This is a genomic window from Vibrio sp. OY15, assembly GCF_000742455.1.
Classification (GTDB): domain Bacteria; phylum Pseudomonadota; class Gammaproteobacteria; order Enterobacterales; family Vibrionaceae; genus Vibrio; species Vibrio alginolyticus.
The window spans coordinates 519,044-744,343 of the sequence record NZ_JPIL01000001.1; the positions used below are offsets into that span (position 1 = coordinate 519,044).

At 43.4% G+C, this 225,300-nt stretch carries 196 protein-coding genes and 11 pseudogenes (1 of these 207 running past the window's edge); 112 read left to right on the top strand and 95 right to left on the bottom strand.

Going from position 1 to position 225,300, the window contains the following annotated elements; all coding sequences use genetic code 11:
- Nucleotides 1-527, bottom strand: partial view of a DUF3750 domain-containing protein gene (locus IJ23_RS02265; RefSeq protein WP_033905229.1) — the 5' portion only. It extends 31 nt beyond the left edge of the window; the window shows 527 of its 558 coding nt (coding positions 1-527); it begins with the start codon at nucleotides 525-527; its stop codon lies beyond the left edge, outside the window.
- Nucleotides 528-996: 469 nt separating this feature from the next.
- Between IJ23_RS02265 and IJ23_RS02270 the strand changes: the two genes are divergently transcribed.
- From IJ23_RS02270 to IJ23_RS02290, 5 genes are all read left to right on the top strand, one after another.
- On the top strand, nucleotides 997-1,359 hold the full coding sequence (locus tag IJ23_RS02270; RefSeq protein ID WP_050550049.1) for a hypothetical protein: 363 nt from the start codon (nucleotides 997-999) through the stop codon (nucleotides 1,357-1,359).
- Between the two features lie 35 nt (nucleotides 1,360-1,394).
- Entirely contained in the window at nucleotides 1,395-1,859 is a 465-nt protein-coding gene (locus IJ23_RS02275; RefSeq protein ID WP_033905230.1) for a GNAT family N-acetyltransferase, read from the top strand.
- 248 nt (nucleotides 1,860-2,107) lie between these two features.
- The gene (locus IJ23_RS02280; RefSeq protein WP_033905231.1) at nucleotides 2,108-3,526 is read left to right on the top strand and encodes an SLC13 family permease; all 1,419 of its coding nucleotides are present in this window, start codon (nucleotides 2,108-2,110) and stop codon (nucleotides 3,524-3,526) included.
- A gap of 3 nt (nucleotides 3,527-3,529) precedes the next feature.
- On the top strand, nucleotides 3,530-4,867 hold the full coding sequence (locus IJ23_RS02285; RefSeq protein ID WP_005377745.1) for a sensor histidine kinase: 1,338 nt from the start codon (nucleotides 3,530-3,532) through the stop codon (nucleotides 4,865-4,867).
- On the top strand, nucleotides 4,854-5,327 hold the full coding sequence (locus tag IJ23_RS02290; protein ID WP_005377744.1) for a response regulator: 474 nt from the start codon (nucleotides 4,854-4,856) through the stop codon (nucleotides 5,325-5,327). Before IJ23_RS02285 ends, IJ23_RS02290 begins: the two co-directional genes overlap by 14 nt.
- Nucleotides 5,328-5,434: 107 nt before the next feature.
- On the opposite strand, the gene IJ23_RS02295 is transcribed toward IJ23_RS02290, so the two are convergent.
- Complete coding sequence (locus tag IJ23_RS02295; protein ID WP_005377743.1) at nucleotides 5,435-7,138, bottom strand: putative bifunctional diguanylate cyclase/phosphodiesterase; 1,704 nt, start codon at nucleotides 7,136-7,138, stop codon at nucleotides 5,435-5,437.
- A 487-nt stretch (nucleotides 7,139-7,625) separates the two neighbouring features.
- On the opposite strand from IJ23_RS02295, the gene IJ23_RS02300 reads away from it, so the two are divergent.
- From IJ23_RS02300 to IJ23_RS02315, 4 genes are all read left to right on the top strand, one after another.
- A complete protein-coding gene (locus tag IJ23_RS02300; protein WP_025766705.1) occupies nucleotides 7,626-8,843 on the top strand; it encodes an HD-GYP domain-containing protein in 1,218 nt (405 codons plus the stop codon).
- 202 nt (nucleotides 8,844-9,045) lie between these two features.
- Nucleotides 9,046-9,669 (top strand): LysE family translocator, encoded by a 624-nt coding sequence (locus tag IJ23_RS02305; protein ID WP_005377741.1) that lies wholly within the window; start codon nucleotides 9,046-9,048, stop codon nucleotides 9,667-9,669.
- Nucleotides 9,670-9,881: 212 nt separating this feature from the next.
- Entirely contained in the window at nucleotides 9,882-11,426 is a 1,545-nt protein-coding gene (locus tag IJ23_RS02310; RefSeq protein ID WP_033905232.1) for a YjjI family glycine radical enzyme, read from the top strand.
- Nucleotides 11,427-11,448: 22 nt separating this feature from the next.
- Nucleotides 11,449-12,330: a YjjW family glycine radical enzyme activase gene (locus IJ23_RS02315; RefSeq protein ID WP_033905234.1), complete on the top strand. Its 882-nt coding sequence runs from the start codon at nucleotides 11,449-11,451 to the stop codon at nucleotides 12,328-12,330.
- A gap of 19 nt (nucleotides 12,331-12,349) precedes the next feature.
- On the opposite strand, the gene IJ23_RS02320 is transcribed toward IJ23_RS02315, so the two are convergent.
- Nucleotides 12,350-13,288 carry a LysR family transcriptional regulator gene (locus IJ23_RS02320; RefSeq protein ID WP_005377737.1) on the bottom strand — a complete coding sequence of 313 codons (939 nt, stop codon included), beginning with the start codon at nucleotides 13,286-13,288 and terminating at the stop codon, nucleotides 12,350-12,352.
- Nucleotides 13,289-13,699: 411 nt separating this feature from the next.
- On the opposite strand from IJ23_RS02320, the gene IJ23_RS02325 reads away from it, so the two are divergent.
- Together IJ23_RS02325 and IJ23_RS02330 are read left to right on the top strand one after the other, a co-directional pair.
- On the top strand, nucleotides 13,700-14,470 hold the full coding sequence (locus IJ23_RS02325; protein WP_005377734.1) for a TerC family protein: 771 nt from the start codon (nucleotides 13,700-13,702) through the stop codon (nucleotides 14,468-14,470).
- A 160-nt stretch (nucleotides 14,471-14,630) separates the two neighbouring features.
- Nucleotides 14,631-15,233 carry a 2OG-Fe(II) oxygenase gene (locus tag IJ23_RS02330; RefSeq protein ID WP_033905235.1) on the top strand — a complete coding sequence of 201 codons (603 nt, stop codon included), beginning with the start codon at nucleotides 14,631-14,633 and terminating at the stop codon, nucleotides 15,231-15,233.
- A 54-nt stretch (nucleotides 15,234-15,287) separates the two neighbouring features.
- On the opposite strand, the gene IJ23_RS02335 is transcribed toward IJ23_RS02330, so the two are convergent.
- On the bottom strand, nucleotides 15,288-16,553 hold the full coding sequence (locus IJ23_RS02335; RefSeq protein ID WP_033905236.1) for an HD domain-containing phosphohydrolase: 1,266 nt from the start codon (nucleotides 16,551-16,553) through the stop codon (nucleotides 15,288-15,290).
- A gap of 626 nt (nucleotides 16,554-17,179) precedes the next feature.
- On the opposite strand from IJ23_RS02335, the gene IJ23_RS02340 reads away from it, so the two are divergent.
- The 8 genes from IJ23_RS02340 to IJ23_RS02375 all read left to right on the top strand — a co-directional run bounded on the left by IJ23_RS02340 (nucleotide 17,180) and on the right by IJ23_RS02375 (nucleotide 27,825).
- The gene (locus IJ23_RS02340; RefSeq protein ID WP_033905237.1) at nucleotides 17,180-18,373 is read left to right on the top strand and encodes an iron-containing alcohol dehydrogenase; all 1,194 of its coding nucleotides are present in this window, start codon (nucleotides 17,180-17,182) and stop codon (nucleotides 18,371-18,373) included.
- 161 nt (nucleotides 18,374-18,534) lie between these two features.
- Nucleotides 18,535-19,740 carry an aromatic amino acid transport family protein gene (locus IJ23_RS02345; protein ID WP_033905238.1) on the top strand — a complete coding sequence of 402 codons (1,206 nt, stop codon included), beginning with the start codon at nucleotides 18,535-18,537 and terminating at the stop codon, nucleotides 19,738-19,740.
- Between the two features lie 274 nt (nucleotides 19,741-20,014).
- The gene (locus IJ23_RS02350; protein ID WP_033905239.1) at nucleotides 20,015-21,139 is read left to right on the top strand and encodes an HD-GYP domain-containing protein; all 1,125 of its coding nucleotides are present in this window, start codon (nucleotides 20,015-20,017) and stop codon (nucleotides 21,137-21,139) included.
- Nucleotides 21,140-21,226: 87 nt separating this feature from the next.
- On the top strand, nucleotides 21,227-21,445 hold the full coding sequence (locus IJ23_RS02355) for a hypothetical protein (protein ID WP_005377723.1): 219 nt from the start codon (nucleotides 21,227-21,229) through the stop codon (nucleotides 21,443-21,445).
- Between the two features lie 324 nt (nucleotides 21,446-21,769).
- Complete coding sequence (locus IJ23_RS02360) at nucleotides 21,770-22,534, top strand: ABC transporter ATP-binding protein (RefSeq protein WP_005377721.1); 765 nt, start codon at nucleotides 21,770-21,772, stop codon at nucleotides 22,532-22,534.
- 11 nt (nucleotides 22,535-22,545) lie between these two features.
- A complete protein-coding gene (locus IJ23_RS02365; RefSeq protein WP_033905240.1) occupies nucleotides 22,546-23,430 on the top strand; it encodes an iron-siderophore ABC transporter substrate-binding protein in 885 nt (294 codons plus the stop codon).
- Complete coding sequence (gene fhuB, locus IJ23_RS02370) at nucleotides 23,427-25,403, top strand: Fe(3+)-hydroxamate ABC transporter permease FhuB (protein ID WP_033905241.1); 1,977 nt, start codon at nucleotides 23,427-23,429, stop codon at nucleotides 25,401-25,403. The genes IJ23_RS02365 and fhuB overlap by 4 nt, the downstream gene beginning before the upstream one ends.
- 199 nt (nucleotides 25,404-25,602) lie before the next feature.
- Nucleotides 25,603-27,825, top strand: a complete 2,223-nt coding sequence (locus tag IJ23_RS02375; RefSeq protein WP_033905242.1) for a TonB-dependent siderophore receptor — start codon at nucleotides 25,603-25,605, stop codon at nucleotides 27,823-27,825.
- Between the two features lie 42 nt (nucleotides 27,826-27,867).
- Here IJ23_RS02375 and IJ23_RS02380 read toward each other — a convergent pair whose 3' ends face one another.
- From IJ23_RS02380 to IJ23_RS02405, 6 genes are all read right to left on the bottom strand, one after another.
- Nucleotides 27,868-28,416 carry an MSHA operon transcriptional regulator gene (locus IJ23_RS02380; protein ID WP_005377712.1) on the bottom strand — a complete coding sequence of 183 codons (549 nt, stop codon included), beginning with the start codon at nucleotides 28,414-28,416 and terminating at the stop codon, nucleotides 27,868-27,870.
- Nucleotides 28,417-28,666: 250 nt separating this feature from the next.
- On the bottom strand, nucleotides 28,667-30,442 hold the full coding sequence (locus IJ23_RS02385) for an ABC transporter transmembrane domain-containing protein (protein WP_005377709.1): 1,776 nt from the start codon (nucleotides 30,440-30,442) through the stop codon (nucleotides 28,667-28,669).
- A gap of 3 nt (nucleotides 30,443-30,445) precedes the next feature.
- Nucleotides 30,446-32,185, bottom strand: coding sequence for an ABC transporter transmembrane domain-containing protein (locus IJ23_RS02390; RefSeq protein ID WP_031778970.1), 1,740 nt, complete (start codon nucleotides 32,183-32,185; stop codon nucleotides 30,446-30,448).
- Nucleotides 32,186-32,456: 271 nt separating this feature from the next.
- Entirely contained in the window at nucleotides 32,457-32,948 is a 492-nt protein-coding gene (locus tag IJ23_RS02395; protein ID WP_005377704.1) for a type II secretion system protein, read from the bottom strand.
- 204 nt (nucleotides 32,949-33,152) lie between these two features.
- Complete coding sequence (locus tag IJ23_RS02400; protein WP_033905243.1) at nucleotides 33,153-34,496, bottom strand: sodium/glutamate symporter; 1,344 nt, start codon at nucleotides 34,494-34,496, stop codon at nucleotides 33,153-33,155.
- Between the two features lie 426 nt (nucleotides 34,497-34,922).
- Nucleotides 34,923-35,801, bottom strand: a complete 879-nt coding sequence (locus tag IJ23_RS02405) for a LysR family transcriptional regulator (RefSeq protein WP_005377700.1) — start codon at nucleotides 35,799-35,801, stop codon at nucleotides 34,923-34,925.
- A gap of 103 nt (nucleotides 35,802-35,904) precedes the next feature.
- Between IJ23_RS02405 and IJ23_RS02410 the strand changes: the two genes are divergently transcribed.
- Nucleotides 35,905-36,192: a putative quinol monooxygenase gene (locus tag IJ23_RS02410; RefSeq protein ID WP_005377698.1), complete on the top strand. Its 288-nt coding sequence runs from the start codon at nucleotides 35,905-35,907 to the stop codon at nucleotides 36,190-36,192.
- An 11-nt stretch (nucleotides 36,193-36,203) separates the two neighbouring features.
- Complete coding sequence (locus IJ23_RS02415; RefSeq protein WP_033905244.1) at nucleotides 36,204-37,181, top strand: Gfo/Idh/MocA family protein; 978 nt, start codon at nucleotides 36,204-36,206, stop codon at nucleotides 37,179-37,181.
- Nucleotides 37,182-37,264: 83 nt separating this feature from the next.
- Here IJ23_RS02415 and IJ23_RS02420 read toward each other — a convergent pair whose 3' ends face one another.
- Nucleotides 37,265-37,951: a DNA-3-methyladenine glycosylase I gene (locus IJ23_RS02420; RefSeq protein WP_005377694.1), complete on the bottom strand. Its 687-nt coding sequence runs from the start codon at nucleotides 37,949-37,951 to the stop codon at nucleotides 37,265-37,267.
- An 86-nt stretch (nucleotides 37,952-38,037) separates the two neighbouring features.
- Between IJ23_RS02420 and IJ23_RS02425 the strand changes: the two genes are divergently transcribed.
- Complete coding sequence (locus IJ23_RS02425) at nucleotides 38,038-38,232, top strand: hypothetical protein (RefSeq protein ID WP_005377692.1); 195 nt, start codon at nucleotides 38,038-38,040, stop codon at nucleotides 38,230-38,232.
- A gap of 85 nt (nucleotides 38,233-38,317) precedes the next feature.
- On the opposite strand, the gene IJ23_RS02430 is transcribed toward IJ23_RS02425, so the two are convergent.
- Genes IJ23_RS02430 through IJ23_RS02440 form a run of 3 tightly spaced genes read right to left on the bottom strand, consistent with a single transcriptional unit; the run spans nucleotide 38,318 to nucleotide 43,795 of the window.
- Nucleotides 38,318-41,143, bottom strand: a complete 2,826-nt coding sequence (locus tag IJ23_RS02430) for an Hsp70 family protein (protein WP_033905245.1) — start codon at nucleotides 41,141-41,143, stop codon at nucleotides 38,318-38,320.
- 55 nt (nucleotides 41,144-41,198) lie between these two features.
- Nucleotides 41,199-43,163 (bottom strand): Hsp70 family protein, encoded by a 1,965-nt coding sequence (locus IJ23_RS02435; protein ID WP_033905246.1) that lies wholly within the window; start codon nucleotides 43,161-43,163, stop codon nucleotides 41,199-41,201.
- Nucleotides 43,163-43,795, bottom strand: coding sequence for a DUF2760 domain-containing protein (locus IJ23_RS02440; RefSeq protein WP_033905247.1), 633 nt, complete (start codon nucleotides 43,793-43,795; stop codon nucleotides 43,163-43,165). Before IJ23_RS02440 ends, IJ23_RS02435 begins: the two co-directional genes overlap by 1 nt.
- Nucleotides 43,796-44,086: 291 nt before the next feature.
- Here IJ23_RS02440 and IJ23_RS02445 point away from each other — a divergent pair, with 291 nt between their 5' ends.
- Entirely contained in the window at nucleotides 44,087-45,628 is a 1,542-nt protein-coding gene (locus IJ23_RS02445) for a sensor domain-containing diguanylate cyclase (protein WP_005377686.1), read from the top strand.
- 83 nt (nucleotides 45,629-45,711) lie between these two features.
- Nucleotides 45,712-46,242 (top strand): 3'-5' exonuclease, encoded by a 531-nt coding sequence (locus IJ23_RS02450; protein WP_033905248.1) that lies wholly within the window; start codon nucleotides 45,712-45,714, stop codon nucleotides 46,240-46,242.
- Between the two features lie 241 nt (nucleotides 46,243-46,483).
- Here the strand turns inward: IJ23_RS02450 and IJ23_RS02455 are convergent, their stop codons facing one another.
- The 3 genes from IJ23_RS02455 to IJ23_RS02465 form a co-directional block, all read right to left on the bottom strand.
- Nucleotides 46,484-46,924, bottom strand: coding sequence for a tellurite resistance TerB family protein (locus tag IJ23_RS02455; RefSeq protein WP_017820644.1), 441 nt, complete (start codon nucleotides 46,922-46,924; stop codon nucleotides 46,484-46,486).
- A gap of 189 nt (nucleotides 46,925-47,113) precedes the next feature.
- Nucleotides 47,114-49,054, bottom strand: a complete 1,941-nt coding sequence (locus IJ23_RS02460; protein WP_033905249.1) for an alkaline phosphatase D family protein — start codon at nucleotides 49,052-49,054, stop codon at nucleotides 47,114-47,116.
- Between the two features lie 9 nt (nucleotides 49,055-49,063).
- The gene (locus IJ23_RS02465; protein WP_017634942.1) at nucleotides 49,064-49,414 is read right to left on the bottom strand and encodes a hypothetical protein; all 351 of its coding nucleotides are present in this window, start codon (nucleotides 49,412-49,414) and stop codon (nucleotides 49,064-49,066) included.
- A gap of 235 nt (nucleotides 49,415-49,649) precedes the next feature.
- Between IJ23_RS02465 and IJ23_RS02470 the strand changes: the two genes are divergently transcribed.
- Nucleotides 49,650-50,954, top strand: coding sequence for a MipA/OmpV family protein (locus IJ23_RS02470; RefSeq protein WP_033905356.1), 1,305 nt, complete (start codon nucleotides 49,650-49,652; stop codon nucleotides 50,952-50,954).
- A gap of 62 nt (nucleotides 50,955-51,016) precedes the next feature.
- Nucleotides 51,017-51,406 carry a hypothetical protein gene (locus tag IJ23_RS02475; RefSeq protein ID WP_228009997.1) on the top strand — a complete coding sequence of 130 codons (390 nt, stop codon included), beginning with the start codon at nucleotides 51,017-51,019 and terminating at the stop codon, nucleotides 51,404-51,406.
- Between the two features lie 94 nt (nucleotides 51,407-51,500).
- Here IJ23_RS02475 and IJ23_RS02480 read toward each other — a convergent pair whose 3' ends face one another.
- On the bottom strand, nucleotides 51,501-52,085 hold the full coding sequence (locus IJ23_RS02480) for an FMN-dependent NADH-azoreductase (protein WP_025766683.1): 585 nt from the start codon (nucleotides 52,083-52,085) through the stop codon (nucleotides 51,501-51,503).
- Nucleotides 52,086-52,270: 185 nt separating this feature from the next.
- Between IJ23_RS02480 and hrpA the strand changes: the two genes are divergently transcribed.
- From hrpA to IJ23_RS02505, 5 genes are all read left to right on the top strand, one after another.
- Entirely contained in the window at nucleotides 52,271-56,257 is a 3,987-nt protein-coding gene (gene hrpA, locus IJ23_RS02485) for an ATP-dependent RNA helicase HrpA (protein WP_169628671.1), read from the top strand.
- Between the two features lie 182 nt (nucleotides 56,258-56,439).
- Nucleotides 56,440-56,919, top strand: a complete 480-nt coding sequence (locus tag IJ23_RS02490; RefSeq protein WP_021033871.1) for an outer membrane beta-barrel protein — start codon at nucleotides 56,440-56,442, stop codon at nucleotides 56,917-56,919.
- A 199-nt stretch (nucleotides 56,920-57,118) separates the two neighbouring features.
- Nucleotides 57,119-57,634 (top strand): outer membrane beta-barrel protein, encoded by a 516-nt coding sequence (locus IJ23_RS02495; RefSeq protein ID WP_005377661.1) that lies wholly within the window; start codon nucleotides 57,119-57,121, stop codon nucleotides 57,632-57,634.
- A 362-nt stretch (nucleotides 57,635-57,996) separates the two neighbouring features.
- Nucleotides 57,997-59,577: a BCCT family transporter gene (locus tag IJ23_RS02500; protein WP_005377659.1), complete on the top strand. Its 1,581-nt coding sequence runs from the start codon at nucleotides 57,997-57,999 to the stop codon at nucleotides 59,575-59,577.
- Between the two features lie 126 nt (nucleotides 59,578-59,703).
- On the top strand, nucleotides 59,704-60,093 hold the full coding sequence (locus IJ23_RS02505; protein WP_005377656.1) for an ATP-binding protein: 390 nt from the start codon (nucleotides 59,704-59,706) through the stop codon (nucleotides 60,091-60,093).
- A gap of 19 nt (nucleotides 60,094-60,112) precedes the next feature.
- Here IJ23_RS02505 and IJ23_RS02510 read toward each other — a convergent pair whose 3' ends face one another.
- From IJ23_RS02510 to IJ23_RS02585, 16 genes are all read right to left on the bottom strand, one after another.
- Nucleotides 60,113-60,751, bottom strand: a complete 639-nt coding sequence (locus IJ23_RS02510) for a sugar transferase (protein ID WP_005377654.1) — start codon at nucleotides 60,749-60,751, stop codon at nucleotides 60,113-60,115.
- A 10-nt stretch (nucleotides 60,752-60,761) separates the two neighbouring features.
- Nucleotides 60,762-61,952: a glycosyltransferase family 2 protein gene (locus tag IJ23_RS02515; protein WP_033905250.1), complete on the bottom strand. Its 1,191-nt coding sequence runs from the start codon at nucleotides 61,950-61,952 to the stop codon at nucleotides 60,762-60,764.
- Nucleotides 61,945-63,063: a glycosyltransferase gene (locus IJ23_RS02520; protein ID WP_033905251.1), complete on the bottom strand. Its 1,119-nt coding sequence runs from the start codon at nucleotides 63,061-63,063 to the stop codon at nucleotides 61,945-61,947. Before IJ23_RS02520 ends, IJ23_RS02515 begins: the two co-directional genes overlap by 8 nt.
- A gap of 221 nt (nucleotides 63,064-63,284) precedes the next feature.
- Nucleotides 63,285-64,718, bottom strand: coding sequence for a GumC family protein (locus tag IJ23_RS02525; RefSeq protein ID WP_005377649.1), 1,434 nt, complete (start codon nucleotides 64,716-64,718; stop codon nucleotides 63,285-63,287).
- On the bottom strand, nucleotides 64,715-65,839 hold the full coding sequence (locus IJ23_RS02530) for a glycosyltransferase (RefSeq protein WP_033905252.1): 1,125 nt from the start codon (nucleotides 65,837-65,839) through the stop codon (nucleotides 64,715-64,717). Before IJ23_RS02530 ends, IJ23_RS02525 begins: the two co-directional genes overlap by 4 nt.
- A gap of 115 nt (nucleotides 65,840-65,954) precedes the next feature.
- Complete coding sequence (locus IJ23_RS02535) at nucleotides 65,955-67,319, bottom strand: O-antigen ligase family protein (protein ID WP_005377645.1); 1,365 nt, start codon at nucleotides 67,317-67,319, stop codon at nucleotides 65,955-65,957.
- Nucleotides 67,316-68,746: a lipopolysaccharide biosynthesis protein gene (locus IJ23_RS02540; protein ID WP_033905253.1), complete on the bottom strand. Its 1,431-nt coding sequence runs from the start codon at nucleotides 68,744-68,746 to the stop codon at nucleotides 67,316-67,318. The genes IJ23_RS02535 and IJ23_RS02540 overlap by 4 nt, the downstream gene beginning before the upstream one ends.
- Nucleotides 68,739-69,911: a glycosyltransferase gene (locus tag IJ23_RS02545; RefSeq protein WP_033905254.1), complete on the bottom strand. Its 1,173-nt coding sequence runs from the start codon at nucleotides 69,909-69,911 to the stop codon at nucleotides 68,739-68,741. The genes IJ23_RS02540 and IJ23_RS02545 overlap by 8 nt, the downstream gene beginning before the upstream one ends.
- An 11-nt stretch (nucleotides 69,912-69,922) precedes the next feature.
- On the bottom strand, nucleotides 69,923-71,107 hold the full coding sequence (locus IJ23_RS02550) for a glycosyltransferase (RefSeq protein ID WP_033905255.1): 1,185 nt from the start codon (nucleotides 71,105-71,107) through the stop codon (nucleotides 69,923-69,925).
- Nucleotides 71,108-71,251: 144 nt separating this feature from the next.
- Complete coding sequence (locus tag IJ23_RS02555; protein WP_033905256.1) at nucleotides 71,252-72,322, bottom strand: glycosyltransferase family 4 protein; 1,071 nt, start codon at nucleotides 72,320-72,322, stop codon at nucleotides 71,252-71,254.
- Nucleotides 72,297-73,823 carry a sigma-54-dependent transcriptional regulator gene (locus IJ23_RS02560; protein WP_033905257.1) on the bottom strand — a complete coding sequence of 509 codons (1,527 nt, stop codon included), beginning with the start codon at nucleotides 73,821-73,823 and terminating at the stop codon, nucleotides 72,297-72,299. The genes IJ23_RS02555 and IJ23_RS02560 overlap by 26 nt, the downstream gene beginning before the upstream one ends.
- A gap of 308 nt (nucleotides 73,824-74,131) precedes the next feature.
- Nucleotides 74,132-74,512: an Hpt domain-containing protein gene (locus IJ23_RS02565; RefSeq protein ID WP_005377636.1), complete on the bottom strand. Its 381-nt coding sequence runs from the start codon at nucleotides 74,510-74,512 to the stop codon at nucleotides 74,132-74,134.
- Between the two features lie 11 nt (nucleotides 74,513-74,523).
- Entirely contained in the window at nucleotides 74,524-75,210 is a 687-nt protein-coding gene (locus tag IJ23_RS02570) for an AAA family ATPase (protein ID WP_033905258.1), read from the bottom strand.
- A complete protein-coding gene (locus tag IJ23_RS02575) occupies nucleotides 75,210-77,312 on the bottom strand; it encodes an SLBB domain-containing protein (RefSeq protein WP_033905259.1) in 2,103 nt (700 codons plus the stop codon). Before IJ23_RS02575 ends, IJ23_RS02570 begins: the two co-directional genes overlap by 1 nt.
- Complete coding sequence (locus IJ23_RS02580; RefSeq protein WP_033905260.1) at nucleotides 77,309-78,175, bottom strand: OmpA family protein; 867 nt, start codon at nucleotides 78,173-78,175, stop codon at nucleotides 77,309-77,311. Before IJ23_RS02580 ends, IJ23_RS02575 begins: the two co-directional genes overlap by 4 nt.
- A gap of 26 nt (nucleotides 78,176-78,201) precedes the next feature.
- The gene (locus IJ23_RS02585) at nucleotides 78,202-78,522 is read right to left on the bottom strand and encodes an STAS domain-containing protein (protein WP_017634929.1); all 321 of its coding nucleotides are present in this window, start codon (nucleotides 78,520-78,522) and stop codon (nucleotides 78,202-78,204) included.
- 423 nt (nucleotides 78,523-78,945) lie between these two features.
- On the opposite strand from IJ23_RS02585, the gene IJ23_RS02590 reads away from it, so the two are divergent.
- Nucleotides 78,946-79,791, top strand: a complete 846-nt coding sequence (locus IJ23_RS02590; RefSeq protein ID WP_017634928.1) for a DNA ligase — start codon at nucleotides 78,946-78,948, stop codon at nucleotides 79,789-79,791.
- 15 nt (nucleotides 79,792-79,806) lie between these two features.
- Here the strand turns inward: IJ23_RS02590 and IJ23_RS02595 are convergent, their stop codons facing one another.
- Nucleotides 79,807-80,805, bottom strand: a complete 999-nt coding sequence (locus tag IJ23_RS02595; protein WP_081886388.1) for a DUF3080 domain-containing protein — start codon at nucleotides 80,803-80,805, stop codon at nucleotides 79,807-79,809.
- Between the two features lie 133 nt (nucleotides 80,806-80,938).
- Nucleotides 80,939-82,309, bottom strand: a complete 1,371-nt coding sequence (locus tag IJ23_RS02600) for an MATE family efflux transporter (RefSeq protein ID WP_005377626.1) — start codon at nucleotides 82,307-82,309, stop codon at nucleotides 80,939-80,941.
- Between the two features lie 392 nt (nucleotides 82,310-82,701).
- Here IJ23_RS02600 and IJ23_RS02605 point away from each other — a divergent pair, with 392 nt between their 5' ends.
- Nucleotides 82,702-83,313, top strand: a complete 612-nt coding sequence (locus IJ23_RS02605; protein WP_005377625.1) for a riboflavin synthase — start codon at nucleotides 82,702-82,704, stop codon at nucleotides 83,311-83,313.
- 75 nt (nucleotides 83,314-83,388) lie between these two features.
- On the opposite strand, the gene IJ23_RS02610 is transcribed toward IJ23_RS02605, so the two are convergent.
- Nucleotides 83,389-83,583 (bottom strand): CPXCG motif-containing cysteine-rich protein, encoded by a 195-nt coding sequence (locus IJ23_RS02610; protein WP_017634925.1) that lies wholly within the window; start codon nucleotides 83,581-83,583, stop codon nucleotides 83,389-83,391.
- A 253-nt stretch (nucleotides 83,584-83,836) separates the two neighbouring features.
- Nucleotides 83,837-84,703, bottom strand: coding sequence for a fructosamine kinase family protein (locus IJ23_RS02615; protein WP_033905262.1), 867 nt, complete (start codon nucleotides 84,701-84,703; stop codon nucleotides 83,837-83,839).
- A 224-nt stretch (nucleotides 84,704-84,927) separates the two neighbouring features.
- Here IJ23_RS02615 and IJ23_RS02620 point away from each other — a divergent pair, with 224 nt between their 5' ends.
- From IJ23_RS02620 to IJ23_RS02630, 3 genes are all read left to right on the top strand, one after another.
- A complete protein-coding gene (locus tag IJ23_RS02620) occupies nucleotides 84,928-85,902 on the top strand; it encodes a response regulator (protein WP_033905358.1) in 975 nt (324 codons plus the stop codon).
- Nucleotides 85,902-86,864, top strand: a complete 963-nt coding sequence (locus IJ23_RS02625) for a GGDEF domain-containing protein (protein ID WP_005389546.1) — start codon at nucleotides 85,902-85,904, stop codon at nucleotides 86,862-86,864. The genes IJ23_RS02620 and IJ23_RS02625 overlap by 1 nt, the downstream gene beginning before the upstream one ends.
- 190 nt (nucleotides 86,865-87,054) lie before the next feature.
- Nucleotides 87,055-87,399, top strand: coding sequence for a DUF3802 family protein (locus IJ23_RS02630; RefSeq protein WP_033905263.1), 345 nt, complete (start codon nucleotides 87,055-87,057; stop codon nucleotides 87,397-87,399).
- A 45-nt stretch (nucleotides 87,400-87,444) separates the two neighbouring features.
- Here the strand turns inward: IJ23_RS02630 and IJ23_RS02635 are convergent, their stop codons facing one another.
- Nucleotides 87,445-87,939 (bottom strand): NlpC/P60 family protein, encoded by a 495-nt coding sequence (locus IJ23_RS02635; protein WP_025998640.1) that lies wholly within the window; start codon nucleotides 87,937-87,939, stop codon nucleotides 87,445-87,447.
- Nucleotides 87,940-88,073: 134 nt separating this feature from the next.
- Here IJ23_RS02635 and IJ23_RS02640 point away from each other — a divergent pair, with 134 nt between their 5' ends.
- The 5 genes from IJ23_RS02640 (at nucleotide 88,074) to IJ23_RS02660 (ending at nucleotide 91,981) form a co-directional block, all read left to right on the top strand.
- The gene (locus IJ23_RS02640; protein WP_005389543.1) at nucleotides 88,074-90,092 is read left to right on the top strand and encodes a methyl-accepting chemotaxis protein; all 2,019 of its coding nucleotides are present in this window, start codon (nucleotides 88,074-88,076) and stop codon (nucleotides 90,090-90,092) included.
- Between the two features lie 207 nt (nucleotides 90,093-90,299).
- Nucleotides 90,300-90,719 (top strand): NUDIX domain-containing protein, encoded by a 420-nt coding sequence (locus IJ23_RS02645; protein ID WP_033905264.1) that lies wholly within the window; start codon nucleotides 90,300-90,302, stop codon nucleotides 90,717-90,719.
- Nucleotides 90,709-91,122 carry an NUDIX hydrolase gene (locus IJ23_RS02650; RefSeq protein ID WP_033905265.1) on the top strand — a complete coding sequence of 138 codons (414 nt, stop codon included), beginning with the start codon at nucleotides 90,709-90,711 and terminating at the stop codon, nucleotides 91,120-91,122. The genes IJ23_RS02645 and IJ23_RS02650 overlap by 11 nt, the downstream gene beginning before the upstream one ends.
- 211 nt (nucleotides 91,123-91,333) lie before the next feature.
- A complete protein-coding gene (locus IJ23_RS02655) occupies nucleotides 91,334-91,714 on the top strand; it encodes a hypothetical protein (protein ID WP_033905266.1) in 381 nt (126 codons plus the stop codon).
- 48 nt (nucleotides 91,715-91,762) lie between these two features.
- Nucleotides 91,763-91,981: a hypothetical protein gene (locus IJ23_RS02660; protein ID WP_033905267.1), complete on the top strand. Its 219-nt coding sequence runs from the start codon at nucleotides 91,763-91,765 to the stop codon at nucleotides 91,979-91,981.
- A 104-nt stretch (nucleotides 91,982-92,085) separates the two neighbouring features.
- Here the strand turns inward: IJ23_RS02660 and IJ23_RS02665 are convergent, their stop codons facing one another.
- Nucleotides 92,086-92,901, bottom strand: coding sequence for a sterol desaturase family protein (locus IJ23_RS02665; protein WP_033905359.1), 816 nt, complete (start codon nucleotides 92,899-92,901; stop codon nucleotides 92,086-92,088).
- 140 nt (nucleotides 92,902-93,041) lie between these two features.
- Here IJ23_RS02665 and IJ23_RS02670 point away from each other — a divergent pair, with 140 nt between their 5' ends.
- Nucleotides 93,042-93,791, top strand: coding sequence for a tRNA-uridine aminocarboxypropyltransferase (locus tag IJ23_RS02670; protein ID WP_005389532.1), 750 nt, complete (start codon nucleotides 93,042-93,044; stop codon nucleotides 93,789-93,791).
- 175 nt (nucleotides 93,792-93,966) lie between these two features.
- On the top strand, nucleotides 93,967-94,875 hold the full coding sequence (gene nagK / locus IJ23_RS02675; protein ID WP_033905268.1) for an N-acetylglucosamine kinase: 909 nt from the start codon (nucleotides 93,967-93,969) through the stop codon (nucleotides 94,873-94,875).
- Between the two features lie 219 nt (nucleotides 94,876-95,094).
- On the opposite strand, the gene IJ23_RS02680 is transcribed toward nagK, so the two are convergent.
- The 6 genes from IJ23_RS02680 to IJ23_RS02705 all read right to left on the bottom strand — a co-directional run bounded on the left by IJ23_RS02680 (nucleotide 95,095) and on the right by IJ23_RS02705 (nucleotide 100,069).
- A complete protein-coding gene (locus IJ23_RS02680; protein WP_005377584.1) occupies nucleotides 95,095-95,361 on the bottom strand; it encodes a DUF2960 domain-containing protein in 267 nt (88 codons plus the stop codon).
- Between the two features lie 74 nt (nucleotides 95,362-95,435).
- Entirely contained in the window at nucleotides 95,436-97,214 is a 1,779-nt protein-coding gene (locus IJ23_RS02685; protein WP_033905269.1) for a bifunctional molybdopterin-guanine dinucleotide biosynthesis adaptor protein MobB/molybdopterin molybdotransferase MoeA, read from the bottom strand.
- Nucleotides 97,211-97,798: a molybdenum cofactor guanylyltransferase MobA gene (gene mobA / locus IJ23_RS02690; RefSeq protein WP_005377572.1), complete on the bottom strand. Its 588-nt coding sequence runs from the start codon at nucleotides 97,796-97,798 to the stop codon at nucleotides 97,211-97,213. Before mobA ends, IJ23_RS02685 begins: the two co-directional genes overlap by 4 nt.
- Nucleotides 97,776-98,495, bottom strand: a complete 720-nt coding sequence (locus tag IJ23_RS02695) for an energy-coupling factor ABC transporter ATP-binding protein (RefSeq protein WP_025766658.1) — start codon at nucleotides 98,493-98,495, stop codon at nucleotides 97,776-97,778. Before IJ23_RS02695 ends, mobA begins: the two co-directional genes overlap by 23 nt.
- A gap of 50 nt (nucleotides 98,496-98,545) precedes the next feature.
- On the bottom strand, nucleotides 98,546-99,244 hold the full coding sequence (locus tag IJ23_RS02700; protein ID WP_005389524.1) for an ABC transporter permease: 699 nt from the start codon (nucleotides 99,242-99,244) through the stop codon (nucleotides 98,546-98,548).
- A 6-nt stretch (nucleotides 99,245-99,250) separates the two neighbouring features.
- The gene (locus IJ23_RS02705) at nucleotides 99,251-100,069 is read right to left on the bottom strand and encodes a substrate-binding domain-containing protein (RefSeq protein WP_005389522.1); all 819 of its coding nucleotides are present in this window, start codon (nucleotides 100,067-100,069) and stop codon (nucleotides 99,251-99,253) included.
- A 334-nt stretch (nucleotides 100,070-100,403) separates the two neighbouring features.
- On the opposite strand from IJ23_RS02705, the gene IJ23_RS02710 reads away from it, so the two are divergent.
- From IJ23_RS02710 to IJ23_RS02720, 3 genes are all read left to right on the top strand, one after another.
- Nucleotides 100,404-101,855 (top strand): sigma-54-dependent transcriptional regulator, encoded by a 1,452-nt coding sequence (locus tag IJ23_RS02710; RefSeq protein ID WP_017820677.1) that lies wholly within the window; start codon nucleotides 100,404-100,406, stop codon nucleotides 101,853-101,855.
- On the top strand, nucleotides 101,845-103,884 hold the full coding sequence (locus IJ23_RS02715) for a sensor histidine kinase (RefSeq protein ID WP_033905270.1): 2,040 nt from the start codon (nucleotides 101,845-101,847) through the stop codon (nucleotides 103,882-103,884). The genes IJ23_RS02710 and IJ23_RS02715 overlap by 11 nt, the downstream gene beginning before the upstream one ends.
- 216 nt (nucleotides 103,885-104,100) lie before the next feature.
- Nucleotides 104,101-105,693 (top strand): ABC-F family ATPase, encoded by a 1,593-nt coding sequence (locus tag IJ23_RS02720; protein ID WP_025766654.1) that lies wholly within the window; start codon nucleotides 104,101-104,103, stop codon nucleotides 105,691-105,693.
- Between the two features lie 240 nt (nucleotides 105,694-105,933).
- On the opposite strand, the gene IJ23_RS02730 is transcribed toward IJ23_RS02720, so the two are convergent.
- On the bottom strand, nucleotides 105,934-106,758 hold the full coding sequence (locus IJ23_RS02730) for a formate dehydrogenase accessory sulfurtransferase FdhD (RefSeq protein ID WP_005377552.1): 825 nt from the start codon (nucleotides 106,756-106,758) through the stop codon (nucleotides 105,934-105,936).
- Nucleotides 106,759-107,081: 323 nt separating this feature from the next.
- Here IJ23_RS02730 and IJ23_RS02735 point away from each other — a divergent pair, with 323 nt between their 5' ends.
- The 35 genes and pseudogenes from IJ23_RS02735 (at nucleotide 107,082) to IJ23_RS02895 (ending at nucleotide 140,415) form a co-directional block, all read left to right on the top strand.
- Nucleotides 107,082-107,546 (top strand): DUF3305 domain-containing protein, encoded by a 465-nt coding sequence (locus tag IJ23_RS02735; protein WP_033905271.1) that lies wholly within the window; start codon nucleotides 107,082-107,084, stop codon nucleotides 107,544-107,546.
- Complete coding sequence (locus IJ23_RS02740) at nucleotides 107,536-108,165, top strand: DUF3306 domain-containing protein (RefSeq protein WP_033905272.1); 630 nt, start codon at nucleotides 107,536-107,538, stop codon at nucleotides 108,163-108,165. The genes IJ23_RS02735 and IJ23_RS02740 overlap by 11 nt, the downstream gene beginning before the upstream one ends.
- Nucleotides 108,166-108,473: 308 nt before the next feature.
- A complete protein-coding gene (locus tag IJ23_RS02745) occupies nucleotides 108,474-110,135 on the top strand; it encodes a 4Fe-4S dicluster domain-containing protein (RefSeq protein WP_033905273.1) in 1,662 nt (553 codons plus the stop codon).
- 9 nt (nucleotides 110,136-110,144) lie between these two features.
- Nucleotides 110,145-110,771, top strand: coding sequence for a TorD/DmsD family molecular chaperone (locus IJ23_RS02750; RefSeq protein WP_033905274.1), 627 nt, complete (start codon nucleotides 110,145-110,147; stop codon nucleotides 110,769-110,771).
- A gap of 73 nt (nucleotides 110,772-110,844) precedes the next feature.
- Nucleotides 110,845-111,045, top strand: coding sequence for a twin-arginine translocation signal domain-containing protein (locus tag IJ23_RS02755; RefSeq protein WP_005377542.1), 201 nt, complete (start codon nucleotides 110,845-110,847; stop codon nucleotides 111,043-111,045).
- Nucleotides 111,046-111,055: 10 nt separating this feature from the next.
- Complete coding sequence (locus tag IJ23_RS02760; RefSeq protein ID WP_005377539.1) at nucleotides 111,056-113,911, top strand: formate dehydrogenase subunit alpha; 2,856 nt, start codon at nucleotides 111,056-111,058, stop codon at nucleotides 113,909-113,911.
- An 11-nt stretch (nucleotides 113,912-113,922) separates the two neighbouring features.
- Entirely contained in the window at nucleotides 113,923-114,531 is a 609-nt protein-coding gene (gene fdh3B / locus IJ23_RS02765; RefSeq protein ID WP_005377536.1) for a formate dehydrogenase FDH3 subunit beta, read from the top strand.
- 14 nt (nucleotides 114,532-114,545) lie between these two features.
- Nucleotides 114,546-115,598, top strand: a complete 1,053-nt coding sequence (locus tag IJ23_RS02770; protein ID WP_005377534.1) for a formate dehydrogenase subunit gamma — start codon at nucleotides 114,546-114,548, stop codon at nucleotides 115,596-115,598.
- Nucleotides 115,582-115,998 (top strand): membrane protein, encoded by a 417-nt coding sequence (locus tag IJ23_RS02775; RefSeq protein ID WP_005377532.1) that lies wholly within the window; start codon nucleotides 115,582-115,584, stop codon nucleotides 115,996-115,998. The genes IJ23_RS02770 and IJ23_RS02775 overlap by 17 nt, the downstream gene beginning before the upstream one ends.
- Before the next feature lie 423 nt (nucleotides 115,999-116,421).
- Nucleotides 116,422-120,819 (top strand): RHS repeat-associated core domain-containing protein, encoded by a 4,398-nt coding sequence (locus IJ23_RS02780; protein ID WP_033905275.1) that lies wholly within the window; start codon nucleotides 116,422-116,424, stop codon nucleotides 120,817-120,819.
- Nucleotides 120,812-121,714, top strand: coding sequence for an immunity 49 family protein (locus tag IJ23_RS02785; RefSeq protein ID WP_033905276.1), 903 nt, complete (start codon nucleotides 120,812-120,814; stop codon nucleotides 121,712-121,714). The genes IJ23_RS02780 and IJ23_RS02785 overlap by 8 nt, the downstream gene beginning before the upstream one ends.
- A 66-nt stretch (nucleotides 121,715-121,780) precedes the next feature.
- Nucleotides 121,781-122,826 (top strand): annotated as a pseudogene (locus tag IJ23_RS25265) (RHS repeat-associated core domain-containing protein); the annotation flags it as partial.
- Nucleotides 122,816-123,718: an immunity 49 family protein gene (locus IJ23_RS02800; RefSeq protein WP_033905278.1), complete on the top strand. Its 903-nt coding sequence runs from the start codon at nucleotides 122,816-122,818 to the stop codon at nucleotides 123,716-123,718. The pseudogene IJ23_RS25265 and the gene IJ23_RS02800, both read left to right, overlap by 11 nt.
- 28 nt (nucleotides 123,719-123,746) lie before the next feature.
- Nucleotides 123,747-124,223: pseudogene (locus tag IJ23_RS02805) on the top strand (RHS repeat-associated core domain-containing protein); the annotation flags it as partial.
- Entirely contained in the window at nucleotides 124,216-125,115 is a 900-nt protein-coding gene (locus tag IJ23_RS02810) for an immunity 49 family protein (RefSeq protein WP_033905282.1), read from the top strand. The pseudogene IJ23_RS02805 and the gene IJ23_RS02810, both read left to right, overlap by 8 nt.
- Nucleotides 125,116-125,160: 45 nt before the next feature.
- A pseudogene (locus tag IJ23_RS25270) lies at nucleotides 125,161-126,048 on the top strand (RHS repeat-associated core domain-containing protein); the annotation flags it as partial.
- A gap of 1 nt (nucleotide 126,049) precedes the next feature.
- The gene (locus tag IJ23_RS02820; RefSeq protein WP_033905284.1) at nucleotides 126,050-126,937 is read left to right on the top strand and encodes an immunity 49 family protein; all 888 of its coding nucleotides are present in this window, start codon (nucleotides 126,050-126,052) and stop codon (nucleotides 126,935-126,937) included.
- A gap of 28 nt (nucleotides 126,938-126,965) precedes the next feature.
- A pseudogene (locus IJ23_RS25785) lies at nucleotides 126,966-127,426 on the top strand (RHS repeat-associated core domain-containing protein); the annotation flags it as partial.
- A 1-nt stretch (nucleotide 127,427) separates the two neighbouring features.
- Complete coding sequence (locus IJ23_RS02825) at nucleotides 127,428-128,318, top strand: immunity 49 family protein (RefSeq protein WP_033905285.1); 891 nt, start codon at nucleotides 127,428-127,430, stop codon at nucleotides 128,316-128,318.
- A 175-nt stretch (nucleotides 128,319-128,493) separates the two neighbouring features.
- Nucleotides 128,494-128,953: pseudogene (locus IJ23_RS24680) on the top strand (RHS repeat-associated core domain-containing protein); the annotation flags it as partial.
- Nucleotides 128,954-129,020: 67 nt separating this feature from the next.
- Nucleotides 129,021-129,902 carry an immunity 49 family protein gene (locus IJ23_RS02840; protein ID WP_033905287.1) on the top strand — a complete coding sequence of 294 codons (882 nt, stop codon included), beginning with the start codon at nucleotides 129,021-129,023 and terminating at the stop codon, nucleotides 129,900-129,902.
- Nucleotides 129,903-130,070: 168 nt separating this feature from the next.
- Complete coding sequence (locus IJ23_RS02845) at nucleotides 130,071-130,973, top strand: immunity 49 family protein (RefSeq protein WP_033905288.1); 903 nt, start codon at nucleotides 130,071-130,073, stop codon at nucleotides 130,971-130,973.
- Nucleotides 130,974-131,001: 28 nt separating this feature from the next.
- Nucleotides 131,002-131,398, top strand: a pseudogene (locus IJ23_RS25790) (hypothetical protein); the annotation flags it as partial.
- 17 nt (nucleotides 131,399-131,415) lie between these two features.
- Nucleotides 131,416-132,315, top strand: a complete 900-nt coding sequence (locus tag IJ23_RS02850) for an immunity 49 family protein (RefSeq protein ID WP_033905289.1) — start codon at nucleotides 131,416-131,418, stop codon at nucleotides 132,313-132,315.
- 168 nt (nucleotides 132,316-132,483) lie between these two features.
- Nucleotides 132,484-133,386, top strand: coding sequence for an immunity 49 family protein (locus tag IJ23_RS02855; RefSeq protein WP_033905290.1), 903 nt, complete (start codon nucleotides 132,484-132,486; stop codon nucleotides 133,384-133,386).
- Nucleotides 133,387-133,449: 63 nt separating this feature from the next.
- Nucleotides 133,450-133,663, top strand: a pseudogene (locus tag IJ23_RS25340) (hypothetical protein); the annotation flags it as partial.
- A 196-nt stretch (nucleotides 133,664-133,859) separates the two neighbouring features.
- On the top strand, nucleotides 133,860-134,078 hold the full coding sequence (locus IJ23_RS02860; RefSeq protein WP_033905291.1) for a hypothetical protein: 219 nt from the start codon (nucleotides 133,860-133,862) through the stop codon (nucleotides 134,076-134,078).
- Nucleotides 134,079-134,751: 673 nt separating this feature from the next.
- A complete protein-coding gene (locus IJ23_RS02865) occupies nucleotides 134,752-135,651 on the top strand; it encodes an immunity 49 family protein (protein ID WP_033905292.1) in 900 nt (299 codons plus the stop codon).
- A gap of 72 nt (nucleotides 135,652-135,723) precedes the next feature.
- The gene (locus IJ23_RS25345) at nucleotides 135,724-135,981 is read left to right on the top strand and encodes a hypothetical protein (protein WP_128740512.1); all 258 of its coding nucleotides are present in this window, start codon (nucleotides 135,724-135,726) and stop codon (nucleotides 135,979-135,981) included.
- 429 nt (nucleotides 135,982-136,410) lie between these two features.
- The gene (locus tag IJ23_RS02875) at nucleotides 136,411-136,965 is read left to right on the top strand and encodes an imm11 family protein (protein ID WP_033905294.1); all 555 of its coding nucleotides are present in this window, start codon (nucleotides 136,411-136,413) and stop codon (nucleotides 136,963-136,965) included.
- Between the two features lie 88 nt (nucleotides 136,966-137,053).
- Nucleotides 137,054-137,946: pseudogene (locus IJ23_RS25505) on the top strand (RHS repeat-associated core domain-containing protein); the annotation flags it as partial.
- Nucleotides 137,947-138,198, top strand: a complete 252-nt coding sequence (locus IJ23_RS02885) for a hypothetical protein (protein ID WP_033905296.1) — start codon at nucleotides 137,947-137,949, stop codon at nucleotides 138,196-138,198.
- Nucleotides 138,174-138,752, top strand: a complete 579-nt coding sequence (locus IJ23_RS02890; protein ID WP_225452442.1) for an ankyrin repeat domain-containing protein — start codon at nucleotides 138,174-138,176, stop codon at nucleotides 138,750-138,752. The genes IJ23_RS02885 and IJ23_RS02890 overlap by 25 nt, the downstream gene beginning before the upstream one ends.
- Before the next feature lie 9 nt (nucleotides 138,753-138,761).
- Nucleotides 138,762-138,872, top strand: a pseudogene (locus IJ23_RS25795) (immunity 49 family protein); the annotation flags it as partial.
- 322 nt (nucleotides 138,873-139,194) lie between these two features.
- Nucleotides 139,195-140,415, top strand: coding sequence for an ammonium transporter (locus IJ23_RS02895; protein ID WP_033905297.1), 1,221 nt, complete (start codon nucleotides 139,195-139,197; stop codon nucleotides 140,413-140,415).
- 32 nt (nucleotides 140,416-140,447) lie between these two features.
- Here the strand turns inward: IJ23_RS02895 and IJ23_RS25350 are convergent, their stop codons facing one another.
- Nucleotides 140,448-140,621 (bottom strand): hypothetical protein, encoded by a 174-nt coding sequence (locus tag IJ23_RS25350; RefSeq protein WP_169628679.1) that lies wholly within the window; start codon nucleotides 140,619-140,621, stop codon nucleotides 140,448-140,450.
- Between the two features lie 118 nt (nucleotides 140,622-140,739).
- Between IJ23_RS25350 and cobB the strand changes: the two genes are divergently transcribed.
- Nucleotides 140,740-141,471 carry a Sir2 family NAD+-dependent deacetylase gene (cobB, locus tag IJ23_RS02900; protein ID WP_005377522.1) on the top strand — a complete coding sequence of 244 codons (732 nt, stop codon included), beginning with the start codon at nucleotides 140,740-140,742 and terminating at the stop codon, nucleotides 141,469-141,471.
- Between the two features lie 88 nt (nucleotides 141,472-141,559).
- Here the strand turns inward: cobB and IJ23_RS02905 are convergent, their stop codons facing one another.
- The 5 genes from IJ23_RS02905 to potA all read right to left on the bottom strand — a co-directional run bounded on the left by IJ23_RS02905 (nucleotide 141,560) and on the right by potA (nucleotide 146,707).
- The gene (locus IJ23_RS02905; RefSeq protein ID WP_033905298.1) at nucleotides 141,560-142,597 is read right to left on the bottom strand and encodes an extracellular solute-binding protein; all 1,038 of its coding nucleotides are present in this window, start codon (nucleotides 142,595-142,597) and stop codon (nucleotides 141,560-141,562) included.
- 249 nt (nucleotides 142,598-142,846) lie between these two features.
- Nucleotides 142,847-143,878 (bottom strand): extracellular solute-binding protein, encoded by a 1,032-nt coding sequence (locus IJ23_RS02910; RefSeq protein ID WP_033905300.1) that lies wholly within the window; start codon nucleotides 143,876-143,878, stop codon nucleotides 142,847-142,849.
- A gap of 102 nt (nucleotides 143,879-143,980) precedes the next feature.
- The gene (gene potC / locus IJ23_RS02915) at nucleotides 143,981-144,751 is read right to left on the bottom strand and encodes a spermidine/putrescine ABC transporter permease PotC (protein ID WP_005389180.1); all 771 of its coding nucleotides are present in this window, start codon (nucleotides 144,749-144,751) and stop codon (nucleotides 143,981-143,983) included.
- Entirely contained in the window at nucleotides 144,751-145,611 is an 861-nt protein-coding gene (gene potB, locus IJ23_RS02920; RefSeq protein ID WP_005377512.1) for a spermidine/putrescine ABC transporter permease PotB, read from the bottom strand. Before potB ends, potC begins: the two co-directional genes overlap by 1 nt.
- The gene (gene potA, locus IJ23_RS02925) at nucleotides 145,592-146,707 is read right to left on the bottom strand and encodes a spermidine/putrescine ABC transporter ATP-binding protein PotA (protein WP_017634901.1); all 1,116 of its coding nucleotides are present in this window, start codon (nucleotides 146,705-146,707) and stop codon (nucleotides 145,592-145,594) included. The genes potB and potA overlap by 20 nt, the downstream gene beginning before the upstream one ends.
- A gap of 400 nt (nucleotides 146,708-147,107) precedes the next feature.
- On the opposite strand from potA, the gene IJ23_RS02930 reads away from it, so the two are divergent.
- The 4 genes from IJ23_RS02930 to ttcA all read left to right on the top strand — a co-directional run bounded on the left by IJ23_RS02930 (nucleotide 147,108) and on the right by ttcA (nucleotide 150,502).
- Nucleotides 147,108-147,905, top strand: coding sequence for a hypothetical protein (locus IJ23_RS02930; RefSeq protein ID WP_005389175.1), 798 nt, complete (start codon nucleotides 147,108-147,110; stop codon nucleotides 147,903-147,905).
- Nucleotides 147,898-148,734, top strand: coding sequence for a glucosaminidase domain-containing protein (locus tag IJ23_RS02935; RefSeq protein WP_033905301.1), 837 nt, complete (start codon nucleotides 147,898-147,900; stop codon nucleotides 148,732-148,734). The genes IJ23_RS02930 and IJ23_RS02935 overlap by 8 nt, the downstream gene beginning before the upstream one ends.
- A 13-nt stretch (nucleotides 148,735-148,747) precedes the next feature.
- Nucleotides 148,748-149,410 carry a DUF2987 domain-containing protein gene (locus IJ23_RS02940; protein ID WP_033905302.1) on the top strand — a complete coding sequence of 221 codons (663 nt, stop codon included), beginning with the start codon at nucleotides 148,748-148,750 and terminating at the stop codon, nucleotides 149,408-149,410.
- A 198-nt stretch (nucleotides 149,411-149,608) separates the two neighbouring features.
- Nucleotides 149,609-150,502 carry a tRNA 2-thiocytidine(32) synthetase TtcA gene (gene ttcA / locus IJ23_RS02945; RefSeq protein ID WP_005377502.1) on the top strand — a complete coding sequence of 298 codons (894 nt, stop codon included), beginning with the start codon at nucleotides 149,609-149,611 and terminating at the stop codon, nucleotides 150,500-150,502.
- Nucleotides 150,503-150,642: 140 nt separating this feature from the next.
- On the opposite strand, the gene uspE is transcribed toward ttcA, so the two are convergent.
- From uspE to ccoN, 10 genes are all read right to left on the bottom strand, one after another.
- Nucleotides 150,643-151,590 carry a universal stress protein UspE gene (gene uspE, locus IJ23_RS02950; protein ID WP_033905303.1) on the bottom strand — a complete coding sequence of 316 codons (948 nt, stop codon included), beginning with the start codon at nucleotides 151,588-151,590 and terminating at the stop codon, nucleotides 150,643-150,645.
- Nucleotides 151,591-151,770: 180 nt separating this feature from the next.
- On the bottom strand, nucleotides 151,771-152,517 hold the full coding sequence (locus IJ23_RS02955) for an FNR family transcription factor (RefSeq protein WP_005377497.1): 747 nt from the start codon (nucleotides 152,515-152,517) through the stop codon (nucleotides 151,771-151,773).
- Nucleotides 152,518-152,607: 90 nt separating this feature from the next.
- Nucleotides 152,608-153,288, bottom strand: a complete 681-nt coding sequence (locus IJ23_RS02960) for a sulfite exporter TauE/SafE family protein (RefSeq protein ID WP_033905304.1) — start codon at nucleotides 153,286-153,288, stop codon at nucleotides 152,608-152,610.
- Nucleotides 153,289-153,296: 8 nt separating this feature from the next.
- Nucleotides 153,297-153,461 carry a cbb3-type cytochrome oxidase assembly protein CcoS gene (gene ccoS, locus IJ23_RS02965; protein WP_005377493.1) on the bottom strand — a complete coding sequence of 55 codons (165 nt, stop codon included), beginning with the start codon at nucleotides 153,459-153,461 and terminating at the stop codon, nucleotides 153,297-153,299.
- A gap of 15 nt (nucleotides 153,462-153,476) precedes the next feature.
- Complete coding sequence (locus tag IJ23_RS02970; protein ID WP_033905305.1) at nucleotides 153,477-155,840, bottom strand: heavy metal translocating P-type ATPase; 2,364 nt, start codon at nucleotides 155,838-155,840, stop codon at nucleotides 153,477-153,479.
- A gap of 4 nt (nucleotides 155,841-155,844) precedes the next feature.
- The gene (locus IJ23_RS02975; RefSeq protein WP_005377489.1) at nucleotides 155,845-156,321 is read right to left on the bottom strand and encodes a FixH family protein; all 477 of its coding nucleotides are present in this window, start codon (nucleotides 156,319-156,321) and stop codon (nucleotides 155,845-155,847) included.
- A gap of 105 nt (nucleotides 156,322-156,426) precedes the next feature.
- Entirely contained in the window at nucleotides 156,427-157,401 is a 975-nt protein-coding gene (ccoP, locus tag IJ23_RS02980; protein ID WP_005377487.1) for a cytochrome-c oxidase, cbb3-type subunit III, read from the bottom strand.
- Complete coding sequence (locus tag IJ23_RS02985) at nucleotides 157,401-157,574, bottom strand: cbb3-type cytochrome oxidase subunit 3 (protein ID WP_005377485.1); 174 nt, start codon at nucleotides 157,572-157,574, stop codon at nucleotides 157,401-157,403. Before IJ23_RS02985 ends, ccoP begins: the two co-directional genes overlap by 1 nt.
- A gap of 9 nt (nucleotides 157,575-157,583) precedes the next feature.
- Nucleotides 157,584-158,204: a cytochrome-c oxidase, cbb3-type subunit II gene (gene ccoO / locus IJ23_RS02990; protein WP_005377475.1), complete on the bottom strand. Its 621-nt coding sequence runs from the start codon at nucleotides 158,202-158,204 to the stop codon at nucleotides 157,584-157,586.
- 12 nt (nucleotides 158,205-158,216) lie between these two features.
- Nucleotides 158,217-159,644 (bottom strand): cytochrome-c oxidase, cbb3-type subunit I, encoded by a 1,428-nt coding sequence (gene ccoN, locus IJ23_RS02995; protein ID WP_033905306.1) that lies wholly within the window; start codon nucleotides 159,642-159,644, stop codon nucleotides 158,217-158,219.
- A gap of 257 nt (nucleotides 159,645-159,901) precedes the next feature.
- Here ccoN and IJ23_RS03000 point away from each other — a divergent pair, with 257 nt between their 5' ends.
- From IJ23_RS03000 to IJ23_RS03010, 3 genes are all read left to right on the top strand, one after another.
- Nucleotides 159,902-160,258, top strand: a complete 357-nt coding sequence (locus tag IJ23_RS03000; RefSeq protein ID WP_005377473.1) for a hypothetical protein — start codon at nucleotides 159,902-159,904, stop codon at nucleotides 160,256-160,258.
- 113 nt (nucleotides 160,259-160,371) lie between these two features.
- Complete coding sequence (locus tag IJ23_RS03005) at nucleotides 160,372-161,553, top strand: FIST signal transduction protein (protein ID WP_017634895.1); 1,182 nt, start codon at nucleotides 160,372-160,374, stop codon at nucleotides 161,551-161,553.
- Complete coding sequence (locus tag IJ23_RS03010; RefSeq protein ID WP_033905307.1) at nucleotides 161,543-163,264, top strand: ATP-binding protein; 1,722 nt, start codon at nucleotides 161,543-161,545, stop codon at nucleotides 163,262-163,264. Before IJ23_RS03005 ends, IJ23_RS03010 begins: the two co-directional genes overlap by 11 nt.
- A 197-nt stretch (nucleotides 163,265-163,461) precedes the next feature.
- On the opposite strand, the gene IJ23_RS03015 is transcribed toward IJ23_RS03010, so the two are convergent.
- The 8 genes from IJ23_RS03015 to IJ23_RS03050 all read right to left on the bottom strand — a co-directional run bounded on the left by IJ23_RS03015 (nucleotide 163,462) and on the right by IJ23_RS03050 (nucleotide 169,083).
- Nucleotides 163,462-163,647 (bottom strand): hypothetical protein, encoded by a 186-nt coding sequence (locus IJ23_RS03015; RefSeq protein ID WP_033905308.1) that lies wholly within the window; start codon nucleotides 163,645-163,647, stop codon nucleotides 163,462-163,464.
- A gap of 323 nt (nucleotides 163,648-163,970) precedes the next feature.
- Nucleotides 163,971-165,107 (bottom strand): zonular occludens toxin domain-containing protein, encoded by a 1,137-nt coding sequence (locus tag IJ23_RS03020; RefSeq protein WP_033905309.1) that lies wholly within the window; start codon nucleotides 165,105-165,107, stop codon nucleotides 163,971-163,973.
- On the bottom strand, nucleotides 165,104-165,418 hold the full coding sequence (locus IJ23_RS03025; protein WP_033905310.1) for a DUF2523 family protein: 315 nt from the start codon (nucleotides 165,416-165,418) through the stop codon (nucleotides 165,104-165,106). The genes IJ23_RS03020 and IJ23_RS03025 overlap by 4 nt, the downstream gene beginning before the upstream one ends.
- Before the next feature lies 1 nt (nucleotide 165,419).
- Complete coding sequence (locus IJ23_RS25510) at nucleotides 165,420-167,039, bottom strand: DUF1542 domain-containing protein (protein ID WP_235213029.1); 1,620 nt, start codon at nucleotides 167,037-167,039, stop codon at nucleotides 165,420-165,422.
- Between the two features lie 132 nt (nucleotides 167,040-167,171).
- The gene (locus IJ23_RS03035; RefSeq protein ID WP_033905311.1) at nucleotides 167,172-167,402 is read right to left on the bottom strand and encodes a major coat protein; all 231 of its coding nucleotides are present in this window, start codon (nucleotides 167,400-167,402) and stop codon (nucleotides 167,172-167,174) included.
- 7 nt (nucleotides 167,403-167,409) lie between these two features.
- Nucleotides 167,410-167,655: a hypothetical protein gene (locus IJ23_RS03040; RefSeq protein WP_017636224.1), complete on the bottom strand. Its 246-nt coding sequence runs from the start codon at nucleotides 167,653-167,655 to the stop codon at nucleotides 167,410-167,412.
- A gap of 11 nt (nucleotides 167,656-167,666) precedes the next feature.
- A complete protein-coding gene (locus IJ23_RS03045) occupies nucleotides 167,667-168,002 on the bottom strand; it encodes a hypothetical protein (protein ID WP_033905312.1) in 336 nt (111 codons plus the stop codon).
- 1 nt (nucleotide 168,003) lies between these two features.
- Nucleotides 168,004-169,083, bottom strand: a complete 1,080-nt coding sequence (locus IJ23_RS03050; protein WP_033905313.1) for a replication initiation factor domain-containing protein — start codon at nucleotides 169,081-169,083, stop codon at nucleotides 168,004-168,006.
- A 129-nt stretch (nucleotides 169,084-169,212) separates the two neighbouring features.
- Between IJ23_RS03050 and IJ23_RS03055 the strand changes: the two genes are divergently transcribed.
- The 5 genes and pseudogenes from IJ23_RS03055 to IJ23_RS03075 all read left to right on the top strand — a co-directional run.
- A complete protein-coding gene (locus tag IJ23_RS03055; RefSeq protein WP_017636227.1) occupies nucleotides 169,213-169,563 on the top strand; it encodes a helix-turn-helix transcriptional regulator in 351 nt (116 codons plus the stop codon).
- A gap of 162 nt (nucleotides 169,564-169,725) precedes the next feature.
- Nucleotides 169,726-170,010, top strand: coding sequence for a hypothetical protein (locus IJ23_RS03060; protein WP_235213030.1), 285 nt, complete (start codon nucleotides 169,726-169,728; stop codon nucleotides 170,008-170,010).
- A gap of 281 nt (nucleotides 170,011-170,291) precedes the next feature.
- Entirely contained in the window at nucleotides 170,292-170,714 is a 423-nt protein-coding gene (locus IJ23_RS23850) for an AHH domain-containing protein (RefSeq protein ID WP_081107520.1), read from the top strand.
- An 87-nt stretch (nucleotides 170,715-170,801) separates the two neighbouring features.
- Nucleotides 170,802-171,377, top strand: a complete 576-nt coding sequence (locus IJ23_RS03070; RefSeq protein ID WP_050550050.1) for a hypothetical protein — start codon at nucleotides 170,802-170,804, stop codon at nucleotides 171,375-171,377.
- A gap of 167 nt (nucleotides 171,378-171,544) precedes the next feature.
- Nucleotides 171,545-172,261, top strand: a pseudogene (locus IJ23_RS03075) (integrase core domain-containing protein); the annotation flags it as partial.
- 91 nt (nucleotides 172,262-172,352) lie between these two features.
- Here the strand turns inward: IJ23_RS03075 and IJ23_RS25515 are convergent.
- The 4 genes and pseudogenes from IJ23_RS25515 to matP all read right to left on the bottom strand — a co-directional run.
- Nucleotides 172,353-172,481, bottom strand: a pseudogene (locus tag IJ23_RS25515) (regulator); the annotation flags it as partial.
- Between the two features lie 373 nt (nucleotides 172,482-172,854).
- Nucleotides 172,855-173,178: a hypothetical protein gene (locus IJ23_RS03085; RefSeq protein ID WP_025766620.1), complete on the bottom strand. Its 324-nt coding sequence runs from the start codon at nucleotides 173,176-173,178 to the stop codon at nucleotides 172,855-172,857.
- Nucleotides 173,179-173,292: 114 nt separating this feature from the next.
- Nucleotides 173,293-173,604, bottom strand: a complete 312-nt coding sequence (locus IJ23_RS03090) for a DUF3634 family protein (protein WP_005377468.1) — start codon at nucleotides 173,602-173,604, stop codon at nucleotides 173,293-173,295.
- Nucleotides 173,605-173,619: 15 nt separating this feature from the next.
- Nucleotides 173,620-174,069, bottom strand: coding sequence for a macrodomain Ter protein MatP (matP, locus tag IJ23_RS03095; protein WP_005396497.1), 450 nt, complete (start codon nucleotides 174,067-174,069; stop codon nucleotides 173,620-173,622).
- Between the two features lie 210 nt (nucleotides 174,070-174,279).
- Between matP and IJ23_RS03100 the strand changes: the two genes are divergently transcribed.
- Together IJ23_RS03100 and fabA are read left to right on the top strand one after the other, a co-directional pair.
- A complete protein-coding gene (locus IJ23_RS03100; RefSeq protein ID WP_033905317.1) occupies nucleotides 174,280-175,920 on the top strand; it encodes an AAA family ATPase in 1,641 nt (546 codons plus the stop codon).
- Between the two features lie 70 nt (nucleotides 175,921-175,990).
- A complete protein-coding gene (gene fabA / locus IJ23_RS03105; protein ID WP_005390081.1) occupies nucleotides 175,991-176,509 on the top strand; it encodes a bifunctional 3-hydroxydecanoyl-ACP dehydratase/trans-2-decenoyl-ACP isomerase in 519 nt (172 codons plus the stop codon).
- A 140-nt stretch (nucleotides 176,510-176,649) separates the two neighbouring features.
- Here the strand turns inward: fabA and rmf are convergent, their stop codons facing one another.
- The 14 genes from rmf to IJ23_RS03170 form a co-directional block, all read right to left on the bottom strand.
- A complete protein-coding gene (gene rmf / locus IJ23_RS03110; RefSeq protein ID WP_005377453.1) occupies nucleotides 176,650-176,823 on the bottom strand; it encodes a ribosome modulation factor in 174 nt (57 codons plus the stop codon).
- A 181-nt stretch (nucleotides 176,824-177,004) separates the two neighbouring features.
- Nucleotides 177,005-178,738, bottom strand: coding sequence for a DUF3466 family protein (locus tag IJ23_RS03115; RefSeq protein WP_033905318.1), 1,734 nt, complete (start codon nucleotides 178,736-178,738; stop codon nucleotides 177,005-177,007).
- A gap of 7 nt (nucleotides 178,739-178,745) precedes the next feature.
- Entirely contained in the window at nucleotides 178,746-180,665 is a 1,920-nt protein-coding gene (locus IJ23_RS03120) for an ABC transporter ATP-binding protein (RefSeq protein ID WP_005377449.1), read from the bottom strand.
- Entirely contained in the window at nucleotides 180,643-180,885 is a 243-nt protein-coding gene (locus IJ23_RS03125) for a glutaredoxin family protein (RefSeq protein WP_017821808.1), read from the bottom strand. Before IJ23_RS03125 ends, IJ23_RS03120 begins: the two co-directional genes overlap by 23 nt.
- A gap of 21 nt (nucleotides 180,886-180,906) precedes the next feature.
- Nucleotides 180,907-183,027 carry a bifunctional 23S rRNA (guanine(2069)-N(7))-methyltransferase RlmK/23S rRNA (guanine(2445)-N(2))-methyltransferase RlmL gene (rlmKL, locus tag IJ23_RS03130; RefSeq protein WP_033905319.1) on the bottom strand — a complete coding sequence of 707 codons (2,121 nt, stop codon included), beginning with the start codon at nucleotides 183,025-183,027 and terminating at the stop codon, nucleotides 180,907-180,909.
- A gap of 486 nt (nucleotides 183,028-183,513) precedes the next feature.
- Nucleotides 183,514-184,056, bottom strand: coding sequence for a cell division protein ZapC (locus tag IJ23_RS03135; protein WP_005377444.1), 543 nt, complete (start codon nucleotides 184,054-184,056; stop codon nucleotides 183,514-183,516).
- A 168-nt stretch (nucleotides 184,057-184,224) separates the two neighbouring features.
- On the bottom strand, nucleotides 184,225-185,235 hold the full coding sequence (gene pyrD, locus IJ23_RS03140; RefSeq protein WP_017634281.1) for a quinone-dependent dihydroorotate dehydrogenase: 1,011 nt from the start codon (nucleotides 185,233-185,235) through the stop codon (nucleotides 184,225-184,227).
- A 311-nt stretch (nucleotides 185,236-185,546) separates the two neighbouring features.
- The gene (locus IJ23_RS03145) at nucleotides 185,547-190,388 is read right to left on the bottom strand and encodes an NAD-glutamate dehydrogenase (protein WP_033905320.1); all 4,842 of its coding nucleotides are present in this window, start codon (nucleotides 190,386-190,388) and stop codon (nucleotides 185,547-185,549) included.
- A 201-nt stretch (nucleotides 190,389-190,589) separates the two neighbouring features.
- The gene (locus IJ23_RS23855) at nucleotides 190,590-190,808 is read right to left on the bottom strand and encodes a DUF2835 domain-containing protein (RefSeq protein WP_005377440.1); all 219 of its coding nucleotides are present in this window, start codon (nucleotides 190,806-190,808) and stop codon (nucleotides 190,590-190,592) included.
- 65 nt (nucleotides 190,809-190,873) lie between these two features.
- Nucleotides 190,874-193,480, bottom strand: coding sequence for an aminopeptidase N (gene pepN, locus IJ23_RS03150; protein ID WP_033905321.1), 2,607 nt, complete (start codon nucleotides 193,478-193,480; stop codon nucleotides 190,874-190,876).
- A 226-nt stretch (nucleotides 193,481-193,706) separates the two neighbouring features.
- Complete coding sequence (locus IJ23_RS03155; RefSeq protein WP_033905322.1) at nucleotides 193,707-194,372, bottom strand: hypothetical protein; 666 nt, start codon at nucleotides 194,370-194,372, stop codon at nucleotides 193,707-193,709.
- Between the two features lie 194 nt (nucleotides 194,373-194,566).
- Nucleotides 194,567-196,573, bottom strand: coding sequence for a carboxy terminal-processing peptidase (gene prc / locus IJ23_RS03160; protein ID WP_033905323.1), 2,007 nt, complete (start codon nucleotides 196,571-196,573; stop codon nucleotides 194,567-194,569).
- Between the two features lie 17 nt (nucleotides 196,574-196,590).
- Nucleotides 196,591-197,217 (bottom strand): RNA chaperone ProQ, encoded by a 627-nt coding sequence (proQ, locus tag IJ23_RS03165; RefSeq protein WP_033905324.1) that lies wholly within the window; start codon nucleotides 197,215-197,217, stop codon nucleotides 196,591-196,593.
- 97 nt (nucleotides 197,218-197,314) lie between these two features.
- Nucleotides 197,315-197,788: a GAF domain-containing protein gene (locus IJ23_RS03170; protein ID WP_033905325.1), complete on the bottom strand. Its 474-nt coding sequence runs from the start codon at nucleotides 197,786-197,788 to the stop codon at nucleotides 197,315-197,317.
- A gap of 92 nt (nucleotides 197,789-197,880) precedes the next feature.
- Between IJ23_RS03170 and IJ23_RS03175 the strand changes: the two genes are divergently transcribed.
- From IJ23_RS03175 to rsmF, 4 genes are all read left to right on the top strand, one after another.
- On the top strand, nucleotides 197,881-199,677 hold the full coding sequence (locus tag IJ23_RS03175) for an ABC transporter ATP-binding protein (protein ID WP_033905326.1): 1,797 nt from the start codon (nucleotides 197,881-197,883) through the stop codon (nucleotides 199,675-199,677).
- Nucleotides 199,678-199,701: 24 nt separating this feature from the next.
- Complete coding sequence (locus tag IJ23_RS03180; RefSeq protein WP_033905327.1) at nucleotides 199,702-200,952, top strand: paraquat-inducible protein A; 1,251 nt, start codon at nucleotides 199,702-199,704, stop codon at nucleotides 200,950-200,952.
- Nucleotides 200,945-203,593 (top strand): MlaD family protein, encoded by a 2,649-nt coding sequence (locus tag IJ23_RS03185; protein WP_017821870.1) that lies wholly within the window; start codon nucleotides 200,945-200,947, stop codon nucleotides 203,591-203,593. The genes IJ23_RS03180 and IJ23_RS03185 overlap by 8 nt, the downstream gene beginning before the upstream one ends.
- 150 nt (nucleotides 203,594-203,743) lie before the next feature.
- Nucleotides 203,744-205,180 (top strand): 16S rRNA (cytosine(1407)-C(5))-methyltransferase RsmF, encoded by a 1,437-nt coding sequence (rsmF, locus tag IJ23_RS03190; protein ID WP_017821869.1) that lies wholly within the window; start codon nucleotides 203,744-203,746, stop codon nucleotides 205,178-205,180.
- Nucleotides 205,181-205,463: 283 nt separating this feature from the next.
- Here rsmF and IJ23_RS03195 read toward each other — a convergent pair whose 3' ends face one another.
- The gene (locus IJ23_RS03195; RefSeq protein ID WP_017633794.1) at nucleotides 205,464-206,297 is read right to left on the bottom strand and encodes a CvfB family protein; all 834 of its coding nucleotides are present in this window, start codon (nucleotides 206,295-206,297) and stop codon (nucleotides 205,464-205,466) included.
- A 192-nt stretch (nucleotides 206,298-206,489) separates the two neighbouring features.
- Here IJ23_RS03195 and IJ23_RS03200 point away from each other — a divergent pair, with 192 nt between their 5' ends.
- Nucleotides 206,490-207,842 (top strand): hypothetical protein, encoded by a 1,353-nt coding sequence (locus IJ23_RS03200; RefSeq protein WP_005377421.1) that lies wholly within the window; start codon nucleotides 206,490-206,492, stop codon nucleotides 207,840-207,842.
- Between the two features lie 33 nt (nucleotides 207,843-207,875).
- On the opposite strand, the gene IJ23_RS03205 is transcribed toward IJ23_RS03200, so the two are convergent.
- A complete protein-coding gene (locus tag IJ23_RS03205; RefSeq protein WP_033905329.1) occupies nucleotides 207,876-208,373 on the bottom strand; it encodes a DUF4442 domain-containing protein in 498 nt (165 codons plus the stop codon).
- Between the two features lie 372 nt (nucleotides 208,374-208,745).
- Here IJ23_RS03205 and IJ23_RS03210 point away from each other — a divergent pair, with 372 nt between their 5' ends.
- Entirely contained in the window at nucleotides 208,746-209,804 is a 1,059-nt protein-coding gene (locus IJ23_RS03210; RefSeq protein WP_005390197.1) for a 3-deoxy-7-phosphoheptulonate synthase, read from the top strand.
- A 21-nt stretch (nucleotides 209,805-209,825) separates the two neighbouring features.
- Nucleotides 209,826-210,308, top strand: coding sequence for a YajQ family cyclic di-GMP-binding protein (locus IJ23_RS03215; protein ID WP_005377415.1), 483 nt, complete (start codon nucleotides 209,826-209,828; stop codon nucleotides 210,306-210,308).
- A 102-nt stretch (nucleotides 210,309-210,410) separates the two neighbouring features.
- On the opposite strand, the gene IJ23_RS03220 is transcribed toward IJ23_RS03215, so the two are convergent.
- Nucleotides 210,411-211,331, bottom strand: a complete 921-nt coding sequence (locus tag IJ23_RS03220) for a precorrin-2 dehydrogenase/sirohydrochlorin ferrochelatase family protein (protein ID WP_033905330.1) — start codon at nucleotides 211,329-211,331, stop codon at nucleotides 210,411-210,413.
- A gap of 460 nt (nucleotides 211,332-211,791) precedes the next feature.
- Here IJ23_RS03220 and IJ23_RS03225 point away from each other — a divergent pair, with 460 nt between their 5' ends.
- From IJ23_RS03225 to IJ23_RS03245, 6 genes are all read left to right on the top strand, one after another.
- A complete protein-coding gene (locus IJ23_RS03225) occupies nucleotides 211,792-212,820 on the top strand; it encodes an amino acid ABC transporter substrate-binding protein (RefSeq protein WP_033905331.1) in 1,029 nt (342 codons plus the stop codon).
- A 73-nt stretch (nucleotides 212,821-212,893) separates the two neighbouring features.
- Nucleotides 212,894-213,019 carry a hypothetical protein gene (locus tag IJ23_RS25685; protein WP_258516054.1) on the top strand — a complete coding sequence of 42 codons (126 nt, stop codon included), beginning with the start codon at nucleotides 212,894-212,896 and terminating at the stop codon, nucleotides 213,017-213,019.
- Nucleotides 213,020-213,038: 19 nt separating this feature from the next.
- Nucleotides 213,039-214,244 carry an amino acid ABC transporter permease gene (locus IJ23_RS03230; protein WP_033905332.1) on the top strand — a complete coding sequence of 402 codons (1,206 nt, stop codon included), beginning with the start codon at nucleotides 213,039-213,041 and terminating at the stop codon, nucleotides 214,242-214,244.
- A gap of 1 nt (nucleotide 214,245) precedes the next feature.
- Complete coding sequence (locus tag IJ23_RS03235; RefSeq protein WP_005389988.1) at nucleotides 214,246-215,343, top strand: amino acid ABC transporter permease; 1,098 nt, start codon at nucleotides 214,246-214,248, stop codon at nucleotides 215,341-215,343.
- 23 nt (nucleotides 215,344-215,366) lie between these two features.
- The gene (locus tag IJ23_RS03240; RefSeq protein WP_017634609.1) at nucleotides 215,367-216,116 is read left to right on the top strand and encodes an amino acid ABC transporter ATP-binding protein; all 750 of its coding nucleotides are present in this window, start codon (nucleotides 215,367-215,369) and stop codon (nucleotides 216,114-216,116) included.
- 249 nt (nucleotides 216,117-216,365) lie between these two features.
- Entirely contained in the window at nucleotides 216,366-217,028 is a 663-nt protein-coding gene (locus tag IJ23_RS03245; protein ID WP_025766607.1) for a Bax inhibitor-1/YccA family protein, read from the top strand.
- A gap of 76 nt (nucleotides 217,029-217,104) precedes the next feature.
- On the opposite strand, the gene IJ23_RS03250 is transcribed toward IJ23_RS03245, so the two are convergent.
- Nucleotides 217,105-217,479: a chromosome partitioning protein ParB gene (locus IJ23_RS03250; RefSeq protein ID WP_033905333.1), complete on the bottom strand. Its 375-nt coding sequence runs from the start codon at nucleotides 217,477-217,479 to the stop codon at nucleotides 217,105-217,107.
- A 908-nt stretch (nucleotides 217,480-218,387) separates the two neighbouring features.
- Here IJ23_RS03250 and IJ23_RS03260 point away from each other — a divergent pair.
- Nucleotides 218,388-218,717 carry a TusE/DsrC/DsvC family sulfur relay protein gene (locus tag IJ23_RS03260; RefSeq protein ID WP_005377396.1) on the top strand — a complete coding sequence of 110 codons (330 nt, stop codon included), beginning with the start codon at nucleotides 218,388-218,390 and terminating at the stop codon, nucleotides 218,715-218,717.
- Nucleotides 218,718-218,719: 2 nt separating this feature from the next.
- Here IJ23_RS03260 and yccX read toward each other — a convergent pair whose 3' ends face one another.
- On the bottom strand, nucleotides 218,720-218,992 hold the full coding sequence (yccX, locus tag IJ23_RS03265) for an acylphosphatase (protein ID WP_033905335.1): 273 nt from the start codon (nucleotides 218,990-218,992) through the stop codon (nucleotides 218,720-218,722).
- A gap of 90 nt (nucleotides 218,993-219,082) precedes the next feature.
- Here yccX and IJ23_RS03270 point away from each other — a divergent pair, with 90 nt between their 5' ends.
- The gene (locus tag IJ23_RS03270; RefSeq protein ID WP_033905337.1) at nucleotides 219,083-220,486 is read left to right on the top strand and encodes a methyl-accepting chemotaxis protein; all 1,404 of its coding nucleotides are present in this window, start codon (nucleotides 219,083-219,085) and stop codon (nucleotides 220,484-220,486) included.
- 160 nt (nucleotides 220,487-220,646) lie between these two features.
- Nucleotides 220,647-221,840, top strand: coding sequence for a class I SAM-dependent methyltransferase (locus IJ23_RS03275; RefSeq protein ID WP_025766603.1), 1,194 nt, complete (start codon nucleotides 220,647-220,649; stop codon nucleotides 221,838-221,840).
- 53 nt (nucleotides 221,841-221,893) lie between these two features.
- Here the strand turns inward: IJ23_RS03275 and IJ23_RS03280 are convergent.
- The coding region (locus IJ23_RS03280; RefSeq protein WP_033905338.1) for a VWA domain-containing protein at nucleotides 221,894-225,300 on the bottom strand (3,407 nt) is incomplete at its 5' end.

A 225,300-nucleotide genomic window follows, 5' to 3' on the forward strand; every position in this document is an offset into this window, starting at 1 on the left:
CGAAACGGCAAGTTCAGCTCTAATTCTGGAATTTGTTTACCCACCCAAGCCGGAAATGTATTGCTATTTGGCCCTGGAAACAGCGTATATTCTTCAGCCCAAGGGTATTGGTTAATAACACTTTGTATTTTAGGGATAAGCTGGCGGGCCTTTTCACCTTGTATGGAGAGGATCTTTTCTGGTTTTGCACCATACCAATATCGATCTGGCGTCCCAGTTTGGTACTGATATAGAGCGGGTTGTCCGCGATTCACTCTCCAGCCGACTACTTCATACACTGTATATTCGTTCGCATTTTCAGGCTTTATTGCAAACCATGTATGAACGGCAAACCAGCCTCGCCAACCAAACGCGTCTGCGGCGTAAAACTCAATCACAGCATGCTTAACATTGGAAGGATCGGGTGCGATACCCGCAGGTTCTCTGCTAGCGGTACGCCAATCTCCTTGAGTGCATCCACCCAGCATAACCGCGATTGACATGAGCCAAATTTTTACATGGTGAGTAAAGTTGAGAGGGTCTTTCATTTATTGCTCCTAGACCAACCGATGCTGGTAACGCTCTATTGATTTTAGCTATAAAAACGTGGCAAGTCTGATTGTTGAAATCCTCTCCTTATTAAAAGAGAGAGGGAAGTTAGTGCCATAATTCCAGTTCATACGTAATAATAAGGTAAGCCGATTTGTAACATGTGGCATAGACGATGCCGTATTTCTCGATTCATTCGTCTAGTTGCGTATGAAAAAGTAAGAGGTTGTATGTATTCCTTACACGGGTACATTAATTAAAAGCATTAAAAAACATAGGTTTACAGTGGATTTTGACTGATTGAGTGAGTTTGTGACCCTCACATTTGCTTGTTTTGGACGGAATTTTCATCGCTCATCTTTTTGCGCGTTTAGAGTCAGCGTTCAGCTATGGCACAATAGGCGCTCACAGAACAAGTGCTGTTTGGTCATGCAAATAGCAGAAAAATAACTAGAAATAGAATAATTAATGTTTAAATCAAAAAGTATACTCGCATTAAGCATGTTCGCATTTGGCTGTTTTGCCCATCAAGATAGCGAACCAACGTCCGTTGTGCTGAACTATGGTGACTCCTCCATCAGTACTGATATTCAAGCCAATCGAAAATTTCATGTTGTCCGAGACAATGAAAGTGAGCACGTAGAATTTTCCGGCGGAATCATAAAGGAGTATTCCGATTATATTGTGAATGTTCATATCATAAGAAAAAGCAAAATACGCAGATCAAGCCGAGAGTTGAATACAACCGTACTGATGAACAGTGATCAGATTGGGAAGCCTTTAGTGATTGGCATTGAAAATGATGAGTTCACTAGTATCACTTTGCGTTAATGCTTAGTATTTATTGAATAAGAATGAGGAAATTGATGCTCTCAATACGCTGCTATCGCACCGAGGATGCCCCAACACTGTGGGCACTCTTTTACCATACTGTGCGAATCATTAATCGTCGCGATTATACGGAATCACAAGTTTCCGCTTGGGCACCATCAGATTTTGACCTCGATGTGTGGCAACGAAAAATGGACGATATTCAACCATACGTCGCGGAGATAGAAGGGCAGGTCGTTGGCTATTGTGATTTGCAAGGTGACGGCTTGATTGATCATTTCTTTTGCCATCATAAATACCAAGGACAAGGTGTTGGTCGTGATTTGATGTCTTTTCTTTTTTCACAGGCGAAAGTACAGGGGATAAAACGACTGTATTCTGAAGTGAGTATTACCGCCCGACCTTTTTACGAGAAAATGGGTTTCACAGTTAAGTCTCGACAACGTGTTGAGGTTAGGGGAGAAACCTTAACTAACTTTATGATGGAAAAGTATATTTAACTTAAATAGTGAGCATTTAGTGAGCTTGAACACAGATATAAAATGTTTTCCAATGTGAAAACGAGTTCATTGATCTCGCACCAACGTTTTGTTTGAAAACAGTGTACATAATCTTCTCTGGAACGCCATTACCGCATTTCGTCTCTGAAGGCTTAAAAACAGTCTGAAAGTTTTGGTTTTGCGGCGGGTAATAGCGTTCCAAACGCCAAATGTGTCTGGCTAACCATCTCAGGAAGAGAAGTAGTACTATGCGCCCTTATCTCAAATACGTTGTTCCAACATTGATACCATTGCTTGTTTGGTTGATGCCTCTCTCTGCGTTCCCATTTGATGGCATTACTATCGTCCAGCAAAGAGTGATTGCAATCTTCTTGCTTGCCGCACTTTGCTGGGTATTCGAGCCAATTCCAATCTACGCCACTTCGGTTGTGATCATTGTCCTAGAGCTATTGCTTGTATCAAATAAAGGTATTGTGCTCTTTCGTTTGCAAGAAGGGCAGCCACATTTTGGTGAGCCATTACAATACAACGAGATAATGGCGACCTTCGCTAGTCCGATTATCATGCTCTTCCTCGGCGGTTTCTTTTTGGCTATGGCGGCGACAAAGTACAGGTTAGATGTCAACTTAGCCCGAGTGTTACTCAAACCATTTGGACAAAAACCAAAGTTCGTTATGCTGGGGTTGATGCTGATCACCGCTGTTTTTTCCATGTTTATGTCAAACACCGCAACAACAGCGATGATGTTGTCCATTTTAACCCCTGTGATAGCGGTTTTCGGGCCTAAAGACCCAGGTCGAATTGCATTCGCCTTGTGTATTCCTGTTGCAGCCAACATTGGTGGCATTGGTACTCCAATCGGCACGCCACCGAATGCCATCGCCCTAAAATATTTGGTTGGTGACAACTTAATTACGTTTGGTGAATGGATGGTATTTGGTGTGCCATTCGTTATTGTGATGATGGCGTTAGCTTGGTTTCTGATTGGCTTTTTGTATAAAGCCGAACAAACCACCATCGATCTGAACATTAAAAGCAAGTTTTTGAAAACACCCAAAGCAATAATGGTTTACGTCACCTTTGCCGGCACGATTATTCTTTGGTTGATGGGTTCTGCACATGGAATGAATTCTTACACAGTAGCATTAATTCCGGTGGCAGTGTTCTCATTGACGGGCATCATCAACAAAGAAGACTTGAAGAAAATCTCTTGGGATGTGCTTTGGTTGGTGTCAGGCGGTATTGCTCTGGGCCTTGCTCTAGATAAAACCGGGCTTGCGAAGCTGGTGGTACACAGCATTCCGTTTGATCAGTTCTCGCCATATGTTGTCTTGTTTGGTGCGGCTTTCTTGTGCTTGTTAATGGCAAACTTTATGTCGCATACAGCCACCGCAAACTTGCTGATGCCGATTATGGCTGCGCTGGGTACTTCTATGGCTTCGCTAACGCCTCTCGGCGGTGAAGTTACTCTGATCTTGGTCGTGACATTTGCTGCTTCACTCGGTATGTCGTTACCAATCAGTACGCCACCAAACGCGTTAGCTCATGCAACAGGGCATGTCGAGAGCGGCCAAATGGCTCGTATCGGTGCCGTGCTAGGCGTGATTGGCGTATTACTCAGCTTTGTGATGGTGTGGATTTTACATACTGTTGGGCATATTGGATAACCCATGTACGAAACGAAGTTAGACGCGTTAGTACAACGCTACTTTAATCACCTTGAACGCCGATTAACGGTTTTATCCGGGTCGGTGCTTATTGAGCAAGCTGGCTACAACGATCGCTTGTACTATGTGCTGTCGGGAGAACTGGCGGGCTATTACGCGGAAGATGACAAGAAACCGATTCAGGTATTTTCTGCGTCTCAAGGTGCGTTTATTGGCGTACATAGTTTCTTTTCTGGTACGTGGACTGCCTCTTCGACAGTGATTGCTCAAACAGATGTTGAATTGGCTTGGATACAGCGTGATACGCCTGCCGTGGAAGAGGCGACATACGGACCATTGACGACACAATTTATGCCTGTGATGGTTAACGAATTATCTCGTCGTCAACGGCGCGCAATGCAAGAGGCATTGGCTAAAGAAAAAGCACTACAAAAGCTTCATACCGCAGAGCAAATGACAACGTTGGGGCAGCTTGCAGCGGGTATTGCTCATGAGTTGAACAATGCGATAGGCGTTGTAAGCAGTAAATCAGAACGGCTAGAGACAGTTATCATGGAACTGCTTGAAGAAGTTCATCCGGAAGCGAGTCAATTTTTTGATTTTGGTTTAATGCAAGGGCAGAAAGTCTCTTCTAGCGAAGCGAGAAAGTGGGGGCGCCACTTCGAAAAATACTACGGTTTAACCAAGGAGGTTGCTCGTGATCTTGCACGTGCCGTTCCAAATAATTTCCTTTCGGAACATTGGCTAAAAAGACCAGAAGAAGCGATACGTTTCTGGCAAATGGGACGAGATCTCCATGACTTACGCATTGCCTCTAAACATACCGTTGGCATTGTACGATCCGTAAAACAATTGGGGCGCACGGATATCGACTTGGATGAAGCGATTAACATCAATGATTCAATCAATCGCGCCTTGGCTCTATTGCAAAGTGACTTAAGACGAGTGAGTGTTCGTTTTAGCCCTGCGGATTTACCTGCTTTTATTGGTTCTCAAACCGAACTCGTCCAAGTTTGGGTAAATATATTAAAGAATGCGTGCGATGCACTTGGTGAAACGGAGAAACCCGGTATCGAAATACATACTCGGGAGAGTAAGGGTAAAATTTTGGTCACGATTGCTAACAACGGACCAGAAATTGATGAAGCGACACGTAGAAAAATTTTCCGGCCAAACTTCACCACTAAAAAGGGGGGATTGTCGTTTGGTTTAGGGTTAGGTCTGTCGATTGTGAAGCGCATTATCGCCGGATATAACGGTTCTATTGTAGTAAAGAGCGACAGTGAAAAAACGATTTTTAGAATCAAGTTACCAGTAGAGGGTGAACATGGAGAAGCTTAATGTAATTTGCGTTGATGACCAACGAGAGGTACTAAGCGCGGTTCTACAAGATTTAGAGCCGTTAAATCAGTGGTTGAATGTCGAAGACTGCGAATCAGCAGGTGAGGCTCTAGAACTGATGGATGAATTTGATGCAGAAGGCGAGATGATCGCATTGATTATTTCCGATCATGTGATGCCAGGTAAAACGGGAGTAGAGCTGCTGACCGATGTATCAAAGGACGGTCGTTTTGGCTTTACGAGGAAAGTGCTTCTTACCGGGCAAGCGACGCACACCGATACGATTAATGCGATCAACTCCGCAGGCATTGACCGCTACTTTGAAAAACCATGGCAAGCAAGCCAATTAATAGAGTGCGTTAGAAACCTGGTGACCCAATATATCTTTGATGTGGGCTTAGATTACACTCAGTATCACGAACATTTAGATCAGAGTGTGGTGTTTGAACGTCTACGTTAATCGGGGGACATTAAGCTTGTTTTCGTCACGGCCAGTTAGTGTCTGAAATCTATAGTGAATAGTTCAGCATGTTTAACGTGGCCGTGCGGAATATTGCTCTAGTATGCTTAACTCAACGAATAGCGGCTTGCACTGGCAACAGAAAGTGGCTTAGAGAACCAATAACCTTGCAGATAATCGACGCCCATTTCGGTAAAAAATTCACACATTTTGGCGTCTTCAATTCCCTCAATCACTACTTCAATATTATTTTCCTGGCACATAGTGATAAGAAACTTCAGATATTCTTGTGAAGAGCGGTTGGTTAGTGTTTTCCACGCCATCGACCTATCAATTTTGATTTGTGTCATCGGGAGGTCGAAGAAGCTATTTAATGAACTGTAACCAGATCCAAAGTCATCCAGAGAGAGTGCAAATCCTAGTTCCCTGAGGGTATTCAGAGGGGCAATGGCTGTCTGATTATTATCCAAAATAAACGTTTCTGTTAGTTCCAACACAATAGACTCAGGATCGACACCAACCTCATCCGCCATGGCTTTAATTCGCGCAGGGAATTCACTATTCATTAACTGAAGTACAGAAACATTCACGTTTACACGAACTTGGTTTTGGTAACGCTCACGGTAGTTTTTGATAAATTCACACGCTTTGGCAAAGACTTGATATCCGAGTTCGACAATCAAACCTTTGTTCTCTGCGACGGGGATGAATTCGTCTGGATAAATTTCGCCAAACTCTTTGCTACGCCAGCGAACCAGAGATTCGAAGCTCACTACTTTAGAGCTTTTGGCGTCAATAATTGGCTGAAACTTAACGCTTAATGTCTGTTTTTCAAGTGCACTTTTTAGACCTTGCTCAATAAAGAAATAACGGTCTACGGCATGCTGAGTTTTCTCACTGTAAACCGCAACACGGTCTTTATTCTGCTCGCTTGCGTACTGACAAGTTCGTGCTGCTTTACGTAATATTTCCTCTGCTGAGTGACTTGGATCTATGCAAGGATACAAACCAATACTAATGTTACTTCCTAAGTATTGGCCCTCTTCAATCACTGCCTCGTGGTAGGTTTCCTTTAAACTTTCGGCGTAACTTTGCAGCGTTTCTACCGAGCATTCATCGTGAATCAAAATCGCAAAGTCATCATCATGTACGCGATATACAGAACTATTTGGAGAAGGTAGGTGACTGAGAGTTTGTAGCAATTTTTCCACTAACCCATCGACCAACTCGCTGCCATATTGATTTAAGTAAGATTTAATCTCTTCTATCTGAATGTAACAGATAGATGCACAAGAATCAGTGGCTCGCACACTATCTTCAATATCCAGCAAGAGATGGGCGCGATTAGCCATACCTGACGCATTGTCATGAAATGCGACTTGATGAATGTAGCTTTCCATCAGCTTGCGTTCAGAAATATCACGGTGGCTACCAACCATATAATGACCATGTTCTGTTTCTTTGGTCATGGCTACGCCTTCAATCCAGACGTACTGTCCATTGGGTTTACGCACGCGGTAGGTCGTTGTGACCCTCGTGTTGTTGGTAATGATGTGAGCATCGACCCGAGTGGAGAGTCTTTCTCGATCGAGAGGGTGAACAAGGTCTAACCATTGCTCTAAGCTGATTCGACCAGCGTTGATACCAAGCTGCTCATAAAAGCCCTTGTTATAAAATACCATGGTGCCAAACTCATCCATGTAAAAGAGGCCTTCGTTAAATACATCGAAGATATGAATGAATCGTTCTTCGACGATTTTTAGGAACTCTCGGTCACTATCTGAGACTTGTTGGTCAAATATGGTGGTCAAGATATTTCCTCCTCGAGCCTTTTAGCATCAGAGATGAGTGTTGGGGTTGATAACATAGAGTTGATCTGCTGGCGTACATTACAATCACAAAAGTGTCAGTTCAAATTGTTTGGCTATCATTTTATGCGCTACTAGGTTAATAACATACTAAGATTAGGCGGCTAATCATCGACATTTATAAAAAATAGTCAACAGTAAAAATCATTTATAAAATACAGTTATTGATGCCGTCCGCAATCTATAAATATTTATGAATAATTATCCTAAAGTTATTTTCAGTTGTGTCGGTATCAATGTGCTGTTTTCTAACGTCATTTGTATATATGTTATCTTGGATAAAACCATAATAACAAAAAGGACTTAATGAGCGCGACCGATTATTAATTGACAGGATGCTCATTAATTGTAATCAATTCAAATTTATTATCACGCCAAGTAATCAAATCTCTTATAATGCGGACGTTAATATCGAGTAAGCCTTCTTTATATGCAGTACGATCCGAAAAATTCAATCAAAATTGCGCTCGCTGATATCGGCGTTGGTATGTTTGTTACCGCGATAGAGCACAACAAGCGCGTCAATTTAGCCAATGCAGGGCGGATATCTAGCCCTGAAGGCATTAAGAAGCTTGCTACAAGTGGCGTAAAGTATGTTTGGGTAGATCAAACATTATCTTCGCAGCAGTGTGTCTTCAAGCCTGTAGATGAATCAACTGATGCCACTAAAGAGACGCGAGAGCAGAAACACTCCGATTTTAAGAGGGGTCAACGAACTTATCGTTCGAGAGACATCCAACACAAGCGAGCCAAAAAGCTGATCGCCGAAGCAAAAGATTTGGCGCAGAAACTATTGAATCAAACTTTTGAAGGAAAAATCATTGAAGTTGATGAAGTAGAAGCTTGGGCTGACGATGTCATTGAAAGTGTTTTGATTGACTCAGATGCGTTGCAGTGTGTCTCTGCACTCCGAAAAAAAGACTCTTACTTATTGGAACACTCCGTCAATGTCGCTTGTCTTTTAGTGTCATTCGGTAAGTACTTGGGCTTGGATAAGCCAACGCTAAAACAGCTTGCTGTTGGTGGCATTATTCATGATGTAGGTAAAATTAAAGTCGATGATAAGATCTTGCACAAGCCAGCGAAGCTAACGCCTGAAGAATTTGAACATATGAAGCTACATCAAGTGTTCGCAGGTGAGATAATCCTTCACGTAAAAGGACTTAGTGACGTAAGCCGTGATGTTTGTTTGATGCACCACGAGAAGTTAGATGGCAATGGTTATCCTAGAGGCTTGAAGGGGGAGGAGATTCCAATTCACGGCCGTATGAGCTGTATTGTAGATATCTACGATGCGCTAACGGCTGATCGCTGTTACAAAAAAGGCATGAGTTCTGCGGAAGCGTTTAAAATCTTGTTGAGTCTAACGCCATTTCATTTAGACGCCGACTTAGTTTACAAATTCATTAATTGCATTGGGATGTACCCCGTCGGCTCCATTGTCGAGTTGAACGATGGGCGTGTTGGTATTGTTTGGTCTTCAAATGAATCTCAAGCATTAAAGCCAGAAGTGAAATGTTTCTACTCCCGCAAGTATAAACGATACATTGATGTCACGATGGTGGATTTAAAAACGAGTGCGTACAAAATTGAAAGAGCGATCGCGCCTTCATCGTTAGAGATCGATCCTAAGCCTTTTTATGATTAAGAGAAATAGATAAGCTTATACAACAGGCTTTACATCCTTGCATGTAGATCGTATTTTATTTGCATAACTATCTATTAATTTTTTCTAAGTTATTTAGATGCAAGATGGTTATTAAGACCTCGGCTTCATGGATAGAAACCGGGCGATAAAATAGTTCTATACACAATGGGCTATAAACCTCATTTTGCTGGAAGGGATGCCAATGCAAATAGATACATGGATTTTTTACACTCTTGCTATTCTCGTGCTCACAGCTTCACCAGGACCAAGCTCACTGTTGTGTTTAAGTAAAGGAGTGAGTAGTGGGTTTCGTATTGCTTTCATGACTGCGCTTGGCAGTTTGTCTGCGATTACGATCATCCTTACGCTCTCATTTACCGGGCTGGGAGTTGTCATTGCTTCATCTGAGTTAGTTTTTAATATTATCAAATGGTGTGGCGCCGCTTATTTAATCTGGTTAGGTATTCAAGCGTTGCGCTCATCTCAGACAGATTTTAATAAAACGGCAACGACTCAAAGTTCCGCGACAGCGTTCAGCGCGTTCACTAGTGGTTTCATTGTTGGCGCTAGTAACCCCAAAGCGATAGTCTTTTTCACCGCTTTGTTTCCTCAATTCATTGAACCTTCCGCACCGCTACTGGCTCAATACGCGATTTTCGCGTCTACATTTGTGGTTTTTGAGCTTAGCTGGCTAACATTTTATGCATTGTTAGGGGTAAAAGCCTCCGATTGGTTGTTTGTCGCTGGAAGGGCGAAGTTGTTCAATCGTTTGACTGGTGGAGTATTTATTGGTGCAGGCGTGATGTTGTCGACGGCAAACCGATAAATAAGACAGATTTCGGTACGCAGTTAGGTTTTCCCATATAGTAAGTTGGAATGCGCTAATTTAGCTTTGTCTTATTTCCAGAATGGAAATAGACGTTTTGTTTATTTTCATTAGTGGCAACAGCCAAGCAGGAGTAAAATCACGTTACTCTTTAGGGGTAGAGCTCGTATTTTGTCTTGTGGGCTTGTGGTTACTTTGTAGGAATATCTTAGATGACAAGCCTTTCTAAACTACAACAACGTTTTCTAGATATCGCGACCGACGTCCGTCTTTCTCCAAAACAGAAGTCGAGTTTTTTAGCTTTAGAGGCGGAAGCGTGCATTCCTTACATGACCGTATCTCCATCACTGAGACAAGCAATGGATGAAGGCATCATCTGCGATATGTTTGAAGGTCATGCACCGTTTAAACCTCGCTATGTGTTGCCTGATTACGCTAAATTTCTATCGCAAGGCTCAGACTATTTAGAGTTGTCTCCGGCTGATGATTTCGATGATGCGTTGAACATGCTGACCATCATTTACCATCATGTTCCTTCGGTAACGAACATTCCGGTTTACTTAGGCCAGTTAGATGATGTCTTGTTGCCTTACATAGGCGACCTAACAGAGAGCCAGATTTACAAAAAGTTAAAACATTTTTGGATCATGCTGGATCGCACATTGCCAGATGCGTTTATGCATGTGAATGTCGGACCGACAGACAACATTATTTGTCGCACTGTTTTAAAAGTAGATGCGGAGCTCAAGCAGATCGCACCGAATCTCACCTTTATGTACGACGAGACAGTTACACCTGATGATTTACTTCGTCAAGCGACACAGAACATTTGTGAATGCAGTAAACCGCATATCGCCAATTACCCAATGCACGCGAAAGCCTACAACGGCTCACGCTTTGGTATTGTAAGTTGCTACAACTCGCTTCCATTAGCAGGTGGATCGAACACATTGGTGCGAATGAATTTAAAAGAAGTTGCAAAACGAGCATCAGACTGTAACGACTTCTTAAACAGTGCGTTGCCTTCTTACCATCGATTAATGGTCGAGCTCATAAACGCAAGAAGCACGCACTTGCATGAAAAATCGAACTTCTTTCAAGGCTTTTTGACGCAAGAAGGGTTGATAAAAGAGTCCTATTTCGCGCCAATGTATGGCGTGTACGGCATGGCCGAAGCGGTAAACCTTCTATTTGAAAAAGAAGGGCAAATAGGGCGATACGGAAAAAATGATCGAGCAAATACTTTTGCTCATGATGTTTCAGCAACACTGGCTAAACTGGTAGACTCAACCCCGGTGAAATATGGTTTAGATGGCAAAGCGCTCTTACATGCACAAGGCGGCATTAGCTTAGATCATGATGCTACGCCAGGTGTACGTCTGCCTTATGGTGCAGAGCCAGACCCTGTCACTTATGTACAAGCAACGGCGAAGCATCATCAGTATTATCGTGCGGGTATCAGCGATATTTTGACGATTGATGAAACGGTGAAATCTAACCCAGAAGCGATGTTCAATTTATGTAAAGGGGCACTAAATGCTGGTTATCGTGAGTTTACCGCGAATGTCACTTCAAATGACTTAATTCGCGTGACAGGCTACATGATCAAACTTTCAGATGTCGCGAAATATGATAAAGAAGGTTCGAGAACCAACACGACGTTTCTAGGTGCGGAAGCAGCAAAAAATACCAAAATTTTAGAACGCTCACCACGTGTGGTGAGTCATGAAGTAACACCGACTTACACGCAGGCATAAGTTCGGTTTAGGAAAGAACAAGATGTCTAGACGAAGTGGAAGCCTTTTGGCAAAAGTCACTCATATCCTTCCTTTCTCTTGTGTTGATGGGCCAGGAAATCGTCTAGTCATCTTTCTACAGGGTTGTAACTATCAGTGTTTGAACTGCCACAATCCTCACACGATAAACCATTGTAATCATTGTGGTGAGTGTGTGAGTGAATGTTCAGCAGGCGCATTGAAGTTCGACGAAAACAACAACGTTGTTTGGCTTAAAGAGGAGTGCACCCACTGCGATCATTGTATAGAGATATGTCAGAACCAATCTAATCCAAAAATTACTGACTACTCTGTAGTAACAATGCTCGATTTGATACGCAAACATCGCTTTTTCATCAGTGGTGTTACTGTATCCGGTGGGGAATCTACCTTACAACTTCCTTTCATTATTGAGCTGTTTAAAGGGATAAAACAAGATCCTGAATTACGGCACCTCTCTTGTTTCATCGACAGTAACGGTTCTTTAGCGGTTGCTGGTTGGCAGCGTATTCTCCCTTTTCTGGATGGCGCAATGATCGATTTGAAAGCGTGGCAGACGGAGACGCATCAGTGGCTAACTGGGCGTGATAATCATCGTGTATTTAAAACCCTTCATTACCTAGCTGAACACGAAAAATTGTACGAGGTCCGCTTACTGCATATTCCCCAAAAAAGTGATTTAGATATAGAAATCGTAGCAATTGGACGTTACTTGAGTACTCTTCCTGAATCGGTGCTTATCCGTTTAAATGCCTTTCAACATCACGGAGTTGTGGGGGAGGCGTTAACTTGGGACATGTGCTCTCATCATGATATCGAACGCTTAAAATCAGAGCTTCGATGCTACGTGAGTAACCCTATCACAGTGCCGACAGTACTCACGTAGTACCGTTGTTTATCTATGCTTAAGCATCACAGGCATCTAACATGGCGCAAGCGTCGAGTAATTGTTGCTGTAACCATTTTAAAGCGGGATCGTTTAAGCTCGCTTTGTTCCAAACGAGGCTGTAGGCTACTTGCCCGTAATCGAATGGAAGAGCTTGCTCAACCAAACCTTTTGCTTGCATTGCCGCTCTTGCCCAAAGCTTGGAGCATGTGAACAAGTAATCCGAGTGCTGACACATCACCGCAGCTGAACCAAAGTCGGCTACACGCATGGCCAAGTTTCGCTTTGAATGCCTTTGGGTGAGATTTTGCTCAAAATAAGGTTGTGACAGATCTTTATCATGAATACCGATGTGTCTTGCACAAAGGTAACTTTCAACAGATAAGGGTTGCTCAGCGAGTGGGTTCGATGCTCTCATTAAGCAAACCATTTCGTCTTTCAAAATGGTTTTCCATACCAAGTCTTTATTTTGTGTGGGTGGTTGGCTGAGATCGTGAGGAAGCAACAAAAAATCCACTTGACCTCTTGCTAATGCATCGAAACTCATTTCCTCTTTCGCATGGACATTCAAGTGCGCGTGATTGCTCAGTTGTTGGGACAAGTGCTGTAGAACTGGCGCAAAGAGCTCAAACGAACTTTCACGCATTGCTAATGAAAAACTACCTTGATAGTAAGCCGGATTAAAAGAGCCTTGATGTAATAACCCATTCATACTGGAGAGTATGCCATGGATTGACGGGCCTATATGCAGCGCAAATGCTGTCGGCACTAAGCGAGTGCCATCACGGTAAAAAAGGTCATCCTTTAGCGTTTCGCGCAACTGTCCGAGCGTTTTACTGACGCTCGATGGTGTTACACACAAGCGTTCTGCCGCAAGTGTGACGCTGTGAGTGGTTAACAACATATGTAAAACAGTTAGATGTTTAAGGCTTATACGCGAAAGAGCAATGTAGTCCATAAATAGCATGGTTTCTTATGATTTTTGGCAGTATATCAGCATGAAACAAATTTTTACTATTGTTTATCTCGGAAACACGCCTGTTTCTCTTTGAGCTCAATGCATTTAATGGGTTGCATAAGGGTTGATGGTGCTTATAAGTCTAGAAATTTATCTTAGTTTTGTTGGACTTTAATGCTTTCATTTATTCAATTCTAAAGCTTCTATGTAATTTTAATCAATTTGGAGGAGTTGATTGATTTGTACACGAATTAAACTTGTTCCTTGTTAATTAAAATAGATATTGTTTTGTTGATTGTTTGGTGATTTACTCATGATCCCTCAGTAACAAAGGTATAAATAGTTAATGGACGACCCCTTTAGTCGACAAAACCCTTCACCATATGTCTTCTTATTATTGGAGACATGCTCATGCTAGAACTTTTTATGCAACCAGAAGCTTGGGCTATTTTCGCCACTTTGTTTGCGCTTGAAGTTGTCTTAGGCGTTGATAACGTCGTTTTTATCTCTGTCTTATGTGAAAGACTGCCGCTGCACCAACGTAAGCTGGCAAGAAACCTTGGTATTGGTCTTGCTGTTATTGCTCGTATTGGTTTAGTGTTTTCAATCTCTTGGATCATGCAATTGACTCAACCGCTATTTTCTTTGGCGAACCAAGCGTTTACCGGAAGAGACGTTATCATGATTGCGGGTGGTGCATTCCTCTTGGCTAAAAGCCTGAAAGAGTTGTGGAGTTGGTTAAATCACAACGAGTCTGCTCACTCAACTCACGCCCGTACTGGTTTAGCGGTAGTTCTGTTGCAGATTGTTGCCGTGGATGCTGTATTCTCGATGGACTCGGTGATAACCGCCGTTGGTTTGACAAGTGATGTCCCACTTATGGTCGCAGCGATTGTTTCGTCTGCTATCGTGATGGTCATGACAGCCGAAAAAATCAATAACCTGGTGTCGTGTTACCCTGGTTTTAAGACACTTGCTTTGTTATTCCTCGTTTTGTTAGGTGGTTTATTGATGGCAGAAGGCTTCGAAATTCATATCAACAAAGGTTATGTGTACTTTGCGATGGCATTTGGCTTAATTCTGGAACTTTGTCATATCCAGTTAAAAAACAAACAACGCCCGACTATTAAACGTCTTAGTCCGTTGCGAGTTCATCCAACCAGATTAGAAGCTCGTCAATAATAAAAGATATTGCCGCTCATATGAGCGGCATTTTTATATTCGTCATCACCTATTTTTACTCTCTTTTTATTTTGTTGTCGTTTCGACAAAAAATCGCATTTGTTGTGGGGTTGAAGATTTTTTATATAGACCGCCCAACTAATATGAGTGAACGACAATAATGAATAAAATGATCGATGCGTTAGCAACCCATGGTTACTACATCTGGGATGATTTTCTTTCTGAACAAGAAGTGGATCAATTGCGAGACTGCATTCCAAGTAACTGGAAAAAAGCGCGTATTGGTCGTAATGACGATGTGACTCGTATCGAGTCAATTCGAAGTGACAAAATTCAATGGTTATCGCCCAATATGGGGCACGCGGTTACTTCTTACTTAGATAAGATGGAAGAAATACGCCAAGAAGTGAACCGTCACTTGTTTCTGGGGCTTTTTGAGTATGAAGCTCACTTTGCCAAGTACGAGGAAGGGGATTTCTACCAAAAGCATCTAGATTGTTTTAAGGGCAATGAAAACCGTCGATTGACAACCGTTTTTTACATGAACGAATCTTGGACGGAAAAGGATGCAGGTGAATTGGTGGTTTACGATCTAAATGATAATAAGATAGCAACCATCCCTCCTCAATCGGGACGCTTACTTTTATTCTTATCTGAGCAATTCCCGCATGAGGTTTTACCGACCAATGCTGAGCGTTTCAGTATTGCAGGTTGGTTCAGAATCAATGGTGTGCGAGACAATGTACTTGATATTGCAAAATGATTGGTTTGCAACCAGCATAAAATCAGCAAAGGGCGTAGATACGCCCTTTATCGATTAAACATTAGTTGATAGCTCGTAACACTCGGTCATGTTTCGCTCTAGCACTGCATAGACGTCAGAACAAAGTTCTTGTTTAGCGACTTGCTCACCCATAATCGCGGCGATTTGTGCTTGAGCCATTCGTCCGCGGTAGGGACGGTCCTGAGACAGAGCTTGAAAAACATCGGCAACCGCGACAATACGCGATGGTACATCGAGTTCGTCTCCTGTTTTATGATAAGGATAGCCAGAACCGTCCAAACGCTCGTGATGATTAGAGGCCCACTCCGCTATTTTAGCGTTGGGAAACACTTTGTGTAATGCGAGCTGAGTATCAATTGTATGGCGTTTAATACGCGTATACTCTTGTTTATTAAGAGAGCCTTCTTTATGAAGAATCTCATCTGGTGTTTTTAACTTTCCGATATCATGCACCAACCCAGCAATAAATAACATCTCTTGGTCGTGCTCACAGAACCCAAGCTTGATGGCTAGATACCGAGATAACTCCGCCACTTTTTGCGAATGTTGATAAGTAAATGGGCTTTTTGCGTCAACAATTCGAGCGATAAACATGCCCAAACTATTCATATCTTGGATGGTGAGCTGTTTTTGAAGCCAATCAATGCTTTTAAAGTTTAATCCGATGGTTTCTATATTTTCAGACTCCATCGCGAACCAAAATGCGTCGGTTATAACGAGCTTAACCATTGCCTTAGCCATGTCTGGATTAAACAAAGTTCCAGCGTTTGCCATGATGCATTCTGCAATTAGTTCTTCATGAAGTGTGACAATGTCACAGTGGCAGTTCATGACGTATTTGGAACGCATAAAATCGAGACGGTCGGCTAAATAGAGTAGGGCAGCGACCTCTTTTTCAAAAGGCGGTAAATCAAGATATTTTAGTTCACTCCAATGTGTATGGTGGTAAAGAACAGGTGTAGCAAACTGACGTAACAAACGACACTGCTTGAGGCTTCGGTATCCTCTTAAGCAATGTGTTTTTACATCTTGTGGCACCAACTCCTCAAGTAACATTTTATGTTCTTGTGTTTCGGAGACCCCACAATCGTGGATCATCCCTGCGAAGTAGCAAAACTCCGCTTTTTCTGGTTCCCAGTTCATGACCCGAGCACATTGGTAAGCGATGTAAGCGACACGATGGCTATGGTGCGTATCATCAACACCGACATAGTCGAGTGCTCGAGCAACCCAGATAAGTGCTTGTTTCAGATCGACTTCAAAGCCCATGTCCGTATGGGAATGGCAAGAATGATTCATGGTTTATACCGACATTGCTAATTAGCCCACGCTAAACCCAAATCAGAAGGTGATAGGAAAAATTGGGTACGACAGCGAATAGACCCCAAAAAGGTGGGCGTTTAGACATAGTTTTGATTATGGGCGGGATAATAATCCTAGTTGCATAATAATATCACCTGAAGCTCATGGTTAAGAGTCAGATATTTGAACTAAGTATAAGTTTTGAAAGATTATTGTTGCTTTTATTGACTTATTTGAAAACGACAATAAATCATGATGTAACGCATTCTTATTTGTATTTTTATAAGTGATGTTCGGATTAGATTACTGATATACCGTACCGTTATGTGATTAAGTAGAATCCATATTTTTGAGTTTGTATGAATGATAAGGCACCTTCAATAACCACTTTATGATCGGCAAAGCCGAAGAGGGGTGAGTTATTAAGGTAACGCTAATGGAAAATCATAAAAAATAATTTTCTCTACAGCTCATGTGGTGTGGGGAGATCAAGATAACGGTATTGCTCCCTCAGCAGCATTTATGTGTTGATGGAATGACTTAATTAAAAAATGTGTGATTGCAAAGTAAGCATAGGTGATAAAAGTAGCTAGAATAATAGCTCTAAATGAAAAGGATTTCGTATGTTGAAGCATCGCTTATATCGGACTTACACCGCAGGGCTAAAAATAGCAGCTCTTATCCTTCCTATGCCGAGACCAACCTTGTTTTCCGGCCCTGGTTCGATGAATGAGCTATTAGAATCGATGACCGAATTGGGATTTAAACGCGTCTTATTAGTTACCGACGAAGGGTTAGTCCAAGTCGGTATTGTAGATAAGGTGCTTGAGGCTGCAGCAAAACTCGATTTACAGTTAGATGTTTTCTCGCAAGTTAAGCCCGATCCTACCTATGATCAGGTAGAGAGCGGTCTAGAGGCTTATCATCGTTTTCATTGTGAGGGCATATTAGCTTTGGGTGGCGGCTCTGCAATGGATTGTGCAAAAGTTATCGCTGCGAAAGTTACCAATAAACGGCCAATAAAAAAATTAGCTGGACTATTGAAGGTATGGCGAATGCCAGCGCCGATTTTTGCTATTCCAACAACGGCTGGAACCGGAAGTGAAGTTACTATCGCTGCGGTCGTGTCAGATCCCTCCTCACACATTAAAACCCCTTTAATGGATCCAAAGTTGGTGCCACTAATGGCAGCTTTAGATGCGAATTTAATGATTGGTTTACCTCCTAAGATCACGGCTGATACTGGCGTTGATGCATTAACCCACGCTATTGAGGCCTATGTATCGAAAAACGCTACTCAAGAAACGATGGCTTATTCGGTTGCCGCTATTAAACTCATTTTTAAATATCTTCCTAGGGCTGTGATGCAAGGGGATGATGTCGAAGCTCGTCATAAAATGGCTATGGCATCCTATTACGCGGGTTTAGCATTTACCAAAGCGAGTTTGGGTTATGTTCATGCCTTTGCTCACACATTCGGTGCGAGATATGGAATACCTCATGGTATGGCAAACGGATTAGCCTTGTTGCCTGTGCTGCGCTTTTCATTATCAGAGATTGAGCCTCAACTAAGAAAGCTCGATGAGTTGACGGCCGAGGGGCAGTTAGGTAACGCAAGTGCTCAGCATTTTTTGGCGAATCTGGAGTCCTTGTTTTCAACTATTGATATTGAGAAAACCAGTGCGCTCATTCAACGTGAAGATGCTGATGCGCTTGTTGATTTAATTCTGAAAGAGGCGCACTGGAATTACCCTGTTCCCAAGTTCATGAACAGGGAAGAATGCACACAGTTATTGTTAAATATCAGCAAGGTGTAAATTATAGTTTACATGTGTGGTTTTTTATCCTTACACTTTGCTTGATATTCTGCTAAAGATCCTACAATATCGACGGCAATACAAATATGGTGTTGGTTTCGGTGCGCCGTTGCCCGATCTAATACTGATAATTTCTAATAAAGTGTAAAGATTAATATACAATGAGTCGTTCTAAAGTATTCGGTAGTACGCTAATTATTGCGGGCACTACAATAGGCGCTGGTATGCTAGCGCTTCCACTTGCCTCTGCCGGCATTGGTTTTTCAACTTCTATTATCATCATGCTAGGCTTATGGGCTCTGATGGCTTTCACTGCCTTGCTTATGCTTGAGCTTCATCAACATGCGGAGAGTAGTGCTACACTTCATACTTTGGCGAAACAGATCCTAGGTCAAAAAGGCAAGTGGGTGGCAAGTTTTGCGATGTTGTTTCTTTTCTACTCATTATGTGCAGCGTATATCGCTGGCGGTGGTGCTCAGTTCGGAGACCGCCTTGCACAATGGTTTGACCTCGATATTTCAGGGCCTACATCAACGATAATCTTTACCTTGATTGTGACTTTAGTTGTGACAGTGGGTACCGGTACGGTCGATAAAGTAAACCGAGTTCTGTTCGCGATGAAGCTCATTGCGATGGTTGCGGTGCTTTCTTTTCTTGCTCCAAACGTTACGGAATCTTACTTGTTAAGTATGCCAATCGAACAAGGCCTTGTTGTAGCGGCGATTCCGGTGATCTTTACTTCGTTTGGTTTCCACGGAAGTATACCTGCAATTGTGAATTACTTAGACGGTGACACTTCTTCTTTACGCAAAGCCGTTATTATTGGTTCGACGATTCCACTCGTTATTTATATCTTTTGGCAAATCGTGACGTTGGGTGTGGTTAGCCAAAGTACGCTTGTTGAGAACGGAGGGTTGAGCGCACTGATTGGTCAACTATCTCAGACAGTACACCAATCAAATTTGGGTAGCATTGTTGGTGTGTTTGCTGACTTGGCATTGTTGACATCGTTCCTTGGCGTGAGTTTGGGTCTATTCGAATTTTTGGGTGATACCATCAAAGGAAGTAACGATAAGCCTAATCGTTTGATTGCGGCACTAGTGACGTTTACTCCACCGCTAGGCTTCGCACTTTTCTATCCTCAAGGCTTTATTATGGCTTTGGGCTATGCAGCGATTGCCTTAGCGATTTTAGCCATCTTTTTGCCTTTGGTTATGGTGATCAAGGTTCGTAAATCGGATGATTTTACTGGGGAGTACCGCGTCGCAGGTGGTCAAGGTGCGTTAGTGATAACGGGCATCGCTGGCACTGGCATCGTATTCGCTCAGGTGTTAATTACGCTGGGTGTGCTTCCTGCTCTAGGCTAGTTGTTTAGAACGTTCTTTGAATAACTTCTAGTTACTGAATCCATCGTAATCAATCAGTATTGTTAGGCCAACGAGTTTCGCTCGTTGGCTTTTTTAATCTGGATCAAATTACCGTAAGATATCCGGTGAAAAAATTGGTAGAAATGTGCTTTTATTTCGTACACTTAAGTTGTGGTATATCGATAATTTAAGTGGAGAAAACCGCTCAAAATACCATTGAATTTGCAACACAATGAGCTTTTCTTGTTTCTCTGCTTTGGTGTGGAGGTGAAGCATGGCGCACCGGAGTTTTTACCCGTTTGCAAAACCGCTTAACGAGCAACTGCAAACGCTAAAAGGCAGGATGCAGGCGCACTTGCCATGTATTGATAGGGTGTCATTTGCAAAATATCACCCAGACCAAGATGTGCTCAAATCATTTGCAGAAAGTGAGTTCGACACTTGGTGTTTAGCCCATCACGAATCAGCATTCCGTAAACTCCACCACCTCAATATTGCCTCTAAAAACGCGGTTCCTCGTATCGTCGAAGACCTTCATGATATTAAGCACTGTCCTCGGGTTCAAATTTTACTCAAACACGGATATCAGTCGTCGGCTGCTATTCCTTGTTATGACAACAAAGCTTTTACTGGTTTTGTATTTTTGAACTCCACTCAACGTGATGCGTTTAGTTTAGAAGCGCTGAATGGTCTTAAACCTTATTTCGAAATGATTCGATTTGCGGTTGAATCAGAAACTCAAGTAGTCAATGCGATAGAAACGCTAGCGAACCGAATGCAATGTATGATGCCAGGCTATTCACCTGAGTATTACGCGCATACCAAACGCATGAAGTACTACAGTCAAATTATCGCAACGCAGTTAGCGGATCGTTATCACCTGAATGACGAAATGGTCGAAGATATTGGTATTTTTGCTCAGTTCCATGCGCTCGGTGATAGTCAGCTGCCAGTTGAAATTGCTAGCCGCCGAACAAATTACTCTCAAGAACAAGAGGCGATATTGATTCAACATATTGAGCGTTGTATCGATTCAGCGGATGACATAGTTGCCCGTATCGGAAATCCGGTTCACCCGAGTGTGACTTTGTTTTTGCAGATGATTATTTATCAGTACGAAAATTTAAATGGCACTGGTTATCCTTATGGTTTAACCAATGATGATATACCAATAGTCGCCCAAATTACGGCTGCCGCGAATGCCTTTGATTTTATGACAACGCACCATCCGTATAGACAAGCGTGGTCCATCCCATACGCATTGTTAGAACTTGAAAAATGGGTATATCAGGGGTGGTTATCTCGAGAATGTGTTGATGCTCTGCGAGAGCATCAAGGTTATATAAAGCAAATCATCCACAAATATCCCGAGCACTATACAGGCTTGGGGTTAATGTGAAGAGCAGTAACAAAGTTGAAATGTTGACGAGGAGGAATATTTAAACAATACTGTTTTTATATACAGTAGTAAGTTTGGAGGTGAAGTATGTTGTGGGAAACCCTTGAAAGAGTAAACCGCTTACGCCAACAAGCACTTGCAAATCCTGAGTTTGTTGAGTCAGCAAAAGAGCACGAACAAGCACTTCAGGAGCAAGAATACCATTATCAAACTAAGAAAAAGCGTTCAGCCAAAGACAAACAAGGTAAAAAGTCGCTGGCCGATATCTATAAAGAAGTAGAGTTTGGCGCTGACGCTCGTCATTAATGTATTCACTGCGGCATTTTTCATTTCTTCATACGCTGCAGTATTCGTTCAAATTTATGCGAGAGCAGTGGGAGACCGCTGCTCTCGTTGACCTGCCTATAATTTACTAATGAAGTTCAGCAGAGCAAATTATCACTAACACTTAGCAATTCTCTCAATGATCTTGTTGATGTAATGATAATGACAACGGTTTGCATTTGTATCTTTGTTGTTATATAAAACCTCCCTTATTAATCGTTCTGTTGAATAAGAACGGCAAACGTGATCAACGAATGAGAGCTCTGAATAACTGTTATTCGTAAATGGCTATTAGGTGAAGTAGGGATGTTGGAAGCTAAAGCACTCCAGTTTGAGATTGAAGGCAAGTCATTGCTAAAAGCGTTTGATGTGACATTTGAACCCGGAAAAACATACGCTCTTGTTGGACACAATGGTTCAGGAAAATCCACATTGTTAAAGTTGCTGGCACAGCAACAGCCATACACCGCTGGTGACGTGGTTCTGCATGGAACGAGCATTAACGATCTCTCAGCGAAAAAATTCGCCCAACACATTGCCTACTTGCCTCAGCATCTTCCAGTGACCGACAGTATTTTAGGTCGAGATTTAGTCGGTTTTGGTCGTTATCCATGGCATGGTTTACTTGGACGTTTGAGTAAGAAAGATCACGACATTGTTGAAGAAGCAATGGCGATGACAGGCACACTAAAATACGCAGATCGCTTAGTGGACACGTTATCTGGAGGAGAGCGTCAACGTGTGTGGCTAGCTATGCTGTTAGCCCAAAAAACCGAGTATTTGCTTCTTGATGAGCCTTTGTCTGCGCTAGACATCAGCCATCAAGTAGATATGTTGAAGCTTATCTCTAAACTCAGTCAAGAACTGGGTTTGGGCGTTATTATCGTATTACACGATATCAACTTGGCTGCACGATTTTGCGACTACATCGTTGCATTACATCAAGGTGATTTGATTGCACAAGGCAATGTTGAACAGGTGTTTACTGAACCTAAGTTGAGGGACATATATGGGATAGAGATGATGATCTCTGACCACCCTGCGGGTTATCCGGTGGCGATGCCAAGCTAAAGGTTGGAATAATGAGCAGTACAAACACTCGACTTAAACATTTCTCTTTCGCTCTCTCACTTAGTGCGCTTTTGGTCAGTTCTTTTCAAGCACTAGCTGACGCATCACCTCGGGTGATGTCGGTTGATTGGACACAAACTGAAACGATGTTGGCTTTAGGGGTCGTACCTGTAGGCGTTGCTCAAGGGCAAGATTACGATGCTTGGGTAAAATCGCCACCGTTACCACCTCAAACGAAGGATGTAGGGTTAAGAACTCAACCCAATATAGAGCGCATTTACGAGCTCAGACCTGATCGTATTTTTATTGCCCCGTACTTCTCCTCAATGAAGCATCGCTTAGTTGATATCGCCCCGGTTACCACCATTGACTTATATGAAAGCGGGATTACGGATTGGTCGGTACTTACCAGCTTCACTCGGAGGTTTGGTGAAGAGCTGGGAAGAGAGGCGGAAGCAGAGGCGCTTATCCAACAATATGAAAAACGTTTCTCTTTATTAAAACAGCGTATAAATAAAGGCCAGCCGCCACTTCTAATGATTCAGTTTATGGATACAAAGCACGTACGTGTTTTTGGTCAAAATAGTCTTTACTCTCAGGCTATCGAAAAGATTGGGTTGAGTAATGCATGGAATGAAAAGACGAATAGCTGGGGCTTCAGCCTAGTTGGCATCGACAAGTTAGCTGGCATAAAAGCTCAAATTGTTATCGTAGAGCCATTACCTTATGGTGGAGCAGAGCAGCTCTCTCAAGACCCATTTTGGCAATATGTTGTTCAACAATCTGGTGAAAAGGTCATGCAAGTCGCGCCCGTTTGGAGTTTTGGTTCTATGCCTTCAGCTCTCCGTTTCGCAGAGTTAGTTACGGCGAGTAAGGTCGAGGAGTTAACACAATGAAAACGATGCCTTTAAGCTTTGTGGTGTTACTTTCGGCATTTACCTTTTCTATTGGTGCTTTCCAATTGTACCAAGTAAGCTCATTTTCGTTGGCTCTAAGCAGTTTATGGGAGCCTAACTTTCAATCTATCGATTCTGTTTTGCTTCACTTTAGCTGGTGGCCTCGAGTCTTCACCACGATTATATCTGGTGCTGGATTAGCGGTTGCTGGGGTATTGATGCAGCAAGTGCTGCGTAACCCTCTCGCTTCACCCACGACACTTGGTGTGGCGAGCGGTTCAAGTTTTGCTTTGATGTTAGCTACGCTATTCGCTCCTTGGATGTTGGATATTGCGCCTAATTTGGTTGCTCTCATCGGCGGTGTGATATCGATGGGGTTGGTGATGCTGTTGTCATGGCGACGAGCGTTATCTCCAACGGTTGTCGTCGTTTCTGGGTTAGTGATAAACCTGTACTTTGCATCATTAAGTACGGTTATTCTGATGATGAATACCGAAAAGCTGAATGGGTTAATGATATGGGGAGCCGGTTCGCTTGTTCAGAGTGGATGGGGAGATTTCTCGTATCTTGCCCCTCGAATCGCACTTGCTACGGTCGTTGCATTTGTGATTGCAAAGCCGTTAAGTCTGTTGGAACTCTCCGAGCAAGGTGCCAAGAGTTTAGGTGTCTCGCTAGCTAAGTTGCGTTTTGTCTGTCTTGGGCTTGCGGTGTTAATCACTTCTTGGGTGGTTTCTGCCGTAGGAATCATCGGTTTCATCGGGTTAGCGGCGCCAGCGATTACTCGATTGATAGGTATCAATAAAATCCAGCATAAGCTTTGGGTATCAATGCTGATTGGTGCCATGTTATTGACTTTAACCGATTTGGTTATTCAGCAACTGCCAGGGCTAATGGCGAGTTTTATACCAACGGGAGCAGCAACGGCTGCATTGGGCGCTCCGTTACTGTTATGGCTGTTACCTCGTTTATCACAAAAGACGCAGGGCCATACTCAAACAGTGTTAACTCGACACCGTCAACATGTTTACAAGCTAAACCCTAAAGCGATCTCATTGGCGTTGATCGGTACGTTAATTTCCGTTGTCCTTTTTGCCACGGTTGCTGTGCAAAATGAAGGGTGGACAAACTTATTTGCTAGCCAAAATTGGATTTTTTTGGAATGGCGCGCACCTAGATTATTTGCAGCAGCAATTGCGGGGGCAATGTTGGCGATTGCTGGAACCATGATTCAACGCCTAAGTGGAAACCCAATGGCAAGTCCTGAAGTGATCGGTATCAGTTCAGGGACAGCGATGGGATTGATCATCGCGATGTTTACTGGGTTTGGTTCGTCAATTTTCACTCTTTCTCTAGGCGGGCTCGTAGGCGCATTAGCGACGGTATTAGTCATTGTGCTGCTAAACCGTAAGTCAGGCTTTCAGCCGGAGCGTATTTTGCTGACTGGTATTGCGATAACCGCACTGATGAATGCAATACAGAGCTTTATTCTAGCCACTGGTGACCCAAGAAGTTATCAAGCATTGGCTTGGTTGTCTGGGTCTACCTACTATGTCTCGGTTGAAACGTTACTCCCATTGTCTTTATCTGCGCTTGTCTTTATAGGGTTGAGTTTTCTCTGCGTAAGATGGCTAGATATTCTTCCTGTCGGTGCCGCTTCCTCTAAAGCACTTGGAATTCGAGTTGATCGTTCACGCGCAATACTGCTTCTTTTAGTTGCTTGTCTCACGGTCAGTGCGACATTGGTTGTTGGCCCGATTAGCTTTGTTGGGTTGTTGGCTCCGCATTTAGCTCGCTTATTTGGTTTTAACAAAGCGTCACAACACATGTTATGCGCCGCGATACTGGGGGCAGGGGTGATGTTGTTGGCTGATTGGTTGGGACGACAGGTCCTTTACCCGCAAGAAATACCAACAGGGCTTATGGCGTCTCTCATTGGCGGTTTGTATTTAATGTGGGGTTTACGCCGCTTATAGAAATGAGCTAAGCCTCAACCAAGAAAGTACTTATACAAATAAGCACTCGTAGTGGCATTCGTAACCTATGCGAGTGCTTTATGCAAAACCTCTGGTTTGTCTTTTACGGAAACAACTGGCGATGCCGTAACTCGCTTTTCTTTCAGCGGTCGCTGAAGTCATGAAGGGTTGGTTTGGCTGCCGACAAAAAGGAGAGAATATGACTCGGCAGTTTATGCTGACACCAACGTCGATGGCGGTTGTATTAGCTGTATCAACGCCAAATGTCTTGGCTCAGGAAGATGAAAATATAGTTGTGATTGGACAGCAGCAAGACAGTGCAGTTGGTCCAGATTTTAGTTATCTCGGAGCGAAGAGTCGGGCAGCGACGAAAACTGATATTGCTATCAATGAGACTCCAAGAGCGGTGTCTGTTGTTACGCGAGAGCAAATGGATGATCGTGCCTCTATTAGCATTTCTGACGCACTACAGTACACACCAAGCATTCAAACTAATTATTTCGGCGAAGATAACAAGCAAGATTGGTTTATTATTCGTGGTTTTAAACAAGCGAACAGCGGGTTGTATCAAGATGGTACCCGTTTATATTCTTCTGGCTTCTATAGTTGGCAAATAGATCCGTTTGCGTTAGAGAGGGTTGAAGTTTTACGTGGTGCAGCGTCTGTTCTTTATGGGCAAAACCCTCCAGGTGGGGTTATCAATGTTGTCAGTAAGCGACCTCAATTTGATGGGGGGTCAGGACTTGTATCTTTGGAGTACGGTTCTGAAGACCGTAAACAACTTTCTCTTGACGTAAACTCTGAGGTGAGTGAGCAGTTAGCTTTCCGCTTTCAAGGGTTAGCGAGAAAAAATGGGACGAGAATTAGTGGGGTAGAAGCAGAGCGCATTCTTCTCTCTCCATCGATGACGTACAAATTTAATGAGACGTCTGAAATTACCTTTCTAACGAGCTATCAAAAAGACGACTCAGATCCTTATCTGCAATTTTTGCCAGTTGAAGGAACGTTAACGCCAAACAAAAATGGAAAGATCAGTGATAGTTTAGCGATAGGCAATCCTAACTGGGAGACGTTTGAGCGTGAGCAGGTGTCTTTAGGCTATGAGTTTTCTCATGCATTTAATGATACCACTTCATTTGTTCAAGCAGCTCGTTACAGCGAAATGGATGTTAAGCTAAGACAAATGTATTCGTACGTTTACTCGGCTGACGTGCCTGCGTTGGGGCCGGCTTTGGACCCATCAAATGAACGCAAAACCATACTTCGGGGGGCTTCAACAGAAGATGGATCATCCGATGCTTTTAATATCGATAATCGTTTGATGCACCAAGTAAATTGGGGAAGTGTTGAGCATAACTTGATGTTGGGCTTAGATTTTCAAATGATCAGTATCGATGGTAAAGATTTTGCCAATGACCCTATCGTTGCTAATGGTAGTGCATTATTAAACACACCAATGGGAGCTTTGCCCGATCCTAGGTTTAATGTATTTAATCCTACTTATTCGGATAACATAATGTTACTCGATCCGAATACGCTACAACCATTGAGCGAAACCGATAAGCAAAGAACGAAAATCGATAATCAGCAGCTCGGCGTCTACTTTCAAGATCATATGCTGATCAACGATAAATGGGCGATGTTATTGGGCGCACGTTACGACGATACAAGTAATGAAGTACATAATGTTACCACGGGTGCTCGCACGAAAGTCGATAATGGAGAGTGGACGTTTAGCGTGGGAACGGCTTATATTTCTGATTCTGGCTTCACGCCATACTTTAGTTACTCTCAGTACTTTGATCCAATTATTCAAGAAGACAGCAATGGTAAGCCAGCGAAGCCTGAAAGCGGTGATCAATTTGAAATCGGTATGAAATACCAACCGGATTCATTTGATGGTTATTTCAATATTGCAACGTATCGGGCAACAAAAGAAAACTTGGCTCGTATCTACTTGAGTGAATTAACGCAAATAGGAAAAATAGAAAATAACGGCGTTGAGTTTGAAGCTGTAGCTAATGTGACACCATCCTTAACATTGATCGGGAACATTGCGTACGTTGATGCAGAGATAAAAGAAGACATCAATAAGGCATGGGTTGGCAAAACACCTTCCCAAGTGGCGAATACCGTATCATCAGCTTGGGCACATTATCGTTTCTTTGATGGACCTCTTGATGGCTTTGCTGTTGGCTTAGGCGCGCGCTATACAGGTGAGTCATACGGAGACAATGAAGAGAGACTAAAAGTACCAAGTTATTTCTTAATGGATGCGACGGTCAGTTATCGAATCGGCGATTACAAGTTACAAGTCGCAGCTAAAAACATCGCGGATAAAAAGTACATAGCGACATGTGATGGCTTTTGTTGGTATGGCGACCGACAAAATGTTATTGCAAGTTTAACTTACGACTGGTGAGTTAACGTATAAATAAACACCCCTAACTTTAGGGGTGTTTATTTAGAAATCGGCTTTACGGACAAAGTGCGGGTTTTTGTACTTTTTCTGCGGACCAAACGATGATACGACAAGTTTGTTCCATAATGTTTTGTCAAACTCACCCTTTGGAATCGAAGGGTAGAGGGTTTCCTCTTCTTCTCTTGCAAAGTTCATATATTGTTTCTTTTTAATTTGATTGTACTTTTTGGCGATCTGGTTATGTTTTCTTACCCACTCCAGCTTGTAATTGTGGAGCACTTTTTCACCATCTTCGAGACTCATTCGAGATAGGAACAGTCGCTTGTATGAGACCTTTCTGTCCAGCATTGTGCGCATAACGGTTTGGATATATTTACCGTGATGCGTAATGGTAATGTCGTTTTCATCAATAGGAGTGACACACCAGCCTTTAGGTAAAAAGTCTGGCTTCTTAAATTGCTTATTACGCTCCATTAGCGCCTGATGTAAAACTAAATCAGAGGTGCCGCGGAACGTCTTTTGCCATTTACCGATACGAATTTGAATCGAACCAGGCAAGCGATAGATGTTAGTAAACTTATCTTTGTCCATGGACTTGTGTCATGAGATTAATGTGCATAATTAGAAAGCGGAATTCAGTCCAATGCCACAGGCAGTAGACTTAAGTACCGTACGATTTTACAACGACCTTGCGCGATATAGCGAGGGGTTATGTCAATAATAGGTAAGAAATAGAAAATTAGTTCACATTATGAAGAAATTGGAAGCTAACAGGTTAAATTTTGAAGTTACACCAATTATGCCCATGCCGACTAAATAAAAAGAAGGCACGGGCATAAAATCACACCGCTTCTTCGAGTTGCTTGGTGTCTTCTTCAATCTGTTGTAGATGTCGGTTTGCTTGCTGTAACTGATACATTTGGGCATAGCGACCATTTTGCGTTAAGAGTGCTTTGTGTGTGCCTTTCTCGACTAACTCCCCATGATGAAGAACAATGATTTGGTCTGCATCTAGGATAGTTGAAAGCCGATGAGCAATAACAACGAGCGTCATGTCTTGTCTGAGTACCGCCAAGCTCTTTTGGATTAAAGCCTCTGTTCCTGAGTCAATATTTGCGGTTGCTTCATCCAATATCAATATCTTAGGTTTTACCACAAGCACACGTGCTAACGCCAAAAGCTGTTTCTGACCCGCAGATAAATTAGTTTCGCCTTGACCTAACTGCGTGTCTAGCCCGTTAGGGTAACGATGAATTTGTTCTGCCAAACCAACCTTGTCTAACGCATCCCATATTTGATTGTCATCAACTGCCCGACTGAGAGAGATGTTTTCTCTGACTGAAGCAGGGAGAATATGTGGATCTTGTTGAACCATTGCCACATCTTTGCGAAGTACGTCTTTCCCTAATGTTTTAAGTGGACGACTATCTATGAGCAGTTCACCACATTGCGTTGGATAAAAGCCCATTAACAGTGACGCTAATGTGCTTTTACCGCTTCCTGTATGCCCGACAAGCGCGATAAAGTCTTGGTGGTTGGCCTTCAACGAAATGTCTTTTAGGACGTCCTGTTTACCATCGTAGCTAAATGTGAGGTCTTTAAGTTCGATAGCACCTGACCTTAATGGTTGATGATCGTCCCCGTAAGTTTGTTCTTTCGCGTCAATCAATTCAAAAACACGTTCGCTTGACACTAACGCCTGCTGAAGTAGAGCAAGTTGCTGAGTCATCTCAATTAGTGGTTCAGTAACTCGCGCAAGATAACTGATAAATGCATACAGTACCCCCACACCAATCAACTCAATACCATTAAAACCAAAGATCGCAACCAAGCAAAGCAACGCAAGACCAGCGAGTAAGTCCATTAATGGTCTTAGCAGATAGCCGTTTAGCCGAATCACTCGTTTAGATGCCACCAGATGCTCTGCGGTTAGCTCGTTGAACTGTTTATTAAAACGCTCTTCTTGTTGCATTAATTGAATGACACTCATCCCTTGAATGGATTCACTCAGATTCGCATTTATATCGGTCAATAGGTCACGCATCTTTCGGTAGCTTTCTGTACTTAGCTGCTTAAACAAGTACATAAAGCCGATGACGATCGGCAGCAATACAAGCACAACGAGTGTGAGCTTCCAGCTCATGAAAAACATAACGCCAAGCATTACGACAATCATGACCACGTTTTTCACCACGGTCGCGATCAAAAGCTCATAAAATTGCTGTAAAGATTCCGTATCGTTGGTGATTCGCGACACCAATTTTCCAGCAGGAGTGTAATCAAACGCAGATAACGGCTGCTTAATCACGCCAGAAAATACTTGCTTACGAATCGCTTTGATCGTGTTAGCCGCGACAATGCTAAATTGCAATGACTGAAAATACTGGAATGTTGCCGATACGATCTGAAGAGCGATATAACCTACTGCTAGCGAAATCAGAACACTTTGTGAATAGTCACCTTTAGCGATGTGCTCATCAATGAAATATTGAATCAACCAAGGGCCGCCGGCGCTAGCTAACGCTGCAATAAACAGCAAGGCGAGTCCTTTAATCATTGGCTTTGGTTGAGATAATGGGTAAGACATTAACCGTTTAAACGTGCTGGTCTGGTTCATTCATTATTCCTCCATCGCCTGCTCTAGTTTCTGATACTCGAACATCTCGGCGTACCAGCCTTTATGCGCTAATAACGCGCTATGTTGCCCACGTTCAGTAATGTGTCCGTGATTCAATACAATGATCTCGTCTGCTGCTTCCAAAGCGGTGAGGCGGTGCGCAATAACGATTAGGGCCTGATTACGGTAGTATGTTTCCAAATTCTTAAGGATTTGATGTTCGGTCCGTCCATCAACAGCGGAAAGTGCATCGTCCAAAACCAACACTTGAGCATTCAGCAGCATAGCGCGTGCTATCGCAATACGTTGTTTTTGCCCGCCGGAGAGTGTAATGCCTTTTTCACCAACTTCTGTTTGATAGCCTTCAGGAAACTTTTCAATATCGTCATGTATACAGGCTAACTTTGCTGCTCTATAGACTTCTTCTTTCTCTGCATTAGGGTTGCCTAAGGCAATATTTTCGAAGATAGATTTGGAGAATAGAAACGGACTTTGGTTAACGACAGCAAAACGGTTGCGCCACTGCGGTAGTAGGGCATCCTTGATCTCGACATCCCCGAATTTAATTGAGCCGTTTTCTAAATCATGTTGACGCAAAAGTAGTGTTAACAGGGTCGATTTTCCGCTTCCTACAGGCCCTGCAACTCCCAACATTTTTCCGGGTTCAAGTTCGATGTTTACTTCCGTCAAAGCGGGCGGTAAATCACTAGACCAGTGGAAATCGTCGATATCAATTTTTAACGGAAGTGGTTTATTTTCTATTGGCTTATTACCACTGATAATTTCTGGCTTTTCATCAAAGATCTCTTGTAGTCGGTTCCATGCGGCAGAGCCTCTTTCTAAAATGTTAAATAGGAATGCGAATGCCAGCATCGGCCATATCATCAACCCTAAATACATCGTAAATGCGGTCAGATCACCAAGCGTGATCTCACCTTTATCAACAAGGTAAGCACCAGCAGCGACACTAAGAAGGAAAGAAAGACCGATGGTTAACTGAATTGCCGGGTCAAATCTAGCATCGACTCTTGCGACAGCGATGTTCTTCTCGCCAGTATCATCCACAACCTCTTCAAAACGTTGCTGCTCTTGGTTTTCTAATCCGAAAGCACGCAGCATTCGCACGCCATTAAGTGACTCTTGTGTCATGTCTGACATGGTAGAAAAGGCTTCCTGAGCGACACGAAAGCGTTGATGTAGGATACGCACAATAAAGAAGATGATGATGGCAAGAAATGGCATTGGAAGAAGCGCCATTACGGTGAGCTTCCAGCTTACTTGCGTTAGCATAATGATTAAAACCGCAATACCAGTGATCAAAGAGTCTGCGGCGGTTAAAACCCCTTCGCCGGCTGTCATAACGATATTACGCACATCATTAGTGCCACGAGCCATCAGATCCCCCGTCTTGTAACGTTCAAAAAAACGAGGTGGCTGTGTCGATAAATGCCTATATAGACGGTTACGTAGAATGGTCCCGAGCTCCCAGCTTGCGCCGAAAAGCCAAATTCGCCATAAGATGCGACACCCATAAATAGTAAAGATCAGTACAGTTAACCCTGAGAGCCATAGAATCAGCGTATTTGTATCTAAAGTGTTGTCTACGACGCCATCAACGATGATGCCAACTGCTTTGGGCGGAACAAGCTGTAGTGCTGATATCACAGCGAAAAGCAGAATGGATCCGACATAGTGCCTCCACTTTTGTTGGAAATACCAACGTAGCTGCCAGAATATTCTCATTACGCCTCCCGCTTTAAATTATTGAATTTGTTATAGAACTATTATTGAGCGAAATGATGAGTTTACAAGCACAAGTTATAGGCGGGTTTAAAAACGATAGATTGTTTCAATTATAGCCATGTGTCGGCGCAAATTACTGGTTTTATCTCTATGAGCTAACTGTGCGACGACATTATGTGAAATAGTTGTTAATGGTTGTTTTGGAGCCATTACCTTGCAATAACGATGAAGACACCAAAAGTAAAAGTGTTACTGCCACTCTATATGGGAATTAGCAATCGTCAGTTTGTATTTTGTATTTCACTTGGCCACCAGGAGTTTCTGGGTAGTAAACTTCGACATAACACATATGTTCTGGACCAACAGGCTTGTTTGCAAAACCAATAAGGAAGTAGGGCTCGTCTGGGCTGTCTACCCCATACCAAGTGTTGATAGTGAGTTGCGGATCAAAGCCTGCTAGCTCTTTTGCTGGAATAACATTTTTGATAAATCCAAAGTAACCAATTAGGTCGTTATGGCCGTCATTATCTAGATCAATGTTATATTGTATGCCGCCATCTACTGTCTCTTGAGATTGAATCACTGCTTTGGTGTAGACAAAGTTGTTGGCGGTCATGAGTGCTTCTCTGGCTCCATATAGAACCGCCACTCTGGCATCTTTTTGTAAGCCAAGAAATTTAGGAAATGCAACGACGCTTACAATACCAAGAATGATGATGCACACAATGAGTTCAATAAGAGTAAATCCTTGAGAGCGACGCACAGCCTTTCTCCATGTTTTAGAAACGAATAGGCGGCTATTCTGATATAGAAACGTTCAGGTCAAGTATTAAAAAAGAATGATAATAAGAGATCGGGATTGCAAATCTCAAATATAAAACAAGTTGCTTATTTTCGAGATGAGGAGTGATTTTGATAAAAACCAAGGAATGAACTCGAGAGGATAAAATCCTCCCGAGTATAGCGACTAAGATTCGTGTGTCAGAGCACTGCTGTTACGTTTAAAAATGAATCGCCAAATAAATAAGACAATTGCGATGTAACCTAATCCTACACCAAGCGCTTGCCAGTGCATGCCGTTATATATCGCGATTGGCATCAAAGAGATGATGAAGATGTCAGTGATTGAGCCAGGGACATAAGCGATGGCGTAATCATCAAGCACCTTGCTACGCATTTTTGGATCAACAATACGAAGCAACGCAATACCCATGGCAACTGTACCGGTTAACCAACCCCAAGAGAAAATGCCTTTCTCGAACCAATCTTCTCCCATGATACGTGGGGCAACCCAGAAGATTAGCCATAGTGTGAAGGCGATACCGCCGATTGCAAGCACTACCATCGGCATTAAATACTGGGCTAGGACGGTAATCTTGATGGCTGAGATACCAAAGATAATCAAATAATCGGTACTGATGCCCGCAGCGTGTTTGAATGCACCGTCACAAAGATAGCGTGAAGCTTTCGTTTGTTTCGCGACGATTCGCACGAGCATGCCGCCAAGGAAGCCAGTTACAAACGTCGGGATCTGCACCTTATCGTGGAAAGAAGACAAGTAGTTGGCGGCGACATAAGAGAAAGCGGTTACGACAACCACTAACGCAGCGTGAATCGCGAAAGAATCAACCGACAGGGAAGACATGGTGTCTTTCATTACCGGTTCTTGATCATCAGGCTTAACAAGGCCTTTGCGTTCGTGTTCGTCCATGCTGTCGAAGGTCGTAAAGCTACGAATCCAACCCATCTTCAATGCGAATTGCAGCATGAGCATGCCGACAGAAATCGAGATGAAAATACCCACGGTTGCGAACGTTAAGCCAAGTGTGAAGCCATCTTCCCAGCCAAGCCCCGTGAAGATTTCACCAACAACAGATGCAGAGCCATGTCCGCCCATAAAGCCCGCAGACATTGTCACACCAAAGCCAGGATTAATCTCTGGCCAGAAGAAGGTTGTGAGAACTAGACCAAACATTGCTGCAAACAACCACTGAGAAACAGAAGCGATTTGGTTAAACGCCCACAATGAGCCAGCACGCTGTGCGACGGTTTTAGGTGATGGAACATCCGTTGCCAGACCTAACGCAGAAAAAAGTGCAGCAGTTAATAGGCTTGCGTTAGCGGTAAACGTATCGGTCCAAGGCAGTACGTCTAACAGGGCTGGTCCAAAAAATAGACCGAATAATCCTGCGAGAACCGCCGATGGAATGTACATACGCTGTAGTAATGGCGCGTGAACGCGAATGACTTTTGCCAAAATCAATAGTAAGCCAGCGATGGCTAAGTCAGTCAGCATTAGACCTTTAGGCATCTTATCCTCCAGTAAATGCAGTCAAGGGGTAGCGTCCTTGTGACCTACCTTGAATAAAAATCTCTCTCAAGCCAAAAAGTCACATACGTGACTAAAAGCGTTGAGAAATCAATGTCGTTTTCATAAGCAAAGGAATGTGCTTATGCAATTTGAAATGAGTGTAAATGTTGTGATTGCACACGAACAGGAAGAGAAATTAGATTAAATTTCTCGATATTTTTTTGATAGTTCACTCAGGAAAGGCGGCAATCCTAGTCACTTTGTCAGAGCAATGCAATTGGTGTGAATCAATAAATTATGCCTAGTTAATGGGTGTCTCTGACTAACAACATGAAAAATAAAGACAATTAACAAGCAATAATATTTGTCATATCGACAATAAAAGTTAATTAAATGGTTAAATTGTCGCCGCTTTATGGGGTGACGTTATGGATTCACATGAGAAAGAATAAAATCGACCAAGGTACGGTTTTTAAGGGAAAGCTGTTTTGAACGGTAAAGCAGGTGGATCGGTTTTGGCTTGGGAGCATGTTGCTGGAGAATTTCTACCAAGGCACCAGATTGGATTTCCTGCTCAACTAAGATCTTTGGTTGCATAAGAACACCAGAGCTTTTTAACGCGGCGAACTTAAGTACATCGCCATTGTTAGACGTTAATCGGGTGTTGCTGTTTCCAAAGGTATTAGATGGCATGTTCACCACTTGTTGGCTTTCTCCTTGGTGATACTGAAACCCCAAACAATGATGGTGTGCTAAGTCATCAAGTGATTGGATAGGGGCATGTTGCTCAAGGTAAGAGGGTGAGGCGCAGTAAGTCATGTGGTATTCACCCAATTTTCTCGCGACTAACGACGAATCGACCAACTCACCGATTCGAATAATCACGTCAGCTTCGCTTCGATATGGGTCAATCAAATTGTTGTCCAACATTAGCTCAACGTTCAAATCGGGAAATTCAGCTAAGAAGTCAGCCACGATAGGAGCAATGACCTTTTTGCCATACGTGACAGGGCAGTTAACTTTTACAGTTCCGGTTGGACGGTTGATCAGCGTCTGGATCAGGTTCTCTGCGTTGGTGATGTCTTCAATAATGCGGTGGCACTCTTGATAGTAGAGTCTGCCAGCTTCGGTCAGGGACTGTTTGCGCGTGGTGCGATGAATTAGCTGTGTACCTAAGCTTTGCTCAAGAAAGCTCACGTGCTTGCCAACCATGGTCGGTGAAATATCAAAGTGGTGTGCTGCATTACGAAAGCTGCCGTGTTCGACCACGTAAGCGAAAACCTTCATGCTTGTTAATTTATCCATTACACACCCAGAGTTGATAAAGAAATAACTAAAGCAGAGTTTATCAATCAAATGAGGTTAATTACAGTGGACGTATGATTAAGAATGGAGAAAGAGAGCCATCATGAGCGAGACGATTTTTGTTACCGCCGAACTGAAAATGAATGCCGATAAGCCAAGACAACAAGTGGTTGAAGCCATTGAACAATTTTGCCTTGATATGCAAAGCGAAGCGGGGTGCTTGCAAGCGAATGCGACCTACGATTCTACAGAACCACAACGTGTGATTCTTTGGGAGCGATATGAAAACCGCACCGCGATTGAAGCGCATTTTGCTATGCCGCATACACAAGCGTTTATTGCTGCTGAAGTGGCAGAGTTAGTCCAAGCATTCGAAACCCAAGCTCAATAGGAGAGGCGAACATGAAATGGGGCATTTTAGGCACAAGCTTTATCTCAGGTGTCATGGCTGAAGCAATCCAAGGCGATGACAAGAGTGAACTGTACGCGGTTGCTGGGCGTTCGGAGCAGAACTTAAAGACATTCGCTGAGCAATATGGCATCGAGAATACGTTCACCGATTACGATGCGTTGATTGCTGATGAGCAAGTCGACATTATTTACATCGCACTGCCAAATCACCTTCATCATGACTTTATCGTCAAAGCGGCAGAGCAGGGGAAAGCGATCCTGTGTGAAAAGTCACTGTCGGTAGATATGGAAAAAACCGAGTTGGCACTAAAAGCAGTCGAAACGCACAAGGTATTCTTTGCTGAAGGTTTGATGTACTTGCATCACCCGTTGATCAGCGAGTTGGTTTCTGTGCTTAAATCAGGAGAGATTGGTGAACTTCGCTCGATTCATACTTCTTATATAGCGTCGATTGCGCAGTTTGTGAATCCAGACAGTAAAGGTGCTTTGTATAACTTAGGTTGCTACCCAATATCATTAGTGCATTTGGTGGTGAAAACCATGTTGGGTGAACAAGCCTTTGGAAACCGCTTTATGACGGCGATTGGCCGAAGAGGCCATGACGGTAATATCTGTGAATCGAGCTTAATGATGCAATTTGGTGAGCAACAAACGGCGATCGTACACACTGCCGAAGATCACGGATTGAAACACCAATTCACCATTCTGGGTAGCAAAGGCTGTATTACGTTAGATTCAAACCCATGGCTACCAACGCAAGAAAACCAGTTTAGTGTGGAAATTTACGAGACGTCGAAGCGCGAGGTGTCTGTATCGGCAGCTGGAGACGCTTTCTTCTATCAAGTGCGCAATATTCGCCAAGCGGTTGAAGCAGGGCGTACATCGTTAGAGAACCCTTGTGCAACATGGGAAGACTCTCACCGTATTATGCAGCTACTGACTGAGTGGGAATCACTGGCTTCAAAGTAAGTCTGTACTTGAACCAATGAACATAAAAACGGCGCACTAAATCCAATATTTGGTGCGCCGTTTTGTTTTGGGTTCAGTCTCTGTTAAATGCGATTATCGCCGGTGCTGAACGCAATGATTTGGCTGATCTCAGACAGGCTTCTACCACTTTCTTGCTGCCATTGAACAAACGCTTTGTTGGTTGCATCGAGCGATTTTTTCGTATCTTTGCCACCTTCAATGATCTTGCAATTACGCAGGTAAGCTTCCACGTCGCTAGACAAGATAAAGGTATCAACGCCCATTTGACGAAGTGTGTAAGGGCCAGTATTTCCGCCTAGGCGATTGCCGCGTTTCTTCAAATACGCCCATAGGTCGGTGATTTTCTCTTGCGGCCAATCAGCAACCATTTTGCCAAACGAGCCATATTCGATTTTTGCTTCGTGGATCATACGAGCGTTGGCAGGAATCGACATGACTTTAGTGAGGTGGCGAATGATGCGTTTGTCGGTTGCTTTGGTTTCCCATTGCTCATCTGACAGCATCAATAGCGGCTCAATCTTAAACCCAAAGAACACTTCTTCGAAGTTCGGCCACTTGTTGCGAACCACGCTCCACGAAATCCCACTTTGGAATACCTTCATCGAAAAAGCGGCTAGCCAACGGTCGTCGGGAATCGCTGCCAATTCTTCTTTGCTTAGTGGATGAGACAAAAGCGCTTCAAGTTGATCTTCACCACCTTTACGCTCGGCAGCGCGCTGATAAATCGCGTCAAATTTTTCGATACTCATAAAAGAAGTTAGTCCTAGTTTATGTCGATATTTGTGAAACATACTACGCTTAAGTGGCTGAATCGTAAATTGATGGAGTGTCACAAATGAAGAAGGTCACATTAACGTTTGTCGGGGAAGGTTCGGATCGTATTGCAGAAAAATTCTATGCGTGGATGACGGACGGTGGGTTAGAAGACAGCATGATTGAGAATTTATCTGACCGTGAAATCTCAGTTGTCGGCATTAGTGACATGGATAATGAAACGCGTGATGTGGTGATCAATACGGAAATGAACTAACGAGTCGTTTTTCGTCAGCTATTAGAATCAGATAAAACAAAGCCCTTCACGAGAAGGGCTTTGTTGCGTTTATAAGCGTGAGAGCCTAGTTATTTACCAGCGTCAGACCGCTTGGTAGTGCATCACCGAAGATACGCTTCGATTCGCTCTCAGATAGCTCTTTGACTTCTTCAACCAGTGATACCCAAGATTCAGGTACCTTGCTTTGCTTCAACTTAGCCAGTACCTGCTCACGGTAGTCGTCTGAGATATCGAATAGGCGGTCGCCCGTCTTACGACAAATCATTACGGCTGCGAAAGCGATCATTGGCTCTTTCTGCCAGTTCTGCTCTAGCAGCTTAGGCAACCACTGTTCCGCTTGTTCACGAGGAACGACGTTATGCTGACTGCCATATAAAGGCGTACGTGATGCCAAGCGACCCATTGCCCACCAGTGTGCTTGTTCGAACTGGTTATGGTTGATGGCTTTGCTCAAGAACCACGTTGCCAATAGAACTTTGTCTTCGACTTCTAAATGCTCCAGAGAGGCAGACAAGCGCACCATCGACTCGTAACCCATATCTTGTGCCGCTTTGGCGGATTGTGGGTTTTTCATCGCACCAGGATGTAGGTATTTCGCGATGTCCGCCAAGATGGTCTCTTGTTGCTCTTGGCTTAAACCACCGGCAATACGACGCCAGAACACCCACCAGTCGGTCCAACCTTGATGGTTCTTAAACTGAATGTTTTGTTGGTAGAGACCCCAAACTTGCTCAATACGCCATGAGTCGGTTGGATCGCCAAAGCCCGGACGCAGTGCAAAGCCAGCCAAACGAAGCCAGTTTTTCTCGTGTTGTTCTGAACGGCGGCGACGCTTACGACCTTGTGCAAAGGTATCGAACAGTTGACGTAGGGTCGTGAAATCCCATTCATCGCGTTTGCCAAGTTTCTTCTCAAGATCTTTGGCTAAGGTTTTGATCTCTTTGCTTTCCGCGCTTTTCTTATTACCGCTGTAAAGGCGAGCGATCAGCTCCTTACATTCGTTCAACTTAGGGTGAAGTTTAACTTGCTCGCTGTCATCGGTTTGCTTGTTACGAACTTCGAATTCTAGCTCCCAACGTTTGTTGTCGTCTTCTGCGCTGACACATTCCATCTTAAGCGTGCCGACTTCAGTCAACTGACACGCCAGTTGTACTTCTACGCGCTCTTTTTGGTTGGCTTGCAGTTCGGCACCTTCACCTTCAAGGGTGGTGATATAAGGTGGCAGAGGAGCAAATAAGTCGGGGTCAACGTCAACCATCACGCCGTTTTGAATAGCGGTGTTATTGGTTAAGGTGTCGTGGGTAGAAGTCAGCAGGTTAAAGCGAACAGGTTCACCTAGGGTAAGCGAGAAACGACGACCACTTAAGCGGATCTCGTGACCTTCTTCTGTCCCTTTTGCAAGCAAACAGAGCGCTTTGCCCATCTTGTTCTTTTCTTGAAGATGCAAGAAGTAAGAACGCGCTGCACCACCACCAATTTTTAGCTGTGCACCACGACGTGCTTTACCAAACGCAACAGCACCTAGTGCAACAGACCAATCTGGATGTGGGTTATCTAATACCGTAACCGGAGCGCCGCGCCAATCGGACAGTAGGGTAGTGACTCGCTCAGTCACAAGTTCACTATTGAACACACCACCGTTAAGTAGCAAACCTACCGGAATTGCATTTTGTTTGTCGTCTTTAATGCCGAGAGCGGCACGAGCAACTTGTTGGTGCTGAGTTAAGAACTCGGCAACGTGTTTGCTCACAGCTGGGTCAGCAACGTATGGAAGACCAAACTCGACGACGGCGCTGCGGCGCTTGTCCGGCACTTCACTGAAATCAGAAAGCGGGAAGAAGCCATCTAAAGCGATTTGGTGCACTTCTTGTTTGCTCAGCCCAATACTCTTTGTTCCGCCAAGAAGTTTCGAGCCGCTGCCCAGCATGGTGATCTTCACTTCTTCAGGTGCACTCGCTGAAAGCAAGTTTTCTTTCGCTTTGCGAGTTTGCTGAATCAGCTTAGTCAGGCTTGCAGCAGTGAGCTTCTTACTTTGTTCCCCTTTATTTTGAGAAAGGCGGCTCTCCGCAAGGTGCGCTAATGCTAAGTCGAGGTTGTCACCGCCCAGCATTAAGTGTTCGCCAACACCAATACGATCAAGGGCTAGTTCATCTTGAGAAGAGAAACTGGCTTCAATCAAGCTCAAGTCGGTAGTACCACCGCCCACATCACACACCAGAATCAGCGGTAACTCTTTGAGTTCATCAGCTGCGGTTTGCTGGTGGCGTGCGTACCAGTCGTAACATACGGCTTGTGGTTCTTCGAGCAGGACGATTTTCTTTAAACCAGCCAGCTGTGCAGCTTCAAGCGTGAGTTTACGAGCGGTTTCATCGAACGAAGCTGGAACGGTCACAACCACATCTTGGTCTTCTAGCTTATTGCTAGGGTGACGGTAGTTCCATGCTTGACGAATGTGGTTGAGGTAGCTTGCGCTGGCAATAACGGGTGAGACTTTATCTACGTCTTGCGCGCCCGCCCAAGGAAGAATGTCTGAACTACGATCCACTGCTTGGTGCGATAGCCAGCTTTTAGCACTGGATACCTGACGTCCTTCCACCTTCGCGCCTAATTCACGAGCCCATTCACCCACGATCACATTACTAATGTCGCCAGAGACAGGCTCGTTTTCCCAAGGGAGTGTTAGGTCAGAAGGGGAGATTTGACCAACCGCAGGGTGATAGCGGAAAGAGGGCAGCAATGGCTTACGAACCACTTCACCCGGGCCAATCAATTGATCGATGTCGAATAGGGATACTTCGGATTGTTCAAGGTTGTCGGTGATTTCACAGTACGCCACAACAGTGTTTGTGGTGCCAAGGTCAATACCAACAAGAAAACGAGGAGATGCCATACAAACCTTCGTGTATTTAAAAACGGCACCCGATTGGATGCCGTTTGATTTCTATTTATTCTTCTTCGTCTGAGTTGCTTTTCGCGTCTTCGCGCACATCGAACTCAACATGCCATTTTTGACCGTTATCAGCGGCAATGGCTTCTAAGTAAAGCGTACCAAGCTCTGTGACGCGAGAGGCTAGGGTTACTGGAACCACTTCACCTTCACGACGACCTTCAGATACAGGCAGCGTTACTTGGATTTCTGGAAGCTCTTCAAGCTCTTCTGGTGCCCAGTAGTCTAGGTGAGTACCTGCTAGGTCATCACGACGAACCGTTGAGCCGAAGAATTGGAAGTTAACTGGCTGGCCGATGATCAAACCAAACTCTTGGCTTGGTACGTCAACGCTTGAGCCTTCTTCCATACCAAATGGTGCAACACAAAGTGCTTCCATTGGCGGCGCCATGCCCGGAATAGCTGGCATCGCACTTTCGATACCCACGTAGTACGCCGAAGCAATACCACCACGGATACGAACGCCCTGACCACGACGCACAGAGCCGTAGTAAGCCGCACCGCTAGCAACTGCAAGGTCTAGATCCACACCTGTTAGGCGTTTTGCCATTTCTGCATCTGCTTCAATTAGCCATTCGTTGATCGTGTCTTCTAGACGAGTTGCTAGAAGTTTCGATTTCAGAACACCACCGTTGAATAGGATTGCGGTTGGCTTGATGAAGTCAGCTGACTGCGCTGCATCCGAACCTGGCATACCAGGCATGTTAGCGAATGGGTTGAAATCTTGAGCTGCTGCTTCTGCGCCATTTCCTGAAGTAGAAAGAGCATTGGCTTGCTTAGACAAGAACGCTGCAATGTGACGAGTAATGCCTGCATCTTGTGCGTAAGGCAGACCCATTTGCGTTAGTGCTCCACGGTTACGTTGAACAGGGTGGTCAGTAATTGCAACTTGAGGGAAGAAGCCATCAACCAGTGTTTGTTGTACTTCTTCTTGAGTCAGTTCTGTTTTCAGCGTTGCGCCAAGCAGTTTAGAACCACGGCTTGGTACTACGATTGGCACTGACTGAAGTTCGCTGTCGTTCAATAACGCTTCTTTCGCGTCACGACATGCGTGTGTCATTGCCTGAACTTGCCATGGCTGTAGCTCTTTGCCTTCTTGCGCTAGCTTCATTTTCAAGCGGTACGCAAGTGCAAGATCCATGTTGTCACCGCCAAGTAGGATGTGTTCACCTACCGCGATGCGTTTCAGAGTTAGGTTGCCGTCGTCTTCAGTTACTTCAACCAAAGAAAGGTCGGTTGTACCACCACCGATATCGACCACAAGCACGATGTCGCCAACTTCAACTTCATCGCGCCATTTGTCATTGCTGTTATCGATCCAGTTGTAAAGCGCAGCTTGTGGCTCTTCTAGAAGCGTTAGGTGCACAAACCCAACGTTGCGTGCTGCTTCGGCTGTTAGATCACGAGCAGCAGGATCGAAAGAAGCAGGAACCGTAATAGTCACGTCTTGATCGGCAAGGTTGTGATTTGGATTGGTGTGATTCCAAGCGTCTTTTAGGTGCTCTAGGTAAAGCTCTGTCGCGCGAAGAGGGGATACTTTTTCCACTTCTTCTGGGCTACCTGCTGGCAGGAAAGCATCACGACGGTTTACACCAGCGTGGCAAAGCCAAGATTTCGCACTTGCCACAAGGCGAATTGGTGTTTTTGAACCTAGGTTACGTGCAATTGCACCAACCAGCGCTTTTGGCTCGCTCGACCACGGAAGAACGCGTGATTGCGGGTTCATTTCGTGCTCGTGTGGTTGGTAAAGGAAAGAGCCTAACTGGCTACGAGTCTCTACCGTACCCGGCGCAGTCAACTGCGGGATTGGCATCACTTCAACGCGAGCGTCTTCGTTGTGTGTATCAACAAAAGACATAACACAGTGTGTTGTACCTAAGTCGATACCAACACTGAATTTAGGCGTCTGTTGAGTTTCAACAGACGCTTCTTGAGAATGGTTTTCTTGGTTCATGTGTTCCATTACAGCTCAACCTCAGCTGGAGCGATCACAGATGCATCGTAGTTCTCAGCAAGTTTAGGCAACGTCATTGATGTTGCTTTCCAGCCTTTGTGAACTAGCGTGCCGTTGAATGGCGCGCTGCCTGTTACGTTGCCAGTTAGGCGGATTTGTTGTGGGTTGAAGCCTTCTTCAACCGTAATGCGAGTTTCTTCGTCTTCGTTACGAACGTGCGCTAGCGTCACGTAGTCGTTCAGTACTTTCTGACCGCCAGTGTGGATTACGCGAGCAGCTGCGCCTACTTCTTCATCAGAGAATGACGTTAGGTCTTCTTTTAGGAAGTCAATCAGACGAGCTTCTTGTTGCATGATAGAAAGCAGCTGCATTGCAGAGTCCGTTGATGCGGTTGCAAGTTTTGATTCAACTTCTACAACACGCTCTACGACTTTCTCTACTTCCACTACTTTTTCTACTTCAACGATCTTCTCAACTGGTTTCTCAACCTCGACGATTTTCTCGACTGGTTTTTCTACCACTTTCTCGACCACTTTTGATTTGCGCGACACTGCAACTAGAAGAAGCAAAACGCTCGATGCGGTTAGGCCTGCGTGAAGCATATCGAACGTTTGAGGAATTAGGTTCAAATCAATGTTCATGACGTTTTTTCTCTTTCTATTGATTTATTGGTGCTCAGTATTGGCTCATATTTGTTCACTAAAACGATCGTCTTTGCGATCTTGCACCAAGTTTAGACATTAAAATGATGACGGATGGTAGCATATTCAAGGCTTAAGGCTGTAATAATTCGTGACTATACCGTACGAACAGAGTGAAAAATCGACGATCAGACTCCCCAATATAGGTTGTTGCTTGATGTTTGTGCATTGCTAACGCAGTATTTCAATAGATCCCGAAGTTTAACTTACGGAAGTATCAAAAATTACGATATGACACAAAGCACCGCTCATAAGAGCTTTATAAAACGACATTCAGACTCTATTTTAGCTTTTTTGGCGACTTTATGTGTCACTGCTGGTGTAGTTGGTGCTGCTTATACAATGCAGCAACGGTATACACAGACGACGTTTGATACTTTAGCCGACCGACAAGCAGAATCACTTAAAGCAAACGTCGAGAATGATCTAAAGTTCATTGGTGCGGGCGCAAACTTTTTCCATTCGATTGAGCGAAGCTATTGGCCATCGTTTCCGATGTATGCGGAACAAGTGATTAACAGCTCGCGAAGTCTCATTGGACTTCAATGGATGCAAAAGGTCGAATTCGAAGATCTTGATGAACATATTTTAAAGACCCGTCAAAAATTTCCAAACTTCCAACCGTTTACCGTTCCTAAAGATGGTCCCAAAACCTACGGGTACATTTTTGAACACAATGAGCCAATTTTTATCGCGTCGGATATCTACCCAAGAACACCGGAAAACCTTTCTCTATTGGGTTTCTATTTTTCGCGCAAACGCTTCGATTTAATCTTGGATGATATTTCCGAAAATGGGCGAGCGAATGTCTCGGATAAAGTTCGCTTACTGCAAGATGGTTATGACAAGTCCATACCTAAGACTGGGTTGCTGGTGTTCCATCCAGTGTTCGACTTCGAGAACAAATATTTATTAGGAGTAGTGACCGGTGTTATCCGAAGTACGGTTTACTTTGAGGATTTGATTACGAAAACCGCGACGGAGCTCGATATGTCGGTGCGCGTAGAAGATTTGGGATTCGACGCAGCAGATGACCCTGTTCTCTTTCAAAGTGCTAGCTGGGATAACATTCGAGGAACCGTTATAAGCCGAACCATTCAACTGCCTAACCGTGAATGGCGTATTGACTTTAAACTTTCTGACGCAGTCTCAGCTTGGGAGCGTTCTATTTTAGCGGGCACGACGCTAGCCGGATTGGTAATCGCCTTTTTGATCAGTTGGATTGTGAATTTACAGTCTCGAGAAAAAGAGCGCTTAGCGGTCATGTTGGAGCTCAAAACCGTTGAATTAAAAAGAATGGCAGAGCGAGACCCTCTAACTCAACTACTGAATCGCCGAGCATTCAACGATCACTTGCTTAATCAGATAAACAAAGGTGTTAACTTCGCCTTGGTTGGTTTTGATATCGACCACTTCAAAGTGATTAATGACAAACACGGCCATTTAGGTGGAGATGAAGCGTTGCAACATGTCACTAAGCTGGTCAGTGCTAATTTAAAACCGGGAGATAAGTTTTACCGCGCTGGTGGTGACGAGTTTTGTATTATTTCTAAAGTCATTGATAGAGCAGTGCTAGAAGCTTACCTAGAAAAGTTACGGAGTGTTGTGGCAAGTACGGCTTTTGATTATGGTGATGCGTCAATCATCTGTACGTTGAGTATCGGTGCGGTTATCCATAAAGAAGAAGATCCTGAGAGCTTGTATCACAAAATGGACAGTCAACTCTATTTGAGTAAAAAAAACGGCCGTAATAATGTGTCGATCGGCGATTAAATGGGCGCACAAATTCGAGTTTTACGCCTTGTTACGATAGAATCGCACGCTTTAAATTTTTATGTTAGGAACCAAGGCAAACTATGAACCATAACCGTATTGTATGCTTCGATTTAGAAATGTGTTGCTGGAACGAAAATGGCGTCGGCAGCACGGGTGAAATTATCGAAGTGGGGTTAGCTGAAATAGATTTGTCTAAAGGTGAGATAGTCAAGCGTGCTCAATACTACGTGAAACCAGAACACGATGAAGTGTCTCTGTTTTGCGCTGAGTTAACGGGCATCACACCACGTAAGATTGAAAAACAAGGACGCCCACTAGAAGAAGTGCTTAAATCCATGGTTAAGAACTTCGGTGGTCGCAACAAAATCTTTGCATCTTGGGGGCGAGATGACCTCATTCTTCTAGAAGAGTGTAAGCAAAAAGGTATTGAAGCACCGTTCACAGAGTTCATCAACTTAGCGACACTCTACCGTATTCAAAATCGTCTTAAAGATAGACGTATAGGCCATCGAGCCGCTCAAGAAGCAAAAGGAATAGACTGGGAAGGGCGTCAACACTCTGGCTATGTAGATGCATACAACTTAGCTAAGCTTGCTTTGACCATGTTTTAGTTATTCGAACCTAGCTAGCTTGTAATTAAATAATCATCCAACCATTGTTGTTTTGTCATGCAGTCTGTTTAGTGTGGAAAGAGCTAAACACATACCTTGACCAGTATTTTAATAACAATGTCGTTGGCTTATTGAAAAACGCGCAGAGTGCGCGTTTTTTTATGGCTACAGAAGCGATATCTGTTGTCATTCTAGGGGTAGCTTAGAGTTAGCCAGCGACTTATATACTCATCTCGTCACTTTACTGAGACTGTAACTTCGCTCGAATGAACTCGCTGTGATCAACATAGAGTAGCTCTGCTGTTTTACGGATCACCGCGTCTTCTAGCGGGTCAATTTCGCCGTCTGCGTAAGCGACTTCCCACATGCTTTTGATTAAGTTGTAACGAGTTTCTTGAGTCAGTTCTCTTAGTTGAGAGGTAAAGTCGTACAGCGAAGCGGAATCTTTTATTTTCTGTTGCGCTTGCTCTAACAAAGTATTTGATTCTTCTTCATTTAACGAAAGCAGTTTCATCAATAAAGAGCGCTTTGTTTCTTGTTCTCTATCATCGACACTATGGTCTGCGCCAGAAACTTCACAAAGCAAACACGCGATAGCCATGTTAGGGGAAAGTGTGTTGGTTTGGCTTAAATCAGAGCCATCAATGAGTTGTTTAAATAATGATGTGAGAGAATTAAACATAATGAACACCGAGCTATTGTTTATTTGGTTAACATGGTAATAAATACGGAAGATCTCAAGGTGCGATACCAAATTTAGCACGCCGTTGACATTTAAGAACGGCCACTTTCTCCCCAAAAAAACTAAACTCCTGAGTTAGTTCAAGGTGACTTGCCTCTTACAAAGGGCAAGTCATTTTGGGATTGATACTCAGCTTTCAGCACGTGTCGGTGGAAAATGAACTTCGTCACCATCACTCGTCAGAATACTAATTTGACTTGGTTTGCCTTCATCATCAAGGCGTAGCTCACCAATGGCACTATGGTTAACCAAGCGATAAAAGTTGTGCGTACTTGGTGCGCGTTTGTAAATCTTGAGTCGTTTACGTTTTGTGAACCAGTTTAAAGGTGAGCGAGGGCTGTATAGCAGTCTATCTAGGCCATCACAAATATTGAGCAGTTGTGTAGGGAACTGATTTTTAATTCCACTACAGGTGATTTGATAGATATTCGGACTGTTTTTTCGATAGCGGAGCTTAATATCGTATGCAAAAGAGTAGTGTACGTCGCCAGAGAGAATAACAAAGTTAGTTGGTGTCTTTGTGTGTGTGAAAATACTAATAAGAGTATTCGCACTTCCGGGGTGAGCCATCCAGTTTTCAGCATCAACCATCAATGGTTTACCAAGCATGGTCACCACACGTTGTAGTGCTTCGATAAATTTCACACCAAACATTGGCGCGGCAGAAACAATAACAACTTTGTCTTGGTGCACGAGTTCTTGGTGGAACTCAATCATCGCTTCCCAGTCCATTAAGCCAGAAGGTTTGTTCATTTTAGACTCAGAACGCCAGCGTCTGGTTCGTGTATCTAGCACGACAACTTTTGGTGTCGTAGGAATGGTGTAGTGCCAATTCTCAAAGCGATACAAATATTGAATAAATGCATCTTGGGTTTGCGAGGTTCGCTCATCGATAAAGCGTTGAGCGAGGCTCATAAATTCATCATTGAATTTTTCTGGCGCATTTCCCCAACCTTGGCAAAGCCAGTAAGCAATCAAGCTATTACCGATAATGCGTTTTGCAAACGTGTTGCTGTATGCGGCTTGTTCCCAGCCTATGGTGAGATTCCAATCGTCGGTGACATCGTGATCATCAAAAATCATATAGGTTGGAATGTGAGCGAGTAAGCGTTGAACCTTGTCCAGACCTGCGACGAATTTATCAATTTGCTTTTTTTCTTCGCGCCATTGCTGCTGCCATTTGGGTTCAAGAACTTCTCCGCCGACAGTAAATTCGTTTTCTAACAAACGATCCGTTCGAACAAGCTTCCACAAGGTCGGAGACCAAACCAATAAGTACATTGCAAAGCACTCAGCAAAGCTTATTAGGTGATTCTCACACTCTTTGGCGCTGAATATTGGTGTCCCTCGGTGTGGAAAAAACTTACTTAGTAAACTGTCATCACTCACATAATGAGGCAACAATTTATCTCGACCATAATAGCAAGCAGGGTGTTGGTAGAGCTCATTGGTATTTTTTATCGGAGCTTGATCGAATTCTTCGCCTGGCAAACCCAATAAAGCTATGACTTGCTCAATGGCATCGAGAGTGGGGCCTGCAACATGGTCTGCATAGATTTGATCACCACTCATGATGAGCATATCCGGTCTTTCTTCAATGGATTGAGACGCGATTTTATGATCCGCAGCGACCAATGTATCATCACTGAAGTGATGGGGATTACGGCAAGAGCCATGTAGGAGATAATCCGCTTTTTCACTAACGAGGAACTCAATACCCAAGTTTGGCGTATTATCTCGCTCATAAGTCAGGTGAGGGAGCAGTTCCGTCACTAATCCATATTGCGTTTTTATTTGATAGCGTAACGCTTGATGGGTTGGAAACTCGCCTTCTAATTTAAGTAAGCAACACCACGCATTGAGGCCGATTTGAAGCTGTTCTTTTTGTTCACTTAAAGGGGCTTGATAAAGGATGGAGGCATTTTCATCCGTAATTTGCACCATACCCTCCAAGCGTTGGGTGGTGACTAGCCAAATATTGATTTCAGTTGCGGTCACTTTACGTAGGATCGGACCTGCAACGACAAGAGGAAGTGAAGAAATTTCAGTCGTGTTCATCAATGCTGGCAAAACGGCTCCTTATGTGTCAGCTTCTTCTTCTAATATTTCGATAACTTGCGAGCTACTAAGTTCATGTCCCATAAGGAACAAACCAAGCATCGCATCGGCTTTTGACGCGTTATTACTGTCTTCATCCAAAATTTGCTGAAGCCGAGTTCTAATTAGGTCGATTTCGTGTTCGACGAAGCCACGCCCTTCTTCGTCACCTTGACCATCTTCTGGTGCATTATCAAAGTGCAAAAACAACATGTCACCATCGAGTTGAGTCCCTATCAACCTCTCTGGCAGCCATGCTTCTCCCATCACAATGTCTGGGTCTGTGTCTGCGGGTAAATGATTCAAGGTAGAGATGAGTTCTGATGCTTTCACTTTTTACTTCATTATGTTTGATTTAGAACTAAGCTAGAGTTTAAGCGCTTGTTGTAATGGTAAAATATTCGCAAACAAGCTCACCTAGTCGTGCAATATTAATATGATCTTGGGACTCAAACTGTCACGAGGATGACAACATTTGCCATTGTAACGGCTATCATCAGCAGAACATAAGCTTTTAATGGCAAATCATTGATGTTTGCCTGCTTCTCAACCAACATTTTTCGAACTCATGAAGAGATTAATTCTAACAACACTCGCTTTACCTTTAGCTGCGGCAGTTTCTTCTGCGCATGGTGCAGACGAACAAACGTGGGGGATTGCTGCGATGTATCGCACAGCATCGATTCCGTTTTACACCGCCGATAATGACTCTACGGTGAGTACATTTGTACCAATGATGTTCTTTGAAAACGAACATGTGTATATCAATGGCATTGAAGGTGGCGCTTTTTTGTATAACGAGAGTGATTCCGACTGGCGCGCGAGCGCACTCATGCGATTGAGATTTGTCGATATTCCCATGTCGCTACAAAATGCTAATGAAGGGGACAGAGTCGATTTCGGTGGGCAAGTGCGTTATAGCATTAACGACACTTGGCGCGCAGAAGTAGAGTTGATGACGGACGACGAACTCCAGTTTCACTCTAATTACCGCCTTGCTGCTAATTATGTATTTGGTGATTGGGAATTAGAGCCATCGATTACGATTCGATACAAAGACGCTGATTTCAATAGTGAATATTATTCCTTTAAGGATATTACTGGCGAGAGAATTGGAGCTGGGCTTGACACCAATCTTGGTATTAAAGCGCGTTACCATGTAACTTCAAATTTGTATTTATTGGGTGAGACGAGTGTTACTCGCTTAGATGATAACGCCTACAACAGTCAGCTTGTAGAAGATCGATATCAGGGAGAAGTGTTTGTCGGTTTTGGCTTTTTCAACGATAAAAGCAAAGCTCCGAAACCGACACTGAGCAATAAAGCATATCTACGTATTGCGCATGGTTGGGCGACGCCTTCGAACATCGGTGAAATATTTAGCTTTGAGAGAGAAAAAGACCCATACGACAATCAACTTACTTCATTGTTTTATGGGCATCCATTAACGGATGAGCTGTTTGGTTTTCCTCTTGATATTTATTTAACGCCAGGGTTGGTTCATCACTGGTCGTCCAGTGTTCAGTCTGCGAGCACAGAATACGTCATGGCGATTAAGGCTTATTATACGGTTAATTGGCCTACGACTTGGCGATTTGGTGTAGCGGAAGGTGTGTCATACATTGATAGCATTACCTATATTGAAGGCACAGAAATGGAAGACAAGGGTTATACACCAAGCAAGTTGCTCAACTACCTAGATTTCTCGTTTGATGTCAATGTAGGCGATCTCTTCAACCAAAAGAGCTGGAACAATATGTGGGTGGGCTATTCATTGCATCACCGCTCGGCGATTTTTGAAAGCGCTTCGCAGTTTGGGCGAATTAAAGGTGGGAGCAACTACAATACTATTTATTTCCAGTTCGAGTTTTAGCGCATCACGAGATGCATATAGGTCGGATTTGCAACTGACTTATTTATCGCCCATTATGAGTAATGATGAATAATACTATGCTGCTTTCAACGAGAAATTTCGTATATCGTGCCAGAGTTAAGGCTGTTTGTGATGCATCTGATGAATCGGATGGCATAAGCACCATGAGTATCGACTCCTCATTCAATCTTCAAATTGAAGCGATAAATTGTACCAACGCTGAATTTGCCAAACGCTTTTTTGCCATTCACGGAGAAGGGCACTTGGAGGGCGATGAATGGTTGGTGCTGTACGTCAACTCTCTTGACGTTAAGGCGGGAGACAATATAGAAATCCGTAGCGATGTCGCGTTTAATGCGATGATCGAGAATATGATAAGCGAAGCTGAGCGGTCTTTAGAAAAAGTCTACCTCGATGCAATACGCAACTTGGAGAAAGTGAATCGTTTTTGACGATGTAAGAGACCCTATAAATACGATCAAGGCATAAGGATCCAAAAAGGGATTGGCGCGAACCAATCCCTTTTGTATTCTGGTTTCTTCTAACTTACGCCATTGTTGCAAGTTGGCTTTGCGCTTCTGAAATGCCTTTTGCAGCCGCATCTTCACCCATGTTTAGCGCTTCTGCGTAAACAAATTCCACATCAGTGATTCCTACAAAACCCAGCACAGTGCGTAGGTATGGCGTAACGTTGTCAGTTGGTGAATCTTTATGAATACCACCACGAGTCGTTATTACAATCGCCTTTTTACCTTCAATCAAACCTTGAACGCCGTTTTCTGTGTATTTGAATGTCACGCCTGCACGAGCAATCAAATCAATCCAGTTTTTAAGCTGAGTTGGGATGGTAAAGTTGTACATTGGAGCGGCAATAACCAAAGTGTCTGCGGCCTTTACTTCTTCAATAAGGGTGTCAGACAAGTCGACCACCGCTTGCTGTTCTTGTGAAAGATCTTCCGTAGCGCGCAGTGCAGTCGCAACGGCGAAGTCCAAAACAGGTAGCGGGTTTGCAGCCAAATCACGAACAGTAAGCTTGTCTTGGTCTACATTTTTGATGAAGTCTTCAACCAATTTGTTTGATTGAGAGTAATCGCCAAGGATGCTTGATTTTAGAGCTAGTACACGAGACATAATGGTTATTCCTTAAATAAGTGCTTTCGACTATGGGAGCCATTATAAGCAACGTAAGTGAGTTCAAAAGCCTAGCGATTCGCTGAACATGTTCGAAAAAATTGAATGAGCTTTCGGTTATCTTGTTACAGATCTTGTGTGATACAATCCGCGCAGTTTTTGTAATGAAAAGAATAGGAAACGCTTTGACTTCGTCACAGCCCCCAAAAAAGAATCTAGCTGAAGAGCAAGCGACACCGTCAAATGGTGCGCAAAAAGCGACAGCGAAACAAGCTCAAACACCTCAGGCTCAAGTGAATAGCGCGGCATCTCTGCGTAAAGCGCTGAATCAGTGCATGATGCGCGACCGTTTCCGCTTGAGTAAACGTATTTCTGGTGCAAGCAAAATTAAGAAGGACGCAGCGCGTAATGCTGTGTTCGACGAAATCGCATTAGACATCGCAAAATCCATGATGGTTGCAGAGCAGCGCAGCAACTACAAACCAACGATTGAATACCCAGAAATCCTGCCTGTAAGCCAAAAACGCGACGATATTGCGAAAGCGATCGAAGAAAACCAAGTGGTTATCGTCGCGGGTGAAACTGGTTCTGGTAAAACCACTCAGCTACCAAAAATCTGTGCTGAGCTTGGTCGCGGTAAATTTGGTCTGATTGGTCATACTCAGCCTCGTCGTCTTGCAGCGCGTTCGGTTGCTAACCGTATTGCCGAAGAGATGGAAACCAAGCTTGGTGAGTTTGTTGGTTACAAGGTTCGATTCAACGATCAGATCTCTGAAAATACCCAAATCAAATTGATGACGGATGGTATCTTGTTGGCTGAAATTCAGCATGACCGTTTCTTGAATCAATACGACACCATCATTATCGATGAAGCGCACGAGCGCAGCCTGAACATCGATTTCATCTTGGGTTACTTGAAAGAGTTGCTACCACGTCGTCCTGACTTGAAAGTGATCATCACGTCGGCAACCATCGACCCTGAGCGTTTTTCAAAACACTTCAACAATGCACCAATCATTGAAGTATCGGGTCGTACTTACCCAGTAGAAACACGTTACCGCCCACTAAGCGGTGATGACGACAATGATCGTGACCAGCTTGAAGGCATCTTCGAAGCGGTAGATGAACTGTGCGATGAAGGTTTAGGTGACATCCTGATTTTCATGAACGGTGAACGTGAAATCCGTGATACCGCAGATGCATTGTCCAAACGTAATCTGAAGAGCACGGAAATTGTGCCGCTTTACGCGCGTTTGTCGGCAGGTGAGCAGAATAAGATTTTCCAACCTCACACTGGTCGCCGAATTGTACTGGCAACCAACGTGGCAGAAACCTCGCTAACTGTTCCGGGCATTAAGTACGTTATCGACCCGGGTACGGCGCGTATCAGTCGATACAGTTACCGTACTAAGGTTCAGCGTCTTCCAATCGAGCCAGTTTCTCAGGCGAGTGCGAACCAGCGTAAAGGTCGTTGTGGTCGTGTGGAAGAGGGTATCTGTATTCGTCTGTACTCAGAGGAAGATTTTGAGTCACGCCCAGAGTTTACTGATCCTGAAATCCTACGTACCAATCTAGCGTCGGTTATCTTGCAAATGACGGCACTTGGTTTGGGTGATATTCAAGCGTTTCCGTTTGTGGAAGCACCGGATAAACGTAACATCCAAGACGGCGTGCGTTTGCTGGAAGAGCTTGGTGCGATTAACTCTGAGGTAAAAGATCCGAAAAAACGCCTGACTTCCATTGGTCGCCAATTAGCGCGTTTGCCAATCGATCCGCGCTTGGCGCGTATGGTATTGGAAGCGCCAAAATATGGTGCGCTTAAAGAAGTGATGATCATCGCAGCTGCCTTGTCGATTCAAGATCCACGCGAACGTCCTTCCGACAAACAACAATCTTCAGACGATAAACATCGTCGCTTCTTCCATGAAGAGTCGGACTTCCTGACATTTGTGAATTTGTGGGAATACATCCAAAAGCAGCAAAAAGCCTTGTCTAGCAATCAGTTCCGCAAACAGTGTAAGCAAGACTATTTGAACTACTTGCGCGTTCGCGAGTGGCAAGACGTGTACTTCCAAATTCATCAGTCGATGCGTGAGATGGAGTTCAAGCTTAACGATGAGCCCGCTTCTTACCATGGCGTACACAGTGCCATTTTGGTTGGTTTGCTGTCGCACATCGGCATGAAAGACCAAGAAAAGAATGAATATCAAGGCGCGCGTAATGCTCGTTTCCATATCTTCCCTGCATCAGGTCTATTCAAGAAACAGCCTAAGTGGATCATGTCTGCTGAGTTGGTGGAAACCTCAAAACTTTGGGGTCGTATCATCGCAAAGATTCAGCCAGAATGGATTGAGCCGTTAGCTAAACACCTTATTAAACGTAGTTACAGCGAACCACATTGGTCGAAGAAACGCGCTGCGGTGATGGCGCACGAAAAAGTGATGCTTTACGGCGTACCAATCGTACCGAAACGCTTGGTCAACTACGGCAGTATCGATTCGACCGTAAGTCGCGAAATCTTCATTCGTAGTGCATTGGTTGAGGGTCAATGGGAAACCAAACACGCGTTCTTTAAGCAAAACCGTAAGCTTCTGCAAGAAGTGGAAGAGCTTGAGCATAAATCTCGTCGTCGTGACATCTTGGTGGATGATGATGAGCTGTTTGATTTCTATGATCAACGCGTTGGCACCGAAGTGGTGTCTGGTAAGCATTTCGATACGTGGTGGAAAAAGGCATCTAAAGAAAATCCGGAACTGCTGAACTTTGAAAAAGAGATGCTGTTCAAGGGTGATGCTAGCCATGTGACCGATTTGGATTACCCGAACTTCTGGCATCAAAATGGTTTGAAGCTCAAATTGAGCTACCAATTTGAACCAGGCGATGATAGTGACGGTGTCACAGTGCATTTGCCGTTGCCGATTTTAAACCAAGTTGAACCAGCGGGCTTTGACTGGCAGATCCCAGGTTTACGCCATGAGCTTGTGGTTAGCTTGATTAAATCGTTGCCAAAGACAATTCGTAAGAACTTTGTGCCTGCGCCGAACTATGCCGATGCATTCTTAGCGCGCGTTACGCCAATGGAAGCGCCGCTGTTAGATTCATTGGAGAAAGAGTTGCGACGCATGACGGGCGTAGAAGTGCTGCGTGAAGACTGGAACTTGGAACAAGTACCTGAGCACTTGAAAGTCACGTTTCGTGCGGTTGATCACCGAAATCGTAAACTGAAGGAAAACAAAGACCTTCATGAACTGAAAGAAAGTTTGAAAGACAAAGTTCAAGAAACGCTTTCCAAAGTTGCGGATGACGATATCGAACAGCAAGGTCTGCATACGTGGAGTTTTGGCGAATTGCCGAAAGTGTATCAACAAAAACGTGGCGGCTACGATGTAAAAGCGTATCCGGCGCTTGTTGATACCAAAGACAGCGTTGAAATCAAACTCTACGAAACGGAGTACGAGCAGATAACGGCAATGCGTGCTGGTCAGCGTCGCTTAATTTTATTGAACGTACCATCGCCAATTAAATATTTGCACGCCAACTTACCGAACAAATCGAAGCTGGGTCTGTACTTTAATCCATACGGCAAAGTGCTTGATCTGATAGATGACTGCATTGCCTGTGGTGTCGATAAGCTTATTGAAGAGCAGGGTGGTTTAGTTTGGGAGCCAGAGAAGTTCGAAGCGTTGAAAGAACACGTTCGTGCTGAATTGGGTGACACCGTTGTAGAGATCGCTCAACAGGTTGAGACTATTCTGACCACGGCGTTTAGCATCAATAAGAAGCTAAAAGGCAAGATCGACTTCACAATGGCGTTTGCTCTGTCCGATATCAAAGCACAAATTGAAGGCTTGATCTTCAAAGGCTTTGCAACGGAATGTGGCTGGAAACGCTTGCCGGATATTCTTCGCTACATGCGCGCGATAGAGCGTCGTATGGAGAAGTTGCCAATCGATCCAAACAAAGATCGTTTACATATGCTGAAGATTGAATCTGTGACTCAAGACTATAAAGAGTTGCTGAACAAGATCCCGAAAGGTGTGGCCATTCCTGAAAATGTAAAAGAAGTGCGTTGGATGATTGAAGAGCTTCGCGTGAGTTACTTTGCTCAACAATTAGGCACTCCTTATCCTGTTTCTGATAAACGAGTCAAAAACGCGATTGATGCTTGCTAATCAACCAGTAAAATAGTGTCAGATTTGTAATTATCGCTTAAGAAGTTGCTGGTACACTAATTGCTAGTAACTCAATAAGCATTATTTTTTAGTTCTGGGAGGCAATAGTTCGCCTCCCTTTATTTGTAGTACCAACGACTGAGTTATGCAGACGTGGGAATAATAAAGAGTAAAGGTAGATGATGAAAAAAACTCTATTAGCAGTGGCGCTACTTGGCGCATCTTCTGCGGCAATGGCGGATTCTTGGATTTACGGTGGTGCAACAGTAGGTCAGTCTGACTACAAAGGTGAAACGGACACATCATACTCTGTTCACGTTGGTACAGGCATTCTACCTATCATTGGTGTTGAAGCTGGTGTAACACAGCACGGTGAGTTCAACGTAAATGGTCAAGACACTAAGCTAACTTCTTACTACGCAGCACTTAAGCCAAGTATCGACTTCGGTCCGCTACACGTGTACGCAAAAGGTGGTTTCCATCAGTGGGACAAAAAAGTGAAAGGCGGCAAAGACGATGACGATTTGGACCTAATGTACGGTGTGGGTGCTGAGTACTTCATTTTTGGCCCAATGTCTGTTGGTGCTAGCTACATGAACTACACTGCTGGTAAAGACGATATCAGCACGTTCTCTGTTAACGCAACACTACATTTCTTATAAGCGTCAAGCTTTCTAACACCATATGAAACACACCGGCTTTATGTCGGTGTTTTTTTGTCTGGAAGTCACAAAACAAAAGTTGAACATAAATTATTCACTTTTAGAGTCTTAAAATGCCTATGCTTTCCAATATATAGTGGCGATTAAATGCGCATATTTGCGTAATTTTTCGCTTAGGAATCGATCAGGAAGGGATAGTATGAAAAAAACACTCTCGTTATTCGCTCTAACGTTGTGCTCAACGTCAGCAATGGCTGACTCTTGGATTTACGCTGGTGGCCAAATTGGTCAGTCCGATATCGACAGCGAAAATGATACAACTTATGGTATTCATGTCGGTACTGGTATTTTGCCATTCATTGGCATTGAGGCAGGCTACTTTAACCACGGCAAAGTGGATTTATCTTTGAGTGGCAGCAGGGGTAGTGCTGATTTTGATTCATTCTATTTAGCGGCGAAACCTAGTATCGACTTCGGCCCGTTACACGTTTACGCAAAAGGCGGCATCAATGCATTCAACGTTGATTATGACGGTGGACTTAGAAACTTAGACAAAGATGATGGCGTCTCTTATATGTATGGTGTTGGTGCCGAATACTTCTTGCTTGACAATGTGTCTGTGGGCGCGAGTTATCAAGCGTTTGGCGTGGATATTGAAGGCGATAGCGATACCGTTAGCAGCGTAACAGGGAACATCACCTTCCATTTCTTATAACGCTCGCTGGATGAAAGGTTTGCTGATTTGGTTTCGTCGTTAATTGTGAAACCAAATCAGCGCAGGTCTTCTCTATTTGCGCAGTGACTGGCTATGAACTTAAGTATTTCTTGTGTCTTTTCTAGTCTACAACCTACGACAAAATCAATCGTTAGACCTCATAATTTTTGTGTTGATATTATCTCCCCTTCATCTGTCTCGAATTGAGCTTAAAATGCAATAAATCACGACTTTTTGCAAAAATATGTGATTGCTGCTAAAATTTGTCCCGCTTTAAAACTTTAGAGTTCAAATTAATGGAGGGCGGTATTGGAGTTCTTCTCACCTGAGGGGCGTTTCAAATTCACGTTAAATTTGTATTTATGGATAATGCATTTAAAAAATATAGTATTGATACAACCGATTATCAGGTTGGACAGGATAACGTTCAAAAGTGGGGATTCGATATACATAACCCGGTTTTTGGCATTAGTGCGGGGCTCGTTGTTTTCTGTCTGATTTCACTTCTTCTTGTTGAGCCAACCACTGCTCGTGACGTATTAAACGGTCTAAAAAACGGAATTATCGAACAGTTTGATGCGTTCTTTATGTGGTCGACAAACTTCTTCTTATTGTTCGCCGTTGCTCTTCTGTTTTCTCCGCTAGGTAAAATCCGCTTAGGAGGCAAAGAAGCAACGCCGGATCATTCAACCGTTTCTTGGTTGTCGATGCTTTTCGCCGCGGGTATGGGTATTGGTCTTCTGTTCTGGAGTGTGGCTGAGCCGACCGCGTATTTCACTGATTGGTGGGGAATGCCACTTAACGCAGTACCATACACCGAAGAAGCAAAATCCCTTGCGATGGGTGCCACTATGTTCCACTGGGGTGTACATGGTTGGAGTATTTACGCACTCGTTGCACTAGCATTAGCGTTTTTTGCCTTTAACAAAGGTTTACCACTTTCATTGCGCGCGGCGTTCTATCCAATTTTTGGTGACCGTGCATGGGGTTGGTTAGGTCACGTTATTGATATCCTTGCCGTTTTGTCGACGCTATTTGGTCTTGCAACGTCGCTAGGTCTAGGTGCTCAGCAGGCGACCAGTGGTATTAACCATGTCTTTGGTCTAGAAGGCGGCATTGGTACACAAATGATTGTGATCACCTTCGTTACCTTTATCGCGGTGCTATCAGTGATTCGTGGTATTGATGGTGGTGTTAAGCTACTGAGTAACGTCAATATGGTGGTTGCGTTTGCGCTGCTTATTTTCATTACCTTCATCACGTTTGATACGGCGTGGAGCTCGCTACGCGACACAACAATGGCTTACATTGAAAATATTATTCCATTGAGTAACCCTCACGGTCGTGAAGATGAAACTTGGATGCACGGCTGGACGGTATTCTACTGGGCTTGGTGGGTATCTTGGTCACCGTTTGTTGGTATGTTTATCGCGCGTGTGTCTAAAGGTCGTACGGTTCGAGAATTCTTATTCGCAGTCATCGTTATTCCTACAGTTGTTACTTTGATTTGGATGTCTGTGTTTGGTGGTATCGCGCTTGACCAAGTGGTGAATAAAGTTGGTGAGCTAGGTGCAAATGGCCTAACTGATATTTCATTGACTCTGTTCCATGTTTACGATGCGCTTCCGTATAGCTCAGTGATTTCAATGCTTTCTATCGTGCTGATTCTGGTATTCTTTATTACATCGTCAGACTCTGGCTCGCTGGTTATCGATAGTATTACCGCCGGTGGTAAGATTGATGCACCAGTACCGCAACGCATTTTCTGGGCGTGTATTGAAGGTGCAATTGCAGCCGTAATGCTTTGGGTTGGTGGTAAAGAAGCCCTGCAAGCATTGCAATCAGGTGTTGTTGCAACAGGATTACCGTTTACTTTTGTTCTGCTGTTGATGTGCGTAAGTTTGGTGAAAGGGTTAAGAACAGAACTGCCAGCTTACAAATAAATACAACACGATCCATGATTGAGTTTAAATGCCGAGCCTAATGTGCTCGGCATTTTTTATTTCTACTTTTCTTTTCCAATAATTTCGTTACAGTTTAGGCTTATTCCCACCTCATTAAACTGCATTATGTCACTGGCTAAACTCATTCTTATTCGTGGACTTCCGGGTTCAGGTAAAACAACCTTAGCAAAACAACTAGCGATAGAGCTTGGTGCTAAGCATTTTGAAGCTGACATGTATTTTGAAAATGATGAAGGTGATTATCACTTTGAACCAGTTCAATTACCTCAAGCGCATGAGTGGTGTTTTCAGCAAACTAGAAAGTGGTTGAACAAAGGGAGAGTCGTGATTGTGAGCAATACGTTTGTTCGACATTGGGAGATGAAGCGTTACATGGACTACTGCATGAAGAAGCGCATCGAGGTGGAAATTAAAGTGTGCCACGGAGCGTATCAAAGCATTCATGATGTACCACCAGCGACGATAGAAAAGATGCGACGCCAGTGGCAAGAATGACCGTTACCAGAACCGGAAGTTATTGACCTCGTCCGTCAATCATCACAACGAATGTTTTGCTCATGATTGAAAGGTCCATTGAAATCCAAGAGTAAAACGAACCTAAGCTTAGTGCGTAACTGTGGTCAAACCCAACTTTGCGTCTTACATCCTCAATGCATGCATCATAGCCTTGGTTAACCTGAGCTAAGCCTGTGATACCTGGTAACACGCCATATGTGCGCTCTACAAAATAGGGGATTTCATCTTCCAATTTCTGGTAGAAAGCTGGGCGTTCTGGGCGCGGCCCAATCATCGACATTTCACCTCTCAACACATTAAACAGTTGAGGTAGTTCATCTAAACGTGTTTTGCGTAAAAAGCGTCCTACTGGCGTGATGCGGGGATCATTTTCAGTTGCCCATACTGCGCCAGAGCGTTGCTCTGCATCAATATACATGGTGCGAAACTTCATGATTTGAAAAAGATCCATTTTTTCTGGTGTGCAGCGTCCTACTCGCAATTGGCGATAAATCACAGGGCCTTTCGATGTGGTTTTGATCGCTAGCGCGATAAATGGGAAAAGTGGTGCAGTGACGACCAAAATAAGCATTGCAACCAGTACATCAAACGTTCTTTTCGCGTGGCATACATTTGAATCGTAGCGTGAGTTTTTCATGATGCTTTCCTTATTGGTTGACGCGTTTCCAACGTCCATTTTCCATTCCGAGTAAATATTTCATACCGCCGATAAAGTTGGCGAGATGACCAATGACGATGTAACTAATCAGCTTAAAAGGTTTAATTGTGTTAAGTGCTGGCATCAAGTAAGTGATAAGCGCGATGCTATAAATACCAACTTGTGCGAACAGCATTACTTGAAACAGCGGATTGTGTGCCAGTAGTAGTGAGCAAATAAAGCAAACAATCATCAAATAGGGTGTTGCTAAGCGCAGTACCTTTCCCGATAGAAATGCAAAGGCAGTGCCACGATAGCGAGGTAGCAGTAATTTCTTTAATTGCATGAGCTGCTGCATGTTACCTGCTGAAATTCTTAGGCGTCGTTTGAAATCTGCGTCATCTGAGCTTTGTTCGAGCTCAAGCGCCAGCATGTTTGGCTCGTAAATAGCGCTATAGCCTCGCAAAACGATTCTCATAGGGAGAATAAAGTCGTCATTAATGGTGCTAACTTCCAGTGGTTCAAATAAGTGAGTTCTGAAAGTGTAAAACGCACCGTGGGAACCAATCGTTGAACCTAACAAGGATTCTTGGTGCTTTACTCGAGACTGGTATTGCCAATACGCCGCTTCACCTTGGTTATCAGTGCTCATTATTTGATATGTTGCGTTAACCACTCCAACGTTCTCATTTTGATAATGCTGACTAGCTAGCAACAGAGAATCGCAAGAAATCAATGCCGACGTGTCACTCAGTGCGGTAATGTCCGAGCTAACATGACGCATTTCTTCGTTGAGTAGGGCAACTTTACCGCGATTGACTTGGTGATCATTAATAATGAACAGAGTATCAGAGCAGATTGCTTCTTGAATTGTCGCTTGAGCAATCTCGGCTGTGTTATCTGTGCAGCCATCACATGCGATCACTACTCTTAATTTATCCCTCGGGTAGTCTAGGCTCGCAAGGTTACGGATCTTCTCTGCTATCCATTGTTCTTCATTGTAGGCGGGCACGATGACAGTAATAGAGGGTAGCTGGCTGTCTGTTTTGGAGGCTTTGTAAGCTCGCTCTACAAATGGTGCTTTGGTTTCGTCTTGCTGTTTTAAAGGAAGCCACTTAAGGAGCAGTGGATACCCAACGTGATGATAGACAATCAAAAACGCGGATAAACCAAACCCTATAATCCAAAGTAAATCATTCATAGCTAGCCTCCTTGGCCAAACGTGAGTAGCGACTCACCATGTCTCTGATATCAAAGTGTTTGAGAATAAAAGTTCGAGGAGAATGGTGTGATGATTCCAGTTGCTGTGATAACGTTTCGGCCAACGAAAACACGCGATTTGCTTCAACCAGTGTACTGTTGTTCGGACAGAGCGTCTCTTTCACGCCGCCAACATCCGTCGCGACGCAAGGAATGTCACATGCTTGAGCCTCGAGGGTTGAGAGAGGAAATCCCTCTTGAAGTGATGGTAAGCAAAACAAGTCTAGGCTTTGGTAAAAGCTGGGCATATCGTCGACCAAGCCTAAAAAGGTTACTCGATCTTCAAGTTTTAACGTTCTAACTTGTGCTTCCAATTGAGCTCGCTGAGAACCATCTCCAGCAATGGCTAGGTGTGTGTTTGGCGTAAGATGAGAGAATGCTTCGATAAGCACTTTATGGCCTTTAACTGCTTCTAGACGCCCGGCAACGCCAATCACGATTTTGTCGGTTGGAAGTTCAAACAAGTGTCTTGTTGCCGTTTGGTCACCGCTTTTAAACTTCTGACAGTCAATCCCGTTATGGATAGTACAAACTTTGCGATACTTTAACTTAGTCTGTATTTGATGGGCGACAAAGTTAGCATCGGCAACTACTTGCGGGCGGATCATCGTTAGCAAAAGGGACTGTAGTCGAGCTGATTTTTTGTTATTAAGGTGCCATGCGTCGTGCTCGGTATGAATCACTACAGGTACGTGCGCTAAACGTGCAGCAATACCACCATACAGAAGTGGGCCGATATGATGGGTGTGGACCACGTCAGGCTTAAGTCCTTTGAGCATGGAAGTCAGCGTACTGATGGTTTTTCCGCTGAATCCAGGTTTCTTATTAAGAAAGTGCAGTTGGCCTTGGTAGGGCAATAGTTTTTGCCAGCCTTGTAGTGCATGTTCTTTGCTTCCTTCTAAGCTCACGACAAAAACGGAATGGTTTGGCTGCGCAAAACGAAGCATTTCTAGTACGAGCGTTTCTAAACCACCAGGAGCTAAGTGTTGCACGACGTGTAATATCACTTTTTTGCTGTGCTTAGTGTTATTGTGTTTTTGTCTGAATTCCATTTTCAAACCCTCGTTGAGTTCTTTGTTTATTTAGGAGTTGCAGACTGCGTGCCAAAAAATTAATCATTTAAAAACAATAAGTTAATATTGATGCTTGTGAGACTTTATGTTTATTCTCAATTTGAGATTCATATTAGTGGACATGCTATGAGGCTGTATAAGGCAGTAGTAAAAGAAAAGCACTCGCAGACCGAGTGCTTGTAAATGAGTTCTTATGGCGGTTAGTTTCCGTACACTACGTTAGGTAAAGTGGTGATGACAGGAACACCAAGGTGTTTTTCTAATGCTCTTTTAGAGCGGATAGAGTTATCGGCTAACTCAAGTATCGTCGCTAATCCAATGCCTAAACCAGCGCCACCAATAAATCCTAAAATGACAAATACAAAACTAGGTAAGTTAGTTGGAATCGTTGGCGTGAACGGTTCATCAATGATTTTTACGCGCTTATTCTCTTCAAACTCTCCCAAAGAGCCTGTTAGTTGGGCCATCTCATAGCGTTCGACGAGTTCGTCATACATTTCTCTCTTCACTGCGACGTCACGAGCTAAGCGGTTGATTTCTGTTGCCGTGCTCCCAAATTGGTGCGCATTTCGCTCTAATTCTTGGATCATGTCTCGCAAGCTGTTGGTTTCTTCCGTAAGTGCTTCAAAACGTCCGCGCATCATTTGTAATTGATGTAGTTGGGAGACAAGTAGAGGCTGTGCTTCGCCAAGACTGTTTACTGTGGTATTGCTCGCGATATCCCATAGTTGAGCACTGTTTAGTTCTGGTTGTTTAGAGTTCAAGAGTACCGAGCGTTCCTGCTCCAACCGGTTTAATTCTCGCAACTTACCTTGCACTAAACTATGCGCCTCTGTGTATTTAGCGCGAAGCAGGGTAAGTTCACTACGAATGTCGATGATTTGCTCTTCCAGTTTACCGATAACCGGGTTCGTTTTGGATAGTTGTTGATCCAAACTGCCTAGACTTCGTGAAACACCAGCAAGCTCCGCCTCCTTTTCGGCTAGCGTTTGTTTGAGGCTAGCAAGGCGAGTAAGGCTTTGAGCTTGCATTTCGGGCGTCGCGTCTGAGTAAGTATTTTTATACTCTGCAAAGGCTTGCTCTGCCTTGTCTAGTTCTTCCCTGCGTTTGTTGATATGGATAGTCAAAAAATGACTCGAATCTTTAATCGAAGAACGCTCAGGAGCCAAAAGCTGTTCGACAAAATGCTCTCTGACAGAGAGGAGCATCGACTCCATTCCTTCTGATTTACCACTTTGCAATTGAATTTGAATGAAGTCTTTACCGAGTGGCTGAACAGACAGGCGCGACGCAAGATCTTTTATGATGAACTCTTGCTCTTTTGCACTCATCTCGTCATTGATCAGCGATTGTTCTTTTGCGACAGAATACAAAACGTGTCGGCTTTTTAGCAGAGTACTGAGTGCGCTCAATCGGTCTTTCAGCATTGTTGAGACGGCAAGGTCTTGAAGGAACGGGTTCATTTTCGCTGTCTCTTGAATAAGCATGCTGGTATGAGCAACATAAGTCGTCGGAACCAGTTTACTTACGATGAAACCCAGCACAGGCAATACAAGCATAGGAATAACGATCATGTAGCGACGTCTCCAAGCTCCATGTAACAGTACGCTGAGGTTTTCTCTTAAATCGTTCATAGCGCCCTCACTAATTTATCAACTTGGTTGGCTCTTGCTTCCCAGCTTTGCTGTTGAACAAATGACTTTGAATCTGTCGGTGGCGGTAGGAGGTGATCGAGACTGGCACGCACGTCTTCGACATCTTGAACCACATGAAGCATATGTTTGTAGGGCATTAATGCAGGAAACGGTGTGCTGATAACAGGGGTTCCTGTTGCCAAGTACTCAAGAAGTTTAAGCGGATTACATGCCTTGATTTGAGCGTTATCAACAAAGGGCAACCAACTGGCATCCCAGTGTTGGGAGTAACGTGGCAGAGTGTGATGCGCTCTCGGGCCCAGGTAGTATACGTTGCATCTTTGTGGAAGTGGATTATCACTGAACTCGTTAGGGCCGATGAACACGAGATCCCAGTCAGGCGCTTGGTCTGCGACTTGGGCAATTAAGTCGTAGTCTAACCATTCAGACAAACTGCCATAAAAGCCCAGCACTTTGCGACCATTATTAGGAAAATCTTCAGCCTTAGGTGCTGGCTCAGAAAACAGACTAAAGTCGACACCGTGAGGCAAAGTGACGGTTTTACCAGATGGAAATTTGGTGGAGAGTGTTTCGCTTGCCGTAAAGATAACGCTGGCCGCATTAACAAGAGTACGTTCGTGCTTGGCCACCGTGTCGTGGTCAACACCAGCTAAAGCGCTAAAGTCATCGCCACAATAGTAAATCAGTCCACGTGGGTTCATTTCTGCACAAAGATCGGCAGCAGTCGGGAGCGACGTCCAAAATACAGGCTTATCAAAACCAAGAGCTTGTAATTGTTTATTGAGTTGGTGTTTCATCATCTTAGCGGCCACTTTTCTTGCTAATGCAGAGCTAGGGGCAGGAATGGTGAGCAAGTTGATGATGTGAATGTTTGGGCTTGTTTCAGAGTCCAATGTTGGCTTGTGTGAGCCTACGTTATGAAATACACGAGTGAGTTTGTTTAACGCACGCTGTATGTCTTTAGAATCCAGCTTAGGTTGACGAAGGCCAATGGAGTTAACCCAAAGGATGCGATGGTTCGCTGCTAGTCGCTTGACAATATGCTGAGTGGAAGAGGGTAACCCACCAAAATCTTCTCCAAATACTACGATGTCTGTCATGTGGCTCTCCTTGAGTCTTGGTTATTTGATTACTAATTAAGTGAGTAATCACAATGCGTGCCAAGGAATTAGCCATTTTAAAACAGTGAGTTATGGGTTTTGTTTATGTTTGAAACTAGGATTTCTCATTTTGACAGTCACTTTGAACAATTCGGCTAACGACAACTGTTAACGCCGCTAGAATGTAAATTGGCCAAGTGAAACCTTGAGTCAGAAACGTGCCTGATACGATGGTCCCGATAAGCCCACTTAACACGGCGTTTGCTCCTACAGAGAGGGTGTAATCTGATTTTGGTGTCAGCAATGAGATGGAATGCAAAGAGGTGCGGATCAATGACACAATTAAAGTAATGAACACCGCGAGCCCGACAAAACCCGTTTCTGCTAACACGCCAAACCAAGTACTATGGACGGCGTGGTTGATACCATCCCAGTGTGGGCTGTAGAAATAGTAATTAAAATAGAAGTTATCTAGACCTACGCCAGTCAACGGATGATGCAGCGCCATTTTAAATGCCGCTTCCCACGCATAAAGTCGCCCCATCGCAGAGGCATCTATACCATCCTCAGCGGCTCCCCCCGATTCTCGTCCTGAAATACCAGCGAATGCGTAGAGTACGATCGCTGCGATGGCGCCTAGTACCAAGACTAATGTTTTGCTTTTGATGTGTTTAAAAGCAAAGTAGGCAAATACAGACAGTGAACCTAGTAACCCACCGCGGCTCTGCGTCTCAATGATCGCAAAGAACAAAACCAAACAGGTGATAAGGGCAAAGAGCCTGAGATGCTTGGGGGAATGCTTCTCCATCAATTGACTAACGGTAAAGGCAAGGGGAAACATCAGCACTAGTGCCAAATCGTTAGGATCACCAAGTACGGAACCTATGGATCGTCCTATTGACACGCGCGTCCCTTCGACTAAATCAATGCCATTCGCTGCGTTTTGTAATGCCACTAGACCAATCAATAATCCGGCGAAAATAATTGCTTTTGACATCTGAGCGAGCTGTGAAGGTTTAGTAATAAGCCAGGTGATGGCCAACGTCATAATGATGATTTTCCAATAGGTGTTTTTGAACACCGTTATTGCGATATCACGACTGGAAGCGAATATGATTCCGATGATCACCAGACCCCAAAATATACACAGCCACTTTAATGAAGGGTGCCAAAAAGCTGTAATCTGGCGGCTTATAAGAAGGTGAAAGGCGAGTGCGGCGAGTGCCCCCAGTGATAACAGTAATGGGATCTTGAAGTTATAGATAACAGGAAAGGCTTCGTGAATACGAAAGAATGAAAAAATAACGAACAGTGTGACAAGCCAAAACGTTTGATTGAGAACAAACAGTAACGCGAGTGGTGCGAAACACAACGCGACAATCAAAATGGGATGAGGCATAACAATCCAAAGCAGGCCGATACAGACAGTGATCGTCAGTGCTGCGATGGACTGTTTTGTTCTCACCTTGGTTTCATTCATAACGAGTATCTCTTCACCTGTCCACGCCTTTTCACTATGTATCGAGTGAGAGCATTTAGCGTCTCTTTACTCATGTAGCGAGTGGCTATCCCTGCCAGCAAACTGCATGTCAAAATGCAAATTGCGATGGCGATTCCTATTGATTGTGAAGAGTGAAGCAGGAACAGTGCCACACCGGATATAATCTGTAATAAAACCATCAGACTTAGGTGAAAAGGCAACGTCATACATTGTTGGCCTACTACATAAGTCAGGCCCAGCTTACACAGTTGTGCGTAATAAAGCGCAATGAACACACCATAAATACCCAGAGAAGATAAGCCAAACAGCAAAGCAATCGCAACGCACGCAGAGACGACATTTATACCCAGTAGCCAGCGAGTACGACGCTTGTACAAAATGGAGATGTTAATCAGCTCGCTCCATTCTTTTAACATAGCGATAGGCAGCAAGAATAAGCTGAATAGTACCGCCTCATGATAGGTTTCTGGCAGTAAGTGGGTGATCATCACCATTGCTAATGTGCCGACCACTACACTCAAACCTGTAATGTAAATCATACCTAAGTGTGTGATGCGCACTGCTTCAGTGTTCTTGCGCCCTTCTAAGTAGTTAAATCGACGTGGCATCCACCACATGCCAAATGGCTGCACTAAAATACACATGCCCACTGCAAATTTTACCGCTATCGCGTAAATCCCTAACGTCGCAAGAGAAGTGTTGGCACCAATGAACCAGCGTTCAGCGCCATTGAGACAAAATGCTACTAAACCGGCCATCATCATTGGTAGGCAGTAGTTTAGGTATTGTTTTGCCAATGTCAGTTTAGGAAGGGTGATATTGTAACTGTTAACGATGTGCAGCCAAACAAATTGAGTAATAGCAGCCAACAAGCCCCCCCACAAAACAGAAATAACATGGGGATGAACAGACAGCGCCGCGACGATAAAAATGACCTGAAAAATGGTGGTAGTGACCATGACGTTAAGCAGTGTTCTTGCTTTGTCGTCTTGTGTTCTTAACCAGGCAGTGCCGATTGCAATACTGCCTTCTAGAACGATGGCAAACATAACAATAGCAAATTCGACTCGCGTAAAAGGCGCGGGAATGGGGGCGATTAAAATGATAGTGAGCAAGCTAAGAGCAACGACTCCAGCGATGAGTAAAGCAAGTGAGTACAGCTGGTTTAGTAGGCTTGTGCGCGTATTTTTATCCTTTTCAACGCCGACGAATCGATAAAGCGCTTCATGCAAAGCGAAACTGACAAACAAGGTCGTAACAACACCAAAGGTTGTTAGAAGCTCAAGCTTGCCCATTTGTTCTGGTGAGAGAAAGTGGGGCAATACAGGCAGCATGATTAGGCTGATGCTTTTATTGATCACTAAGGCGATAGCAAATAGCGTCATGTTGGTCATTGCTTTAGACATGGTCATATCCTTTGATGTCTCGCGGTGTCTTGAGTGTGCAATCATTGTTGGTAGCAATTTCGGCAGCAAGGTGCTGGGCGATTGGCAAATAACAACGTTCGGCTGTGTATAGTTGAGAAACATTGAGTGCTTCGATACCCATCGTTACTTTCATCCACGGCGATTCATTCAAAAGGCGAATTGCGTTGTGTAACGAAGCCACATTGTTAGGCGTGTATTTAATACAATTTCGGCCGTGAGTTAACACGCGGTCCCAATAACTATCATCATGTGGAATGACGACACACATACCTGCAGCGAGCGCTTCCAAAATAGATAACCCAAAAGGTTCGTTAAGACTGGTGGAAACAAACACACCACACTGTGAACGCAATTCATCTAAGTTGTTTGGGCACTCATGCCATTCAACACCTTGTGTGTTGAAGTCCGGTGTTGAATATTCCACACCTGCCACGTTAGGTTTGATGTAACACACGGTGGATTTGATCTTTTTCGACTCATCAAGTGTTAAAGCATCAAGCAAAAGATCGATGTTCTTCCATTTTAGTAAGCTAGCTGCCCAGAAAACGCGGCTTGAAATCGGATTCGCTTGTTTTGGCCAGCGATCTTTCGATAATCCATTAACAAATGTAGATGTATTCAAACCACACCAATAGCGTTCGGTGGCTGGCTTCTCTGTTTTGAGGTAGGCCTGTAATGCTTCTATCATTGATTCGCGGGTGTTTGCCAAGTAGTAAATTGCCGATGCTTTTACTAAGCAGTAGCCAGCAGATCTCGATCGTCCAATAGGGCCATGAACCATCTGTACCACAGGCTTTTTGCTAATTAATCGTAGTAAGTACAAAGGCATATCATTACTTGGGCAAGATAGGCCCAAAAAGCTATCTATTTTTGGCAGCTTCATGCACGCGTAGAGAAGTTGGAGAAAGTAGTAAGCGTTCATCAACCAGTAGGTCAGTCGATGAGTCGAGTTAAATGGTGATGGTTTTATTTTTATAACTTGCACACGCGGTGTATCACTAAGCAGTGACGCCCAATGCTCTGGATTTGTAGTGAGTAGATAACCAATCACGTTCAGCTTATCGCACTGCTTAAGGAGCTCTGCATTCGCGATTTTGGATCCACCTTGCATTGGGATGGCGTCGAACATCAATACACGTTTCATGACCGGGCTCCTCAATTGATGCTCAACCAGCGTGAAAGAGGCTTCATGCAGTGAGTCATTGGCATTGGTGTAATGGCGTTGTTATTAAGTTCACCTTCGTAAATACGTTCAATAGCGTTGATAGATGCAGTCGTCGTTAAGTTCTGGCTAGCATGTAGGTAAGCGTTTTCCGCCAGCTTGTTTCTTAATGCCGCGTCTTGCATGACTTGTTGAATCGCGTTTAACAGGCTCGCCATTCCACTGTTCTGGTACAGCAATGCAGAGTGATTATGCTCGAACAACTCAGGAATGCCTCCTGTTTTAGGAGCCACGATAGGCAGTTGAGCTAAAGCCGCTTCCCCGAGCACGAGACCAAAGGCCTCTTCATAGGCGCCGCTAATAAAAGCGTCTGCATTACCACACATCCACGCTCCGGCATTGTGTTGTTCTCCGACAAAGTGCACTCGTTCTTGGATACCAAGATCCGATGCAAGCTGTTGCAATGCTTCTCTTTCTTCGCCGTCACCAACAATAACAAGGTGAGGGTTGTTGTGGTGGTAGTTGTGCATGCGCATTGCGCGAATAAGGCGGTCGAACCCTTTGCGCTTAATCAGCGAACCCACCGACAGAAAGGTAAAGGCCTGTGATGGGATTCCGAGGCGATCTTTAATGTCGATGGGTGTATCCACGCCTTGAAGTGACACGCCGTTGTGTACGACATGAAGTTGGTTTTGTGGGTAGCCGTCCTGAAGAATTTCGCGTCCAACATCTTTGCTAACGCAAATCAATTTTGGAGAGAGGTGAAGTCCGAGAGAGAAGCGATCGCGCAATGTATAATGGCAATGAAGTTGCGTGACAAGTGGTATATGATTCATGCGAGCAGCCAAACACATCCATTGACAAGGGCCGCCGCTATTGACGTGTACCAAGTCGATGTTGTGCTTTTCGATCAATGCTGAGCCTTGTTTGATAAGGCTATTCCACCCGCTAATATCCCAGCGTGGAGCGCTCCAACCACCAACCAAATTGAAGGATGAATGTTCCGCTTCAATTCCGAGCGAATGGCACTTATCGATTAATGGTTGGCAGTTTGACCATACGAATGGCTCAAACTTATTGCGGTCGATTCCTGAAATGAGATCCAGAAGCACCACTTCACTGCCGCGAATCCAATTATCACCATAATGAACATATAGAATGCGTTTTGGCGTAGTCATAAGTCACCTCTGTCTCATCATTAATCTGCGTTAACTGCTGAGCTGCAATAGAGATGCCAAAATATGCCATTAGTTTATATGATTGAATCTTATATGATATTTATGTTTGGAACTCATCATTCTCATATTGAGAACCAATATGGATTAGTGATCCGTTTCAATTTGATATTTTTGTAGCAATACGGGAATCACACTTTGCGCTGAGAAATCATCAATGATGGTTTGTCGAGCATTCTGGCGAATGAGTGATTGTTGCGCTTCACCAATCGACATCCAGTCATGAAGACATTTAGCAAGAGAGGGAATGTCTTCGACGATAAAACCATTTTTACCCGTTTGGATAATATCTGGAAGACGACCTACACGTAAGCTCATCACGGCAATGCCTCTCGACATGGCTTCAAGCGCCGCCATTGGAAGACCCTCATAACGAGAAGAAATGATAAGTACACTGATATTTTCCCAAACACCTTCCATATCGGTTTGATGGCCGAAGAAAGTCACATTTGAAGGGGCAGTTTGATTAAGCGACTCTTTTTCCGGGCCATCACCGTACACACTAAACTGTAATGTTGGACAGAGCCTCGCTACCTCAATAAATTGATCGGCGCCTTTTTCCTGACTCAATCGGCCGACAAAAGCGATCTCCTGATAGTTGAGTTGACTGTTGGGAATCGAAACAAAGTTATTCAGCAGTTCTGAAGAACAAAAAACTTTGCGCTGAATACTTGGACTGACAGCAAAGCAATGGTCAGATAGGCTGCCGGAGCTTCTATCAAGCCAATCGTATAGCCATAGTTTCCCTGAGGACGATTCACCAGCATGATAAGTTGAAATCAAACGAGGAAACGTACGGGTGAGCAGTTTGGCGCAGCGCGACAAAATCGACGCTTTATAACCATGGGAGTGAACCACTGAGGGTTGGTGATTGGCGACGGCGCTTGTTAGGTGTTTAATTTTTAAAGCTTTATTGGGCTCGCCAGACAAATAGTTTAAGTAACTCACAGGGATCGCGGCTTCTTTTGCCTTCTGTACAATCTGAGCGGCTGGCGAATACTCAGTGGTTAGCACAACTCGAGCTTTGTTTCCAAAGGCGATTAATCCCCGAGCTAGCTCGATAACGTGACTTTCAATGCCGCCGAATAGACGGCTATCAAGCAAGATCCAAATTTCACCAATGGCAGGTTTATCAAGATTGTTCGAGATTAATTTCATCCGCTTCCCACGCTTGTTTTTTTCGGTAAACCGTAGATGGGCTTAACTCCAGCATGACAGCGGCGTTGAGGACGTTGCCATCACAGTACGCGATTGCGTTTTGAATTGCTTCACGCTCTACTTGCCACATAGGACGAATGGTTCCATCAGAGTTAAAGTACGGTGAGGTAGCAGCAGAGGACGGTGTACCAGGCAGCTCCGCTGCGGTAATCGACGGTTCGACCGCAGAAGGTGAAGGTTCCTCAGTATAAACAGGTGGTGGTGTGATTGGTACAATGTTTGCTGACTCTTGAGCAACATGCGCAGGCGTCGTTGTTTTCGTCACTTTAGACTTTTTAGTAAGTTGAGCGGGTAGGTGGCTCACCGTGACTTTTTCGTCGTTATTAAGCACCACAATGTTACGTATGATGTTTTGTAGTTGCCTTACATTACCCGGCCATTCGTAATGCTTGATGATATGTTGAGCTTCGCTGTCGATTGTTGAGAATTTCTTTTTGTCCTGTTTGGCGTAAGTGGTCAAGAAGTGCTTGGCAAGCGTGACAATGTCACTTCCTCGTTCACGTAATGGGGGCATATCGATAGGTATAACGTGCACACGGTAGTATAAGTCTTCACGAAAACGACCTTCTTCTACCTCTGTTAATGGATCTCGGTTAGTGGCACAAATGATTCTCACATCCACTTTCATTTCTCGAGTGCCACCAAGAGGGGTGTAAGTGCCCGTTTGTAGAAAGCGGAGCAACTTCTTTTGCATCTCTAGTTCCATTTCACACAGCTCATCAAGAAAAAGCGTGCCACCATGTGCCAGCGTCGCCGCACCTTTTCGATCTGTTGTTGCTCCAGTAAAGGCCCCTTTAACGTGACCAAAAATCTCACTTTCCATCAAATCTCGTGGAATAGCCCCACAGTTAATTGCAATAAAAGGCTTGTCTTTACGGTCGCTCTGGCGGTGGATGGCTTCAGCACAAACTTCTTTACCTGTGCCGCTTTCTCCCACAATAAACACACTGGCAGAAGTTGGCGCAACAGCATCAATGGTCTTGTATACCGCCTGCATCGGGAGGCTTGAACCGATGAATCCGTGATAGTTGTGGCGATCAAACTTGGACTGAATATTTTCCACCAAATCTTCCAATTTGGCGCGTTTGAGGTGCAATGCGACTGATGTTTTTAGGCGATCAGCGTTTATGGGCTTTTCTAAGAAATCTTCCGCACCTTTTTGAATTAGATTAACGGCTAAGTCGACGCTGCCGTGTGCCGTAGCAATAATAACGGACGTAGGAATGTCATTCTGGTTGATCCAATCCAACACGTCTTCGCCAGACATGTCGGGCAGTTTCAAATCGAGAATGATGAGCTGAGGTTTGCTTCTTTCAATAAATTGAATCGCTTCGCGACCTGTCTCGACATGAAAAATGTCATAAGGTTCGTCTTTCACATACTGCTTATAAAGTATGGCTAGTGAAGTAGAGTCCTCTACCAGTAACACCCTTGGTCTCATAGTCCCATCCCAACGTAGTTTGTTTCATTTTTTATGATTTTTGTCAGCACTACTATTTGGCGTTATGAGTGGTTTATTGCTCTCTAGTGCTGAAAATTCTCAATTTGAGAAAAGCGTTATTTAAGTATTAGCACAAGGTAGGAAATTTGCGAAAAATCCATACTTTTTAATTGATTAAGTTATGCCCAAATAACTTCAAGGTGTGTGGCTTGGCGAGGGTGACTGAATTTGGAGCCTAAATTTCTGAGATGATGTAGGCATCGCGCTTTATCAAACGCGATGCTTCGCTAGGGAGTAAGACACTGATACTACTCAAACCCTTGAGCTTTTCGCTTTTCTAACGCATCAAACGATTCATTGGCGAGTTGAGGAAGTGTTTCACAAAGCTCCAATGCTTTTGGTATTTTTCCTTCGACACAGTACTTCTCAATCATTCTTGCTTGTCTTGAAAGCGTTCGATTGCCTAGAGCGAGAGCAGAACTGCCCAGTGTGTGAACCTCGAACTCTAATGTTTGAAGGTCTTTTGTGCTTAATGCTTGCTCTATTTTCTCCATGCGATCGCGTGACTCTTCGACATAGTGATCAATCAAGGTAGGGATGATTTCGGCGCACGTATCTTTGATCATTTGCTGAAGAATATGCTCATCCACTAATTCTTGCTCGATAGTCAATGTGTTATTTATCGTCATAATAGCGCTCCCTATAACATAAACAGTTCGCTTTTTTTAATTTGCTGAGACAGTTTTTCTTTCCACTTTTTTGGTAAGAAACGCAGCTTGGAAACTTGGCGGATTAACTCATCTTTCAGGCTTGGAGTGTGCTTCATGTTCAGTACAGAACCAATCAAGTTCGCATCGCTAGCATCGAGTAGCTTTTTGGCTTGCTCGAGCTGGGTTGCAGTCGTAGAACCATAATGCGCTACTAACAAAGTAGCATCACATACGCCAGCAATCACTTGAGGCGCAATATTGCTTCGGTTGACACTGAGAAGTGGTGATGTATCTATCACGACGCGCTCGTACTGCGTTAACCATTGTGCAATGTTTCGTTTCAGCATTGTTGGGTCTCGGTACGCTAACTGAGTGCTGGCGAGAGATGGAGCAGGGAGGCCGACTAAAGTTTGATGTGTATTCTCTCGTGTGATCAAATGGCCAACCTTCTCGTCATCATCAAAGTCGTGAACAGTGTGATAAGCGGGTTTGAATAAGTTAAGGTCTACATACAAAGTATTGTGGCCTGCTAAAACCAAGCGCTCTGCAAGAGATGACGCCACGGAAGTGACACCATCTTCAGATTTACAACCCACAACACAAATCGTTTTGTGGCCTTTCTGTTCACTCTGAAGATAAATTTGCTCAATTTCAGCGTGAGTTGCAGGAATAGTCATTACAACGCTCCTATTAACACGATGGTTGTGGTGATTTGTAAAATATCTCTTAATCCGGCCCTCGCTTTTTCAACAAAGCTTTCGTCTTTATGGGGAATGTAAATCGTGTCGCCTGCGCGAATGACTGGCAGCTCATAAATGTTGGCTGTTTTACTAAAGTTCACCAAATCAAATGTTCGGGCTTGGCCCTGGCAGCAAGACATATTGACCACACTGATCTTTTCAAGGTAGGCATTGTCAGTTGGTCCTCCTGCTTCCGCTAACAGATCAAGCACAGTCATGTTGTCATTGAATACGTATCGCCCTGGGTCTCTTACTTCACCTAATACGCGTACCGTGGACTCTTTTGAACGATCTAACCAGTTTTTGTTTTTTTCTGGAATGTAAATGGTATCACCAGGACGAACGTGGGGCAGAATTGATTCATCACCTGTTTCAAAGTACATCGATAAATTCAATTTACTCACTTTGGCATAACCTAGGCCTCGGTGTGTGACACGGATGTTGTGAATATCTGCATCCATTGTCGGTCCATCGGCGGCAGACAAAATATCCAGAAAATGCATATCTTCAGTGAAACGATAGCGCCCAGGTGCATTGATTTGCCCGAAAACGTATATCGATGCGTCAGAGCTTTGGCTTACCCATTGCGATTTATTATCGGATGGGTCGTCAGGCAATGCATGTACCCTTACGACTGTACCAGCGGAAACTTGAGGTAGGCTTGATGTTGGTGAGCCATCCAGAATGTATTGGTCTAAGTCAAATTGTGTCATTTGACCGTTATTGGCGACTTCAATTTTGGTGGTATCAGCTCGTCGAGTTGGGCCTCCAACGTGTGCAAGCAGATCAATCAAATCCATTTCGTCTGACCACTCGATGCGTCCAGGGCGAACAACTTCTCCCATCACTGCGACCGCTCGACTAGGTGCTACTTTTAACCAAGACTTCTCATTGAAATCGGTTTTCTCCGGCACGAAAATCGCGTCTCCTGGTCCAACATTTGGTGGTCTGGCTGAAGATAGTCCTTCTGTATGCGCGGTAAGATCGAATTTGATGACTTTGCCATCGGATTTTATAACGCGAATTTGGCGAGATTCTGCGTAGCGAGTGGGCCCGCCAGCGTTGGCGAGGATATCCATGAAGCTAGCGCCTTGCTTGCCTTCGTATGCCCCAGGATGGGCGACTTCACCCATCACGTAAACCACATTTGCACCTGCTTTGATTTCTTCTTCCTGTTTTGGGACAAAGATGGTGGCACCTGGCAGGATCTCCGGCAGTAGGCTTTGGTCTCCAGTATCAAGGTACTTTTTCAGGTTAAACATGGTTGGGTTATTGTTTGTTATCACGCGAATTTGCTCAACACTGGCATATCGTGTCACGCCGCCAGCTCGCATTACGACATCAACTAGCGTGGTGTTTGGCTTGTATGAGAACGAGCCAGGTGCGTTGACTTCACCAAAGACTTTGATTGCACGAGCGGAATCTGCGCTGTCACCTGAATTCGCGAGTTTTGCTGCATCAAACTCTTGCTCAATATTCCCTACGAGTGGGGAAGCGGGGACAAATAAGACATCCAGTGATTCTAGTTTTGGCAGTTGGCTATTGTCACCCGTATCAAGGAAGCGTTTGTAGTCAAATTCAATGTTTTTATTTCCACGTTTCACGATCATTTTATCAAGCTGAGCCCCAGCGCGCAGGCCGCCAGCTTCGTACACAAACATTTGAATGTTGGACCCAGAAGGTAAGGTATATTCACCGGGTTTGACCACGTAGCCTTGAACGGACACTAACAACTGTTGCTGTTTAATAAAAACTCGAGCGTTGTTAACGTCACGATACACGGTCTTTAGCCTGTCGATAATCACGTCTTGGAGTTGTTTTTCATTGTAGCCGGCCACTAATACAGGGCCGACTTCTGGTAAATTAATTCGTCCACGACGATCAACCTGAAACCCTTGGTTTAACGACGCCTCTCCAGGTAAGTTAATCTGTATTAAATCACCGACCTTAACAGTATTGCTCTCATCCGCTATGGAAGAAGGTACCCACGCGACCAGACACAACAACATTAAGAGGATAAATGGTTTCATCGTGTTCATAGCGCGCCTCCTGCCGTTGGGTTGCGGTTTATTGAGCTATCGCTATCTGAATTAGGGCTAATAACCTCGATGCTTACTCGACGATTAGTTAAACGCACGGCGGATGTTTCACCTTCATAGAGTGGCAGGTTATCTCCGACAGATTTGGTAGTGACTCTCTCTGAAGTGATACCAAATACGGTTAGGTAACGCTTTACTTGTTCCGCACGCGCTTGAGCAAGTTTCTGGTTGTAATCGGGTGTTCCAGTTGCATCCGCATGCCCCGTTACTACAAGAGATAGGTTGGGGTGGTCACGTAAAATGTAGGCTGCTTCTGCCAAATGTCCCATGTACTTCGGGTTGATTTCTGCTGAATCGACAGCAAACTGGTTGTCGATATTAAGTAGTGCATAGATATCCGAGACTATGTTTAGGTCGCTACGTAGAGCTTCAATATCATCGGGCGGTGTGCAAGTGGTTTGGCTCAGTACGTAGTCGAGTTGTTGTTCGAGCTGGTTTAAGCGTCGACGCTGAATCACAAGGTCGTTAGCAGCGTCGAGTAAAAGCCCACCTTCTAACTCGCGCGCAATTCTATTTTGTTTTTCAAGGGCCTGAACAACTGCCGCAGGAAAACACCAGCGCGCGCCCTCTTGGATTAGTGCGTCTAGATGTAACTTGGTCAGTTGCCAATCAAACCTTAACCCATGTTCTGGACCTAAAGGCTCGTCAGGCATCACTGGGGAAAACTGATAATTCTCGATCGAGATATCTTGATAGCTTTCAGCCAAGCCACCTTTCCCGTGTTCTGGGTAGTCAAACGACGAACAACCAAACATGCCGACAACAAGACCGCTTACTGCATATCGTCGTAAAAGATTTACCATGCCAACCTCCGTTTAAACCGGTATTTTTAGTGTCCTTTTGAGTTAACGGGAATGGCATGGTTGATACGAAGCAAGCTCATGATTTCTAAAGGTTGGCCTGATACGTTTTCAATACTCATGCTTCTTTCACGTTCAACTAGACGCTTATATAAGTAAACAATGGCACCAATCCCTGAAGAATCAAGAAATTGGACGTGCTGTAGGTTAATTTCGACTTCTTTGTGATGATTGTTGTGAATTACTTCATCAATGTGATGTTGTGCTTGTCGACAGCCACTTGCGTCTAAGTCACCAAAAAACTCAATGGCTAACTTGTCTTGATTGATTTCTAGTTTGCGTAATTCCATGACTCTGTCTCCGTTTGTTTTTCTAATTGGATATAGAGCAGGTAACGTGCCAATTTGAAATTAATTAAAAATCAAATAGTTAAATATTGTTAATGATATTGTTCAATTTGAGAAAGGACTGATTCTCAAATTGAGAATCAAAAACGCACAGAGAAATGGTTTGCTTATAAGAGGTTTTGAGCCGAAAGAAGTCGTTAGACCGGGGGAGGCACGTCATGATTAGATTCCAACTCGATTGACGAACCATCCGCCATACGAGAATAATGTGTAACGACTAAATGCAAAACCTGTCTAAAGTTTATGATTATCTTTGCAAATTATTACTAATGTTGATTGTTATGAGTCGAAGAATAACTAGTAATAAATAGGTCATCGAGAGGACTTACGTTTCAATAAAGGCGATTTTTTGTACAAGGTCTTCTTATGCCATTAAAAATGACATTAATTGCGCTGGCTGTTATGGCAGCGTCTTCACAGCCTCAAGCGGATACGTCTCTCGCACCACCAGTTTCTCTTGCACAAAGCTATCAGGATGGCATTGATGTGTCTGAATATTGGTATAGCGAAAAACTTGATGGTGTTCGCGCTTATTGGACTGGGCAACATCTCGTGACGAGAAATGGTAATCGAATCTACGCCCCAGATTGGTTTACAGGACCTTTACCTGATTATCCATTGGACGGTGAACTTTGGGCTGGGAGAGGTAATTTCCATCTTGTTCAGCAAACGGTGTTAGATAAAACTCCTGTAGAGTCTGCTTGGCGACACATCGACTTTATGATCTTTGATATGCCATATTCCGCTGGTGATTATCGGAAGCGTTATTACAACATCAAAGACTTAGTGCTTGAAGTCGACCAGCCTCATATCAAATATGTCGAGCACCGAGCGATTCAAAATGAAGCTCATCTGTTTACACAGTTGGATAAAATTTCAATATCCGACGGTGAAGGGGTGATGTTGCGGAAGGTATCAAGCCGCTATCAGGCTGGACGCGGTAGTGATTTGCTTAAACTAAAACGATACGCAGATGATGAAGCGTTAGTTGTGGGTTATAAGCCAGGAACAGGGCGCTTATTAGGTATGATGGGAGCAATGTTAGTTCGCTTACCAAATGGCATTGAGTTTTACATCGGTAGCGGATTTACCGATGAAGTGCGTCGCCAGCCTCCGAAAATTGGTTCAACCATTACATTTAGATATAACGGTTTTACACATACTGGTAAACCGCGTTTTGCTCGATTCTTGCGTGAAAGGTTGAAGGAATAGAACGCTCTGCACTTACTAGTTGCCAACGGTTACGCCACATCGTTTGAAGAGACCCTGCCAAAACTGAACGTGGTTTAGGGTTTCTTGCCTAAATGTCCTATGTGCCTCAATGATGCCATACTGGTGACCATGGAGTTGCATACGGTTCTCCACCAAGGTGGCACCATCATTAAGTTGTTGATAGGTACTGTCTAAATAAGCCAAATAAGGTTGCACTTCTTCAACGTAAATGGATTGAAAGACATTTCTTAAGTAGCGGAACTGAGTGGTGTCTCTGTTCGGCCCGCACAATACATTGCTCTGTTTCTGCTCAAGTAGCTGAGTTGTCGCTTTTAACCAAAGGGATGTGTTTACCATTGAATAGTAAAGTCGTCCGAGTAAACGAGATTTCTCTAACTCTTCTTGATATTGCGTAACTTCCACGTCGGGTAGACGTGAGACCGCGCGGTGGGGTAAATCATACATTTCGCTGAAAATACGATAGACATCGTTAATGCGTGCAATATCATTCGTCGTATTTTGAGATAGCCAATCAGAGGCAGTTAGTTGCTTTTGCATGGCGTCACTTACGAGTAGTAAGTTGTCGAGATGAATGTCTAAATGTTGCCACTTGGTTGCGTAAAGCTCTGCCAATGTCGCGCGTTCTTCATCGCTAAGTGGAAATTCGGATAAACATCGATTCATGACTCTTAAAAGGGCAGTTTGATAATCAAAATCATGAAAGGCATCCTGCACCTTTCCAAGTTGTGAGTTTTTCTCGGCAAGTAAATTAAAGAGTCCGCACTGTCGTAATTGATAGCTCTCTAGCAGGCCAATAGATAGCCTTGGCAATGGCTCGAACAAAACGCGTTTCGCAGGAATCGTTACCGTAGACTGTAATGTTATTGGAATAGCAGGAACTTCCAATACATTGGCTACACGTTGATGATACTTATCAAACATGGCGTTCTCTGGATTGAACCAGTTATCACAACCATTAAGAATCAAGATTAAGAACAATAAAATAGACCGCACAAATATCCTTTTTATAACTTCGTATCCGTTGTCTAGAGAGCAAAATCAACCGCTTCGTAATCTTGTTATAAGTATACTCAACCGTGTGATTATTCGATCAAAAAAGCCAGCGGAAGCTGGCTTTTTTTACTTTTTATTGAACTGAAAAGTTCAATTGCACTTCTGGCTCTTGGCGATGCATCCAACGCATTCTGACGCCTAACATAAAGGCCGCAGAAGATAGGCCGATGATAAAACCAAGCCAGAAGCCTTGTGCTCCCATTGGCTCGACAATCCAGTCTGTACGGCCAAGGACGTAACCAATTGGCAGCCCAAGAATCCAATAAGCAATAAAAGTACGGTTGAAGATGGCTCGCATGTCTTTATAGCCGCGTAATGCACCAGCTGCGATCACTTGAACCGCATCCGTACATTGATAAACAGCGGCAAACACGAGCAGGTGCATCGCTAGAGTGATTACCTCTGGGTTGCTAGTATAAAGCTCGGCGATCCACTCGCGAGACAAGACGGTTAAAATCGCTGTGAGAACGGACAATGCTAGACCAACCATAATGCCGACTCGTGACGCTACGCGCGCGCCATCTACGTTTTCTTCACCAAGTCGATGGCCTACACGAATGCTTACTGCTGCACCAATACTCATTGGTAGCATAAATACCAACGAGGAGAAGTTAATCGCGACTTGATGCGCTGCCACAATGATAGGACCCAGTGGTGAAACGAGCAGTGCAACAACAGCAAACAGTGTCACTTCAAAAAACAGCGCTGCTGCAACAGGAAAGCCGAGCTTGAATAGACGAACTTGCGCTTTCCATTGTGGGCGATGCCATTCTCCAAATAGGTTGATGCTTTTCAATCGCTCTGATGTCATCACATACAGCAATAGCATGGCAAACATGACCCAGTAAACAATCGTGGTTGCTACACCACAGCCAACGCCGCCTAATTCAGGTGCACCAAACTTGCCGTACACGAAAATCCAGTTTAGAGGAATGTTGAGCAGTAAACCGATAAAGCCAATAACCATTGCCGGTTTCGTCAATGACATACCATCCGTAAAGCTTCTAAGCGTTTGGAAAAGTAAAAAAGCGGGTACTGCTAGTATAACGGCATGAATGTATCCCACCGTTTTTTCAGCCATCAGTGCTTCAACATCCATCAGCCCGAGAATAAACTGGGTTTGAAGCAGGACTGCAATTATCGGCACACTGATCAGCAATGCCAAAACGACGCCTTGCTGAATTTCAAACGGGATTTTCACTCTACGACCAGAGCCATTTAACTGTGCGACAACAGGGACCAATGCCATTAATAAACCCACCCCAAACAAAATGGATGGTAGCCAAATACTTGAAGCGACAGAAACCGCAGCCATGTCGGTGGCGCTAACGCCGCCAGCCATTACGGTATCAACAAACCCCATACCAGTTTGAGCGACAGATGCGATCAATACCGGGGTCGCCAATTTGATAAGACTTGATGCTTCTTCTTTATAGCGATGCACGAAAAATACTCCAGAGCGGAACAATAAGTTGAAAGAATGAGAGTACTCGAGGGCAAAAGATGTGGTGAACGGATCTGATGGTTGATTTTAGTCACGATAAGGTGAAAAAATGCCTCGGAGAAACTCCGCGCAAATGATAAACAATTGTATGTTTATATTCCATAGCTAGGTAGTGAATAGTCGATAACACTGACTGGACGCTCTCCAAGCTAAGGATACGCTTTTACTGAGAACAGCAGCGAATCATGGTAATGTTGAAGCATGCATGAGAACAAACCAGTGTTCATTAAGCCATGGCTTTATCGTCTGCGGTCTTTATTTCCGACCTGTAGCGCAGTGTTTAGGGCTTAGTCTTCGACTACAGTTGGTATTAAATCAATAGGTAAAAAGAAATGTTTACAGGAATAGTTCAGGGTACGGCGAAGGTCGTTAAAATTGATAAAAAAGAACGCTTTCAAACGCACGTTGTCGAGTTAAGCGATGAACTTTGTAAAGGGTTAGAAATTGGTGCATCCGTTGCACACAACGGATGTTGTCTAACTGTGACTAAGATCGAAGGCAACCTTATCAGTTTTGATTTAATGCAAGCGACATTGGCTCTTACTAATTTAGGTCGGCTGGTGGAAGGGGATAGCGTAAACATTGAGCGCGCGGCTAAGTTTGGTGACGAAATAGGCGGGCATAGCATGTCTGGTCATATTAGTTTAACGGCAGATATTGTCGATATCATCGATACGCCCAATAACCGCACGATTTGGTTCCAACTGCCGCAAGAATCAATGAAATATGTATTAGCGAAAGGTTACATTGGTTTAGATGGCTGCTCGCTAACTATTGGTGAAGTTGAAGCGTGTCGTTTTTCGGTACACCTAATTCCAGAAACCTTGCAGCGAACGCTTTTCGGAGTGAGACAAGTAGGGGAGCGTGTTAATATTGAGTTTGATCCTCAGACTCAAGCAATTGTTGATACTGTTGAGCGCGTTCTTGCAGCAAAACAGCTTTAGAATGAGAAAAAGGAGCCTAGTGCTCCTTTTTCATTTAAGCGTTTTTATATTTCTGATGTTCACATGCTCGAGCTGCTATTCGTAATTGTCATCGATAAATAGTTCGACCTTATCTTGTAACTCATCCACTCGCATATTTAGGTGGATAGCGTGGCAACAAGCTGGGCAATCATCATAAAACTCTTGGTCACCATTACTTGCATCCAGTGTAATGCCGATAGAGTGTCCGCAATGCGGGCACTTTACATACCTTTCGGTATAATTTTTCATACAACAACTCCTAATCTCGCAGGGCTTTTAAACACACTATTCATCAAGGAAGTACAGCCCTTTACTTACTTTGCCTACAAGGAAAATAGGCACAATCCAAAGTTAAGTCTCCTTTGATATTAGGCAGAGTTGTTGCTAATTGAGTCGAAATAAGTACAAAACTTGACCCCAAACTCAACCTTGAGCTTAGGGTGATTTTCTGTAGTGATGTGCCTCGAGATTTTACATCTTGAAATATGCAGTGGCTTCCAAATTAATAAGAAATGATTTTATTAATAACCAGTTGAGCCTGTTCCAAGTAATGGCCGCCAAACAAATTACAATGGTTGAGAACATGGTAAAGGTTATAGATATCTTTACGTTCCTCATAGCTTGAAGAAAGTGGCATAACCGATTCGTAGCCTTGATAAAATTCTGGCTGAAATCCACCAAAAAGCTCTGTCATCGCAATATCACACTCCCTGTCCCCCCAATAACACGCAGGATCGTAACAGATAGGACCGAATGCAGTGAGTGCCGCATTTCCATTCCATAAATCGCCATGCAACAAAGAAGGTTCCGGAGCATGGTTTGCTAGCCGCTGTTTTACGACGTCGATAAAGTCATCGATATCAACCAAGGTGACGCCTTTTTCTTTAAGGAGCTGTAATTGCCAACCTATGCGTTGCTCAGCAAAGAATACACACCATTTCTTGTGCCATTTGTTGGGCTGTAGAGTCGAACCGAGATAGTTGTCGGTATCAAAACCAAACTCTTTTTGCTCACCCCAATGGTGTAGGTGAGCTAATTGCTGCCCAAATTTAAAGCTGTTGGGACCATCTTCTAATGGTTTCGTTGGAAGGTAGTTAAGAATTAGGAATGAGGCATTTTTGGTTTTACCAACCAATACCACCTCAGGTACAAATAGGGTGGATGTTTCACGCAAAAGATGCAGGCTTTCAGCTTCTACCTCAAATTTAGACAAAAACTCGCGATCGTTAATTTTCACAAAATAACGTTGCTCGCCATCATTGATCATGTAGCTTTCACTGATATCCCCACCAGACAGCCTTACTTTTTCCGTGATCTGGTAATCGAACAATAAAGTATCAGAAAGCTGTTGCGATATTGCTTGCCACATACAAAACCTCGCGAATCTATTTGACCACCAATAGTTTAGGATAAATAGCAGGGAGTTGGCGCTATGTTGAGCATACTTAGTAAAGAAACCTTCCTCTTAGTGTAGTCAATTTGTATAAATGTGAATCAAATCGCTTATAAGCCTCTGATTTGTTGGCTTAGCATATGGAGATGAACGTTTACAACAGGTATTATGATTTTTTTGACGTTAGTTCCATTGGTGGCATGAAAATACTGATATGTGATGACTCAGCTGTTGCAAGAAAGCTTATTGCGCGTTCTATCGTACAAGATACATCATTGCATCTTATTGAAGCGCAAGATGGTTATGAGGCGCTTAATATTCTTGCTGAGCAAAATATCGATATTTTGTTTCTCGATTTAACGATGCCCATAATGGATGGTTTTGAGGTCCTCGAATCATTACCTGTTAGTCAGTACGCGACCAAAATCGTCATTATTTCTGGAGATGTTCAACAAGAGGCAAAACAGCGCTGTCTCGATCTTGGTGCTCAAGCTTTTATCGCTAAGCCTCTGACAGAAGAGCAGGTGCTCCCACTATACGAACAATTAGGGCTGCATTATGCGTTCAAACCTAGTCATTCGGTTGATTCTAAAAACCAGGGTTGCGAAGAGCTTTCCTTACTAGCCAAATTCCGTGAAATTGCGAACATTGCCCTTGGTAAAGGGGCTGCGATTATGGCCGACCATTTACATGAGTTCATCCAACTTCCTGTTCCTCATGTTGGACCTTTGTCCTACGGCGAGCTTCATATGACACTGGTTGATGTGGTTGGGCGTGACAGTTCCGTTGCGGTAGCGCAGAGGTTTGTCGGTGGTGGTATTCACGGAGAGGCACTGGTGTGCTTACGTGGTAGGGATATCAATCAGATTGGGGAAAAATTAGGTTACCTCCTTGAGTTTACGCCTCATAATGAAATCATCTTGAATATCTCTAACCTACTGGTTTCGTCATTTCTCACGTCGTTAGGCGATCAACTCGACAAGCAGTTCTCACTTCGTCAGCCAGGCATTGTGGATACCTTAACACCTTATTGTGAAGAGCAAGGCGAGTTGGGCGAGCTCTTTACTATCGAATACACCTACATGGCAGAAGCGCTCGATTTCGAGTGCGAGGTACTGTTTTTAATTGATAAGCCATCCGTAGAAATAATCTATGAAATCATGGAGCTAATCTAATGTCCGATATCACGCTGGACATAGCAGACTTTCATTGGGTCACACAAATTCTCGATACGATGGATTCAGGGCTTATTGTTTTGGATCAAGAGTATAAAGTGTGTGTGTGGAACAGTTTTATGCAGTCATACAGTGGCATTCTATCACAAGAAATTCTTGGTGAATGTTTATTTGAGCATTTTGAAGAGCTGCCAAGAACTTGGCTAGAAACCAAGATAAAAGCTGCCGCCGATCTGGAAACTCGTTCTTTTTCTAGCTGGGAAAACCGACCGTATCTTTTTAAGTTCAACAATTTTTCTCCGGTTTCAAACAGCAGTGATTTTATGTATCAAGATATCGTGATCACGCCGTTAATTGGGCTCTCAGGAGAGGTCAGCCACATAGCGATTCAAGTCAATGATGTTTCTGAAACTGCGAGAAATCGCATTCATTTGAAAGAAACAAATCAACATTTGTCGGAAATCAGTCGCAAAGATGGTTTAACAGGTTTATTTAATCGCGCTTATTGGGAGCAATCATTGAAAGATGAGTTTGCTCACTTAAAAGTTATCGACGGACCATGCTCATTAGTAATATTCGATATCGACCACTTTAAGAAGGTGAATGATACTTATGGTCACCCGACAGGGGACGAAGTCATTCGTCGAACCTCTGCCTTGTTGAGAAAAACAGCAAGAAGCAGTGACATCTGCGGTCGTTTTGGTGGTGAAGAGTTTACGGTACTACTTCCTCACACAAACCAGGAGCAAGCTTGCTATTTCGCAGAGCGTTTGCGCAAAAGAATTGAGCAAGAGATCGTGAAAGTGGAAGATTTTTTGATTAATTACACGATAAGTATTGGTGTTTGCGAGTATAAGCCTTATTTTGAAACTCACACTCAATGGTTAAAGAGTGCCGATGCTGCGCTGTATCGTGCAAAAGAAAATGGTCGTAACCAAACCTGTTTGCATGAAAATGACTGAAATATAAAAAGGTTTGAAGAAACCCTGTATCCGAATTCAGTGAAGCAAAGCTCAATTGTTTGAAAATCATCCAGTTGGTTCGTGAATGTTTGTTAATATGAAATAAGTTAATGAAATTTTCTCGGCATGTCTTACTATTGAAACTATTCTGCTTTCAGCTTCGAAGGCTTGCAATAAACGGAGAAAAACAGTGGTTTTAGAAACCGATAGATATCTCGCTCTTATCGAGCACTTGTCTCTAAATCTAGATATTTTTACGACCGAAATTGGCGACACTGGATCCGAAAGCATCGAAGATGTTGTCACCGATATGGTGGCTTCAAACATCATGGCGATTTTTGAGCAAAATCCAGAACTTCACTCGAGCGTACGCTTCAAATTGTTGAAAGAGGCTGATGCAGTTGTTGAAGATCTTGGTGAGATATTGGCTGGGGTATGGCATAAAAAAGCGACCAATGAACAGATCACGTTCCTTGATGAATACATCGCTCTGGTCAAAAATCTGTTCGATAATGCTGTTGCGACTTACGACTGATATTGTTTTAACTTACAGCAATGTCCGGTTAAAGAGTGAGAGGAGTTACATTGTAACTCTTCTTATTTGCCAAAACTTAGATGCCCAGTATGGGTTGTCGATTCTTGAAATAATCACACCTCTAGACGTCGATGCATGCATGAACTGCTTGTTACCCAAGTAAATTCCGACATGATAAGTTGTACGTCTTGTTTTAAAAAACACTAGATCCCCTTGCTTGGCATCCGTCCAACTTAACTCCACACCTTGCTTTGATTGCTGCTTCGTTGTCCTTGGTAACGAGAGCTGATAAGCCTCAATAAACGCTTTTTGTACAAATGCTGAGCAATCAATTCCAGATTTCTGTGTCCCGCCTAAGCGATAAGGCGTGCCGTGCCACTCTGTGTAAAAGTCGAACAAGTCTGGGTTGTCCGACAATAGCTGATTTGTAGGTGTTGTCACCTGTGCTTGCTCACTAGGCTCAGGCCCAGAAGAGCAGGCGCTTAGTAGCACACTGATTATCAAAGGAAAATATACTCGACGCAAATCACCACCTGTCATCTCTATGACTCACAACTGAAATATTAGTGTCATAACCAATCCATAGTATGGGCTGCAAATCACGGTTTTGTCTCACAAATGTGACGGAATCACTGCAGAACCGATTCAACCTTAAGAAAGAATAAAAATTGATTATGGCAAAGCGAAAACGCTCACGCACATCACTTTCACTGATTCAGGCTGTCAGTGCAACATTTTTAACTATCATTGCTCTTGTTATAGCCCTTTCTGTCTCAAGTTTCAAAGGAATGGAACAGGTAGGGGAACAATTTGAAGACTTGTCGCAAAAAGCGTTACCAATCGCGATGGCAAACGCAAAGTTAACCAGGAATGTATTGGAGATGGTTAAGCTACTCAACCATGGTATGCAGATTACTGAGCCGAAAGAGTTGCCTCTCATAAAAGAGCAAATCGACTCTCTTGCAACTCAAAGCACGACTTTGGTTGTGGAAGCGTCTGGTGTAGCTCAGCAACTCTCGGAGGAGTTAGACACCAAACTAGCGCGTTTACATAACATCACGCAGTCCATTTTGTTGAAGCAATCTTCGGTGATACAAATTCAAATGGATATTGATGCCGCTGTTGGTGGTTTTCGCTATGGGCTTAGCTCTATCGGTCCGGAAATGAATCGAATCAGTTCATTCCTTAGTGCTGATAATCCTGAGTCGAGCGATGCCGCTAACCGTTTCATTGCTTCTGCAAGCTCAATGGAAAGTACGTTCTTAGTCATGATGATGCACTCAGAATTAAACAAAGCCGAAAAAGAATACCGAGAAATGCGAAATCGCATAGCAGGTATTAAACTCGCCTATGAAGACTTCCAATCTTTTCATCCTGAAGTAAGTGAATATGCAAGCTTAACCGCACCATATGAGATGGTGAAACAAGGCTTTAGTGAAAAGGGCGTGCTGCGTTTGATCCTCGCCAAACTAGAACAAGGGGAATTGCAACGTTCAGAGTTTAAACAGGCTTCGATGCTTGCGGATGAAACCATGCGGTTACTTGATCAAATCTCCCAAACCGCTGGTCAGTTGATCGATGAAAAAGAGCGGGTGGTCAACGAGACCATTGAATCGGTGAGCGTTGTGCTCGTGTTTGCGGCGTGTGTGATTTCTTTTATTATTCTGGTTACTTGGTTTAGTCTCAAGTCATGGACAAACCGAGGGTTAAGGAATGTACTAACGCGTCTTTCAGCACTTACCGAACATGATTTTCGTGACAAGGCAGAAGAAGTCGGCCCCTATGAGCTGAAAGAAGTAGCACGAAAGTTGAATCAAGTAATCGATTCCACACATGACTCCATTCAAACGGTGACGCGCAATTGTGAAACGCTTTATCAGACGGCAGAAGTAAGTCACAGTGCAGCCGAACAAACAAGTGATGGGTTGGCAACACAAAATGAAGCGTTGTCGAGTATGATCACGACCATAACGCAGCTTGAAGCCTCTATTCGTGAAATAGCAATGGTGACAAATGCATCTTCACAGGACTCGCTCCTTGCAACCCAACACACTGAAAAAGGGGTTCAAGTCGTGGAACAAAACCGCGAACGTTTGGAGTCATTAGAAAGCTCTTTGGATGTAAATGAACAGTCAATGTTAGAGCTAGACCAGCGTGTAAAACAGATTCGTGAAATGGTCGATATGATCAGTGGGATCGCGGACAACACCAACTTACTTGCTCTCAACGCAGCAATAGAGGCTGCCCGTGCTGGTGAGCAAGGGCGTGGATTTGCGGTTGTCGCTGATGAAGTTCGCAAACTTGCAAGTGATACCTCTCAACAAACTACGAACATCCGAGAAATGATGAGCGAGCTTATTACTGCCGCAGAGCGTTCGCGCCAAGCAGTTAATGATTCAAGAGAAGAAATGACCCACGCGCTACAGTCCAGCAATGAAGTGAAATCGACATTTTCTGATATCAACCTCGCGGTTAAGCACATTCAAGAACGTGTTGAGCAAATCTCAGTTGCTACAGAAGAACAAGAACGAGCGACGGCAGATGTATCTCAATCCATCACGCATATTTCTGATCTTGGCGAACGCACAAAGCTGCAGCTTGAGTCTATGGTTGAGAGTTCTGAGCAAGTGGCGGAAATTGCCGGGCACCAGCAAGCAATGCTGCACAAGTATGAGCTTCATCAGACCAAGTAAATGAGATGTTTCCACCGACTAAAAGCAGAACCTCGGTTCTGCTTTTTTGTTACGGCTACCCATTCAATGGCTCCTATTTGCATTGCAAGAGTGAGTTACATCTCATCTCGTTCATTTCTAAAGGGTTTAGTTATCACAACGTGATGTTAATGCTTTGTTCGAGGGACTCGTTGACTAGAATGTCGCCAGAATTCAAAGGAACGAATCATGCAGTTATCACAAAGAGCCAGCCTCATACTAGTTAATCATCACCAAGAGCTTTTGCTTATCCACCGCGTTCGAAACGACAGACAGTATTGGGTTTTCCCTGGCGGCAGTGTTGAAGCAGGTGAGAAACCTTTTGAAGCTGCTAAAAGAGAAGCGCTGGAAGAAACCTCAATAGAACTTGGCTCGGTTAAGAAAGTTTTGGAACTCGAAAATCAAGGTCGCTTAGAAACCTATTTTCTTTCTTATGTAGGGAACTTAAAAGTGAAACTTGGGAGTGGGCCAGAGCAAATCAGAAAATCAGATGTTAATCAGTACCATTTGAAGTGGGTGCGTGTAGAGCAACTTCACTCGATTTCTTTATATCCAGAGAAAGCTAAAGCCTTTTGCTTGAAGCATAAGGAGTGGTTTTGTGATCGATAAAGTTTGCCCCGTTGTTCTACGTAATCAAAATCAAGAGATCCTACTTTTTAAACATCCGTTGGCGGGTGTTCAGCTCGTCAAGGGCACTGTTGAAGTGTTTGATGAAAGTTACATCATAGCAGCCAAGCGGGAGCTCGCTGAGGAGTCTGGTATCACACATGTTCGTTCCGCACGATATTTATGCTCATGGGACAGTGGCTTTCAAAATCAAGTATGGCATTTTGTTTTGTGTGAGTGTGCTGGCCTCGCTAATTCATGGCTGTTTCATACACAAGACGATGGCGGACATGATTTTGCGTTTTTTTGGCACGATATAGGGAGCGATATTTCCTCACAGGCGCATACTGTTTTTCAGCACGGACTGGAAAAAGTTCGAAAACTGATAGACCAAGGCGTGATTTAAAGGAGGATTCTGTCATTGCATTGGCGGATTTGGGCGAAACGCCAAAGCAAACACTATGCTTCTACTAGAAGCAAATAAAGAAGGTAGAGTAGCCGTTACTGTTCTCATCGTGTTGATAATGGCACTGTCGATCTCAAAAATGGCGATGAGATTACAAATGTTTAAGTGACTTCTATATGCTTTGCTCATTCATTCAGATAAGGAAACGGTAATGGATAAATTCGTCGTGTTTCTCTTATGCCTTTTTATGACAGTTGGCGGAGTGGTTCATCTTTATGACAACATTGTTGGTGGCTTTTTACCTTACGATTTTGCGCCACGCTGGTTGAATATGTATTGGAGCGCTTTGGGACTATTGGACTTATTAGCAGCGTATCTATTGGTCAAGCATCGCCGCTCTGGCCTAGTCGTTATGTTATTGATTCTTATAACCAATGTTATCTTTAGTTCCCACGCTCACTATACATTAGAAATATTAGATAACAACGTCGCCCTACAAATGAAGACACTGTTTTTAGGGTTCTCATTTGGGGTATCTATCTGGTTATGGAATGCGCGAAAACATAGTCAATCGCGCAAAATATTTCGTTAATTATTATTTTCACAACACTCGATTAAGGATTGTAAACAGGGACTCGTTATGAACGATTTTAAAGACTTGGCCAGTTTTGCTGGTTTCAGCGTACTGACAGGTTTGAGCTTTGCCACCACTTTCTTCAGCCTTGCTTTTCTATACAGCTCAATAGAGGTACAGCAAGTAATGAACACCAATGCTTTGGCATGTGCAGTGCTTGGTGTTGTTGGTTTATTTGTTGGTATTACTCAGTTAAACAAAAAGCGTCAGCTAGCAGAAAACTAATCTGTTCTTACACATCATGAGGATGAAGTAGTGTTTAACAGGGGTTTAGGCTTGGTCTATTCGTTTTGTTGACATACTTCATCCAACAATATTTTTTTCAACCATTACTTCTTCTCTTTATTGTAGCGAAAGGGCTGCGTTAAAAGCTTATCTAATCTTTGCTCTTCTTCGTCTCTAATTTCCGGCACACCAATAACAACATCATCATGACCCAACTTAGGCTGAGCTCGGTATGTCCCAAAAAAGCGGTCCCAAACTGAAAGGAAAAAACCAAAGTTTGAGTGGGTCTCTTTTACTATCACTGAATGGTGCACGCGATGCATGTCTGGTGTAACGATGACGTTTCGCAGTTTTTGGTCTATGGATAAAGCCAGTTTTGCATTACTGTGATTAAACATCGCGCTCGCATTAAGCACAATTTCAAATACCACAATTCCGATAGGTGAAACACCTAAGATAAACACGGCTGCAATTTTTACTCCCATTGAAATGATTATTTCGAAGGGATGAAAGCGTGCGCCTGTAGTGACGTCTATGTCGAGATCGGCGTGATGCATTCGGTGAATCTTCCACAGCGGTTTTACATGATGAAAGACAACATGCTGAGCGTAAATGACGAAATCAAGCAAAATGACGATTAGGAAAATGTTTAACCAATCGGGGAGGGACAGAATATTCAGCAGCCCCCATTGTTGCTCCTGAGCTATGACCGCAGCTTGAAAGGCGGCGATAGGCATGATTAAAGCAATAACTAGGCTGTTAAAAGCAACCAATGACAAGTTATTGACCCAGCGAAACCTGCGCGAAGCGGTCAGTGTTTTTCTAGGCAATTTGTTCTCCCAAATGGCACAAAGCAATAATACGCCAAGGAAAAAGCCTAATCTGAGCCATGAGGGTTCTTGAAATGTCGTTTCTGTCACTGTCATTCCCTTATTTATTTCTTTATCTATGACCGAGATAAGTGTGAAATTATTTCAACACACTGCTGATGGGCTTATCTTGAGGCGAAACCATAATATCAGTAGAATCGCGCTCTACTTTTTACTTGGCATTACTTACCATGAGAATTCACGCTTTCCACCGTTTATATCAGTACCGACAATCTATCTCAACCAAGCCTTTCAACGCGCGTGGATGTAAAGTGGTTCGTTGCCAATATTGCCAGGTTTCTGAGCAACACTGTTTGTGCGACCTTCAGCCAAACATTAAGGCTAATATTGCATGTATGTTGATTGTTTCTGAAAACGAAGTATTTAAGCCAAGTAATACCGGTCGTCTAATCGCTGATACGATTCAAGAGACTTACGTGTATCAATGGAACCGAACAGAACCGTCTGAAGAGATGCTAGCGCTACTACAGGATGACAGTTACCAACCGGTGATTGTATTTCCTGCAGACTATGTGGATGATCCCTCTCGTTTAATTGAAGATCTAGAGCCAGGGCGATTGGTAAAAGAAGATGTCGAGAACAAAAAATGGTTGCTGATCTTTATTGATGGTAGCTGGCGTGAGGCACGAAAGATATTCCGTCGTTCTGATTTTCTTAAATCTTTGCCTGTGCTTTCCATTGAGCCGGAATCTCTGTCTGAATACATCATGCGCCGCTCCGAGAATGATCAGCATCTTTCAACCGCCGAAGTCGCGACATTAGTTTTAAAACAAGCTGGTGAGCCTAAAGCTGCGGAATGCCTTCAATTGTGGTTTGAAGCCTTCAGAGAAACTTACATGCTGAGCAAGACTCGAGTCAAAAGCGACCCTAACCAGCCACACTTGAAACGTTTCAAAGAGTGGATGAAAACCGAGAGCTGACTCTAAGGAATGAGCTTTTGTTGATGGTATGTTGTTCAACTGGCTTCGGTGAGGGGATAAATCTGCATTCGGTCACGGTTTGCAGGCGTACAGATATGGATAATGCCATCAGTTTATACTTTTGACTCTAGCCATTTTTGAGAGTCGTTTGAAGCATTTTTTAGGAGAGAAATACATGTATTACGGCTTTGATGTCGGTGGCACTAAAATTGAATTTGGTGCATTTAACGAGAAGCTTGAGCGTGTAGCGACGGAACGTGTACCTACACCAACAGACAACTACGAGCTGCTGGTTGATACCATTGCGGAATTGGTGAATAAATACGATACAGAGTTTGGCTGCGAAGGTACGATTGGTCTTGGCCTACCAGGTATGGAAGACGCCGATGATGCAACGGTACTAACAGTTAACGTTCCTGCGGCAAAAGGCAAACCACTTCGTGCTGATCTAGAAGCTAAAATCGGTCGCAGCGTAAAAATTGAAAACGATGCAAACTGTTTCGCGCTTTCTGAAGCCTGGGATGAAGATCTTCAAGATGAACCATCTGTACTAGGTTTGATCCTTGGTACTGGTTTTGGTGGCGGCTTTATCTACGAAGGCAAAGTATTCTCTGGCCGCAACCACGTAGCGGGTGAGGTGGGTCACACACGTCTTCCTATCGACGCATGGTTCCACCTGGGCGAAAACGCACCATTACTTGGCTGTGGCTGTGGCAACAAAGGCTGTTTAGATAGTTACCTATCTGGTCGTGGTTTCGAGCTTCTTTACGCGCATTACTACGGCGTAGAGAAGAAAGCGATCGACATTATTAAAGCGCACGCAGAGGGTGAAGAGAAAGCAGTAGAGCACGTCGAGCGCTTTATGGAGCTGCTAGCGATCTGCTTTGCAAACCTGTTTACTGCAACAGACCCACACACCGTTGTACTTGGTGGCGGCTTATCTAACTTCGAATTGATTTACGAAGAGATGCCAAAACGCATCCCTAAACACTTATTGTCTGTGGCTAAGTGTCCTAAGATCATCAAAGCAAAACACGGTGATTCAGGTGGTGTACGCGGCGCTGCGTTCTTAAACATCAAGTAATGACTTAAACCTTACTCGATATAAAGTAAGAAGAAATTTAAAGCCCCGTTTAGACTTTCAAGGTTAAACGGGGCTTTTACTTATATACCGAAGTAACTTGTATACCCAAGTAACTCATATACCTAAGTAATTTCGGTATGCTCGGGTATGGATCATGAACAAAAGTAGCATGCATAAAAAACTCACGACGAATCGTGAGTTTTCTGTTTGCAGCTAAGCTTATTTGTTCTTTTTGCCTACGCCCAGGTTTTCTTTTTGAGCTAGGGTGATTTTGCTAAAGCCTAATTTTCTGAAGTAGTTGTCGCGGTAGTTTCGCACCGCTTTAGTGTCAGACACTGCTTCGATTTGTTGCTCCATCTTTAGGAACTCAGTGATATCGATACCTTCGGCTTCTGCAACTGCTTCTTGAATGTTGCGGTGCTGCTGGTATGAGAACGTCAGTTCTTTGTCTTGGTCTTTGTAAGTGTAAAGAATGGTGCGAGCCATAGCTGTCTCTCTGAAAAGGTTTCTGTATTAAACAAAAAGGCCAGACTCGCTGACCTTTGAATTTCTAGTTTGAGCTAGATTCTGCCTTGAAGTGGGATAATTGTCACGCTTTCTCCCGCTTTTACTGTATCAATAGCTGGGGAGATTTCGATCAAACAGTTCGCCTCACTCATTGAGCGTAAAATACCAGAGCCTTGCTTGCCTGTTGTACGAACGGTTAAACGGCCAGTTTCATCCAGCTCATAGACGCCACGGCTAAACTCGGTACGACCTTGGCGAGAGCGAAGATTCTCAGTCGCGATGGCATTCACTTTCAGAGGCTTCCAGCCTTGTTCGCCTTGCATCTTACGCAGTGCAGGCTCAACAAAGTTGATGAATGAAACCATCACTGCCACAGGGTTGCCCGGCAGACCAAAGAACGGCTTGTTGTTGATTTGACCAAACGCTAATGGACGTCCCGGACGCATGTTGATTCGCCAAAAATCTATTTGACCAAGTTTATCCAAGGCAAGTTTGATGTAATCCGCATCACCAACAGATACGCCACCAGAAGTCATAACCACGTCCGCTTGCGCCGATGCGTTTTCCAACGCTTCAATCATTAACTGTTCGTTGTCTTCCAGAATACCGAAGTCCAAGATCTCGCAGCCGAGCTTTTCAAGCATGCCCATGATGGTAAAACGGTTGGAATCGTAGATAGAATTCGCTTTTTGCTCTGTTCCCGGCGCTTGTACTTCGTCACCGGTGGAGAACACGGCAACTTTCACTTTGCGGAACACATTCGCTTCACCAAAACCAAGCGAAGCGATCATGCCCATTTCTGGAGAGGCTAGGCGAGTGCCTGCGGTAAAGACGTCACTGCCGATAGCGAGATCTTCACCTGCTTGACGAACGTTTTGGCCTGCTTTGATATTCGCACCGTTAAAGGTGACCTTGTCACCTTCTTGAGAGGCTTGCTCACGCATGACCACTGTGTCGCCGTTACGTGGTGTTGGTGCGCCAGTCATGATCTTCACCGCTTGACCAACGTCCAGAGGTTGATCGTAAGCATGGCCCGCCATCACTTCAGCAACCACTTGGTAGCTATCGCGCTCAACATCATCACTGCGGATGGCATAACCGTCCATCGCGGAGTTGGTGTATTGCGGCACATTTACTGGTGAAACGATATGTTCCGCAAGAACGCGCCCGTAAGCATTTTCAATCTTGCATGCTTCTATTTCCGAAACCGTGTTCACCAAAGAAAGGATTTTCTCTTGGCCTTGAACCACAGAAAGGAAAGCTGGAGAAAGAGTGTCGCAACATGCGGCGTCTTTCTCTTTAGATTTTGGTGCTTTTGCATCTTGAACGTATTGAAGAACAAATTGAGCGATGGCATCCAAATCATTGATGTTCATTTGAGGGAGCTCAGAATCTAACCCCGCAGTGTTTGAAGCGATAGCGATGATGTTTTCATCGTTTGGATAAAGCCAAGGCTTGCCGACTTCTTCACGGTGCAATTCGATTTTAGGAAACGCGATGTTTTTGCAGCCTTCGACCAAAACCACATCAAGCATGTCTTCATCAAAACGTGTTAATAGGTATTCAAACTCCGCTTCGGCTTCTGGCGTTTCTGTCATTAACGCAAAACGGTTGCGAGAAGCAATCAGCATTTGAGATGCGCCAGCTTTGCGTAAACGGTAGCTGTCTTTACCCGGCTTATCGACATCGAAGTTGTGATGAGCATGTTTTAGCATGCCAATGCGCAGGCCCGCTTCAGTTAGCTTTGGCAATAGAGCTTCAAGTAGTGTGGTTTTGCCTGTGCCTGAATAAGCCGCAAAACCAAGAATAGGAATGTTTAGCGTGTGTTTCATGATTCTAATTGTCCAAATTGCGCCAGTTCTTCCGGAGTGTTCAAGTTGACGAAACAGTTTGGTGAGTCGCTAAAGTCAACGTAACTGGTATTGCACTCTTTGTAGAGTAGAATGATTTTGCGGTCGCCACGTTCTAAAAATGCGGTGAGTTTTGGCAGTACGCGCTTGTGGTAGAGCGTAAAAACAGGTTGCTGATGGTCACCATCATGCGCGACCAAAATATCGCTGTCTTCTTTGACGAACTGGCAGAAACGCTCGACAAGGTCGGTGTTGATTTGTGGGCTATCGCAAGGTACAAATCCGACCCAGTCAGTTTCAGCATGCATCAAACCCGCGTGAATACCGCCCATAGGCCCAGGGAAATCTTTGAATTGATCACTAAATACGAAACCAAATTTGCTGTACGCATCTTGGTTTCGGTTGGCATTAATTAAAATGCGTGGAGTTTGTGGAGATAAACGTTCAATAACGTGCTCGATGAGTGGCTTCTGATTTAACTCAATCAGACCTTTATCTTTTCCACCCATACGGCTGGCTTGGCCACCAGCCAAAATGACCCAACTAGTTTGTGTTGGTTGAAGCATATGCATTCTCTTGGGATGTTTCTTTTGGTATGACATACAACAGAGGAGACTCTATCAAAGTCTTGTCTTTAATCCACCACTGTTTTTTACATAAGTCGGTCAGTGCGTTGGCCTGATGGCTTGTCACCACGATACTGGAACCACGATCCAAAAGATCTTTCGCCATCACCACCAATCGTTCAATGGATTCTTGGTCTAAAGACGCACTTGGCTCATCCATCAACAAAATCGACGGTTTTAAGATCCAAGCCCTTGCCATGGCAACGCGCTGTTTTTCACCGCCGGACAACACGGAAATATGTTCGTCCGCTAAGGTTTCTAAACCTACCATGCGCAGCGCGTGAATAACTTGAGCTCGCTTATCTTTTTGCGTGTCTTGTTGATATTTCACTCCATAGACTACGTTTTCATATACAGTGCCGTCAAAAAGGTAAGGGGATTGGTGGAGATAAATCACATCGACACGACCATTGCGACGCGTCAGTCTTTTTAGCCACGTATCTTTTGGCGCAACAACATCACCAGTAGAGGGTTTGAGCAAGCCAGCAAGGATTTTGAGTAGGGTAGTTTTGCCCACACCATTGTCACCCTTGAGATAAATGGCATCATTTGGGCCGATGGCTAACTCAGGGATGTGGAAAAGCACACGCTCTTTAAAGCGCATGGATAACTGTTCGGCGGTGATTTTTATAGTCATAATTCGCCTCGACATGGGGTTAATGGTGAGTCGTTTGTTTGCTTCATGTTCTATGTTCTGAGGTAGCCTTTGCCTCTCATGCTTGATAAGAAGAAGTTTAGAGCCAACGCTAAAGATAGTAATACAATTCCTAATGCAACTCCTTGCGCAAAAGCACCTTTACTGCTTTCCATTGCGATAGCCGTGGGAATATTTCGCGTCACGCCCATAATGTTCCCACCAACCATCATTGAGCAGCCCACCTCGGTCACGATACGTGAAAACCCTGCAATGATAGCCGCAAGTAGAGGAAAGCGGGTTTCCCAAATCATCGTAGCTGCCAAGCGCGGAATGGAGACGCCCAGCGTGATGGCAGTTTCCACTGCACGACGGTCGCTAGATTGTAATGCACCATGCATCATCGATACCAAAACAGGGAAGCAGATCACCATTTGGCCGAAGATCATTGCCTTCTGAGTGAACAGCATTTGCCAGTCTCCCCAAGGGCCAGCACGCGACAGCAACATGTACAGCAACAGGCCAATCACCACGGTAGGGACCGCTTGCAGCGTATTTACGATCGACAACAAAAACCATTTACCGCGAAAGTCGGTATACGCCAGTACAAAGGACATCAAAATAGCCGGCAATACCACTAGGGATATTGCCGTGATAGAAACACTAAAGGAGACCGCAACGATCTCCCATAGGTCTGCATCAAAATTCACCAGTAAGCGAAGCGCTTCCAGTGTTGTATCAGCAAGATTCATATTGCGTTATTTGCTCTCAGCATTCGCAACAAACAGTTGTTTACCGTTTAGGCGGAAACCATTGATAAGTTCCTGTCCGCGAGGGTTTACCAACCAATCACTGAATGCCTTCGCACCTTGGTAGTTAATCGTTGGGTAACGCTCAGGGTTAACAAGAATAACTTGGTACGGGTTAAACAGTTTTTCATCGCCTTGGAACAGAATTTCTAGATCCAATTTGTTTTGGTAAGCCAGCCATGTGCCGCGATCCGTCATGGTGTAGCCTTGCATTTCAGACGCCATGTTTAGAGTTGGGCCCATACCTTGACCTACGCTACGGTAGCCACCAAAGTTCGGTTCGATTTTAGTTTGAGCCCAGAAGCCCATTTCTTTTTTGTGTGTACCAGAATCATCGCCGCGAGAGATGAACGTTGCGTTTTTGTTTGCGATCTCTTTGAATACATCTAACACGCCTTCGTCATTTTTGATTGTTGCTGGGTCAGCTTTCGGGCCTACAATCACAAAGTCGTTGTACATTAGCTTGCGAGGTAAAACGCCGTAGCCTTTCTCAACAAATGCGCCTTCAGCTTTTGGTGCATGTGTCATCACCAAATCTACGTCACCGTTTTCGCCCATTTTTAAGGCTTTACCAGTACCTGCAGCAATAACATCGACTTTGTAGCCCGTGTCTTTTTCAAATTGTGGAAGCAGGTAATCAAGTAAACCTGAATGGTAAGTACTGGTTGTGGTTGCAAGGCGAACGTGTTCTCCGTCTTGAGCAGAAAACGCAGAGTAACTTACAAGCGTGATAGACGTTGCAGCCAGAGTTAGCGCAATTTTTTTCATTTTTATGTGTTCCTTTCCAATGATTCTTTGGAATCTCTCCAGGTTTTAGGGAGAAGCCTTTTTGGACGAGAGCGATTAGCGTAATACGCAAGTTGTCTCAGGGTGTTGGAATAAGCAAACATCAACATCCTGAGATCACTTAAATGCGCTCCGTATCCACCTTATAGCAAACAAGATGCCAACCTTTTACAAGCTTAAAGTGCTTGGTTTATGCACTAAATCATGGGGTTATTTGCATAAAAGTTTGCGTTGGTACAAAATGTCGCACTTTTTGTAGGGTATCTCTGTTTAAACTTGGTACACTCTGTCCCATCGAAATCCATCTGGGGTAAATATGTCTACTCAATCCCATCTTAGTACAAACCAACAATATAGCGCCTTTTCCGTACTGGTCGTCGATGATGAATTAGGCATGCAAGCCATCTTGAAAAAGGCATTGGGTAAGCTTTTTTCACATGTCGATACAGCTGGTAGCATCGAAGAAGCAGAACAACTGCGTAATTCTCGACATTATGATCTGATCTTACTGGATATTAATCTGCCAGGGCGTTCTGGAATTGAGTGGGAAGAAGCGTTTGAAGATGATGACAAACGTGCCGATGTGATTTTTATGACGGGTTATGCGGATTTAGAAATTGCCATTCGAGCGCTACAGCTCGGTGCTTCCGACTTTATCCTCAAACCATTCAACCTTGAGCAGATGTTAAAAGCGGTCAGTCGCTGTATGGATCGCCGTTTGAACGAACGCATGCAGTACGCCATGACACGCGATTACCAACGTCACAATACCTCAGAGATCATCGGCGGCTCAGAAAAAACGCGCCTGCTTAAGCAACTTATTAACCAATTTGCACCATCACGCGCTTCTGTTTTGGTGGAAGGTGAGTCGGGTACGGGTAAAGAGCTAGTTGCACGAGGTATCCACCAGGCGAGTGGGAGAACGGGCCCGTTTGTGCCAATCAACTGCGGCGCGATTGCACCTGAGCTTTTAGAGAGTGAGTTGTTTGGTCATACATCGGGCGCGTTTACCGGTGCAAAAAAATCGCGTGAAGGTTTGTTCCGTGTTGCTAACGGTGGCACCTTATTTCTTGACGAAATCGGGGAGATGCCACTTGCAATGCAGGCATCATTATTACGTGTGTTAGAGCAGCGTACGATTCGCCCTGTCGGTTCAGAAAGAGAGATCAGTATTGATGTCCGTATCGTAGCGGCAACCAACCGAAACCTGCAAGAAGAGGTCAATCAAGGTAATTTCCGCAGTGACCTCTATTACCGTTTAAACGTTCTGAAAATTGAAGTGTGTCCGCTGCGAGAGCGCAAAACCGACTTATTTGAGTTGGTGCCATTTTTCAGCAACATGCTGACGCGCGAGCTCGGTATGCCTGCGCCCAAATGGGCGCACGAGGACATGGAAGCCATGAGTGAGTACGATTGGCCGGGAAACATTCGTGAGCTGAAAAACTTGATTGAGCGTTGTATCTTGCTTGGCAAACCACCTGCACACTATTGGCGAGAGCTGAATGGCGGGCATTCACTGCCTAATGTATCGATTACTGTTTCTCACTCTGCTGAGTTACCAACCTTTAGAGAAGGCAAAGAATTTACTGGCGAAGGCTATCCAAACAGCTGGACGTTAAAAGAAGTCGAGAAAGCACATATTAAACAAGTCGTTAACTTGCATGAAGGCAATAAGTCTGCTGCTGCTCGTGACTTGGGCGTAGCTCGCAAGACCTTAGAACGTAAATACAAAGAATGGGATTCTGAGGATGAGGAATATGCCGACTAACGGCCCACAGTACAAAGGATTGTCAAAATGGACGCACCGTTTTAAAACCATGGTGCGTTATCGCTTGTTATTCTTAACCTCTGCGCCGATTTTCCTCACATTGTTAGCTCTGATCGGCATTACCATTTATTGGTCTATTCATTACACGTGGCAAAATGCGCTGCTTGATGTCTCGGAGCGTCTTGGTGTTGCAAATAACAGCGTAACGTTGTTACAGCAAAAGCAAGCCAATTACGTGCGGGCGTTTGCCGATTCGTACGATTTCCGTATTCGCATTAATCAAGGAACGCCACAAGGTGACCTGCAAAAGTGGGTCACAGAGCAGAAGAAAAGATATGCTTTAGATTTTCTCTCTTTCCAACGCGTTAATTCCATGGAAAACAAATTCCGCTTTATGGATCTCACCAAGCGCGAATCGTTTTTTGATGTACTCAATAAAGAAGAACTCGAACGCCTCGATCCTGAACTCGCCAAACGAGCTGAAGTGCCTATTCTTGCTGATGGTGACAGGGAAGTGCGTGGGTTAGTCAGTCGAACCGTGATTCCGGTATACAGCCAAGCGAACGATTTGATCGGCTTTCTTGATGGTGGTTTGCTCCTTAACAACAGCACAGTGCTGGTGGATCAAATCCGCGATCTCATTTACTTAAGTGATAATGACCGCCTTCGCCCTGTGGGTACGTTGACGGTATTTCTCGATGATTTGCGTGTGAGCACCAACGTTCCTCTAGACAGCGATCATAGACTAGGGCGCGCCATAGGCACTCGCGTGAGCGCAGAAGTGTATAACCAAGTACTTTCGAAGGGTGAACAGTGGGTTGACCGAGCATATGTGTATGACGCTTGGTATATTACGGCGTATCAACCGATCAAAGACCAATACGACAACGTCATTGGTATGCTTTATACCGGTTACCTAATGTGGCCATTCGTTAAAGCCTACATGACCAACATTGCCGAAATCAGCTTGATTACGGTTATGTTATTGCTGGTTTCTGGCGTGATGGTATATCGCGGTTCTTATGATCTGTTTCGACCGATCGAACGCATTCACAAAGTGGTGAAGCAGGTCCAACAAGGTAAAGAAAAACGGATTGGCCCGTTAGGATTAGATGCCGATCATGAACTTGCGCAGTTAGCCAGACAGTTTGATGATATGTTAGACGCGCTAGAAGAGCGCAAAATTGAACTGAAAAACTCCGCAGCTCAACTTGAATGCAAAGTTCAAGAGCGTACGGCAAGCCTGAGAGAAAAAACCCAAGATCTTGAGCTGCATATTCAATTGCTTAACCAAACTCGCGACAAACTCGTTGTTCATGAAAAACTGGCAGCATTGGGAGAACTCACCGCGGGGATTGCTCACGAAATTAATAACCCAACCGCCGTGATTCTTGGCAACGTAGAATTGATCCATTTTGAATTGGGTGACGATGCAAGTCGAGTACAAGAAGAAATTGATGCGATTCACGCGCAAATTGATCGTATCCGCAATATCACACGCAGTTTATTGCAATACAGTCGCCAAGGCGGTGTTCAAGATGAAATCACTTGGCAACATGTCAATCCTATCATTGATGAAAGCATCACCTTGGTTAAAACTGGCACCAAGAAACGCGACGTTGAGTTTGTGACTGACCTACAAGCGCATACGTCCGTTGAGATAAACCGTCACCACTTGCTACAAATCTTAGTTAATTTGCAAATGAACGCCATTCACGCAATGAGCGGTAAAGGAACTTTAACAGTAGTCAGTGAAGACTGGATTGACGAGGGAGAAGTGAAAGGAGCCGCGATTCATGTTATCGATGAGGGCTGCGGTATTAAACCAGAAAACTTGAGTCGAATCTTCTCGCCATTTTACACAACGAAACGAGAAGGCACAGGGTTAGGGCTATCGGTCTCCCAAAGTATTCTCAGCCAAACGGGTGGTGAGTTAAAAGCAGAGTCTGAATGGGGAAAAGGCAGTAAATTCAGTATTTATTTACCTAAAAAAGCCGAACTGATCCTAGAGGTGACGAACATCGCTTAGTCACTTTTTTGAAGCATTAATGGAAAAAGAGCCACTGACGATAGTGGCTCTTTTTTGTATTTGATGACGCATTTATGTTTACGCTTTTGCTTCTTAGAAACCTTACAATGATTTCACTTGGAGTGAATTAATAAAAACAACACTTGCAGTATGTAGCATGAACAAGTACCGTTGCCCGGTTTTTCTAAATACACCCCAATTGCTAAGGTAAAGGTTTTGATCTCCACAGCGAATATTACTCAACAATTCGGCGCTAAGCCGCTATTCGAAAACATTTCAGTTAAGTTCGGCGAAGGCAATCGCTACGGCTTAATTGGAGCTAACGGTTGTGGTAAATCAACCTTTATGAAGATCCTCAGCGGCGAGCTTGAGCAAACCAGCGGTAACGTGAGCTACGATCCAAACGAGCGCGTTGCAAAACTGAACCAGGACCAGTTCGCTTACGAAGAATTTACTGTAATCGATACCGTTATCATGGGTCATAAAGAGCTATGGGAAGTGAAGAAAGAGCGTGACCGCATCTACTCACTTGCTGAAATGAGCGAAGAAGACGGCATGAAAGTGGCTGACTTAGAAGTTCAGTTTGCTGAAATGGACGGCTACATGGCAGAAGCCAAAGCGGGCGAGCTTCTTCTTGCTGTAGGTATCCCAATGGAGCAACACTTCGGTCTAATGAGTGAAGTAGCACCAGGCTGGAAACTTCGTGTGCTTCTAGCGCAGGTTCTATTCGCAGACCCAGATGTGATGCTTCTTGACGAACCTACCAACAACTTGGACATGGACACAATTCGTTGGTTGGAAGACACGCTAAACGCGCGTAACTGCACAATGATCATCATTTCGCACGACCGTCACTTCCTAAACTCAGTATGTACACACATGGCTGACTTGGACTACGGTGAACTACGCGTTTACCCTGGTAACTACGACGAGTACATGACGGCGGCTTCTCAAGCTCGCGAACGTCTACTAAACGACAACGCTAAGAAGAAAGCACAAATCGCTGAGCTACAAACGTTCGTTGCGCGTTTCTCTGCAAACGCATCGAAAGCAAAACAAGCGACATCTCGTGCGAAGCAAATCGACAAGATCAAATTGGACGAAGTGAAAGCGTCTAGTCGTCAAAACCCATTCATTCGTTTTGAACAGTCTAAAGAGCTGTTCCGTAACGCTCTGATTGTAGAAAACCTGAGCCAAGGTTTTGAAGAGGACTTGTTCTCAGACTTCAATGCAATTTTTGAAGTGGGAGAGCGCGTTGCGATCATCGGTGAAAATGGTGTGGGTAAAACAACACTTCTAAACACGCTTGCTGGTGTACTTGAACCGCGTGCTGGTGAGTTCAAATGGTCTGAAAATGCAAACATCGGTTACTACGCGCAAGACCACGCGCATGACTTTGCAGAAGATATGAATCTAACGGATTGGATGGGTCAATGGCGTCAAGAAGGTGATGACGAGCAAGTCGTTCGTGGTTTCCTTGGTCGTATGCTGTTTGGTCAAGATGACATTAAGAAGTCAGTAAAAGTACTGTCTGGTGGTGAGCAAGGTCGTATGCTGCTTGGTAAGTTAATGATGCACAAGCCAAACATGCTGCTAATGGACGAACCAACCAACCACATGGACATGGAATCAATTGAATCTTTGAACACGGCGCTTGAGCAATACAAAGGCACGTTGTTCTTCGTCTCTCACGACCGTGTATTCGTAGACTCGCTAGCAACGCGTATTATCGAAATCCGCGATGGTAAAATCACAGACTTTAAAGGCACTTACTCTGAGTTCCTAAAATCTCGTGGCGTTGACGCGTAATTACTCGCAAAGCGTTTAAAAAGCAAAAGCCTCGCTATTTAGCGAGGCTTTTTTTATATTTGGCCTTAATCCTTAAACTGACCTGTTATATACGCATAGATTCCGACTACGCCAAAGGTAATAATCATAGAAAGCATGATACCGCTGGGCGTAAGCAGAAAATTCCACAATTGGTCATTATTCATAGTCCACATCCTCTGTGAATCCGCATTATTGGTTTTAGTTTACACTGAAAAGGTGTTATTGGTTGCCTTTTACATCAAATTCAACCTTGTCGGCTCCTGTAAACACTTGGAAGCGCAAACCTTTCGCACGCGCAATGGTCGTAATACCAAATTGCTTCGCTAGATCTAACCCCATTTGAGTAACGCCAGAGCGAGAAAGCAGAACAGGAATGCCCATTTGAGCCACTTTAATCACCATCTCTGATGTAAGGCGACCAGTTGTGTAGAAAATTTTATCTTCACCTGTTTCTTCTTTGAGCCACATCTCACCTGCAAGTGTATCCACTGCGTTGTGACGGCCGACATCTTCCACAAATGACAACACTTCATTACCTTTGCAAACCGCACAGCCGTGTACTGCGCCCGCTTTTTTGTAGGTGTCGTTGTAATGAGTTAACGCTTCCAGCGCAGAATAAATTTCTGACTGCTTAAGAGAAACTTGAGGCACTTGATAATTTTCAAGCTGCTTCATCACGTTGCCATACATAGTGCCTTGGCCACAACCTGAGGTGACGGTTTTCTTTTTCAGGGCGCCTTCTAAGTGTTCAGTGTTTTCTTTAGTAATCACCGCTGCGGAATGCGTTTCCCAGTCAATAATAACGGATTCAATCGCGGCTGGATCGGACAGGAAGCTTTGGTTTTTTAAATAACCCAGTACTAGTGCTTCTGGACGCGAACCTAGCGTCATGAGCGTGACCACTTCTTTCCAGTTCAGCATGACCGTAAGAGGACGCTCGCAAGCGATTTGCTTCGTGAGCTTTTCGCCGTACTCGTCGTACACATCGACTTCAATGGTTTGCAGGGGATTTTCACTGGTTTTAATAATATTTGGTTTCAGCACAGTCGTGTCCTAGTGATTAAGAGCGTTAGGTTGCTACGCATTTTAGCTTGTTAAGTGGCTAGCAAATCTCATTCCAAAATAGCGGTTCCCACAGAAATTGCGAGGTTTTATGTCAACAATGCATTAAAACTGCGAGTTCGCAGTAATGACACATCAATACATTTGAGTTTCGTCTAGTTTGGTACTTATAGCCTGAGGGAGTATATAGACTAAGTTATATCAGCTTGGCGCGTTTATTGCTTCGAAGACAATAAAAATGGTCGAAAACGGGGGCAAAATCTCTTGTGTGTTTTCAGGCCAAAAATAGAAAGACTGGGTGAGTTATGTCGGATAAGAAAGATTTCGAAAAAAATTACGAAAAGACTGAGGATACATGGCCAATCGGCGTAGAGCTTGTTGAGCATGAGATCAGTACAGGGATTTGGGTGACAACCCAATGGCAGTTGACAGGATTTGCGCTGAATCCGACGGAAGAGACTCCAGATGTTTGTCCGTTGCAATTACATAAAGATGAACGTACAGACTACCGCTTTAACTTAAGCTCTCAGAAACCTAAACTCTTTTTAGTGATGGATAACGTCGAGTCTGGTGAAAAACCAGCGATACAGTTACTGACGGCTTCACAATCTGTTGCGGCGCAATATATGGATGGTGATAACCTTGTACTATCTAACGATATGCCGTTAGCCGTTCAGGCTTGGATGGAAGCCTTTATTGGTCGTCACGGTGAGTTGTTAGAAGTAAGACGCAAGAAACGCAAAGGAGCAGGCAGAGCAAATGGCAACTAGTTTTTTAAGCCGTTGGTCGAAACGTAAACTAGAAGAATCTTCCCAACATGATGAAGAGATCACGCCGATAGCAGAGACGGCGCAATCCGAAGATAGTGTCACAGCGCTTTCAAACGCTGGCGAAAGCTCAGATGCTTTGAACGTCAATGAGGATAGTCAGGCTCCAGACATTACCGCGAGTGTAGAGACTGAAAAAACCGAAGAAATGTCTGTGGCGCAACTGCTGGTTTCTGAAGCTTCAGAAAGTGTTAAGAAAGCTGCGCTGCGCAAAATGTTCTTGTCCGAAGAATTTAACGTGCGTGACGGCCTAGACGATTACGATGATGATTACAGTAACTTAAAGTCACTTTCTCAAGACGTCGCTGAGACGCTGCGTGATTGGGTTAAAGACAAAGTGGAAGACGAACCAGACGCCGAAACTGCGCAAGGGTCTGAGCTTAACGCTAACGATATCGCATCTGAGGTAGTTGAAGACGCAGAGTCAAACACCGACAAAAGTGGCCAAATTACTCAATATGAAAGTGAGCTGTATATAAATACAGTGTCTAGTGAAAGTGATACTTTTGCTGAAGAATCACAGCCTAACGAGGTGAGACAAAATATACCACACAAAGAATAGGTACATTTTGACTAAACACTCAATGAGCCGGCTGAGACAAAATGTCTCAACCGGTTTTTTTATCCCTACTATTTGTCAGTAAAATTGATAACCTATTGATTTTCAGTTGATATTTTATTGGCATGACACTTGCTATTTGTTGCTCAATACCAATATGGTTGAAGTTAGTACGGACGCACTGCGTAGTATTCATCGCCTATAGACGGCGGAGTAAGAATGCTCATTGATAAGTTAATCAGCAGAATCTCCGGCGCTAACTACACTAAGAAATGGAAAAGACTATCCATGTTCATAAATGGAATTGAGCAATGCTGAAACAATTATTAGAACAAGCAACTTCCAATAACGGTAAAGCGAGGCTGTACGCTTTCGAAAATACCGTAGAGTTGACCAATCTTATTCCACCAACCGTAAGCTATGAAAGCGGCGGTAATACTTTGATTGTGGGCCCAACAGCAATCATCGAAAGTGCGGCAGCGCAATTGTCGCAAATGAACAGCCTAACGCTGCTTTCTACCGATGGCGAAAAGGGCACAAATCCCGAGCTTTATTACGCCAATTCGGTTCAGGTTTCAGGGTTCTTAGGTACGTTTGAAGTTCTGATTGAAAATCATGGTTCGACCAACAATCTTGCCAAGGTCTCGATCAATAGCGATTGTTTCGATATCGTACTCGATCTTTGCCTTAGCAGCTGCATGTCGGAAGAAGTCCCAGTACCGGGCTACTACCCAGTAGGTCGTGGCTATCCGAAACTGGCTGAAGCGTTGGAAGAGATTCCAACCTTAATGGGGACGTTCGATAAACCGAAATTCTTCCGTTTAGATACCGATTTATGTGCACACAGCTCTCGTGGCGTAAAAGGTTGCGAACGGTGTGTGGATGCTTGTCCGGCAGGGGCACTATCGAGTGAAGGCAGCGACAGAACGGGCCATCGCATCGAGATCAACCCATACCTATGTCAAGGCGTGGGTACTTGTGCTACAGCGTGTCCGACAGAAGCGATTCATTACGCACTGCCAAACCCTGAAGATACGCAAAAGTTTATTGAACGTACGCTCGCCAACTATGAGCAAGCGGGTGGTTTAGATCCTATCGTATTGATTTGTAGTTCTCGCCACGAGAGCTACAACGTGATGGCACTAAAAGCACTGCCAGATAATGTGATTCCAATTGTGGTGGAAGAACTGCCTTCGGTTGGTATTGATACTTGGTTCGCCGCGCTTGTGAATGGTGCTACTCAGGTGCTGTTTGCGGCTTCACGTTTTATGCCTCAAACCATTATTCGCGTGCTTAATAGCGAAGTAGGTATTGCTCAAGAGCTGCTCGGTCAGCTTGGTATCGCCAAAGAAACCATCGACATTCTGTATCTAGAGTCACTACGTGAAGGTGCTCCGACACTTTGTACTGAGTCTTTTGATTTGGCATTAGGTGATTTGCAAGGTAACAAACGTCAGCGTCTATTTACGGCGTTGGATGCGTTGTCCGCATCACGTATTCCAGTTGAGAACATTGTTGAACTTCCAGCGAACGCACCTTACGGCACAGTCTCTTGTGAAAGTAAAGGTTGTACGTTGTGTATGAGCTGTGTGGCGGTGTGTCCAACACGTGCATTGCATACGGACGGTCGATCTCCGTCGCTTAAATTCGTCGAGCAAGACTGCATTCAATGTGGGCTGTGCGAGAAAGCGTGTCCAGAGAAAGTGCTGACGCTTACTCCTCGTATGAACTGGGTGAAAGAAGAACGCCAGAAAGCGGTTGTGATTCATGAAGAAAAGGCAGCCGAGTGCATTCGTTGTCACAAGCCTTTTGCTCCGCAATCGATGATCGACATGCTACAAAACAAGTTACGCGGTCACTCTCATTTCTCTGATGAAGCGGCGATCAATCGTATCGCGATGTGTGAAGACTGCCGTGTGATCGACATGTTTGAGTCGATGGCAGAAGACCCAATGAAACAATTGAAATACTAGGAGCTCGCAGTGGACACACAACAAGAACAAACACTGAGAACAGACATTTATCTCGTTCTATCTGCACTTTTTCGTAGTGCGCCTAGTGATGAAATGCTGACGTTCCTGAAATCGCTAGAAATTGAACCGTCTGAGAGCGCGATGCAAAAAGCTTGGCTCGCACTGCAACAAGCCGCGAACGAAGCGCAGCGAGAAGCGTTAGAAGAAGAATATCAAGATCTGTTTATTGGCATTGGACGTGGTGAAGTTGTGCCATTCGGATCTTGGCATCGCACTGGCTCGATGATGGAAAAACCGTTAGCGGAAATTCGTCGCGATTTGGATCTTTTAGGCATCGAACGAGAAGAGAACGTGAAAGAGCCTGAAGACCATATTTCTGCACTGTGCGAAGTGATGGCAATGCTGACAGGTGAAGAGGAAGAACTTCAACAAGCGGTGTTTAACAAACACATCGCCCCTTGGTTCCAATCTTTTACGCGCCAACTAGAGAGCGCAGAAAGCGTGAACTTCTACAAGCCAGCTGCACAGCTTTGCGATGCGTTTTTAACGTTAGAGCAAGTGCGCTTTAGCGTGAACACCAAAAGCAGTAAGAACAAATTAAAAATTGATGTGAAAAACGTCACTGATTACGAGTAATCGAGCAGTACTTGGTCATATCGATAGAGAGGCATGAGTCTCCAAAGATCTACCGTAAGGTAAGGAAGCAATGATGAAAGATAATAAAGAAATAAACACAAGCCGTAGGGATCTCCTAAAAGGCTTCACAACCGCTGCCGTTGCCGGTGCTGTTGTTGCGGGAACCACGAAAGTGGCCGTTGCTTCAGAAACGGTTGAGCCTTCTGAAAACGACGTGAAGAAGAAAGGGTATCGTGAAACTCAACACATTCGCGATTACTACGACACACTTTAGGAGATAACGGATGAAACTTGTCAAACGCTCCGACAGTGTGAGCAAAGAAACGAACCAGCTTGGCGTATCTCGTCGTGCATTCATGAAAAACACTTCGCTTGCCGCTGGTGGTGCAGTGGTTGGTGCTAGTCTATTCGCACCGGGAATGATGAAAAAAGCGCAAGCAAAATCAGTCGATCCAGAAGCGAAAACAGAAGTAAAACGTACTATCTGTTCTCACTGTTCAGTGGGTTGTGGTATTTACGCAGAAGTTCAAAATGGTGTTTGGACGGGTCAAGAGCCTGCATTCGACCACCCATTTAACGCCGGTGGTCACTGTGCAAAAGGCGCAGCACTGCGTGAACATGGCCACGGTGAGCGCCGTCTTAAATACCCAATGAAGCTTGAAAACGGTAAGTGGAAAAAGCTTTCTTGGGATCAAGCGATCGAAGAAATCGGTAACAAGGTGATGGACATCCGCAAAGAGTCTGGGCCTGATTCGGTTTACTTCTTGGGAAGCGCAAAGCACAGCAACGAACAAGCGTACTTGTTCCGCAAAATGGCATCACTTTGGGGTACGAACAACGTTGACCACCAAGCGCGTATTTGTCACTCAACAACCGTGGCGGGTGTAGCGAACACTTGGGGGTACGGTGCGATGACCAACTCTTTCAATGACATGCACAACTGTAAGTCGATGCTATTCATTGGTTCAAATCCAGCTGAAGCACACCCAGTAGCGATGCAGCACATTCTGATCGCGAAAGAGAAGAACAACTGTAAGATCGTCGTAGCGGATCCTCGTCGTACACGTACGGCAGCAAAATCGGATCACTATGTATCACTTCGTCCTGGTTCTGACGTAGCATTCATTTGGGGTGTGTTGTGGCACATCTTCGAAAACCAATGGGAAGATAAAGAGTTCATCCGTCAACGTGTATTCGGTATGGATGAGATCCGTGCTGAAGTGGCGAAATGGACGCCAGCAGAAGTTGAGCGCGTAACAGGCGTAAGCGAAGAAGACGTTTACCAAACAGCAAAACTGCTTTCTGAAAATCGCCCGGGCTGTATTGTTTGGTGTATGGGTGGTACTCAGCATACTACTGGTAACAACAACACACGTGCTTACTGTGTGCTTGAGCTAGCGCTTGGAAACATTGGTAAATCAGGCGGCGGTGCAAACATCTTCCGTGGTCACGATAACGTACAAGGCGCAACCGACCTTGGCGTACTTTCTGACACGCTACCGGGCTACTACGGCCTTTCTGAAGGCGCTTGGCGTCATTGGTCAAAAGTGTGGGAAATCGATTACGAATGGATCAAAGGTCGTTTCGATGACAACGCTTATAGCGGTCAGAAACCAATGCACAGTGCAGGTATTCCTGTATCTCGTTGGGTTGATGGTGTACTGGAAAACAAAGACAACATTCGTCAACGCGAAAACATCCGTGCAATGTTCTACTGGGGACACGCAGTTAACTCTCAAACACGTGGTGTTGAGATGAAAAAAGCGATGCAGAAGTTGGACATGATGGTGATTGTGGACCCTTACCCAACGGTTGCTGCGGTAATGAACGACCGTACCGACGGCGTTTACCTGCTTCCTGCAACAACACAGTTTGAAACACACGGCAGCGTTACCGCATCTAACCGCTCTCTACAATGGCGTGATCAGGTGATTGAACCTTTGTTTGAATCAAAACCAGACCACGAAATCATGTACCTGCTTTCGAAGAAACTGGGCTATTCAGATCTTCTGTTCAAAAACATCCGTGTTGAAAACAACCAGCCGGTGATTGAAGACCTGACGCGTGAATTCAACAAAGGCATGTGGACGATTGGTTACACAGGCCAAAGCCCAGAGCGTTTGAAAGCGCACCAACAAAACTGGCATACGTTCCACAAAACCACATTGGAAGCGGAAGGTGGCCCTGTCAACGGTGAAACCTATGGTCTACCTTGGCCATGCTGGGGCACACCAGAAATGAAACACCCAGGTACACACATTCTGTACGATACGTCTAAGACGGTTGCAGAAGGTGGCGGTAACTTCCGTACGCGCTTTGGTGTGGAATTTGAAGGCAAGAGCCTTCTTGCAGAAGACAGTTATTCGAAAGGCTGTGAAATCAAAGACGGTTACCCAGAGTTCACTGACAAGTTGTTGAAACAACTTGGTTGGTGGGACGACCTAACTGCTGAAGAGAAAGTGGCAGCAGAGGGTAAAAACTGGAAGACTGACCTTTCTGGCGGTATTCAGCGTGTCGCGATCAAGCACGGTTGTATTCCATTTGGTAACGCGAAAGCGCGTGCGATTGTTTGGACGTTCCCAGACCGTGTGCCACTGCATCGTGAACCACTTTACACACCACGTCGTGACCTTGTAACGGACTACCCAACTTGGGAAGACAAAGATGCAATCTTCCGTGTTCCTACGTTGTATAAATCCATTCAAGAGCAAGACAAATCGGGCGAGTACCCAATCGTTCTGACTTCTGGCCGTCTGGTTGAATACGAAGGTGGTGGTGAAGAGACGCGTTCAAACCCTTGGCTTGCCGAGCTTCAACAAGAAATGTTTGTTGAAGTGAACCCGAAAGACGCGAACGATCTTGGCTTTAGAGATGGTGATGATGTTTGGGTTGAAGGTGCAGAGAAAGGACGAATCAAGGTGAAAGCGATGGTAACACGTCGTGTGAAACCTGGTTTGGCGTTCATTCCGTTTCACTTTGGCGGTAAGTTCGAAGGTGAAGACCTACGTCCTAAATACCCAGAAGGTACACAGCCTTACGTTGTTGGCGAATCGGCTAACACGGCAACCACTTACGGTTACGACCCGGTTACCTTGATGCAGGAAACCAAAGTAACCCTATGTAACATTCGTAAAGCGTAAGGAGTCTGACAATGGCACGAATGAAATTTCTATGTGACACCAAACGCTGTATCGAGTGTAACGGCTGTGTTACTGCATGTAAGAACGAAAACGACGATGCGCTTGAATGGGGCATTCAACGTCGCCGCGTGGTAACACTAAACGACGGTGAAGCTGGTGAAAACTCTATCTCTGTTGCTTGTATGCACTGTACCGATGCGCCTTGTATGGCAGTTTGTCCAGCTGATTGTTTCGAGCATACCGAAGACGGCATCGTTCTTCACAATAAAGATCTGTGTATCGGTTGTGGTTACTGTTTGTTTGCTTGTCCGTTTGGCGCACCTCAGTTCCCTAAACAAGAAGCGTTTGGCGAACGTGGCAAAATGGATAAATGTACTTTCTGCGCGGGCGGCCCAGAAACAGAGCCTGGCTCTGAGGAAGAGCGCCAAAAATACGGTGCGAACCGTATCGCAGAAGGCAAGTTACCGATGTGTGCATCGCTTTGTTCAACCAAAGCGCTGCTTGCGGGTGACGCAGAGAAAGTCTCTGACATTTTCCGTCAACGTGTGGTAGAACGCGGCGCGAAAAACGCAGGTTGGACAGACGGAAACGATCTTTCTTACGATGCGACGAAAAGCTAAGTAAGGAGAGGCACATGTTAAACACGCTTAAACGTGCATCTCTAGCAATGCTGTCAATGATGACGGCATTGCTGCTGACTTTTGCAATGCCTGCTTCAGCAGAGGAACAATCTTCTAAAGTTATTCAACAGGAGATCACGCAACTCGCCGGGGCAGACTATTGGCGCGAAGTCAGAGAGGGGCAAGAAGGCTACACCACGTCTCAATCGCCAGAACATGGCGTATTGATCAGTAAACCCGGTGAGACTTGGTACATTCTAAAAGAGAAATGGATGTCTCCTGCTGGTGCTGTCGCGATTTTCGGCAGTATCGCGATGGTTATCATGGCTTACGTATTTGTTGGCCCTTTGATGCTAAGTAAGCCTCGTACAGGCAAAAAGATGAAGCGTTGGTCTCGTTTAGACCGCGCGCTTCACTGGAGTATGGCGTTTACATTCTTAACGTTGGCATTCAGTGGTTTGATGCTGGTTTACGGTAAGCACTTCTTAAAACCGTACGTTCCTACTGAGTTCTGGGGCTTTATCGTCATGTTGGCGAAGCAGTACCACAATTACATGGGACCATTGTTCTTCATTTTACTGATGCTCGTGCTCTTTAAATGGTGGCGCAAGTCGATTCCAAACATGACAGATGTTCGTTGGTTTATGAAAATGGGCGGCATGGTTGGTAAACACAAAGGCACACATCCGTCAGCTGGTTTCTCAAACGGTGGTGAGAAGGCAATCTATTGGTTGTTAATCTTCTTTGGTGCTATCGCGGCAGTGAGTGGCTTAGTTCTGGACTTTCCTATCTTTGGCCAAACTCGCCGTGACATGGAGCTTTCTAACTTAGTTCATGCGATTTCGGCGCTGATTCTAATCTGTGGCTTTATCTTCCACATCTATATTGGTCTATTCGGTATGGAAGGTGCGCTAGAAGGCATGGTGACAGGTGAAGTTGATGAAACATGGGCGAAAGAGCATCACGATCTTTGGTATGAGGAAGTGAAGTCCAAAGAAGCGATGGGTGAAACAGATACGGCACAAACGGAAGTAAAAGGAGCGAAAGCGAATGAACAAACCTCATAACGGGATTTGGGTTGCGTACATCCTGAGCTGTCTGACCCCGTTTACGTTTCTGATCTCAGGCGTTATCGCAATTATCTATGCGGGTTACCGATTAGATAAGGGAGAAGACAGCGACGTAGTGATTTCTCATTACTACGGTTTAATTCGCACCTTCTTTCTCTACCTGACGTTTTTTGTTGTGTTGATCGTCACCGTCGCGACTTCTAACGGTGTACTCGTTGGCGTGAGTGATTATTGGTTGCATAGTACTTTGCTTGAAACCATCGCTTACTTTATTCCTTGGGTAGGGATGGTGTTTGCTGCATTAGCCATCTTGGTGTGGTTTATGCGAATGTTTCAAGGGATGCAGCAACTGCTCAATAACCAACCACACAGACCATCGACAGGTCCAAACCTTTAATCAGTATTCTTTAAGCAAAACCGCCGTAATAGGCGGTTTTTTTGTTGCTGTTTTGTCTCAAATATGAAGCGTTGAGTCGCAGTGGTGATACTTGATGCAACTTATTGAGTGAATTTACGTAACTGGGCAGAAAATCATAGTTAAGTAAGAAACATGTAAAAAAATCGCGTCACGATGAGACATTAGTCTCACTCACGCTATTGTTCATTTACTCAGGATTCATCGTCCCGTTAAAGTACGCTGCGCTCAGAAATTCAAAGAGTTGCATACGTGAAAATTGCCATCAATACATTCAGTCTACGCATACAGAGGAATCTCTATCGGAGGATGTTTGATTAAGGCATCTTGCTCTCACAAATAAAAAGAGCGAAACGAGCATTAAATGATGCGGCAAGGTAAGAAAAGGACAAACACGTTACGGCTATGATCCCTCAATTCGTCATTCCTATCACGAATCGCTTTGGCGAAAGTTATCACTTCTCTGGTCAGTTACTTACTAGCGGCGAACCTAAAACATTCGTGACCAAACAAGAGGCAATAGAGTTTCTTGAGAGCTTTGGTGAGCTTGACCTTCGCTCTGTCGAGGACTTGTTCTATACGATTGGTCAATTCAAGCCAAACATACCTGACGGTGAGCTTACTTCCCAACACTATAATTCAACGTTTGCCAATGCTTTGGTGAACGGTGATTTGCATGTCGCTCGAATTGTACCTACCGGCGAAAACTACGCACTCTCGTCAGCGGTTACGCCTCCACCGACTCAAAATACCGTCAATGCAAAACCATCGAAGGGAAAGGGGAAGTCGAATAAAAAGAGTGGCAGAAGTGCCGCATCCGCCAAGCCTCAGCAACAAAGCAGCGAAAAACATGAGAAAGCCGGTGATCCTGTATCACTTGTGACGGGTGAAGAAATTCTCGAACTCTATGATATCGAGCTACAACAAGGTACTACTTGGCAGCGTACTTACCGCTCTTCGCAGTCGGATGTAAATCATGGAATGGGCTTTGGTTGGCGACATGCATTTCAGTTTGAATTACGCGAAAAGACGAACGAGAAAGACAATGTTATCGCTTGGGAGTTTGTTGACGATAAGGCCGATATCACAGAATTTGAGCCAGTAGATATTGGAGCAACAAGTTATCAAATATACGCTGGTGCGAGCTGTTATTTCCTGAGCTCAACAACTCGGATTGTAACGCTCGCTAATGGGCATCAATATCGGTTTGAGCAAAAAGATGATCGCTGGCTTGTTAAACAAGTTAGAAATGGCACGTTTTCAACGTTTCAATTGCAGTATTCTCGAAACCATCGATTGATCGAGATCGCATATAACAAGCGTCCGGTTCTTGAATGTCAATATGATAAGCAAGGACGCCTTGTAGAACTGCTTAATGCAAAGTCCCAAAAAGTTCTGACAACTTATACCTATGATGAGCACGATGATTTGGTCAGTGCAACTAATCATTTAGGCTTAAAGGAACAGTATCAATACCGCGGCCATTTAATTGTTAAGCGTGTACGACCAACTGGCTTTACTCATTATTTTGAATGGGATGGCGAAGGTGCAAAAGCGAAGTGCATCAGAAACGTTGGGGACGCAGGAATTTATGACTATCGCTTCCATTATCAGGGAAATCATTCTTCTTATTCTGACTCGTTAGATCATCAATGGTCTTTCTTGCATGACGAGCAGGGTAACTTACTCGAGAAAATAAGCCCCACAGGTAAAACTTGGCGATGGCAATATGATGAACTAGGACGAAAAGCACAAGCTATCTATCCTGATCAGTCAACGGTCAATTATCAATATAATCAGCATGGTCAATTAGTCTCTAAGTTTCATTCCTCTGGAAAAGAAATTCAATATGGTTATGACGGCTTAGGTAAGTTAGTTAAAACGGTTTCACCTGATGGGGATATCGAGAAGGCTTACTACAATAGCCTCGGTCAAAGAGTTTGGGATACCGATCAGTTCGGCTGTGTCACGGAATATGATTACGATAAACACGGTCAAGTCGTCAAAAAAGAGTCTGAAGATGGTAAGAAAAGTCAGTGGTGGTGGGATGAACAACAAAGACTTATCGCGAATGAAATAGACGGTACATTACTTCGTTATAGCTACAATGAAGAAGATTTAGTGAATGGCGTTGCTTATCCCGATGGGTGTATTGCTCAACTCGCTTATGATCAATTTGGCAGGCGTACATCAGTTCGTTATTTTAACGACGAAGACAAAGTCGGTTATAGCGAAGAATATTCTTACGATGAGCACAGCCGTGTTGCTCAGATTCGAACGCCAGCAGGCATTACCTCGTATCAATGGGGAGCACTCGCGCAACAAGAAGCAGTCATCTTTCCCGATGGCAGCCATATTTCTTATGAATACGATCAACAACGTAACCTGACTAAATTAGTTCGGAGTGACGGCTTAGAGTTCGAATTCCTGTATGACGATGAAGGCCAGCTGTCAGGAACTGTCGGGTTTGATAATCTACAAAGCCAATTTGATTATGATCATATGGGACGGATCCATCGTAAGCAAGTCGCCGATAGGACGGTGCTGTATCGCTATGACGCTGCGGGTTATCTCATGCACGTCAAAGCAGGAAATGGTAGCAGTATTGTAGAGAACCACTTCAATTATACGCTTGGTGGGCGACTTACTTTCGCATCCAATCGCCATCACACATTGCAATACCAATACTCTTCATTCGGGCATTTAACAAAGCGCATTCAAGGCCAGTTTGAGATAGCGCAGGAGTTTAACAGAGTTGGCCAACGCGTATCTCAGGTACTGCCAGATAATACGGAGCTGAACTTCTCTTATGATCGATATGGGCGTTTTTCAGCGATTCGATTTGGAAACCTAGATTTACCTCAAATCAAATTTCATTACGATGAAATGGGACGAGTTTCCCAAATTGAAACGGCACATTTTAATGAGCGCATCATTTATGATGGTGTTGGTCGTTTGGTCGAACAACATTGGCCTGATAGAGAGAAAAAGTACGTTTACAATGCGCAAAACCGTATTTCATCAATCATTGATAATACGGCAGGAGCAACACACTATCAGTACGATGCCTTAGGGCAACTTAAACGAGTCAATGCTTCCGGAGAAGTGACTAAGTTTGAATACGATAGTTTTGGCAATCCTACTTTGCCATCTTCAGAGGTATTCGCTGATCGTATTGAAGTACACGATGATGTACGGTTCAAATATGACGCGCAAGGAAATCAGACAAAACGTGAGGGGCAAGGACACGTTCAGACTCGCGTATTTGATGCGTTAAATCAGCTCATTGAAGTTCACACCGACGATGGCATCAGTCAATATGAATATGATGCATTAGGGCGCAGAACGAAGAAAATTACACAACAAGGCGTTACGGAGTTCCTGTGGGAAGGTGAACGTTTAATTGGTGAACGCTCTTCAGGTGCTTTCCGTTGGTACCTATATCAACCAGAAACCTACACGCCAGTGGCACTGCTAGAAAATGACGTTATTTATTGGTACCAGTGCGATCAAGTTGGTAAACCAGAGCGACTGATCGATTGCGAGGGGAATGTTGTATGGAGTGCCAGCTACGATGCTCACGGCTTTGCTCATGTACATATTGAAAATGTAGCAAATCCACTGCGTTTTCAAGGGCAGTACTTCGATCAAGAAACCAACTTACATTACAACCTCGCTCGGTATTACGATCCTAAACTAGGACGTTTTATCCAACAAGATCCGATATCTATTGCTGGTGGTATTAATCATTACCAATATGCAGTCAACCCTATCCAGTGGATTGATCCAACAGGTTTCCTTTGTGAAGAAGGGCTAAAACGCTTGGGTCAAATGTTGGCAGAGTATCAGGCGCAAAGCGATGTCCCCCAAGAGGTTTGCGATCAGATTTTAGAAGCAGCAAAAGAATCATCCGTCGGAGAAGATGGCGTTCGCTCGCAAGTCAAAATCCGAAAACCAAAAGGTAAAAATCATATCCGATATGAGTACGATTTAGACCATATTGATTGCGAGAAGAACGAGATTACTTTTTATCGCCACATTAATCATTCTGACGGAAGCAAACATGAAGTGCAGTACGTAGTCGGGATAGAAGAGTTTGTTAATGCTCACGTGTTTGATTCAGAGAAGGTCGGTGGCGATAAGACCTGCACCATCTTCACCGAGGACCTAGTGCTGAATAAAGCGGATTACAAGGATAACTCAGAATTCGAATTCAATAATAAGGATGAGGATGAGAAATACAAACTTTCTGAAGAATGCAAACAAAAGGTTGATGAGTGTTTAGCAGAACGTCAAAAGGCAATGGATGCGCGTAGCGGCGAAGAAGGGCATAACGCCCAAATTGCTAAAATTAACCAGCAGTCAGCAAAAATTGGTGAGTTGGTCGCGGATGACTTTGTTCGGAATATACGCCCTAATGCTAAGTTGATCCATCCCAAAGACCTTGCAACTTCGGGATCGAAACCAGGTGATTTCGATATGGTGTACCTCTCAGATGATCCTGAAGAAATCATCATCGTCGAGGCTAAGGGTGGCAGCAGCCCGCTCGGCAGTCGTAAAATTGGAAATATGGCATATCAGCAAGGGACAACTGAATATACAGCAGCAATTATTGGTGAGATGTCTAAGCAAGAACAAGGTACAACGGAAAAGATTGCTGCAAATCACATCAAATCCGCTATCAAAGATGATATTCCGATTCGTTATATTCATACACAAGCAGAAATATCTTCAGATGGTAAAGTCGCGAAAATTAAAGCGAAAGAATTTGATATAGACATGGGAGAATTTGGAAATGTTTGATGCCAAGGAATTAAAAAAGATTGAGCGATTGGCTCATATTAGTCTAACTCAAGCGGCAATAGATGCTTACAGAGAAGAAGTAAAAGAGAACTTAGATAAACGAAAAAGGCGCATTGCGATAAAAAGAGAAAACTTGGTTTATTTGAGTGATGATGTGTCTGAGCAAATTCGCCTGTATACATGGCTACCTCCATTAAATGATGATGAGAGAACCGGCACACTATGTCTATATGAAGCATCATTAATGCGTGCATTTTATCATCAGCTCGCCATGAGACCTGACGAGCCTCAAAGTATTCAATTACCTGGATACCCGGAAGTAACCTGGAAAGGTGAAGGTATTTTAAAAACGGGGTGTTTACACCCTAACCGATGGCTTGATGCTTATTTCACTTCGGTGATCGTGCGTGACAGGCCAAGTATGGACGTATTGGCGAGCTTTCCGGTTTCTCTGATGAAACAAAGTTCTACGAAGGCTGGTGAGCTTTCTTACATGCTGGTGGATGTGATTCAGTCATTCCACAACCGCACATCGGATTACCCCGATAAGCTAGTCGCAGCAATGGACGCTGCAGTTGCTCAGGGTGATGACTGGGCATTAGAAATCGCCATGGGCATTTTAGAAACCTTTGCCGCCCTGACAACCGATATTGATTATGACTTTGAAGAGGTACTCATTAAGAACCTGCAGTTCCAGGAGCAATATCAAATGCGCTTGGATGCTCCTAAAAAATTGATTTCAATCGAAACCTTCATCTCTTTCCCTCTGCTTGGCATGGCTTGTATGTGGTACGACAAAGGTAACTGTTTATCTGTTGAAACCGGTTGGCTTCCTCCTTATCTCGTTGAAGGGCGTTGGCTAGAAGATGTAAAAGTAGGGAAGATCACACGATAAATTATCATTTATATAGAAATTCAGTATATAAGCCACCTTTCACGAGGTGGCTTATATGTTTACCGATATTCAATCAACCCCATCCAGTGGATTGACCCAACAGGTTTTCTTTGTGAAGAAGGGCTAAAACGCTTGCAGAAAATGCTGGCTGAGTATCAGGCGCAAAACAACGTTCCCCAAGAGGTTTGCGATCAGATTTTAGAAGCAGCAAAAGAGTCATCTGTCGGAGAAGATGGCGTTCGTTCGCAAGTCAAAATCCGAAAACCCAAAGGTAAAAACAATATTCGATATGAATACGATTTAGACCATATCGATTGCGAGAGAAACGAGATTACTTTTTATCGTCATATCAATCATTCAGATGGCAGCAGACACGAAGTGCAGTATGTTGTTGGGATTGAGGAATTTGTAAATGCGCATGTTTTTGACTCAGAGAAAGTTGGCGAGGAAGAAGGTTGCACGATCTTCACTGAAGATCTTGTGCTGAATAAAGCAGAGTATAAAGAAAACTCAGAACTCAATATGAGTGATTATGAGCTAACAGAAAAAAACAAAGCAAAAATTGATGAATGCTTGAAAGAGCGTCAAGAGGCAATGGACGCTCGAACTGGCGAAGAGGGATATAATGCTCAAATTGGCAATATTAACCAACAGTCTGCAAAAATTGGTGAGTTAGCCGCGGATGACTTTGTCCGGAGTAAACGTCCTAATGCTAAGCTGCTTCATCCCAAAGATATTGGAACCTCAATTTCGAAGCCGGGCGATTTTGATATGGTTTACGAGGTGGAAGAGCCGCCACCAGGTGAAATTATAATTGTTGAGGCCAAAGGGGGTAGCAGCCCGCTGGGTAGCAGAAAAATTGGAAATATGGCATATCAGCAAGGGACAACGGAATACACTGCCGAAATCACCAACCTAATGTCTGAAAAAAGGAAGGAACGACTGAAAAATTAGCTGCCGACGAAATTCAATACGCCGCTTTATCCGGCAGAACTATTCGATATATACATACTCAAGCGAATATCCCTGAAAGTGGTAAGGCCTCAGATGTAAAACTAGAAGTGGCAGAGTTTAAAATTGATTCAAAAGGATTAAGTCAAAATGCAAAGTAAAGAATCGGTCAAATTTTTAGAGCGAAAAGCAAATCCTGAACTTGACACACAAGCCATTGTGAATCGGAAAAAATTTATAAACCGGGTTTTAGATAACAGAAAAGAAGGCCTTAAAATCAGGCGGGAAAATCTGGTCAGTCTTGGGGATTTTGCCATTGACCAGGTTCGCTGGTATACCTGGTTTCAAGCCTCTCATGAAGACGAACAAATTTGTACATTACGCCTTTATGAAACTTCTTTAATGGGAGCCTGTTATCATCAACTTGCTATGAATCCCAATGAAGAATTAACTATCAAGATCCTTGACTATCCTGAAGTAAAGTGGGGTGGTGAAAGCATTTTAAAAACGGGGTGCATAAATCCTAATAGATGGATCGATATGTATTTTATATCGACAGTTGTGCGTGACAGGCCAAGTTTAGACGCATTGGCGAACTTTCCGATTTCTTTGATGAGACAGAGCTCTACCAAATCGGGTGAGCTGTCTTATATGTTAGTAGACGTCATACAGTCGTTCCATAACCGCACATCGGATTATCCTGACAAGCTCGTCGCAGCAATGGACGCAGCGGTAGCCCAAGGGGATAACTGGGCGTTGGAAATTGCGATGGGGATCCTAGAAACCTTCGCGGCGTTCACTACCGACATTGGTTATGACTTTGAGAAAATGCTCGTTAAAAACCTACAGTTCCAAGAGAAATACCAAATGAGGCTTGATAAGCCAGAGGACTTGATTTCTATAGAAACTTTCATATCTTTCCCTCTTCTTGGCATGGCCTGTATGTGGTACGACAAAGGCAACCGTTTATCAGTTGAAACTGGTTGGCTTCCTCCCTATCTCGTCGAAGGATGTTGGCTAGAAGAAGTAAAAGCAGGGAAGATCACTCGATAAACCCCTTTAGTTAGCAATTCAGTATAATAACTTTCAAATCGCCAAGATTAATCGGCAATCTGCAGAAATTGGTGAGTTGGCCGCAGATGACGTTGTCCGGAGTAAGCGTCCTAATGCTAAGCTGCTTTATCCCAAAGATATTGGAACCTCAATTTCGAAGCCGGGCGACTTTGATATGGTTTACGATGTGGAAGAGTCTCCACCAGGTGAAATTATCATTGTTGAGGCTAAAGGGGGTAGCAGCCCGCTGGGTAGCCGTAAGCTCGGAAATATGGCATATCAGCAAGGGACCACTGAATATGCGACAGAAATAGTATCTTTGATGGACAGTAAGAAATATGGGACTACAGAAAAGGCAGCTGCTAATAGCATTAACTCTGCTATTCAAGATGGTATACCAATACGTTATGTACATACGCAAGCAGAAATATCTTCTAGTGGTAAGGTTTCCAAGTTCATAGCAAAAGAGTTTGATATAGATATAGGAGAGTTCAGAAATGGTTGATAACTCAAAGGTAAAAAAGGTTGAACGAGTAGCTCATGTTGAACTAAGTGATTTTGAAAGAGAAGCTTATCGAGAAGAGATAAAAGAGAGCTTAGACAAAAGGAAAAGGCGCATATCTATAAAACGAGAAAACTTGGTTTACTTGAGCGATGGTATTTCTTATCAACTCCGTTTGTATACATGGTTACCTCCATTAGATGATGATGAGAGAATCGGCACACTATGTCTATATGAAGCATCATTAATGCGTGCCTTTTATCATCAGCTCGCCATGAGACCTGACGAGCCTCAAAGTATTCAATTACCTGGATACCCGGAAGTAATCTGGAAAGGTGAAGGTATTTTAAAAACGGGGTGTTTACACCCTAACCGATGGCTTGATGCTTATTTCACTTCGGTGATTGTGCGTGACAAACCCAGTATGGACCTGTTGGCGAACTTTCCGATTTCTCTAATGAAGCAAAGCGCCACTAAGGAAGGTGAGCTTTCTTACATGTTAGTGGATGTCATTCAGTCATTCCACAACCGCACATCGGATTACCCTGATAAGCTGGTTGCAGCAATGGACGCAGCGGTAGCTCAAGGGGATAACTGGGCGTTGGAAATTGCGATGGGGCTCCTAGAAACCTTCGCAGCGCTCACTACTGACATTGGTTATGATTTTGAGGAAGTGCTCGTTAAAAACCTACAGTTTCAAGAGAAATATCATCTTAGAGAATTAGGACCAGATAGGATAGGCATCCGAACTTTTATTAACTTCCCTCTGCTTGGCATGGCTTGTATGTGGTACGACAAAGGCAACCGTTTATCTATTGAAACCGGTTGGCTTCCTCCTTATCTCGTCGAGGGGCGTTGGCTAGAAGAAGTAAAAGCAGGGAAGATCACTCGATAAATTATCATTTAGTTAGAAATTCAGTATATAAGCCACCTTTCACGAGGTGGCTTATATGTTTACCGATATTCAATCAACCCCATCTAGTGGATTGACCCAACAGGTTTCCTCTGTGAAGAAGGGTTAAAATGCTTACAGCAAATGCTGGCAGAGTATCAGGCGCAAATAACGTTCCCCAAAAGGTAAAAATCATATCCGATATGAATACGATTTAGACCATATCGATTGCGAGAGAAACGAGATTACTTTTTATCGTCATATTAATCATTCAGATGGCACCAGACACGAAGTGCAGTATGTTGTTGGGATTGAGGAGTTTGTCAATGCGCATGTTTTTGACTCTGAGAAAGTTGGTGGGGAGAAAGGTTGCACGATCTTCACTGAAGATCTTGTGCTGAATAAAGCAGAGTATAAAGAAAACTCAGAACTCAATATGAGTGATTATGAGCTAACAGAAAAAAACAAAGCAAAAATTGATGAATGCTTGAAAGAGCGTCAAGAGGCAATGGACGCTCGAACTGGCGAAGAGGGATATAACGCTCAAATTGGCAATATTAACCAACAGTCTGCAAAAATTGGTGAGTTAGCCGCGGATGACTTTGTCCGGAGTAAACGTCCTAATGCTAAGCTGCTTCATCCCAAAGATATTGGAACCTCAATTTCGAAGCCGGGCGACTTTGATATGGTTTACGAGGTGGAAGAGCCACCACCAGGTGAAATTATCATTGTTGAGGCCAAAGGGGGGAGCAGTCCTTTGGGTAGTAGAAAAATTGGAAATATGGCATATCAGCAAGAAAAATTCAACATGCAGCTTCGTTCGGTATACCTATTCGATATATACATACTCAAGCAAACATCCCTGAAGGTGGGAATGTCTCAGATGTAAAAGTAGAAGTGTCAGAATTTAAAATTGATTCCAAAGGACTAAGTTAAAATGCAAAGTAAAGTTGTAGAACGCAAAGCAAACCCTGAGTTGAGTGAAAGTGGAGTTTCTTCTGAGAAAGAATTTATCAATAAGATACTAGATCAGCGAAAAGAGGGTCTTAAAATCAGGCGGGAAAACCTGGTCAGTCTTGGTTATTTCGCCATTGACCAGGTTCGCTGGTATACCTGGTTTCAAACCTCGCATGAAGACGAACAAATTTGTACATTACGTCTTTACGAAACTTCTCTAATGGGCGCTTGTTATCATCGACTTGCTATGAATCCCAATGATGAATTAACTATCAAGATTCTCGACTATCCTGAAGTAAAGTGGGACGGGGAAGGCATTTTAAAAACGGGGTGCATAAATCTTAATAGATGGCTTGATATGTATTTCATATCGACAATTGTGCGTGACAGGCCAAGTATGGACATATTGGCGAACTTTCCAATTTCTTTGATGAGGCAGAGCTCTAACAAAGCGGGTGAGCTGTCTTATATGCTAGTAGACGTCATTCAGTCGTTCCACAACCGCACACCGGATTATCCTGATAAGCTGGTTGCTGCAATGGACGCAGCGGTAGCTCAAGGGGATAACTGGGCGTTGGAAATTGCGATGGGGATCCTAGAAACCTTCGCAGCGCTCACTACTAACATTGGTTATGATTTTGAGGAAGTGCTCGTTAAAAACCTACAGTTTCAAGAGAAATATCATCTTCGAGAATTAGGACCAGATAGAATAGGGATCCGCACGTTTATTAATTTCCCTCTGCTTGGCATGGCTTGCATGTGGTACGACAAAGGCAACCGTCTATCTGTTGAAACTGGTTGGCTTCCTCACTATCTCATCGAAGGACGTTGGTTAGAAGATGTAAAAGCAGGGAAGATCACTAGATAAACTCCTTTAGTTAGCAATTCAGTATAATAACTTTCAAATCGCCAAGATTAATCGGCAATCTGCAGAAATTGGTGAGTTGGCCGCAGATGACGTTGTCCGGAGTAAGCGTCCTAATGCTAAGCTGCTTTATCCCAAAGATATTGGAACCTCAATTTCGAAGCCGGGCGACTTTGATATGGTTTACGATGTGGAAGAGTCTCCACCAGGTGAAATTATCATTGTTGAGGCTAAAGGGGGTAGCAGCCCGCTGGGTAGCAGAAAAATTGGAAATATGGCATATCGAATACACTGCAGAAATCACCAACCTAATGTCTGAAAAAAGGAAGGGACGACTGAAAAATAACAGCAAGACAAATCCAAGATGCAGCTTTATCCGGCATACCTATTCGATATATACATACTCAAGCAAGCATTCAAGAGAACGGGGATGCATCGGATGTAAAACTAAAAGTGGCAGAGTTTAAAATTAATTCTAAAGGGCTAATTTAAAATGCAAAGTAAAGTTGTAGAACGCAAAGCAAACCCTGAGTTGAGTGAAAGTGGGGTTTCTTCTGAGAAAGAATTTATCAATAAAATATTAGATAAAAGAAAAGAAGGCCTTAAAATCCGGCGGGAAAACCTGGTCAGTCTTGGTGATTTCGCCATTGACCAGGTTCGCTGGTATACCTGGTTTCAAACCTCGCATGAAGACGAACAAATTTGTACATTACGTCTTTACGAAACTTCTCTAATGGGCGCTTGTTATCATCGACTTGCTAGGAATCCCAATGGTGAATTAACTATAAAGATTCTCGACTATCCTGAAGTAAAGTGGGACGGGGAAGGTATTTTAAAAACGGGGTGCATAAATCCTAATAGATGGATTGATATGTATTTCATATCGACAGTTGTGCGTGACAGGCTAAGTTTAGACGTATTGGCGAACTTTCCGATTTCTTTGATGAGACAGAGCTCTACCAAAGCGGGTGAGCTGTCTTATATGCTAGTAGACGTCATTCAGTCGTTCCACAATCGCACATCGGATTATCCTGATAAGCTGGTTGCAGCAATGGACGCAGCGGTAGCTCAAGGGGATAACTGGGCGTTGGAAATTGCGATGGGGGTCCTAGAAACCTTCGCAGCGCTCACTACTAATATTGGTTATGATTTTGAGGAAGTGCTCGTTAAAAACCTACATTTCCAAGAGAAATACCAAATGAGGCTCGATAAGCCAGAGGACTTGATTTCTATAGAAACTTTCATATCTTTCCCTCTTCTTGGCATGGCCTGTATGTGGTACGACAAAGGCAACCGTTTGTCAGTTGAAACTGGTTGGCTTCCAGCTTATCTCGTCGAAGGACGTTGGCTAGAAGATGTAAAAGCAGGGAAGATCATTCGATAAACTCCTTTAGCAAATCAATATACAAGCCATCTCTCATGGGGTGGCTTTTACGTTTGAGGTGGGGAGCTTGTTGTTTGTTGAACGCTCCATCATTGGTGGCATTACCAATATGCAGTCCACCATATCCAGTGGATTGACCCAACAGGTTTGGGGCAGCCAATACTGGCATAGTATAAAAAAGTCTGAACTCAATACGAGTGATTATGAGCTAACAGAAAGAAACAAAGCAAAAATTGATGAATGCTTGAAAGAGCGTCAAGAGGCAATGGACGCTCGAGCTAGCAAAGAGGGATATCACGCTCAAATTGGTAATAATTAACCAGCAGTCTGCAAAAATTGGTGAGTTGGTCGCGGATGACTTTATTCGGAATATACGCCCTAATGCTAAGTTGAGCCATCCCAAAGACCTTGCAACTTAGGGATCGAAACCAGGTGATTTCAATATGGTGTACCTCTCAGATGATACTGAAGAAATCATCATCGTCGAGGCTAAGGGTGGCAGCAGGCCGCTCGGCAGTCGTAAAATTGGCAATGAAGCATATCAGCAAGGGACAAGCAAATATGCGGCGGAAATCGTTAAATTAATGTCTGAACAAAAAGCTGGTACAACAGAAATTGATGCTTCAGATGGCGTATCTAAAGTGAATGTAAAAGAGTTTGATATTAGCCTCGAAGAATTAGGTTAAGGGAAGTAAAGTTAGTATGAAAAAGATAAATAGAAAAGCAGCCTACGAGTTGAATACTGAGGAACTTAATTACTATACAAAACAAATAGAAAAAAACTTAGAGAAAAGAAAACATCGTATCACAATAAAGCGCGAAAACTTGATATATCTAACAGACGGGGTTTGGGAGCAAGTTAGGTTATATACTTTGTTTCCAGTGTCTGAACTAAATGACCGAATAGGAACGCTGCGTCTATTTGAAGCCTCGATAATGCAAGCTAGCTATCATCGACTAGCTCAAAAACCTGAAAGCCCTTTGACGGTTAAGGTACCTGATCATCCTGAAATAACTTGGAAAGGCGAAGGTATTTTAAAAACAGGTTTCATTTGTCCTTCAATGTGGCTAGATGCGTATTTTACCTCTGTCATCGTTCGTGATAAACCTAGCTTGGACGTATTGGCGAACTTTCCGATTTCTTTGATGAGACAGAGCTCTACCAAAGCGGGTGAGCTGTCTTATATGCTAGTAGACGTCATTCAGTCGTTCCACAATCGCACATCGGGTTATCCTGATAAGCTGGTTGCAGCAATGGACGCAGCGGTAACTCAAGGGGATAACTGGGCGTCGGAAATTGCGATGGGGATCCTAGAAACCTTCGCAGCGCTCACTACTAACATTGGTTATGACTTTGAGGAAGTGCTAGTCAAAAACCTACAATTCCAAGAAAAATATCATCTTCGAGAATTAGGATCAGATAGGATAGGCATCCGCACTTTTATTAACTTCCCACTGCTTGGCATGGCTTGTATGTGGTACGACAAAGGCAACCGTTTATCTGTCGAAACTGGTTGGCTTCCTCCCTATCTCGTCGAAGGGTGTTGGTTAGAGGATGTAAAAGCCGGAAATATAATTCGCTAAGCTTTAAAGGGAGCTAGGTCATCATTTCTGACGTTTTGTTGCGTTACACTTGGCATTATGTGTCCTTTTTAAAGATACCTAAGCCCTTTTACTCGAATAGCTTGAAGCGCTCAGACGTAGTAGTAGAAGTAGCAGAGTTTAAAATTGATTCCAAAGGACTACGTTAAAATGCAAAGTAAAGGAACAATCAAAATTGTAGAACGCAAAGCAGATCCTGAGCTGAGTGAAAGTGGAGTTTATTCTGAGAAAGAATTCATCAATAAGATATTAGAACAGCGAAAAGAAGGTCTTAAAGTCAGGCGAGAAAACTTGGTTAGTTTTGGTGATTTTGCCATTGACCAGGTTCGCTGGTATACCTGGTTTCAAACCTCACATGAAGACGAACAAATTTGTACATTACGTCTTTATGAAACTTCATTAATGGGGGCTTGTTATCATCGGCTGGCTATGTTTCCGAATGAGCCATTAACTGTTCAGATACTCGGTTATCCAGAAGTAACATGGGATGGTGAAGGTATCTTAGAAATGGGCTTCATTTGTCCTTCAATGTGGCTGGATACTTATTTTATATCGGCAATTGTGCGTGACAGGCCAAGTATGGACGTATTGGCGAACTTTCCGATTTCTCTGATGAGACAGAGCTCTACCAAAGTGGGTGAGCTGTCTTATATGTTAGTAGATGTCATTCAGTCGTTCCATAACCGCACATCGGACTACCCTGATAAACTGGTGGCCGCGATGGACGCGGCAGTTGCTCAGGGTAATGACTGGGCGTTAGAAATCGCCATGGGTATTTTGGAAACTTTTGCTGCCCTGACAACTGACATCGGTTATGACTTTGAAGAAGTATTAGTTAAAAACCTACAGTTCCAAGAGCAATACCAAATGAGGCTCGATAAGCCAGAGGACTTAATTTCTATAGAAACCTTCATCTCTTTCCCTCTGCCTGGCATGGCTTGTATGTGGTACGACAAAGGCAACCGTTTATCTGTCGAAACTGGTTGGCTTCCTCCATATCTCGTCGAAGGGTGTTGGTTAGAAGAAGTAAAAGCAGGGAAGATCACACGATAAAACCCTTTAGTTAGCAATTCAGTATAATAACGTTCAAATCGCCAAGATTAATCAGCAATCTGCAAAAATTGGTGAGTTAGCCGCGGATGACTTTGTTCGGAGTAAACGTCCTAATGCTGAGCTGCTTCATCCCAAAGATATTGGAACCTCAATTTCGAAGCCGGGCGATTTTGATATGGTTTACGAGGTGGAAGAGCCGCCACCAGGTGAAATTATAATTGTTGAGGCCAAAGGGGGGTAGCTGCCCTATGGGCAGCCGTAAGATTGGAAACGAAGCGTATCAGCAAGGGTCTAGCAAATAAGCTGAAGAAATCACTAAGCTAATGTCTGAAAACGAAGATGAAACGACAGAAAAAATAGCTGCGAAAAAAATCAGAGATGCATCAGATATAAAACTAGGAATAGCTGAGTTTAAAATTGATTAAGAAGGGTTAGTTCAACAATGCAAGGTAAAAAGCCAGCCAAAATTATAGAGCGTACAGCAAGGCCCAGGTTAGATGATAATAGCATTGCTTCTGAGAAAGATTATATCAATCGAATCTTAGATAAAAGAAAAGAAGGGCTCAAAATTAGGCGAGAGAACTTGATTAGCTTTGGAGATTATGCATTCGAGCAAGTGCGCTGGTTTACGTGGTATCAAGCTTCATGTGAAGACGAAAAAATTTGTACATTACGCCTTTATGAAACTTCGTTGATGAGTGCTTGTTATCATAGCCTTGCAATGCATCCCAATGATAAATTAACCATAAAGATCCTCGACTATCCTGAAGTAACATGGAAAGGCGAAGGTATTTTAAAAACAGGCTTCATTTGTCCTTCAATGTGGTTAGATGCCTATTTCACCTCTGTCATCGTTCGTGATAAACCCAGCATGGATGTATTGGCGAACTTTCCGATTTCTTTGATGAGACAGAGCTCAACCAAAGCGGGTGAGCTGTCTTATATGCTAGTAGACGTCATTCAGTCGTTCCACAATCGCACATCGGATTATCCTGATAAGCTGGTTGCAGCAATGGACGCAGCGGTAGCTCAAGGGGATAACTGGGCGTCGGAAATTGCGATGGGGATCCTAGAGACCTTCGCAGCGCTCACTACTAACATTGGTTATGACTTTGAGGAAGTGCTAGTCAAAAACCTACAATTCCAAGAAAAATATCATCTTCGAGAATTAGGACCAGATAGGACAGGCATCCGCACTTTTATTAACTTCCCTCTGCTTGGCATGGCTTGTATGTGGTACGACAAAGGCAACCGTTTATCTGTCGAAACTGGTTGGCTTCCTCCATATCTCGTCGAAGGGTGTTGGTTAGAGGATGTAAAAGCCGGAAATATAATTCGCTAAGATTCAAAGGGAGCTAGGTCATCATTTCTGACGTTTTGTTGCGTTACACTTGGCATTATGTGTCCTTTTTAAAGATACCTAAGCCCTTTTACTCGAATAGCTTGAAGCCCTCAGACGTAGTAGTAGAAGTAGTAGAGTTTAAAATTGATTCAAAAGGATTAAGTCAAAATGCAAAGTAAAGAATCGATCAAGATTGTAGAGCGCAAAGCAAATCCTGAACTTGACACACAAGCCATTGTGAGTAAAAAAAATTTTATAAACCGGGTTTTAGATAACAGAAAAGAAGGTCTTAAGGTCAGGCGAGAAAACTTGGTTAGTCTTGGTGATTTTGCCATCGACCAGGCTCGCTGGTATACCTGGTTTCAAACTACGCATGAAGACGAACAAATTTGTACATTACGTCTTTACGAAACTTCTTTAATGGGAGCCTGTTATCATCAACTTGCTATGAATCCCAATGAAGAATTAAGTATCCAGATACTCGGCTATCCAGAAGTGACATGGGATGGTGAAGGTATTTTTAAAACAGGCTTTATTTGTCCTTCAATGTGGCTTGATGCTTATTTTACTTCGGTGATTGTGCGTGATAAACCTAGCATGGATGTATTGGCGAACTTTCCGGTTTCTTTGATGAGACAGAGCTCTACCAAAGCGGGTGAGCTGTCTTATATGCTAGTAGATGTCATTCAGTCGTTCCATAACCGCACGTCGGACTACCCTGATAAACTGGTGGCCGCGATGGACGCGGCAGTTTCTCAGGGTGATGATTGGGCATTAGAAATCGCCATGGGTATTTTGGAAACTTTTGCGGCCCTGACAACTGACATCGGTTATGACTTTGAAGAAGTACTCATTAAGAACCTACAGTTCCAAGAGCAATACCAAATGAGGCTCGATAAGCCAGAGGGCTTAATTTCTATAGAAACCTTCATATCTTTCCCTCTGCTTGGTATGGCATGTATGTGGTATGACAAAGGCAACCGTCTATCTATTGAAACCAGTTGGCTTCCTCCTTATCTCGTCGAAGGGCATTGGTTAGAAGATGTAAAAGCAGGGAAGATCACTCGATAAATCCTTTAGTTAGCAATTCAGTAAATAATCCACCTTTCACGAGGTGGATTATATGTTTACCGATATTCAATCAACTCCATCTAGTGGATTGACTCAACAGGTTTCCTCTGTGAAAAACGCTTACAGCAAATGTTGGCAGAGTATCAGGCACAAAATAACTTTCCCCCAAGAGGTTTGCGATCAGATTTTAGAGGCAGCAAAAGAGTCATCCGTCGGAGAAGATGGCGTTCTCTCGCAAGTCAAAATCCGAAAGCCAAAAGGTAAAAAACATATCAGAAGCTCTAGTCAAAATTCCAGTCAATGAATTAATAAAACTAACGGTATCTCGCCCTTTTTGGGGGCATTAAGCGTTGGATGGGAGCCTACGAGCGATTTTTACCCAGCAGTCGGTGAAGGTGGAGTTAATCAATTTCTAGGAGAAACTAAAAGTTGGGACGATAGCTAGGTTATCCCATTACAAAGTTGAGGATAAAATGAATTTTGAAGATGATCTTGTGACTATACTCATAAATTTCAGAGATAACATTATTAATGATATGGCTCTTAAAAAGTGGGTTACTAATAATGAGTGCGATTTAAAAGCCTTGCTAGGAAAGTCAGGGCTTACTTTGAAAATAAATAATGGTGATAGAAAGGCAGTTACGTCTGTAATTGCTCAATATAGTGGCTCGGAAAAAACTTATTTTATATAAGGAGGGCCCCTTCAAAGGCTTGACCGACGTTGAGTGCTGTGAAACAGCAATTGCTATGGCAGTTTATAATGGAATTCTAAAAAAGTGCCTCAACCTCATTGGTTTCAGCCGTCCACTAAAGAGATCGGGGCCGCCGAGTTTTACGAATCTATAGGCAGTAAATCTGTTTGGAATCTGGTAATCCCAGAGCGAGCATCTAGAGGGTACTGGAAAAAATAGGTTAGATCTCTATTTTTGGCGTTCATGTTTCGTGACACATGGCATTTTATGGCTAAGACTCAACGGTATGTCACTTAACTAGGAGTTGTCCCCTAAAAAATAATGGCGTGTTTTCTTACAACCAGGAGACTACGGTATGGCCTACCTTGTAGAAGAACCCAAAACCCAGGGAAATTATTCTCGTAGACGTTAAGAGGTATTAGCCCACTAGACAGCCGTAAGGTTGGAAATATGGCATATCAGCAAGGGACAACTGAATATGCAACTGCAATTACTGATCTAATGGCTCAAAAGGACAAAGATACAACCGAATAGAAAGCGGCCAGAAGTATAAAAAGCATTGAGAAAAAAAACTCCTGTTAGATATATTCACACCGCAGCGGCTATTTCTGATGCTGGAGAGGTTTCTTCAGTTAATGTAAAAGAATTTAACGTAGAATTAGGGCTGGATTAAATGTCTGATAATAAAAAGAAAGTTAGCATGAGGAGAAAGGCGGAACCTCAATTGACACCAAATGATGTCGCTGACTACCAAATGTATATCAATGAAGATTTAGATGAGCGCAAAGAGCTAATAGCAATCCGCAGGGAGAACTTAGTCGCTCTTAGCGACGACGTTTCAGAACAAGTGAGGTGGTATAGTTGCTTTCCATCTTCAATAGAAACTGAACAAATCGGAACACTTTGCCTTTATGAGGCATCATTGATGCGTGCTTTTTACCATCAACTTGCCATTAAACCAAATGAACCTCAAAGCGTTAAATTACCTGATTATCCAGAAGTAACATGGAAAGGCGAAGGTATTTTAAAAACAGGCTTCATTTGCCCCTCAATGTGGCTAGATGCGTATTTTACCTCTGTCATCGTTCGTGACAAAGCTAGCATGGATGTGTTAGCGAACTTTTCGATTTCTTTGATGAGACAGAGCTCTACCAAAGCGGGTGAGCTGTCTTATATGCTAGTAGACGTCATTCAGTCGTTCCACAACCGCACATCGGATTATCCTAATAAGCTGGTTGCAGCAATGGACGCAGCGGTAGCTCAAGGGGATAATTGGGCGTTGGAAATTGCGATGGGGATCCTAGAAACCTTCGCAGCGCTCACTACTAATATTGGTTATGATTTTGAGGAAGTGCTCGTTAAAAACCTACAGTTCCAAGAGAAATATCATCTTAGAGAATTAGGGCCAGATAGAATAGGGCTCCGCACGTTCATTAATTTCCCTCTGCTTGGCATGGCTTGCATGTGGTACGACAGAGGCAACCGTCTATCTGTTGAAACCGGTTGGCTTCCACCCTATCTTGTTGAAGGACGTTGGCTAGAAGATGTAAAAGCAGGGAAGATCACTCAATAACACCCTTTAGTTAGCAATTCAGTCTATAAGCCATCTTTCTCTTGAAATGGCTTTATATTTATGGTGGGGAGTTTGTTGTTTGCCGAACGACCAATCATTCGTGGCATTATCAGAAAACCCAAAGTTAAAAATCATATTCGATATGAATACGATTTAGACCATATTGATTGCGAGAAGAACGAAGTTACTTTTCATCGTTATATCAATCATTCAGATGGTAGTAAACGCAAAGTTCAATATGTTGTAGGTATAGAGGAAATTGTCCAAATCATCCCCTTAAATAAAACTCAAAGGAGGGGAGTGTTGCGAATTATTATGGCGGTTCTTTAAGAAGAGGTTGTGGGCTCAAGTTAAATAACGAAATAGTTGGCGGGTTACCTGAAAACCATGCTGGAAATCACCAAATTAGTATCAATATTGCTCAGGAATATCCGGTCATGCATAGAGCTACCGAACTTGATTATAACATTAACAGAGGTGCAAATGGGATTGCACTTCCAACTAATATTAAAACATCTGTCGAAATAGGCCTTCCCTGACACGTGGGTAGACATCTAAGTGCTAGGCACCAAGGTTCTCAGGTGCTTTAGTTCGACGAGAAATGAGAGCGTTGTAAACTAAGTATGGTCGTGGTTTGATCGATGATATGATTTTTGTAGATGAAATTGGAAAAACAGAAAGTAACATTAGGAATGCTCTGGAAAAGAATGAAGCTCGATCGCAATTGGATGATCCGCAATGGAAAAGTAGGAAGTAGTAATGACACTTAAAATTTGGACCAACAAGGTAGATAGAGACTCCGATTTTACTCAAGGCAAAGTAACGCAGTCTAGTGTATTAATAGGATTGAATCTGACGGGAGGCGTTGCCCTAGGAGACAAATGGCCAAAAGTTACTATTGATGTCATATCAGATGACAAGCCTGCGGATAGTTTTCTTAGTGGTCCTTTATTAATCGTGAGTCGACGGTTATCTGATTTAATTTCTAAGCACACACAAACGAGTGAAGTTGAATTCCTACCGATTGAGGTTAATTACCAAGGTAAAAGTTTTGGTGAATACTATTTTTTAAATGTTCTTGCGATTTGCGATTTACTGGATAGAAATCATTCAATATTTAGTGAGTTTGATGGAGAGGTTGATTCAATTGATCGAGTTGTCCTTAAGAAAGATATTGAAATGCAGAAAACTATATTTCAACTGGATGCTATCGAGTGGTTATTATGTGTCGATGAAAAACTGGCTGAATTAATCGAGAACAAAGATTTTTCAGGAGTGGTATTTAAGTCAGAAAGTGAATGGCGTCCTTTTTAGAGCTCCTCGGGTATTTTTTTAGCCATCTCTTACGAGGTGGCTTTTATATTTATGATTGGGAGCTTGTTAGTTGAACTGTCAATAGTGGCATTACCAATATGCAGTCAATCCTATCCAGTGGATTGACCCAACAGGCTTCTTGTGTGAAGAAGGGCTAAAACGCTTGGGTCAAATGTAGGCAGAGTATCAGGCCCAAAGCGATGTCCCCCAAGAGGTTTGCGATCAGATTTTAAACGCTGCAAAAGAGTCATCCGTCGGAGAAGATGGCAGCAGACACGAAGTGCAGTATGTTGTTGGGATTGAGGAATTTGTCAATGCGCATGTTTTTGACTCTGAGAAAGTTGGCGGAGAAGAAGGTTGCACGATCTTCACTGAAGATCTTGTGCTGAATAAAGCAGAGTATAAAAAAACTCAGAACTCTATATGAGTGATTATGAGCTAATAAAACGAAACAAAGCAAAAATTGAAGAGTGTTTTAAAGAACGTTAAGAGGCTAGGAAGGCTCGAACTGGCGAAGATGGATATAACGCTCAAATCGCCAAGATTAATCAGAAATCTGCAAAAATTGGTGAGTTAGCCGCGGATGACTTTGTCCGGAGTAAACGTCCTAATGCTAAGCTGCTTCATCCCTAAGGTAAATTTAGAAGCCGGGCGATTTTGATATGGTTTACTAGGTGGCAGAGCCGCCACTAGGTGAAATTATAATTGTTGAGGCCAAAGGAGGGAGCAGCCCGCTGCGCAGCCGTAAGATAGGTAACATGGCATATCAGCAAGGGACAACTGAATATGCAACTGTAATTACTGTTCTAATGGCTCAAAAGGACAAAGATACAACCGAATGGAAAGCGGCCAGAAGTATAAAAAGCATTGAGAAAAAAAACTCCTGTTAGATATATTCACACCGCAGCGGCTATTTCTGATGCTGTAGAGGTTTCTTCAGTTAATGTAAAGGAATTTAACGTAGAATTAGGACTGGATTAAATGTCTGATAATAAAAAGAAAGTTAGCATGAAGAGAAAGGCGGAACCTCAATTGACACCAAATGATGTCGCTGACTACCAAATGTATATCAATGAAGATTTAGATGAGCGCAAAGAGCTAATAGCAATCCGCAGGGAGAACTTAGTGTGGGCTCCAAATCGGATTCAAGGTCAGTATGATATTTATGCGTTGCGGCAGGTTGTTGATACTCTTAAAGTGACAGATAAATGTTGGGTAAACGCGGTGATATAGTTAATGCTTTAAAATTACTGGTTAAAACCGCAGCTGAGGAGATAAATATGGCAGGTGAGCATAGCGCAAAAGATGTAATGGCCGCGATTAGATCCGGTGACGTGAGTGAGGTTGAAAAAATTCTCTCAGGAGATGACAAATTACTTCATCTAATTACGCCTCTGGGTTCTTGGTTGCATATCGCAACGGAGCAAGGGCAAGATAAAATTGTAGAGCTTCTGGTGAATCTAGGTATTGATGTAAATGTTAAGGGGGGGCCTTCAGGTGTAACTCCTTTAAATACAGCTGCATATGAAGGTCATTTAGACTTACTTACCTATTTTCTAGAAAGAAATGCAGTGATGGATATATCTGAACCAGACCGCAACCCATTGTTTGCTGCGATCCATGCAGGTCATAAAAATATTGTGGAGCTATTACTAAAAGCTGGTATAGATACAAAGGTAAAATATACTGGTAACTCTATGAAAGACATGGACGCTATAGCGTTTACTTATGAGTGGGGACGCAAGGAAATCGCAGAAATGATTAAAGAGCACAATAGGCACGCTTAGTAGAAGTTAATATGGTACGACAAAGGCAACCGTCTATCTGTTGAAACCGGTTGGCTTCCACCTTATCTTGTTGAAGGGCGTTGGCTAGAAGATGTAAAAGCAGGGAAGATCACTCGATAAACTCCTTTAGTTAGCAATTCAGTATATAAGCCACCTCTCATGAGGTGGCTTTTACGTTTTGTTGAGCTATATGGTGCGCATTATGTTGGTGCACTAAAACCACATTGGTGCATTTATTAGCATGTTAAACACCATTTCAAGAATACCTAATTTTATTAAAGTTCATACAAAACAATAAATTAAAGCGTAAGTGTTAGAAATATAAATTATGGAATGAGAATTGCTCTGTTAGACGCTCTATAAATCAAGTTCACCAAATTGGTGATGAGCCTAACTTTGATGCACAGGATAAGTGCGCTACAGATCAATGGAGACAATTATAATGAGTGTAACTGCCAATCAGGTACACGGCGCTGTACAAACTCTCACGCAAAGTTCCGACACACTTTTCTTACTACTTGGCGCAATCATGGTTTTTTTGATGCATGCTGGTTTCGCTTTTCTTGAAGTAGGAACCGTGCGCCAAAAGAACCAAGTTAATGCTTTAGTTAAGATATTGGTTGATTTCGGTATATCCGCCATCGCGTATTTTTTTATTGGATACTGGGTCGCTTATGGCGGCACCTTCTTTGCTGATGCTGAGACATTATCTCAAGGCAATGGTTACGAGTTAGTGAAGTTCTTTTTCTTGCTGACCTTCGCTGCAGCGATTCCCGCTATTGTTTCAGGTGGTATCGCAGAACGAGCTCGTTTTTATCCGATTCTAATCGCAACATTTTTCACTGTCGGCATCGTATACCCGTTATTTGAGGGAATGATCTGGAACGGAAACTTTGGTGTTCAAGCTTGGTTTGAAAATACCTTTGGTTATGGCTTCCACGATTTTGCAGGTTCAGTCGTTGTACATGGTGTTGGCGGCTGGATAGCGCTTGTTGCCGTCGTGTTTTTGGGCATGAGAAAAGGCAGAGTTCGAGCAGGAAAGCACACCAACTTTGCACCTTCGAATATTCCTTTTTTGGCCTTGGGAGCTTGGATCTTATGTGTGGGGTGGTTTGGCTTCAACGTCATGTCAGCTCAAACTGTGTCAGGCATAAGTGGCTTGGTGGCTATGAACTCATTGATGGCAATGGTCGGAGGCATTGTTGCGTCATTGTTGGCTAGTAAGAATGACCCTGGCTTTATTCATAACGGCCCACTGGCTGGCTTAGTTGCTGTATGTGCGGGCTCAGACTTAATGCATCCTATCGGTGCTTTAGTGACAGGTGCGATTGCTGGCGTGCTATTTGTTTATCTTTTTACCCACCTACAAAACAAAACCAAGATTGATGATGTGCTGGGTGTCTGGCCTTTACACGGTGTATGTGGCGCTTGGGGTGGTATTGCTGCGGGGATCTTTGGCCAAAGCTCGTTGGGTGGGCTAGGGGGCGTGAGCATTATCGTTCAGTTTCTAGGAACGCTTTTGGGCATTTCCATCGCTGTGCTTGGGGCACTTGCAGTCTACGGCGCGATTAATACCAGTATGGGACTAAGGCTTTCAGAAGAAGACGAATTCAATGGCGCTGACCTAGCCATTCATAAAATATCTTCGACCAACGAGGATTGAGGCCAATATGGGAGCGGCATAAAGCCGCTCTTTTAGCAATTGCCTTTCTTGGCTTGGCCTGGAGGACAGAAATTACCATTACCTCGATGGTCATCATCATTGGAGCTGACTCTTACCTTTACATCATCGACTTCGCCTTCAACATTGGTAAGTTGACAGCCTGCCAAAGTCATAAGCAATATAAACGCTAGAGATACTTGTCTCATTGCTGTTCCTCTTAAATTGTAATTCTAATAGTGACCATTACGACTATGGTCTAATCCATATTACTACTGTTGCTATTCTTTCAGTGTTAAGCTAATGAAAAAACAGCAAGGATGAGTTATGAATTTCCCTTATAGAAATATTGTAGTACTTACTGGTGCAGGTATCTCGGCCGAATCTGGTATTCAAACATTTCGTGCGCAAGATGGCCTATGGGAGAATCACCGTATCGAAGATGTAGCAACGCCTGAAGGGTTTGCTCGCGATCCGGACCTTGTTCAAGATTTTTACAACCAACGCCGCAAGAAACTTCAAGATAATGCGATAAAGCCTAATGCAGCGCATGAAGCATTGGGTCGTTTAGAGGCTGAGTTAGAAGGTAAAGTGACGGTCATCACTCAAAATATAGACAACCTTCACGAAAGAGGAGGCAGTCAGAATGTGATTCACATGCATGGTGAGTTGCTCAAGGCCCGCTGTAGTGAATCTAACCAAGTAGTAGAGCACAATGAGGACATTAAGACCGGCGAGCTTTGTCATTGTTGTCAGATCCCTTCACAAATGCGACCACATATTGTTTGGTTTGGTGAAATGCCACTGCGAATGGGTGATATCTACGCGTCATTAGAAGAAGCAGATTTGTTTATTTCGATTGGGACTTCTGGCGTTGTGTATCCCGCAGCAGGTTTTGTTCATGATGCAAAAATGCACGGCGCACATACCATTGAAATTAACCTAGAACCTAGTGCGGTAGAAAGTGAATTTGAGGAAAAACGCTACGGAAAAGCAAGCGTTGAGGTTCCAAAATTAGTTGACGAGATACTGGCTCTAGAAGGAAAAGAAAGAGCGTAATAACTTCAACAGGAAGAGTTTTTGTCTTGTCATTAAGAGCAAAAAAGCGGCTCATGAGCCGCTTTTTCATATCTTTAAAACTAACGAATTAGTTGTTCACTTTTAGCTTTTGGAAGTACTCATCGTACATTACGCTCGCTTCGCCAACTTCATCTTGCCAAGTACCGCTGTCCATCACTTCTTGTGGTGGGAAGATGCTTGGATCATTAGCAAATTCTTTCGGTAGCAGATCGTGTGCCGTTTTAACTGGAGTAGGGTAACCAATCTCTAGTGCGATTTTAGCTGCATTCTCAGGACGTAGTAGGAAATCGATCATCTTATGAGCGGCGTCAACGTTCTTTGCGCCAGTTGGAATTGCTAGGCTGTCCATCCAGAAGATAGTGCCTTTTTCTGGCCAGATGATGTCGATGTTCGCGCCTTCTTGACGAGCCATGTATGCAGAACCGTTCCAAAGCATGCCTAGTGAAACTTCACCCGCAAGGTAAGGGTTTGCAGGAAAGTCTGAGTTAAATACTAATACGTTTGGCATTAGCTTTTTCAGTTCTTCGTAAGCGGCTTTGATTTCTTCTGGGTTAGTCGTGTTTGGTGAGTAACCAAGCTTAGTCAATGCAATGTGGAATACTTCGCGAGAATCATCCATCAGCATTAGTTGACCTTCCCACTTGCTATCCCAGAAATCATCCCATTTAGAAACCGATGACTTGTCTAGCATGTCAGCATTGATACCAATACCGGTCGCACCCCAAATGTATGGGATAGAGTAGTTGTTGTTCGGATCGAACGGTTTGTTTAGGAAGTTAGTATCAAGATCGGCAAAATGAGATAATTTCTCTTTGTCGATCTGTTGTAGCATGCCTTCTTTACGCATTTTAGAGACGAAATAGGTAGACGGTACTACCAAGTCGTAACCAGAACCTTGAGTTTTTAGTTTTGCATACATACTCTCGTTAGATTCGTATGTAGAGTAAATAACTTTGATTCCAGTTTCTTTTGTAAAGTCTTCAAGAACTTCGTTTGGAATGTATTCCGACCAGTTGTAGAAATACAGTTCTTGATCAGCAGCCATTGCAGGGGTAGCGATGAGCGTCGCTGCACATAGAGCGCTTGCGTAGAATTTACTTTTCATTTGTTTTCCGTTTTGTTTCGCGATTGGACAAGTCAATACTAGTTGGAGTTATCAATTTGAGCCAAATCACAGTAAGCACAAATATGTTCATTTAGCTTGAATATCGTTGTCTCCTTGTTATGAGACGATAAATCTATGATACCAAGACAAATAAACCTAGCAACGCGCGATTATATCAGCCTAAGACAAAAATAGGCAGCGTATTGCTGCCTATTTTCCTATGGTTGATGACTTGTTACACAAGCTAGATTATTGTCCCGCTTTCAGCTTGAGGAAATAATCTTCGTACTTAACGGTTAGATCACCAACCGCATCTTGCCATTCAACACGGTCAAGGTCTTCTTGAGAAGGGAACAGTGGGGCAACGTCTTTAAACTTAGCATTCGATTCTTCCACCGCCGTTAGGTAGCCAGTATCACGAGAGATTTGCTCTGCGATTTCTGGGCGCAGTAGGAAGTCAATCATCTTGTGAGCGGCTTCTACGTTCTTCGCACCGGAAGAGATAGCGAAGTTATCAACCCAGCCGATACCGCCTTCTTTAGGAAAAACGAGTTTAAGGTTCAGGCCTTCACTTTGTGCCGCTGCGGCGCTACCGTTCCAAAGCATACCAACGCCCACTTCACCAGACATGTAAGGTGCGCCAGGGTTGTCAGAGTTGAAAACTAAAACGTTAGGCATCAACTTTTGTAGCTCAGCGTACGCTTCATCGATTTGCTTAGGGTCTTTTGAGTTACCTGAGTAGCCAAGTTTACGCAGAGCGATATGGAACACTTCACGAGTGTCGTCCATCAACATTACTTGACCTTCAAGCTCAGGCTTCCATAGGTCAGCCCAGCTTTGGAAGTCGTTTGGATCGTACATATCTGCGTTAACCGCTAGGCCTGTAATCGCAACAACGTGTGGGATAGAGTAGTCGTTACTTGGATCGTAAGGCTTGTCTAGGTAGTTTTTATCTAGGTTGCCGAAGTTTTTCAGCTTAGTCTTATCGATCTTTTGTAGCATGCCTTCGTCACGCATCTTCGCCACGAAGTACGTTGAAGGTACTACTAGGTCATAACCTTGGTTATGAGTTTTTAGCTTTGCATACAAAGTTTCGTTCGACTCGTAAGTCGAGTAGATCACTTTGATGCCAGTTTCTTTAGTAAATTGCTCTAGGATATTACTGTTGATGTAAGGACCCCAGTTCATAAATACTAATTCTTTATCATCCGCTGCCGCTGTACCAGAGAACAGAGAAAGCGCACATGCACTACCAGCTAATAGAGTAGCCCATTTTTTCATTGACGTTAGCTCCAAACCAAACGTTGTCCAATTTTGGACGATAGATAGAAAAACAGAATGGCATGTAACCATTCTGTTTCGCGATGTTAACGGGTGCGGATTCTACTTTACTTTTTCTCTTGCTAGCAACTGAGAAATTACTACCAAGACCAAAGAAACAATCAACATCACCGTTGCTAGGGCGTTAACTTCCGGTGAAATGCCCACCTTAACCATTGAGTAAATCTTCAATGGCAAGATTTCGTATGTTGGACCCGTTACAAACGAGCTGATGATCACATCGTCCAAAGACAGGGTAAAGCTCAATAGCCAACCTGCGGCAACCGCTGGTTTAGCGAGAGGAAGGATGATCTGTTTCAAGATAACCCACTCGCTTGCACCAAGGTCTTTTGCTGCTTCCAACATTTTCACATCAAAGCCATTTAAGCGGCTGTATACAGTTACCACAACGAATGGTAGACAAAAGGTGATGTGAGCAATCAATAGTGTAAAGAAGCCAAGCTGTGCGCCTAATACTAGGAACAGAGCAAGTAATGAAATCGCCATTACAATATCGGGAGACATCATCACGACAAACAGCATGCCGTTTACCGCACCTTTACCTTTGAACGAGTAACGGAATAGGGCAACGGCCGTTAAGCTACCAATGATGGTTGCTGCTGTCGCTGAGAATACCGCTACGTTCAATGAATGCCATGCAGCTTGCATTAGGCTGTCGTTATTTACTAAGGTTTCGTACCATTTCGTGGTGAAACCACCCCATTTCATACCAAATTTGTTGGCATTAAATGAGTTAACAATTAAGACGATGATTGGCAGATACAAAAATGCATACACCAGCGCCATAAAGCTAAATCTAACTGTGCGTCCCATTAGTCTAGCTCCACTTTCTTATTCAATAGTTTGCCTGCTCTGTAGTAAGCGTAAAGCATCACAGCCATTGCGAAGGTGAGGGCGATACTGGTCGCAGCACCAAATGGCCAGTCACGAGCGTTCAATACTTGGCTCTTAATAACGTTACCAATCAGTAGGTTCTTCGCACCACCAAGAAGGTCAGAGATGTAGAACATACCTAGTGCTGGTAGCAGAACCAACAAACAACCACCGATAATGCCAGGCATTGTAAGAGGTAGAATCACTTTCGTAATGGTTTGGAACTTGTTCGCACCAAGATCTTTCGCCGCCTCGATATAAGTGTTGTCCAACTTCTCGATTGCCGAGTAAAGCGGCAGAATCATAAATGGAAGCAGGATGTACACAAGACCAATCATTACTGCTGTTTCGGTGTACATAATACGTAATGGCTTATCGATGATTTCCATCGCCATTAATGATTTGTTCAAAATACCTTGTGTACCCAGAACAATCTTCAGGCCGTAAGTACGGATAAGAGAGTTTGTCCAAAAAGGTACGATAACTAAGAACAACATGAATGGGCGCCATTTCTCTGGCATTTTCGCTATGATGTAAGCAAATGGGTAACCAATTACTAAACACAACAACGTCGCCACAATCGCCATGTAGAACGAGTGCATCAGCACTTTCGCATACAAGGGGTCGAGTAGACGTAAGTAGTTGTCGAAAGTAAATGTCATTTCGATTAAGTTTGCTTCATCACGCGTTAAGAAACTCGTACCGATAATCATCACATTTGGTACCAACACGAAAAGTGTTAGCCAACCGACGATTAAGGTAATGATCGCGTTTTGAAGATTAATCTTCTTGCTTATCATTGAGGACTACCTCCCAGCTCTCAACCCAAGTGATAGCGACTTTCTGGCCAAGTGAGTGGTCCACATCAGGATCATCTTCGTTAAAGAATTCGCTAACCATTACACGCATGCCCGAATCCAATTGGATAACTGAATCAAGCGTCATACCTTTATAGGTACGCTCTGTTACGTGACCTACGATGCCTTTTTCTTCAGACTCTTTGATCTCTTCGATACGTAAGTCTTCTGGGCGAAGTAGTACTTGCAGTTTTTCACCTGCTTGCGCTTCCTGATCGTAGTAAACAACAGACTCGACACCTTCGATTTCTGCACGGATACGTTTCTCGTCGATACGCTCTAGCATGGTTGCGTTGAATACGTTGATCTCACCGATAAAGCGAGCAACAAATAGGTTCTTCGGCTCTTCGTAAATCTCACGTGGAGAACCATCCTGCTCAATAACACCGTCGCGCATTACAATAATGCGGTCAGACATCGATAGGGCTTCTTCCTGATCGTGCGTAACGAAGATAAAGGTAATACCAAGTTGACGCTGAAGCTGTTTAAGCTCAATTTGCATTTGCTTACGCAGTTTGTAATCAAGTGCAGATAGAGATTCATCTAGCAGCAGTACTTTTGGTTTGTTAACAACCGCACGCGCAATGGCGATACGTTGTTGCTGACCACCAGAAAGCTGATGAGGCTTACGCTGTGCCATTTTTTCTAGGCGCACCATGCGCAGTGCTTCCATTACTCGTGGTTCAATGTCCGCAGTAGGCGTTTTCTGCATACGAAGACCAAAAGCGACATTCTCATATACGGTCATGTGTGGAAACAATGCGTAACTTTGAAATACCGTGTTGACGTGCCTTTGCTCTGCAGGAACCTGTGTTACATCCTGGTCATCCAAAATAATTTGACCGTTATCTGCCGTTTCAAAACCTGCAATCATGCGTAAAACTGTTGTCTTACCACAACCAGAAGGCCCGAGAATCGTCAGAAATTCACCATGATTAACATCCAGATTTAAATTACCGATGATTTCCTTACCATCGAAACTTTTACTAATACCAGATAAACGAATAACTGGCTTTCCTGCTTGCGGTTTTGCGTTCAACGTCTGTATTTCCCCCACGTTCAAGCCGGGATTATCCCAGCTGATGTGACACTAACCATTCACTTTTGAGGCGCGCATCATAATCACCAAAAGTGTGAAATTAAAGCATTTTCTTATCTTGAAACAGAAATAATTTTGCAGGAAAAAGCCATCATTCCTTACCATACTGTTTTTATGAGATTAATTGGCATCTAGACACAGTTTGATAGCACTAAACTTTGTTCAACAATTGTTTCAATTTCATGACCTTGAAAGTGGTTAATTATCAACCATACAGTTGAGATTGCAAGGATTGTAGGTGAGTTGTGATGTTAGATGTGGAAAGATTTCTTTATAATGACGATTACATTAATTGACTGGAATTCCAGTCAAAATTTTACAAGTTAGTCTTGGATAAACTATGAACGACGATTTTGAGAAAGATTTCAATCTTGGGGGGAGTGTAGAGCGAGCTTTGTCTGGCAACTACGAGCTTAAAGCTGGCGCGGTTTTTAACGAAGCTTGGCGAGCAACCATCCAGCACTTTTTATCATTTTCTCCTGCCATTATTGTATTGCTTTTTGTCCAGTTAGGTATTTTCTATATTGCATTAAAACTGCAGTTGGGCGATTTGAGCGTTATTCTTGATGCATTTGAGAACCCAGAGTCGTTCACAAACGATATTGTGTCTTCTATTTATGTCGCGAATTTCAGTTATGAGGTGATTAGCGCACCAATTTATGCGGGGATCAGCTTGATGGCTATGAGCCATGTCGCCGGCCTGAAGACTAAGTTGCGCCATGTTGGAAAGGGGTTGCAGTTCACCATTCCTGTTATTCTAGCAACGCTCATGAGCTTAATGCTACAAGGTGTGGTTGGTATGATTTTTCCTTTACTGTCGCTGTATCTTTCCTTGGCATTTAGTCACTCTATTTTGTTGATTTGTGAGAAAAGGGTGCCACCAATGCAAGCGTTGCTGTTATCACTTCGCGCAATCAACAAGAAGATTTTTGTGGTCGCGGGGCTTTACTTAGGCGTGATGTTAATGTTTATTATTGCAGCAATGTTCTACGGTATTGGCTTGATTTTTGTGCTGCCATTCTTCTTCCATTTGAAAGGCATACTCTACCGCGAAATGTTTGGAATTAAGCTTAAGATCGTTACAACACAGAAAAACGATAATGATCACGATGGTAACTCACAGGTGTTTGATGCCTAATTCTTTGAAATCAATAAGTTTACGAGTGGCGGCAACCTGTATAGCCGCCACTTTCATTTCTATAGGCCCATATTTACACTACGAGAAACAGTTTAAATATGTGGAAAATCCTGACGTACTCTCTGGCAAGATTAAGCATGTCGATTTATCACACTTGCCATACATCGGTGATATCCCAGACTTCAATTCAATAAAAGATACGAAAGAGAAAAAAGCTGCTTTTTTTGATTTTTTAAGGCCTAAAATTGCTCTTGAGAATCAACGAATTCGTCATGAGCGGGCCTTTCTGACCTCTTTAAAGGTGGGACAAGTGACGCAAGAACAACAAGAGTATGCGCAGCGGTTATCATCTCTGTATTCGTTGCCCTTGAGTAACGATAAGATTGATCAAGCATGGCTAGACGAGATGCTTGTGCGAGTGAACGTCTTACCTGAAGCCTTGGTTCTAACTCAAGCGGCAAATGAATCTGCGTGGGGCACTTCTCGTTTTGCTACTCAAGCAAACAACTTGTTCGGCCAATGGTGTTATAAAAAGGGCTGTGGAATTGTTCCAGCGCAACGTGGCGCTAACAAAGTTCATGAAGTTGAAAAATTCGATTCTATACAACAGTCTGTTCATGGCTACTTTATGAATGTTAATCGAAACCCAGCGTATGCAGACCTGCGTGAAATCAGAACATCTCTGGCTGAAAAGAACAAGGGCTTGTTAACGGTCGCAACCGCGTCAGAGTTAACGCATGGGTTGCTAGCCTATTCTGAACGTGGCATCGCCTATGTACACGATCTTCGCGCTATGATTCGTCATAACAACGCCTACTGGACGCAATAAAATAACGGATAAAATGAAAAAGTTAAGCCTAAGTCTGTTGGGAAGTGCGGCGCTAATTCTTGTATCGCCGACAACCCAAGCTCAAGAGTACATGTTCACGTACTCAAAGTTATACACTCAACTAAAAAACAACAACAAAGAAGGGCATGACGATGTGAAAGTTGGTGTCTTTTTTGTGGACGCAAAAACTAAACAAATTTGTACGATAGAAAAAGCTTGGATGGAAAAAGAAGAGCACTATGAAGAGTTTGTTATCCCTGCTTCACAAGAGTTGCCTTTACCTGTTGATAAAAACTTAAAGTCAGCGAATCCGTTGGTTTTTGTCGATACCCCAAAAGATACACGTTGCGATTACTCACTTGTCGTGATGACCAAAGAACCATTACAGGGTAACGTTTCTTACGACCAACTTAAGCCTCTTCTACCTCAAATGCAGACGATGCTGGAAGATTTAGGCGGTATGTTTGCGGGTTGGTTTACACCGGAGGTTCAAGGTGTGACGATGGAGTTTGCAAATCAACTGAATGATAAAGTGATTTTCTCAAACGGAACCGAAAAGCCAATTGTCAATGGCAAGATACAAGTCGCACTAAGTGAAATAGGGCAAGGTGGCACAATGACACTACCAGAACCGACGATGCGAGTGTTACCTTATCTACCTAACGCAAAGAAATGAACACTGAACGTTTAGAAAGGGCTGCAATCGCAGCTCTTTTTTAATTTTGACCGTAACTAAAGTATCTTTCACACTCTTTTCTTAAAGACTCAATAAGACAAGCATTTAATCCTGCGTAAAAAGCTCGTATAATCCACGCCCCAAAGAAACCCATGTTAGGAAGTCCTAGTCGATTTATCGGCGATGTGAGAGCCCGCAATGAACCAAATAGATACAAGAAAAGAAACCCTAGAATTCAACAAGCTTCAGAAACGCCTAAGAAGACATGTTGGAAATGCCATTACTGATTACAACATGATCGAAGAAGGCGATGTTGTAATGGCATGTATTAGCGGTGGTAAAGATTCATTCGCGATGCTTGATATCCTGCTGAATCTTCAAAAAGCCGCACCGATCAAATTTGAAGTGGTTGCGGTAAACCTAGACCAAAAACAACCGGGCTTCCCTGAGCACATTCTGCCAGAGTATTTCGAAACACTGAATATCCCTTACTATATCGTCGATAAGGACACGTATTCCGTCGTAAAAGAGAAGGTACCAGAAGGCAAAACCACTTGTGGTCTGTGTTCACGCCTGCGACGTGGTACGCTGTATTCATTTGCAGAGAAGATTGGTGCAACTAAGCTTGCGCTAGGTCATCACATGGATGACATCGTCGAAACAATGTTCTTGAATATGTTCCACGGCTCTCGCCTTAAAGCGATGCCACCAAAGCTACGCTCTGATGATGGCCGTAACGTGGTCATTCGTCCATTGACTTACTGTCGTGAAAAAGATTTGATCAAATACGCTGAGCACAAGGATTTCCCAATAATTCCGTGTAACCTTTGTGGCTCTCAAGAGAACCTTCAGCGTCAATCTATAAAAGCAATGTTGATTGAATGGGATAAGAAGACGCCAGGGCGTGTGGAAGCAATTTTTAAATCAATTCAAAACGTAAGCCCAAGCCAACTAGCAGACCGCGAATTGTTCGACTTTGTTAACTTACCGCTAGATCGTGAAGGTAACCGCGAAGAGTATGAATTTAATGAGGCTGTCGTTTCTTCGACGAATATTGATGAATCGATGTTCATCGATGTTACGAACATCTAACTCGTAAAAAAGGAGGTCAATTAGACCTCCTTTTTTGTACCCAACGCTTTAACTGTTCCCAAACAAAAATCCCCCTGTATTCGGGGGATTTATTAGCGCTTATTTGAAAGCGCTCAATACATAGCAATACTAAGGAGAGATTAGGTTGCTGTATTTGGATCGAGAGGACTAATGTAGCCTTTTGGTTTTAGAGCCAACACGTCGCAATTTATTTTATCAATTACGTGCTCCGCTGTATTACCAATAAAGACAGCAGAAAGCCCAGTTCGCCCTGTAGTACCTAAAATAACCATTGCAGCATTCAAGCGCTCTGCAGCTGACGGAATGACATCTTCAGGTAAACCTTGCTCAACTATCGTTTGTTCTTCATCAAGACCATGTTTTTGGCGTAGTGCTTTCATAGCCGTTAAATGATGACCTCGCACTGCATCGGTATAAGTCGTTGGGTCAAATTCAGGAAGTTCAATCGTAATGTTCGCCGGTGTAACGGGGTAGGCGTTAACAAGATATGGCTTGGCCTCAAGCCGAGTGGTGATTTCTTTTAATCGCTCGACCATCGTATCGTTGAGATCAATATGAGTCGGGTTTTCTGAGCCCACATGTACTGAGGCAAGGATACTTGCTTGTTCCGGCCAAGCAGCATTCTTGATAAGAAGCACTGGAATAGGGCATTTTCGCAACAAGTGCCAATCTGTCGGTGTGAAAATGACAGACTCTAAAACATCATGCTTACGTGTGCCTTTGATGACTAGGTCATGATTGCCTGCATAGACTTCAGCAATAATCGCCTCATAAGGGCGGTTGTGCCAGACAACACAAACATCAAAGTCGAAGCCATCGTTTAGGTATGGTTGAGCAATTTTACGCATCCACTGCTCACGCTGATGAATGACACCTCGACGCATAGCATCTCTTTCATCCACTGATAGCATTGACGTCATGTCATACGAGAAATCGTAAATGGATAAAAAGAAAGTGATTCGGCTTCTAGATACACTTTTCTGAGCTAATTGAACAGCTCTTGCAAGTGCGGGCTGCTCATCATTATTGATGTCAGCTACAACAAGGATCTTACTGTATATACTCATAACTAAGCCCACTTCTATTGCAAAACCAGATACTGAATGTAAATTAAATCAGTATTTTGGAGTACTCACCGTACATTTTTACTGTAGCTTAGTTTGGAGAACTTTTTGAGGACTTTCGAAAGGAATTTATGAGAAATATGATGTAGCTCATTTTCGAGCTACATCAATAATTAGGGTGTATTATTCTTTAGTTACACCAGCAAGTTCCATCAATGCATCGTGGTCTAAGATAGTGATATATTTACCTTTTACGCTTAGGATCTCAGATTTCTGGAAACGACCTAACAAACGACTGATCGTTTCGACTGTAAGACCAAGGTAGTTGCCAATATCACCACGAGTCATAGTTAAACGAAACTCTCTAGGGCTGAAGCCACGCTGAGAAAAACGCGTTGATAGGTTGTAAAGGAAAGCAGCTAGTCGCTCTTCTGCATTCTTTTTAGAAAGAAGCAAAATCATTTCCTGATCACCTTTAATTTCGTTACTCATCAAACGCATGATTTGCTGGCGAAGCTTAGGCATCTTACCCGATAGATCGTCTAAAATTTCGTATGGGATTTCACATACCATCGACGTTTCGAGTGCTTGAGCAAAGCTAGGGTGGGAGTCACCAGTGATAGCATCGAAACCGACTAAGTCTCCAGCTAAGTGAAACGCTGTGATTTGCTCATCACCTTGCTCTGTGATCGTATAGCTCTTGATGGTACCAGAGCGGATAGCGTATAGCGATTTTAGCTCATCACCGGCCTTAAAAAGCTCTTGTCCTTTTTGAATAGGCTTCTTACGTTCAATGATTTGGTCAAGCTGGTCAAGTTCTGCCTCATTCAGAGTGAACGGGATACACAGTTGACTAATGCTACAATCTTGGCAATGAATGGCGCAACCGCCTGATTGGATACGCTTTGTTGCAGGTTTTTCAGAAATCATAACAACCTTTCACTATTTGATATACATCAATATTTTAGCATCGCTTAATCCTAAAGGGTAGCAAAAATGTCACCTCAATAGAGTTTAACGTTATATGAAACCGAGTAATGCTAAGGCTCCTACAGCGGTATACGTACCATAGCCAATAAGGATTAATGCTGAAATATTTCTAAATATTAATGATTTTTGTAATTTCTGAAAATGATTGGCACCGTATCCAATAATAAGCATTGCAGGTAGCGTTCCGAGCCCAAACGCAAGCATAATTAGGCCGCCGTTCATCGCACTACCAGAAACCGCCGACCAAGTAAGCGCTGAATAAACTAAACCACATGGTAACCAACCCCAAATAAAGCCAAATGGCAACGCGTGAAGAGGATGCTTTAATGGCAACAAACTCTTCCCTGCCGGCGAGATAAAGCGCCAGAGATACTGCCCTAGCTTTTCTATTAAAAGTAAGCCTTGCCACCATTTAGCAATATACAGCGCGACCAGAATCATGAATAACGCAGCAATCAGCCTTAACCAAGCAAGAGAATGCGTTAACCCACTAAGCTCAGATAAACCTGATATAGCACCACCCACTAATGCTCCTATTAAGGTATAACTGATCAATCGTCCGAGGTTGTAGAAGAGGGGGATAAGGGGGGTGGTTTTATTTTTAGCAGAAGAGCCCATGGTAAGCAGAGACGCGATACCACCACACATACCCATACAATGACCGGCTCCTACTAAGCCGATCATCAACGCACCGATAAAATCAGGAGTCATAAAGGTCGCTACTTTTTATCACTATTAGATTGGTCTTCTTCGTCGAGAAGAATGTTGTGCCCTTGCCGTTCAAGATCTTCAAACTGATCGCTTCTTACCGCCCAAAGAAAAACGGCGACAGCAACACAAACGAGAACGATAGCGATGGGAATCAATATATAAAGACTTTCCATGTTTGCTTTCTCTACTTATTTCTCTTTGAGCAGGCGCAAAGAGTTAGATACAACGATAATTGAGCTTGCAGACATGCCAACTACTGCAATGTAGGGAGCCACTAAACCTGCGACCGCCAAAGGCAAAATTAACAGGTTGTAACCCAAAGACCAAGCCAAGTTTTCTCGAATAATCTTTCTTGTACGCAGTGCAAGCAAACGTGCTTCTAGTAGCTTTTCGAGATTATCCCCAAGTAACGTCATATCTGCAGAAGCTTTAGCGACATCTGTACCACCGCCCATTGCGACAGAAAGGTGAGCTCCGGCGAGAGTCGGCGCGTCATTGATTCCATCACCAACCATCATAGTGATACTGTTTTCGTCCAAGCTCTTAAGGTATGCAAGCTTATCTTCTGGCTTTGCTGACGCGACGATGTGACCGATACCAATTTCATTCGCCACTGGTTGGGCGTTTGAGAGAGAATCACCAGTTAGCAGGGTTGTCTTAATTCCAGCGTCAGCAAAACGTTGAATAAAGGCTTTGCTTTCTTTTCGGATAGGGTCGCGGTAGTAAAAGCTAGCGACATGCTTGCCATCAACCGACAGATAGACCGCCTGGCTTTCACCACTTTCTTTGCCTTGAACAAAAGCCGCACTGCCTATCTTAACGATTTTGCCATTCCATATCCCTTCAATCCCTGACCCAATCACGTTTTGCACATCAGACACGATAAAGTCATCATTGGTGAAAGTTGCAAAAGAACGAGCGATAGGGTGGTTTGCATGAGCCTCTAAAGCTGCAGCTAGTGATAGACAATCTTTCTGTGGGAGATCACTAAGTACCTTTGTTTCACAGATCTCAATATCACCTTTCGTTAGAGTGCCTGTTTTATCTACAACTAAGTGGTTGATCTTACATAATGTCTCAAACACATGGCCTTTACGAAGTAAAATGCCAAAATTACCCATTCTAGAGGTAGCACAAGTGAGTGCGGTCGGTGTGGCCAGAGATAGCGCACATGGACACGTAGCGACTAACACAGACAGCATGATCCAAAACGCATCATCTGGTTTTGTTTGATGCCAGTAAAACCAAGTACCAGCAGAGATGATAAGAATCACACCAACAAAGTAACGGGCGACAATGTCTGCAATTTCCGCAATTTTAGGTTTGGAGTGTTGAGCTTCATCTTGTAAACGCACGATGTTAGAAATCATTGAATCGGCCTTTGAGCTTACTACCTCAAGTTCAAATGATTCGTCTCCGTTTAGCGTTCCCGCATAAACAATATCGCCTTCTCGTTTCACAACGTGCACTGACTCACCCGTTAGCATGGATTCATCAATATGAATACGGCCTGAAATAACTTTACCGTCAGCGGGGATATGTTCACCAGGTAGAACGCGGATACGATCGCCAACTTTTAGCGTCTTCACGGGTATCTGATCACCGTCCAGCGTTGTAGCAATTGCCGGAATCAACTTAAGAAGGTTACCACTCGCTGCAGCAGCTTTGCGACGAGCGCGCATCTCTAAGAATCGACCTACTAACAAAAAGAAGGTAAACATCGAGATAGATTCAAAGAAGACTTCGCCTTGTTCAGTTACTGTTGCAACTAAACTTGCAACATAGGCAAAGATCAACGCGATAGAAACCGGGACATCCATACCAAGGGTTCGGCCTTTGATACTGCGCCATGCGTTTAAGTAAAATGGAAGAGCGGAATAAAGCAAAACAGGAGTAGCAAAAATCAAACTTACCCAACGAAAGTAACTTTTAAACTCTGGCTCTAAATCACCAAAGACTTCGAGATACAGTGCAACGGCGAGCATCATGACCTGCATGGTTGCTAAACCTGCAATACCTAGCCGATATAGATATTGCTTCATCATTCGATGGTAAGAAGCTTCTTGCTTATCTGCTTCAAAAGGTGCAGCTTTGTAACCAAGTTTATGTATAACGGAAAGGAGCTCGCTTAACCGTACCTGAGTTTTATCCCAGGCTAGTAACGCTCGATTGGTGGTTGTATTAACACGGATAGATACCAACCCGGCCGTATTAGAAACTTGCTTTTCGATTAACCACGCACAAGCGGCACATGAAACGCCTTCCAAAGAAAGGGTTACTTCAGAAACATTTTCGCGATTTCGTACGAATTCAGATTGTACATCCGCATTGTCATAATGAATTAAAGCTTGGAGTTGCTCTGGTACTAGATCTGCCTTTTCTGCAGGCGCAGTGCGGTATTGGTAATATGATACAAGACCACTATCGACAATAGTCTGCGCCACAGTTTCGCAGCCCGGACAACACATGTCGCGAATTTCACCCAATATTTCTACTTTGAAATCCGTGTTGGCTGGTACATCTTCACCGCAGTGATAACAGGATTTACACATATGCTTACTTCATTAACGGTGTTGAAGAGGCAGGAAACTCAACTTTACCTTGGATCATCCATTGCTTGTCGTGTGGTTGTAGTTCAACAAACCATGGTCCTTGAATAGATTCCTCAGCTTTTAGTCGGTAATTACCAGATGCATCCGCTGTTACAAGCTTTGTGAAGTCACGATCAGGAAGAGTACGATGAGTGAAAGTGGCCGTTAGAGCAGGGTAATGAGGTAGCTTCCCTTTAGCGAAAACAATCACAACATTGTTATTTTCAGAGGAAATCTCAGCGTTAAGACCTAGGTCACGAGCGACATTCATTTTACTAATGTCGATATTAATACCTTTGCCTTTTTTATAGTAATCCTCGGCGACTAAAGAAACAGAGTTGTTCGAGAAAACGACCACAGTAATCACAGTCCAAACTACGACAGTAAGAGGAAGGATGATTAGGAACCACGGCCAAAATTGTTTATACCAAGGCTTTACCATAAAAAAGTTCTCAACAGCTAAATGAAAAAATGTAAGGCGTTAAATTTAAAGGAAAGACAGCCCCTATGAAAGGGGCTGTTATTGCTATGTTACGTAATATCTCAGTTACTTACTCTCTGAGTTACTTAAACTCCAGACATATGAGGCAACGAGCTGAACTTTATCTTCACCCAAAATGTCTTTCCACGCAGGCATTACGCCTGAGCGTCCGTTCATTACGGTTTCTGTTACAGCTGCACGAGAGTCACCAAATAACCAGTCTTGGTCTGTAAGGTCAGGCGCACCGACTGCAGGGTTACCCTTACCATCGGTACCATGACAAGCAGCACACACTACGAAGCGTGCTTTACCTGCCGCGGCTTCACGAGCATTTACTTTACGACCAGATAAACTAAGTGTGTAACTTACAACTTCTTGAACACCTTGCTCACCAAGGGCATCTTTCCATGCTGGCATTTGACCAATACGGCCGTGCATGATGGTTGTAACGATCGCTGCTGGCTCGCCACCATATAGCCATGCATCATCAGTCAGGTTAGGGAAGCCTTTCTGACCACGTGCATCAGAGCCATGGCATTGAGAACAGTTTTGCAAAAACAAACGCTGACCAACTTTTAATGCTTCAGGATCTTGCGCAATTTCAGGAATTGGGCGTAGACCACTGTCATTGTGCGCAAGTTTACGGAATGCTTCGCCGAAGTAAGCGTCGGCATCATCCAGTTCTTTTGCATATTGGTTTAGTTGCTTGTTCTCTTGTGCTGCAGCGATGGCTTCTTTTGACTCTTCTAGTGAGCGAACGGTTTGAGCCGAACTCTGCCAGTTTAAAAAGCCCTTGAAGCTACCTAGACCTGGGAATAGGGCAAGGTAAACTGCTGCGAACACAAATGTGCTTACAAACAGGTAAGTCCACCACTTTGGTAGAGGGTTGTTTAGCTCGCGAATACCATCGTACTCGTGGCCCATGTCTTCCCCTTCCTCGACGCCCATTTTATCTTTAGCGCACCAAGTCAGGAGAATCGCACAGCCTACTAGCGTACCGACAGTAATCACGATAATCCAGAGACTCCAGAATGTAGTCATTACTTCTTCACTCCTTGGTTATTAGGGGTCTTTTGTTCTTCGTCAGCAAACACCAAGTTGGCATCTTCTTCAAAGCGTGCTTTACGCTTTTTACTAAATGCCCACCATACGATGCCAATAAAACTAGCGAAGAGTACAACGGTATAAATACTATGAATTGTACCGAAATCCATATGATCCCCTTACTTCATTGCATGACCAAGAGACTGAAGGTAAGCGATGATTGCATCCATCTCTGTTTTACCTTCTACTTCTTTAGCCGAATTCGCGATCTCTTCATCAGTGTATGGAACGCCGAACTGATCACGAAATAGCTCAAGTTTCTTCTGAGTTAGCTTACCGTCTAAAACGTTTTCAGCTAGCCACGGGAAACCTGGCATGTTTGACTCAGGTACAAGCTCACGAGGATCTAACAGGTGAACACGGTGCCATTCGTCAGAATAACGACCACCAACACGAGCTAAATCCGGGCCTGTACGCTTAGAGCCCCAAAGGAATGGGTGTTCCCAAACACTCTCACCAGCAACAGAGTAGTGACCGTAACGTTCAGTCTCTGAGCGGAAAGGACGAACCATCTGGCTGTGACAGACGTTACAACCTTCACGGATGTAGATATCACGGCCTTCCATCTCCAAAGGAGTGTAAGCGCGCAGATTTTCTACAGGTTCAGTCGTTTGCTTTTGGAAAATCAGAGGAGTGATCTCTACAAGAGCACCCCAACTGATAGCAAACACGATAAAAATAGCCAACAAACCGACATTACGTTCTAAGATTTCATGGCGATTATTAGAATTATTACTCATTCTTAAATCTCCTTATGCCGGATGTGGGATAGCTTTTAGGCTTTCTTTAGGTGCACTTACCGTTTTGTACGTGTTGTATGCCATTAGGAACATACCAGATAGGAAGATAAATCCGCCTAGGAAACGTACAAAGTAGAACGGATAAGACGCTTCTACAGATTCAACAAAACTGTAAGTTAGCGTACCGTCAGAGTTAACCGCGCGCCACATAAGACCTTGCATTACACCAGAGATCCACATCGCAACGATGTAAAGAACGGTACCGATTGTTGCTAGCCAGAAATGCACATTAACTAGACCAACAGAGTACATACGCTCTTGGCCAAATAGGCGAGGTACCAAGTGATATACAGAGCCGATAGAAACCATCGCAACCCAACCTAACGCACCAGAGTGAACGTGACCAATGGTCCAGTCTGTGTAGTGAGAAAGTGCGTTAACCGTCTTAATCGACATCATCGGGCCTTCAAAGGTAGACATACCGTAGAACGACAGTGAAACGATTAGGAAACGTAGGATAGGGTCATAACGAAGCTTATGCCATGCACCAGATAACGTCATAATACCGTTGATCATACCACCCCAAGAAGGAGCAAATAGAACCAGCGACATAACCATACCTAGAGACTGAGTCCAGTCTGGTAGCGCTGTATAATGAAGGTGGTGAGGGCCTGCCCAAATATATAGAGAAATAAGTGCCCAGAAGTGAACGATAGATAGACGGTAAGAATAAACAGGACGTTCAGCTTGTTTAGGAACGAAGTAGTACATCATACCTAGGAAACCAGCGGTCAGTAGGAAACCTACCGCATTGTGTCCATACCACCACTGAACCATCGCATCCACTGCGCCCGAGTAAATCGAGTAAGATTTACCAAGTGACACAGGAATAGCCATGCTGTTCACGATGTGAAGTACTGCTACTGTGATAATAAAGGCACCGAAGAACCAGTTTGCCACATAAATATGTGACGTGTTTCGCTTCACTAGTGTGCCGAAGAACACCACCGCATATGATACCCATATTAGCGCAATTGCGATATCAATAGGCCATTCTAGCTCAGCATACTCTTTACCCGATGTTAAACCGAGAGGCAAAGTAATGGCTGCTGCCAGGATGATTGCTTGCCAACCCCAAAAGGTGAAGGCAACGAGTGGGCCACCAAAAAGACGTGTTTGACATGTGCGCTGTACAACATAATAAGACGTTGCGAACAGAGCACTGGTACCAAACGCAAAAATTACCGCATTAGTATGCAGTGGACGTAAGCGACTGTACGTCAACCACGGCGTATCAAAGTTTAGCTGTGGCCAAACTAATTGAGCGGCAATCAAAACACCAACAGCCATACCAACTATGCCCCATAAAATGGTCACAAGGGTAAATTGGCGAACGACTGTATAGTTGTAGTTTTGTTCAAGCTGCTTTACTTGGCTCATTTGCATGCTTCCAATTTCTAATTAACTACACTTTTACTTCCAACACGACTTGCGTCGTAACACCACCCAAGTAAACTCTAGAATTCAAGTGTTATCATCACCTTATTTCCATTGCTGACTTTAATAAAAAGTGGCATTTTCAGCGTGACACTATACTTGAATTAACAATTCAATGACAGGGTAGTAACCTTACTGGACCTCTGGAAATCATTTTTTATTTAAAAAGTTTGAAGTTTGTAACAAGGATATTAGTAATTATGCCTGCACAAAAGTTAACAAAGGCGCGACTTGCACAAATCTTAATCATGCTCAGTGTTTTAATAGGCGCATTTTTCTGGCGTACCTTTACACACGAGAGCGTTAATAGCGTTGACTGTTCACAAAAAGAACGATGCGATGTAACAATTGAAGGAGAAATAATCACGATTAATCGTGACTCAATGGGAATTTCGCTCGAAACGACAGAAAGTAGCACTCTAAAAATTGATCTAAATCAATCTGGTAATTTTATCAATCTCAACGAAAAGCATAAGTCAGTAGAATGGGACATCATGCCTGAATCGAAAAAAATCACCTTTAAAAAAGGTGAAAACATTGTTGTAGTTCAATTATAAATACGATCTATCACGAGATAATCGTAACTTATTAATGAAATTAACACCTTCTTACCTAGAGAAAATTGGTTGGAATGGTATAACAGCAGAGTGATATCCAATTATAAAATCGTATGCATTGCCAATCAGTTTTTACTCATATTAAAGATGAAGACTCAGCGATAAAAACGCTCAGGTCAGAATTGACACAACAGAACTTGTCTTACGTGATGTGTTACTACACGGAAGAATACAATTTCGAGTTGATTCGAGAAGCGTTTCTTGCGCATTTTCCTGGTGTGCCTTTTCATGGCGCCAGTTCATGTCAAGCCGTAATGACAGATCAGGGCTTTCATACAGGACCAGTAATTGCGGCACTTGCTGTTTATGATACAGGTCCTCATGCTTATGGTACTGGTATTTCTAATCACAACTCAGGTGACAGCGTCACCAAGGCTTTGGATATGGCCCTTGAGAACGCAAACCGTGTAGGAGAGGTACCAAACTTAATTCTACTTCATGCTACACCAGGGCAAGAGGAATCAATCATTGCGTCTATAGATGAAAGATTTGGAACTCTAATTCCAATTATTGGTGGTTCGGCCGCTGATAATAACATCGCTGGGAAATGGTCTGTGATAACCGCCCAAGGCTCTCAAACTTCAGGTTTAAGCTTAACTCTCTTTTACTCCTCTCAACCTGTTGATATCGCTTTCAGCGCTGGGCATACACCAACTAATATCAAAGGTGTTGCAACCAAGACCAACGATAGATGCTTACTTGAAATTGATAATGAACCTGCGCTCAATGTTTATAGAAGGTGGACAAATCACCAGGATAACCAAGTAGGTAAAGATAATATGCTGTTTACAAACTCGAGTGCTTATCCATTAGGGCGGATCGCAGGTCATCTCTATGATCGCCCATATTACAAGTTATCCCATCCGATCCGTGAGACGCCAGATGGTGGAATCGAGTTGTTTACACGAATAGAAGAGGGTGACGAGCTCACATTAATGAAAGGAAGTCGTGAGCATCTCGTTGCGCGCGCTGCAAAAGTCGTCAATGCCGCTTTTAACCAAAAATTAGAAGAGTCTCGAAAAATTGGAGTGATAAATATCTTTTGCGCAGGTCCCATGTTGCACTTAATGCAAGACATGAATAGCGTTTGTGAACAAATTAACCAAGAACTAGAACATTTGCCTTTTATTTGCCCTTTTACTTTCGGCGAGCAAGGTAGATTTATTGGTGGTGAGAATGGACATGGAAACCTGATGATTTCATCGGCTATATTCCATAAACCTTATGAAAGATAAATACTTAGACATATATCAACAGGAAGCGCTTCAAGAAGCGTTAGTTGAGCTAAAGCAGGCTAGACAAAGAGAACGACTACTCGCTGATGAAAACAAGGCCATTCTTTCCGCGATATCTGCGATGAGTGAGGCAAAGAATCGGCATGAGATATTTACGGGATTAAACAATGTCCTCAAAAAGTACATCAACTTCGATGATTTTATTGTACTGACTCGTGATGGTGAACGATATCCCTTCAAGACATTGATATCAACTAATAGCGTATTTGATAATGTATCCTGGTTACACGGTAACACCTATCAAAGAGCTCTCAATGGTGAATGCATTCTACTGTTCGAGCCAGATAAACTCGCTGAGTTTGTTAACTTAAACAGCTTTATAAAAAGCCATGTAAACTCGGTCGTTTTAACTGGTATACGTTCAGAAGTAACGCAAACCGTAATCCTACTTATTGGAGCTCAGAAAGGGCACTTTAGCATAGAGAATAAGGAAACCTTGAGGCGGTTTCGTCCCTTAATTGAAAGGGCGGTCATTGATATCGAGACCAAAGAGAAGTTACAACGTATCGTTGAGGTAAGAACAACTCAGCTCGCTAAAGCAAGAGAAGAAGCAGAGCTTGCGAACCGCTCTAAGTCGGAGTTCTTAGCGATGATGAGCCATGAAATAAGAACCCCTTTAAATTCCGTTCTTGGAATGCTAGATATACTGAAGCAATCAACCTTGTCAGAAGAACAAATTGATGCGTTGAGCCAAATGGAGTGCTCTGCAGAGTTACTTCTCGCGATAATCAGTGACATTCTTGATCTCTCTAAAATCGAGTCAGGTCGCTTTCAGCTCAATGAACAATGGATTAATTTAAGAGACACTGTCACTTTTGTCATTTCTCAGCAAAAACAAATAGCTAAGAAGAAAAATCTCCAATTTAAACTCAACTGTACTGTCACTAATGACAAACAATTTTGGATTGACTCCACGCGGTTATCTCAAATCCTGTTTAATCTAATAGGGAATGCAATAAAGTTTACAGACGAAGGTGAAGTAAAAGTTTCTGTATCTGAGCAAGATGCTGAACTTGTGATCTCAATATCTGACACTGGAATTGGTATATCTAAAGCAAAGCAAGAGCACTTGTTTACGGCATTTCATCAAGGAGACCGTTCCATCACGAGACGCTTCGGTGGTACAGGACTGGGGCTCGCAATAACCAAGCATTTAGTTGAAATGATGCGTGGAAAGATTGCCGTTAAAAGTGATGAGCATGTTGGTTCAACCTTTACGATTTCGATTCCAGTTTTGACTCGTTGTAATCAAAATCGTCCAGTTAGAATCGAAACCAATCAACCGACAAAAGCAATGGAACTTCTCGTCGTAGAAGATACCGAGTCGAATCAGTTCGTAATAAAGCTTATCTTAAATAAGCTTGGCCATAATGTTCATATCGCAAGCCATGGAGCAGAGGCATTAACATTTTTAGAAGAGAATGAGGATTTAATCGATTTGATTCTCATGGATGTCTCGATGCCAGTGATGGATGGAATTACCGCAACAAGACTTATTCGAGATAAAGGTCTCAGGACCCCAATTATAGCGTTAACTGCATATGCGTTAGAAAGCGATAGAGATAAATGCCTGGATGCCGGCATGGACGGATTCATTTCCAAGCCAGTTAGAAGACAAGATATCTTTGAAGCTATACAGTCATTTCAATAAGCAAAAAGGCGTTAATATAGATCTTAACAATCGATAGATTATTAAGATCTATATTAAGTATTTTATGGTAAATAACCATTATGTTTAATGCTCACAGTAAGGCCCTTAAATTTAAAATCTGCAGGGGAATAGGAGCATACTCAGACAACATTTAGCGTACGGCGATATTTAATTTAACATAATATACATAATGCGCACTAAGGGTCTAATAAATCATCATCAGGGTCAGTAACATCATACCAACTACATTGACCACAATAGTCATAACGACAATTATCTGAATCAACAAAAACCAAAAACTCAGATAGCTGTTTGCATTCTGGGCAGGTATCTTCGTATTTTCTTAAAACTGTAAGGTCTTCAGTATCTAAAGTTATAGACATTTCTATTTCCTCGCTAATCTATCTAAGGCAGTTGCTTTTTACTGAAGCCATGAACCACAACAACCAAACCTAAAACATAAACCCCTAGAAGTCCTAGAAACTCATAAGGATATTCAAATATCAAATCAATCATAAACAACTCCAGTGTGAACGTGCCAAAGATTAGCTGTGTACATGTTCCGCTTCCTCGAAGCGATTTTCGCAAGCTCAATATCACTTCTTGCGGCGAGCGGTCTAACTAGAGGCTGCCCATCTGAATAGCATTATTGTCCCCCAAATGCAGAAGCCCCAGAACAGGGTCCAAAGAATATTTACCAGCATAGCTATATCTGAACAGGAATATTTTGCTGGAGAATATCGGTTGGCTTTTCACGTTGGCCACAAGTGAAGATCCTTTCTGAATCTTCCCAAGTTACCCGATAGACACAATCCGAAAGAACCTCGAACTGATAGCCAATATCAACCAAATCTGTATGGTCAAAGCTGAAAAGCTTATCCGTACCATCGTAAACATCAATGTATATCTTATAGAAAGTTAGGTCACGATTTAGCTCTCCCATCGATTTCAAGTTAGTAGTAAGCGCGATTTGCTTAGCGTACCCAGTGATAAAAAAGTCGTAACCATCTAAAGGGCCAAAACCGGAACTGGTCTTTTTCTTAGGTGAAGTCCGCGTTCCTTGAGCTGTTGGCGTACCAGCTGGAATTTCTAAGTTAACATTTTGCTGCGTGACTGGTTCCGGTGCCTTTTCGGGTTCAGGCCACCAAGCCCAAATATTAAAGACCAGACCAAGAGACAATAACAACGCACTCCCGACGACAGGCCAACGTTTCCAAAAAGGCTTTATGTCCTTTGCTTGTGCTTCTTGCACATGCTTGTTCGATTGAGAATGACTTTTGTAAAACGGAAAATACTCCGACTTATAAGATCGTATCGAAGTGTTTACCACCTCACCATTGCAACCATCTTGAACCTTTTTAGTGTATGAGTTGCTGGAGCCCATTGCGGTGTTTTTGGTACAGCGATAAGTGACTTCAATCATGTCTTTAATATCGCGATGCACCTTGCGTATGTTCTGAGTCAGCAAGATGATATCGACGCCATAGTGACGATGTATCGAAAACCACTCAAGAATCGCAGCCGGAAGCCCACGAGATGGTAGGCTCATATGAGCCTCATCAACAATGTACAAAGGCCCCTGTCCTTTCTCGTTTCGCCACTCATCCGAGTAATCTTCAATCTGACTAAAAGGCCGACTTGTAGAGCCAAAATCCGTCAACCGACCATCAACTATCTTGATTAAGTCGCGCACATCCTCACCGAATATCTTTACGAACCAATCAACATTAAGCGTAATGTTGGTGATAACTTTACGCCCTTCCTTGATAGCCGGAATAATGTGATAAGCAACAGCCTCGTAAGTCTTACCGCCTCCTGGTCTACCTGCTATTGCATAAATCATGAGCCTAACCTCGTAAACGGAATGAGTTGAAGCATTAAGCGAACCGTGATTGCAGCAAGGATGATAGAAAGGCACTGAGGTAAACCAACCGCAGCCATAACCCAAGAGACTGTTGGAGGAATTGAAGTCATATACTGACTCATATCGACAGGCGCAAAGAGCGCGAACACGCCAGAAAGCAGCATGTTAACCATCTCCATAACCTGCTCGACAGCCCAGAAAAATAAGTCCTTGAGCATGTTAAAAAGCGAGACTAAAAGCTGATATAAAAACACCAAAAGCTTGTTAAACAAATCAACTAACCAATCCATATTATCCCCCGAATATGATGCGACGCGCTGCAAAGATGGACGTCATAATGAGAACCGCACGAACGAAGCCGAAAATCCAATCAAAATTAATGTAATCCTCGAAACTGAAGTTGCCGAAGAATGGAACCGGAAGAACGAAAGAAGGACGCTGAGCGTTGGACAAATCTATGTTGCCAAATGAATTAACAAAGTCATCAATCACATTGGTTTTTAGATCATTAAGTTGACCAGACACCAAACCGCCTAACCCATCAGGATAAGCAGATTCATAAAAGCCAGAACAATTGCTAGCATCGATACAAGTACCACCCGTACCAGCGCCGGACGTGTCAGTGTTGGCAATACCATCCAATGTTTCAGAAATACCAGCGACATCCTCAGCAATACCATCCATTGCGCCAGCAATTTGTTCAACGTCATTACCAACGCCGTTAATCGCATTGGTGTTTTTATTTACCGCTGTTGTTATGTCAGCATTGGCCTGTTGAATCAGAGACTTTGTTTTACGATAGATTTCGTTATCGTTAGCTTGCTGCTTTTGAATGGCCTGCGTATTGGTGACAACTGAAGCATTAAGCGCAATGATTTGATTCTGAACGTCAGCACTTGCCTGATTGATGTCGATGTTCATCGCATTGAGCGCCTTGTTTACATCCTTATTCATTCCAGTTATTGCGCTAACTACTGCCGTATCTGTCGATTCATCTGTTGGAGGGTCCTCAACATCAGGTTCATCTGTTGGAGGGTCAGGAACGACAACATCATTGTCTGAATCTGGTAAAACGCTAGGGTCTTCGATGTCGCCGCCTGTTGGGTCGTCTGGGTCATGAGTTGGGTCTGTATCTGGTTTTTCCTCAGTGTCAGGGTCTTTATAGCTTTTACATTCAGGGTCAGAGCAGAAAGATGGGCCACTAGGAACATTACAAGCAGGGCCAATAACAGTATAACTTGCGTAGCACCAACCAGACTCACCGCACCAAGAGCTAGAGCGGTCAATAGCAGCGCCACAGCCGCCACCCATAGAAGAGCAAAGGTAAGATGAAGGCGATGAACTTCCCCATACACTGGACATCCAACGTACGCTATCGGATTGACCTTCAACATCTGAACAATCACGACCATTACATTCAGATTCCCATGACTCAGTTTCATCGCTACAAATGAAGGAAAACTCTTTACCTGATGATTCACAAGAATTTCTCGCTTCCTCTATCGCGTCAATAGTAGACTGTCGTGAGCAGTAAGGGGGCTTCTCACATATACCTGTTTTTGGGTTTAACTCAGTACCATCAGGACAGCCGCCAGAAGCCAGAGTTAAATCAACTCGAGACCAATCTTCATTCCATCTGCCGCTTTTAAAATATCGGTGTTTAACCTCGAGACTATAGCTACCAGAACGTTGATTAATCACAGTGTGCTCCCTTCCATCAATCATAAAGGAGCGTCCAACACAACTACCTACGCCTTGAGGATCAAAATAACTCCCAGAACTTATACCAAAACAATTAGAAAAGACGGCAAGATAACCACTCCAACTGTGAACCTTCATTACGGACGCATTAGCACTAAACGAAACACTCAAAAGTATCACCAGTGCCGCAATGCTTTGTTTAATACTCATGTATAAACCTCATTAAAAAAGGGGACCGAAGCCCCCTATCCTCTAAAGTTTTGAGAGGCCACAAATCCAGCCATGCCACCCAAAAGCACAAAGACGATGAGAATGACATCGTGAAGAATGGCCAACATAAACTTAAGCCTTATTCACAGCACGCTTAGCAAGAGTGATAGATTTGTAGGACATAGTGATGCCAACAATGATTAAGCCAGCCGCACCGATTTTTGTCGCAACGCCAGAAAGGTCGATTGCACTGAATGGGTCAGCACCTGCCTCACTTGCGAAAGCAGCACCAGAGAAAGCAGCCACAGCAACAGTAGCAGCACCACGTTTTGCGAATTTCTTCGCTTGATTGATGTATTTCATAAGTACCTCAGAGAAGTTTGATTAAACGTAAAGCCATCTTGATGGCATAGGTAGAAATGAAGCCCCCAAAGAACACCAAGGAAAAACCAAGGCCGAACATTTGAGTGGCTTCAGGGCCAGTAACCTGAGTGAAATCCATCAGCGAACCGTATTCTTGAGCCGTAACCATGACGTAACCACTACAAGAAGCAGCATCAACCTCAGGAACGACAGCAATAAAACCGTCAGCGTTTGGAAGTGCGCACACAGGCATAATTAAAAACCTTACTTAGCTTTTTCAGAGACAGGACTGTCGAACAGGCTGCGAATGACTTTGAAGTCACAAACCAAGTTGCGGCGAGGGTCTTCTGGGTCAGGTTCGTACTCGAACTCAACAAGAGCCGGACACATCGTTGTTTCGAATTTAGCGAGAAGTGCATCGTTTGGCGCAAATGGAACCTCAACAGATTCAATACCAAACGCAATTTGAGAGCCGTTTTCGTTTTCCCAAGGCTTCAGCGCCTTACCAGCAAACAAACGACCAATTTCATATTTTTTACCAGATTGCTTACCAACGCCTTTTGAGTAAGTACCACCTGTTAGAACGTAACGAACAGCCATGCTAATTCTCCATTATCTCTTTGATTATGTGTTTGTATGTATCAGGCAAGTTGAGCAAATCACCCTGCGTATCCTCAGATATGAGCAACCCGAAAACTTTCTCCAAGTCACCATCCAAGTACTTAGCAATATCCGCTAACGTACGGCCAACTTGACGACGAGCCCAACGAATGCGCCCGTGCATATCGAGCGCAACTTGTTTCTTTTTTGTAACCACCTTTACTGGAGAGCTGGATACGATAGATGCGCTATACGCACAAATTCCGGCGAAGTAACCGCTGATATTGAGAAGCACATCGATTGGCATCTCCTTCAGCTCACACTCACTTCTAAACCAAAACATATCGAGCCCAAGCTGAGCAGCCTTGTTATAAATACGCCAGTAAATACGAGATTTGCGGTTGCCAACCTCGAATGATTCATTGATAACCTTGCCGGACGGTTCAGCGAAATAACGCTCACCTGCACTAGGGCCGCAACCCCTATCAGATGTGCGAAACGCATTATCGGCATAGGCTTTTTTTGCATACTCACGACCAAAAAGGCCGTGGAAGTCATCGACTGCAAGGTCGATTCGAGACAGACGGTTACAGTCGAGAAGTTCTAACCACCAATGCAAACGGAATGCACTTGTGTGCTCAAAAACGTGTTTGCACCCTAGCCCCTCAATTTGGAAATAGCAGGTTCCGCGGTTGCCACCCAAAGCAACAAAACCAACGTGCTTGTTAGAGTGTTTGGTCATCAAGTGACATGAATCCTCGTAACCGTATAACCCCTTACCGCGCCAAGGTGACATGCGAAGGCCAAGAACGTGCAAGCAAAAAACCTCCAAACGTTCCATCATTGCAACGTTCCATTGCTGTTTGTATCGCTCGATTAACTTTTCTTTTTGCTCAGGAGTTTTAGCCATACGGTAATTTGGCTTAGGGATTGGAGCCCAGATAGCAGAAGAAAGATCTGACTTGTGAGCGTGACGCAAAGATGAGTAAGGGATTGTCCAAGACAGGTAATCAACAAAAACAAAAGGACTCGCCTCAGTATCGATTTCCAATTCTTCAGGGGTGAATACTTGTTTTTTCATGTTCTCTGAAAACCTGTCAAGAGTAAATTTATTGCATATCTTGGGTAAATATTTTTACCTTGTCAAGATACTGTATGAAAAAACACTCCTTATAATGAGAAAAAACATGGACTCAATAAGGGGTTTAACATGCTAAATGAGAACATTAAGAGACTCCGAGAGGAAAAAGGAGTCACTCAGCTTGAAATGGCTAAATCTGTCGGAGCATCGGCAAAAACCGTTATGAACTGGGAATCAGGCAAGACTGAGCCAAAAGCATCAGAGCTAGTTTTAATAGCTAAAAGACTTGGGGTATCAGTTAATGAAGTACTTGGAAGAGAACAGAATCCGCACGAAAGACTGATAGAGAAAATTAGTTCAGCGATTGGAGATTTCAACGACGCGGAGATCGAATCACTGTCGATAATGGTCGAAGGTTTGTATTTGAGGAATCAAAGCAACAGAGCTAGAAATAATTTCTCCTCAGATAAGACTCGCTAACGCTCAAACACTGGCGCGCTACGCTTGCGAATACACGGAGAACACTGATGGTTCAGTGGAATTTACCCCCGTAATACTAGACGGGGGTTTGGCTCCGCTTTTAGGTCCCTCCCGCAAAGCGGGCCCCTCCCAAAATGCTCGCTAACCGACGAAGTTATGACGATGAAAAAGATCATATTATCGATGGCCTTAATGAGCTCAAGTTCATTGGCAGACCCGACAATGAGCGAAATCATTGGTCGTGAAGAAGATCCAAACCAGCCGATTGAAGAAGTCTATGGCAAGGAACGCATAGACAGAATCAGAAACGGCGATGATACATGCATGTATGAATACAAAACCGATGAAGATGGAAATATCAAAAGTATACGACTTGAGGGAAAACCTATTCACTGCAAAGATCTTCTAACGTTTTTCATAATGCAAAACAAAGACAAACTAAAATGACATACTCAGCGTTTGGTATGTCATTTCATTAGTGCAGCATTATGTGTGTTATGTTACGGGCTCTCACTTCAAAGCGATTCTCTTTCCTGGCATGTACGGCAAGCCGACAATGAGCAAGTCTCTCGCCCACCCTTTGCGCGTTCTAGGCCAAAGGCGAACCACTCAACATAACACTCACCCATAATGCGCACTAATAGTGTAAGCCCAAAGCGATAATGTCCTAGTATTTCCAAGTGAATCTGTCCTATGTTTGCTTGGAGGTATTTAGGAAGTTAGTTACGATGAACTACCATGAATTGCACCGTTTCTCCATTATCCAAGATGTGTTAAACAATAAGTTAAAGTGCCGAGAAGCCACATCCATTCTTGGAATAAGCTACCGGCACTTGTCTCGCATACTTTATGCCGTAGCAGAACCTCAACCTAGCCCAAATCACGCAGCACATCAGATTGTGATGGGAAACGGTAAGGTAACTGCGATGATTGATGCAAAATTACAAATGTTCGAATTTGGTATAGGTATTAATGATGCAATTAATGGTGTTTGGTTACCTAGATCCAGTGCTTATAAAGATCACTACACTACTCCAAAAGCTCCACCTCATTCACGAATACATGGTACAAATTATCAGAACTGGATTGGCACGCTTGGAAGAATTAGGCATAGTGAAAATGTATTTAAGTCCACACTGCTTAACTGCTGAAAAAGCAAATACAAGAAAGCAAATACAAGATAGTTCTCATCCTGAGAAAATTCTTGAGAAGAAAGATGCTAACTGGAAACCTACTGTATGACTGTATACAAATTAAAAAGTAAACCTCGAGAATTTAAGGTCTTAGAGCATGACCCTTATAAGCGAGCTCTCGATTCAGATGACTTTAAGTTGTTAAGACGACTTCGAAGAGCCCCTGTTGATTCAACCAGCTTGAGAGATGTTTGGGTAAATGAATATGCAACATTTACTCAACACTTTAAATTTGCTGAAGCAATCCCAGACATATCTAAATGGAGAACATTTCTTGTCTTGAGAGAAAATGCATATCAGGTAGTACGAGATGTAATTGATTCTGACGGTGAGTTCTTACCGATTACAATCGATGATGAAAGTTTTACCGTGTTCAACGTGATGTCCTTTGGAGAAGAAGACAAGCAGAAAATCAAATTTGAAGACATTGACGGAGAACAAGGATTATTAGAGAAACTGGCATTTATAGAAAGCGATCTTTCAAATAAATATGTCTTTAAATCAAAAGATGAAGGTTGTACGTCAATTTATTGTGATGACAAACTCATATCGTTATGTGAAGAGCACAATTTAAAGGGGCTTTCGTTCGATACAAATCTACTCGATGTATTTGAAGATTGATTCATCAGAATTTTTGTATTAGTTCAGACTAGATCTGAGACTCCAATTTGAAAAGAAGAGAGTTACCCACTTTGATTAAAGGTGCTTAATCACTAATCAAGGACAATAAGAGGTAACTCTCATGCTTCATACTAACAATCCAATCATCAAACACAAAGCTGGCCTTCTCAATCTGGCTTCGTAATGGACCTAGAAAGCTTCAAAAAGCGCCTTATTGCGTTAGAAACACAGGTCGCTGAGAACGGTATCATTCTAACGGAAGAGCAAGTTGCAGCCCTTGAACGCAAGAAGCATGATGACGAGGCTTGCGGTGAGATAGAAACAGCGCATCCAGGCTACCACGGCTCTCAAGACACGTTTTATGTTGGCAACCTTAAAGGTGTTGGACGCATCTACCAGCAGACGTTCGTTGATACCTACAGCAAAATCACCTTCGCTAAACTCTACGAGACAAAAACACCAATCACCGCTGCAGATATGTTGAATGATAAGGTTTTACCGTTCTTCGAGGCGCATGAGCTACCAATGCTGCGAATATTGACTGGCCGAGGCACTGAATACTGTGGTCGTGTTGAACAACGTGATTACCAGCTCTATCTGGCCATTAATGATATCGACCACACTAAAACTAAAGCGATGTCACCACAGACAAATGGTATCTTCGAACGCTTCCACAAGACCATATTGAATGAGTTCTACCAAGTGACGTTCAGAAAGAAACTGTATGGCTCAATGGAAGAATTACAGAAAGATCTGGACGAATGGATGGACTACTACAATATCATCGTACTCATCAAGGAAAAATATGCTGTGGCAGAACGCCAATAGAGACATTAGAGGATGGGAAATCAATCTGGGCTGAAAAGAATCTAGCCCAGATATAATCTGACAGGCACCGAGTCGAAAAGTGGGTAAGTGTCAGATCAGGTATCAATTAGTACACTTTAAGATTATCAGGCTCCTTGCGGAGCCTTTTTACATCATTTTCTTTAGTGCTCTAGCATATTTTAATACTTGCCCCGCGGCTTCTAAGTCTGTTAATGCTCCAATCTCTAACAAAGCAATTCCTGTCAAAATTTGTTGAGCTGTCACCAATTGGCCAGAATGTCATCCTAAGATTAACAACATTGTTTTCTTTTGAAGCTTTAACCGAGGTTTCTGTGGGCTTGCAATCGCTAGTTTGGTTTGTGGTTATGCTTACGAAGCAAATCAAATCTCTTATTGAAAATTGATGCGCGCTTAGTCCCCGACTTACTGGCGTGTCCTTCCGTAAGCACCTGAATCAATCTATGTATGGTGATGATGGCCAACTCACTGAATTTGCCACTCAATGGCATCACGATTACTAACTTAAGCGCTACCAAACAAAAAAGCCTTTCATACTCGCCTCGTACAACAGCAAAAATCAGCTAAACGCTCTAATCGCTCCGCAACGAAATCTGCCAAAAATCACGAGCTCAGTTGCGTTCTGAAACATTTATAAGCCTGTGGTTATATGGAGGCGAATGTACTTTTCGGGGTATTTGTAACGATAGCGTTTTCCTTTCTTCAAGTTGGACTTAACGTACCTACACACTTTTTGGTCACCACTGCTGGTTACTCTTTTTATTACTGCGTTTTTACTTTTGTGCTCCATTTCTATCATGACGTCACAATAACCTTGATAGCCATCAAACTTATTGTCTACTTTCTTTTGAAGCTTAGTCTTAATCTTTTTAGCCAACAGGTTCGTTTCTGAATCGTCAGCAAAAACTGAATTACTTGCAAAGATCAATACCATTAAAGTTACAACGTATCTCATCGTTTTGGTCCGTTTATGTTGTTGATTGTTCGATGATAAGTAATTTTTCTGTAGATACGAAAATGGGACGCCACATTGCGTCCCATTTAACATGATGAAGTAACTGATATGTAATTAAGCGCGCTTCTTGCCTTTGTTTGCTTTGAAGCCCTGATGCGGAAAAACGTTACGAATCCTCTGTTGAACTTTTTTGGGAATGCCTTTGGAAAAGCTTAAGCGCATTCCTGTCCGTTGGCTATACACCTTCATTTCACCAGTAAACGGGTTATGCTCACTAATATCCTGTAAGTTGTGTTTGAAAGAAGGAGGTAGATGCCCTTTTACGTTACTAATATGGCCATTATCGAACTTTACTTTTAACACCGGCCTATCGACTGCGATCAACCAGAAGATCACGATGGCTGCAATTAAGATTACATATAACATTTGGCACTCCCTATCCTAGCTAGATAGCAATTTACTCAAATCCTCTTTAATTGAGGTAACTTTTTGACTCGCTTTTTCACTTCTCGACGCTTCGGAAAGCAAATATTCAATTGCGTCAGATAACGTACAACCAAGTTCATTCGCTCTACTAGAAAGCTTTTCCCAAACTCGGTAATCTAAATCAATGGATTTCTTCTTTGTATGGACTTGCTCTGCATTGAAGTGACGTTTCCGTTTCGCTCGGATAGCCTGCTTGAGTTTATTATCTAACTCTTCTGACATGTGGTTTTCTATCCAAGCTAAGACAAGTGTAGGCTCGTGTTCAAGGCGTTTTAGTTCTGCGACCGCTGCATCTGCTTCGCTTGTATCAATATGTCGGGTAATCGCTTCACCATCTTTCCATTTTTTGATGAGATACTTCCATTTCCACCCACATTCTAGATTCTCAAGCTGCTGATATTTCATTTGTTCCGACCCATAAACACAACCTAGTGACAGCGTAACCCAGATGGTTTACTTGGGCAAATAAAACTCTTAGAAGTATCGATGTTGATCACTCATTTGTCTAAGTATTGTTCATTGAGAGATGAATGCCGAGAGCAAACCAAATTGGTGCTAGGGTGTTATAGTCCGTTTCGTTATAATGTCGGCAAGATTGAATTACGATGAATTTTAATGAACCAACTTAATTGGCAAGACGTAACACCTTCACTTGAGCAGTACGAAGCACTTTTAAAGTCTGCACCTTCGTTACCAAAGAAGTCTTTTACTGAGCTCCAACCGAGAATGTCGGCAACGATATCTCGTTTTTCAAAAATTTCTGGATTGACGCGAGTACTACTCATTAACTGCGTAGATAATTCTGTCTATAGAGAGTTCATCAGTAAAGCTCTTCAGAGCCAGTCTAACGCTGCGATTGTTTTGTCGGAATCACTTGATGCCAAACGCTTATTTGACCGTTACAGTGTCGATTTAAGTGGTGATATTGCCTTCCAACCTGGCTTAATTTCACAGGCAGATAGCGGTTACTTAATTGTACCGGCTAATCTAATTTTGGCTAACCCAGGACTTTGGCCAAATATAAAGTCTGCAATTCAACAAAACCTTATCGAGCCACTGAACCTAAGCCCTACTCGTTTACCTACTTCAGTACCGCAAGCTAAAGCTTATGATGTAAAACTGATTGTAACAGGAGAAAGAAGTCAGTTAGCAGAGCTAGAATACATCGATGAAGACTTCTGTTCTGGCTTTGCCATGTATACGGAAGTTGAAGAAGATATTCATCTGTCAGAGCAGAATTTGACAGATTACTTTGGTTTGGTGAACTGGATATGTTCTCAATATCAGCTGCCTCACTTAACCGAATGTGGTTTTAGAAGATTGTTGCTGGCCGGTATGAGATTTACTGAAGATCAACATTATCTGCCTTTAGGAGTAATGTGGCACTCTCAACTTCTAACGCTTGCCAGCCAGTTCAGTGGTGGCCGAGCATTAGATTACAAGTCGTTAGATAAAGCGATTGACGACAAGTATTACCGAGAATCTTACCTTCCTCAGCGTGCCGTGTACGATATTTTAGATGGCCAAGTCATCATTGAGACAACTGGGGAACAAGTTGGTCAAATCAATGGCCTAACCGTTATTGATATGGCTGGGCACCCTGTCAGCTATGGTGAGCCTGCACGAATATCTTGTGTAATTCATTTTGGTGATGGCGATGTTTCCGATGTTGAGCGCAAAGCTGAGCTTGGAGGCAATCTACATGCAAAAGGCATGATGATTATGCAAGCTTTCTTGAGCTCTGCTCTGAAACTGGATGAACCACTGCCTTACTCTGCCTCCATCGTATTTGAACAGTCTTATAGTGAAGTTGATGGTGACAGTGCATCTCTTGCAGAACTTTGTTGCTTGGTGAGTGCTTTATCTGAATCTCCAATTAATCAACAAGTTGCTGTTACAGGAGCTGTTGATCAGTTTGGTCGAGTGCAAGCCGTCGGTGGCTTGAACGAAAAAATTGAAGGCTTTTATCAGGTTTGTAAACATCAAGGTTTTACAGGAAATCAAGGTGTTGTGATGCCAAAATCAAACCTTAAACACCTTGCATTACATAAAGATGTAATAGAAAGCATTAAAAATGGTGAGTTCCATATTTGGTCCGTTTCTACCGTAGATGAAGCTATTCCGATTGTAATGAATAAACCTTTTAGAGGTGAAGACGATAGCATTATTGGCAAAATAGCGGAACGTATTGAAAACTTTGAAAGACATGAGCATCCAGAAGGAATTGTGCAGCGCATCAAAAACTGGTTTGTCTAGTACTGATCGGAGTTGTTTAGCGTACACGTGTTCACTAAGATGCAGCTATCAAAAATTGGAGTAATTGATAATGCAAAACAAACGTGATTCTTATAACCGTGACGATCTACTTGCTTCTAGCCAAGGCGAACTGTTTGGGCCTGGTTACCCTCAGCTTCCTGCGCCAAACATGCTAATGATGGATCGTGTTACTAAAATGTCTGAGACTGAAGGCGATTTTGGTAAAGGTTTGATCTTGGCGGAATTGGATATTACTCCAGATTTGTGGTTCTTTGACTGCCACTTCCCTGGCGACCCTGTAATGCCGGGTTGTCTTGGCCTTGATGCGATGTGGCAACTTGTTGGTTTCTTCCTTGGCTGGGTTGGTGGCAAAGGAAAAGGTCGTGCTCTGGGTGTTGGCGAAGTGAAGTTTACAGGTCAGATCCTGCCAACAGCGAAAAAAGTGACGTACGAAATCCACATGAAACGCGTTGTAAACCGTAAGCTTGTGATGGGTTTGGCTGACGGTCGTGTATGTGTGGACGGCAAAGAAATCTACGTAGCAAAAGATTTGAAAGTTGGCTTGTTCCAAGATACTTCAAGCTTCTAATCTCGATTTTAATCGATTTATTAAGGCTCCTATTTAGGAGCCTTTTTGTTATCCAGTGTTAACCTACTTCCCTATGTCCCTATAATGTAGAAAAGGCTCCGTAGAGCCCTTTCGAATCCTTCTTTTTGTATGTGGAGAGTTTATTTGTAGAGACCAGATTGTCTTTCATCTCTGGCATCACGCCAACCACCTAACCAATACGACCGAGCATCAACTTGTTGATATGGGCAAGCCTCTTGAGACCTTCCATTCAACCCAGCTTTGTAGCCTTGAGATTGAGCTCGTTCTAGGCGATCACGCTTTTGTCTCTTCATAGTTAATTCCTCATACAGGTCCATTTACTAACGTACAGCTGTTATTGTGAAACTTTGATGGAGTTTTTATGACTCCACTTATAAGAATCGATCAAAGTAGGCAATTTCTCAAGGCATAAAAAAAGCAGAGACTCAAATGTGTGAGCCTCTGCTTGATTTAAAAATTACTGACGATTTTTAACTATTTTCTACGGAACCCAAACAATCCAAGCATGGTCAAAGCTAACCAACCAAGGCCTGCACCTTGACGCTCTGTCGTCGTTGAGTCAATGCTTCGAGATACGATGTCGTCCTTAGTTGCGTCAGCAATAGGTACTAGTTTGACTGCTACAATTTGCTCTTCAGAGCTACATGTCGCATTGTTTGCTGTTGTGCTATAACCACCTGCACATTTCATAGCAGTACCAGAGATCACACCTGCATCATTAATATCAGTTGCGTCGATAATACGGAACTGATTGTTTTGTTCAGAGTAATCACCGCCATTAGTCAAACTGTCTAGGAACCAAGCTTTTCCATTAAACAATGTTGCAGCACGTTCACTAGTCTCGCCACCTAGGCTATATGGATAGATAAAACCGCGCTTACGACGTGGCTTGCCATCGTCTTCACGAGTCGTTTCCGCATCAAGTTGCCCGACGATTTCATTGTAAGAGTTGATACCGCCCATCTTACCGCCCGCACCGCTAAAGAAAATGCCAGTAGTTGGGTAAAAAGCGCTAATAGAATCCTTACGAACATCATCTACGATAAAGAGACGATTCGGAGCAGAGCCCGTTGGCATTAAGTATCCGCCCGAACGTTTCGCTTCACCAATAGCAACAAAATTAGAGTTAACGTCGGTTAATCGTGAGTTTGTATGAACCGTATCATCACCTTCGCGCTGTCTAGCTCCTACAACAACTTTATTTTTCCAAGTTGCGTTTTCAACGCTACCTTCGGCTTCTAGAGTTCCGACAAAAACAGTCGCATTCAGGTAGTTATCATCACTGTAAGTGTTGTAACCTACGCCATAGACCGTAGTTCCATCAGTGACAAGGTCACGCATGCTCCCTTGAGCTAACCTTTCTCCATCTTTAGATGTGCCACTTGGCCAAGCCAATTCACTGACGGTTCCGCTTTGATCCCAAATCGCTGCTTTTGATGTATGGTGAGATCCATTGGTATTGCTTGCTGTTCGAGAAACACTGCCAACAGTAAAAATGCCGTCTGTGCTCCAAGCATGGCTTTGCACAACACTTGCGTCACTATCGCCAGTAAGAATATTTGGCTCTACTGGTGCAACTACGGTATTTCGTGTTTCTAATGTAGAAGCATTTTCTGTGCTAACTTTACTCTGATTACCGACAGCTGCACCATCCTCGGTAAGCTGGTTGATAACATTGTTATATTCATTTTTATAAGCAGCAGAATCTTCTTCTATGAACGCTAACGCATTAGAAGTAAAGTCTTTACTACGTTCTTTATTCCACGGCGTCCAGTTTACTGAGGCCCAAGAGTCACAGGTGGAATAGCGAAGCTGGTTGTAACAGTAACGCTCAAAGTCTTTGAGTTCTTGGATGTAATAAAAGCCAGCGTCTAATCCGAATGGGATTTCTTCACGATAGCTGTTCCCATCCACGGCTTGTGTCGCTGAAATCGGTGTAGTGCGAGTTTCCATTGCAAGTTTAAACTGCTCTGGCGTGCAGTTTGCTGCTGCATCAAAGCAGCCTAAAGCGAAAGGTGAACCTGTTGAAGGATCTGTACCTGCATCGCCCTGTTGAATTGCAACCCCGTAAGCCGTTTGGTAGTCACCGTTTGAACCATGATCCTGAGGTGAAACCTCAACAACTTGATACAATGCCGCCTGTGCGTTCATTGTGGTACCAACCATCATTGCAATGGCGGTCAATTTGAATTTATTACTACAATTCATTGAATTCTTAACTATCCTGTTGCATTGCTTCGAGTTCTTCCCATCTCTCGAATGCGATTTCCAACTCCTGCTCTAGTGCAGCAAGCTGTTCCAATACCGGCTGAGTTTGCTCTACAGGTTTAGCAAAGAACTCTGGATCGTTCACTTGCTCCTGAAGGCTCTCGATATCCGACTCTAATTGTTCAAGTTTAGCTGGTAGAGCCTCTAATTCTCTTTGCAGCTTATACGATAACTTCTTCGAATTGTTCTTAGGTTGCGTAGTTTTGGGAGTTTCCTCAACCACTTTCTCTTTCTTCGTTGGTTTTTCAACCTGACTGCGCGAAGCAAGAACTTGGTCACGCTGTTGTTTAGCATCATGATAACCACCAACGAACTCTTCGATTATACCGTTACCCTCAAAAATCCAGCTTGTTGTTACTGTGTTGTCTACGAACTCACGGTCGTGACTCACTAACAATAATGTACCCTGATAATTGGCAAGCATTTCTTCTAAAAGTTCCAACGTTTCGATATCCAAATCGTTAGTTGGTTCATCAAGAATAAGTAAGTTGTTTGGTTTCAACAAGATACGGGCTAGCAATAATCGGTTTTTCTCACCACCAGAAAGTGCCTTAACCGGGGTTCTGGCGCGCTTAGGTGCAAATAAGAAGTCTTGAAGATAACTCAGCGCATGACGCTGACGTCCCCCAACCATTACTTCTTGTTTCCCATCCGCTAAGTTATCGATCACTGTCTTTTCTGGATCCAAAATCTCTCGGTACTGATCAAAGTACGCGACTTCTAATTTTGTTCCGCAGTGTAAACGACCAGACTGCGCTTCCAATTGCCCCAATAGCAATTTAAGTACCGTACTCTTACCGCAGCCATTTGGTCCGATAAGTGCAATACGGTCACCACGCATGATGTTAAAGCTAAAGTCGTCGACAATTGTCTTGCCTTCGTAAGCAAAAGATACATTTTCTGCTTCAAATACAATCTTACCAGAACGAGAAGCATCATCGATGTTTAGGTTAACTTTACCTTGAACTTCACGACGGTCACGACGCTCTTCACGAAGTTTTTTAAGGGCTCGAACACGGCCTTCATTACGAGTACGACGTGCTTTAATGCCTTGACGAATCCACACTTCTTCCTGAGCTAGTTTCTTATCGAACTCAGCATTCTGCATTTCTTCGACGCGAAGCATTTCTTCTTTGTCATTCAAATACTGTTCGTAATTACCAGGGAAAGAAGCTAATTGACCGCGATCTAAGTCGACGATGCGTGTCGCCATCGACTTGATGAATGCACGGTCGTGAGAAATAAAGATGATCGAGCCTTTGAAGTCTTTTAAGAAGTTCTCTAACCATTCGATCGTTGTCACATCGAGATGGTTTGTTGGTTCATCAAGAAGCAATACATCAGGATCACAAACCAGCGCACGAGCTAAAGCAGCTTTACGTTGCCAGCCACCGGATAGATCGGTCAGTTTGGTTTCAGGGCTTAGTTTTAAAGCGCCAAGTACGTTCTTAACACGGTCATCAAAGCGCCAAGCATTAGAATGATCAAGCTGCTCTTGAACTTTCGCCAAACGGTTAATGTTCTTCTCACTTGGGTCTTGAGCAACAAGATCGAGAAGATCGTGATAAATCTTCAATTGTTCGCCGATTTCAGCCAAACCGCCAGATACGTATTCGTAAACCGTACCCTCTTGATTGCGCGGTGGATCTTGTTCAAGCCGAGAAACTACTACGTCTTGAGTTATTTGAATCTTGCCATCATCCAACAAAATGTCGCCGGCAAGCACTTTCATTAACGTGGACTTACCTGCTCCGTTACGACCAACTAAACAAACGCGTTCGTTTTCTTGAAGAGCGAACTCCGCTTTGTCTAGCAATGGGTGGTCACCAAATGCAAGTTGTGCGTTATGAATGGTAAGTAATGCCATTATTATCCAACCAATGTGTGAGTTGTTCTAAGTCAAACGGCCAGTTCAACTCAGAATCTTGATATTTTAATACGGGTATTGTGACGCCGTAACGAGAAAATAGTACATCATCAAACGCAATATCAATGATATCTGTTTGCTCGGCCAAACCGACTTGGTCTACTAGAGCAAATGCCATCTCACAAAGATGGCATCCCTCCGTGCTATACAATATCAGCACGTATTAATCCTTTTGTTTATACTACGCGTGCGTTACTAGCCAACAGTTATGAATCTGTTTATTACGCGCAAAATCTAATGGTAACGTTTGAGAAGAAATATTCTGAACCTTCAAACCCAATTCAGCGAGTGATTCTTCATCCATCTTGAAGTGACGTTTGTTATTTGAAAATACGATTGTGCCTTCACTTCTCAGTAAGCGTTTGAGGTTCTTCATTAGCTTAATGTGGTCACGTTGTACATCGAATGATGTTTCCATACGCTTAGAGTTAGAGAACGTAGGTGGGTCAATAAAGATCAAGTCGTACTCACCTTTTGCGTTTTCTAGCCATTGCAAACAGTCCGCTTGTTCATATTTATGTTGGCGCCCTACACAGCCATTAAGCTGCATATTGTCTTTCGCCCAGTTCAAGTAGGTGTTTGACATATCGACAGTTGTAGTGGAACGCGCACCACCAACTGCAGCGTGCACTGTTGCACTACCAGTGTAAGCAAACAAGTTAAGGAAATCTTTACCCAGTGCCATTTCGCCAAGACGACGACGAGTGATCTTATGATCCAAGAACAGGCCTGTGTCTAGGTAGTCATGAAGGTTCACGATCAGCTTCACACCGTACTCGTTTACTTCGAGCGTCTCTGATACCTGACCTAATTTTTGGTACTGGCTTCGACCTTTCTGCTTCTCACGAACTTTCAGTACAACTTTGTTCGCTTCGACACCGGTCACCTGAATCGTCGCACGGATAATGTCCGTTAGACGACGCTTGGCTTTTTCTTCAGGGATGTTCTTAGGTGCTGCGTACTCTTGAATCACAATTTGATCGCCGTACACGTCGATCGCTACGTTATATTCTGGAAGGTCTGCATCGTAGATACGGTAGCAGTCTAGTTTCTCTTTGCGCGCCCACTTGCCAATCTTGCCAATGTTTTTCTTCAAACGGTTTGAGAAGTCTGGTGCGATTTGAACGTTAGTATCTGCACCTTTAACTTCATCAGCGCTGCGCTCGGCAATGCTGTAGTTCTTTTGGTGACACGGTAACGCACCATTGTTCAATTTAAACTGTTTATCAGCGCGCATACGAAGGCAACTCAAGAGCTCGTCTGAGCTAGAGAAGATAGATGCTTTACATCCGCCAAACTCAGATTTTAGCTGTCCACCGAATGCGGTATAGAGCGCAATCAGCCCCGGCTCAGTTCCTAGACGCTCACCGTAAGGTGGGTTTGAAACGATAACACCGTGTTCAAATCCTGCGGGACGAGTAATAGTTGCAGCATCACCTTGCGCAAACTCAATCAACTCTTCAACACCTGCTCTGCGGGCGTTTTCTTGAGCGACTTTTAATACTTTGGGGTCGTTATCGAATCCAAAAAACTTAGCGTCAACTTTCTTGACACCCCGTCTAGCTTGAACATTAGCCTCTGATTTAATCTCAGCCCAGGTCTCCGGTTCAAAGTCTTCCAAAACTTCGAAGCCCCATTGTTTGCGCTTAACGCCAGGTGCCATGTTGGCTGCCATCATTGCCGCTTCAATAAGCAAAGTACCAGAACCACACATTGGATCGAGTAATGGTTGATGCCCATCCCAGCCACAACGCATGATAATCGCAGAAGCAAGCGTTTCACGTAATGGCGCACGACCCGATTCTGGTCGATAACCACGCTGATGAAGACCACTACCTACCATGTCTATCCCAAGCAACGCTTTATCTTTATGCAAACGAACGTGAATACGAATATCTGGGCGTTCTTTGCTGATATTAGGACGTGGCAAGCCTTTATTCTCAAAGCAATCTACGATGCCATCTTTGACCTTCATAGCCCCGTATTGGCTATTTCTAATCTCACGGTTTGTGCCGTTAAAGTCCACAACAAAGCGTTTAGAGCTATGAAATTGGTTAACCCAGTTAATAGTGGAAGTGGATAGATACAAGTCCATGTCGTTGTTACACGTGAACTCAGATAAAACACGTACAAATCGAGACGCTAAACGGCTCCACAAACAACAGCGATAAACCTGTTCGTTTGTCGCTTTAAATTTTACGCCTGCCTGTACTGGTTTCGCATTTTCAATGCCTAGTTTAGTCAGTTCTTCAACAAGCAAATTTTCCATGCCATTTGAAGTTACCGCGAGATATTGATTCATAGTGTTCTTTCGCTGATAAAAAATGGCTTCAATTATACCTGACTTTACGATCAATGCCTCGTTTTTAAAGGTATTTTCCCACCCGTTAGTTCAAATCATCACCACTCAAATGATCTAAAACTTTCAACATCTTTAGTTTGAATGTTTTTCATTCATGAACGTATTTTGTTTCCTTTAGAAGAAGTGAATACTTATTTACATGCGTTTTGGTATATACCAGTCAGGATTGGTTGATGTAAATTACTTACAAATACCCTTTATAGGGGAATAAATAGGGTTGTTTTAGGCGCTAGGTTGCCTAATTAAAGGAGTAATCAAATTGAAATAAGTAAAATAAAAGTGACCAGCTTCATGTTTGCATGCATAGAAAACAAACAGTTTCATGGTCTTTCGGATTGGAGTGTCAGAGGAAAGGACAAAAAAAATCGACCCAATAAGGTCGATTAAGGCAAACAAAGGAACGAAATAAAGAAAAATGAAACAGCTTTAACCCACCATTGCCATAGGGGTCATTGCAAAGAGGTGGTTTGCACAAGCCATGCGATCATGCATTACTTTAATCGGCTGCCCAAATTGAAGCGCCTTATTGCCATCAAGAACAAAGGCTTCTTGGTTAACATAAGCACATAAGCTCGATGTTTCGCCTGGTTCTAGAACGATGAACATACCATCAGAATATTGATTTGTGAGAAAGACCATGTCCCCTTCTTGAGGTTCATAATCAGAGGACTGTGCATCAAAGAACCAGCTCTTAGGCTGTACAGGTTTATGAAAACGCTTTGCAGCAACACAATACAGTGTTAATTCAGCTTGGCGATATTCACTGATATCGAGACAGCGAATGCGCTCATTAAACGTTTGAAATGCGCTGGCGTCATCAACGGTAAATTCACTGTTTGAGAAGGCACAGTTAACCAACAATTTTCGGGATAGATTGGTTTGGAAAATCATTTCCTCCCCCAGATCCAGCATTAAGCAAGCTTTTTGCTCGTCAAAATACCAATTCCATTTGTCGCTGGGTTTAAGCATTATTCCGTTCTCTCTTGACTAGTTAAATCAGTGGTAAAGAGGTAAGACGCTTAATTACCTACTCGTGATTTTTAAATTCTACAAACGAACGGATAAAAAAAAAGAGGAAACAAAGTCCTCTTTTTTATGTAACAGGTACTGATTTTTCAGTAGTTTTTGATGTATATGTTAAAGATTCTTAACAATATCACGTACGAGACCTGGGCCGTGGTAAATAAAGCCAGTGTAGACTTGAACAAGTTTAGCGCCTGCCATGATCTTTTCTTTGGCTGCAACATAGGAATCTACACCACCAACACCGATAATTGGAAGTTTGTCTCCAAGCTCTTCATGAAGCTTACGTACGACCTCCGTAGAGCGTGATTGCACAGGGCGACCACTCAAGCCACCTGCCTCATTGGCGTGTTTCATCCCTTCTACGATCGTGCGATCCAAAGTTGTGTTAGTCGCGATCACACCATCTATATTGTTTTTCAATAAAGAATCGCAGATTTGGCAGATTTCATCGTCACTTAAATCTGGCGCAATCTTTAATGCTAACGGGACATACTTGTTGTATTTCTCTGATAACTCCGCTTGTTTCGCTTTTAATTCGGAAAGCAGTTCATCAAGCGCTTCACCATATTGAAGTGAACGAAGACCTGGAGTGTTTGGCGATGAGATGTTTACTGCAATATAGCCAGCATACTCATACACTTTTTCCATACAAATCAGGTAGTCCTCTGCCCCTTTTTCAATTGGCGTATCTTTATTTTTACCGATATTAATTCCGAGAACACAATTGAATTTTGCTCGTTTAACATTCTCGATCAAATTATCAACGCCTAGGTTATTAAAGCCCATGCGGTTGATGATCCCCTCTGCTTCCACTAAACGGAATAAGCGTGGTTTATCATTACCTGGTTGTGGTCGTGGCGTTACAGTGCCGACTTCGACAAAGCCAAAGCCCATGGCATCAAATGCTTCAATACATTCGCCGTTTTTATCTAAACCAGCCGCAAGACCAACAGGGTTACGGAATGTTAGACCCATACACTCAACTGGACGAGTTGGTAACTGTTGGCGGTAAAAGAGATCAAGTGGTGTGCCGTTAAAGCGTTGGAAGTTCTTGATTGCAAGATCATGTGCCTTCTCGGCATCGAGTTGGAAAAAGCCAGTTCTGGCTAGACGGTAAAGCATTGTGCCTCCGAAAGAAAAAAGCCCCGTATAAACGGGACAATATTATTTACCGTTTTTCATCGTAATTCAATGAAAATGAACGTAATAAGTAAAAACCTATATCTTTATAAGATTTTCAAATATAAAACAAACAATTACAATCAAGTTTCTGCGATAAAAATCGTAACTAACCGCTTAAAAGCAATCGATTTCACTCTGTTTTAATTTCAACTCAATGTGACAATGTAACTATTTTCGTTCCAAATGTGAATAATAGATAATAAAAAGCCCCGTTAAATAACGAGGCTTTTACTTATGACTTGATTATTCCACTACTCTTTCGATGAGCAGTTGAGGTTTAAAAGTACTAGCTCTCGAAGTGCTACAGAGAACTTAGCAAATTCGTGTACTGAGCCAACTTTGAACTCGTTTAAGATACTCTCCCAGCGGTGCAACGATTGCTCGTTAGTTTCAATCCAATCTTCTAACGCAGCCATCACGTCAAGCTCTTCGGTTGAGCAGCCACAAGTCAGTACCTGAGCGGTAAGTTGACGTTGTTGCCAGTCCAGATCTTCACGGAATGCCGCTCTTGCAAGTGCTTGCCAGTTGTTATCAACGGCTTGGCTATTAATTTGCTTCAAGAACCAATGCAACGATAAACGGTCACCCAAGTTAAAGTAGAGTTTCGATGCTTGCTCAACCGTTTTACCTGTTTCACTTGCTACTGATGAAATATCCAGTGCAGATTGTAAGCTTGATAAGCGGGCAACTTGGTGAGCGAGTTTCTCTTCAACCCCTTTCTCTATCCAACCTTGAGCCAACTCATTGTGTTCTTCAACTTCAGACTCAACTAACATAGTGTCTAGGGTTTCAGTGATAACATTGACATCTTGCTTGTAGATAGCAATCAACTCACCGACCGTGCATTTGCCGCTACGGTTACGAAGCAACCAGCGTGCAATTCGACGCAGTGCTCGGCGCACGTAAAACATAATTTCGTATTGAGCTTGCGCTGTCGCAACGTTATCAAGTTTGCGAGTTTGCATGAGGATTGCTTCTAAATCAAAGATTTCTCTAGCCGCACTGTAAGCGTTGGCAATATCGACAACACTTGCACCAGTTTCTTCTTGCAAACGAGTAACGAAGTTACAGCCCATTTCATTAACCATCTGGTTAGCCAATGCTGTAGCGATAATTTCAGCTCGCAGTGGGTGATTAACCATTTGATCTTTATAGTTACGTCGTAACGCACTTGGGAAATATTCAACAAGTTGTTTTGCATGGAATTCATCATTTGCGATTTCATCCGTAACAAGTTGCTGTTTAAGTACCATTTTACCGTAGGCAACTAACACTGATAGCTCAGGGCGAGTCAGACCTAGTCCCTGTTTTTCACGCTCGATTAGCGTTTCATCATCAGGAATGTATTCGAGAGCACGGTCCAAGTACCCTGCTTTCTCCATAGTGTGGATGAATCGAATTTGCTCCTTAACAATGCCAACACCTTGCTGTTCAGTAACAGAGATCGACTCCGACTGACGGTAAGCATCATCCAAGACAATTTCACCCACTTCGTCTTCCATAGACTCTAGAATTTGGTTACGTTGCTTAACCGTAAGATCACCATTTGAAACCAGTCCATTGAGGAAGATCTTGATGTTGACTTCATTATCCGAACAGTCAACGCCACCTACGTTATCAACGAAGTCCGTGTTCACTCGACCGCCAGTTAGTGCGTATTCGATACGACCAAGCTGAGTCATACCCAAGTTACCACCTTCGCCAACCACTTTGGCTCTTAAGTCACGGCCGTCAATGCGCAGCATGTCGTTAGCACGGTCACCAACATCTGTATGAGTTTCTGTTGATGATTTAACGTAAGTGCCGATACCACCGTTCCAAAGAAGATCGACTTTCATTTTCAAGATCATCTTTATCAGATCGTTAGGCGCTAAAGATGCTTTCTTCGTACCTAACATTTTCTGAATTTCTGGCGTCAACTGGATCGATTTTGATCGACGAGAGAAGATGCCACCACCTTGAGAGATCAAGTCTTTGTTGTAATCTTCCCAGCTTGATCTTGGCAAATTAAACAAGCGGTTACGCTCTTCCCAGCTGCTGGCTGAATCTGGATTTGGATCAATAAAGATGTGCATGTGGTTAAACGCAGCTTGCAATCGAATATGCTTCGATAACAGCATACCGTTACCGAACACGTCACCTGCCATATCACCTACACCGATTGCAGTAAAATCAGTGGTCTGACAGTTGATGCCCATTTCACGGAAGTGACGTTTAACAGATTCCCAACCACCTTTTGCGGTGATTCCCATTGCTTTGTGATCGTAACCGTTTGAACCACCTGAAGCGAATGCGTCACCTAGCCAGAAGTTGTATTCTGCAGAAACAGAGTTTGCCAAATCTGAGAAGGTTGCTGTGCCTTTATCGGCAGCCACTACTAGATATGGGTCATCTTCATCGTGACGAACAACGTTTTGTGGTGGTACCACCTCTCCTTCAATGATGTTATCTGACACATCTAGCAGTGCACGGATAAAGCGTTTGTAACAACGCTGACCTTCCGCAAAAATTTCATCACGAGTGGTGAGAGATGGCTGGCGTTTACAAACGAAGCCGCCTTTTGCACCAACTGGTACAATTACAGTGTTCTTAACCTGTTGCGCTTTTACTAAGCCAAGAATCTCCGTACGGAAGTCTTCTTGACGATCTGACCAACGCAAACCACCACGAGCCACTTTTCCACCACGAAGGTGAACACCTTCAATATCTGGTGCGTAAACAAAGATCTCGAATGCAGGTACAGGCTGCGGAATCTCAGGAATATCGCTTGGCTTCATTTTCAAAGATAACCAAGGCTTAGGCTGCTTATTCTCGTCTACTTGGTAGTAGTTGGTACGAAGCGTCGCCATGATCATTTCAATATAACGACGAATAATACGATCATCATCCAAGCTCTCTACACGATCCAACTGCTCTGTTAGCTTTTTAATTAGATCGTTTTGGCCTTTCTCGCTGCCTTTGTGTTTCGGATCAAATCGCTTGGTGAACAGCTTGACTAGACCTGTCGCTAAGTCTGGGTAGTGGCTTAGCGTGTCTTCGATGTACTGCTGACTGAATGGGAAGCCGACTTGGCGCATGTATCGTGCGTAAGCGCGAAGAATGGAAATCTCACGGCCAGATAAAGACGCACCTAATAACAATCGGTTGAAACCATCACTTTCAAGATTACCCGCCCAAATGGCAGCAAATGCTTGTTGGAAACGATCACGAGCTTCACGAAGGTCAACGGTTTTCTCGCTCTTATGCAGCATAGAGAAGTCAAGGATCCAGAAAGTCTGACCGTTGTTTTTCTCGATCTCATATGGCGATTCGCCAATCACACGCAAACCAAGGTTTTCCAACATCGGCATTACGTCAGAAAGGTGAATTGGTTCATCGCGATGATATAACTTTAAGCGGACAGCTTTGGAATCTGCTCCCTCTTCTTGAGGTCGGTAGAACAACATACCAAGTTTATTATCATCACTTAACGCTTCTAAGCGCTCGATATCTGCAACCGCAGAACCTGGCATCATGTCCTCTTTGTATGAGCGAGGGAACGCACTCATATATTCTTTTGAAAGAGGAAGGCCTTTACTTTCACCAAAGTTAGCAATGATGGATTCTTTTAGTCTGTCATCCCAAGAGGTAGAAACTTCCATTAGATTTTGCTCGATCTTTTTCACGTCTACGTCAATGTTGTTATTGTCTACACGAACAATGTAATGTGTTCTCGCTAGTGGGCTTTCTGAGAAGTACGTTGTAAATTCAACCTCTTGCTCGCAACCAAAGTACTGCTTAAGAATGCGTTGAGTTTGACGACGCAATTCTGTGTTGTAACGATCTTTAGTGACATAAACCATGCAACTGAAGAAACGACCAAATGGGTCTTTACGAACAAACAAACGCAGCAAGTCACGATCTTGCATTTGTACAACACCCATTCCCACCTCAAGCAGCTCTTCTTCATTAGCTTGAAGCAACTCGTCGCGTGGGTAGTTTTCTAAGATATTGTGCAATGCTTTGTATGAGTATGATCCGTGACGGTATCCACTTGCTTCAAGGATACGGTCAACTTTTTCACGGATCAAAGGAATACTTTGTACCGCTTGGTTGTAAACGGCGGAGGTATATAAACCAGTAAAGCGATGCTCACCTATTACTTTACCGTTTTCATCAAACTTCTTAATACCGATGTAATCAGTATAAGCTGGACGGTGGATACGAGATGCTTTGTTACCTTTGGTGATGATCAGAGCGTATGGTTTTTTCGCTTCTAATCGCGCTGAATCTGATAATTCAGAGAGCTTGACGCTACGCACGCGCTTGTCATCAGCAAACAGACCTAGTCCTTTTTCTTTAGCAGGAACAAGTTCGGTATCACCATTGACCTCTTTTAAGTCATAATCTTTATAACCCATAAAGGTAAAGTTATGATCTTCTAGCCAACGAAGAAATGCGATCGTTTCATCCATACGATCAGTTTGGATAGAAACACGATCTTTATTTTTCTCAAGTTCATCAGTAACAAACTTAAGCTTATCAACCATCTGCTTCCAGTCATCAACGACTAAGCGAGTATCAGATAGAATTCTTAACAGCTCTTCTTTAAGCGCTTGCATCTCGTCTTTACTAGTAAGGCGGTCTACCTCTATGTGGAAAAGTGATTGAAGAACACCACCCTCACCGTTTACGTCTGTAACTTGGCCTTTTTTATCACGTTGAATCTGTGTTGGGTTATTCAACATTAGGTGACAAACAAGATCCAAACGTGCTAAAGCCATTTTGACTGAGTCCACTAAGAATGGACTATCTGGAACAACAATTTCTACGATTGTGTGTGTGGATTGCCAGCCTTGACGACTTACGGTCGGGTTAAATACTCGAACCGAAATCTCTTCTGGTTTTTTTTCATTGATATGGTGCCAAAGGCTAACGACAGCACCATAAAGGTCGGATTCGTTTCGCTGAATTAGATCATCATCAGCAATGTTACTGAATAAGTGTTGAGCAAGTTTAGTTACAAGCGTTTGGTGAGAAAGCTCGAGTTTGTCTTGAATCAGTTGGTAAACCTTTTCAAGCAGAACCGGCACTACATTTTCACGCGCGGTCATATTCACACTCCACATTAGAATTGTTGTTTTGTAGGGGGACTTAGTAGCTAGGTTGTTACCTTAGAAACTAAGCATAGGTAATGCATGTGCCCATTGTAAAAGCATAATTACAAATGTTTAACAACTAATCGTAGTGGTAAGAGGTGAAATGTCCGATTCTGTGACTAAGATTCCTATTTAACTCTCTGCAAATACAATACATCACAGAGTTTCTAACTTAAGAAACTTATTATTTTGGTCAGTTGTTAGTCTAAACTGGCCTCTAACGCCCAATTGACTAAGAAATGGTCTAAATCTCGCGGCGGGTAACTGCAAACGCAAACCGTTGTGTGTGACAACTTGAACAACACTTGCCGCACCAGAATAATGAGATAAAAACGTTTGATATGAAATGTTGAGATTGAAGTAGTAATAGTTCATGAAGTGAAAACTAAGTGACATAAACAAATAAGGTGGTCTTAATGACCACCCTATTGTGTTGTTTACTATTCGTCTAGTGCTTTAGTCACTTTTTCGAATAGATCTTTAGCAAGATTATCCATTGCTTTGAGCTTTTCAAGTTCTGCACGAATCATTGCTTGGCGAGCTTCATCGTATTTACGGAACTTAAGCAAAGGATCAATCATTCGAGAAGCTACTTGTGGGTTCGAATCATTTAGTTGGCGAAGAATTTCACCGGCAAACTGGTAACCTACACCGGATTTATCATGGAAACGTACAGGGTTCGCACTTAAGAACGAGCCAATTAAGCTGCGCGTACGGTTCGGATTTTTCAAACTAAATGCTTCGTGGTTCATGGTTGCTTTTACTTTTTCAAGAGCATCCTCTGCAGGATTGCTACCTTGAAGTGCAAACCACTTATCCATAACCAAACCATCGTGCTTCCATTTATCGCTATAATCAGCCATAAGTGCTTCACGACACTCGAGCTGAGCGTTATTTGCAGCACTCATCGCAGCAATCGTATCTGTCATGTTATTTGCAGATGCGTACTGCGCGTTGACTAAATCATTACCTTTTTCCGTATGTGCTAGGTACTGAAGGCAACGGTTACGTAAAGCACGCTTACCAATAGCAGCATGGTCGATCGTATACTCTGTTTGCTTAAGCGTGTGATAAGTTGCACTTAGCTCATCTTCTAACTCTTTAGAAAGTGACACTGTAATGCTGTTTAGCACTTTGTCTACGGCATCGATATCAATTTGCTGGTACCAACCAGTAATCTCATTGATTGAAGGCATAGAGAAAACTTGAGCAATGAAAGCTGGCTCAAGCGTTTCATCCAACAGCACACCGCGGAAAGCATCTATCACACCTTCAGAAAGCGATACTTCTTGTCCCGCTTGAACGTTTTTCACATTCTGACGAATGTATTTAGCCAATAGCATTTGGCTAGCGTCCCATCGAGCAAAATCGTTCGTTGCGTGCTTCATCAAGAAGACTAACTCGTCATCGCTGTAATCGTATTCTAATTTGACTGGTGCCGAGAATTCACGCAACAAAGATGGCACTGGCTGTTCTTCGACATTTTCAAATACGAACGTTTGCTTATCTTGTTTAATATCCAGCACGTTATGAACAGATTCACCGTTAATCACCAGTGGGATAACTCGACCTTTCGAATCATACAACTCGATATCGAACGGAATATGCAGCGCTTGTTTTTCTGCTTGGTCTTGCGTCGGCTCCGTAAATTGCTCTACCGTTAGTGCGTAAGTTTTTGCATCAGCGTTGTATTCGCTATTTACGCGTAGCGTTGGTGTACCCGATTGGCTGTACCACAAACGGAACTGTTTTAAATCAACACCGGTGGCATCTTCCATTGCAGAAACAAAGTCTTCACACGTCGCGGCGGTACCATCGTGACGTTCAAAATAAAGTTTCATTCCTTTTTGGAAGCCCTCTTCGCCAAGGAGTGTATGGTACATGCGAATAACTTCGCTGCCCTTTTCATACACCGTTAGCGTGTAGAAGTTATTCATCTCAATGACTTTGTCAGGACGAATCGGGTGAGACATTGGGCTTGCATCTTCCGCAAATTGAGGACCACGAATAATACGTACGTTATCAATACGGTTATCAGCACGAGAGCCTAAGTCAGAAGAGAATTCTTGGTCACGGAATACGGTTAAGCCCTCTTTTAGACTTAGTTGGAACCAATCACGACAAGTGACACGGTTGCCAGTCCAGTTGTGGAAGTACTCATGACCTATCACAGCTTCGATGCCTAAATAATCACGATCTGTCGCAGTTTGATCGTTCGCCAGAACATATTTTGAGTTAAAAATGTTCAAGCCTTTGTTTTCCATTGCACCCATGTTGAAGAAATCAACAGCAACGATCATGTAAATATCCAGATCGTATTCCAGGCCAAAGCGTTCCTCATCCCACTTCATCGAGTTGATCAGCGATGTCATCGCATGACCTGCACGATCTAAGTTACCTTTATCAACAAAGATTTCTAAATCAACACTGCGACCTGACATCGTTGTATATTTGTCACGCAATACATCAAAGTCGCCTGCAACAAGGGCGAACAAGTAAGCTGGTTTTGGATGCGGATCCTGCCATTGAACCCAGTGACGACCGTTCTCTGCATCGCCTTCTGCAATTCGGTTACCATTGCTCAGCAAATATGGGTAAGCAGCTTTATCTGCGATCACTTTTGTTGTGTATTTTGCTAGAACATCCGGACGGTCTAGATAGTACGTGATACGGCGAAAGCCCTCAGCCTCACACTGAGTACAAAATGCGCCGCCTGATTTGTACAAACCTTCGAGTGCTGTATTCGCTTCAGGATCAATTTTGGTGACGATTTCAAGTTCAAACTCGGATGGAAGATCGGTCAGTACCAGCGATGACTCCTTCACCTCGTGATGAGCCCAATCCTCACCATTTACTTTTACAGCGCGTAGCTCAAGCCCTTCGCCATCGAGTTCTAGCGTTGTTGTATCGCCTTTTTGAGCAACTTTTGATACCGCCGTAACGATTGTGTCATTGTCATATAGATCAAAAGTAAGATCGATATCAGTAATCGCATGAGATGGCTCTTTATAATCTTTACGATATTTGGCCTGGGGAGCTTGAGACATGAGCATAAATCCTTGTATGTCGAACAACAAAAATACCAGACTGCATGATCAAAAATGCAGTTCTGGTATCACTATATAAGCTATTTGTAGGGGTTGTGGTATCAGAATACAAGTCTTTCTATCAAAAAACGGAGCTTTTAGTGCTCTAGCTCCGTTTTTTGATTAACATTTAAACAACATTAATGACTTACCGTACGCACGCGTAATTTGGCGCATGTTAAAGGCATCATGGCGTAACTCTATTGAGTACGGCGTACATATCACCATTGGAATCTTCGATCGTTAGCTCATTCTTGTTGAGCTTATACGTGGTTCCATGCTCGCCATTTTCATACAACAGAACCAAAAACTCATCTTCTGTGTAAAACACACCTTGTTTGATGGCCTCATCCCCTTCTTCGTTCGAAACCCTAAACATGAACACGAAATCAGGTTGAAGTATCAAATCCATCTGATTAATGTTGTTTGCCACAAGACCGTCGCCAGATACGTGAGAGCTAGACCAAATACCTGCAAGTGAATTGGATAATCCCTTAGTGAATGTTACACCATTAAGATCAAGCGTATTATGGTTGTTGCGATAGGCATAAATTTGAGGCTCGTCGGTGTTTAAACCAAGAACGATGGTGTCTTCATTTGCGTTATACAGCCCTTCCCAATGGTCAACGGAATAGTCTTTCTTTTGAATATCAATAGAAAAGCTGTAGTCAGAACCTAATGAGAGTTTGATCGCACGAAAGTTTTCAGCCGACTCTTCGGGGTTTGGGTTCATCAAATACCAGTCTCCGATGAGAAACGGCGTGTCAAAGTGACTTAATTCATCTTCTCTGGTGTTTTCTCCACCAAACACACTAAAGCAGCAAAAGCTAAGTAAAATAAAGAACCACTTCATATAGGCATCCTTATCGTTTTCTTTTAGCTTAGCCAGTAGTCCTCACTTTCGCGAAATTTTAGATGTAGATCACGTAAATTATTGGGGGAAAATAAGCGAATATCTTGCTCGATATCGAGACAGCGGAAGACAAAAAGGCATAAAAAAAGAGTGAATCTGAAAGACTCACTCTTTTTATTCTAAATTGCCAGTTATTATGACTGATTTTCCTGCTTAAGTAGATCGACCATAATCGCGACAGACTCATCTAAATAAACATCAGGAGCCTCGTAGTCTTTTGGTATGTCATCCAATGTTTTGAATGCTTTTTTACCCAAAGCAGCTTGACGTTCATTTATGCGTTGTAATCGAAGTGCTTCCGCTTTATCCGATTCAGCTTTACGAACTTTCTCGTTCAAAGACAAAGTATTATCGTCTTTTTCTTTACGATATTTCTCGATGTCTTCATTGATAAAGCGGAACTCCATCTCATCAGAAATACGCTTGTTATGAAGAGCAGTAAGTTTTTCAACTAAGGCGTCGTTACTTGGAAACGTTTGATATTGTGCTTTATCAATCTGATCCCAAGGTAAAGCATTGTCTTCAACACTTTCACCAGTTTCAGAAGCCTCAATTGGCGTTGGGTACGAAATATCTGGTGCAACACCACGATTTTGCGTACTTCCACCGTCAATACGATAAAATTTCTGAATCGTGTACTGAACATAACCTAGCTCTTTATCGAACAGATCATAAATATGATTCAGTGAACGATGTTGCTGAACTGTACCTTTACCGAAAGAGTTTTCACCTAAGATGATTGCACGATTATAATCTTGCATTGCCGCTGCAAAAATTTCAGATGCTGAAGCACTGTAGCGGTTAATCAATACCGTCAATGGGCCATCATAACTCACTTTTCCATCGGTATCGGCATTCACTTTGATGCGGCCATAGCTGTCACGGACTTGAACTACAGGGCCTTCTTTAATGAATAAACCTGTCAATGCCGTTGCTTCTGTTAGCGCACCACCACCATTGTTACGTAGATCAACGATTACGCCATCAACGTTTTTGGTTTTCAACTCAGCTAGTAATTTATCGGTGTCTTTCGATAAGCCGACGTAGAAACTTGGTACTTCTAAAATACCAATCTTCTTACCGTCTTTTTCGATGATTTCTGACTTAACCGCACGATCTTCTAAGCGAACTTTGTCACGAACAATTGTGACAATGTAACTCTTCGCATCGTTACCTTCTGGCAAGATCTGTAGATTAACCTTTGTGCCTTTAGGGCCTTTGATTAACTGAACAACATCATCCAGACGCCAACCGATCACGTCGACAATCTCTTCACCGTCTTGTCCAACACCAGTGATTCGGTCCCCTTCACCAAGTTGCTTACTCTTTGATGCCGGACCGCCAACAACAAGTGAACGAATTACTGTGTAATCGTCTGTCATTTGCAAAACGGCGCCGATGCCTTCTAGAGAAAGGTTCATTTCCGATTGAAATTGCTCGGCATTACGTGGAGAAAGGTAGCTTGTATGAGGGTCAACCTGTCGCGCGAAGGCATTCATATACAACTGAAATGCGTCTTCATTGTTGGTCTGTGTGATGCGCTTCATCGCGTTGTTATAACGCTTCTCTAAAACTTCTTTAATCTCTGGCCACTCTTTGCCAGTCAGTTTCAGATTTAACGCGTCATATTTCACACGCTTGCGCCACAACTCGTTGAGCTCTGCTTCGTCTTTTGGCCATGCGGCTTCAGAGCGGTCTAACTCTATCTCGTCATCGGTATCAAACTTGATCTCTTCATCGAGTAGAGTTAACGCATAAGCAAAACGATCGAAACGCTTCTGCATTGAGAGGTTGTAAACATCAAAAGCAATTTGGTTGTTGCCCGATTTAAGCTGATCATCAAGCTCGACTGACCAATTTTTAAATGAATCGATGTCTGCTTGAGTGAAAATATTTCTATTGTAATCAAGCAACTCTACATAGCGTTCAAAGATCGCTTTAGAGAAATCATCATTGAGGCTGAAGTGCTTATAATGAGAGCGGGTAAATCGCGAGGTGACTCGCTTGCTAGCTGTTTCATGCTGAACTTCAGGAGAAAGAACCGGCAGGTCATCTTTATGTAGTTTGGCTTCAAGAGCCTGAGCTGATGCTGCTAGCCATAAGCTAGCAGCAATCAGGGTCACTTTTGAACGGCAATTCATGCGTAGGAGTATCTCCTTTATGCGCGCAAGTGCTCCGCTTTCACAACCATTTGTAGGCCGTTAGCAAGTTGAACACGTACATCATCCTTATTGATTTCAACAATGGTCGCTGCCATGTTTCCTTTGCCCATGTTCACGTTAACTGCGTTACCTACTGTGATTTCATCAGCATTTAGAGCGCGCGTTTCTACAGGCTTAGTTGGTTTTTGTACTTTTGGTTTATTAGTACGACGAGGCTGTTGAGGCTTTTTAGCCGCAGGTTTCGCTTTCGCCTTACCCTCTTCACGAGCTTTTTGTGCTTGTTCTTTACGACGAGCCTGAACTTTCGCCTTGCTTTCTGCAAGTGTCGCTTTCGCGTGTTCAACGTGCTCTTCTTCTAGCTCACCACAAGGGTTGCCATCTAGGTCTACACGTACTGCACCTGGTTTTACACCGTGTAGGTAACGCCATGATGAAGTGTACTGTCTTAACGCTGCACGAAGCTGTGTTTTGCTTACTTTTTCGTCTTCATTTAGACGTTCCGCAAGATCTTGAAAAATACCAATTTTCAGAGGTTTTGCTTCACCTTCTAAAGTAAAGCACTTAGGGAAACATTCAGCAATATATGTAATAACTTCTTTGCTGTTTTTTAACTTTTCAGTCATGAGGGGTCCTGATTTGAGCGGATTTCCGCGAGCATTAAGAAAAAATATTCTCGTATTATAGTGACATGCCAAGGAAAAACCACACTCGAAGGCTAATTTATGCGTCGTTCGCGTGTGAATTAAGCAGCTTTTCTACTTCAACCATGAAATGAGTGAGACCTTCTTCGTCTGTTTCATTAAATCGGCCAATACTTGGACTATCAATATCAAGTACACCAGCCACCTTTCCATTAATAGAAAATGGAATCACAATTTCTGAATTGCTCGCTGCATCGCACGCAATATGCCCCTCAAATTCGTGAACGTCGTATACTCTTTGTATAGTATTAATTTGTGCAGCAGTACCGCAGACGCCTCGACCCATTGGGATACGAACACAAGCTGGTTTTCCTTGGAACGGACCAAGAATAAGCTCTTCACCCTTTGTTAGGTAAAAGCCTGCCCAGTTAAGATCGTCAAGTTCCATGAAAAGCAATGAGCTCAAGTTTGCTAGGTTCGCAATAAAGTCTGGTTCAGACTCAATTAGAGCAACAGCTTGTTTGGTTAGTCTTTGGTATTGTTCTAAGTTCATATTAACTTCCTACTTACTATAAAAGCTTCCATTCTCAATGTATGGCGCTAAAATGCAGCCCTACTTTATAATAGGACTTATTCTCAATTACAATGCTTCTGAAAAATGACACTATTAGCCGTTCTTGGTTGATAACACAAGTAAAAAAGCACAAGTCCAAGCTGATCATAGCGAACTTGATAGCGGTGCTTGCAACCTTGATTAGTGTTCCAATTCCCCTCCTCATGCCTTTGATGGTTGATGAGGTGTTATTGGACCAACCTGCAAAAGGCTTAGATGCCATGAATGCCATTCTCCCTGAAGCGTGGCACACTCCGACAGGCTATATTTTCTTCACCCTGTTCTTGGTTGTTCTTATGCGAGCTGCGAGCCAAGGATTAAATATCCTTCAAAGCCGACAATTTACGCTTGTTTCAAAAACCATCACGTTTGAGATGCGCAGTAAAATGATCGACAAACTCGGCCGTATCAGCATCCGACAATACGAGACCAAAGGTAGCGGCGGAATCAACGCACACCTTATCACTGACATTGAGACCATTGATAAATTTATTGGTTCTACGTTAGCAAAATTCGTTATCAGTTTTCTGACTGTTATTGGTACTGCTATCGTTCTACTTTGGCTCGATTGGCGACTTGGTCTGTTTATCCTGTTAGTTAACCCTATTGTCATTTACTTCTCACGTAAACTAGGCAGTATGGTTAAACATCTGAAACGGAAGGAAAATCATTCTTTTGAAATTTTCCAAAACCGTTTAGTTGAAACATTAGATGGAATCTACCAACTACGCGCGGCCAATAAAGAGCGAGAATTTCTCCAGCAACTCAAAGACAGTGCGAACCAAGTTCGCGTTGATGCAGACAAGTATGCTTGGCAATCTGAAGCGGCTGGTCGCGTTTCTTTTCTTCTCTTTTTGATCGGCTTTGAATTATTCAGAGCTGTCGCAATGTTAATGGTCATGTTCAGTGACCTTACTATTGGCCAAATATTTGCCGTTTTTGGTTACCTATGGTTCATGCTGTCTCCTGTTCAAGAGTTGCTTGGGATTCAGTTTTCTTGGTATAGCGCTAAAGCGGCATTAAAACGCATCAACGACTTATTAGAGTTAGAAGAAGAGCAGAGACCGGTTTCTAAGGTAAATCCTTTCAAAGAAGGTAGAGAAGTTGATGTTAAAGTAGAAAACATTAATTTCTCTTACAATAATGAAAACAAAGTCCTAGATAATCTTTCTTTACATATGCCGGCAGGAAAGAAAGTGGCGTTAGTTGGTGCAAGCGGCGGTGGTAAGTCAACCTTGATACAATTACTTATTGGGGTTTACCGTCAAAACTCCGGTAGCATTCGCTTTAATGATGAATTAACAGAAGATATTGGTTTTGAAGTAATTCGCGACAAAATTGCCGTGGTATTACAGCAACCTATACTATTTAACGACACCTTGAGGCATAATCTAACGCTTGGTGGGGATTTTGACGAAATGTCACTTTGGCGTGCGCTTGAAGTGGCTCAGCTGCAAGATGTTATTTCTCAACTGAACCACGGCTTGGATACTCAAGTTGGTCGTAATGGCATTCGTTTGTCAGGAGGTCAACGACAACGGCTTGCCATTGCTAGAATGGTGCTGAGTAATCCTCAATTTGTTATTTTAGACGAAGCCACGTCTGCGCTAGATACCGCTACTGAAGCGGCTTTACACAAAGCACTGACCGAGTTCTTACGTGGTAGAACAACATTAATCGTTGCGCACCGACTATCCGCTGTTAAACAAGCCGATTTGATCTACGTGCTTGAAGATGGGAAAGTGACGCAAACAGGTACTCATGGTGAGTTAGTTGAGCAAGAAGGCTTATATCAAACCTTATATGGGGGCATACAGTCCCACGCTTAAATCGTTCAAGCTAGAGAGGTCGTTATGACCTCTCTGTCTAAGCACGCCATGCAACCCAATAACGTACGTCTGTGCCAAGGTTGTGAATTGCCTGTCGACATCGTCGACTTACCCCATGGCAAAAATGCACACTGCCCTCGTTGTGGTACACAATTATATCGCGGAGGTAGCCCTAGCCTCTCTGGTAATCTAGCCGTCGCGATAACCTGTATCCTACTATTTATTCCATCGCACTTTTTTAGCTTTATTAGCATCCGACTCTTTGGTGTGATGATTCCGGCAACCCTGCCTTCAGGGATGATCACATTGATGGAAGAAGGATTTGTTCTTCTTTCATTGCTCATTCTATTTTGTAGCTCTCTAGCGCCACTGACGGTTTGTGTTTCAGTGGTAACGGCGCATATTTCTTTACATCAACGATGGTTCCGTGGGCTTCGTATCTCACTGTGGCTAATTCAACATTTGAAGCATTGGGTTATGTTGGATGTGTTCTTAGTTAGCATCGCCATTTCCTGTTTTAAACTCCAAGATTATTCCGACATTTTCGTCGGTCCAGGGTTAATTGGTCTGGTTCTTTTGCAGATATTTACCGTTTTGTTAGTTTCAAGAATCAGCGTGCGTCGTTATTGGGAAGCTTGGAAACCAGAAAGTTTATATGCTTTTGAGCATAAAGATGTGCATTGCCATGAATGCCACTTGTCCCAGCCTGAAGGTGACCATTGCCAGCGTTGTCATCACGAGTTATATCATCGCAAGCCAAACTCCATTCAGAAAACATGGGCTTACCTCATCGCAGCAACGGTCGCCATCTTCCCTGCTAACCTGATCCCTATTTCCATCTTGCTTACCAATGGTAAGCGTTTGGAGGACACTATTTTTTCAGGCGTGGCTGGTTTGGTAAAAAGCGGCATGTATGGAATCGCTGCGATCATTTTTGTTGCGAGTATCGTTGTCCCGGTGATTAAAATACTTGGGCTCGCCTACATCATGCTTTGCATCCAATTCAAACGTTCGGTGTTTAAGAGACAACGAATGATGGTTTACTTTGTTGTTAAATGGATCGGTAAATGGTCTGTGATGGATTTGTTTGTTATTTCTATCATGATGACTTTAGTCGATCGTGGTCAGATACTGGATTTCACACCAGGATATGGCGCCGTAGCATTTGGTGTTGTCGTAGTGTTGACCATGCTTGCAGCAGAAAGTATTGATCCAAGGCTAATCTGGGACCAAACAAACCCAAAACAATCAGAAAAAGAGTCAATGAATGAGTGATCAGAACAGTTCTCAAACGTCATACGTACCAGATGTAAAGCGGAGTAAAGGCATATCTCCTCTTTGGCTGTTGCCAATTTTGACCATGGTCTTAGCTGGCTGGCTTGTTGTGAAGTCGATACACGATGCAGGACAACGAGTGCAAATCTATTTTTCTGATGCCGCTGGTCTTGTCGCCGGCCGAACCACTATCCGTTACCAAGGATTAGAAGTCGGCATGGTAAGAGACATTAACCTCACCGAAGATCTCGGCAGTATTTATGTCGATGCTGATATCTATCCTGAAGCTGCAAAGTTACTGAACGATAAAACACGCTTTTGGTTAGTAAAACCAACAGCTAGCCTAACGGGAGTTTCCGGACTGGATGCGCTCGTCTCAGGTAACTACATCTCGATTCAACCCGGAGATGGTCAAGAGTTTGAGACAACATTCCATGCGTTAGACTCTGCTCCAACAGATTTACGCGTTTCTCAAGGTTTGAATATTAAGCTCAAAAGCCGTGATTTAGGTGGTGTATCGGTTGGCTCTCAAATTGTTTATAAGAAAATCCCAATCGGTGAAGTGTACAGTTACCAGCTAGATGAAGATGCAAAATCTATCACTATTCAAGCCAACATTCAGGATCAATACCGACATATCATTAACAACCGCAGTCGATTCTGGAACGTCAGTGGAATTGGTGCCAGCATCGGTTTTGAAGGTGTCGATGTAAGACTAGAAAGCATGAGTGCCTTACTAGGTGGCGCCATCGCAGTCGACTCTCCGGATGATGGTGAGCCTGTAGAAGAGAACACCGAGTTCCGTTTGTATAAAGATTTGAAAACTGCTGGTCGAGGCATCGCGGTTAAAATCGTCCTACCTGATGACAGCAAGATCAGCGGAGAAGGCGCTCCAATTATGTATCGCGGAATTGAAATTGGCCAAGTTACGGACTTGAGCCTTTCCGAAGGTCGAGAAGTGATATTGGCGTCAGCGGCAATTCAACCCGCTTTTAGTGACATGCTGACGACAGGTACTCGATTTGTCTTAGAAGAAGCAAAGGTGTCCCTCTCTGGTGTAGAAAACATTGCTAATTTAGTGCGAGGAAACTTCTTAACGATCGTGCCGGGCGCGGGTGAACGCTCTCGCCGCTTTACTGCGATTCGTAAAAACGTGTTTAACCAACAGCAAGAAAAGTCCATCGCGATTCGGTTGGTGTCCGACAATTCGTTTGGCCTAGATAGCGGTGCCAATGTACTTTATAAAGGCATCGTTGTTGGTTCAATCATCAAAGTGGGCCTAGTTAAGGAAGATAAAAAATCACAACACGAAGTATTTATGGATGTATTGATTGACCATGAATACAAACATCTGATCAAATCAAACAATCGTTTTTATGTAACCGGCAGTGCATCAGCAGAGTTAACTGAATCCGGGCTCAGCGTTACCGTTCCTCCAGCAAAGCAGTTGTTAACCGGGTCAATTAGTTTTGTGAGCGAAGGCAAGCAGGATATTCAAAAAGAGTATCAACTGTTCCAAAATGAATCATTGGCTGAATTGGCGCAGTACAATCAAAGTGGCTCTAGGGCTCTAACACTATTTGCTTCTGAATTGCCGCCGATTTCCAAAGGCAGCCCTCTACTCTATCGTAATCTTCCAGTTGGTAACGTCTCCGATTTCCAGCTAGTTGATGGCGGAGTACTAATTAAGGCTACTATCGAAAACCGCTTCGCTTATCTTGTAACGCCACAAACCGTTTTTTGGAATCGTTCAGGGATTGAGATAGATGCATCATTAGCCGGAGTCAGTGTGAAAGCGCACCCTTTAAAATCGTTAATCGAAGGTGGCATCGCTTTTGACTCCGTACCAGGCGTTGAAAACAAAATCGGAGAAAACTGGAAGCTGTATTCTGATCAAAAAACCGCTCGCAAGTTTGGGCGCGTCATTGCTTTAGAAACCGACGGTTCGCAAGAGATTGCTAAAGGAATGCCGATTGAATATCAAGGTGTTAAAGTTGGTGAAATCACTCTGGTTGTACCGAATTTTCGTCGTAACATGGTTGAAGTCACTGCAAGGATCCTACCTGAATACGTAGAAAACATTGCAGTTGAAGGCTCACATTTTTGGCTAACTGAACCAGAAATTGGTTTAGGTGGCGTTAAAAACCTCGGGGCGTTGGTTTCGAAATCCATCAGTGTTGAGCCAGGTAAAGGTAAAGCTAAATTTGATTTTCAATTAGAAAATAGTTCAGAACGCGTGCATGGAATCATGTTTACGTTACAAAGTGAACAGAGAGGCTCAGTACAAGTCGGTACCCCTATTCTTTACCGCCAGATGGAAGTTGGCCAAGTGACCGACGTAAGCCTAGGAGAATTTGCTGATCGCATCCTCACGACTATCAAAATACAGCCTGAATATGCTTACCTCGTTCGTCAAAACAGTGTGTTCTGGAATGTTTCAGGAGTAGATGTTTCCATCGGGCTTACCGGCGCTAACATCAAAGCGGGAACCTTTGATAGTTTAGTTCGCGGAGGAATTGCGTTTTCAACGCCAGAGCAATCGACTATTCCACCAGCGGCAAAGAGTGGGCAATCTTTCTTTTTGTATCCACAAGCTGAAGAAGGTTGGACTCAATGGCGTACAGCAATTCCGAAGCCGTAGAATAAAGCTCAATTCACGTAAAATTGAAGTTTGATCACTTTAAAAGAGCAGCAATCGCTGCTCTTTTTTATCGCTCGGCCCTTGTCACTATTCGTTTCTGCTTCGCTTTCGTATATTATTTGCCACAAATTCTGCAAACGAGATCCCACATTGCATCCTAATGTTTACATCCCAGACGCGTTTCTGGAAAAAATCCAAACTATCCTTCCTGCTCACCTCAACATGGAAGACTTTATCGCGTCGTGCCAAAAGCCACTGCGCAAAAGTATTCGAGTTAATACGTTGAAGATCAGTGTTGAAGCGTTTCTAGAACGAGCAGAAGCAAAAGGCTGGAAGCTTTCTCCTGTGCCTTGGTGTGACACGGGGTTTTGGATTGAAGCGGATGAGTCAGTTGTACCATTAGGCAACACAGCAGAACACATGTCTGGCTTATTCTACATTCAAGAAGCCAGTTCGATGATGCCGGTATCTGCTCTGTTTATGAATGATGAATCTTACGATGCCGTGTTAGATACCGCAGCCGCTCCAGGCTCAAAAACCACTCAAATTGCAGCTTTAATGAACAACGAAGGTGTACTTGTGGCCAATGAATACGCCGCAAGTCGTGTAAAAGTACTGCACGCTAATGTGGAACGTTGTGGGGTACGTAACGCCGCACTAAGTAACTTCGATGGACGCGTTTTTGGCGGTTGGCTACCAGAACAATTTGATGCGGTTTTGCTCGACGCGCCTTGCTCTGGAGAAGGCACCGTTCGCAAAGACGAAGATGCGATGAAAAACTGGACGCAAGCTTCCGTACTCGACATCGCTGACACACAGAAAGATCTTATTGAAAGCGCCTTCCATGCATTAAAGCCCGGTGGTGTGATGGTTTACTCAACATGTACGCTCAGTACAGAAGAAAACCAACAAGTTTGTCAACACTTGAAAGAAACCTTTGGGGATGCTGTAGAGTTTGAAAGCCTTGAGAACTTGTTTGAAAACGCAGAGGCAGCTCTAACTGAAGAAGGCTTTTTGCATATTTTCCCACAGGTCTACGACTGTGAAGGGTTCTTTGTTGCAAGAATTCGCAAACTGGCTGCTGTTGAGGCGCCAGAAGTCAAAAAGCGCATGGGGAAATTCCCCTTTGCTAAAACTTCAAAAAAAGAATCGACAGAAATTGCTCAACAACTCCAAAGCGCGTTAGGTATTAAACTTCCAAATGACAGTTCTGTATGGCTTCGCGATAAAGATGTCTGGTTATTCCCTAATGCTTTAGAAGCGATGATCGGCGAATTACGCTTCTCCCGTATGGGTATAAAGATCGCGGAAGCCCATAAAAATGGCTACCGTTGGCAACACCAAGTCGCGACTGCCCTGGCGACAGGTTCTGAAAGCAACGCCATTGAACTCAGTATTGAAGAAGCGCGCGAATGGTACATGGGGCGTGATGTTCGCCCACAAACCATTCCTGAGGGAATGAAAACAGGTAAAGGCGAAGTGCTTGTCACCTATCAAGGCGCAGTTATTGGCCTTGGCAAGTGGGTAAGCAACCGAATAAAGAATGGTCTCCCTCGCGAATTAGTACGAGATAAGAACTTATTTTAAAAGACGTAACGAACCATAAATAAATGAAAAGCCATCGTATTTGCGATGGCTTTTTAATTCGTAAGTATGAAAGCAAGTGGGCTCGCTAGCGATCCGGACACGCTGTACTAAACTAGTTGTATCAAAGTAATGCTTTGATGTGGCATTTCTCTCTATGTTCACCAACAAAATTATTGTTGGACAAGTTTAGCGCAGGCTCTGCGGAGCCGTTTCCCCTAGGCCCAAAAAAAGGAAAAGTTTGGGCCGTTTTTTTGGCTGTAGTTCCACTATACGTGAGTTTGGACTACGCTAGACGAATACCGTCTTTCTCAATGACAATTTTACCCTGCTTGTATAAGCCACCGATGGTCTTTTTATAAGTCCCTTTACTTGTGCGGAAAGCATCAAAAATCGCTTCAGGAGAAGACTTGTCATTCAAAGGCAAAAATCCGCCTTTCTTCTCTAGCAAGTCAAGGATCTTACTAGAAAGATCGTCCATTTTCGCCACACCGACTTTTTGTAGAGCAAGGTCGATTTTGCCATCTTCACGAATGTGCTTAATAAAGCCTTTCAGCTTTTTACCGATGTAAAGCTTACCAAAAACATCCGATGGGAAAATCATGCCCCAATGCTTACCATTAACGATAGCTTTATAACCAAGTTGACTACGCTCTGCGATGATCAAATCAACTTGCTCGTTAACTTCATAATTCGCTGGAGTTTTATCTAACCATTTATTGAACTTAGTCGTACCAACAATGCGACCTGACGCTTTGTCGGTATAAACATACACTAAAATGGTTTGTCCGGCAGAGAAGCGAGTGCGTTGCTCACTAAAAGGAATCAGTAAGTCCTTTTCTTTGATGCCCCAATTTACAAAAGCACCTGTCGCATTCACACCCTCAATCTTCATTAAACCCCATTCACCCACTTGGGCAATTGGTCTTTCAATGGTCGCAGCAAGTTGGCTTTCTGAATCGAAGTACAGAAATACGTCTACATGCTCACCAATTTCAGTACCCTCTGGTACATACTTACTAGGTAGTAGAACAGAACCGTAATCATCGCCATCCAGAAATACGCCAAAATCAGCCTTTTTAATGACTTCTAAGCTGTTAATTTGACCAATTTTAATCATTGATTTTGTCTCTTTTTAAATTTACGTGGAATTATACCTAAACTAACAAGAAAATCAGAGAGAAAAGCATAGTGCTCTGTTATGCTGTTGTCGTTCAGCTATATGCCCCAGTCACTCTTTTAGCACTCTTATACTTACCTGCTCAACGGAACGCATAAGTTAAGAATGCTTTAGCAAAGTCAGGAGCTTTCTTTGGTCACCGTCGATAAACAAGACTCAATAACATTAAAAATCAGTCATGCACTCGCAAAGAGCAAAAGTGTCGACCTAGATATTTACTTTTTTATACCTGGTGAGCTTGGTTTAAACGCCGATATCATCAGTGAATCCGAATTTTATTACACCTCAATCACACAGCAACGATCTTATTACAGTACTGAAATCCTTCTTCCGCTAGTACACAGTCGACTTGCCAAACGTGGACGCCTGTCGAATCAGCAATACCGAGTAAGTTTGAGTTTGTTCGCTTACCAATACGTTATCGCGCTAGACAAAGCGGTAGCAAGTTTAAACAAGCATGAGAACAACTCCGTAACGGAAGATGAAGTGGACGAAGTTATCGAGCTCACGCTTGAGATCTTAAAGCGCTTGCGGCGTTCTATTCCTTATGAAGAGAACTTAAAACGCTACTACGTTAACATCGATAACTATCTGTCTTGGTATACCGAGCAAAAGTTCCTGTCACTGGTGGCTCATCTCCCACGTGAAGGCGACTATGGCACGATCAAGAAGCGCCTGATCACGCTATGTGAGAAAGAACAAGCCCATCGTAAACTCAACAAATACAACTCATCAAGAGTCGTTGAAGACGTTACTCGCCTATCTAACAAAATGCGCTTGCTAAGGCGATTGATTGAACACCCTATCGTGCTTCGTGAAGAAACCATATCGATGGGTAACAACATTAAGCGCGCTATCAAAGGTATTGCAACCGGTTTGGTGATGGTTGTCGTGACCTCGACCGTGATTCTCGCTCGCGATTATCTGGGGGAAATTTCTGCCTCATTCATTATCGCGATGTCTTTTATTTACGCTTTACGAGAAATCTTTAAAGATGATTTACGCGATGCCATGTGGCGATGGATCCGTAAAGGCAAGCCAAAATGGCGTAAGAAGTATGTTGATCCAACGACGAAAAAAGTGGTTGGCAAAAAATTGGAGTGGCTCGATTATCGCACCTTAAGTAGCTTGCCGGATAAGATTCAAAGAATACGGAAAAAGCGCGTCGTGCAACGTGAAGAGCAGATTCTTCATTATCACGAGAAAACCGAAATGGCGACCTCTCTTTTCTTGAGTGGTTACGAACAAACGAGAGAAACATTGAACATCAGTTTGCGCCCTATCATCCGCTTGATGGATAAAAGCTCAAACCGAGTTTACCGTTTAAATGAAGGTCAAGTAACCAAAGAGTCAGTAGAGAAACGTCATTTGCTCAATGTGATTGTCAAAGAGGACAACCACACCGATGAGCCTGTTTATTACCGCTGGAAAGTGGTCTTAAATCGCTCCAAAATCGTCTCTATCGAGAAGATTGAACTCAATTAAGCCACCACCTTTAAACAAACGAGCCACAAACCACTAGGCAGCCTCTTTTCTTTGTTTGGCTGCTTTTTTTATCGAAAGAGTAAGCGAGAATTCAGCCATTGGCTCGTCACCATGTAAGTTAGGACACAGCGCGACAATTTTTACGTCACGATTTACTCGTTCACCCGTTGCCAAGGTGTGCTCGAGCATCTCATCAATGACATGACCATCGTTACAAACAAAGTGCACATCGGCTTCCGGGCGCTTTAAAAACTCGGCTTTCACACCTTTAAATGCCAGCGAGATCGCTTCTCCCTTTTCTTGCGCTTTACTCATAGCAAGAAAACCACCAGCAACATCAGCGCCAACGGCTAAAGCACCGAAATACATGCTATTCAGGTGGTTCTTCGTCCTTCTGCGCAATGGGATACGAACCTCAACATGCTTGCTATCTATCGCAATGATTTTAGGGTGGCAAAGCCAAATCAGCGGCACTTTTGAAAAGCCAAACAGATTTAGATACAAATTCGCACGACGTAGAGCTGATAACATTTTGGTCTCCTTACCAATCTAGTCAGACCAGTTAATCAACGAAAGAAATAGATGTCAAAGAAATGTTAACAAAAGCTCGATCTCACGAGTTATTTAACCCTCAGGAAGTGACAGCGTCACCCGTGAGGTATGAAGTTTATCGCAGTTACTTAGATTACCTTACAGCGAGATAGATAAAATGGTTATAAATTCAAATGTATATATATTGATTTAATGATCAAGTTTTGTCATTTATACATAAGTCATTTAAATGAATACCTACACCTTTGTATACAATTCGGTATTTCCTGGCGAAGATTCCCGTGAAACGGTTTATTCCTGCCTGTAATTCCGTTATCTTTACCCCTTCGCAATAGAGAATAAAGCTATAACATGCCTATAAAAACAGATGAATTGAGAACCCAACCTTTGGGTCCAATGCCTACCCCAGCAGAGCTAGGTAGTGTACATCCTATTACGGATGACGTTGCAGACCGTATCGCTCAATCTCGTCGTCAGATTGAAAACATTTTATCGGGTGAAGACGATCGCCTTCTTGCGATTGTAGGTCCGTGTTCTGTTCACGACACTGAAGCTGCCATTGATTACGCCACTCGCCTGAGTGAAATCCAAGACAAGTACAAAGACGAACTGTTTATCGTGATGCGTACTTACTTTGAAAAGCCTCGTACAGTAGTTGGTTGGAAAGGTTTGATTACGGACCCTAACCTAGATGGTTCTTACGCACTTGAAGCTGGTCTTCATAAAGCTCGTAAACTACTACTGGATATCAACAAGCTTGGTCTTGCGACTGCTACTGAGTTTCTTGATATGATCACTGGCCAATACATCGCGGATTTGATCACTTGGGGCGCGATTGGTGCTCGCACAACGGAATCACAAATTCACCGTGAAATGGCGTCGGCACTATCTTGCCCAGTTGGTTTCAAAAATGGCACAAATGGCAACGTAAAAATTGCAATTGATGCAATTCGCGCATCGAAAGCATCGCATTACTTCTACTCGCCAGATAAGAACGGTCGAATGACGGTTTACCGCACAAGTGGCAACCCTTACGGTCATATTATTCTGCGCGGTGGAGAAAAAGGCCCTAACTTTGATGAAGCATCAGTCAAACAAGCATGTGATGCTTTAGCTGAGTTTGGATTGCCACAACGTTTGGTTGTGGATTTCAGCCATGCAAACTGTCAGAAGCAACACAGAAAACAAATCGACGTAGCTCAAGACATTTGTAACCAAATTAAGTCAGGCAGCACTCGTATTGCGGGTATCATGGCTGAAAGCTTTATTCTTGAAGGCAATCAGCCAATGACTGACATCAATAACCTAACGTATGGTCAGTCTATTACAGATCCATGCCTAGGTTGGGAAGACACTGCTACAATGCTAGATATGCTGGCAAGCGCTGTTAAGTCCCGAAAGTCCCTATAACAAAATAATCAAGGAATCTTCATGCCATCGTTTGATATTGTTTCTGAAATCGATACGGTTGAACTACGTAACGCCGTTGATAACGCTAACCGTGAATTGTCTACTCGTTTCGATTTCCGCAACGTAAATGCGAGCTTTGAGCTAGTAGAAGAAAACGTAAAAATGTCTGCGGAAGGTGACTTCCAACTTAAGCAAATGCGCGACATTTTACGCGGCCACTTAGCGAAGCGTAACATTGACGCGAACGCAATGGATGCACAAGACCCAGACGTTACTGGTAAAAACTGGCACCAAACTCTGCTTTTCCGTCAAGGTATTGATACTCCAACGGCGAAAAAAGTAGTGAAACTTATCAAAGACGCAAAGTTAAAAGTACAAGCTTCTATTCAAGGCGACAAAGTACGTGTTACTGGTAAGAAACGCGACGACCTGCAAGCGACAATGGCAGCGATTCGTGAAGCAGAGATGGGTATCCCATTCCAGTTTAACAACTTCCGTGATTAATCAATCTGAGAAGTAAGTAAAAACGCCAGCGCATAATCCGCTGGCGTTTTTTATTGGCTTTTGTGTAACGAACTACGTATCCACTTTTAGCATTTGGCATTGCTAGATAACCAAGTCCTGCCCTTGCAGCAATACGAATTCGCTCGTTCCTTGCGGTATGAACACGCAAATTCGAAGCTTTTCAGCTTTAGCCTTGGCCAGCATATCCGAAAGCTCAGCAGCGCTCGAGAAAGCTTCTCTTTCTGCATCTCTGCGTATTAGTTCTAACACATTCGCTTCACATCGAGTTGAGTACAGAGCCAGCTCCGCTTGTTGCATATAGCGTACGGCTTTTATTGGCAACATCTCAACATCTTTCCCAACATGTATCCAAGTACAACTTCCCTTTTCATCTAAAGGTGTTGCCATGGTCGCTTGGTAAATTGCTTCTAACTCACGATTATCTCGCGCGTTTTCCACCTCGGGATTCGAGAAAAATTGCTCCCAAAACTTGCGGCGTAAATCGACGCTAGGCAGTGCCTCTTTAATTGAGTTTCGCTTTGAGTTAGCAAAATCCGCCATCAACCCCATGTTTTGTGGCAGTATCGATTCAAGCTTTTCACGGATGTTTCGAATTAAAACTGGCGAAGCTCCACCACTAGAGATAGCGATTTGGATGCGGCCACGATTAATCATTGACGGCGTGATGAAATCACAATAAGGCTTATCATCCACAACGTTAACCAAGATGCCTAGCTCTTTGGCATCTTTGTACACTTGGTGATTTAGCTCAGGATTGTCTGTCGTCGCCCACACTTGAACAAAGTTTTTAGTGACAATGTCACTCGAATAGAAACGTTGTACCCAGCGCAGTTGATGCTCAGAAGCAAGCTTAGACAGAAAATCAACCAACGTCGGAGAAACGATAGTCACATCCGCCCCAGCCTTTAGCAACGCTTCCACCTTTCGGCTTGCCACCTCACCGCCACCCACGACGAGAACGGGTTTATTAATTAAATCTAAGAACAGAGGAAAATATCGCATTTCAATCCATGATTACTCTAATTAGCTGTTGTAGACCATGCTACCAAAAATGGGGCAAGCTCATCACCCTGTTTCGGTATCACAAATAATTTTTGTTTGAATTTTTACTGAACTTCACCTTGCTCAGCTAATGACAGTTTTAATAACAACTTTTTATTCTTTTGTATTGTTCACTCTTCTATTGATTGTTCTGATGCACCAAATTGTCCATGAATTGCACTATTTACAAACAATTAACATTTCGTCATTCTAAATCTCAAGGCACTTTGTAAGTTCTCTCAAAACTTCATTTAAATTATATATTTGAGAATTAACAGATCCTTTCCTACGCTTATAACTGGTTGATCTATCGAATGCCGTTTCTTCGAAAATCAATCACGTAGGACGATAACTCTAACGAATTGGACACGTTATTTCAGGTCACTCCTGATTAAACATGGATCATACAGGAAGGATACAAATGGCAAATAAACTCACAGTTCTTGCTTCCGTCGTAGCGGCTTCTACTGCGATGATGGCAACATCAGCTCAAGCAGCAGACACTACTCTGGACAAAGTCACAAAACAAGGTTTTCTTACTTGTGGCGTAAGTACCGGTCTACCTGGTTTCTCTAACCCTAACTCAAAAGGCGAATGGGAAGGTATCGACGTAGAATATTGCCAAGCACTGGCTGCAGCCGTTCTTGGGGATAAAACGAAAGTTAAATATGTACCCCTAACCGCAAAAGAACGTTTCACTGCGCTTCAATCTGGTGAGATTGATGTGCTTTCCCGTAACACGACCTGGACTCTCCACCGTGACACTGCACTGGGCCTAAACTTCGTAGGTGTGAACTACTACGACGGTCAAGGCTTTATGGTGAAGAAGGAACTTGGTATATCAAGTGCTAAAGAGCTTGATGGTGCGTCGGTATGTGTTCAATCAGGTACAACAACCGAGCTAAACCTTGCAGATTATTTCCGCAACCAAGGCATGGCGTACAAACCAGTGGTATTCGACACAGCGGCGCAAACTTCGAAAGGTTTTGATGCGGGACGCTGTGACGTATTAACAACTGACCAATCTGGCCTTTATGCACTACGTTTGAATTTGAAAGATCCGTCCTCTGCGGCCGTTCTTCCAGAAATCATCTCTAAAGAGCCACTAGGTCCAGTCGTTCGTCAAGGCGATGATCAATGGTTTAACATCGCTAAGTGGACATTGTCTGCGATGATTAACGCTGAAGAATACGGTATTAGTTCGAAGAATGCGGATGAAATGCTGAAGTCAACAGATCCAAACATCAAGCGTATCCTCGGTGTTGATGGCCCTAAAGGCAAAGGGTTGGGTATCCGCGACGATTGGGGCTACCAGGTTATCAAACAAGTTGGTAACTATGGTGAAAGCTTCGAACGTACAGTCGGTACTGGTTCGCCGTTAGAAATCTCTCGTGGCGTTAATGCGCTATGGAATTCAGGCGGCTTTATGTACGCGCCACCAATCCGATAGAAAGAGTTAATCAGGGCGGTTCATGCCGCCCTTTTTCTTGATTATATCTCACTGTATGAGTAAGGATCGCTCATTGGATGGCGAAAAGCGCTCGCTTGGTGGAACGGCTTTAAAGGTTCGTATGTCACCAGACATGAGAGCGTTATTCTTTAGCCAGCAAGGACGAAACTTCGTTATACAGGCCGATATCTATAACTAAGGTTTGAGGTTATCGCTGTATGAAACCGACACAAGATACATCGCCAAGTACGATGTCCAAACCAAGCGGAAGCAAGAGCCTGATTTATAATCCTGCCTTTCGTTCTGCTATTTTCCAGATCATTGCCATTGCTGCACTGGTATTTTTCTTTTACACGATTGTAAACAACGCTCTCAATAACTTAGATGCTCGTGGTATTGCAACGGGCTTCGGTTTTCTGAATCAAGAAGCCGGGTTTGGTATTGGGTTAACATTAATTGAATACGATGAAACGTACTCTTACGGTAGAACATTTATCATCGGCCTTCTTAATACGGCGTTAGTCTCCGTATTAGGTATTATTCTGGCTACTGTGATTGGCTTTACCATGGGGGTTGCCCGCCTTTCTTCTAACTGGTTAGTTAGTCGTTTAGCGGCAGTTTATATCGAAACTTTCCGAAATATCCCCCTTCTTCTGCAAATATTCTTCTGGTATTTCGCTGTTCTTCAAGCATTACCCTCACCACGCCAAAGCTTAAGTCTTGGTGAAGCTATTTTCCTGAACGTTCGTGGCTTATATTTCCCTGCACCGACTATGGAACCTGGCAGTAGCTACGTTATTGCCGCGTTAATCTTCGGGGTAATCGCAAGCTTATTAATTAATGTATGGGCGAATAATAAGCAACGTCTCACTGGGCAACAAACCCCAATGGGAAGAATAGTTTTGGGTTTAGTTGTTGGCCTTCCATTGGTTGTGTACTTCCTTGCTGGTATGCCAATTTCACTGAATTATCCTGAACTAAAAGGGTTTAACTTCCGAGGTGGTATTAGCATTATTCCTGAATTGGCTGCGCTACTTTTGGCATTGAGTGTTTATACAGCTTCTTTCATTGCTGAGATTGTGCGCTCTGGTATTAATGCGGTTAGCCATGGTCAAACCGAAGCAGCGATGTCGCTAGGCTTACCACGCTCGAAAACTTTAAAGCTTGTTGTCATTCCTCAAGCGTTACGAATTATTATTCCACCTTTAACCAGTCAATATCTCAACCTCACCAAAAACTCATCGTTAGCGATGGCGATTGGTTACCCAGATCTTGTCTCTGTGTTTGCTGGTACTACCCTGAACCAAACGGGACAAGCGATTGAGATCATTGCGATGACGATGGGCGTGTACTTGACATTAAGTCTGATTACGTCTGCATTAATGAACTTGTATAACCGTAAAGTCGCGCTGGTGGAGAGATAATATGAGTACTCATCAATTTCAACCGGATCTCCCGCCACCCGCCAATACTGTAGGCTTCGTTGGTTGGATGCGGAAAAATCTATTTAATGGCCCTATCAATTCCATTGTTACTGTCATTCTTGCGTATATTGTCGTAACTGCAATATGGTATATCGTGGATTGGGCGTTTATTAACGCAGACTGGATTGGCTCAACGCGTGACGACTGTAGCCGAGATGGTGCTTGCTGGGTATTTATCAGCGTGCGCTGGGAGCAGTTCATGTATGGTTTTTATCCAGAGTCCGAACTATGGCGCCCTCGCCTGTTCTATATCACATTAGCCATATTTACTGTTTTACTCGCGTATGAGAAGACACCGAAACGGATGTGGATTTGGCTTTTCTTCGTAAACATCTACCCATTCATCATCGCTGGACTTTTATACGGTGGTGTCTTTGGACTAGAAGTGGTAGATACACACAAGTGGGGTGGACTACTCGTTACGCTCATTATTGCGCTAGTTGGTATCGTAGTTTCATTGCCAATTGGTGTGGTGCTTGCGCTTGGTAGACGTTCAGAGATGCCGATCATTCGCAGCATTTGTACCGTCTACATTGAAGTTTGGCGTGGCGTTCCTCTGATTACGGTTTTGTTCATGGCTTCGGTTATGCTTCCATTGTTTATGTCTGAAGGCTCAGAGACAGATAAACTGATTCGCGCCCTTATAGGTGTGGTTATGTTTGCCTCCGCTTACATGGCAGAAGTGGTACGCGGTGGTCTACAAGCCATTCCGAAAGGTCAATATGAAGCCGCTGATGCGCTTGGGTTAAGTTACTGGAAAAAGACTGGGCTGATTATCTTGCCACAGGCGCTAAAGATTACTATTCCTTCTATCGTGAACACCTTCATCGGTTTGTTTAAAGACACCAGTTTGGTACTCATCATTGGCATGTTTGACGTACTCGGTATAGGACAAGCAGCAAATACCGACCCTGAATGGTTAGGTTTTGCTACAGAAAGTTATGTATTTGTCGCGTTAGTGTTTTGGGTGTTTTGTTTTGGCATGTCGCGCTATTCGATATGGCTTGAAAACAAACTTCATACCGGTCACAAACGATAACTCATCAAGATCAAGGACGTATTATGACGCAACAACAAGACTACATGATCCAATTGAAGGACATGAATAAATGGTATGGTGAGTTTCACGTACTAAAAAATATTAACCTCGACGTTAAGCGCGGCGAGAAAATCGTTATCTGTGGTCCATCAGGGTCGGGAAAATCAACGATGATTCGCTGTATTAACCGTCTTGAAGAGCACCAAACAGGCAGCATTTACGTCTCTGGTACGGAATTAACTGAAGACTTAAAGAACATTGAAGCAGTACGCCGAGAAGTGGGCATGTGCTTTCAACACTTTAATCTCTTCCCTCATTTAACCGTACTGGAAAACTGTACGCTCGCGCCTATCTGGGTGAAGAAGATGCCAAAAGATGAGGCAGAAGCAGTTGCGATGAAATATCTGGAACGTGTAAAAATTCCAGACCAAGCGGAGAAGTATCCCGGTCAGCTGTCTGGTGGCCAGCAACAACGTGTGGCGATTGCTCGCTCTTTGTGTATGAACCCTAAAGTCATGCTTTTTGATGAGCCAACATCTGCACTCGACCCGGAAATGGTTCGCGAAGTACTGGATGTAATGGTCGAACTCGCCGAGGAAGGCATGACTATGCTATGTGTGACACATGAAATGGGCTTTGCTAAAGAGGTTGCCGATCGCGTGATATTCATGGACGCAGGAGAGATCATCGAAGAAAACAACCCTGTTGATTTCTTCGAAAATCCTCAATCGGATAGGACCCAAAATTTCCTAGCGCAAATCTTACACCACTAAGATTTAGCCGAATCGACATAAAAAAGCACTGGTTTCTATGAAGCCAGTGCTTTTTGTTACTAAATTCAAAAATCTGTGTAAGAATCAACATAGCTATGCTAGGCAGTAATATTGTGTTACAAGTTGCCAAATACATAACATCTTATTTCTATTATTATTTTATCTAAGTTACGTATGGTTAGGGCTTGATTTTTTGAACTTTCAATCCCATAAATGTACTTAAAAGAAAGTCTCTTATCGAGGAAGATTATGAACAGTCCAATGTTTACCCGCACTTCAACTCAAGAAAGTGCTCTACAAACGAACAAAGTATTGCGTAATACTTACGCTCTACTTTCAATGACACTTTTATGGTCGGCAGTCGTTGCTGGCGTTGCAATGGCATTTAACCTTCCACATCCAGGTATCATCCTAATGCTGGTTGGTTTCTACGGCCTATTATTCTTAACAGAGAAAAACCGTAACAACAGTCTTGGCCTTGTGTTTACGTTCCTATTTACTGGCTTCTTAGGTTACACCGTTGGCCCTATTCTAAACATGTACATTGGTGCAGGCATGGGCGATATCGTATTAACCGCACTCGGTGGTACGGCACTATCTTTCATGGCAGCATCGGCATACGCACTAACAACGAAACGTGACCTATCGATGATGGGTGGCTTAATGCTATCACTATTTGTTGTGCTGGTTGTGGGCATGATTGCAAGCTTCTTTATTCAATCAACCCTCTTACACTTGGCGTTGAGCAGCTTGTTTATCATTTTCTCTACTATGGCGATCCTGATGACAACACAAAGCATTATTCGTGGCGGTGAAACAAACTACATCTCTGCGACAGTAACTTTGTATGTATCAATCTACAACATCTTCATCAGCCTACTAAGCATTCTAGGTATTATGAACGACGATTAATCGTTTCTCGTTAAGTAGAATAAAAAAGCCCGAAGGTAATTCCTTCGGGCTTTTTCTTTGTGTGCAATTCAGTGTATTACGCCTGCTCTACTGACAACTCGATAACTTCGTCAGCTTCTGGATTTTCTCTAAAGCGTCTCACTTTGATCGTTTCCTCTCCTAACATGATTTGCTTGGCGATTCGGTGCATACCGTCAAAAACACGATAGTCACTGGTTAAGATTACCGGATACGACAAATCAGCATTGTTGATTCGTCGGCAATGTTTTGCAATTTCACGGCAGGTTGGCTGTGGCCCTTCATGACTAAACCAAGTCACTTCATTTGGGCCTTTGATATCATCAATCGAAATTTCTTCTACAGGTAAGGATTCTGCAAGTTGCCAAATACGCTCGATGGACCAAGTGGATTTTACATTGTCATTAATCTCAATGTAACGTTGTTTCGACATGACTAACTCCTTGTCATCATTGTTGTTTCTAACCTGAATACAGGCTTTCATTAATCCAATGAGAATATCGGTCTATGAAAACAAACACAACGTTTAAGCTATTAATTCTCAAACAATCGCTATATCGCTTGTATGAGCGCTTTATAATCACCTCTCTCAGTTTGTAAACTGATTTCAAGGTATAACTTGTCTTAATTCAAACCGCGACTTCGCAATCGCTCATCAACTGATGACAAGAAGCAAAATACTCCAAACGCAACCCACCAATAACCGAACATCTTGAGCGCGGGCAACCAGACTACTGATTTACCAGCTACGCTAAAAAATATGTAGGCCGACATCATCGGTGTCACTAACATGACTCCCCAAGTCAAAAAAAGTAACGGCCCATAGATGTACTGCAACCAAGCATACTTCGGTTTTATAGGATTATGTTTTACAAATCCCGTCAGACATAGAAAAGAGAAAATGCTAAAGCATGCTTGCAGTACCGCCCATCCAATGGAAACGAAAAGATTCGACCACTCCATACACTCCTGCATTGCTCCGTGTTGTTGTTAAGCATGGGTGAACATAACGATTTTTTTCAATTTATTCTTTTGATTTAAAACTAGTTTATATTCGTTGTGATCGACTTATCTAAAACAATAAATATAACTGACAAATCAATCACACCAAGCGAATTGCATAACAATGCAAAACCACCGATATCAACCCCGAAAATTTTCTAACAACACGAATAAAAAAACAAACTTATGCTTAAAATATAATTTAAGAGTATTCAGTTATAGGCCACTACTTTGTACGCTTTTGATTCGCTCGATACGACTTCGAGATTCTTTTGTTGAGAACATTCTCGGCTGTCGCTAATCTATAAACATCCATGTTTACTTAACGGATAAAACGTTATGTTCGTTTACAACGGCAAAGAAATTGAAACGGATGCTCAAGGCTACTTATTGGATCATACTCAATGGGAAGAAGGTATGATTGAGCTTTTAGCAAAAGAAGAAGACATCGAGCTTACGGATGCTCATTTGGAAGTTGTGCATTTTGTGCGAGACTTTTATGAAGAGTTTAATACCTCCCCTGCAGTGCGTATGCTTGTGAAAGCGATGGAAAAAGCGCACGGCCCAGAAAAAGGTAATAGTAAGTATCTATTCAAGCTGTTTAAAAAGGGGCCAGCCAAACAAGCAACCAAATTAGCCGGCCTACCAAAGCCAGCTAAATGCTTGTAGATTCATAAAATTTTAAAACCGCGTAACGGCTTATACGACGCAGGCTCCTGCATCACATGCTCTACTGTTGCCGTTCGCGGTCCTTCTTGTAACCATTTCGAAAACGCAACTATTTGCGCGTCTGTTCCACACGCCATCACTTCAACATCACCATTGTTTAGGTTCTTCGCATAACCTGTTAACCCTAGCTTCAATCCTTGATGGGAAGTATGGTAACGAAAGCCCACGCCTTGAACATGACCTTTTACTATAAATCTCTCACACTTTACGTTCATCTTTGTACCGCTTCTTTTTACTGAGTGATATATTCTTTTCGTCTATTCACCCCACTAAGGATAGTGGGTTTTTGCACGGTTATTATAATTATGAAAGAAATTCCATTCCGCTGGATTGATAAGTATCTCATTCACTTAAAGATTCAAGAAAAGTTCTATTTGCTCTTCGTTCTCCCTCTTCTTGCTTTAGTCATTCTCACTCTCGTCCTTAATAGCGCGGCTAATACACTGATCTCAAGTATGTACCAAGAAGAGCTCATGCTTATGAAAGGTCTGATAGAGGCAGGCAATCTTTCTCAATCTCAAGTAGCAAGCCTCATAGCGGGTTCAGAAACCGTTTCTATTGGCTCTGGTCCGCAATCCGTGTCTGTTTTAAATGGTGCGTACAGTTTGGTTGCGAACCATGAACTTTCTTTATGGACTGCCCTATCAACGACTCAAGTGAGCATCATCTGTGTGAGCTTGTTTATTCTCGCTCTTGGTGTTTACTACATCATGACGTTTATTGGCGGCGCGATGTTCACGATGAACAAAGCATTAAACACTCTTGCTGGTGGCGACTTAACTGCGAGAATGAACTTCTTCCCTGTTCGCGACGAGTTTAGTGAAATTGCTATTACGATAGACAAAGTTGCAGAACGAGAGCAACAAATGGTGCTGTCGATTCAAGAGTCTGTGGCGTTAATGCAACAAATTAGCTCAGACCTGAATCAATCGATTCATCACAGTTCAGATATTTCAGCGACTCAGCAGGAACACCTCAACTCTCTTGCGAGTGCAACTGAACAGATGGCATCAACGATTCGAGAAGTCGCGACACTAGCTCACGATTCAAGCACGCAAACCGATGATGCACGTAACGTGGCTCAGTCTGGACAAGTGAAAGTTGAGAATACGCTTCACTCGATTTCGAACCTCTCTAATGAGATTCAATCTGCGTCTCAAGCAGTAGCGGAGTTAGATGCTAATGCCGCACAAATTGATGAAGTCGTGACAACCATTAATGGGATTTCCGAGCAAACTAACCTACTTGCATTGAACGCAGCCATTGAAGCAGCACGTGCTGGAGAACAAGGTCGTGGATTTGCGGTCGTTGCGGATGAGGTTCGCGCTCTTGCGGGACGCACTCAGCAAGCGACAGTTGAAATCCAAACGATGATTGAATCGTTACAGCGTAACAGCCAGTCGCTTACTAAGCTGATGGAAGTGACAGTTAATAATGCAAATGAGGGACAAAACCTCATGACGGAAGTGAATCACGAAATCGGCTCTTTGGCAGATAAAAATCAAACTATCTCCGACAGTAGCATTCAAATTGCAACAGCAGCTGAAGAGCAAGGTGTAGTCGCGGACAATATCGCCTCAAGCGTTGAAGAAATTCGAGTTCAAGCAGATAACGTGTGCAATATGATAAGCACGACTTCACAAAACGTTGATCAACTGCGTAAGCAAAGCGACACAATGGAGTCGCTACTGACTGGACTTAAAGCATAGCAACGGAATCTGTTACAGCAAATTCAAATAAAAGGGTCACTTTAGTGACCTTTTTGTATTTAAAAGTCACTACAATGTACTGGATTGCCGAGGGATATTGCTTTTACCATTCACATCCCGGACAATACGCCCCTTTCAAAATTCAACAAGAGCTAATGAAATGACAGCTGCTATCTATTTGGTTAAAGGTCGTGAGAAATCGGTCAAGCGCAAGCACCCTTGGATCTTCTCTCGAGGCATCAACAAAGTTGAGGGCGAACCTGCTCTTGGCGAAACGGTTGATGTATTCACTCACGACGGTAAATGGCTAGCTAAAGCGGCATATTCGCCAGCTTCACAAATTCGTGCTCGTATTTGGAGTTTTGATAAAGAAGAAATCGACACCGCGTTTTTCGTTAAACGACTTAAAGACGCACAACTTCTTCGTGAAGACATTATCGAACGTGATGGCCTTACGGGTTATCGCCTTATCGCAGCAGAGTCTGACGGCTTACCAGGCGTTACGATCGACCGTTACCAAAATTTCTTTGTGTGCCAACTTCTCAGTGCTGGCGCAGAACACAATAAGCAGGCTATTGTTGACGCTCTGGTTGAGTGCTTCCCTGATTGTAATGTGTACGAGCGCTCTGACGTGGCCGTTCGTAAAAAAGAAGGTTTAAAAGAGAGCACGGGCGTCTTGCACGGCGAAGAGCCACCTAAATCAGTCGTCATCGAAGAAAATGGCGTAAAGATTAGTGTAGATATCGTTGGCGGACACAAAACAGGTTTCTACCTAGATCAACGTGATAGTCGCCAGCAAGCGATGAAATATATGAAAGGCAAAGAAGTTCTTAACTGCTTCTCTTACACAGGTGGCTTCGGACTTTACGCTCTAAAAGGTGATGCAAAGCGTGTGATTAACGCTGACGTGTCGCAACCTGCTTTAGATACCGCAAAATTCAACGCAGAGCTAAACGAGTTTGATATTTCGAAGAAGCGTGCCGTGTTCCTAAATGCAGACGTGTTTAAGCTGCTTCGTGAGTATCGTGATCAAGGAACTCAGTTCGATGTTGTGATCATGGACCCACCGAAGTTCGCAGAGAGCAAAGCACAACTAAACGGCGCATGTCGTGGTTACAAAGACATCAACATGCTAGCAATGCAAATTCTAAAACCGGGCGGCACGCTACTAACCTACTCGTGCTCTGGCTTGATGGATCAAGTTCTGTTCCAGAAAATCATCGCTGATGCAGCCGTAGATGCTAACCGCCAAGTAAAGTTTGTGGAGCGTTTTGAACAAGCCGCTGACCACCCAACCGATACCGCATATCCAGAAGGTTTCTACTTAAAAGGTTTTGCATGTAAAGTGCTTTAGGCTACGAATAAGTAAGACAAAGCAGAAGAAAAGGGCCTACTGGCCCTTTTTCATTATGGCTCTAAGTTAACCTTAGTTAGTGCGGATAACACATCTCTCTCAAAGTCCGCATTTCCCACGATTAAATCACTAAACTCTGTCGCCCCGTTTTCTATTACGATAGTTTGAATTGAGTTTCCATCGTTATGGGTTATTTCTAGAGATAAGTCATCGCCATCAATGTTCAAGTCAATACTATTGAGAAGTTCTTCTATCGTATTGTGCCCTGCATCTTCAACGACTTCACTCAGATCTAAGGTGTCCAAATCTCTCTCAAAACCTCTAATTAGATCTGTTCCTGTATCCAAGGAGTCGTTGACCCATTTAAAGACATCTGCCTCGTTATCATTACCGATCAAGATGTCATGACTTACGTCCACTTCAGCTTCAATAATATTTGCAGAGCCATTACTTGAAGCATTTACTCCTCCGTTTTCATCAATAACGAATTGCAGGGTGTTCTCACTTTGATCACCATCGTTATCCGTCAATACATAATCGAAGTCTAACGTTTCAACTGTATCACCCACCGCACCATAAAATGCATACGCACCGTCGTTTAAGTCGATTTCCAGAGTATGTTTGCTGTCGATATAGATAGTAAGCTGCATCGTTGTGTCGTCAAATGCATGCGAAATACCATCGTTATTTTCAGTTACTATTAGGTCTGAACCATCAAACGAATAAGTGACACCGTCATGTTCTATTTCGCTAATATAACCACCATCTGCACCAATACCTGTATCTGGAGAAGTGGTATACATCAAGTTCCCCCCAACAGGTTGAATCACTGACTGCAACATAACCGGAGGTAATTGAGTTACGTCAGGAACCACAACACCATCAAGGTCTTGATTCAAAAAGCCATCATATGCTACGCGATCTAATTGCTCCGGCATAAGATTAACGCCCATACCATACGCTAGGGCTGTTATCTGATTATCAGGATCGGTTAGGTGATCAATCCAACTCTGCTCGCGAGCGTCGTTTATAAATGATGACGCAGGGTTTGGCTGACCATCTGACAAGAAGTAACTAACATTCGACGCACTGGTTAACTTACCTACATCATCCCATGACTGTTTTGCTTCATTTAGCGCGTTGTTATAGTTAGTCGCGCCACCCGCAGTTAGCGTCTCAATATACGCTTTGGCCTCCTCGACCGTCAGCCACGTCGCAGCACCTATAGCGTAAGTGGATGCTGTACTGCTATAAGTAATAATTTGAACTCGCGTTTGACCGATAGACTCATATTGATTCAATAACTGAGTTGCCGAATCTTTCATTATCTGCAAGCGATTATCCGTTCGCATAGAACCCGAGACATCCATTATGAGCTGAACGTTGGCACTTTCTTTAGTTTCTGCAACTACATCGTGAATAATAGATGCAGAATCTGGTGAGTCATCTTCCACAATAACGTTGACCGTTGTGGAGTTAGTAAGACCACGAGCATTCGAGACAAGCACAGGCACCTCAATATTTAAGGTGTCTTCTCCAGATGGGTTGGAGTGATCAATCGGACCAAGAAGCTCCGTAGATACCACTCCAGTATCATTGACTGATATTTTGATAACCTCTTCACCGTTCGCTGAACCGATAAGCATTTGGTCGTTATTTGATAACGTCCACGTTACAGAGATACCGTTACTAGTAAGAGCTGTAGATGGTTCACTGAGCGTAACAGAATCAACGGTTTGACCCAGCGTCAATTGTTCTACATCAGTACTCGAGTCAGTTGTGTCATCAAAGCCGTTTAGAGCAGAGTCATCAGCAATGGCGTTGCTTAAGCCTTCCTCAGAAACGTTTAGTGTTACACCTTCTACAATTGGTGGGGCGTAAGGGTTGACAGAAAAGTACCCCGTTTTACTGTCGCCATCATTATCAGTAATAGTGTAGTTAAAATCGATATCCCCATCGCCATAAGGTGAGGTCAAAGGCAAGTATTGGAAGAACTCCCATTTTCCAGTGCTAGGTGTAAGTTGAACTTCGAATGCAAGCTCTCCATCAGCCTCTGCAATCAGTCTATTAGAGTTTTGTGGATCGACGTATATCAACACGTCTTTACCATCTAGAGTCTCTAAACCAGCCTCACCTCCATTTAAGACTATAGAACCAGGGCCATCAGCTCCATATACAGCACCGAGGTTCCCATCCGCACTAGCAATTGGCACGCCAGAGTACGCACCTGTAAAGGTTATTGATTTAACGGTAAAGTCACTGTTGTCTTCAGTATCCGGGCCATTGCCATTACTGGTCGCCTCGAGGATGATTTTATCAAAGCCTCCCTGTTGAACATTGAAATTTGCCGCGTAATCACCACTGCTTGCGTCAGAGCTGAACGATTGCTGAGCAATTAATACACCATCTCTATAAAAAGATGCGATTCCTTTCTCAAGTTCACCACCAAACATTTTCTCAAATTCTATTTCTGCTCCGTAAGCAACTTTATTGCCTAAGTCTATGATTAACTGCTCTGATACACCCTCATTACCCGCGAATCGATAATCGACTTCGTTTTCTAATTGGAAGCCGTTGTTACCAGAACTTTTAACGCCAATCCCTTCTGATGATTGATTGATTTCAGCTGTTCCCAGCATCACAGATTCGTCAGACACAAAACCGTTTGCAGTCACAACAACGTCCCCAAATGTTCGACTGGTTGCGTCTGCCTCACTTCCTGCAAAATCTATGCGCCCTGTCAGAACGTTAGGTGCACCAGTAAGCGACACATCGACGGGTTGAACAACCACAGGCACGTATGGGCAATCATCTTCAACGGCCACATTTAAGCTTTGAGATGTTGTTGTTTGTCCATCACTTACAGAAATCTGTAAATCAAAGTTGATGATGTCTTCCACATCATTAACAGGATGATCAAGTGGCTCAAACAGAGTGATAGTATAGTCCCAAGAACCTTGACCTGAAGCTGAAGGCTCGCTCAGCACAACAGTAGCAACAATGCTCAGGTGAGCAGTTTTCGCAGTCAGCGTTTGAGTACTGTTGTCCCACGTCCACGATATAGGCTCCCCTCCTGATGTTAGGTTGTTAGGGCCTGCCAATACCACTGAAACATTCGCCGTGTCTGGATCGGCAACTGTGAATGTTCCTGAGAAACTTGCGGAGTTAGTAGTGTCAGAAGGGGATCCTGTATTATCAGGGATACCATTAGCTAAACCTTCTTCCGAAACAACTGCATTCACAACATTTGAAATAGAAGGAGGAGCATCATTATCAATAATCGTCGCCGTACCCGTATCACTGCCTTGTACTGCGGCAATGCCGGTTACTGTCACACTGAAATCTTCAGGGCCTTCATAAACGGCGTCATCAATGGAAGCAATGCGCACATCAAATTCGGTTTGCCCAGCTGGCACCGTTACCACGCCATCGTTTGGTACTGCAACCCAACCGGAGCCTG

Coding starts and splice junctions, on each gene's coding strand:
- IJ23_RS02270 (WP_050550049.1), top strand. CDS start 997: ATGTTTAAATCAAAAAGTATACTCGCATTAAGCATGTTCGCATTTGGC.
- IJ23_RS02275 (WP_033905230.1), top strand. CDS start 1,395: ATGCTCTCAATACGCTGCTATCGCACCGAGGATGCCCCAACACTGTGG.
- IJ23_RS02280 (WP_033905231.1), top strand. CDS start 2,108: ATGCGCCCTTATCTCAAATACGTTGTTCCAACATTGATACCATTGCTT.
- IJ23_RS02285 (WP_005377745.1), top strand. CDS start 3,530: ATGTACGAAACGAAGTTAGACGCGTTAGTACAACGCTACTTTAATCAC.
- IJ23_RS02290 (WP_005377744.1), top strand. CDS start 4,854: ATGGAGAAGCTTAATGTAATTTGCGTTGATGACCAACGAGAGGTACTA.
- IJ23_RS02300 (WP_025766705.1), top strand. CDS start 7,626: ATGCAGTACGATCCGAAAAATTCAATCAAAATTGCGCTCGCTGATATC.
- IJ23_RS02305 (WP_005377741.1), top strand. CDS start 9,046: ATGCAAATAGATACATGGATTTTTTACACTCTTGCTATTCTCGTGCTC.
- IJ23_RS02310 (WP_033905232.1), top strand. CDS start 9,882: ATGACAAGCCTTTCTAAACTACAACAACGTTTTCTAGATATCGCGACC.
- IJ23_RS02315 (WP_033905234.1), top strand. CDS start 11,449: ATGTCTAGACGAAGTGGAAGCCTTTTGGCAAAAGTCACTCATATCCTT.
- IJ23_RS02320 (WP_005377737.1), bottom strand. CDS start 13,288: ATGGACTACATTGCTCTTTCGCGTATAAGCCTTAAACATCTAACTGTT.
- IJ23_RS02325 (WP_005377734.1), top strand. CDS start 13,700: ATGCTAGAACTTTTTATGCAACCAGAAGCTTGGGCTATTTTCGCCACT.
- IJ23_RS02330 (WP_033905235.1), top strand. CDS start 14,631: ATGAATAAAATGATCGATGCGTTAGCAACCCATGGTTACTACATCTGG.
- IJ23_RS02335 (WP_033905236.1), bottom strand. CDS start 16,553: ATGAATCATTCTTGCCATTCCCATACGGACATGGGCTTTGAAGTCGAT.
- IJ23_RS02340 (WP_033905237.1), top strand. CDS start 17,180: ATGTTGAAGCATCGCTTATATCGGACTTACACCGCAGGGCTAAAAATA.
- IJ23_RS02345 (WP_033905238.1), top strand. CDS start 18,535: ATGAGTCGTTCTAAAGTATTCGGTAGTACGCTAATTATTGCGGGCACT.
- IJ23_RS02350 (WP_033905239.1), top strand. CDS start 20,015: ATGGCGCACCGGAGTTTTTACCCGTTTGCAAAACCGCTTAACGAGCAA.
- IJ23_RS02355 (WP_005377723.1), top strand. CDS start 21,227: ATGTTGTGGGAAACCCTTGAAAGAGTAAACCGCTTACGCCAACAAGCA.
- IJ23_RS02360 (WP_005377721.1), top strand. CDS start 21,770: ATGTTGGAAGCTAAAGCACTCCAGTTTGAGATTGAAGGCAAGTCATTG.
- IJ23_RS02365 (WP_033905240.1), top strand. CDS start 22,546: ATGAGCAGTACAAACACTCGACTTAAACATTTCTCTTTCGCTCTCTCA.
- fhuB (WP_033905241.1), top strand. CDS start 23,427: ATGAAAACGATGCCTTTAAGCTTTGTGGTGTTACTTTCGGCATTTACC.
- IJ23_RS02375 (WP_033905242.1), top strand. CDS start 25,603: ATGACTCGGCAGTTTATGCTGACACCAACGTCGATGGCGGTTGTATTA.
- IJ23_RS02380 (WP_005377712.1), bottom strand. CDS start 28,416: ATGGACAAAGATAAGTTTACTAACATCTATCGCTTGCCTGGTTCGATT.
- IJ23_RS02385 (WP_005377709.1), bottom strand. CDS start 30,442: ATGAACCAGACCAGCACGTTTAAACGGTTAATGTCTTACCCATTATCT.
- IJ23_RS02390 (WP_031778970.1), bottom strand. CDS start 32,185: ATGAGAATATTCTGGCAGCTACGTTGGTATTTCCAACAAAAGTGGAGG.
- IJ23_RS02400 (WP_033905243.1), bottom strand. CDS start 34,496: ATGCCTAAAGGTCTAATGCTGACTGACTTAGCCATCGCTGGCTTACTA.
- IJ23_RS02405 (WP_005377700.1), bottom strand. CDS start 35,801: ATGGATAAATTAACAAGCATGAAGGTTTTCGCTTACGTGGTCGAACAC.
- IJ23_RS02410 (WP_005377698.1), top strand. CDS start 35,905: ATGAGCGAGACGATTTTTGTTACCGCCGAACTGAAAATGAATGCCGAT.
- IJ23_RS02415 (WP_033905244.1), top strand. CDS start 36,204: ATGAAATGGGGCATTTTAGGCACAAGCTTTATCTCAGGTGTCATGGCT.
- IJ23_RS02420 (WP_005377694.1), bottom strand. CDS start 37,951: ATGAGTATCGAAAAATTTGACGCGATTTATCAGCGCGCTGCCGAGCGT.
- IJ23_RS02425 (WP_005377692.1), top strand. CDS start 38,038: ATGAAGAAGGTCACATTAACGTTTGTCGGGGAAGGTTCGGATCGTATT.
- IJ23_RS02430 (WP_033905245.1), bottom strand. CDS start 41,143: ATGGCATCTCCTCGTTTTCTTGTTGGTATTGACCTTGGCACCACAAAC.
- IJ23_RS02435 (WP_033905246.1), bottom strand. CDS start 43,163: ATGGAACACATGAACCAAGAAAACCATTCTCAAGAAGCGTCTGTTGAA.
- IJ23_RS02440 (WP_033905247.1), bottom strand. CDS start 43,795: ATGAACATTGATTTGAACCTAATTCCTCAAACGTTCGATATGCTTCAC.
- IJ23_RS02445 (WP_005377686.1), top strand. CDS start 44,087: ATGACACAAAGCACCGCTCATAAGAGCTTTATAAAACGACATTCAGAC.
- IJ23_RS02450 (WP_033905248.1), top strand. CDS start 45,712: ATGAACCATAACCGTATTGTATGCTTCGATTTAGAAATGTGTTGCTGG.
- IJ23_RS02455 (WP_017820644.1), bottom strand. CDS start 46,924: ATGTTTAATTCTCTCACATCATTATTTAAACAACTCATTGATGGCTCT.
- IJ23_RS02470 (WP_033905356.1), top strand. CDS start 49,650: ATGAAGAGATTAATTCTAACAACACTCGCTTTACCTTTAGCTGCGGCA.
- IJ23_RS02475 (WP_228009997.1), top strand. CDS start 51,017: ATGATGAATAATACTATGCTGCTTTCAACGAGAAATTTCGTATATCGT.
- IJ23_RS02480 (WP_025766683.1), bottom strand. CDS start 52,085: ATGTCTCGTGTACTAGCTCTAAAATCAAGCATCCTTGGCGATTACTCT.
- IJ23_RS02490 (WP_021033871.1), top strand. CDS start 56,440: ATGAAAAAAACTCTATTAGCAGTGGCGCTACTTGGCGCATCTTCTGCG.
- IJ23_RS02495 (WP_005377661.1), top strand. CDS start 57,119: ATGAAAAAAACACTCTCGTTATTCGCTCTAACGTTGTGCTCAACGTCA.
- IJ23_RS02500 (WP_005377659.1), top strand. CDS start 57,997: ATGGATAATGCATTTAAAAAATATAGTATTGATACAACCGATTATCAG.
- IJ23_RS02505 (WP_005377656.1), top strand. CDS start 59,704: ATGTCACTGGCTAAACTCATTCTTATTCGTGGACTTCCGGGTTCAGGT.
- IJ23_RS02510 (WP_005377654.1), bottom strand. CDS start 60,751: ATGAAAAACTCACGCTACGATTCAAATGTATGCCACGCGAAAAGAACG.
- IJ23_RS02515 (WP_033905250.1), bottom strand. CDS start 61,952: ATGAATGATTTACTTTGGATTATAGGGTTTGGTTTATCCGCGTTTTTG.
- IJ23_RS02520 (WP_033905251.1), bottom strand. CDS start 63,063: ATGGAATTCAGACAAAAACACAATAACACTAAGCACAGCAAAAAAGTG.
- IJ23_RS02525 (WP_005377649.1), bottom strand. CDS start 64,718: ATGAACGATTTAAGAGAAAACCTCAGCGTACTGTTACATGGAGCTTGG.
- IJ23_RS02530 (WP_033905252.1), bottom strand. CDS start 65,839: ATGACAGACATCGTAGTATTTGGAGAAGATTTTGGTGGGTTACCCTCT.
- IJ23_RS02535 (WP_005377645.1), bottom strand. CDS start 67,319: ATGAATGAAACCAAGGTGAGAACAAAACAGTCCATCGCAGCACTGACG.
- IJ23_RS02540 (WP_033905253.1), bottom strand. CDS start 68,746: ATGTCTAAAGCAATGACCAACATGACGCTATTTGCTATCGCCTTAGTG.
- IJ23_RS02545 (WP_033905254.1), bottom strand. CDS start 69,911: ATGAAACGTGTATTGATGTTCGACGCCATCCCAATGCAAGGTGGATCC.
- IJ23_RS02550 (WP_033905255.1), bottom strand. CDS start 71,107: ATGACTACGCCAAAACGCATTCTATATGTTCATTATGGTGATAATTGG.
- IJ23_RS02555 (WP_033905256.1), bottom strand. CDS start 72,322: ATGAAATTAATCTCGAACAATCTTGATAAACCTGCCATTGGTGAAATT.
- IJ23_RS02560 (WP_033905257.1), bottom strand. CDS start 73,823: ATGAGACCAAGGGTGTTACTGGTAGAGGACTCTACTTCACTAGCCATA.
- IJ23_RS02565 (WP_005377636.1), bottom strand. CDS start 74,512: ATGACGATAAATAACACATTGACTATCGAGCAAGAATTAGTGGATGAG.
- IJ23_RS02570 (WP_033905258.1), bottom strand. CDS start 75,210: ATGACTATTCCTGCAACTCACGCTGAAATTGAGCAAATTTATCTTCAG.
- IJ23_RS02575 (WP_033905259.1), bottom strand. CDS start 77,312: ATGAACACGATGAAACCATTTATCCTCTTAATGTTGTTGTGTCTGGTC.
- IJ23_RS02580 (WP_033905260.1), bottom strand. CDS start 78,175: ATGGTAAATCTTTTACGACGATATGCAGTAAGCGGTCTTGTTGTCGGC.
- IJ23_RS02585 (WP_017634929.1), bottom strand. CDS start 78,522: ATGGAATTACGCAAACTAGAAATCAATCAAGACAAGTTAGCCATTGAG.
- IJ23_RS02590 (WP_017634928.1), top strand. CDS start 78,946: ATGCCATTAAAAATGACATTAATTGCGCTGGCTGTTATGGCAGCGTCT.
- IJ23_RS02605 (WP_005377625.1), top strand. CDS start 82,702: ATGTTTACAGGAATAGTTCAGGGTACGGCGAAGGTCGTTAAAATTGAT.
- IJ23_RS02610 (WP_017634925.1), bottom strand. CDS start 83,583: ATGAAAAATTATACCGAAAGGTATGTAAAGTGCCCGCATTGCGGACAC.
- IJ23_RS02615 (WP_033905262.1), bottom strand. CDS start 84,703: ATGTGGCAAGCAATATCGCAACAGCTTTCTGATACTTTATTGTTCGAT.
- IJ23_RS02620 (WP_033905358.1), top strand. CDS start 84,928: ATGAAAATACTGATATGTGATGACTCAGCTGTTGCAAGAAAGCTTATT.
- IJ23_RS02625 (WP_005389546.1), top strand. CDS start 85,902: ATGTCCGATATCACGCTGGACATAGCAGACTTTCATTGGGTCACACAA.
- IJ23_RS02635 (WP_025998640.1), bottom strand. CDS start 87,939: ATGACAGGTGGTGATTTGCGTCGAGTATATTTTCCTTTGATAATCAGT.
- IJ23_RS02640 (WP_005389543.1), top strand. CDS start 88,074: ATGGCAAAGCGAAAACGCTCACGCACATCACTTTCACTGATTCAGGCT.
- IJ23_RS02645 (WP_033905264.1), top strand. CDS start 90,300: ATGCAGTTATCACAAAGAGCCAGCCTCATACTAGTTAATCATCACCAA.
- IJ23_RS02655 (WP_033905266.1), top strand. CDS start 91,334: ATGGATAAATTCGTCGTGTTTCTCTTATGCCTTTTTATGACAGTTGGC.
- IJ23_RS02660 (WP_033905267.1), top strand. CDS start 91,763: ATGAACGATTTTAAAGACTTGGCCAGTTTTGCTGGTTTCAGCGTACTG.
- IJ23_RS02670 (WP_005389532.1), top strand. CDS start 93,042: ATGAGAATTCACGCTTTCCACCGTTTATATCAGTACCGACAATCTATC.
- nagK (WP_033905268.1), top strand. CDS start 93,967: ATGTATTACGGCTTTGATGTCGGTGGCACTAAAATTGAATTTGGTGCA.
- IJ23_RS02680 (WP_005377584.1), bottom strand. CDS start 95,361: ATGGCTCGCACCATTCTTTACACTTACAAAGACCAAGACAAAGAACTG.
- IJ23_RS02685 (WP_033905269.1), bottom strand. CDS start 97,214: ATGAAACACACGCTAAACATTCCTATTCTTGGTTTTGCGGCTTATTCA.
- mobA (WP_005377572.1), bottom strand. CDS start 97,798: ATGCTTCAACCAACACAAACTAGTTGGGTCATTTTGGCTGGTGGCCAA.
- IJ23_RS02695 (WP_025766658.1), bottom strand. CDS start 98,495: ATGACTATAAAAATCACCGCCGAACAGTTATCCATGCGCTTTAAAGAG.
- IJ23_RS02700 (WP_005389524.1), bottom strand. CDS start 99,244: ATGAATCTTGCTGATACAACACTGGAAGCGCTTCGCTTACTGGTGAAT.
- IJ23_RS02705 (WP_005389522.1), bottom strand. CDS start 100,069: ATGAAAAAAATTGCGCTAACTCTGGCTGCAACGTCTATCACGCTTGTA.
- IJ23_RS02710 (WP_017820677.1), top strand. CDS start 100,404: ATGTCTACTCAATCCCATCTTAGTACAAACCAACAATATAGCGCCTTT.
- IJ23_RS02715 (WP_033905270.1), top strand. CDS start 101,845: ATGCCGACTAACGGCCCACAGTACAAAGGATTGTCAAAATGGACGCAC.
- IJ23_RS02735 (WP_033905271.1), top strand. CDS start 107,082: ATGTCGGATAAGAAAGATTTCGAAAAAAATTACGAAAAGACTGAGGAT.
- IJ23_RS02740 (WP_033905272.1), top strand. CDS start 107,536: ATGGCAACTAGTTTTTTAAGCCGTTGGTCGAAACGTAAACTAGAAGAA.
- IJ23_RS02745 (WP_033905273.1), top strand. CDS start 108,474: ATGCTGAAACAATTATTAGAACAAGCAACTTCCAATAACGGTAAAGCG.
- IJ23_RS02755 (WP_005377542.1), top strand. CDS start 110,845: ATGAAAGATAATAAAGAAATAAACACAAGCCGTAGGGATCTCCTAAAA.
- IJ23_RS02760 (WP_005377539.1), top strand. CDS start 111,056: ATGAAACTTGTCAAACGCTCCGACAGTGTGAGCAAAGAAACGAACCAG.
- fdh3B (WP_005377536.1), top strand. CDS start 113,923: ATGGCACGAATGAAATTTCTATGTGACACCAAACGCTGTATCGAGTGT.
- IJ23_RS02770 (WP_005377534.1), top strand. CDS start 114,546: ATGTTAAACACGCTTAAACGTGCATCTCTAGCAATGCTGTCAATGATG.
- IJ23_RS02775 (WP_005377532.1), top strand. CDS start 115,582: ATGAACAAACCTCATAACGGGATTTGGGTTGCGTACATCCTGAGCTGT.
- IJ23_RS02780 (WP_033905275.1), top strand. CDS start 116,422: ATGATCCCTCAATTCGTCATTCCTATCACGAATCGCTTTGGCGAAAGT.
- IJ23_RS02785 (WP_033905276.1), top strand. CDS start 120,812: ATGTTTGATGCCAAGGAATTAAAAAAGATTGAGCGATTGGCTCATATT.
- IJ23_RS02800 (WP_033905278.1), top strand. CDS start 122,816: ATGCAAAGTAAAGAATCGGTCAAATTTTTAGAGCGAAAAGCAAATCCT.
- IJ23_RS02810 (WP_033905282.1), top strand. CDS start 124,216: ATGGTTGATAACTCAAAGGTAAAAAAGGTTGAACGAGTAGCTCATGTT.
- IJ23_RS02820 (WP_033905284.1), top strand. CDS start 126,050: ATGCAAAGTAAAGTTGTAGAACGCAAAGCAAACCCTGAGTTGAGTGAA.
- IJ23_RS02825 (WP_033905285.1), top strand. CDS start 127,428: ATGCAAAGTAAAGTTGTAGAACGCAAAGCAAACCCTGAGTTGAGTGAA.
- IJ23_RS02840 (WP_033905287.1), top strand. CDS start 129,021: ATGAAAAAGATAAATAGAAAAGCAGCCTACGAGTTGAATACTGAGGAA.
- IJ23_RS02845 (WP_033905288.1), top strand. CDS start 130,071: ATGCAAAGTAAAGGAACAATCAAAATTGTAGAACGCAAAGCAGATCCT.
- IJ23_RS02850 (WP_033905289.1), top strand. CDS start 131,416: ATGCAAGGTAAAAAGCCAGCCAAAATTATAGAGCGTACAGCAAGGCCC.
- IJ23_RS02855 (WP_033905290.1), top strand. CDS start 132,484: ATGCAAAGTAAAGAATCGATCAAGATTGTAGAGCGCAAAGCAAATCCT.
- IJ23_RS02860 (WP_033905291.1), top strand. CDS start 133,860: ATGAATTTTGAAGATGATCTTGTGACTATACTCATAAATTTCAGAGAT.
- IJ23_RS02865 (WP_033905292.1), top strand. CDS start 134,752: ATGTCTGATAATAAAAAGAAAGTTAGCATGAGGAGAAAGGCGGAACCT.
- IJ23_RS02875 (WP_033905294.1), top strand. CDS start 136,411: ATGACACTTAAAATTTGGACCAACAAGGTAGATAGAGACTCCGATTTT.
- IJ23_RS02885 (WP_033905296.1), top strand. CDS start 137,947: ATGTCTGATAATAAAAAGAAAGTTAGCATGAAGAGAAAGGCGGAACCT.
- IJ23_RS02890 (WP_225452442.1), top strand. CDS start 138,174: ATGTTGGGTAAACGCGGTGATATAGTTAATGCTTTAAAATTACTGGTT.
- IJ23_RS02895 (WP_033905297.1), top strand. CDS start 139,195: ATGAGTGTAACTGCCAATCAGGTACACGGCGCTGTACAAACTCTCACG.
- IJ23_RS25350 (WP_169628679.1), bottom strand. CDS start 140,621: ATGAGACAAGTATCTCTAGCGTTTATATTGCTTATGACTTTGGCAGGC.
- cobB (WP_005377522.1), top strand. CDS start 140,740: ATGAATTTCCCTTATAGAAATATTGTAGTACTTACTGGTGCAGGTATC.
- IJ23_RS02905 (WP_033905298.1), bottom strand. CDS start 142,597: ATGAAAAGTAAATTCTACGCAAGCGCTCTATGTGCAGCGACGCTCATC.
- IJ23_RS02910 (WP_033905300.1), bottom strand. CDS start 143,878: ATGAAAAAATGGGCTACTCTATTAGCTGGTAGTGCATGTGCGCTTTCT.
- potC (WP_005389180.1), bottom strand. CDS start 144,751: ATGGGACGCACAGTTAGATTTAGCTTTATGGCGCTGGTGTATGCATTT.
- potB (WP_005377512.1), bottom strand. CDS start 145,611: ATGATAAGCAAGAAGATTAATCTTCAAAACGCGATCATTACCTTAATC.
- IJ23_RS02930 (WP_005389175.1), top strand. CDS start 147,108: ATGAACGACGATTTTGAGAAAGATTTCAATCTTGGGGGGAGTGTAGAG.
- IJ23_RS02935 (WP_033905301.1), top strand. CDS start 147,898: ATGCCTAATTCTTTGAAATCAATAAGTTTACGAGTGGCGGCAACCTGT.
- IJ23_RS02940 (WP_033905302.1), top strand. CDS start 148,748: ATGAAAAAGTTAAGCCTAAGTCTGTTGGGAAGTGCGGCGCTAATTCTT.
- ttcA (WP_005377502.1), top strand. CDS start 149,609: ATGAACCAAATAGATACAAGAAAAGAAACCCTAGAATTCAACAAGCTT.
- uspE (WP_033905303.1), bottom strand. CDS start 151,590: ATGAGTATATACAGTAAGATCCTTGTTGTAGCTGACATCAATAATGAT.
- IJ23_RS02955 (WP_005377497.1), bottom strand. CDS start 152,517: ATGATTTCTGAAAAACCTGCAACAAAGCGTATCCAATCAGGCGGTTGC.
- IJ23_RS02960 (WP_033905304.1), bottom strand. CDS start 153,288: ATGACTCCTGATTTTATCGGTGCGTTGATGATCGGCTTAGTAGGAGCC.
- ccoS (WP_005377493.1), bottom strand. CDS start 153,461: ATGGAAAGTCTTTATATATTGATTCCCATCGCTATCGTTCTCGTTTGT.
- IJ23_RS02970 (WP_033905305.1), bottom strand. CDS start 155,840: ATGTGTAAATCCTGTTATCACTGCGGTGAAGATGTACCAGCCAACACG.
- IJ23_RS02975 (WP_005377489.1), bottom strand. CDS start 156,321: ATGGTAAAGCCTTGGTATAAACAATTTTGGCCGTGGTTCCTAATCATC.
- ccoP (WP_005377487.1), bottom strand. CDS start 157,401: ATGACTACATTCTGGAGTCTCTGGATTATCGTGATTACTGTCGGTACG.
- IJ23_RS02985 (WP_005377485.1), bottom strand. CDS start 157,574: ATGGATTTCGGTACAATTCATAGTATTTATACCGTTGTACTCTTCGCT.
- ccoO (WP_005377475.1), bottom strand. CDS start 158,204: ATGAGTAATAATTCTAATAATCGCCATGAAATCTTAGAACGTAATGTC.
- ccoN (WP_033905306.1), bottom strand. CDS start 159,644: ATGAGCCAAGTAAAGCAGCTTGAACAAAACTACAACTATACAGTCGTT.
- IJ23_RS03000 (WP_005377473.1), top strand. CDS start 159,902: ATGCCTGCACAAAAGTTAACAAAGGCGCGACTTGCACAAATCTTAATC.
- IJ23_RS03005 (WP_017634895.1), top strand. CDS start 160,372: ATGCATTGCCAATCAGTTTTTACTCATATTAAAGATGAAGACTCAGCG.
- IJ23_RS03010 (WP_033905307.1), top strand. CDS start 161,543: ATGAAAGATAAATACTTAGACATATATCAACAGGAAGCGCTTCAAGAA.
- IJ23_RS03015 (WP_033905308.1), bottom strand. CDS start 163,647: ATGTCTATAACTTTAGATACTGAAGACCTTACAGTTTTAAGAAAATAC.
- IJ23_RS03020 (WP_033905309.1), bottom strand. CDS start 165,107: ATGATTTATGCAATAGCAGGTAGACCAGGAGGCGGTAAGACTTACGAG.
- IJ23_RS03025 (WP_033905310.1), bottom strand. CDS start 165,418: ATGGATTGGTTAGTTGATTTGTTTAACAAGCTTTTGGTGTTTTTATAT.
- IJ23_RS25510 (WP_235213029.1), bottom strand. CDS start 167,039: ATGAGTATTAAACAAAGCATTGCGGCACTGGTGATACTTTTGAGTGTT.
- IJ23_RS03035 (WP_033905311.1), bottom strand. CDS start 167,402: ATGAAATACATCAATCAAGCGAAGAAATTCGCAAAACGTGGTGCTGCT.
- IJ23_RS03040 (WP_017636224.1), bottom strand. CDS start 167,655: ATGCCTGTGTGCGCACTTCCAAACGCTGACGGTTTTATTGCTGTCGTT.
- IJ23_RS03045 (WP_033905312.1), bottom strand. CDS start 168,002: ATGGCTGTTCGTTACGTTCTAACAGGTGGTACTTACTCAAAAGGCGTT.
- IJ23_RS03050 (WP_033905313.1), bottom strand. CDS start 169,083: ATGAAAAAACAAGTATTCACCCCTGAAGAATTGGAAATCGATACTGAG.
- IJ23_RS03055 (WP_017636227.1), top strand. CDS start 169,213: ATGCTAAATGAGAACATTAAGAGACTCCGAGAGGAAAAAGGAGTCACT.
- IJ23_RS03060 (WP_235213030.1), top strand. CDS start 169,726: ATGAAAAAGATCATATTATCGATGGCCTTAATGAGCTCAAGTTCATTG.
- IJ23_RS23850 (WP_081107520.1), top strand. CDS start 170,292: ATGAACTACCATGAATTGCACCGTTTCTCCATTATCCAAGATGTGTTA.
- IJ23_RS03070 (WP_050550050.1), top strand. CDS start 170,802: ATGACTGTATACAAATTAAAAAGTAAACCTCGAGAATTTAAGGTCTTA.
- IJ23_RS03085 (WP_025766620.1), bottom strand. CDS start 173,178: ATGAGATACGTTGTAACTTTAATGGTATTGATCTTTGCAAGTAATTCA.
- IJ23_RS03090 (WP_005377468.1), bottom strand. CDS start 173,604: ATGTTATATGTAATCTTAATTGCAGCCATCGTGATCTTCTGGTTGATC.
- matP (WP_005396497.1), bottom strand. CDS start 174,069: ATGAAATATCAGCAGCTTGAGAATCTAGAATGTGGGTGGAAATGGAAG.
- IJ23_RS03100 (WP_033905317.1), top strand. CDS start 174,280: ATGAACCAACTTAATTGGCAAGACGTAACACCTTCACTTGAGCAGTAC.
- fabA (WP_005390081.1), top strand. CDS start 175,991: ATGCAAAACAAACGTGATTCTTATAACCGTGACGATCTACTTGCTTCT.
- rmf (WP_005377453.1), bottom strand. CDS start 176,823: ATGAAGAGACAAAAGCGTGATCGCCTAGAACGAGCTCAATCTCAAGGC.
- IJ23_RS03115 (WP_033905318.1), bottom strand. CDS start 178,738: ATGAATTGTAGTAATAAATTCAAATTGACCGCCATTGCAATGATGGTT.
- IJ23_RS03120 (WP_005377449.1), bottom strand. CDS start 180,665: ATGGCATTACTTACCATTCATAACGCACAACTTGCATTTGGTGACCAC.
- rlmKL (WP_033905319.1), bottom strand. CDS start 183,027: ATGAATCAATATCTCGCGGTAACTTCAAATGGCATGGAAAATTTGCTT.
- IJ23_RS03135 (WP_005377444.1), bottom strand. CDS start 184,056: ATGCTTAAACCCAGCGACAAATGGAATTGGTATTTTGACGAGCAAAAA.
- pyrD (WP_017634281.1), bottom strand. CDS start 185,235: ATGCTTTACCGTCTAGCCAGAACTGGCTTTTTCCAACTCGATGCCGAG.
- IJ23_RS03145 (WP_033905320.1), bottom strand. CDS start 190,388: ATGACCGCGCGTGAAAATGTAGTGCCGGTTCTGCTTGAAAAGGTTTAC.
- IJ23_RS23855 (WP_005377440.1), bottom strand. CDS start 190,808: ATGAACTATTACTACTTCAATCTCAACATTTCATATCAAACGTTTTTA.
- pepN (WP_033905321.1), bottom strand. CDS start 193,480: ATGTCTCAAGCTCCCCAGGCCAAATATCGTAAAGATTATAAAGAGCCA.
- IJ23_RS03155 (WP_033905322.1), bottom strand. CDS start 194,372: ATGAAGTGGTTCTTTATTTTACTTAGCTTTTGCTGCTTTAGTGTGTTT.
- prc (WP_033905323.1), bottom strand. CDS start 196,573: ATGAATTGCCGTTCAAAAGTGACCCTGATTGCTGCTAGCTTATGGCTA.
- proQ (WP_033905324.1), bottom strand. CDS start 197,217: ATGACTGAAAAGTTAAAAAACAGCAAAGAAGTTATTACATATATTGCT.
- IJ23_RS03170 (WP_033905325.1), bottom strand. CDS start 197,788: ATGAACTTAGAACAATACCAAAGACTAACCAAACAAGCTGTTGCTCTA.
- IJ23_RS03175 (WP_033905326.1), top strand. CDS start 197,881: ATGCTTCTGAAAAATGACACTATTAGCCGTTCTTGGTTGATAACACAA.
- IJ23_RS03180 (WP_033905327.1), top strand. CDS start 199,702: ATGACCTCTCTGTCTAAGCACGCCATGCAACCCAATAACGTACGTCTG.
- IJ23_RS03185 (WP_017821870.1), top strand. CDS start 200,945: ATGAGTGATCAGAACAGTTCTCAAACGTCATACGTACCAGATGTAAAG.
- IJ23_RS03195 (WP_017633794.1), bottom strand. CDS start 206,297: ATGATTAAAATTGGTCAAATTAACAGCTTAGAAGTCATTAAAAAGGCT.
- IJ23_RS03205 (WP_033905329.1), bottom strand. CDS start 208,373: ATGTTATCAGCTCTACGTCGTGCGAATTTGTATCTAAATCTGTTTGGC.
- IJ23_RS03210 (WP_005390197.1), top strand. CDS start 208,746: ATGCCTATAAAAACAGATGAATTGAGAACCCAACCTTTGGGTCCAATG.
- IJ23_RS03215 (WP_005377415.1), top strand. CDS start 209,826: ATGCCATCGTTTGATATTGTTTCTGAAATCGATACGGTTGAACTACGT.
- IJ23_RS03220 (WP_033905330.1), bottom strand. CDS start 211,331: ATGCGATATTTTCCTCTGTTCTTAGATTTAATTAATAAACCCGTTCTC.
- IJ23_RS03225 (WP_033905331.1), top strand. CDS start 211,792: ATGGCAAATAAACTCACAGTTCTTGCTTCCGTCGTAGCGGCTTCTACT.
- IJ23_RS03230 (WP_033905332.1), top strand. CDS start 213,039: ATGAAACCGACACAAGATACATCGCCAAGTACGATGTCCAAACCAAGC.
- IJ23_RS03235 (WP_005389988.1), top strand. CDS start 214,246: ATGAGTACTCATCAATTTCAACCGGATCTCCCGCCACCCGCCAATACT.
- IJ23_RS03240 (WP_017634609.1), top strand. CDS start 215,367: ATGACGCAACAACAAGACTACATGATCCAATTGAAGGACATGAATAAA.
- IJ23_RS03245 (WP_025766607.1), top strand. CDS start 216,366: ATGAACAGTCCAATGTTTACCCGCACTTCAACTCAAGAAAGTGCTCTA.
- IJ23_RS03250 (WP_033905333.1), bottom strand. CDS start 217,479: ATGTCGAAACAACGTTACATTGAGATTAATGACAATGTAAAATCCACT.
- IJ23_RS03260 (WP_005377396.1), top strand. CDS start 218,388: ATGTTCGTTTACAACGGCAAAGAAATTGAAACGGATGCTCAAGGCTAC.
- yccX (WP_033905335.1), bottom strand. CDS start 218,992: ATGAACGTAAAGTGTGAGAGATTTATAGTAAAAGGTCATGTTCAAGGC.
- IJ23_RS03270 (WP_033905337.1), top strand. CDS start 219,083: ATGAAAGAAATTCCATTCCGCTGGATTGATAAGTATCTCATTCACTTA.
- IJ23_RS03275 (WP_025766603.1), top strand. CDS start 220,647: ATGACAGCTGCTATCTATTTGGTTAAAGGTCGTGAGAAATCGGTCAAG.